Source organism: Caulobacter sp. GW821-FHT11E11 (assembly GCF_058808315.1).
The window spans coordinates 444030-673471 of record NZ_JBXARO010000002.1 but is presented as its reverse complement, the minus strand read 5'-3'; the positions used below and the strand labels follow the sequence as shown (position 1 = coordinate 673471).

Here is a 229442-nt window from a genome sequence, read left to right as displayed (position 1 = left end):
GACCCGCGCCGAGATCTTCATCATCATGGTCGACGGCCTGTCGGTGATCGGCGGTTCGATGATGATCGTGCTGGGTTCGCTGATCGCCGCCAAGGTGCCCAACGCCTTCAGCCACCTGCTGATCGCCTCGCTGATCAGCACCCCGATGGCCATCGGCATGGCGCGACTGATCATTCCCGGCGAGACCAGCGCGGCGCACGACCCCATCGTGCTCACCAGCCCTTACCGCAGCAGCCTCGAAGCCCTGACCTTCGGCACGCTGGACGCGGTGAAGATGGTGCTGAACATCGCCGGCCTGCTGATCGTTTTCGTCGGCCTGATCGCCCTGATCAATATGGGCCTGGCCGCTATTCCTAATGCTGGAGCGCCGCTGACGCTCGGCGGGATCCTGGGCTGGCTGCTGACCCCGATCGTCTGGCTGACCGGCGCGCCGCTGACCGACCTGCAGGCCGTCGGCGCGATCCTGGGCACCAAGGTCGCCGCCAATGAGGTGGTGGCCTACAGCGACATGATGGCCCTGCCGCCCGGCGCGCTCAGCGACAAGAGCCTGCTGATCCTGACCTACGCCCTGGGCAGCTTCGGCAATGTCGGCAGCGTGGCGATCCTGATCGGCAGCCTGTCGTCTATGGCCCCGGAGAAGGTCGGCGAGGTCGTCGAACTGGGCTTCAAGGCCCTGGCGGCGGCATTTCTGACGACCTGCCTGACCGCGACGATCATGGGGCTGATCGGAGGCTAGGCGTCCTCGATGTCGAAGCGGGCCACCTTGCCGTCCCTAAGGCGGAAGACGTGGCCTACCGTCTTGTCCTTCAGCCCGTGCGTCTGCCCGCTCAGCGGCTTGCCCTCAAGATCAAGGATCGTCTGCCGGACCTCGGCCACGACCACGTCATCGCCCCGCCGCACGAAGGCGACCGGCTCGACGTGCGGACTGACCAAGGCCCACTGCCGCGTCCAGTAGGTCCGCACGGCTTCGCGCCCGTGCTCATGCCCGCCATCCATGCCGTTGGCCCAGGCCACGTCGTCGACCAACTCGACCAGCACGCCGTCGATATCCCGCGCATTGAAGCGGTCATAGAGGCGCTTGAGCAGCTCAATATCATTGTCCATCGGACGCCTTCCCGCTTGGGCTCGAACCAGTTACATATGCACATATGTATTTGATCTAAGCCGGACGCAAGGGTGGACGATGGTAAACCTGGATGTGCTCTCGACCCCGGGGCATCTGATCAGCCTGGCGGGGCGCGGCTTCGCCCGCCTGAGCGAGGCCCGCCTGAAACCGCTGGGGTTTGGCGTCGGCCAGCTGCCCGTGCTCGTCGCCCTGCGCGATGGCGAGGCCGACACCCAGCGCGACCTGGCCCGCTTCGCCAAGACCGAGCAGCCGCCCATGGCCCAGATGCTGGCCCGCATGGAGCGGGACGGTCTGATCAGCCGAACGCCGGATCCGACCGACCGCCGCAGCAGTCGGATCGTCCTGACCGAGACGGCGCAGGCCCGTCTGCCCGACGCCATCGAGACCCTGTTGCACGGCAATCAGGAAGCGTTGAACGGCTTCACCGACGCGGAAGCCTTGCAACTGGTCAGCCTGCTAAAGCGCCTGATCGCCAATCTCGACGACCTGGCGAGCAGCGAGTAGAGCGCCCGCCGCCGCGATCCCCGCCTCGGCGGCCTCGCGCGGCGAGCCTTCGGTTATCAATGCCCCCAGGGCCGCGCCGGCGAAGGTGTCTCCCGCGCCGGTGGCGTCGTCGACGGTCAGGGGCGTGACGGGCAGGTCGAAAGCCTCGCCGGCCGCCTTAACGTGGACGCCGTCGGCGCCGCGGGTTTCGAACAGGGTCTGGTTCGCCGGCGCCGGCTCAGTCCGGCCAGCCTCCAGCCAGGCGCGTTCGCCGGCGTTGCAGAACACGATCTCCGCCCGCGCCGTCAACCGGGTCACGAGATCAGGCGGAAAGCAGCCCGGATCATCCTTGGCGATCCAGGCCAGGCGCGGGCCTTCCACATCCAGCAGGCGATGGAGGATCGCTGGCGGGCCGGCGGCGACCACCAGCCATTCTGCCTCCGCAACCAGACGCAGCTGTGCCTCGGTCAATTCGGCGGGCCCCGGTCGCAGCAGGCAGCCATAGGTCCCGTCGGCGTTGTAGATCAGCAGGCACCGCGTCGACGGCGCGCCCGCTGTGACCGCGACGCCCTCTAGAGATCCGCAGGCCGCGCGATAGGCCTCGCCGTCGGCGTCGTCACCGATCCAGGTCAAGGGCGCGGCGGCGACGCCGGCCCACGCCAGAGCGTTGCTGGCGTAGAGCGCCGCCCCACCCGCGCGTGGCCATGCGCCCTCGCGCATCAACAGCGTGCCGCGTCCGGTGAAGTCCCCCTCGACCCGAACCACGTAGTCGATCGTCGCGAACCCCGCGACCGCCACACGCACCATCTCGCCAACCTCGCTTCAGCGACTTGACTGAAACGTTTCACTAGCTAGTTTGCAAGAACATTCTGACTTCGGATCACCCCATGCAGCCGCCCTGTTTCATCGCGTTCACCGGTGTCGATCGCCTCGAGCTGCTGCCTGGCCTCAAGGCGCTGTCGGCCCGCTATCCGATCGAATGGGGCGTGCTGGTCGACCCGGCCCAGGAAGACACCGCCCTCTTCCCGCCCGCCCAGATCCGCGACGCCCTGTTGGCCGAGCGCGACCTGCGCTGGGCGGCCCACGTCTGCGGCGACGCGGCCCGGACGATCGCGGCCAGCCCCCTGACCGCTCCCCTGCCCCCAGCCGGCGTCCAGCGGGTGCAGGTCAATCACAGCTTCAAGGGCAGCACCCCGGCCCAGGTCGAGGCCGCGCGGGACTATGGCCGTCGCCTGGGCGTGCGGACGGTGCTGCAGTGCTCGGGCGCCTTCCCGCTGAACCGGACCGGCGTCGACTGGCTGTACGACGTCTCGTTCGGCACGGGCGCACGGCCGGACCGCTGGCCCGCGCCGCCGCCGGCCGAGGGGCCGTTCTGCGGCTATTCCGGCGGCATCGGCCCCGACAGCGTGACCGAGATCCTGGCCCGCATCGCCGCGCCCGATGGCGCGCTGTACTGGATCGACATGGAGTCGGGCGTGCGCACCGACGGCGCCTTCGATCTGGCCAAGTGCGAGGCCGTCTGCCGCGCGGTCTACGGATGAGCGCTTCGCCGCGGCTGGTGATCCTGGACACCGATCCCGGCGTCGACGACGCCCTGGCCCTGCTCTACCTGCGCGCCCGAACTGACCTGCGCTTGCTGGCCATCACCACGGTGTTCGGCAATGCCGATGTCGAGACCACGACCCGCAACGCCCTATGGTTGCGGGTCCGCCTGGGCCTATCGGCGCCCATCCATCGCGGCGCCGCCGCACCGCTGAGCCGGCCGCGCGGTTCCTCGCCGGCGCATGTGCATGGCGAGAACGGACTGGGCGATATCGACCTTGGCGACTTCGCGCCGCCGCCGGCCGATCCCGGCTCCGCCCACGAGCGGATCGTCGACCTGGTTCGCGCCCATCCCGGCGAAGTGGCCCTGATCGCCATCGGCCCGCTGACCAATCTGGCCCTAGCGCTGCGCGCGGCGCCCGACATCACCGGGTTGGTCCACAGCGTGACGATCATGGGCGGCGCATTCGGTGGCGACGGCCGGACCGGCAACGTCACGCCCTTCGCAGAAGCCAACATCCACAACGACCCCGAAGCCGCCGCCGAGGTGCTGGCGGCGTCCTGGCCCATCACCCTGGTACCGCTGGACGCGACCATGGCCTGCGTGTGGCCCGACACCGCCGCCTTGGCGCTAGCCCAGCACAACGACGCGGGCCGCTTCGCCTACGAGGTCACCCGGACCTACGCCCAGGCCTATGCCCGGCACGCAGGCTTGTCCGGCTGCGTGCTGCACGACGTCGCCGCACTGGTCAGCCTGACCACGCCCGCGTTGTTTTCGATCCGCTCGAGCGCCGTATCGGTGGCGACCTCGGGCGAACGCATGGGCCAGACGGCCTGGGCCACCGAAGGTCCGTCGATCGCGGTGCGCGTCCAGGCGAACGGCTCCGATCTCGTGAGTCACTTCGAGCGGATGCTGACCTAGCCTCAGCCGGCCTCGACGTGCTTCAGCAGGTTGTCCCGCACGCGCGAGATGGCCTTCTGCACCAGGGCGAACTCCTCGGGCTCCAGGCCTGTCGCCTGGACCAGGGTGCGCTGGCCGCCCTTTTCGCGCAGCGCGCGGCCGGCCTCGGTCAGGGTGATGATCACCTGCCGCTCGTCGGCCGGATCGCGGCGGCGCTCCAGATAGCCGTCAGCCTCCAGCTTCTTGAGGATCGGCGTGAGGGTGTTCGACTCCAGGAAGAGCTTCTCCCCCAGGTGCTTGACGCTGAGGCTGCCCGTCTCCCACAGCGCAACGATGATGATCCATTGGGTGTAGGTCAGCCCCAGTTCCTCGAGGATAGGCTTGTACGCGCGGCCATAGGCCAAGTTGGCCGAATAGACCGCGAAGCACAGAAAATCAGCCAGCTGCGGGGCCTTGGGGGCGGGATCGGGGTTCGACATCGGGGTCCTTCTCGCGCCCTGCGGCGGTCGTCCGAAACAATATAGTTCGGATCCGATTAAATCGGAAGGTTGACAAGCACGAGTCACGAAGCCTACTTCATCGCATCCGAATTAATCGGATCCGATTTAAAAGGAACTTCCCGATGACCTCCCCCATCGACACCGTGCTCTATACCGCCCAAACCCACGTCACCGGCGGCCGCGACGGCGCTGCGCGCAGCAGCGACGGCAAGCTGGACGTGCGCCTGTCGCCTCCGGGCAGCGCCGCGCCCGGGACCAATCCGGAACAACTCTTCGCCGCCGGCTGGTCGGCCTGCTTCATCGGCGCCATCGGCCTGGCCGCCCGCGCCCAGGGCGTGACCCTGCCGGCGGACGTGGCCATCGACGCCGAGGTCGACCTGGCCAAGGCCGGCGAGGCCTATCTGCTGCGCGCCCGCCTGAACGTCAGCCTGCCCGGCCTGGACAAGACCGTCGCCCAGAGCCTGGTCGAGGCCGCGCACCAGACCTGCCCGTACTCGAAGGCCACGCGCGGCAACATCGACGTCACGCTGACCATCGCCTGATCCGCGACCGGGGCGCCGGCGAGCGGCGCCCCTCCCACCTATCCAGGAGCTCCCCAATGTCATCCGATCCAGCGTCCCTGCGCTTCCACGCCGTGTCCCTGAGCGTCGCGGCCGTCGCCGCGGCGGCCACCTACGGGACCAACACCGCCATGCTGCCCGCGCCCGCCATGTTCTTGGGCTGGGTCGCCTTCGACCTGGCCGGGCCCTCGTGGCGTGGCGGAGCGGCCAACACCGGCGCCTTCCTGCTGGGCCTGGCGTTCGGCGCGAGCACGGCCCTGGCCGCTGCCGCCCTGACGCCGGCGCTGGGCGCGCTGGCCACGCCCCTGGCCGTGGCGGGCGTCGTGGTGCTGGTCCTGTCGCTGCGCGGCCTGGCGCCGCTCAACAATCCCCTCGCCTATTTCCTCGGCCTGAGCAGCTTCTTCTATTCGGGCCTGGCCCCGACGGGCGACACTCTGCTGATCCTGGGCCAGGCCGGCTTCATCGGCGGCCTGGCCTGCGCCGCCGCCGGCCTGGCCCAGAGCCTGGTCGTCCAGAAGATGGAGCCGCGTCATGCATAACCTGTCCCGCCGCAACCTCCTGCAAGCCGCCGGCGCCCTGGCCGCCCTGGCGCCGACCACCGCCTTCGCGGCGCCTTCCGCAGCGCCCTGGACGCTGCGCGAGGTCGAGACCCCGGACCTGATCATCAGCTATGCCGAACTGGGCCCGGCCAACGGCCCACCGGTGCTGCTGCTGCATGGCTGGCCCTACGACATCCATGCCTATGCCGACGTCGCGCCGATCCTGGCGGCGGCCGGCAAGCGGGTGATCATCCCGCATCTGCGTGGCTATGGCGGCACACGCTTCCGCTCGGCCGACGCGCTCCGTAACGGCCAGCAGGCCGCGCTCGCCGTCGACGTGATCGCGCTGATGGACGCCTTGGGCATCGCCAAAGCCGTCATTGGCGGCTTCGACTGGGGCGCGCGCACCGCCAATATCGTGGCCGTCCTGTGGCCCGAACGCTGCCAGGCGATGGTGTCGGTCAGCGGCTACCTGATCGGCAGCCAGCAGGCCAACCAGGCGCCGCTGTCGCCCGAGGCCGAGCTGTCCTGGTGGTACCAGTTCTACTTCGCCACCGAGCGCGGCGCCAAAGGCTACGCCGCCAACCGCGACGCCTTCGCGCACCTGATCTGGAAGAGCGCCTCGCCCAGATGGGCGTTCGACGATGCGACCTTCGCGCGGTCGGCCGCGTCGCTGGCCAATCCCGACCACGTGGCGATCACCATTCACAACTATCGCTGGCGGCTGGGTCTGGTTCAGGGCGAGGCGCGCTTCGACGCCCTGGAGGCCAGGCTGGCGCAGCGGCCCGACATCCTGGTTCCGACCATCACCCTGGAAGGCGACGCCAACGGCGCGCCACATTCACCGCCGGAGGCCTATGCGGGCAAGTTTAAGGGCCGCTATGAGCACCGGCTGCTGACGGGCGGCGTCGGTCACAATCCGCCGCAAGAGGCGCCAGAGGCGTTCGCGCGCGCCGTCCTGGACGTCGCACGCTGGGTCTCCTGAGGAGACCCAGCGCCACACACTCCTAGAACGGGACCGCGATCTTCAGCGACAGCGTCTGGTTCCGGGTCCGGTCGCCGAACTGGCCGGTCCAGGCCAGGCGGCCGCTGGCCTTGGCGCCGATGACCGACACGCCCAACTCGGTGTCGAAGGTCGTCTTGTCCAGGCCCGGATTGACCGTGAAGCCGCTGGCGGCTGCGGCCGGAGCGCCCTGGAAGGCCGCCTCGAACAGCGCCTTCTCGGCGTCTGACGAATAGGTCGCGCCCAGTCGGCCATAGGGCCGATAGACGGCGCTGCGTCCCTGGAACTCGGCGCCGGCCTCGACCTTGAAGCTGGCGCGGCCGTAGGTGTCCTTCTGGTCGGGAACGACCAGATTGACCGCACCGGCGCCAGTTTCGGTGAAGCCCTTGGTTTCGACCTTGACCGCGCTGGCCTCGATCATCGGCTTCACATAGGCCCGGTCCGAGCCCCAGCGATACGAGGCGCGGCCCGTGGCGGCCAAGAAGCTCATGTCCTGCTTGCCACGAGCAAAGCGCGCGGGGGAAGCCGGCAGCGGCACCAGGCGCCGGGTCTTCATGTCCGACTGGCCGCCATGGATCGCCAGGCCGAGGCCGAAGCCGTGGCCCGGATCGCGCTTGACGACCAGGCCGCCCTGGTAGCGCTGGCCATCGGCGTTGACGCGGCTCTTGACGCCGCCGCCGACATCCTCGGCCGACAGGGCCCCGCCGACGCGCCAGTCGCCGTTGAATGCCGCCTCGAACCCACCCGACAGGCCGGTCGAGTTCTCGTCATAGGCCATGGCCGCCGAGCTGCCTTTCAGCTGCAGCCAACGCGCCGAAGGCTTCACCCAGATGCAGCCGCGCTCGGAGAAGGCGACGCCCTCGCTGGTCCGCGGGCAGCTGAACATCGAGTCCGCGAACTGCTGGCTGGCGAAGACCTGCGCCGTCTGCTGGGCGGCGTAGGTCTCCGGCGAGAAGCCGTCATAGAAATTGGCCAGCTGACCGACGGTCGGCACGTAGAACAACTCGGCCGTGATCGGCGCGAAGGTCGGCGAGCTGCCGGCCGTCTGAATGGCGTTGATATGGTCGCCCAGCGCCGTCTGGTTGCGGTTCAGGCCGGTCGGCGAGAAGTCGATGTCGTATTTGAGGTTCAGGTCCTGGCTGGTCGCGGCCAGGGCGAAGCTGGCCACGGCCGAGGTCGGCTTGTTCAGCGTCACGCCCGACTGGGTCAGCGTGCCCGAGCCATCCAGGATCGTCACGGTGTGGCTGCCCGGCAGCGCGTAGCCCGGGTTCAGGATGTTGAGCGTGAACGCGCCCTTGATGTCGACCGAACCGGTCAGCTTCAGCTGGTCGATCTCGCCCGACTTGCCGGTGCGCAGCAGATCAAGGTCGGTCAGCATGTTGCCGGTGGCCGACTGGATGAAGCTGCCCTGGACGTTCGTCGTCTGCACCACGCCCGCGTCGCCGGGGCTAAGCAGGCCGTGATTGATCAGGTTGCCGCCGTTCAGCTTCACATAGTCCAGCGAGACGAAGAACGACTTGCTGTTGTTGGTGACACTGTTGACGCCCAGGCCCAGGTCGACATTGCCGACCAGACCCTTGTTGGAGATGACCGCGTCATTGCCGCCTGTGGCCGTGACGGCCAGCTTGGAGTCCGACCAGGTCACGCCGTTCAGGGTCAGGGTGTTGTTCTTGCCCCCGTCCATCAGGACGCCCATGCCGTAGACCGAGCCGCCCTTCACGTCGCCGTTCAGGGTTACGGTGATGTCGTCGTTGCCGTCCTTGGAGGCGCTCTGGAAGACCGCGCCGATGCCGTTCTTGCCGCCGACGATGACGTTGCCGTTCTGGACGATGGTGACCTTGCCGCCCTCGCCGACGCCTTCCATCGAGCCGATGAAGCCCAGCAGCATCTTGCCGCCGAACAGGCCGCCGCCGCCGCCGACCGACTGGGCGAAGATGCCGACCGCGCCCGTGCCGGTGACGGTGATGTTGCCGGTGTTGGTCACCGTCACGTCGCCGCCGTTCCCGCCATTGGCGTGGATCGGGTTCAGCTGCAGATCCAGGATGTCGCTATAGTTCTGGCCGCCGAAGGCCGTGGTGTTGCCCCACGAGGCCAGGCCCAGCGAATAGTCGCCGGCCAGGCCGCCGCCGCCGCCCACGCTCTGGGCGAAGATGCCCGTGGCCCCGGCGCCGGAGGTGACGATGTCGCCGGTGTTGGTGACGATCACCTCGCCACCGTCGCCGGCCGAGCCGCCGAGGCCTGAGAACACCACCTGGCCGACGGCCGACATGATGCCTTCGCCGCCCTGGCCGCCGCCGCCGCCCACGCTCTGGGCGAAGATGCCGTTGGCGTTGACGCCCGAGGTGGTGATCTTGCCGTCGTTGATCACCGTGACCTTGCCGCCGTTGCCGGCCGCGCCGCCCATGCCGCCGATGCCGATGCCGAACGCCGGCTCCTTCAGTGACTTCACGAACTCGGCCGTGGCCGTCAGGTTGCCGACCGTGGACATGGTCGCGGCCAGGCCGCCGCGTTCCTCGTCCTCGCTCTCGGCGTCGGTCGCGCCGCCGACGCCGCCGCCGCCGCCGATCGACTGGGCATAGACGCCGCGGGCCAGGTCCCCCTCGGTGACGATCGAGCCCTTGTTCTTGACATAGACCTCGCCGCCGTCGCCGGCCGCCGCGCCTTGGCCGCCGATGCTGACCTCGCCGGCCAGGCCAGAGCCACCCAGGCCGCCGCCGCCGCCCACGCTCTGGGCGAAGATGGCGTGGCTGCCCTGTCCGACCGTGTGGATGACGCCGTCATTCAGGACACGGACGAAGCCGCCATCCCCGGCCGCCGCGCCGCTGCCGCCGATGGCGATCTGCGCGGCCTTGCCCTCGCCCTTGTTGATCAGGTCGAGGATGTTGGGGATTTCCTCGCCTTCGTCGGACACGGAACCACCGGCCCCGCCGCCGCCGCCCACCGACTGGGCCAGGATGCCGAAGGACTGGGCCCCTTTGGTGTAGATCCCGCCCTTGTTGTCGACCGTGACCTCGTCGCCGTCGCCTGCCGCGCCGCCATAGCCGCCCAGCGAGACGGACACCGAGGTCGCGCCCTTGGATTTCTTGTTCGAGAAGGCCAGGGCAAAGCCCCGGGCGTCGCCGCCCGCGCCACCGCCGCCACCCACCGATTGGGCAAAGACGCCGTGGCTGCCGTCGGCCAGGGACGCGAGCACGCCGGTGTTCTCCACCGTCACCTTGCCGCCGTCGCCCGCCGTGCTGCCGAAGCCGCCCATGGCGATCGAATAGACGCCATTCTTGCCCGCGCCCATCGCGCCGGACACCGAGGTGGCGACACCGCCGTCACCGCCGCCGCCGCCCACGCTCTGGGCGTAGATCACGTGGCTCAGCGAACCGTCGGTGCGCATGGCGCCCGAGTTGACGACCTTGACGTCGCCGCCGTGGTTGCCCTTGCCGCCCGAGCCGCCCATGGCGATGGAGATGTTCTGGCTGCGGTCGCCGAACGAGACCGAGCCGCTGCCACCGGCCAGGTATTCGCCCCACTCGTCGGAATCCAGGCCCGTTATGCCGCCATGGCCGCCGCCGCCGCCGATCGACTGGGCCAGGATGCCGTGCGACAGCTCGCCGACGGTCCAGATGGCCCCGCTGTTGATCACCTCGACGTCGCCGCCGGTCGTGCCGTTGCCGCCGAAGCCGCCCATGTTGGCGGTGACATTGACCGACTGGCTGCCCGACAGGGCGATGTTGCCGGCCGAGCCGCCGGCCCCGCCGCCGCCGCCCACGCTCTGGGCGAAGACGCCGATCGAGCCGTCGCCCTTGGTATTGATGGTCTTGGTGGTGGTGACATGGACGTCGCCGGCTTCGCCCGCGCCGCCGCCGCTGCCGCCCATGGTCAGGCCGATATTGGTCGACTTGGTCGCGCCGAAATTGGCGGCGACCGTGAAGCCGCCCGTGCCGCCGCCGCCGCCCACCGACTGGGCGAAGACCGCGTGCGAAGCGTTACCGTCGGTCAGGATCTCGCCGATGATGTCGACGTCGACATCGCCGCTGTTACCGCCCGAACCGCCTTGCCCGCCCAGGCTGAGGCCCAGGGTGACGCTCTTGTTCGACGCCACCGCGCCGGTCAGGCGACCGGCCCAGCCGCCGTCGCCGCCGCCGCCGCCCACGCTCTGGGCGAAGACGCCGTGCGAGGCCTCGCCGGTGGTGTGGGTCGCGCCCGTGGCCTCGACCTTGACGTCGCTCGACGTGCCGCCGACGCCGCCATTGCCGCCGACGCTGGCGTTCAGGGCGACGCTGTTGGTGCTGCCGACCGCCAGGGCGCCCGAGATCGAGAAACCGCCCGCGCCGCCGCCGCCGCCCACCGACTGGGCGAAGATCGCGTGGGCGCCGTCGCCCGTAGTGCCGATATCGCTGCCGCTGAGGACGTCGACCTTCCAGCCGTCGCCGCCCTTGCCGCCGCTGCCGCCGACCGTGACCGACGCCGCGCCGGCCGAGCTGCCCGCGCCGACCGCCAGGCCGCCGCTCCAGCCGCCCGCGCCGCCGCCGCCGCCCAGGCTCTGGGCCAGGATGCCGATCGCGCGGTCGCCGCCAGTGAGGATCGTCCCCTTGCTGTCGACATCGACGGCCTTGGCGTCGCCGCCTTCGCCGCCCGAGCCGCCCAGGGCCAGGCTGGCGCCGCCGGCCGTCTTGCCGCCGCCAACCGCCGCGCTGACCGAGAAACCGCCCGTGCCGCCGCCGCCGCCCACCGACTGGGCCAGGAGCCCATACGAGTCCGCGCCCTTGGTGGTGATGCCGCCGGTGTTGGTCAGGTCGACCACGCCGCCGCCGCCGCCGCCGCCGGCCGCGCCACCGACCGAAACCGCGATCGCGCCGGCCACGCCGCCGCCGGCCGCGGCGATCGAGCCGCTCCAGCCGCCGTGGCCGCCGCCGCCGCCCACGCTCTGGGCGTGAAGGCCGCTGGAACGGTCGCCGGTCGTGTTGATCGTGGCGCTGTTGTTCACCGTGACGAGGTCGCCGTCACCGGCCCCCGCGCCCGCGCCGCCCACGGCGACCGAGCCCGACAAGGCCGCCTTGCCGACCGCCAGGGCCGCCGCGACCGCGAAGCCACCGTTGCCCCCGCTGCCGCCGACGCTCTGGGCGAAGACGCCCTGCGAGTCCGCGCCGATCGTTTCCAGATAGCCGCTGGTGTTGACGGTGACCGTCTTGCCGTCGCCGCCGTCGCCGCCCGTGCCGCCGACAGCGATGCTCAGCGCGCCGAAGGCGCCGACCGCGGCGCCCACGCCGTAGCCGCCATTGCCGCCGCCGCCGCCCACGCTCTGGGCGAAGATCGCGGCCGCGCGCTCGCCCGCCGTGCGGATGTCGCTGCTCGCGCCGGCATTGACCGTGACGGTGTCGCCGTCGCCGCCCTTGCCGCCGGTGCCGCCGACCGAGATGTTCAGGAAGGCCCCGACGCTGGCCGCGCCGCCGCCATTGCCGCCGCCGCCGCCGACCGACTGGGCGAAGACGCCGATCGAGCGGTCGCCGCCCGTCCGGATCTTGCCGCTGTTGCTGATGTCGACCACGCCGCCCTTGCCGCCGTCGCCGCCCGAGCCGCCGATCGAGATCATGCCGCCCGTGCCGCCGCCGTCACCGCCGCCGCCGCCCACGCTCTGGGCGTAGATGGCCGAGGCGTCCGCGCCGAGGGTCGTCAGGGAGCCGGTGTTGCCGACCGTGACCTTCTTGGAGTCGCCGCCGCCGCCGCCGATGCCGCCGACCGCCGCCAGACCCGCCGCGCCGCCGCCGTCACCGCCGCCGCCGCCGATGCTTTCGGCGAAGATCGCCTGCGAGCCTTCGCCGTGGGTGGTGATCGCGCCGGCGTTGTTGACCGTGACCCCGCCGCCATTGGACGTGCCGCTGCCGTTGCCGCCGATCGAGACCAGGCTGGAGGCCGAGCCGCCCGAGCCGCCCGAGCCGCCGATCGACTGGGCCAGGATGCCGCGCGAATAGGCGCCCCAGGTCTCGATGACCCCGGTGGCGCCGTTGGTGACCTGCACCGAGCCGCCAGCGCCGCCGTGCGAGCCGCCGCCGCCCAGCGAGAACAGGCTGATGCCCGTGTCACCGCCGTCGCCGCCGCCGCCGCCCACGCTCTGAGCGAAGATTGCGTCGCCGTTGATCCCGTGGGTTGTGATGGCGCCGTTGTTGGTCACCGTCACCTGGCCGCCGTCGCCGGCGCTGCCGCCGTTCGAGGCATAGCCCAGGGAGAAATAGGAATCGCCGCCATCGCCGCCGAAACCGCCCAGGCTGGCCGCGCGGATGCCCTTGGAGAACTTGCCGTTCACGACGATCGACGCGCCGGCCTCGGTATAGACCGACACCGCGCCGCCGATGGCGCTGTTGCCGCCGCCGCTGCCGCCGCAGATCGCGACGTCGCAGCTGCCGGCGCTGCCGCCCGGACCGCCGACGCTGGAGGCGAAGATACCGTCCGAGTTGCTGCCGTTCGTCTCGATGGCGTTGGCGCCGAGGCGGACGCTGACCGCGCCGCCCGGTCCGCCCTGGCCGCCGTCGCCAGCCGAACCGACGCCGACCGCGAAGTCGCCGCCATTGCCGCCGCCGCCGCCGGCGCTGATCGCCACGATGCCGTGGGCGTCGTCGCCGCTGGTCGAGATGTCGATCGCGGCCTTCAAGGTGACGCTGCCGCCACGACCGCCCCAGCCGCCGTCGCCGCCGCTGCCGCCGACGCCGGCGTCACCGCCGCCGCCGCCATAGCCGGCGCGCGTGCTGATCAGGATGCCGGGCTGGCCGGTCGCGATGATGGTGTGGTCGGGATCGACGATGTCGCGGGTGAGATTGGCCGAGCTGTCGCCGTTGTCGCCATCCGACCAGGCGCTGCCGCCGCTGCCGTTGCTGGCTTGGTTTTTCACGGACACGACCGGCACGGCCGGCTTCAGCACGAGAGCGGCCGCCATGCTCGGGACCGCGAAGTTCGTGCCCGCCGGATTGGTGGACAGGCTGGCGGCGACGGGTGTGGCGAACAGGGCCGCGGCGCCGGTGCTGGCGGCCAGGGCCTTGCTGATCGAGCCCAGCATCTTGCGGGCGCTGGCGTCCAGTTGCTCGGCGCGCTGCTGCGCGCGGCGATCAGCCTGGCGCGACAGCGGTACGACCGTCTGCTCGGGCAGCGGCGAGGTCAGGGCGCGCGAAAGCTCGCCCAGCGCGCCGTAAAGCGTCAGCAGCGTATCGGGCGACACCGGGCCGCCCCCGCGGCCGATCTGGGACAGGATGACGTCCCGCGTGGCGTCGATCGCCGGCAGGGAGGGCAGGAACCGCTCTCGCAGCGCCATGGCGGTCGCGACATCGACACTCTCGGCGCGGATGCGCGCATTCAGCTGCGCAAGGGCCGAGGTCAGGCCCGCCAGACGATCGACGCGCGGCGTCGTGTTGCTCATGGAGTTTTGCAAAGCCCCCCTCCCCCGAGAAGCTCACCCCGAAGGGTCGCCGCCGAAATTCGACGAACGTCGTAATCTAATAAAGCACTAACAACCGTGACGGGAGAATTAACGGCATCATAAGTGATTGTGCGAACGAACGAAACTCCCGGGCCGCTGGAAGACCTCCAACGCCCGACGAGGGCGGCCGTATATCATCGATTCGTGAGCGTGCGCCTCAGCTGGCGCGGCCCCGCAACGCCTTGGCCACGATCGGCGCCAGGGCCTCGCCGATCCGCTTGGCGCCGCCGGGGTTGGGGTGGATGCCATCCCGCTGCATCAGGGCCTGATTGCCGCCCACGCCGGCCAGGATATTGGCGTAGAGCGGCGCGGCGAACTCCCGCGCCAAGCTGGGATAGATCGCGTTGAACTCCCGCGCATAGGTCGCCCCGATCGCCGGCGGCGCGGCGACGCCGACCAGGACCACGCCGATGCCCCGCGCCTTCAGCTTCTGGAGGATGCCGCGCAGATTGGCCTTGGTCTGGGCGGGATCGACGCCCTGCAGCAGGTCGTTGCCGCCCAGCGCCACCACGCAGATCCGGGTGTCGGGTGCGACGCTGAAACCCACCCGCGCAAGACCCCCGCCGCTGGTGTCGCCCGACACGCCGGCCGCCCGGACGACGACCGAGACACCCAGGCGTCCCAGAGCCGCCTGGAGCTGGGCGGGCATGGCGTCGCGCGCCGGCAGGCCCAGGCCTGCGGTGATGGAGTCGCCCAGAACGGTCACGACCGGCGCCTTGGGCGCGGCGGCGACCTGGGTCAGCAGGCCGAGGCCGAGTAAAAATCGGCGACGGTTGGGAAAACGCTGTGCGGTCGGGCTCATGCCTTCCTATGTAGGTCAGCCGCCGGCGGAACAAGGACCGGCCTCGCAGGAAGCCCGATGATCGACGACGCCCCGCCCACCGCGCCCCTGGTTCTCGACGCCGTCGCCTTGACCCTGCCCTCCGCCGCCGGACCCGTGAACATCCTGCGCGGCGTCGACCTGGTCGTGAACGCCCGCGAGCGTGTGGCCATCGTCGGCCCATCGGGCTCGGGCAAGTCCTCGCTGATCGCGGTCGGGGCCGGACTGGAGGAGCCCACCGCCGGCACGGTGCGATTGTTCGACCAAGACCTGGCGAAACTGGACGAGGACGGCCGGGCCCGCCTGCGACGCGGCCGGGCCGCCCTGGTGTTCCAGGCCTTCCACCTGCTGCCCAATATGACGGCCGAGGAGAACGTCGCCACGCCGTTGGAGATCGCCGGCGCCCGCGACGCGCTGCCCACGGCGCGCGACTGGCTGGCCCGCGTCGGCTTGGCCGGACGCCTCACCCACTATCCCCACCAGTTGTCGGGCGGCGAGCAGCAGCGCGTCGCCCTGGCTCGCGCCCTGGCCGCGCGCCCCGCCCTGCTGTTCGCCGACGAGCCGACCGGTAACCTCGACAGCGCCACAGCCGCGTCCGTGGCCGACCTGATGTTCAACCTCGTCGCCGAGGTGGGCGCCGCGCTGGTCATGGTCACCCACGACCCGACCCTAGCGACCCGCGCCGACCGCATCGTGCGGATGGCCGACGGGCGCATCGTCGCGTGAGCAAAGTGATCCTCGGGGCTCCGCTCGCCTTCCGCCTGGCCGCCCGCGAACTGCGCTCGGGCGTGCGCGGCTTTCGCATCTTCCTGGCCTGCCTGGCCCTGGGCGTGGCCGCCATCGCCGCCGCCGGCTCGACCGCCGAGGCCTTCCGCCAGGGCCTGGCCAGTCAGGCGCGCGAGATCCTGGGCGGCGACCTGTCGTTCTCGGTCGAGAACCGCGACTTCACCGACAAGGAGCGCGCGGCCTTTGACAAGCTGGGCGTCACGACCTACGCCGCCGTCGCCCGCGCCATGGCTCAGGCGCCCAGCGGCGAGCGTCGCCTGGTCAGCTTGCGCGGCGTCGATGGCCGCTTCCCGCTGGCCGGCGCCGTCAAGCTGGACGGCGCGCCGAACCTCGCGGCTGCCCTGGCCGACCACGACGGCCTGCCCGGCGCGGCGGTCGAGCCCGCCCTGCTCGACCGCCTGCACCTGAAGATCGGTGACCGGTTCGAGGCCGGCCCCATGACCCTGGTCGTTCGCGCGCGCCTGATGGGCGAGCCCGACGGCCTGTCGCGCGGCTTCTCCATCGCCCCGCGCGTCCTGGTCCGCGGCGACGTGCTGGACCGCTCCGGCCTGCTCGCGCCGGGCGGGCTGTCGGGGCGCGCCGTCCGCATCACCCTGCCCTCCACCCAAGACCCGCGCGCGGCGGGCAAGGCCGTCCAGGCGGCGTTTCCGGCCTCTCACTTCCGGGTCCGCGACCGGCTAGACAGCGCGCCAGGCGCAAGGCGGCTGATCGACCAGCTGGAATACTTCCTGGGCTTTATCGGCCTGGCCTCGCTGGTGGCCGGTGGCCTGGGCGTGGCCGGCGCGGTGTCGGCCTATCTGTCGACGCGCGAACCGGCCATCGCGGTCCTCAAGGCCCTGGGGGCGCAGAGCGGCCTGATCCGCGACCTGCACCTGATCCAGATCGGCGTCCTGGCTCTGCTGGGCGTGACGATCGGCCTGGCGGTCGGGGCCATCGCGCCCTTGATCCTGGGTCAGTTGGCGGGCTCGAACCTGCCGATACCGGCGCTGTTCAAGGTCTATCCGTGGCCGTTGGCCAAGGCGGGACTGTTCGGGATCCTGGCGGCGGCGGCCTTCTCGTTGGTCCCGCTGGCGCGCGCCCGCAGCACGCCGCCTTCGGCCCTGTTCCGCCGCGCGCCCAAGGCCCGCCTGCCGTTTGGCCTGGAGACCATCGGCGCCGTCGTCTCAGGCGCCGGCCTCGCGGCCCTGGCCTTGGCCACAGCCCCGACGCCGCTGGCGGCGGGAATCATGATCGCTAGCGTCGCCGTCGCCTTCGGCCTGCTCTCGGCCCAGGGACGCGCCGCCGCCTGGAGCGCCGGCAAGGCGCGCCGCCTGACGCGCGGTCCGGTCAAGCTGGGCCTGGCCAACCTGGCCGGTCCGGGCTCGGCGGCCAAGACGGCCACCCCGGCCATCGGTCTGGGCGTCGCCCTGCTGGCCTGCGTGGTGCTGATCCAGTCGGCGCTGCTGGCCCAGGTCGGCGAGGTCGCCCCGCGCACCGCGCCGGCCATGGTCTTCACCGAGATCCCCGCCGATCGCGCCGCGGCCTTCGACGCCGCGGTGGCCAGCGTCACCGGCCCGTTGCGCGAAGACGCCTATCTGCGCATGCCGTTCGCCACCGGCCGGATCGTCGCCCTGAAGGGCAAGCCCGTCGACACCCAGGCGATCAAGCCGTCCGAGCGCTGGGCCTTCGACAACGACATCAGCCTGTCCCTGTTCGCCAAGGAGCCGAAGAACGCCGGCGTGGCGTCGGGCCACTGGTGGCGCGCGGACCATGCCGGCCCGCCGCAGGTCGCGATGAACGTCGAGATCGCCGAGGCCGCCGGCCTCAAGATCGGCGATACGATCACCGTCGAGGTGCTGGGCCGCGAGATCGAGGCGCGGGTCGCCGCGCTGCGCAAGGTCGACTTCGGCGGCTTCGGTCCGAACTTCGCCCTGATCTTCAATCCTTCGACCCTGGAGGGTGCGGAGCTGCGCAGCGTGGCGATCGCCCGGCTGAGCCGAGACCACGAGGCCGCCCTGACCCGCAAGCTGGGCCAAGACTTTCCGGGCGTGAACGTGATCAGCGTCCGCGAACAGCTGGACGCCGCCGCCGCCCTGTTCGACCGCTTGGCCCTGGCCGTTCGCGGCGCGGCCGCCGTCGCCGGCCTGGCGGGCCTGCTGGTGCTGGCCGGCGCCATCGCGGCTGGAGCGCGGGCTCGCGCCCGTGAAGCCGCCACGCTGAAGGTGCTGGGCGCCACCCGCGCCCAGATCCTGGTCGCCTATGTCATCGAGTATGGCGCCGTGGGCCTGATCGCCGGCGCGGCGGGCGTCCTGTTCGGCTTCGCGGCCGCCTGGCCCGTGGTGGTCAAGGTCTTCGAAGCCAGCTGGAGCGTCGACTGGAGCGGCGTGCTGGTGCTGCTGGCCGGCGCGACCGGGCTGGCGACCCTGGGCGGCCTGATCGCCGCGGGCCTAGCCCTGTCCCAGCGTCCGGCGCCGGTGCTGCGCGGCGACTGATGGCGCCTCGCGATCAACAAAAAGCGGAGTGGGAAGGTGAACTCGACTTTTCCGCACATCCACCGTCACCTTGCCGTGGTCAACTGATCGGACGGCGATGCCGCCGGCTGTCCTGGAGTGTGAGCACGATGCGAAACGGAATCCTGATCTCGATGATCGTCGCTGGGGGCGCCTTGCTGGCCAGCCAGGCCGCCGCCCAGGTCACGCCTTCCGATGTCCGTGATCTGGTGGGCGCGCGCGGCTCCAGCGGCGAGTCCGAACTGGCCTCGCGCGGCTACGTCAATGTCGGCGGCCAGAGCGGCGACGACCGCAAATGGACCTACTGGTGGAATGCCCAGCGTGGCGTCTGCCTGTCGATCGCCACCAAGGACGGCCGCTACGACTCCATCGTCTCCACGCCGGCGCCCGATTGCCAGCGGAATGGCGGCGGCTATCGTCCGCCCGAGTTCGGCTATGGCCAGGGCGGCGGCGGCTATCGCGAGCACATCGCCCTGATCTGCTATGGCGAGGGCCAGCGCCTGGGCAGCCAGTACAAGTCCGGCTACGAGTGGGACGCCGACAAGCGCCGCTATGTCGCCAAGAGCGGCGTGGAATACACCCGCCAGGACTACGACACCTCGGTCACGGTCGAGATCGACGGCGGCCAGGGTCGCATCCGTCCGGCCAAGAACATGATCCCGCCGATCCATTCCGGTAATGACGATGGCTGGTACGACATCGCCAACCTGTCGGTGTCGCGCGACATCATCCGGGGCGAGTTCAAGCTGAACGGCATGAACCGGCCCAAGCTGATGATCGACCGCCGCAGCGGCCATATCAACCTGGATGGGCTGACCAAGTTCAGCGGTTCCTGCGACCCGCTGGACGGCGACCGGAAGTTCTAATCCTTGATCGCCAGCGCGATGGCGACGGCGATGATCAGCATCACCGTCGCCGCCTTCACGAAGCAGCCGGCGGTCACCAGGATCGCCCGGCTCCAGCGGTCGTTGAAGCGCTTCAGCCACACGACCTGCAGGCCCAGGTACCAGACGATGGCGCCGATGATCAGCGCCCAGCCGATGGCGGCGTTGGCTGGAAAGGCCTGGATGGTCGCGCCGCCGATCCCGATCACCAGGCAGAACACCGAGGCCGGGTAGCACTCGCCATAGAATGGGCCGCGCAGGGTCTTGCGGGTCAGGGCCTGCTTGGTGTCGCGCACCTGCTCGACGGCGAACATCAGCGGGAAAACCGCGAACATCAGCGAGCGCAGGATCACCAGGTTCTGGTCCGAACCGAACAGCTTCTCGGCCGTGTGGCCGGCATCGGCGAACGGATTCAGGTGCAGGGACAGTTCGATCAGGTGCGAGATCACCAGACTCAGCATCAGGAACAGCGGCGCGCTCAGCGTGTCCTGGAACTGTTCCTCCTCGGGCTTGCGCAGTTCGTTGCGGGAATATTCCAGGACCTGGATCGGCCGCAGCAGCGTCCGCAGCAAGGTGCGCGGATAGAAGACCAGCCAGGTCATGACCTCGTAGAGGAACTCCTCCAGCGACCGGAGGATACGGATGAAATCCATCTGCGAGGCCTTGTTGAGCATGGCATCAATCTGAGGGTGAGGCTTGTCGAGACACGACGACTCCGCGACCTTCCCAGATCGCGCCTCGCAGAGGAAGGCTGGGCGTCCGGGTATCTTGGAGTTTCGCATGCGTGTCGCCGTCTTCTCGGCCAAGGCTTATGACCGGCGGTTCCTGGACGCGGCGAACGCGACGTCCGGACACGTGATCGACTATTTCGACGCCCACCTGGATGCGGCGACCGCGCCGCTGGCGGCCGGCTACGGCGCGGTCTGCGTCTTCGTGAACGATCGCCTGGATGCGGCCGCGCTGGAGGCGATCGCGGCCGCCGGCGTCCGGACGGTGGCTCTGCGCTGCGCCGGCTACAACAATATCGACCTGGCCGCCGCCGAGGCGCTGGGCATCACCGTCGTCCGTGTGCCGGCCTATTCGCCCGAGGCGGTGGCCGAGTTCACCCTGGGCCTGATCCTGGCGCTGGACCGCAACATCCCTCGAGCCTGGAACCGGGTGCGGGAGAACAACTTCGCGCTGGATGGCCTGATCGGCCGCAACCTGTGCAGCCGTGTCGCCGGCGTGGTCGGGACAGGGCGTATCGGCGCCCTGGTCGCGCGCATGCTGCGCCTGGGCTTCGGCTGCGAAGTCTTGGCCAGCGACGTCGTCGAGGACCCCGATCTGGTCGCCGCCGGCGTCCGCTACGTGCCGGTCGAGACCCTGCTGCGCGAGGCCGACCTGATCTCGCTGCATTGCCCCCTGACGCCCGACACCCGCCACCTGATCGACGTCCGGGCGATCGAGCAGGCCCGGCCCGGCGTCGTCATCGTCAACACCAGCCGGGGCGCGCTGATCGACACCAACGCCCTGATCGACGGACTGAAGTCGCGCAAGATCGGCGGCGTGGCGCTGGACGTCTACGAGCAGGAGGCCGACCTGTTCTTCGAAGACCTCTCCAACGAGATCATTCAGGACGACGTCTTCCAGCGCCTGCTGACCTTCCCCAACGTGCTGATCACCGGCCACCAGGCTTTCCTGACCGAGGAGGCGCTGGGCGCGATCGCCCGGACGACCCTGGGTAGCCTCTCTGAGATCGAAGCGGGCAAAGACCCCGAGCATCGTGTCGTCGCGGCGGCCGTGAAGGGCTGAGGCGGTACGCTCAACGCCCCCGCCGCGCGTTCCAGGCCAGGGCGTCCTTGCGCGCCTTGGTCAGGGTCGCGGCGGTCTGGACCAGCACCGGCCCGCCGCAATAGAGCAGCCGCTGGTGGAAGACGCCGCGGAAGGTGTTCGGCTCCAGGCTCTTGAGGGCCGGATGGTTGACCACCCGGTCCGCCCAGCTGGGCGCGCCTTCCCAGCGCGAGCCGGCCAGCAGCACGGTCGGCGGATCGGCCAGCAGGGCCTCCAGCGGGACATTGCCCCACTTCTTGAGGCCGTAGCGGCTGGCCAGGTTCTCGAAGCCGCAGCGCTCCAGCATGTCGCCGACCAGCGTGCCGCGCCCGGCGACCAGCCCGCCCGACTGATAGACCAACGCTCCCAGGCGCGGCTCGCCCGGCTTGGGCGTGGCCTCGGCCAGGGCCTTGTCGATCCGGGCGACCACCGCCTCGCCGCGCGCGGGATTGCCGACCAGCTCGGCGATCTTGCGGACCTGCTCCAGGCTGGCCTCGACGGTGTTGGGCACATCGAACTCGACGACAGGCAGGCCCCGCGCCTTCAACGCCGAGCGCGTGTAGAGGCCCGAGCGTTTGCTCGCCAAAACGAGGTCCGGGCTCAGCGCCACCACCTCCTCGGCGCCCTCATGTGTGAAGGGATAGGTCCGCGCGCGCGTCGCCATGGTCGAGACGTCCGGATCACGCGAGAAATGGCTGAGCGCGGCGATCTGCCGGCGGTCGGCGACCTCCATCAGCACGATGTCCAGGCACGAGCCGATCGAGACGATGCGTTGGGCCCGTTCGGGCGCCGCGCCGGCGGTCAGGGACAAGAGGCCGGCCGCGGCCGCCCGGCGGGTCAGGATCAAAACTCGATCCCCGCCTGGGCCTTCACGCCTGACCGGAACGGATGCTTGATCACGGTCATCTCGGTGACGAGGTCGGCGGCGTCGATCAGGGCCTGGGGCGCGTTGCGACCGGTGACGATCACGTGCTTGCCCTCGGGGCGATTGACGATCGCCTCGACCACCTCCTCGACCGGCAGGTACTCGTAGCGCAGGACGATGTTCAGCTCGTCGGCCACCACCATGTCGATGTCCGGATCGGCGATGCGGGCCTTGACCACTTCCCAGGCCTCGCGCGCCACGGCGATGTCGCGGGCGCGGTCCTGGGTGTCCCAGGTGAAGCCCTCGCCCATCGGCTTGAACTCGACCTGGTCGGGAAAGGCGTCGAACACCACCTTTTCGCCGGTCTGCAACGCGCCCTTCACGAACTGGATCACGGCAACCCTCTGGCCATGGCCAATGGCGCGACAGACCATGCCTAAGGCCGCCGTGGTCTTGCCCTTGCCGGGGCCGGTATTGACGATCAGCAGGCCTTTCTCGATCTGGCGCTCGGCCATCATCTTGGCGCGGGCCGTCTGGATCTTGGCCATCTTGGCGTTGTGCTTTGCGTTGAGGTCGGTGTCGTCGGTGTCGTCCGTCACGGGGCGATCTCCTGGGCGAGTTGGGCGAGGCGCACGGCGGCGCTGTTGGATCGGGGACGCCAGAGGCCACGCTCGACGGCCTCCAGCAGGCGCTCGGCGGCCTCGCGCAGGGCGTCGGGATTGGCGTCGCGCATGAACTCGGCCACGGCCTCGTCGGCCAGCAGCGCGTCATAGGCCAGGTCGAAATGGTGGTCCTTCACCGCTCCGGTCGTAGCGGCGAAGGCGAAAAGGTAGTCGAGGCTGGCGGCGATCTCGAACGCGCCCTTGTAGCCGTGGCGCATGACGCCGGCGATCCACTTGGGATTCACGAGACGCGCGCGGACCACGCGGCCGATCTCGTCCTCCAAGGTGCGGATCACCGGCCGCTCGGGTCGCGAATGGTCGTTGTGATAGACGCGCGGCGCGACGCCCTTCAGCTCCGTGACGGTCGCCGTCAGCCCGCCCTCGAACTGGTAGTAGTCGTCGCTGTCCAGCAGGTCGTGCTCGCGGTTGTCCTGGTTGTGGATCACCGCGTCGACGGCGGTCAGACGGCGCTCCAGCAGCGGCCGGGCCGCCTCGCCCTCCCCGCCCGCGCCATAGGCCCAACCGCCCCAGACCAGGAAGGCTTCGGCGAGATCGGCGCGGTCGGTCCAGAGCTTCTCGTCGATCATCGCCTGCAGGCCCGCGCCATAGGCGCCGGGCTTGGAGCCGAACACCCGCGCGCCCGCCGCCTCGTCGCCGCCCTCGGCCTGGAAGCGGGCGGCGGCGGGGTTGTCCTCGGGCGGCTCGTCCAGGGTCATCACCGCGCGGGCGGCGCTGTCCAGCAGGTCGATCTGCGGGCCGAACGCGTCACGGAAGAAGCCGGAGATGCGCAAAGTCACATCGACACGCGGCCGGCCCAGGGTCGCCAGCGGCAAGATGTCGAACCCGGTCACCCGGCCCGTCGCCGCCTCCCAGGTCGGCCGGCAGCCCATCAGCGCCAGGGCCTGGGCGATGTCGTCGCCGCCGGTGCGCATGTTGGCCGTGCCCCAGGCCGACAGCGCCACGGCCTTGGGATAGTCGCCGACCTGCTGCAGGTGGTCTTCGACCAGCAACTGCGCCGACGCCCAGCCCAGACGCCAGGCGGTCGGGGTCGGCACGGCGCGGGTGTCGACGGAGTAGAAGTTGCGGCCGGTGGGCAGGACGTCGGGGCGTCCGCGCGTGGGCGCGCCCGACGGTCCCGGCGCGACGAAGCGGCCGTCGAGGCCGGTCAGCAACGCGGCCATCTCGGCAGCGCCGCAAGCTTCGACGCGGGGCAGCAGACGCTCGCGGACTTCGTCCAGCACGACGGCCGTACGGGTCCAGGCCGGGTCGGCGTTAGCTCCAGCGATCAAGCGTGAGGCCAGCAGCTCCAGACGCTCGACCGTATCGCCGGCCGTCCGCCATAGGTCGTCCGACAACGCCGCCAGCACCGGGGGCTTTGCGCTCGTCCAGACCTCGCCCAGGGTCACGGCTAGGGGGTCGAAAGCGAGCCCCAGATCGTCGGCCAGGGCGCGTAGCAGCGAGGCTTCGCCACCCTTGCCCAGGCCGCGCGGCGTGCGGGCCAGGGCCACGACGAGGTCGTCGCGCAGCCGGCCCTCCGGCGAGGCGCCGAACACGTGCAGGCCGTCGCGGATCTGCACCTCCTTGAGGTCGCACAGATAGTTGTCCAGCGCCGACAGGGCCTGGTCCTCATCGGCCAGGTCCATGCCGCAGTCGACGTCCAGCCCCTGGCTGGCGGCCAGGGCCAGGATCTCCTCGCGCAGGGGCTTGAGGCGACGCGGGTCCAGGCCGGCGGCGTCGTAATATTCGTCGACCAGGGCCTCGAGCGCCTTGAGCGGGCCATAGCTCTCGGCGCGGGTCAGGGGCGGCGTCAGGTGGTCGATGATCACCGCACCGATCCGGCGCTTGGCTTGCGTCCCCTCGCCCGGATCGTTGACGATGAACGGATAGAGTTGCGGGATCGGTCCGGCGATGGCCTGCGGGAAACAGGCGCTCGATAGCGCCAGCGCCTTGCCCGGCAGCCATTCGAGGTTGCCGTGCTTGCCGACATGGATCACCGCATGAGCTCGGAAAGCCGTCCGCAGCCAGGCGTAGAAGGCCAGGTAGTTGTGCGGCGGGACCAGGTCCGGATCGTGATAGGTCGCCTTCGGGTCGATGTTGTAGCCACGCGCCGGCTGAACCCCGACAACCACATTGCCGAAGACATGCAGCGGCAGGCGGAAGTGTCCGTCCGCGAAGGCCGGGTCCCTGGCCGGTTCTCCCCAGCGCGCGGTCACGGCGGCGCGGGTCGTCTTCGGCAGGGATGCGAAGAAGGCCTCGTAGTCCGCCAGCGACAAGCTCGGTCCGGCCGCGCGGCCGGCGACACCGGCATTGGTGACCCCGCCCCTCAGCCGATCCATCAGGTCCGCCGAGGCCTCGGGCGCGCCGTCGACGTGGTAGCCAGCCAACCCGAGCGCTTTCAGGATCGCCGTGACGCTGGCGGGCGTGTCCAGCCCCACACCGTTGCCCAGACGCGAGTCCCGGTTGGGGTAGTTGGCCATCACCAGCGCCACCCGGCGCTCGAGGGCCGGCGCTCGGCGCAGGTCCGCCCAGCCCCGCGCCAGGTCGGCGGCGAAGGCGATGTTGTCCTCCGCCGGCGCGTGGCTGACCACGTCGCATTGCGTCCGAGGATCGTGGCGCAGCGCCGCCTTGAAGGCCGTGGCCCCAGCCAGCACCCGCCCGTCCAGTTCCGGTAAGGCGACGTTCATCGCCAGGTCCCGCACGCCCAGGCCGCGCAGGCTGGCCTCCCAGGCCGCGCGATCCAGGCCCGCGAACACCAGCTGCAGCACCGGCGCGCCGCTGGTCTCCAAGGGGCTGGCCCGGCGGTCGTCGCCCGGATTGGACACCGCGAAGGCCGTGGCGTTCAGCACGATGTCGGGCCGAATCCGGTCGAAGGTCCCGGCGATCAGCTTGGCGGCGAACGGGTTCTTCAGGCTCTGGACGAAGATCGGCGTGACATCGAAGCCGCGCGCGACCAGCGCCGCGATATGGGCGTCGATCGCCTGGGTCGTCCCGGCCGCCACCAGGGCCCGGTAGAAGACCAGCGCCGCCTTGGGCCGCTCCGGCGACCAGGCCTCGGTGAGACCCGCCAGGTCCGTCAGCCGCTGGCCCGGCCAGTAGAACCCCGCATCCAGCAGCGCGGCGGGCTCGTTCCACTCGCCACGCGGCTGGCCGATCAGGTCGGCGGCATAGAGCAGCAGGTTACGGGCATTGGCGATGCCGCCCTGGCGCAGATAGGCGAAGATCCGATCACAAACCTCTGTCGGCGCGACGGAAATCGCCCGCCCCTCGCCATCGGCTTGCTCGTCCAACAACGCCACGAACAGCGCGCCGCGCCGCCGACACGAGGCGGCGATCTCGTCCAGGCCGTAGGGCCAGTAGGCGCGGCCGCCGACCAGGCGGGCGACGACGATCTTGGCCTTGTCGACGACGCTGTCGACATAGAGATCGACCGACAGCGGATGCTTGAGCCGCAGCAGGTTGGCCAGCCGCACCGTCGGGAAGTCGCCTGGCAGTCCGGCCAGGGCCTGAGACAGGCATGCGAGATCGCTGTCGGCGGCCGACAGGACGACGATGTCGCCGGGGCTCTGCCCCAGGTCGACCGCCTCCTCGCCGTCGAGGACCTGCCCCGGCTGGACCGCCAGCAGGTGCATCAGGCCAGTGCGGCCTCGACGATCGGCGCGATCGCCGCCTGGTCGATGCCCTTTTCGCCGATCACTACCAGCGACGAGGCGTGGGCCTCGCCCTCGCGCCAGGGTCGGTCGAAATAGGTCTGGATGCGCGGGCCGACGGCCTGGACGATCAGGCGGGCCGGCTTGCCCGACACCGCCACCACGCCCTTCAGGCGCAGGATGTCGTGGGCCGTGAGCGCGGCCAGCAGGCCAGCGGTCAGGGCCTCGACATCGGTCACCCCGCCGCCGCGCACCACGAAGCTGTCGAAGTCATCGTGGTCGTGATCGTCCTCGCCTTCATGGTGCGACTTGCGGCTGTCGAGATCGTCCTCGGCCCCGACGCCCAGGCCCAGCAGCACGGCCGGATCCAGCGCGCCCTGGCGGGCATGCACCACCTTGACGCCCGGCCGCAGGTGCTCGGCCAGCGAGGCCTCGACGCGGGCCAGGGTCTCGGCGTCGATCAGGTCGGTCTTGTTGAGGATCACGAGGTCGGCGCAGCCCAACTGCTCCTCGAACAGCTCCTCCAGCGGCGTGTCGTGGTCGAGGGTCGGATCGGCCAGGCGCGCCTTGCTCAGCGCCGCCTCGTCATGGGCAAAACGGCCTGCCGCCACCGCCTCGGCGTCGATCATCGCCACCACCCCGTCGACCGTGGCGCGGGTGCGCACATCCGGCCAGGTGAAGGCCTTGACCAGGGGCTTGGGCAAGGCCAGGCCCGAGGTCTCGATCAGGATGTGCTCGGGCGGGTTCGGGCGGTCGATCAGCTTCTGCAGAGTCGGCAGGAAGTCGTCGGCGACGGTGCAGCATATGCAGCCATTGGCCAGCTCCAGGATGTCGTCGTCCGAGCAGCCCTCGACCCCGCAGCCGCGCAGGATCTCGCCGTCGATGCCGACATCGCCGAACTCGTTGACCACCACGGCTAGGCGCCGGCCGCCGGCGTTCTCCAGCAGGTGGCGGATCAGGGTGGTCTTGCCCGCGCCCAGGAAGCCGGTCACCACGGTCGTTGGAATTCTGGCCATCTTGTCGTCCCTGCCTCTGGCTGTCGCCAGACGGGGCAAGGAACGGCGCGCAGGGCCGTGCAGACGCGGGGCGTCCGGAAGGCCATGCCTTGCCGCACCGGTGCACCCCGCCCGGTCGCATCAATATTCGTGAAGGCCGGTCTCCTGGCTTACGCCCTCCCGCCTCGGCGCCTTCCCAGGACGAGAGTCCCAGTGGCGTGTGCCGGGGCGATCGACGGACGATCACAGTTGCGGGGGCAGCCGCGGATTGGTCACCGCATTCCCGGAGGCTTTCGCCTCCATGCCTTCACGACGACGGGCGTAGGCTGACCCCCGCGTGGGGTCAAGCGGTCAGGCTTTGGAACCGCCATTGCCGATTGAACGACAGGGTCAGCAGGGCCAGCGGCGCGATATCGATCCGGAAGGCGGCCGGCGGCGGGATGTCCAGGACATGGGCCAAGGCGGCGCGCATCACCGGCTGATGGGTCACCGCCAGGATCCGCTCGTCGCGCGGCGCCTGGGCGTCGATCCAGGCGCCGACCCGGGCCACGACCGTCGAGAAGGCCTCGCCACCCGGCGCGCCGGCGGCCGGATCGGCGATCCAGCCCATCAGGATCTCGGGCTGCTCGGCATGGATTTCGGCCAGACCGCGACCGCACCAGGCGCCGTGATCGGTATCGGCCAGGGCTGGCTCCACAACCGCCTCGAGCCCCAGCGCCTCCGCCGTCTGGCGTGCGGCCAGGGAGGGCGCGACGAAGACGCGCTGCGGCGCGGGCCGCAGCGCCAGCGCCTTCGCCCCGGCGCGGCCGGCGTCGTCGATCGCCTCGTCCGGATCCGGAAAGCCGCCCTCGCGCATGGAGACCGTCGCGGCATGGCACAGAAAAACAAGACGGGTGGCCAAGGCAGGCTCCGATAAATCTTGACGACGCACAGCAACGCCACCTAGCTCGAACCTGACCTTGGAAGGAAGCCGGTGAAACTCCGGCGCGGTCGCGCCACTGTGATCGGCGAGCGGTTCTCCGCCGTCGAGAGTCAGACCCTTCCCAGGTTTTGTTCAGCGCCGGGACGCGAAAATCCCAGGGAGAGCGACACGATGGCCACGGCCCATACGATTTCCGACGACGTCTTCATCCCGATCGGCGAAGACGCCGTGATCCCGCTGAAGGACATCGCGCCCTGGGCCGTCTTCGGCGTGCTGCTGGCGCTGGTGTGCCTGTATTTCGTCAGCACCGAACAGGGCGCGCTGTCGCTGTTCAAGGGCATGTACGTCCACGAGTTCGTGCATGACGGCCGTCACCTGATGGGCTTCCCCTGCCACTAGGCGGGGCCGAGCATACTCATGACCCCACAGCTTCTCTGGCGCGGCATGCTGGCCGGCGTCATCGCCGCCCTGTTCGCGTTCGTCTTCGCGCGTGTCTTCGCCGAACCCCAGGTCGACCTGGCCATCGCCTTCGAGGCCTCGCACGCGCAGGTCGAGATGGCGCACATGGCCCATGGTGCGGCGCCGGCGGCCGAGCCTGAACCCGAACTGGTCAGCCGCTCGACCCAGAAGGGCCTGGGCCTGTTGACCGCCGTCACCCTGTACGGCGCCGCCGTCGGCGGGATCTTCGCCCTGGTGTTCGCCTATGCCTATGGCCGCTGGGCGCGCCTGAGCCCCCGCGTCCTGGCGCTGGCGCTGGCCGGCGCGGCCTTCGTCGCCGTCAGCCTGATCCCGGCCCTGAAATATCCGCCCACCCCGCCCGCCGTCGGCCAGCACGAGACCGTCGCCCTGCGCACGGCGGCCTTTTTCCTGATGATCGCGCTTTCGGTGATCTCGGCCGTCACGGCCCTGAACGTCGGCCGCAAGCTGCAGGCCCGGTTGGGCGCGCTGAACGCCGGCTTCGCCGCCGTCGCCGCCTATGTCGTGCTGATCTCTGTCACCCAGGCGATGCTGCCCAGGATCAACGAGGCGCCGGGCGACTTCCCGGCCGTCGTGCTGTGGAACTTCCGCATCGCCTCGATCGGCATGCAGGCCCTGCTGTGGACGGTGATCGGCGTGGGCTTCGGCGCCCTGGCCAAGCGCGTCATCCAGCGCGGCTAGCCTCCAACCGATCGCTTTCAAATCAACCTCGCCTTCAAAGCGGGCGCCGAGCTTGGCTTGGCGCCCGATCGCATCCCCACGGCTTGCCTCCAGGCCTCTTGCATTGAGATAGTTTTTATTATCGTAATGTGGCCGACCAGTCGGAGTACTGGATTTAGGGGAGTGCGATATGAAGGCGCCTATGTTCATGGGGTGCGCCGTCCTGGCGCTTTCGACCGGCATCGCCGCGGCTCAGACGCCGTCGCCGCCGGCGCAGGACGACACGGCGATCGCCGAGATCGTCGTCACCGCCCAGAAGCGCGCAGAGAACCTGCAGGACGTTCCGGTCTCGGTCACCGCCCTGACCGCCGACACCCTGCAGGCGCGGGGCGTCAACAACGTGCTGGCCCTGAACAACATGGCCCCCGGCATGCGGATCAGCGCCAATGACGCGGCCGCCAATCCCAAGATCTACATCCGCGGCGTGGGCCTCAGCGACTTCAACCCCAATGCCTCCAGCGGCGTCGGCGTCTATGTCGACGGCGTCTATGTCGGCTCGCCCCTGGCCCAGATGGCCGGCTTCTTCGACCTGGCCCAGGTCGAGGTGCTGCGCGGCCCGCAAGGCACGCTGTACGGCCGCAACACCAACGGCGGCGCCATCAACATCACCACCAAGCGGCCCAGCCAGACCTTCACCGCCGACGCGTCGCTGGAGTACGCCACCTTCAACGCCGTGACCGCCGAGGCAGCCGTGGGCGGACCGATCATCGCCGACAAGCTGGCCTTCCGCGCCGCCGGCCAATGGGTCAAGGACGACGGCTACACCTACAACCGCACAACTGGGAACGACGTCAACGCCGCCGACCACTGGGCCGGCCGCCTGTCGCTGCTCTATACGCCGACCGACGACTTCGAGCTGCTGACCCAGGTCAGCCGCTACGTGAACCGCGGCGACGCCATCGCCCCGCAACACCGGGCGCTGTTCCCCGGCACGGCCGCCGCCACGGGCCCCGACGGTCTCTGCGCTCCAACCGCCTATTCCAGCGGCGCCTGCACCGATCTGATGGGCTATGCCGATACCGACGGCAATCCACGCGCCATCGACGCCAACCTGGAGGGCAAGGACAAGGTCGACCTGTTCGGCGCCTCGACCCAGGCGACCTGGTCGTTCAGCGGCCTGCAGCTGGTCTCGGTCACGGCTTGGCAATGGGCCCATCGCAACGACGTCGAGAACACCGACGGCAGCCCACTGCAGATGCTGGAGATCAATTACCGCTCCCGCCAGCGCCAGTTCACCCAGGAACTGCGCCTGCAATCCGACACCCCGTCCGCGCGCCTGAATTGGGTGCTGGGCGGCTACTTCATGGACGAGACGGTCCAGGACAACACCCGCCAGGACACCCTGCGCGACTTCCGCCCGTTCTTCATCGCGCCCGACAATCCCACGGGGATCAGCCCCGCCGACAGCGTCGCGGTGTTCGGCTGGCCCTACACCCAGAAGACCAAGGGCTACGCCGTCTTCGGCCAGGCCGACTACAAGCTCACAGACAAGCTGACCGGCACGGTCGGCCTGCGCTGGTCGGCCGACAAGAAGCACATGAACTACCAGAGCCAGATCGAGGATGGCCTGATCGTCCTGCTGACCTCGGACCAGAAAAAGACGTTCTCCGCATTCTCGGGGCGTCTGGGCCTGCGCTACGAGGTGACACCCGACACCAATGTCTACGCCACCTACAACCGCGGTTATAAGAGCGGCGGCTTCTTCGGCGGCCTGGCCACCACGCCCGAAGAGGTCGAGCCCTACGACAACGAGACCCTCGACGCCTACGAAGTGGGCATGAAGTCGGAGTTCTTCGACCGCCGCCTGCGACTGAACGTGTCGGGCTTCTACTACGACTACAAGAACCAGCAGGTGTTCGCCCAGGCGCTGCGCAACGGCCTGACGGTGCTGGTGCTGGATAACGCCGCCAACTCCAAGGTCTATGGCGGCGAGGCTGAGATCACCGCACGGCCGATCCAGCCCCTGACCCTGACGGCCGGCGTCTCGCTGCTGCACGCCAAGTTCGGCGAGTATTTCAGCGAAGGCCAGGACTTCACCGGCAACCGCCTGCCGCAATCGCCGAAGGTGACCTTCAACACCGCCGCGACCTGGGTGGCGCCGTTGGCCAACGGGTCGTCGATCGTGGCCAATGTCGACGCCAACTATTCGTCCAAGGTCTATTTCGACAACTCGAACGCCCAGCGCCTGTCGCAGGACTCGGTGTGGATCGCCGGCGCCCAGGTCAGCTGGCGCTCGCCGGACCAGAAGATCGAGGCCGGCGCCTTCGCCCGCAACCTGTTCGACAAGACCTATGTCGTGTCGATCTCCAACATCGACAGCCTGGGCGAGGACCTGCTCAGCCTGAACCGCCCGCGCAGCCTCGGCGTCTTCCTGCGCTATCACTACTAGGCGGGAGTTGGTCGGCGGCGGGCAATCTTGCTATCAGGACCTCATGGCCAGAAGCACCGCCGCCAAACCAGCATCGCCCTCGCTCGACACCAAGTCGCGCCCCTCGCGGCGGCGCGGCAAGGACACGTTCGAGGTCATCCTGATCACCGCCGGCGAATTGCTGGCCGAGGTGGGCTTCGAGCGCCTGACGACGAACTTGGTCTGCGAGCGGGCCGGCCTGACCCCGCCGGCCCTGTACCGCTACTTCCCCAACAAATACGCGCTGCTCAAAGAACTGGCCCATCGGCTGATGGACGCCCAGGACAAGGCGGTGCTGGCCTGGCTGGAGGCCGGCGGGACCCAGTCGTCCTCGATCGAGGAGTCGGTCGCCAAGAACCGCGACCTGCAAAAGCAGATCAACGCCATCACCCGCGATTTCCCGGGCGGCGACTGGATCCTGCGCGCCCTGCGGGCCCTGCCCATGCTGCAGGAGGTCCAGACGACGTCACGCGACATGGTCGCCCAGACGCTGTTCGACATCCTGAAGGCGGCCAATCCCGAGGTGAGCGAAGACCGTCTACGCACGGCCACGCGGCTGACGACCCAGATGATGTACGCCGCCACCGAGATGGTCCTGGAAGAACCCGACCAGGACGAGGACCAGATCAACGAGGAGATCTGTTGGATGGTCGCCCTGTACTACCAGCACCTCACGCGACGGACCGCCTAGCCCTCAGCAGGCTGATCAGGGCGAGCGCCAGCGCCAGGCAGATCGCCGACAGGGCCAGGGCGCGCTTCACCGGGCCGTCGCCGACCACCAGCGAGGCGGCCAGCGGCCCCGCGCTGCTGCCCAGCAGCTGAGCCGCGCCCAGTTGCATCGAGGCGCGGCGGGTCGGATCGATCCGGATCAACAGCAGGGTCTGGAACGGCAGGGCGAACAGCCACAGGAAGCCGAACGCCGCGACGCAGGCGATGAACAAGCCGCGTCCGGGACCACTCCACAAGGCCGCCAGGATGATGGCGTTGATCGCCCCGACACCCAGCAGCATCCGGGCCGGCGGCACGCGGTCGCCGACGAAGGTCGCGGCCGCCCCGCCCAGGACCTGGAGGCCCAGCGCCAGGGCGACGGCCAGTCCCGCCTCGCGCGGCGACAACCCCGCCTGGGCGGCCAGGGGTTCGAGATAGACCCACAGGGCGACGATGAAGGCCATGTAGAGGAAGACCGCGGCCAGCCCGCCCATGGAGCGGACGTCTAGACGGCCACCGTCCTCGGACCTGGCCAGCGGCGCCAGGCTGTCGGGGCCGACCAAGGTGACCATGGCGGCCAGCAGCGAGATCACCGCCAGGCTCGCCAGGGCGCCGTTGACGCCCCAGTGCTCCATGACCGTGGCCGGCAAGGCGGCCGCCAGCACCAGCTGGGCGAAGGTCTGGACCGTGACGAAGACGCCCGAGGCGCGCTCGGGCCGCGACGAGCGCGCGATGACGCCGATCGCCAGCCACAGCATGACCCCGGCGCAGGCTCCGGCCACGCCGCGCATGACGATGACGCCAAGGCCGCTGGTCAGGGTGGTCGCCAGCATCGCCGCCGCGTGCAGCAGGCACGCCAGGCCGATCTTCAGTCGGATACGGGTGGGCTTGAACACCGCCGCGGCGATGCCGCAGGCGACGCCCAGGGCCATCAGCTCCACGGTCGCGGCCAGGCCGATCTGGGCGGTGCTGAGCCGCCCTTCCCGCTCCATCGCGCCCAGGATCACCGGCTGCAGGCCCGCGATCAGCAAGGCCACGACGCCGACGGCCTGACCGACGGCGGCCGCCTGCCGGGGCGGCGAGGTCACGGCAGCTGGCGCGATATCGACAACGGCTTCGGAAACGCTCATCGGCCCTGCCCGTACGATTTGAAGCGCTGGAGAATGAGGTTCATCTCCTCGTCCGCCAGCAGGGTCGGACCGCCAATCGCCAGGGTCCCCCAATAGACCGCCGCCTGTTCCTCGATCTCCTCGGCGATGGCCAGGGCGAAATCCAGGCTGGGGGCGATGACGATCTGGCCGTGATTGGCCATCAGGGCGGCGTAGCGGCCGTCCAGGGTCTCGACCACGATCTGGGCCAGCTCGCTCGAGCCGAAGGTGGCGTAGGGCGCGACCGGCACGCTGACGCCGCCGCTGACGGCGACCATGTAGTGCACGGCCGGGATCGGCCTATTGGCGCAGGCCAGGATGGTGGCGTGGCGCGAATGACAGTGGACCACCGCGCCGACGTCGGGCCGGCGGTCCAGCAGTCCCTGGTGCATCCGCCACTCGCTGGACGGTTTCAGCGCCCCCGCGGCGGTCGAGCCGTCGGGCTGGACCAGCACCATCTGGTCGGCGGTCAAGCGCGAGGCCGGAACGCCGCTGGGCGTCACCAGCATGGCCTCGCCGCAGCGGGCCGAGACGTTGCCGGACGTGCCTCGGTTCAGGCCCTTGTCGTCCATGGCCTTCATGACCTGGGCCATGCGTTCGCGCAGAGCGCTTTCGTCGAGCGCCATCAGGCAGCCTCGCTCAGGGTCATCTGGCCCATGGCCGCCTCGGTGGCTTCGAAGCTCTCCAGCTTGCCCAGCGTGGCCAGGCCCTGGGCGACCAGCGCTGCCGTGGCCGTGGCGAAACGCGCGGCCTCCAGCGGCGGCCAGCCCCGGTCCAGGGCCGCGATGAAGCCGGCGCAGTAGGAGTCGCCGCAGCTGGTGGTGTCGATCGGCTTGATCGCATAGGCCGGCAGGGTCGTACGGACGCCGCCCAGCACCACGACCGAGCCCCGGCCGCCGTTCTTGATCAGGCAGTTCCTGGCCCCCAGGCCGATGAAGACATCGGCGGCGGCGAAGAGGTCGTCCTGGCCCGTCAGCATCTGGGCCTCGGCCGCGCTGGGCAGGAAGTAGTCCACGAATGGCGCCAGCCGCTTCAGCTCGTCCAGCGCCGAGGCCTGGGGCGAGATCAGGTCGCAGGTCACGATCGCGCCCGCCTCATGCGCCGCCTTGACCAGGTCGGCGCCGGCGCCGCCGTCCAGTCTCGGCCCGCCGATCCCGGCATAGTGCAGGAAGCGCGAGGACGTCGCCGCCACCAGGGCCTCGGGCGTGGCCGCCGCCAGCATGCCCGCGCCCAGAGCGTGGAAGTTGGGCCGCCGCCCCGCCGAGTCGACCGCCAGCATCGTCGTCGAACTGGGCAGGCCCGGCAGGGTGTCCAGCGCGCTCAGGTCTACGCCGGCCTCGTCCAGGGCCATGCGGATGAAACGGCCGATCAGGTCGTCGCCGACCGCCGAGGCCAGCTTGACCGGCATGCCCAGCTTCGCGGCGACCAGGGCCGCGCCCGCCGCCGTGCCGGCCGGCGCGCAGGCGATCCCCTCGATCAGGGTCGTCCCCTCTCCCTGCGGCAGCGCGTCGATCGCGCGCGCCACGACGTCCAAGGTCGTCAACCCGATACACGCCAAGCCGGTCTTCATGCCGCTCTCCCCCTGTGAGTTGACAGTCACTATGCCTCAGCCATTATGATAGTCAAAACTATCTTATAGGCGGGCAGCGACAATGACCTGGACCAACAGCAAGGACACCGCGCTGCGCGAGCGCGCCATGGCCGTGATCCCCAACGGCATGTACGGCCACCAGTCAGTCATGCTGCTGCCCGACGACTATCCGCAGTTCTTCGAGCGAGCGGAAGGCGCCTATCTGTGGGACGTCGACGGCAACCGTTATGTCGACTTCCTGTGCGGCTACGGCCCCAACCTGTTCGGCTACGGTCACGCCGCGATCGACCAGGCCTATGTCGAGCGCATGAAGCAGGGCGACACCATGACCGGCCCCGGTCAGGCCATGGTCGAACTGGCCGAGGCCCTGACCGCCCAGGTGTCCCACGCCGACTGGGCGATGTTCTGCAAGAACGGCACCGACGCCACGACCATGGCGATGATGATCGCCCGCAACTTCACCCAGAAGAAGACCATCGTCCTGGCCAAGGGCGCCTATCACGGGGCCGCGCCGTGGTGCACGCCGCTGAAGAACGGCACGACACCCGCCGACCGCGCCAACCAGGTGTTCTACGAATACAACGACGTCGAGAGCCTGGAGGCCGCCGTCCGCGAGGCCGGCTCGGACCTGGCGGCGATCTTCGCCTCGCCGATCAAGCACGACACCTTCATCGACCAGGAGCTGCCCGACCCAGCCTACGCCCGCCGGGCCCGCGAGCTATGCGACGAGCACGGCGCCCTACTGATCGTCGACGACGTCCGCGCCGGCTTCCGCCTGGCGCGCGACTGCAGCTGGTCCCTGGTCGGGGTGAAACCGGACCTGTCGACCTGGGGCAAGGCCATCGCCAACGGCCACCCGATCTCGGCCCTGCTGGGCGCTGAGATCGCTCGCTTCGCGGCGGCTACCATCTACGCCACCGGCTCGTTCTGGTTCTCGGCCGCGCCGATGGCCGCCTCGCTGGCGACGCTGAAGCTGATCCGCGAGACCGACTATCTGGAGCGCACCATCGCCCTGGGGGAACGCCTGCGCACGGGCCTGGACGAAGTCGCCGGCCGCCACGGCTTTGGCCTGCGCCAGACCGGCCCGGCCCAGCTGCCGCTGATCATGGTCGATGACGACCCAACCGGGGCCAAGGGCTACTTCTGGAACAACGCCCTGCTCAAGCGCGGCGTCTACTTCCACCCCTGGCACAACATGTTCATCACCACGGCCATGACCGACGCCGACATCGACCACGCGGTCGAGGCCGCCGACGACGCCTTCAAGCTGCTGAAGGCCGCCGGTCCGCTGGAGCCTGTCGCCAAACTGGAGTTCCTGCACTCGGTGGCCGGCTGACGCGTGACCTCATCTCGCCGACGCCACCTCGGCAGTGGCGTTTGGCGAAATCCTGACGCTGTACAGCGCCCACATCGGCTCGATCGCCTTGCTGGCGAAGGTGAAGCACAGGTCGCCGACACCGCGTCCCGGCACGTCGACCTGCAGCTCGGTCAGGGCGCTGTTGCGGGCGGCCTCCGTCAACGGAACGGTGGCCAGGCGCGGGCCCTTGCAGCCGAAACGCACCTCCAGCTCGCCTTCGGGTCGCGACGGCGGACGCACCGGCAGCGGGTCCAGCTTGTTGCCCAGCTGGAAGTTGAACGGCAGCTGGCCGACCGTGACGGTCAGCTTGGCGCCGTTGGTCAGGTCGGCGCCCTTCCAGATCCAGCAGGGATTGAGGATGTCGAGCATGAAGGTCGCGCGCTCGCCCTTGGCGTTCGCGCCGTCGTCCTCGAGGTTCAGGATCAGGCCTTCGGTGCAGCGCGTCAGTTCATGCGAGCGGCGGGTCATGGCCCGCTCCGGCGTCACCGCCCAGGTGCGTGTCCGGCCCAGCGGATATTGGTCGAGGAAGGTCCGCGCTTTCAGCTGCACGCCCGGCTTTAGCGCCAGCGGCGCCTGGTAGGGAGGCGACTTGGCGGTCGGCTCCTTGCCGTCAGTCGTGTAGCGCACTTGGCCGACCTGCAGGCCGGTGTCGAGCTGGGTCGCGATCGTCTCGGCCGGCGTGGCGAACGACGCCTGCGGCTCGAACGGCACGGGGTCATAGGCCAAGCCCAGGTCGCTCAGACGGCCCAGAGTCGCCGGCAGACGATCGGCGAAGCGGTCCCAGCTCTGGGCCTGGCGCGGCGTCCAGGCGTTCTCGGCTAGGGCGGCCAGGCGCGGGAACAGCATGGCGACGGCACGGTCGTCGGTGCGGACGTGCTCGCTGAACAGCGTGGCCTGCACGCCCAGCACATGCTTGTGCTGCTCGGGCGTCAGCTCGGAAGGCTCGGCGTCGAAGGCGTAGACCGTCTTCAGCGTCGACATCTTGCCCCGGCCGGGCGGCTCATCGGGCGAGGTGCTCTGGCGATGGTCGAAATAGAGCACCGGCCCCGGCGCCAGCACAGTGTCGTGGCCCTGCTTGGCGGCGGCGACCGCGCCCTCCAGCCCGCGCCAGGACATGACCGTGGCGTTGGGCGCCAGACCGCCTTCCAGGATCTCGTCCCAGCCGATCAGGCGGCGGCCCTTGGCGTTGAGGTGCTTTTCGATGCGCTGGATGAAGTAGCTCTGAAGCGCGTGCTCGTCGGGCAGACCCAGCGCCTTGATCTTGGCCTGGACGGCTGGGCTGGCCTCCCACTGCGCCTTCAAAGCCTCGTCGCCGCCGACGTGGATGTAGGGCGATGGGAAGATCGCCATCACCTCGTCCAGCACGTCCTCCAGGAAGGCGAAGGTGGAGTCGTCGACGTTGAAGATGTCGGGATAGACGCCCCAGTCGGCCATCACCTTCTCGGCGGCCGGGCGCGTGCCCAGCTGCGGATAGCTGGAGATCGCCGCCTGGGCGTGGCCCGGCATCTCGATCTCGGGCACCACGACGATGTTGCGAGTGGCGGCGTAGGCGACGATCTCGCGCGCCTGGTCCTGAGTGTAGACGCCACCGTAGCGCACCGGCTCGCCCGAGGCCGTGAAACCCGCCGCGCCGGCCGGCTGACGCCACGCGCCATGCTCGGTCAGCTTGGGATACTTCTTGATCTCCAACCGCCAGCCCTGGTCGTCGGTCAGGTGCCAGTGCAGCGTGTTCAGCTTCAGGCTGGCCATGCCGTCGATGATCCGCTTGATCACCTCTGGGCTGCGGTAGTGGCGAGCGGTGTCCAGCATCAGGCCGCGCCAGGCGAAGCGCGGGGCGTCCTCAATTCGAACGGCCTGGACTTGCAGCGGCGCGCCGGCCTTAGGCTGCGCCGCCAGCTGCCACAGCGACACCGCGCCGTAGAACAGGCCGGCCTTGTCCGTGGCGCGGATCTCGGCGCGCTTGGACGAGACGTCCAGCGCATAGCCCTCCCCGGCCGGCCCGCCGCGCGTCAGCACCACGCCGCCAGTGACCGGGGCCGCGCCTTCCTTGATGACCAGCCGCACGCCGCGCGTGGCGGCCAGGGTGTCGACCAGCCATTGGGCCGCCGCGCGCGCCTCGGCGTCGCCCGGCGCGATCCAGACGGCGTCACCGGCGCGCAGGGCCAGTTCACCCTTCAGCGGCGTCAGCTGAGCCGGCGCAGGGGTCACCGCGAAAGCCTGCGCGGCCAGGGCCGGCGCCGGCAGCAAAGCGGCGGCGACCACGGCGGCGACGGGACGAAGGATGCTGGACATGGTTGGCTCCCGAGGATCGGCCGCTTGTCAGCGGCTCTTGATCGTTGTGTTCGAAAGGTTGGATCTAAGGATCAGACGACCAGGCTCAGGCCCAGCACGCAGATCAGGCCCACGACGCCGACCAGGCTCTCCATCACCGTCCAGGACAGCAGGGTCTCTTTCAGCGTCAGGCCGAAATACTCCTTGAACAGCCAGAAGCCCGGGTCGTTGACGTGCGAGAACATCAGGCTGCCGGCGCCGATGGCCAGGACCATCAGGTTCGGATCGACGTGCGTGCCCGCCATCATCGGCTGGATCAGGCCCGCCGCCGTCAGGCCGGCGATCGTCGCCGAGCCCAGGGCCACGCGAATGACCATGGCGATCAGCCAGCCCAGCACCAGCGGATGCAGCGGCAGCGCGCCTAGCCAGGCGCCCAGCTGGTCGCTGATCCCGGCGTCGATGAACACCTGCTTCAGCGCCCCTGCCCCGGCCAGGATCAAGAGGATGCCGGCGACGTCCTTCAGGGCGTCGGCATAACGGCCCATCTGGCCGGTGAAGGCCTGGCCGCGCAGCACGCCCAGGCTGAAGGTGGCGTAGATCAGCGAGAGGGTCAGCACGACCACCGACTGCCCCAGGAAGCCGACCAGCGGCTTGGCGGCCGACGCCGCCGGGATCGTCACCAAGAGCACCGTGGTCACCGCGATCAGCGCGACCGGCAGCAAGGCCGTGGTGAAGCTGTTGAACGCGCCGGGCGTGGCCTCGTCGGGGGTCTCGGTGACGACGAGCGCCATCTCCGTACCCGCCGGCGCCTGCGGCACGGCGTTGAAGCGCTTCAAGGTCAGGGCCAGCAGCGGACCGCCGACGGCCAACGCCGCGATGCTGACGACCAGGCCATAGCCCAGGGTCAGGCCGGTGTCGGCGCCGAACAGGCTGATCAGCGCGACCGGCGACGGGTGCGGCGGCAGGAAACCGTGGGCCACGGACAGGCCGCACAGCAACGGCAGGCCCACATAGACCGGCGGCAGGTCGGCGCGCTTGGCGATGGTCAGGATCAACGGGACCATGACCACGAAGCCGACGCTGTAGAACAGGGGGATGCCGACGATCAGGCCGGTCAGGGCCATGGCCAGCAGGATGAAGCGCAGGCCCACCGCGCCGATCAGGGTGCGGGCGATACTCTGGGCCGCGCCGCTGTCGGCGATCGACCGGCCGAACATGGCGCCCAGGCAGATGATGGCGGCCAGGCCGCCCAGCATGTCGCCGACGCCCTTCTCCATCGACTTGGCCACGTGATCCAGCGGCATGCCGAAACACAGGGCCGCGACCAGGGCGGTCAGCAGGAAGGCGACGAAGGGCGGGATCTTGCCCCAGCCGATCATCACGACCAGCAGCGCGATCAGCGCGACGACCGCGAACACCATCGGAAGCCTCTCCCTCAAACGCGGAGACGCTCCGCCATCGGACAAGAAAAGAGCGATTCCCCGATATCGCGGGTTCGATCGCGATATCGGGGAATCAAAACCCTCACGGCGGGGAGGACCGTCGGAGGGGCTCTGCCGACCGCGCCACCGGGGAGGTAGTGGCGGTCTGGCAAAGAAGCGCGCCGCGCAGACGGCGCGCTTCAGGGGGGCTTAGAACCTCAGACGCACGCCGGCGCGGTACATCCGGCCGATGGTGTCATAGAGGAGTGGGTTGACGCCGGGGCTGACATTCGTCGACGGCGAGGCGACCGGATCCTTGTCGAACAGGTTGTCGACCTTGAAGTAGGCCGTCGCGTTGTTCGTCACTTCGTACGAGCCGCCGATGTCGACGTACGTGGCGCCCTTCATCTTGTTCTTGTCGATCGTGCGGTAGGCCACGGTCGAGACCGGGCAGCCGCTGGTGCACTGAATCCATTCGTTGTTGTAGACGCCGTCGCTGAACCAGCGCTCGTAGATCGACAGGCTGAGCTTGTCGGTCGACCAGGTCTGGCTGAACGTCGCCTTCCAGTCCGGGGTGCTGCCGCTGTTCACGCCGGCGCTGTCCACCGTGATCGTGCCCAGGACGCCCGAATTGGTCTTGAAGCTGATCATGTGGGTGGCCAGAGCGCGCAGCGAGATGCTGCCCGGCAGGCCCCAGTCCTCGAGGTTCTTGCGATACACGGCTTCCAGGTCGAAGCCCTTGTTGCGCAGGGTGGCGACGTTGAAGGCCTGGACCCGGACGTAGTTGGTGTTCGGGACCGTGCTGGTCAGCAGCATCGCGCCGCAGATCTCCTGGTTCCCGGCGACGCACAGATCGACCAGGTCCTGGGCGGCCAGCGAACCGATCGCGCCATCGACCTTGATCTCGAAATAGTCGGCAGAGAAGCTGAAGCCCGGCAGGAACTTCGGCTCGGCCAGCACCACGCCGACCTCGGTGTTGCGGGCGATTTCGGGCCGCAGATTGCGGTTGCCGACGATCTCCTGCAGCACGTTCACGGCAGTGCCGCGATAGAGGACGGTGGCGTTGGTCACCACCGGCGGGGCGGCGATCTCGCCCAGGTTCGGAGCGCGGATGTCGCGCGAGGTCACGGCGCGGAAGCGCAGGCCCTCGAACGGGGTCTTCCAGACGCCGCCGATCTTCCAGGTCGTGACGTTGCCGGCGGTCGAGTACTTGGTCTGGCGGACCGCGCCGTTGATGTTGCCCTCGCCCAGCGCGTCCGACTTGAACAGCGGGACGTTGGCTTCCACGTAGCCTTCGGTCACGTGGTAGTAGCCAGCGCCGCTGTGATAGTTGCCGGCGTACCAGTTGTTGCCGACGGTACGGACCAGCGGGTCTGCCGGATAGTCGTCGGTATAGGGATTCTCGGCCCAGATGCCGTCGCCATAGGGGTCGCCGAGGGTCTTGTAGTCCTGCTCGCGCCACTCGACGCCGGCGGCGATGGCCACCGGGCCCGCCGGCAACGAGAAGGGCTCGCCGCTGACGTTGAAGCTGGCCACGGACTCGATCAGCTTGGAGCGTTGACGCGGGCCGTTCTTGGGCATGACGTAGTTCAGCGCGGCCGGATCCAGGGCAACCTGGCCGATGACGTTCAGCGGCACGCAGCCATTGGCGCGGGCGACCGGGTCACGGCAGATGATCGTGCCGTTCGGGCCGGCGATGGCGTCGATCGCGGCGTTGTAGCGCGGCGTGACCGAGATGTTGTCCACGTCCAGGCGGACGCGGTTCATGCCATAGGCGTAGTAGGCGTCGTACTTCCAGTCCGTGCCGAACAGGTTTTGCGAGCCGGTGAAGCCCAGCACGAAGCGCTTCTGCTCGCGCTTGATGTTGACGTCGATGGGGCCGAAGCCGCCGTTGCTGGTGCCGAACTGGAAGCTGGTGATGCCGTTGGTGGCGCAGGCCGTCTTGATGGCCGTCGGCACGAACGGGTTCTCGCACTGAATCGTCAGGCCGGTGCGCTCGGCGCCGATGTTCGGCTGGTTGAGCGAGAAGACCTGGGCGAAGTTGGCGGTCAGATAGACTTCGAGGTTGTCGTTGAGCTGATAGCCGACGCGGCCGTAGGCGACCTTGCGCTTGATGCGCGCGGCCAGGGTCGGCGAAGCGCCGATGCCGGCGGACTGGTCGCCGCCCACACAGAACGGGCTGAAGCAGTTGGTCACCGCGCCGGTGCCGGTGGCGACGCCGTTCGAACCGTACTGGAACTGGCGGGGCTGGCCGCCCGCGCCGAAGGCGATGCCCTGCAGCGGACCGTTCGTGATCAGGCCGTACTGGGCGTACTGGATCTGCTGGGCGTAGTTGATGACGCGGTACTGCGGCAGGCCGTCGGTGGTCGAGGCCAGCGGGCGCACCTGGATGGCGGGCGCGGTGAACCAGTCGCGGCCGCCGGCCTGCTTCAGGCCAAAGCCGCCGGCCAGGACGCCGGCTTCACGGCTGAACTCGCCGCTGGCGGTTACGTGCAGGCGGTCGTTCAGGAACGCCTTGCCCAGCGCCACCTGGGCCACGACCGTGTCGTTGTCGTGGTACTTGCTCTCGCCGCCTTCGAAGCGGGCCTTGAAACCCTCGAAGGTCTTGTCGGTCACGAAGTTGACCACGCCGCCGATGGCGTCCGAGCCGTACGAGGCCGAGGCGCCGCCGGTCACCACGTCGACCTGCTTGATCAGCAGCTGCGGGAACTGGCTGACGTCAGTGACGCCATTGACGTTGGCCGGGGTGACGCGCTGGCCGTCCAGCAGGGTCAGAGTGCGGGTGGCGCCCAGGCCGCGCAGGCTGAGCGAGGACAGGCCCTGCTGACCCGAGCTGGTGCCGTTGGCGCCGACCGACCGGCCGGTGCTGCCTTGCAGGGCGGGCATCTGGGTGATGGCCTGGAAGACGTTGGGCTGCGAGGCTTTCTCCAGGTCCTCGGACGTGACCGTCGTGGTCGGCGTCGGCTGGTTGAAGCCGCGCGAGTTGATGCGCGAGCCGGTGACGACGACCTCGGTGATGATCGTGTCATCGCTGGCCGCGGGCGTCGCGGCCTGTTGTGCGTTGGCCATTGTCCCCCAGGACAACAGCGCCAGCGCCGATGCAGAGCCGGCGTAGATACGGCGATTTATCTTGAACAAAATTCCTGCCCCCGTGCTGAGAAGACTATTCCCCTGGCCCCCGGATGGGAGCGCCGACCGCAATGGATTACTTTTCTTTATTCAGCACTTTCGCGCCGCTTTGTTTATTCCGAGCCAGGGAGTCGGTGTTGATATTCGACGCTTCTCAAGAAGCGCCGGGATCGACTGAATTGAACACCTCGACCAGAACGTGATGAGGTTAGTCACACGCCCCGAATAACGTCAATCATAAAACATTCATTTATGTAGTGATTATAAAAAATGACGTCAAAATTAGCGTCATTGTCCGAGCTTTTTCATATTTTTCAATAAGATCATCACTGCTCGAAAATGCGGCATCGATGACGTGTTCGCTTTCATTGCGGGCTGAGCACGCCACCTTTCAAACGGATAGCGCGATGAGATCGCTACCAATGAAAGCAAGTCATGGGACCACTCCAGGACAATTTGCGATCAATTCGCAAATATCCATGCCTCTCGCCCTCAGAAGAGTGACGTTGCGTCAGCTGGACCGCTAGTCGCCGATCGGCTGCTGGGGCGCGATTCCGTGCAGCCAGGCCACGCTGCCGCGCGCCCGACGCAGCATCTGATGCGCCCGCTCCCCCAGGGACGAGGCCACGGCATAGGCCAGGCGATCGATGACGAACAGCTGGGCGAAGCGCATCGGGTTGGGCTGAAACTCCTCCACACCCGAGGGCGAAAGGCCCACGTGCAGGCAGATGTCGGCGTCGCGCCCCAGCGGCGAGTCTGCGTCGGTGATGGCGATGCAGGTGGCCTTGTAGTGCTTGGCCAGTTCCATGCTCTCCTGCAGCTCGCGCGGACGCCCGGTGGAGGACAGGAAGATCGCCACGTCGCCCGGCGACAGGATCGCGGCCGACATGCGCTGGGCGTAGCCGTCGGTGAACACCATGGCCGGAATGTCCAGCCGGAACAGGCGGTTGTGAATCTCGCCGGCCAGGGCGGCCGAACTGCCGCCAATGCCGTAGACCACCACCCGCGCAGCCTTGGCCACGGCGAGCGCGGCGGCCTGCAAATCCTTTTCGTTCAAGGATTCGCGCGTGCGGCTCAGGGCGTCGATGATGGTGTCGAACAGGCGGTCGGCCACGGCGCCGTCGACGCCCGAGGCGACCGCACCCTCTATCCGGGCCGGCGCCGGACGCGTCGCCCGCTCGCGCTGGTCGGTCATGGCCTGGGCGTGGGCCAGTTCCTGGATCAGGCGGAATTTCAGGTCCTTGAAGCCTTCGCAGCCGACCGTCCGACAGAAGCGCAGGACGGTGGGCTCGCTGACGCCCAGGTCGGTTGCAACCGAGCGCACACTGGCCCGCACGAACTCGTGGGGTGATTTCAGGATCAGCTTGGCGATCTTCAGATCCGACCGCGTCATCGACTCCATCATCGCCTCGAGGCGCGGAAGGATGTCGCCGCCATCGTCGGCAGGTCCAGGCTGATTCATCGACGATCCCCCTACTTCTCGACGCACGCTCGACGACTGATATCGACAACGATGTCACGCCGCAATCAACGCGGCGCAGCCTGCAATGATAGGAATGATAGTTTTGCTACATTTTCGTTGACACGGTTACATTCGACGTGGCTCCTGAAGGTCGAACTCGACCTTGAGTCAGGAGACCTTCTTGTCCATCCAACGCATCGGCGCGACGACCACCACAGGCACCGGCGGCCAGGCCCTGCCCTTCTGCCAGGCCACCGTCGCCAACGGCTTCGTCTTCGTGTCGGGCCAGGTGCCGATGGACGAGAACGGTGTGATGGTCGACGGCGGCGTCGTGCCCCAGACCCACAAGGTCATTGAGAACCTGATCGCCATCCTGGCCAAGGCCGGCTGCACGCTGGAAGACGTCGTGAAGGCCAATGTCTGGCTGGACGACGCCCGCGACTTCCACGCCTTCAACCGCGTCTATGCCACCTACTTCGGCAACGCCCCGCCGGCCCGCGCCTGCGTCCAGTCGCCGATGATGATCGACTGCAAGGTCGAGATCGAGTGCATCGCCCTGATCCCGCAGGCCTGACCATGACGGTGTCGCTCGCCGATCTCGACAGCCTCGACCTGGCGCCCGGGACCAAGGCCATTCCGCTGGACGGTTCGGTGCGCCGGCTGGGCGACCTGGCCGGACGGGGCCTGTCCCTGCTCGGCGGCGACATCCCCTTCCCCGCCGCGGTGCTGAAGCGCGCGGCGATCGACAACAACCTGTCGGTCATGCAGGCCTATGTCGACCGGGCCGGCGCCAAGCTGGCCCCGCACGCCAAGACGACCATGTGCCCGCAGCTGCTGACGCGGCAGATCCAAGGCGGCGCGTGGGGCCTGACGGCCGCGACCATGACCCAGTTGAAACTGTGCCACGACCTGGGCGCGCCCAACCTGATCCTGGCCAACCAGCTGGTCGGCCGCACCGAGATCGAGTGCCTGCGCGACCTCACCACCGCCGCGCCCGACCGTCCGATCTATGTGCTGGTCGACAGCGCCGAGGGCGTGCGGGCAATCTCGGCGATCTTCGCCCAGGCGCCGGACGCTCCCGCCGCGCGGCTGCTGATCGAGCTGGGCATGACCGACGGCCGCTGCGGCGTACGCTCGCTGGACGAAGGCCTGGCCCTGGCGCTACTGATCCGCGACCTGCCGGGCGTCGAACTGCACGGCGTCGAGGGCTACGAAGGCCTAGTCTTCAGCGACCACGCCAAGCAGGACGCCACCGAGGTCGACGCCTATCTCGGTGGCCTGCTGGGCTTCCACAACCGCCTGCGCGCAGACGCTCTGCTGGCCGACCCCGACAACGCGATCCTGACCGCCGGCGGCTCGGCCTATTACGACCTGGTCGCGCGCGCCCTGGCCGGCGAAGCGCCCGGTACGACGATCGTGCTGCGCAGCGGCTGCTACGTCACCCACGACGGCGGCTTCTACCGCGAACTCCTGAGCCGCATGGACGACCGCGCGGCGGTCGGCGAGCCGCCCCGCCTGCGACCGGCGCTGGAAGTCTGGGCGCGGGTGATCTCGCGTCCGCAGCCGGACCTGGCCATCGTCATGATGGGCAAGCGCGACGTCTCGTTCGACATCCACCTGCCCACGGCCACGCGCTGGTTCCGCGAGGGGCAGCACGCCAAGCCGCAAGCCATCGCCGGCGTCGTCACCGCCAAGCTGGCCGACCAGCACGGCTTCCTGACCGTCGCGTCCGACGTCGACCTCGCCGTCGGCGACCTGCTGGGCTTCGAGATCTCCCACCCCTGCACCACCTTCGACAAATGGTCGGTGCTGCTGGAGGTCGACGAATCCTACGCCGTGCTCGGCGGCCTGAAGACCTTCTTTTGAGTGATCCGGACTTGAGTGCTCAGACCCAACTCCCCCGCGTCGCCGACACCGTCCTGAAGGGCGGGCTGGTCATCGACGGCGGCGGCGGCCCGGCCTTCGCCGCCGACGTCGCCCTAGCCGGTGACACCATCATCGCCGTCGGCCCGGCGCTGGACGCCGGCGACGCGCGGGTGATCGACGTCTCAGGCCTGGTGGTCGCGCCCGGCTTCATCGACGTCCACACTCACGACGATCTGGTCTGCATCACCCAGCCCGACATGACCCCCAAGATCAGCCAGGGCGTCACCACCGTCATCACTGGCAACTGCGGGATCTCGGCGGCGCTGCTGCGCTTCGACACCAGCGTCGATGAGCCGTTCAACCTGCTGGGCGCGCGCGAGGACTTCGCCTACGCCACCTTCGCCGAGTATCGCCGCGCTATCGAGGTGGCCGCCCCGCGCGTCAACGTCGCCGCCCTGGTCGGCCATTCGGCCCTGCGCGTGCTGTGCCTGGACGACCTGCAGCGCCCCGCCACGCCGGACGAGCGCGAGCGCATGGACGTCCTGCTGCGCGACGCCCTGGCCGAAGGCGCGCTGGGCCTCAGCTCCGGCGTGTTCTACGCCCCGGCCCAAGCGGCCGATCTGGAAGAACTGCAGGCCCTGGCCCAGACGATCGCCGAAGTCGGCGGCGTCTACACCGCCCACATCCGCGACGAGCGCGAAGGCATCATCGAGGCCCTCCAGGAGGCCTTCGCGGTCACCGGGCCCAGCCGCGCCCCGCTGATCCTGTCGCACCACAAGTGCGCGGGCCTGCGCAACTGGGGCCGCGCGGCCGAGACGCTGGGCCTGATCGACGACGCCCGCACGCGCCAGCCGGTGCACCTGGACTGCTATCCCTATACCGCCGGCTCGACGATCATCCGGCCCGACCTGGCGGACGGCGAGGTCGAGATCCTGATCAACTGGTCCGAGCCCCATCCCGAGATGGCCGGCCGCACCCTGGCCTCGATCGCCCACGACTGGGACGTGACCCAGGCCCAGGCGGCAGAGCGGCTGATGCCGGGCGGCGCCAGCTACTTCCAGATGGCCGAGGCCGACATGCGCGCGATCCTCAGCCACGACTGCTGCATGATCGGCTCCGACGGCCTGCCGCACGACAAGCGTCCGCATCCCCGGCTGTGGGGCACTTTCCCGCGCGTCTTGGGCCACTATGCCCGCGACGAGAAGCTGATCAGCCTGGAAGCGGCGGTTCACAAGATGACCGGCCTGGCCGCCGACACCTTCGGCCTGACGTCACGCGGCCGCATCGCGCCGGGCCTGAAGGCGGACATCACCGTGTTCGATGCCGACACCATCATCGACGAAGCCACCTACGAAGCGCCGAGCCGCCCCGCCAAGGGCATCGCGCACGTCCTGGTGAACGGCCAGCTCAGCTGGAGCCAGGGCGCCGCCGTCGGCGCCCGCGCCGGATCCTTCCTGCGGCCTCACTGAGACCAGGCCGTCTATCGCGCCGCCTTGGCGGCCGACGACTGGGTCACCGCTTCCTCGATCAGCGAAGCGACGACGCCGGGCTGCGAGACATAGACCGCGTGGCTGGCGGCAACGTCGCGCACCGTCGCGCCCGCGCGCTTGGCCATCATCCGCTGGGCCAGCGGCGGGATCATGTGATCGTCCTTCGCGATCAGGTACCAGCTGGGCTTCACCCGCCAGGCCGGCGCCGTGACCTTACCCTCCAGCGCCTGGGCTCCCCACGGCTGTTGGGAGTCGGCCATGAACCGCGCGATCTCCGGCGTCACGTCCGCGGCGAAGGCCGCGGAGAACTTGGCCCGGTCCAGGAGCAGCAGGCCGTCGACCGGCGGCAGGATCGGCAGCGCCGGTGATCCTGGTGGCGCACTAGCCACCAGCGAGGAGACAGACTCGCCCCGGTCGGGCGCGAAGGCGGCGACATAGACCAAGGCCGAGACCTTGGGATCCGACCCCGCCTCGGTGATTACCACCCCGCCATAGGAATGGCCGACCAGCACCACCCTGCCCTCGGCGGCGGCGATCGCGCGGCGGGTCGCGGCGACATCCTCGGCGAGCGAGGTGGTGGGGTTCTGGACTATGACGACCTTGTAGCCGTCCCGGCGCAGGATCCGATAGACATCGGCCCAGCCCGAGCCGTCGACGAAGGCGCCGTGGACCAGGACGATCGTACCCGGCTTGTCGCCTTGGCCGCCAAGGGCGGGGACGGCTGCCGAGCCGAGCGCGAGAGCGGCCACGGCCGCGACGAACGCCTTCATGACGGTCTCCTTGAGCGAAGGGCCAGAAGCCCGCTTCAGCGACGACTTCCGAGGATTTCCATGCGGGTCACCTGCACGCCGCCCTCAGCCAGCTCGGGCAGCCTGGCGAACCAGGCCTGGACGTGGGGCGTGGCGTTGTGCGCCTCGAAATCGGCCTGGCTGGCGAAGATCTCGTAGAAGATGAAGTGCCCCGGCTTCTCGCGATCTTCCTGCAGGAAATAGACGAGGTTGTTGGGCTCGGCGCGCACCTTGGCGATCAAGGGCAGCGTCGCCTCGCGCAGCGCCTGCTCCTTGCCGGGCTTGGCCTGGACGCGGGCGACGACGGCATAGGCCTCGCCGGGGATCCGGGCGTAGTGGACGCCAGTGGAGTCCGGAGCGGTGGGCGGCGCGGCCGAGGCGGCGCTGGCGGAAAGCAACATGGCGAACATCAACCCCGTGGCTGAAAGCAGGCGCATCACAAAATCTCCTGGGAAGGATGGGTGGCTACTTCGCGGCGGCCTGGGCACGGCGCGCGGCCAGGGCGTCGTCGAAGGTCTTCTTGACCGGCCCCAGGGCCTGGACGAACTCCAGTTGCTCGCCTTCCGGTCCGCGGCAGTAGATCAGCCGCCAGCCGTTGGACTTGCCCTCGGTGATCGGATTGGAGTTGGCGTCCAGCGGGGCTGCCTTGCGTTCGGCTTCCGAGGTGACGGTGACCACGCGGTTGGCGCGGACCTGGGTCATGCCCCGGCGCGCGGCCTCGGCCTCCAGATCGCGGATGAAGACGTTGAAGTCGGCATCGTCGCGGATGTGGAAGCAGATGTGCATCATCCGCGGGAAGGCCGGGCTCATGTGGTCGAGCGGTTCGGCGAAGGCGTTGGGCCCACCCATCGGCTGGTCCGCGTCGCGATATTGCAGCAGCTCGATCACGACGTTGTCGAACTGCACGAAGCGCACGTCCAGCCGCTGGGCGCCGCCGCGCAGGTCGGGCACGCCCCGGGCGCGCGGGTTCACGTGCCGCTCGCGCGTCTCGATCTCCTCGGCGGTCAGCAAGGTGTTGTGGATCCGCTCGCCCTGGAAGTCGCCGTCTCGCAGGACCTCCGTGCCACCCAACACCTCGGTGTAGAAGGTGAAGGCGCGCTCCATGTTCTGGACGGTCAGGCCAAAGTGCTGCACGCCCTGGAGCCGCGCTCCCAGCGCGCCATCGACAATCTGCCTGGCGTGGACGCGGGTCTTGTCCTGGGCGGCGGCCGGCGTAGCGGCCGCGCCGAGGGCCACGGCGCCGGCGGCGGCGCGGAGGATATCCCGGCGGCCCGGCTCGTCGGGGGTCGGTTCGTGTTGATCGCTCATCTGCAACTCCTCTGTCCCTAGTCGCCGGGCCATGATGTCGCCGCGCTCAGGGATGGAAATTTCGGATGAGGTATTCAGCGATCGCCCGATCGGGCGGGGAGCCGGCCGCGCGGCTATCGCGACGATCGCGACCGGACGCGGATACGCCCCCAGATCCGCGCATCGATGGAGCATGCCCCCGGGCCCGCCAGGACCAGGGCGGCCAGGCCCCCGACGATCACCAGGTCCTGCGCGAGCAGCGTGGGAAACCCGAAGACGGCCAGCGCCACGGCGCCGGCGAGCGCGCTCCAGCGCGTCCCCGCGCCCAGGACCAGCGATACGCAGATGATCGCTAGGAGCCACTGACCGGGCTCACCCAGAGCGGTGAGACAACCGACGCTTAGGGTCGCTCCCGCCATCGACAACCGCAGGACCACCAGGCCCGCGCCAAGCCATCCGCCAGGGTAAACCGGAACCGCTATCCTCATCGGGCGGTCTTGAACCCTCGGCTCGCCGCGCGGAACGCCCGATCTAGCTATTCCACGCTCACCCGATCAGGCATGCCTTCCGCACCCTCACGGAACAGTGTTTTATCAAGGTAGCGGTCACGGGGCTGGGGATGGCGTCAGGACTTTTTCGACTTTGGCGAGGCGTGCGAGGCTTGCTGGCCGCACTGCTGTGCGTCGCCGGCGCCTTCGAGGCCGCCGCCCAGCCCTACCCGCTGTCCATGGGCCAGCTGAAGCACGAGGTCTGGACGCGGGACGACGGCGCGCCCTCGGTGCCGCACGCCATGGCCGAAACCGCGAACGGCATGCTCTGGATCGCCAGCCGCGAAGGGCTGTTCCGCTTCGACGGCCTCTCGTTCGAGCCCATGGACGCGGGTGTCGATCGCGACAAGTATGGCCATCCTCGCAAGCTCCAGGTCGGACGCGATGGGACGGTCTGGGCCTGGTACTCGAAGGGCTGGCTCGGCCTGTTCCGCCAGGGTCGCCTGCAGTTCGTCAAGGCGCCGGACTACAAGGGCGAGGTCATCACTTTCACCCTGACCCGCGACGGCGCGCTGTGGATCGGCATCGCGCAGATCGGCCAGCCGTTCATGCGTTACCAGAACGGGCGTTGGGACAAGGTCTCGCCCAACCCCGAACGCCAGATGCTGTTCTACACCCTGGAGTCCGCCGACGGGGCCTTCTGGATCGCCTACAACAAGTCGGTGCTGCGCCGTGCGCCCAACAGCGCGAAGTTCGAGCGCGTCGACACGCCCACGGGCGCCGGTGGGGCGCTGGCCATCGATGCGGCCGGCAGCGTCTGGGTGGTCCGCCCGGACAGCGGGGCCCGGCTCACTGGGCCCGGTGGACGCTGGCCCGCCTCGCCCTCCAGGCCGTTCCGCTGGAAAAGCGACGACCCGGCCTGGATCGGCGCGGCGTTCGACAAGAATGGCAACCTCTGGACCAAGGGCCGAGATTTCGGGCGGGTCGCAGGCCTCGTCCAGGCCGAGCGCACCGGCCAGGGCGACCCCGTCTACGAACGCGGCGAACGGTCCCTGATGTCCTCGCCGCGACCGTCGCTGATCCATGTCGATCGACGCGGAACCCTGTGGTACGGCGGCCCGCGCAGCATCGACCACTTCAGTACGCCCAGCATCGTCGTGGAACCGGCGCTGACCGCGACCGCCCGGTACGGTGACCAGTTGCTCACCGCCTCTTCCGGGGCCGTCTATATCGCCCAGAGCGACGCGCTCTACCGGGTCGACCCGGGCAAGCCCCCGGCGCGCCTCCTCGCCCTGAACGATCCGAAGGCGATCTGCGAGGATCGCGACAAGTCGATCTGGATCCCGTCGCTGGATCGGATCGTACGGGTTCGCGGCAATCAACGGACCGAGTTCCCCGCACCGCTCAGCGAGACCAGCTTCTACGATTGCGGTCCCGATTCCACGGGACGGTTCTGGCTGCCGGCCTCCACCAACGGCATGTACTGGCGCGACGGCGCGGCCTGGCGCTCGGTCCCGGCCAAGGACCTCTCGGCGACCTCCGATCCGTCCTTGCTGGTGAAGGACCCCCAGGGTCGGCTGTGGACCATGACCGATCCCTCGACCCTGACCCGGCTCGAAGGCCGGTTCGCCGAAACGCGGTCGCTCGATGCGGTCCTGAAGACGACAGGCGGAATCCGCGCGGCGCTCGCCACCTCCCGGGGCGTCTTCCTTTCGGGACGGGACGGCGCCGCGCTGGTGTCGACCAGCAGTCCCGCGGGCATCGCGCAGACCCAGGCCAAGCCGCTGCGCTATGTGACCGGGCTGGCCCAGACGCCCGAAGGCAACACCTGGCTGTTCGGCGCGGGCGGACTTTCGCGCGTCAGGACCACCGATCTGGAGAAGGCCTTCGCCGATCCCGGCTTCGTGCTCCCGGAACGGAGCTTCAGCTACGAGGATGGGCTCCCGAACGGCCCCAACGCCCAGAATTACCGGACCATGACCCGTGGCGGCGACGGCCGGCTGTGGCTGGCCACGATCGACGCCATCGCCTGGATCGATCCCGCCCACCTGCCGTCCAATCCGGATCCGCCCGGGGTGGCGATCACCTCGCTGGTCAGCGGAAAGACCACGATCAAGGACCCCACGAGTATACGGCTCGAGGCCGGAGCCTCGGACATCGCCATCGGCTTTTCGGCGATCAACCTGACCATGCCCCGGCGGACCAAGGTGCAATACCGGCTGGAGGGCCACGATCCGGACTGGGTGGATCCGGGCGCGCGGCGGCAGGCGTTCTATACGAACCTGGCGCCGGGGACCTATCGCTTCCACGTCATCGCGGCCAACGAGGACGGGGTCTGGAACCGCACCGGGGCCGATCTCGAGATCACGATCCCGCCCACCTTCCTGCAGTCGATCTGGTTCAAGCTGCTGGTCGCGACCGCGTTGGCCCTCCTGGCCTGGGCGCTCTACAGCCTGCGCGTCCGCCAGGTCGCCGCCGCGCTCGAGGCCCGCTTCCAGGTTCGGACCGCCGAGCGCGAACGCATCGCGCGCGAGCTGCACGACACGCTGCTTCAGGGCTTCCAGGGCCTGATGCTGCGGTTCCAGGCGGTGTCGAACCAGCTGCCCGGCGACGACGCACTCCGCCTGGACATCGACAAGGCCCTGGACCGCGCCGACGGCGTCCTGGCCGAGGGTCGGACCCGCGTTCGCGACTTGCGGAGCGAGACGGCGCGCACCGACCTGGCCGAAGCTCTGGTCAACCTCGCCGGCGACTTCGACGACGGCGCCGCGCCGCCGATCGACGTCGTGATCGAAGGCGGCCCGAGGGCGATCGTCCCGCTGGTCAGCGAGGAGATGCTGAGGATCACCGAAGAGGCGATCCGCAACGCCGTCGCCCATGCCGCGGCGACACGAATTTCCGTCCGGCTCGCCTTCGGTCGCGGGCGCCTGGCGTTATCCGTGGCCGATGACGGCGTTGGCCTGCCGGCGGCGGTGCGCGAGGCCGGCGAACGGGACGGCCACTACGGCCTCAAGGGCATGCGCGAGCGCGCCGAGCGTGTCGGGGGCCGGCTGACGATCTCCACCCGGCCGAACGGAGGGACCGAGGTCGAGGTCCAGGCGCCCGCCAGCGCCGCCTATGTGGACGGCGCGCGCCCGTGGGACTGGTTGCAGAGCCTCATCCTTCAGGACGCGAAGCCGCGATGACCCAGCGCCCGATCCGCGTTCTGTCCGTGGATGACCATGCCGTCTTTCGCGAAGGGATCGCCGCCCTCGTCGGACCACAGGACGACATGGTGATCGTGGGCGAATGTGAGAACGGCAAGCAGGCCGTCGACGCCTTCCGCCAGCTGCGGCCGGACGTGACCCTGATGGACCTGCAGATGCCGGTGATGGGCGGACTGGACGCCATCGGCGCCATTCGCGCGCAGGCCCCCGACGCCCGCATCGTCGTGCTGACCACCTACCAGGGCGATGTCCAGGCCGTCCGCGCCCTGAAAGCCGGCGCCACGGGCTATCTGCTGAAGTCCTCGCTGCGCCACGAACTGCTCGAGACGATCCGGCTGGTCCATGCCGGACGCCGCTTCGTCCTGCCGGAGGTCGCGCAGGAGATCGCGGTCCACGCCGCCGAGGAGCCGCTCAGCGCCCGTGAGATCCAGGTGCTGGAATGCATGGCCTCCGGCGGCGCGAACAAGACGATCGCCCACCGGCTGTCCCTGTCCGAGGACACGGTGAAGGCGCACATCCGCAGCATCTTCTCCAAGCTCGACGTCAACGACCGGACCCAGGCCGTCACCACGGCCCTGCGCCGAGGCATCATCGCGCTGTGAGCGCTTGCTAGGTCAGGCATCCTGATCCACCTCGAGCCTGAGCTCCCGATAGGCAGCGACGAGCTCATCCTGGCTGAATGAGCGATTGCGCCCGCTCGGGTTGGGCAGCACCCAAGCGATGGCTCCTCCGAAGGGTGCGGGCTGGCGCCCCCAGGAGACGGTTCCGACGCCAAGCATCGCCGCATAGGCCGCCTTGCCCAGGAACGCGACGTAACGCGGGCGGTGCGCGAACACCCAGCGTTCGAAGCCTTCTCTGGCCGCGACGAACTCCGCGCGCGCCACGTCGTCGATACCCGAGGTCGGCCGCTCGACGACGCTGGTGACGCCCAAGCCGTAGTCCAGCAAACTCGCATCTTGCCGCGGATCCAGTTGGACCGGCGTGAAGCCCGCCAGGTGGAGCGTGCGCCAGAAACGATTGCTGTATCCGACGAAATGATGACCTGCCGCTGCTGCAGAGAGCCCTGGGTTCAGGCCGCAGAAGACGACCGAAAGGTGCGGCCGTACGATATCAGGCAGGGGCTTGCCCATGGACGCGCCGTCCTCCGTTGAGGGCCTCGGGGCCGCTGACGAACCGGTTTCCCTGCTCGTGGAAGCGCAGGACGCGCTGCGGATCCTGATACGCCGACAGACCGATCCTGACGCTGTCGACGATCGGGCCCGGTTCGCGGTCGGCGTGACCGATCCAAAGCGGGCCTTCCGCGCAGAGATCAAGGCCGTCCGCCCAGCCTTCGATGCGCAGCGCCTCGGTGAGACGGCCAGGACCGCGCGTGAGCTTCTGCGGAATCTTGGTCCCACGGTTCTGCTGCATGATCTCGATCCCGTCGAGCGGTTCCAGGGCGCGGATCAGGACGCCGGCCCCGACGCCCGCCGGCTCGCTCGAGACGTTCAGCATCCAGGAGACGCCGTAGTTGAGATAGACATAGGCATGGCCGGGCTCGAGGAACAGCGAGCGGGTGCGCGGCGTCGCGCCGCGAAAGGCGTGCCCCGCCGCATCGCCCACGACATAGGCCTCGGTCTCGACAATGCGACCGCTGGTGACGGCCTTCGACGTCTCACGGACGACGACCTTGCCGATCAGGAAGCGGGCCAGCGCGACCGTGTCGATCGGCAGTTCATCTTGCACCAGTCGCCGATAGATCACGCCGCCGCCTCCCGCCAACCGCCGCCCAGCGCTTTCACCAGCGCCAGGTCGAGGATGAAACCACGCGCCTCCAATGCCGCCACGGCTCTCTGCGCGGCCAGCATCCGATCCTCGGCGACCAGCACCGCCGTGAAATCGCTCGCGCCGGCGGCGTAGCGGCGCTTGGCCAGCGTCCAGGCGCCGGACGCGGCTTCCCGGGCTTGGAGCGTCTCGGCCAGCCGGCGGTCCAGGGCGCGTTGCGAGCTCACGGCGTCGGCGACCTCCTCGAGTGCCAGATTGAGGGTCGCGTCATAGGCGGCGACGGCGGCGTCGTAGTCGGCCCTCGCGACCTTGAAGCCCGCCTCGCGCCGGCCGCCGTCGAAGATCGGCAGGCCCAGGACGACGCCCGCCGAGCCAAGGTCGGAGCCGGCCTGGGCCAGACGGCCGACGCCCAGCGACTGGACGCCGATCAGGCCGACCAGATTGACGTTCGGATAGAAGGCCGCCCGCGCTGCATCGATGCGCCCCGAGGCGGCCTCGGCGCGCCAGCGGGCGGCGACGAGGTCCGGCCGACGGGCGATGAGCGCCGACGGCAGGTCGGCCGGCAGGCCCAGCCCGTGCAGCCGAGCGACGTCCGGCCGTTCGATCGCCGCGGCGCGGTCAGGCGCCTGCCCAATCAAGGTCGCCAGACGCAGGCGGGTCAGGGCGATCTGCTCGTCGGTCGCCTCCAACTCGGCGCGGGCCAAGGGCGGACCGACTTCGGCCTGCCGCAGCTCGGTTTCGGAATCATAGCCGCGCGCCGTCCGGCGACGGACGAGCTCCAGCGTCTGCTCACGCACGACCAGGCTGGCGGCCAAGGCGTCGCGGTCGGCGAACAGCCGCGCCAGATCGGCATAGGCCGCCGCGATCGCGGTCGAGACGATCAGCCGGGCGGCGGCCACATCCGCCTTGGCGGCGGCGGCCTCGGAGGTCGCCGCCGCGATCGCCGCGCGGTTGCGGCCCCGGAGATCCAGCTCATAGCCGAAGTCCAGGCTGGCCCGGCCGGTGTCGTTCCAGCCGCGCAGGGCGTTCGGCGTCGGGACCCCGGTGTTGTAGCTGGGCTTGGACGCCCCGAACGCGGCGCCGGACGAGACCGTCGGCAGCTCCACGGCCCTCGCCTGCCCCGCCAACGCCTCGGCGCGCCGCAGCCGGGCCTCGGCGATCGCGATGGTCGGGCCGTCCTGAAGCCCGGCCTCGATCAGGGCGGTCAGCTGAGGATCGCCGTAGTCCGCCCACCAGGCCTTGATCGGCCAGTCGGCGACGGGTCCGGACAACAGGCGCTGCTCGGTCACGACCTTCAGCGCCGGCTTGGCGCCAAGGTCGGGGGCGGCGCAGGCCGAGGCCAGCAGCGCGCCGGCCAGCGACAGGACGACGGCGCTACGCACGGTCGCCATCCGCGCAACGGAAGCCACCGAACAGGGCCGACAGGCCCGACGACCGGCCGGCGTGCGAGCCGATGGCGATCCTGGGCTCGACCGACATGCCCGATCCCAATCGGTTCAGGCCCGGCTGGCCGGCGTCGAACAGGATCCGCACCGGAAAGCGCCGGACGATCTTGGTGAAGTTGCCCGTGGCGTTGTCGGGCGGGATCACCGAGAACTCCGAGCCCGACGCGGCCGACAGGCTCTCGACAGTGCCGCAGAAGGTCTGGTCGCTGGCCGCGTCGACGCGGATCTGCACGCGGTCGCCGGCACGGATGCGCGACAGCTGCGTCTCGCGCAGATTGGCCTCGATCCACAACGCCTTGGTCGGGGCCACGGCCATCAGGCGCGTCCCCACCCCGACATATTCTCCCAGCCGGATGTTGCGCGCCGCCACCAGCCCCTCGCGCGGGGCGGTGATCACGGTGCTGGAGAGATCGTTGCGCGCCTTGAAGAGTTTGGCCTGCGCGCCCAGCTGGGCCGCCAGGTTGGCCTGGCGCTGCGCCTCAAGCACCTGCAGCTGGCGGCGCGCATAGGCCGACTGCGCCAGAGACTGGGCCATTGTCGATTGGGCGCGGACATCCTCGGCCGCGGCCTGGTCGTAGATCGAGCGGCTGACCGCGCCGTCGGTGACGAGATCCTTGGCGCGCCCGAAGTCGGCCTCGGCGCGGCGAGCCTGGGCCTTGGCCGAGGCGACTCCCGCATCCGAGACCAGGATCTGGGCCTGCTGCAGCGCGAACTGGGCGTCGATCTGCGCGGCGGCGGCCTTCTGCTGGGCCAGCGTCGCCTCGGCGTCGGCGACCGCCGCCTGGTAGTCGCGCGGATCGATGCGCGCCAGGACCTGTCCCGGCGCGACCCGGCGATTGTTCTCGGTGGCGACCTCGACGACATAGCCTGGGACCTTGGCGGCCACGAAGGTCAGGTCGCCGCGCACATAGGCGTTGTCGGTCGCCTCGAACGGCGTCACGCGATGCCACAGGCCATAGCCGGCGGCGATGGCGATCCCCAGGGCCGCCACCGAGGCGGTGGCGATGGCCACGCGCCGAGCAGAGGCGTGAGAGGTCGGCGGCGTGTTGGCGGGCGTTTCGGCCGGCGGGGTTTGGGTGGGGGCGCTCATACGAGATCCTTCTCAAGCGCTGGTTTTGGCGGGAATGGCGGGCAGGCGCGGCAGCGCCCAGACGAGGATGGCGGCCAGCAGCAGGCAGGCCGCGATGACGGCGAAGGTGTCGGAAAACCCCTGTGCGAAGGCCTGGGTCGCCGTAGACCGCGCCAGACCGGCCACGCCCGCGCCTTGGACGGCGCCCGGGTCGGCGCTCCACTTGGCGAGCGCGCCGGCGTGCGCGGCCAGGCGTTGGGTGATCGCCGGGTCGAGGAGGTCCAGGCTTTCGACCAGGCGCGCGGAGTGGAACTTCTCGCGCTCGACCAGGGTGTGGTTGGCCGCCGCCACGCCGGCGGCGAGGCCGATGACGCGGGCATAGTTGAACAGGATGCCCACGGTCGGCCCCTGCGTCGGCGGATGGACGTCGAAGGTGGCGAAGCGCAGCATCGCCACGCCGACGAACGCCTGCCCCGCCCCGATCAGCGCCAGCGGCCAGAAGAGCTCCGGCGCGGCCCAGTCGGGCGAGAGGAAAATCCCGCGCCAAGCGGCGGCCGCGAAGGCGGCCAGGCCCAGCGACAGGCTCCAGCGTGGGTCGAACCGGCAAGCCGCCCACCAAGCCGCTGGCCCGACCAGGACGGTGACCAGGGCCAGCGGCGCCAGCACCAGGGCCAGCTGCTCAATGCGATAACCTTGCAGCCGGACGAGGTACTGCGGCGTCGCCACGATGCCGAACATCAGGCCGAAACGGAAAAGCAGTTGGAAGACCAGCGCCCAGCTCAGCGTGGGCCGGGCGAAGAGTTCCAGCCGCAGCAGCGGCGTGGTCGCGCGGGGGATCAGCCGGATAGCCAGGATGAGCGCCAACGTCCCGCAGGCCAGGGCAGCGGTGACCCACCAGGTGTCGAACCAGAAGCGCCGCTCGCCCTCGCTGACGCCGACCAGCAGCAGGCCCAACGCCAGCGACAGCAGCGCGAAGCCGCCCCAGTCGGCGGCCCGCAGCCGCCTGGGATCGCCGCGCTCACCGGGCAGCACCAGGAAGGCCAGGGCGGCGTAGAGCAGCCCGATCAAGGCCTGCCCCCAGAACAGGGCGCGCCAGCCGCCAAGGTCGAGCAGCCAGGCGGCGACCAGCGCAGCCAAGCCTAGCCCCGCCGAGGCGGCGATGGAGAACACCGCCAGGCCCGCGACCCGCGCGCGGCCCGGCAGCGGGCTGGTCATGACCAGCAGCATCATGAAGGTCGGCATGGCCCCGCCGAACACGCCTTGCACGAGGCGCGCGGCGATCGTCCAGCCAAGGTCGGGCGCGATGGCGATCGCCAGGCTGCTGAGCGTGAACCCCACACCCAGCAGACGCATCGCCGCGCCGCGTCCGAACGCGCCGGCTGTGATCATCAGCAGCGGCTGGCCCAGCAATTGGCCGACATTGTAGACGGTGACGATCCAGGCCGTGTCGTCGGCGCTGGCCGACAATCCGCCGCCGATATCGCCCAGCAAGAAGATCACGCTGATCGGAAAGAGACCGCCGAGCAGCGCGCCGAAACCCGCCAGGGCCAGGGCGGCGATCGGGGCGCGGGGCGCTCCGGGCGCGAGATTGAGCGTGGACGAGGGCATGTGCCTGCGAGACCTGAACCGAGCCTCACAGGTATTCGCCTCGGCCACCGCCGATTAGCCGGTCGCCGCGTACTTCATTGTTACAGAAACAGCGCCAATCGCGCCGGGCTCAGATGGCCGGGCCGAGGATCTGGCTTTCGTCGCCCAGGCGCTGACGCAGGAAATCGATGAACACGCGCACACGCGCGGGCCGCGCCTTGGCCGGCGGCGTGAGGGCGTAGATCGGGATGGCGGCGACCGTCCAGTCGGCCAGCACGGTCTCCAGGGCGCCGCTCGCCAGCTCGCGCCGGACAAAGAGCTCGGGCTGGGCGGCCATGGCCAGGCCGGCGGTCAGAAGCGGAACGGCGGCCGCGGCGTTGTTGAAGCGATAGGCCGCTTCGATGCGCACCATCCGCTCGCCTTGCGTCGCGTGGCTCAGACGCCAGTCCAGGGGCAGCGGCAACTGGGTGAAGGCGATCGCGGGCAGCCGCACCAGATCCTCAGGGCTTTCGGGCCGGCCGTGCCGATCAAAGAACGCCGGCGCGCTCATGATCGAACGCTTCAGCGAAACCAGGCGCGTGACCTTCAGGGTCGAATCCGCGACCTCGCCGGGACGGATGGCCATGTCGAAGCCAGCGGTGATCAGGTCGACGGGGCTGTCGATGACCTGGAAGTCGAGTTCGATCTCGGGATAGAGCGCGAAGAAATCAGGCAGCAGCGGCGCCAGCGCCCGCACGCCAAAGGCCGCCGAGCAGGCCAGGCGAATAGGCCCCCTCGGGATCGCCGCCTCGTCCAGCAGCTCGGCCTCGATCGCCGCCCCGTCCTCCAGGATGCGCGCGGCGCGGACCAGGGCCGCGCGACCGCTGTCGGTCAGGGACAGCTTGCGGGTCGTGCGCGTCAGCAGCGTGTCGCGCAGGCGGGCCTCCAGGCGCGTCACCGCTCGCGAGACGCTGGCCTTGGTCAGGCCCAGCTCGCGGGCCGCCTCTGAAAACGAACCGCACTCTGCGACCTTGGCGAAGATCGCCCAGGCCTCAAAATCGGGTAGCTGCTGCATCGCCCAGTCTCCACGGCCACGGCCGAGTCTATACGGCGATAGAGCGCTTGCGCTTGCTCAGCAACGCGCATCCAGCGCCCGCAAACGGTTCCAGCAGGCCTCGACGCTTGGCAGGGCGCGCAGGATGGCGTCCTCGTGGCGGCGCCATTTGTCCGGGGCCGGCGGCGTATGGGTGTGGCGCGACAGCGGCAATTGGCTGGCGGTCCGCTTTTGCAGCGCGTCGTCGAAGGACGCACCGGCGAACGCGCAAAGACGGCGGGTGACCCCCACGGGATCGGCGAGGAAGTCGTGATAGGCGACGCTGGTCCAGTCCTCGGGCGGCAATTGCTGCAGGTCCTCGAGCGCGGTCTGGTTGGCGCTGCGCCATTGCCAGGCGGCGACCATTTCCGGCGGTGCGCCGCGCAAGGCCTGCCAGCCCGGCGGCAGGAGCAGCGACCAGGGCCCGTCCCAGCCGGGCAAGGCGCGGTAGGTCACCCATCCGCCGGCGCGCCAGGCTTCCAGGATGCTGGCCAGGTTTTCGTGCGGATCCCGCCACAGGAAGATGAACCGCGCGTCGGGGAAGATCTGTTTCAGGAACGGGATGCGCAGCGCGTTCTTCGGCGTCTTCTCCAGCAGCGGCGCGCCTTGCACGGGCGGACGCCCCTCTGGTCCTTGCAGGCGCGACAGCGCGGCCTCGCGGATGGCGGCGCTGATCTCGACAGTCGCGTCGGCGGCGGTCAGCCGGTTGGAGTCCACGCCCGGCGCGCCAGGGCGCAGCGCGGCATGGTCCTCGACCAGCCAGTGGGCCTCGCCGCCGAAACTGTTGAAGCTCGGCGTGGCAGCCAGGGTCTCGAACAAGAGCGTGCTGCCCGAGCGCGGGGCGGCGATGATGAAGACCGGCTTCCGCAGCGCCGGCTCAACGGCGCCCTGCCCGCGCGAAACACGCGGCGCGACCTCTTCCGCCACCAGATGCTGCAGCACGCGCTTTTCCAGCACGTGCAACGCGCTGACGGCGTTGGTGCGCATGACCAGGCCTTCGGCCAGCGGTTTAGCGGCCTGGTGCACGGCGCGCGCCAGGCGCAGGAAGTCGGCGCGGGCCTGGCCCTCCACGCCATGCAGGGCGCTCAGCTGACGCCAGTCCTGCACGAAGTTCTCCAGCAGCTTGCCGAACCGCGCGACCCGCGTCCTGGCCTCGGCGGAGTCGGTCGCCACTGACAGCTCCGCGCGCAGGTCGTCGACCAGCCACTGCACCTCGGCGGCGGGCATCACCGGCGAGCGCTGATCGTTCTCGGTCAGCAGCGGCGCCCTGTCGCCCGGCTCCCAGCCGACGGTCCGCCACTGGTCGCGCGGCGGCGTGGGTCCGCAGGCGAACTGCCAGAACGACGCCGTGCCGGTGGTGTCGGCCACCAGGTGGATACGCTCCTGATCGGCGTTGTTCTCCACATGGTGGCGGCGCCAGTTGTCGAAGATCCAGGCCTCGCCGGCGGCCATGTGCACGGCCTCGCGGTCGCAGTGGAACCGCACCTCCGGCTGGGTGAAGACCGGAATGTGCAGCCGCACCCGCGTGTGCCAGTGATAGTTGATATCGGCGTGCTCGGGCACGTTCGCGCCGGGCGCCAGGCGCATCAGCCGCGAACGGCTCCAAACCACCCCGAAGCCGGCCAGGACCTGGCGTGCATACGGCATGCTCTCGAGCCAGCGCGTCGGCAGCATCTGTCCATGCACGGAATCCGTCTCGGCCCCGCCCGAGCTGATCAGCCGCGCGGCGCTGTTGCCGGGCACCTGGTCCGGATGGGCGACCCAGGCCTCGTGCGGCAGGGCCGCCACCTCGGCCTGCAACCGGGCGACGTCGAACAGCACGGGGAGCTGGAAGAAGGGGCGCGACAGCCGCATGGTTTAGTCCCTGTAGCCGGTCACGGCGTCGCCCAGCGCGTCTCGCAGCGGCGCCAGCCAGGGCGCGTAGCGCTCCCACTGCGTGAGCCCCTCGCGCCCGATCGGCTGGCGCACCTGTTCGGAGCTGGGGGTGCGCACGCTGCGCCGGGTCTCGTGGAAGGCCAGGCAGGCCGGCTCGAAGGCCAGCCCGCAGTGCTCCAGCATCCGCCGCACGCCGTGCTCAAGATCCTCGACCACGTCCTCATAGGGCACGCGCAGCACCCGCCCCGGCAGCACCTGCTCCCAGTGCCGCATCAGGTCGAGATAGACGCGGTAGTAACGAGCGATGTCGCCCGCCCCATAGGTGAATTCCTGGTTGGTCGTGCCGAACAGCTGCTTGAGGTTGGAAAAGCCGCAGGCCATCGGCTCGCGCCGCACGTCGATGATCGTGGCGCGCGGCAGGACCAGCTGGATCAGGCCGATGTGCCAGAAGTTGTTGGGCATCTTGTCGATGAAGAACGGCCGCCCCAGCTGCCGGTAGACCTGTGTTTCCGCCAGGAACCGCTCGCCCAGCGCCCTCGCCTCCCTGACCGTTAGGCGCAGCAGCGCTTCGGGATCCACTGGCAGGCCGCAGTCGGGATCGTGGCCGCAGAGCTCGCCGACATAGCGGCCGATCTCGGTCAGTTCCTGCGTCCCCTCCACCTGGGAATGCGAGGCCAGGATCTGCTCGATTAGGGTCGAGCCCGAACGCGGCAGCCCCACGACGAAGATCGGCGTAGGATCGTCCACGCCCCAGCCGGCGCGCTCGGCGAAGACCTCAGCGGTGAACACCTGCTTCAGCCGCTGCGCGCAGGCTTCCGCGACCTCTGGACGCCAATGGCCGGCGGCGCGCCGCGCGGCGTTGCCGCGTTCGTAATATCGCCACGAGGCTTGGTAGTCGCCCTGGTCCTCCAGCGCCTTGCCCAGGGCGAAGCACAGATAGACGCGGTCCATGTCCTGGACGGCGTTACGGGTCTCGGCGGCGCGCATGCCGGCGACGTCATCTTCGGTGAAGCGGAAGGTCTTGAGGTTGGCGAGGCTGAACCAGGCCACGCCGTTGTCCGACCGCGCGGCCAGGGAGGCGCGATAGTCGGCGATGGCTTCGTCCTGCCGGCCGGTGACCTTCAGGGCGTTGGCGCGCCACAGCCGCAGGTCGGCGGCTTCCACCTCCGATCGGGGCTGCTCCAGCAGCCGCGCATAGAGATCGATCACCGGCTCGTGGTCGCCCAGGGCGACGCAGGCCGCGCCGTACTGCTTGAGGTATTCGCGATTGTCTGGATCGTGCGCGAGCAGCCGCTCGGCCTCCCGTCGCGCCGCGAGGGGCTTGCGCCCTTGCAGCAGCACCATGGCGTAGTCGAAGCGCGCGGCGTGGTAGTCCGGCGCGCCCTCCAGCGTCGATCTCAGCAAGGTCTCGGCCTCGTCGAGCGCGCCGAGTTCCGTGCGGACCCGCGCCAGCAGACGCAGGGCGCCGACATTGCCGCCATCCTGATGCAGATAGTCCCGCAGGATCGTCTCGGCCGGCGCTAGGTCACCATCCGCGAACAGGCTGTTGGCCGCCACCACCGCCGACGGCAGCTGCGTCAGCGTGACCAGGTTGCGCGCCGCGTCAGCCGCCTGGACGGTGTCGCCCAACAGGCGATAGAGCTGCTCCAGCATGTCCCAGCTGGCCGGCAGCGTCGGATTCAGGCGCACGGCCTCCCGCAGCGCCGCGATGGCCGCGTGGCCGTCCCGCTGCAGGACGAGGCAATGGCCGCGCTCCTGGTAGAGACGGCTGAACCGGGGATGCAGCGCCTCCAGCCGGGCCAGCACGGCCAGGGCGTCCGGGATGCGTTGGCCGGCCCGAAGGTCCCTGGCCTCCTGCAACAGGGCCTCGCGCTCGCTCATCGCGCCGCGCTCGCCCGCAGGAACGGCTCCAGCCAGTCCGGGTCCGGCTGGTCGGCGTCGTAATATTCGAAGATCAGGTGGATGCGGTCGGTCTCGCCGTCGTTGCGCACCCAGTGCGGGCCGAGGTTATTGACCTCGACCGCCTCGCCGACCGGTAAAAAGCGCTCCTCGCCGCCAAAGAAACTGACCACGCCGGGATTGGTCGTGAGCGGCACGTGGATCTTGTGCGGCCACTTCGCCGCCGGATTGGCGTCGACATGCGGATGGATCACGCCGCCCGGCGGCATCCTGGCCAGCATCACGCGCGGGAACACGCCGCGCGCATAGCCGTAGTCACCGACCGCCGCCGCCAGCACGGGCTCCAGCAGAGCGCGCCATTGCGGCCAGGCCGGGCGATCGTGCGCGCCGCGCCAATCACGCGGGTTGTCGATGAAGCGGAAGACGATATGGCGGGTCGCGCCCAGCGCCTCGAACCGGTTGGGCTTGTCGGCGTTCTCGGCCGCCCAGACATCCTCCGGGATCGCCAGCACGGCCGCCCGCAGCGCGGTGATGTCGACGAGGCCCAGCGCGCGGACGCTGGTGGTCTTGCGCGGATTGGCGGCGGGGGCGCTCATCGCCGGCCCTCGAAGTCGTAGCCGAACAGGGTCAGGTCCTGGGCGTAGCGCGCGGCGACGCCGTCGATCAGCGCCTGGTCGTAGTACTGGCGATAGTCGCCGTGCTGGCTGCCGTTGACCCGGTCGAGCGGCCGCGAGGGGATGCCGATGCGGGCGCAGATCGCGTCGTACGAACCCTGCATGTCCTCGACCCGGCCGACCGCGTCGGCCAGCAAGGTTTCGCCGTCCTCATCCACCAGCAGCGACGCCTGCGGCTGAAACAGGATGTGCTGCTGGGGCGGGTCGACGAACAGGAAGTGGCGCATCGCCTCGCGCGGCTGGCGCGCGAAGACGTCGCCGCCCCGCAGCATGAAGGCGCAGTACGAGATGAAGCGGTCGAACGGATTGCGCACGAAGGCGAACTTGAAATAGCCGTCGAAGGCCTCCTGCCCCAGATGCGGACGCACCTGGTTCAGGGCCAGGTGGCCATGGCGGATCGCCGCCAGGTCCGCCCACGGGAAGCGCTTGTCGACGAACAGCCCCACCTGCTCGACGTCGCCCTCGCCCAGTTGCTCGCGCAGGGCCTGGCGCACGGCGTGGGTGCCGGTCTTGGGCACGGCGGCGAAGATGAAACGGTGGCTGTTAGAAACGATCATCGGTCTGGACACACGGGAAGGGCGCCAGCCTCCCGAAGCAAGCGGGCGCCCAGCCTAGCGTGCGCTCATGTCAGAACTTGTAGCTGAGGCCCATCATGTAGGTCCGACCACTTTGGGTCTGGTTGTAGAGGTAGCGGTTCTGACCCCAGAACTGCGTGTCCTTCTGGTTGGTCAGGTTGATCGCATCCAGCGACAGCTGGAGCTTGTCGGTGATGTTGTAGAAGGCCGCCGCGTCCACATAGGTAGACCCCTCGAAGCCGCGCGTGCTGGCGCTCATCACGTCGTCGCTGTGGCCCGTGTACCAGCGGTTACGGTGGCTCAGCGCCCCCCGCAGACCCCAGTTGTCGGTCTCGTAGTAGAGCGTGACGTTGTAGCTGGTCGGCGAGATGCCGGTGAGCGCCTCATCAGCGTCCACGTGGGTGTAGTTGGCCACCAGGCCCAGGCCGTCGAACGGCGCCGGCAGGAACGAGAGCTGGGTCTGCATGGCCAGCTCGACGCCGGTCAGCTTCTTCTTGCCCTCGACGTTGATGGGCATCGAGAATTCCGAGACGATGGTGTTGGCCGTCGCGCCCGGAATGGTCGTGAACGGCACGCCGGTCTGGCTGAACGGCACGTTCTCCAGGGTCAGCGAGCCGATGAAGTTCTCGATGCTCTTGTGGAACACGCTGGCCGACAGCAGACCGACCTTGCCGAAGTAGTACTCGACCGACACGTCCAGCGTGGTGTCCTTGTAGGGCTTCAGGTTCGGGTTGCCGCGCGAGGCGGTGATCTCGCCCGAGCTGTCGTCCTTAAAGGCGCTGCCCTCGGCCGCCATCGAACCCAGGCCCGGACGGTTCAGGTTCTTGGAGGCGGCGAAGCGCACCAGCACTTCGGGCGTCAGTTCCAGCACCGCGTTCATGGCCGGCAGCACGCCGTCATAGCTGCCGCTCACATCGGTGGTGCCCAGATAGGCGTAGCTGTCGCCCTGGATCCAGCCGGTGCTGTGGGTGTCGGTCTGGTAACCGCGCAGGCCGACATTGCCGCGGAAGCGCATGCCGCCGATCTCGCTGTCCCAGTCCGCCTGCACGTATTCGGAAATGGTCTTTTCCGTGGTCGTGTAGACGTTCTCGATGTCCTGCAGCGCGCCGCCCGTGCCGTCCGTGTTCTGCTCGAACCGGTGGTATTCCTTGTACTTGGCGAATGCCTTGTCATAGTCGCCGATCAGCCACGAGCCGAAGCTGTTCTTGAACACTGAGGTGACGTCGCCGACCGCTGTGCCGCGCATCTTCGAGCGGGTGCCGTTGACGTTGTCGTCATAGAACACGTCGCGGCCGCCCTGGACGAAGCGGTGATAGGCGACACCGGCGCGCAGCGTGAAGACGTCGTTCAGCTCATAGCGGGCGTTCAGCACGCCTTCCTTCAGCTCCGACTCGTTGTTGAAGCCGCGGTAGTAGAACGAGTCCATCGCGTAGTTGGCCGCGTTGGTCGGATCCCAGCCCGGATACTGGAAGTCCGCCGACTGGCCGTCCGCGCCGTAGTTGGCGATCAGGTTGCCCTTGGCGCGCATGTACAGCTTGTCGTCGTACGGCGTCCTGTAGGTCGACTTCTCGTAGCCGGCGTGGCCGTCGATCGTCAGGCGCTCGGAGGCGTTCCACTCGCCGGTCAGGGCGATCTGGTTGAAGCGGTTCTTGTTCAGCGAGCGACGGTGCTCGCTGCCAAACGTCGTGCCGGTGACGTCGGTCATGGTGACGTAGTTGTTGGCGTCCCAGGCCAGGTTGTTGATCACCGAGCCCTTCTGGAAGGCCGCGGGCCAGACGCCGCCGGCCGGGGCGTCGAACGCGATCGAGCCGTCGGAGTTCAGCGGACGGGTGGCCAGGTGCAGCTCGTCGCGGTGGGTGGTGAACCGGCCGTGCAGCGCGTCCAGCGTGAACAGCAGGTTGTCCGTCGGCTTCCATTGCAGCGCGGCGGTCACGCCCAGGCGCTCCATCTTGGCGTCCCACGAGGACAGACGGTTGCCGTCGGCGAAGATCAGGTCGCCGGACAGGAACTTGGTCTTCTGCGCGGCGGTCAGCTTGGAGATGTCCAGGCCCGCGGCGACCATCGACGCCAGCTTCGACGCGTCCGGCTGGTCGTAGTTATAGGTGTTGTGGCCCTGCTCGGTGGTCCGGCGCTTGGCATAGGCGACCGAGACCAGCGCGCCGAACTTGTTGTCCCAGTTGTAGCTGAACAGGCCGGCGACGCGCGGCTGGGTGTCCTTGGTGTACTGGTTGGTGCCGGCCTTGATGGACACGGCGCCTTTGGCGCCGGGGGCGTAGTCGAACGGCTTGCCGGTGAACAGGCCGACCGTGCCGGCCATGCCGCCTTCGTTCTGCGACGCCTGATAGGTCTTCTCGACCTCGACCTTCGAGAACAGTTCCGAGGCGAAGATGTTGAAGTCGAAGGCGCGGTCGCGCGAGCGCTGGCCACGGCTGTCTTGCGCCGAGTCGACGTTGCCCAGCACTTCCATGCCGTTCAGCTGGACGCGGGCGAAGTCGGGACCCAGGCCCCGTAGCGAGATGCGTCGGCCTTCGCCGGCTTCGCGGTTGATCTGCACGCCTGGCAGGCGCTGCAGCGACTCGGCCAGGTTCAGTTCCGGGAACTTGGCCATGTCTTCAGCGACGATGGCGTCCTTCTGGATGACCGAGTCGCGCTTGAGGGTGCGCGCGTCGGCCAGCGACTTGCGGTAGCCGGTGACGACGACCTCGTCGACCGTATCTCCGGCGGCCTGCTGCGCGAACGCAAGCCGCGGGCTGGCCCCGGCGACCAGCACCGCGACGGTGGCGAACAGAAAGCGTTTCAGGTTCGAGCGAGCAGCCCGAACGGCGTATGGCTTCGACATGAGGTATCCCCTGCCCTCAACTGGTATGGACCAGACAGGTTAAAGCAGCCTGCGGCGACACCCGCGTGACAGTCGGCGCCTTCGCGCAAGAATTTGTCGACTTCCCGCCAGAGCATCGTGAAGACGGGCACAGAACGACGCATACAGCTGATCGCTCTCACACGATCCGGCGTGCGGCCGCGTCATGGGTCGAGGTGACGATTTCGTGCAACCGCCTGGCCTGGAAAGCCAAGCTTCCGTCAGATCGCGGATGGAAAGCGCGATCTGGACTATACCAAATATTGATATAAGGCCTAGCCGCTCGTCAGGGCCGCTCGCCGCGTTCGATCCGGGTTTCGATATCGGCCAGCACGAGCGCGAGGTCGGCGACGCTTTCGATCACGTAGTGCGCGCCGGCCGCGCGCAGCGCCTGGGCCGACGCCCCGATCCGCGCGGCGCGTTCGGCCTCAGGCAGAATCGCCAGGGCGGCCGCCTCAAGGCCTATGCCATTGCCGGAGGCCGAGAGCCCCACGGTCCAGGCGCCGACCTGCAGCCCTTCGCCGATGCCGACGACCGCGTCGTCGACCTTGACGCAGGCGCGCGCCGGCCAGGCGCCAAGCTCCACCAGGCCCTTCCACATCATCAGGGGCGAAGGCCGTCCCGCCGCCGTCTCGCCCGCGCAGATCACCGAGTCCGGGGCATAGCCCTGCTCGGCCGCCAGCGGCAGGATGTCGGCCATCATCGGGCGGGTGTAGCCGGTGGTCGAGCCGATCTTCACGCCCCGCGCCCGCAGGTCGGCGGCGATCGCGGCCGCGCCGGGGATCAGCGTCGCGCAGTCCCGCGCGGCGGCGCGCATCCTGGGCTCGACCGCGTCGTGCAGACGGTCGACATCGGCTTCGGCGGGGGCCGCGCCATGGCGCTCCTTCCAGAGCCCGGCGATGCGCGGCACGGCCAGCAACGCCCGTACGTGGTCGCGCTTGGCCTTGCCCATGTCGGCCCGCGCTTCGGCCTCGGAGATCTCGACGCCCGCCTCGACGAAGACCTCGCGCAGAGCTACGACCGGCGCGCGGCAGCCGAAGTCGATCATGGTGCCGGCCCAGTCGAAGACGACGGCCTGAATGGGACTGCGGATCATGCGGCGGCTCCTTGGTCGGGCAGGTCGTACAGGCCGGCGATCACGCCCTCGGCCAGGCCGAAGGCGGTCGAGGCGCCGGTTCCACCCGTCACCACCACCAGGCGCACACGCGACATCGGCGCCTCGACCAGGCTGTGGCCCGCAGCCGAAGCGTAGGTTCCCGTCCAACGCTCCAGCACCGGCGGCGCGGCCCGGCCGAACACCTTGGCGAACTCGTCCAGGATCAGGGCGTCGACATCGTCGCGCGAGAAGGGATCGGGCGTGGCGGCATAGTGGTGGCTATCGCCGACCACCAGCGAACCGTCTGCGCTCTGGGCCACGATCAGGTGGACGCCGTGCTCCAGGTGCGCGGCCTGCTCGGCTTCCAGCCGCGCGCGCAGGGCGCCCGCCTCCGGCAGCGCCGCGTAACCCAGGTAACGCACGAGACCCAGGTCCGACATCACCGGCGCGGGCAGCCGCCAGCCCGGAGCGGCCAGGCGCAGCATCTGCAGCTTGCAGCGCGTCACCTCGGCGCGGGCGAAGCTTTCGGGGAACAGGGTGACCAGGTCATCGCCCGGACAGACCACGATGGCCTCCGCTCGAACGACGCCGGCCGAGGTCTCCAGCCGTCCAGTCTCGACGCCGCGCACCGCGACACCACGCAGGAAGGTCACCCGGTTGACGGTCCCGAGCCAGGCGGCCAAGCGCGGGATGGCGGTGCGGGATTCCACCCGCAGGTCGACAGAACTGGTTAGGGCGCCGAGCGCATCCCCCTGCCCTGGCAGCCGGTCGCCCAGTTCGCCGGCGTCGCGCCAGGCGCAACCCTCGGCCATCTCGGTCTCGAGGAAGGCCTCCAGCACGGCCTTGGCCTCCGGACGTCGCGCGACCATGGTCAGGCCGCGCTGCAGCACCTCGATCCCGGCCGGACCGGCGACCTCGTCCCAGACCTGGGCTGAGCGCCGCGCCCGCCGCCAGACCTCGCCCCGCGCCTGCCCGGTGACGGTCACGAAGCCGAAGTTGCGCACCGAGGCGCCGTTGGCCTGAGCGTCGCGGTCGATCACCACGACGCGCTTGCCGAGACGGGCGGCGGCCAGGGCATGGGCCAGGCCCACCACGCCGGCGCCGATGACGGCGAGATCGAAGGAGCGCTCCAAGGTCAGGGCTCGACGACTTGGCCGACGGCGGAGAACGCCGTCGCGCCCTGCCCGCTCGCCGACCGCGCCCGGCGGCCCAGGAAGTACAGTCCGGCCAGGATCGTGCAGACCGCGCCGACCGCGCTGGTCGCGTAGATGCTGGTGACGAAGAAGCCCAGCCAGTTGAGGTCGACCATGGCGAAGTTGCGCCAGACCAGCAGGGCCACGCTGCCCAGATAGCCCGAGGCGTCGGCGACATAGATCAGGAAGCCCGCCGTGCCGACCCGGCCGCTGAAGGCGATCATCCGGTCGAACAGCATGGCGTTGAACGGCGTGTAGGCCATGTAGAGGCCCGCGCCGGTCAGGATCATCCAGGTCAGCGGCGTCAGCAGATGCGCCTGGAACGCCAGGGTCGAACCACCCAGCAGCAGGAAGCCGGCCAGGATCACGCCGTGCATGACCAGCAGGGCCCGCAGGTTGTCGCGCACCAGCATCACCGCGCCCATCACGACCAGCGACACCAACGCGACCGGCAGCTCGCTGGCCGTGAAGACGCCCGAAGCCTCACCAAAGCCCAGGGTCGCCCAGATCTCGGCGGCGAAGTTGTCACGGAAGTCGCGCAGGGCCGTCAGCAGGATGTAGGACAGCACCAGCAGCACGATGCCCGGCGCATAGGCGGCCAGAAAGGCGCGGCGCTGGGCCAGGTCCATCGACTGGCGGCGCACGCGGGCGGCCTCGTCGGCGGCGCTGGGCGGCGGCAACTGCACCAGGGCCCAGACCGAGATCGCCAGCAGCGGCATGAAGATCGCGCCGGTGGTGGCCGGCATCCAGAACGGCGAGACGTGGATGTCGACCATCAGCCACTTGCCGACCGACTTCACGACGCCCGACGACAGGATGAAGCTGGCGCACAGGATGGCGCCCAGCACTTCGGAGATGCGGCGGCCTTCCATGAAGCCGAACACCAGGCCCCAGATCATGCCCAGCGGCAGGCCGTTCAGGAACAGCGCCGCGACATTCCAGGGCGCGGGCACGACCGCGAAGGCCAGCAAGGCGACCCACGAGACGCCGATCAGGCCCAGGATCGCCGCGCCGCGATGGCGAGGCGCGATCTCCGAGATCACCTTGACCCCGATCATCTTGGATAGGGCGTAACCGGCGACCTGGGCCAGGACGAGCGCGATCTTGTAGTCGACCGCGAAGCTCCAGCCCTCGACCGTCCCGAAGGTCGCCGCCGCGAACGGCTTGCGGAAGGCGTACATCGAGAAGTAGGCGCAGAAGCCGGCCAGGCCCGCGAACAGGGTGAAGGCCAGCGGATTGGCCCGCTCCAGCCAGCGCCGAGGACCAGTCGTCATGGAAACGCTCCTTGATGGAGCGTTTTGGTCTATACCACTTGCATGTCGACTCGATGACGGCCGACGCGGCCTATCGGACGCGGATGTCCACGCTGACCGTCAGGGCGTCGTGACGCCAGTACTCGCGGTCGAACTCGACCACCTCGCCCTGGGCGTCGTAGCAGGTCCGCACCAGGCTCAACCCCGGCAGGCCCGACTTGACCCGCAGGGCCTCGGCCTCGTCGCGGGTCAGGGCGCAGGGCCGCATGTCGACCTTGTTGCGCGCGACGCCGATGCCATAGACCGACTTCAGCACGCTGGTGAGCGAACCGTTGAGATCGTGCTCGATCAGACCCGGCGCGCGGGCGGCGTCGACGACGATGCTCTCGATCAGCACCGCGCGGCCGTCGATCGAGCGCCGGCGCCGGATCCAGTACATCGGCGAACCGACCGGGCGCGAGAAGATCTGAGCCAGCATGCCGTCGGCGGCGATCTCAACCTTGCTCAGCGTCTCGGTCTCGGGCCGCCGTCCTTGCGCCTCGACATAGGACATGAACCCTTCCCAGCGCGTGGGATCATACGAGACCGGCGGCGGCGAGACGTACCAGCCGCTGCGATCCTTGCGGTAGATGACCCCCTCGGCCTCGAGCTGGAACAGGGCCTCGCGCACCGTGCCGCGCGCCACGCCGCCGCCGATCTGCAATTGGCGCTCGGACGGCAGGCGCTCGCCCGGCTTGAACTCGCCGGCCGAGATGCGCGCGGCGATGTCGTCGCGCACGCCGAGATACTGAAGACTTTCGGGCTGCTGCATCGAACGACCTGGTCAGCGGTCGAATCCCGCCTCGCGCGAGGATGGGAGGGCGCTTCTCCGGGGTCAAGGAAGCCGATCGGCGGTCCGCCGCGCCACCTCTATCCCAGCCAAGATGTCATGAAAGTTTCGCCACCACCCCGCACCATCTGGTCTATACCAGTGAAAATTCTAGGAGATGGCCATGCCGACCGACCGCCGCTCTTTCCTGCGCGCCGCCGCTGCTGGCGCCGCCGCCGGCCTGCTGCCGGCCACGGTCGCCCGGGCCATGGCGATCCCCGCGCGCCACCGCACCGGCACGATCATGGACGTCGAGCACGTCGTGATCTTCATGCAGGAAAACCGTTCGTTCGATCACTATTTCGGGGCGCTGAACGGCGTGCGCGGCCTGGGCGATCCGCGCCCGCAGCGCCTGCCCGGCGGCGGCTCGGTCTGGCGCCAGCCCAGCAAGGAACACCCCGACGGCTTCGTCGCCCCGTTCCACGGCGACGCCTCCGTCACCAACGCCTACACCGTCGACGGCGCGGACCAGGGCCACCAGGCGGCCATCACCATCGTCAACGGCGGCCGCTACGACCAATGGGGCCACTCGGGCGAGCTGCACAAGCGGATGATCTACTACAAGGCCTCGGACCTGCCGTTCTACCACGCCCTGGCCAGCGCCTTCACGGTCTGTGACGCCTATCACTGCTCGACCCTGACCCAGACCTATCCGAACCGCCTGCATCTTTGGACGGGCTGCAACGGCGGCGGCAAGGTCGGCGGCGATCCGGAGATGAGCAACTACGGCGAGGACGAGACTCCCAGCGCCGACATGGCCACCGACAAGGTCATGGCCAACGGGCCGCACGACTGGACGACCTATGCCGAGCGTCTGCAGGCGGCCGGGATCAGCTGGAAGGTCTACCAAGAGTACGACAATTTCGGCGACAACATCCTGTCGGTGTTCAAGAATTTCCGTCCGTGCGCCAAGGACTCCGAGCTCTACACACGCGGCCGCTCGTGGGTGGGCGAAGGTAAGGCCGATCCCGATCGCACCCGCTCGGACGGCGTGCAGTTGGTCGAGGCCTTCCGCGCCGACGTCGCCGCCGACCGCCTGCCGCGGGTGTCGTGGATCGTCACCGCCGCCGACCTGTCTGAACATCCCTCGGCCGAGCCCTCGAAGGGCGAACACGTCTGCGCCGAGCTGATCAAGGCCTTGGTCGACCACCCCGAGGTGTTCGCCAAGACGGTCTTCATCGTCAATTACGACGAGGCCGGCGGCTTCTACGACCACATGCAGCCGCCGATGCCGCCGCTGACCGCCGAACAGGGCTGGAGCTCGGTGTCGGTGGCCGGCGAGGCCAAGACCTACGGCCCCGACGCCGAGGGCGCCAACAAGGGCACGCACGCCCTGGGCCTGGGCATCCGCGTGCCGGCCATCGTCGTCTCGCCATGGAGCCGGGGCGGCTTCGTCTGCTCGGAGGTATTCGACCACACCTCGACCCTGCAATTCCTGGAAAAGCGCTTCGGGGTCAGCGAGGACAACATCAGCGACTGGCGCCGGACGGTCTGCGGCGACCTGACCTCGGCCTTCGACTTCGCCACACCGAACCAGGACTGGACGGCCCTGACCCTGCCGGCCACGGCCGACTACATGCATCGCGTCGCCCGCTCCAAGGCCGCGCCGAGCCTCAAGATTCCTCAGACCCAAGGCCCCTCGGCCCAGGATGGCCCGCAGCGTGGCGCGCGCGCCCTGCCCTACGTCCTGGCGGCGGACGCCCACGTGAAGGACAGCGGCCTGTGGATCGACCTGGTCAATGCCGGCCGGACGGGCGCGGTGTTCCAGGTGTTCGACAACACCGACCGTGACGGGCCCTGGCGCTTCACCCTGGCGGCCGGTGAAAAGTACGCCGCCGGTCACTGGAACCTGGCCGGTCGCGGCCCTGGCCCCTACGACCTGACCGTCCACGGCCCGAACGGCTTCTACCGCCGCTTCGCCGGCGATACGTCCAAGGTCCAGCCGCGGGTCACGGTCGCCGCCGACGCGCGCTCGCGCCTGGTGGTCAGCCTGGCCGGCACGGGCCTGGCGACCCTGCGGATGGCCGAGGACTATCCCCTGGCCGAGGGCGAGGCCCGCCAGACCGTCATCCTCAAGCCCAAGAGCCTCGCCCGCTCGGTCTGGGACCTGCGCGGCAGCGACCACTGGTACGACCTGACCCTGACCCTGGCCGACGATCCCGCCTTCATCCAGCGCCTGGCCGGCCATCTGGAAACCGGCCGAGCCAGCCGCACGGATCCCGGCATCGGGCGCATGCGCCTGTGAGCCGCCCCTTCAACGTTTTCGACGGATACTCGATGACCTCTCGTCCTGCGGCCGAAGCCTTCGTGGCCGAGCTGACCGATCTCTTCGCCCGCCTGGGCGGCCTGCGTTATGGCGAGGGGGTCACCCAGTTGGAGCATGCGCTGCAGACCGCGCATCACGCCAAGCTGGACGGCGCGCCTCCCGAACTGGTCGCCGCGGCCCTGCTGCACGACGTCGGCCACATGATGCAGAAGGTGGGGGAAAACGCCGCCGACCTGGGCATCGACGCCCGTCACGAGCACATCAGCGCCGGCTACCTGGCCCGCGCCTTCGGTCCCGAGGTCACCGAACCCGTCCGCCTGCACGTCGCGGCCAAGCGCTACCGCGTCGCGGTGGATCCGGCCTATCTCGAGCGCCTGAGCCCGGCCTCGCTGCAAAGCCTGGCCCTGCAGGGCGGTCCCATGTCTCCTGAAGAGATCGAAGCCTTCCTGGCCTCCCCGTCCGCCGACGCCGCCCTGCGGCTGCGCGGATACGACGAAGCCGGCAAGGCCCCCGAGGCCGAAGTCGCCGGCTTCGAGACCTATCACCCCCTGCTCCGCGACCTGATCGACCGCGCATGATGTCCGGGCTCGAACCGCGAGCCGCCGCACTGTCGTCCGAGTGTCATACCCCCTCGCTAAGGAGGCTGCGGCTTTGAGCCGTGCGCCTTCTCGCTTGGCATGTCCCCCACCTTACTCCCTTGCACGATCGGGCTTGCCTTGCTGGCCACGTCGAGTAGGGCGCAGGCGGGGCCGGGCGGGCTTGGCGAGAGCCTGAATCGGCTGGCCGCCGAAAGGGACGTGCAGATTCTGTTTTCGCCTGACCTCGTCGTCGATCGCCCCGGGCGCAAGCCCCCGCGCTTCGTGTCGACGCGGCGGGCGATCGAGATCCTGCTGGCGGAAGCGCCGGCCCAGGTGCGCGAGGTCCGGCGCGGCGTCTTCGTGATCGAGCGATCGGCGGCGGCGACCGACGTTTCTCGTCCTCTGCCCCAGGAGACGCCGACGCGGACCGAGGTCGAGCCGGTGACGGTGGTCGCGGCCTATGCCGCCAGCCTCGACCGGTCGCTGGCCGCCAAGCGGATCGCCGCCTACGGCCTGGACATGGTCAGCGCCGAGGACATCGCCCGCCTGCCCGTCGGCAACGCCGCCGAGGCCTTGCAGCTGGCGCCGGGCGTCAGCCTGGAGCGCCATCGCGGCGTGGGCCTATATGTCAGCGTTCGGGGCCTGGGGCCGCAGTTCCAGAACGTGCTGCTGAACGGCCGGCCGATCGCGCTGAACGACCTGGTCGAGAACGGCGGCTTCCGGGGACGCCAGTTCCGCTTCGAGGTGCTGCCCGCCGACGTCATCGACCAGATCGAGGTGGTCAAGACCACTACAGCCGACATGGACGAAGGCGCGCTGGGCGGCGACATCGACGTGCGGACCTTCAAGCCGCTGGATCGCGGCAAGCGCTCGGTGATGTCGGCGCGCGCCTCCACCGGACGTGGGGGCCAGGTCGATCCGTCGGTGTCGGGCGTCTGGAGCTGGGTCGACGCCAGCGGCCGCCTGGGGGTGCTGGCCAGCGGCGTGGTCGACCGGCGGCGGATCCGCAACGACCGCCTCTACCAGACCGGCTGGAACCTGGACCGCTTCACGGCGGTGCTGGGTCCGGGCCTCTACACCCCGACCCGGACGCGCCCGACCGCGGAGCTGGAGGACCGGCGCATGGCGTCGGGCGACTTCGCCCTGCAGTGGCGACCGACGGACGACCTGAGCTTCGACTTCGACCTGCTGGCGACGCGCCTGGACGCCCACTATGACGAGTACGGCCTGGACATCTATCCGGACGACCCGTCGGTCTCGAGTCCGCGTTTCGTGGCCGGCAGCCAGGTCATCAAGGGCGACACCGTCCAGGCCGGAACCATCGACAATGTCCGCTGGATGGCCTCGCACGAGATCAGCCTGAACCGCCACGACCTGGTCGCCCTGGGCGGCCATCTGCGCTGGACGCCCAGCGCCTGGACGGTCGACGGCGACTGGGGCTATTCCCGGGCCCGCAGCTACCACCCCGACGGCCACGGTACGGTCCGGGCGCGCGTGGCCTTCTTCGCGCCCCTGACCTACGACTTCAGCCACGGCTTGGCCGGCGGCCCGGACCTGCGCACGCCGGTGGACTACGCCAACCCGGCCAATTTCGTGGGCCAGTCGTTCGACTACACCTTCAAGGACAGCCGCGATGTCGACGAGACGTTCAAGCTGGACCTGGCCCGCCCGGTCGGCGCGGTCGACCTGACCCTGGGCGTCGAGAGCCACCGGCGGGCCCGCGACTATCGCCGGCGCGACTGGACCCTGGACACCCTGCTGGGCCAGCCGTTGACGAGCCTGGGCCCCGGGGCCTACGGCCTGACGCCGTTCTCGAGCTTCCTGTCGGGCGTCGGGTCCGACCTGCCGCGAGGCTGGGTCGCGCCCAATGCCGAGGCCTTCTATGCCCGGCTCTACACGCCGGAGGTGGCGGCGCGACCACCGACCACCGCCGACCTGCGCAATTCCTTCGTGGTCGAGGAGAACATCCGCTCGGCCTATGCCCGCCTCGACGTCCAGGCGACCGCGTTCGGCCGGCCGATCGACGGCAATCTGGGCGTTCGTTACGCCGCCACGCGCCAGGTCTCGCGCGGCGTGCTGTCCAGCGGTTCGGATCCCCTGCCCGCCGAGTGGCGCAAGGCCTATGGCGACTGGCTGCCCAGCGCCAACCTGAAGGTCGAGCTGTCGCCACGCGTCTATCTGCGCCTGGCCGCCTCGCGCGTGGTCAGCCGGCCCAACGTCATCGACAACGCCCCGCGCATCACCGTCGCCCGCGACACCCCGACGGCCAACGGCGGCAATCCCGAGCTCGACCCGTTCCTGGCCACCCAGCTGGACGCCTCGGTCGAGTGGTATTTCCCGGCCGGCGGCGCCCTGACCCTGGGCGCCTTCGATCGGCGGCTGGACGACTACATCACGGCCCAGAACACCTTCATCGAGGTGCCCGGGCGCGGCCAGGTGCTGCTGTCGACCAACGTCAACGGCGGGCAGGCGCGGATCCAGGGCCTGGAACTGACCTTCAGCCGGGTGTTCCGCGACCTGCCCGCGCCGTGGGACGGCCTGGGCGTGCAGGGCGCGGCGACGCTGGTGCGCAGCCAGGCCAACTATTTCGCCGGCGACCGGGTGATCCGCAACGCCCTGCTGGGCCTGTCGCGCGCCACCTACAGCGCGCTGGTGTTCTACGAGAAGGGCCGCGGCTCGGTGCGGGTCGGCTACAACTGGCGCGGCTCGTACCTGACCTCGATCGGCAGCTCGATCACGGCGCCGGCCACCACCGCGCCGTTCGGATCGCTGGACGGGGCGGCCTCGTGGCGGCTGAACCGCCGCGCCACCCTTTCCCTGGAGGGCGTCAACCTGACCGACGCCCGCCGCTACGTCTATGGCGGGAGCCGCGACCAGCCGATGGAGATCCATCACTGGGGGCGGTACCTGTCCGCGAGGATGAGATGGGCGTTCTGACCTTCCGTGGCGCGGGCACGCGCGCCGATCCGCCCGATGGGCCCAGCGAGTCCGCGCCGGCCAATCCGCCGCTGGAGGCGCCGCGCTTCGAGGCCCTGGTGTCACGCTACCGTCGCCCGCTGCTGCGTTTCTTCCAGCGCCGGTCGGTCGGGGTCGAGGACGCCGAGGACCTGACGCAGGAGGTCTTCATGCGGCTGTCGCAGCGGTTCTCGCGCCTGCACTGGGGCAATCCGGACGGGCTGGTGTTCACGGTCGCGTCGAACGCCCTGGTCGATCACGAGCGCCACCAGCGCTCGCGCCAGCGCGGCCGCCATGTCGAGGTCGATCCCGCCCTCCCCGCCGACGAGCCCACGGCCGAGGCCGCGCTGGCCGGACGCGAACGGCTGGCCAAGCTGATCGCGGCCCTGGACGACCTGCACCCCAATGCGCGCGCGGTCTTCGTGCTGTGCCGCTTCGAGAACCTGACCCAAGCCGAGGCGGCCGCGCGACTGAACCTGTCGCTCAGCGCCGTCGAGAAGCACATGATGAACGCCCTGACGCGCCTGCGCGAAGCCATCGAGACCGCGCATGACGCCTGACGACTCCTTCGATCCCCGCCGCCTGATGGCGGCCGGCCTGACCCGTCCCCTGACCGCCGCCGAGCAGGCCGCGCTGGACGCCTGGTCGGCCTCTTCGGCGGAAGCGCGCGAGGAGATCGCCCGCACACGCGAGGTGTGGCTGGCCATGGGCCTGGCCGCCGAAGATCCGACCGTCCGAGCCCTGCGCCGCGACGTTCGCCGCGAAGCCAGGCTGGACCGTCCGGCCAGGCCGGATCGCCGTCCCCTGGTCGCCGGCCTGGCCCTGCTGGCCGCCGCCCTGGTCGTCGGCGTGGTCCTGAAGGCCCAGCCGCGGGTCGAGACCTATGCGGCGCCCGAGCATGCGCCAGCCCGCCTGACCTTGGCCGACGGCAGCCATGTGGTGCTGAGCCCCGGCGGTCGCCTGACCACGCGCTTCAAGGCCCGCGCGCGCGACGTCTCGCTGGACGCCGGCGACGCCTTCTTCGAAGTCGCGCACGACAAGACGCGGCCGTTCGAGGTCGCGGCCTCGGGCCGGACGCTGACCGTGCTGGGCACCCGCTTCAACGTGGCCGGCGGCGGTCGCCTGACGGTGTCGCTGGTCGAAGGCTCGCTGCGCGTCAGCCAGCCCGGCGCGGCCAGCGTGCTGCTGCGTCCCGGCCAGCGCTATGTCGGCGCATCCGGCATCGGCGGCATGTCGCAGACCGGCGATGTGAAGAGTGACGCGGCGTGGACCGGCGGTCGTGTCGTCCTGGCCAACGCCAGCCTCGGGGAAGCGGCCGAGCGGCTGTCGCGAGCCTCGGGTCGTCAGGTCCAGCTGATCGATCCGGGCCTTTCCGATCTGCGCCTGTCGGGCTCGTTGAACGTCGAGCGCATGGACGATGTCGGCGTGGCGCTGGAGGCCCTGCTGCCGGTGCGGGCGCGGATCACGGCCAAGGGCGACCTGATGGTCGACCGGGCCGCAAGATCGTCCCGTCACGGATAGAATCCAGACTTTTCAACAGGATCGTCGCAAATATTTCACCAACGCCGGACTGAGGGCCGGCGTGCGCCCTTCCGTTCTTCTGCCCTGACCCGCGCCTCCCCGCGGGCCAACCAGAGATCGGGGGATAGTATGTCCAGTTCCAAGTTCAGTTCGAAGTTCCAGGGCGCGCGCTGCGCGGGCGCCGTCGCCATCCTCGCCTTCGCCGCGCTCGGCGCCGGCCAGGCCCGGGCCGCCGACGCCGCCGCGGCGCCGGCCGCCGCCGAGCCCGCCGACGCGGTCGAAGCCGTCGTCATCACCTCGTACGGCAAGAGCCTGCAGGCCGCCGCCCAGTTGAAGCGCTCGGCCGACTACGGCCTGGACGCCGTCAACGCCGAGGACATCGGCAAATTCCCGACCCGCAACGCCGCCGACGCCCTGCAACTGGTCACCGGCGTGACCATCGACCGCCAGCGCGGCGCGGGCCTGTATGTCAGCGTCCGGGGCCTCGGTCCCCAGTTCCAGTACACCGAGCTGAACGGCCGCTCGATCGCCGTCAACGACCTGATCGAGAACGGCGGCGCCAAGGGCCGTCAGTTCCGCTTCGAGGTGCTGCCGACCGAACTGATCTCGCAGATCGAGGTCGTGAAGACCCCGACCGCCGACATGGATGAAGGCGCCCTGGGCGGTAACATCAACATCAAGACCTTCAAGCCGCTTGACCTGGGTAAGAAGGCCGCCTTCTCGGTGCGCGAGACCTATAGCGATGTGCGCAAGAAGGCCGATCCGTCGGCCTCGGGCCTGCTCAGCTGGACCAACACCGACAAGACCATCGGCCTGCTGGCCTCGGGCCTGTACGATGAGCGCCACGTCCGCAACGACCGCCTGTATCAGGTGGGCTGGAACCTCAACCGCTTCACCTCGGTGCTGGGCAGCGGCTTCTACACGCCGTCGCGCACTCGCCCGACCATCGAGACCGAGCATCGCAAGCTGTACTCGGGCGCCGTCTCGGGTCAGTGGAAGCCCAGTAGCGACGTCCAGACCGACGTCGATTTGCTGATCACCCGCCTGGACGTCGACTACGACGAGTTCGGCCTCGACATCTATCCGGACGACTCCACCTTCGCCGTCCCGCAATTCGTGGCCGGCAGCCAGAAGGTCGTCGGCGACACCGTGGTCGGCGGCACGATCAACAACGTGCGCTGGATGGGTTCGCGCGAGACCAGCCTGAACCGCCACGACCTGACGGTCTTCGGCGTCAAGCAGGCCTGGACGCCGGGCGCGTGGGCGTTCAACGCCGAGTACGGCGTGTCGCGCGCCCGCAGCTATCACCCGGACGGCAAGGCCACGACGCGCAACCGCATCGCCTTCTTCGCCCCGCTGACCTATGACTTCTCGCGCGGCCACACGTCGATCCCGCAGCTGACCACGACGGTAGACTACAACAACCCGGCCAACTTCGTGGGCCAGGCGTTCGACTACACCTGGAAGGACTCGCGCGACAGCGACGAGACGTTCCGCCTGGACGGCTCGCGGGTGTTCGACAGCCCGCTGACCAAGGTCGCGTTCGGCGTCGAGCAGCACAACATGAACCGCACCTACCTGCGTCGCGACTGGGTGCTGAACGACATCCTGAACACGCCGCTGACCACCCTGGGCTCCAGCTTCTACGAAGCCATGCCCTTCAAGGGCTTCCTGAAGGATTTCGCCGGCAACACGCCGCGCACCTGGGTCACCCCGACCAGCGACGCCTACTACAACAAGCTGTACACGGCGGCCGTGGCGGCCCAGCCGTGGTCGGCGGCCGACCTGCGCAACTCGTTCATCGTCGACCAGAAGATCCACAGCGCCTATGTGCGCGGCGACTTCAAGTTCGACCTGGGCGTGCCGGTCAGCGGCAATGTGGGCGTCCGCTACGCCGAGACCAAACAATTGGCCAGCGGCACGCTGACCAGCGGCTCGACGCCGGTGCCGGTCGGCTATCTGAAGGAATACAAGAACTGGCTGCCCAGCCTGAACATCAAGTTCGACCTGCGTGACGACCTGGTCGGCCGCCTGTCGGCCTCGCGCGTCGTCAACCGTCCCAACGTCACCGACAGCGCCCCGCGCATCAGCGTCAGCCGTGACTCCCCGACGGCCTCAGGCGGCAATCCGGACCTGGATCCGTTCCTGGCCGACCAGTATGACGCCTCGCTGGAGTGGTACCCGGCCCCGACCACGGCCGTGACCGGCGCGGTGTTCGTCAAGAAGATGGACAACTACATCACCGCCCAGAACGTCACCATCCAGGTGCCCGGCCGCGGCGACGTACTGCTGTCGTCCAACGTCAACGGCGGCGACGCCGAGGTGCGCGGTTTCGAGGCGGCCTATAACCAGTCGCTGTCGTTCTTGCCCGAGCCCTTCGACGGCTTCGGCGTGCAGGCCTCTGTGACCCTGGTGGACAGCAAGGCGAACTATTTCGCCGGCAACCGCCAGATCAAGGACGACCTCGTGGGCCTGTCCAAGAAGAGCTACAACCTGGTCGGCTACTATGAGAAGGGCCCGATCAGCGCCCGTCTCGGCTGGTTCTGGCGCTCGCGCTATCTGCAGTCGATCGGCAGCACCACCACCGCCCAATCCTACATCGCCGCCTACGGCTCGCTGGACGGCTCGCTCTCCTACCAGATCACCCCGCAATACGCGGTGACCCTGGAGGGTTCGAACCTGACCGACGAGGTCCGCTTCACCTACGGCAAGACCAAGGACCAGCCGATGGAGATCTATCACTGGGGCCGCACGGTCTCGCTGACCCTCCGCGGCAAGTTCTAACCACCCCATCCCCGATGGCCCTCTCGCGACGAGGGCCGTCCACTTCACGCGGACCGGTCGCATCCGGCCGGTCCGCGCTTTTCCTTTTCTCGATGAGGTCGCCATGCGCCCGCTGCTTCTCGCCGCCGCCCTGTCGGCCCTCGCCTTCGCGTCCCAGGCCGCCGAGCCGAAGATCAACGCCGTGCACTGGCTGGGCTCGCACAACAGCTACCGGCCCGACCTCGATCCCGCCGCCCTGGCCCACCAGCGCCAGGTGATGGGCGAGCGCTCGCGCGGCGTCGAATACGGCCATCCGGCGATCGCGGCTCAGCTGGACCTCGGCGTCCGGCAGCTGGAGTTCGATCCCTACGCCGACACCGCCGGCGGCCTCTATGCCGCCCCCTACGTCAACGATCCGGCCAAGGCCGCGCTGATGAAAGCGCCCGGCGCCAAGGTGCTGCACGCCCCGGTCGTCGACGCCCGCACCCTGTGCCTGCGCCTTTCCGACTGCTTTGCGCAGGTGGCGACCTGGTCCAAGGCCCACCCCGACCACCAGCCGATCGTGATCTTCGTCAACACCAAGGAAGAGCCGTTCAACACGCCGGCCATTCCGAACCCGCCACTCTATTCGGAAGCCGACCTGGCCAGCCTCGACACCGACGCCATCAAGGCCTTCGGCCGCGACCGCATCATCGCGCCCGATGATGTCCGGGGGTCGCGCGCCACCTTGCGCGAAGGGGTGACGAACGGCGGCTGGCCGAGCCAGACCAGCGCTCGCGGCAAGGTCCTGCTGGTGCTGGATTCCAATCCCCGCATCGCCGAGGCCTATCGCGCCGGGCGCCCGTCCCTGAAGGGGCGGATGATGTTTGGTCTCTATGCCGAGGACCAAGCCGAGGCGGCGGTGTTCAACATCCAGGATCCGCGTCCGGCCCAGCATACGATCAAGGCCCTGGTCGCCCAGGGTTTCCTGGTCCGCACCCGCAGCGACGCCGACACGACCGAGGCCCGCAATCACGACCTGGGCCGTCTCGAGGCTTCGGTGAACTCGGGGGCCCAGATCATCAGCACGGACTACTACCCCGGCGCGCCCGATCCCCTGGGCCTTGGCTTCATCGTTCGCCCGACCTGGTTCGGCGGCGGTCGCTAGGCGACCACCACCTCGGCATGGGCGAAGGCGTCCTGGAAGGCCGGGCTCAGGTCCGCGTCGGTGACCAGGATGTCGACGTCCTTCAATGCGGCGGTGTGCACCAGGCCCACGCGATCGAACTTGCCCTGGTCGACGGCCAGCAACACGCGGCTGGCCGTGGAATAGGCGATGCGGCTCATGATGGCTTCGCTGGGCGAATGGTCCATCAGGCCGTGCTCCAGGTTCACCGCGCCGACGGTAAGAACGGAGAGGCTGGGCCGGAAGCCCGCCAGGAAGTCCTGGGCGTGGCGGTCGGAGAACGACTGGTAGGCCGCGTTCAGCTCGCCGCCGGCCAGGAACAGGGTGTGGCCCCGGTCCTTGCGCACCGCCTGGGCCACGGCCAGCGAGTTGGTGATGATCTTCAGCTGGCGATGCTCGCCCAGCGCCTTGGCCACGAAGCAGGAGGTCGAGCCGCTGTCGAGGAACAGGGTGTCGCCGTCCGAGATGAACTTGACGACCGCCTCGGCGATGCGGGTCTTGCCCGCGACGTTCTTCTGCATGCGCAGGTCGAACGGACCTTCGATCTCCTGCGGCGGCAGGCGGACGGCGCCGTGCAGGCGCACGATCGCCCCGGCCTCCTCCATCACCCGCAGTTCGCGCCGGATCGTCTCCTCCGAGACCGACAAGGCCTTGGCGATGTCGGCGATGGCGCGCGTCTGGTTGGGTTCCAGCAGGTTCAGGATGTCGCGCTGACGATCGTATCGTTTGAGCATTCTCTGTCCGTCTCTGCGGGTCGCGCGACACTATGCCGTGAGTCCCGATACATGAAGTGCGCCCCCGGCCGGCAGGGGGATGGGGTGACCGGCCGGGGACGAGCGGTCGCTAGAAGGCGACGCGCAGCTGGATCCGCGCATAACGTGGGGTCTGGTAGTCGACCGGCTTGCGGAAGTTGGTGTCCGCCACGCCGCTGCCGCCCACGTCGCCGAACTCGTGGTAAGCCGTGACCGCGTGGGAATTGAACAGGTTGAAGACGTCCAGCCGCAGCGAGGCGTCGAACCGGTCGCCCGGCGTCGGGATGGTCACCACCGCCGAGGCGTTGAACTGGGTGAGCCAGTCGCCCGTGAAGGCCGAGCCGCGGTCGACGACCTTGCCCTGGCAGTAGAAGCCGTAGCCCTGATAGCCATAGGCTTCGGGATCCACCGCCTTGGGCACGATGCCGATGCAGCTGTACTTGCGCGGCGACTGCACCAGGCCGTTGCCGCCCAGGGTCAGCCAGTCGTTGACCTGATAGCTGCCATAGGCCTTGAAGGTGTGGCGACGGTGGTTGGGCAGATAGCCGTCGGCGCCGTTCAGGAAGCCCGGCGAGTCGAAGTCGGCGGTCGTGTTGATGGCCAGCTGGCCGTTCTCCGAGCGCACGCCGCCCTCGTAGTTGCCCTTCAGGTCCGCCCAGGTGTACGAGCCCGACACCGACCACTTGCCGTCGAAGGCCCGGTCGAAGGTCGCGGTCAGGGCGTTGTAGTCGCGCTTGGGCTTGGGATAGGTCAGGTCCGCGGCCGACAGGGTGACGATCGGCTTGGAGCCGTCCGGCAGGCTGTTGAGGCGGATGGTGACGTCCTCGCCTGGATTGACGATTACCCACTGGCGACCGCCGCCGAAGCTGGACTGGCACTGGGCGGCGCTGAAGCCGGCCCGGACGCAATAGGCGCGCGCGCCAGTGTCGATGGCCACGTCCTCGACGATGCTGTTCAGCTCGCGGTGGGTGAAGTAGCCGCCCACCTTGATCAGGTCGCCGAAGCGGCGCTCGTAGCCCAGCACGAACTCGTCGGCCGACTGCGGCTTGAGGTTATGGGCGATCGACTCGGCGGTGTCGGCCACCAGGCCCGAGGCCGAGACCAGGCAGTTGGAGATCTTGGTGTCCGGGCAGGCCGAGACGCCGTTGGCCGTGGTGATCGCCGCCCCGATCGTCGGATCGCCATTGGCGCCGACGCCGTCCAGGCGGTTGTAGCGGGTGTAGGTGACTAGCGAGCCGGCGAACTTCAGCGACAGATCGCTCGGCAGCGGCAGGTAGTAGCGGCCGAAGAACGCATAAAGCTTGGACTTGCCGTCGCCGAAGGGGTCGCCGGAGACCGACAGGCGCGGGGCCCACTGGTTGCCCGGGTCGTAGAAGCTCTTGTCCTCGGCGTTGCGGTTGTCGAAGCGGTCGTTGCGGATGCCGGCCTCGACCTGCAGGCGATCAGTGAACAGCGACCACTGGTCCTGGGCGTAGAACGCCTGGTTGACGGTGCCGAAGCTGCCGCTGTTGCGGTAGACGCGCGTCGTCACGTACTCGACGCCGGCCGGCAGGTTGCTCTGGTCCGAGCCGATCGAGCGGTACAGCTTGAACGCGCCCCGGCCGATCGTCTCGAAGAACTGGGTCGCGGTGTTCTTTTCGTGGTCGTAGCCGATCCGCAGGTGGTGAGCGCCGAAGAGGTTGAAGTTGAAGTCGGCGTCGGCGCGATAGAACGTGCGCTTGTCGTCGTTGAACGACTGGGCGTCGGTGACCTTGTTCAGGCCGATGTTCACGCCCGCGGTGTTGGTCCGATAGTCGACGACCTGCTCGTGAGTGGTGTCCAGCGGCAGCTGGCCGTCGCGGAACTTGTTGACACCATAGGCCGCCGACAGGGTGAACCACGGCGTGAAGGTGCCGGTGTAGCGGCCGATATAGTTCTCGCCGCCCGAGCGCTGGTTGGTGCCGCCCGTTTCCACGCCGACGTCCTTGGTCGTCGGGTTGTAGTTCAGGCTGCGGTTACGCACGTCTTTGGTGCTGTCGAAATAGGTAAACTCCAGGTGCTGTTTGGAGGTCAGCCAGCCGTCGATCTTGCCGCCCCAGAACGGCGCGTCGTCGCTGACGCGGGTGGCGTTGTTGCCGTTGGCTTGCGGCGTGAAGGTCTTCAGCTTGCGCTGGTTGTAGAGGCCGTAGAAGAACAGGCGATCCTTGATGATCGGCCCGCCCAGCTCGGCCACCCACTCCTCGCGCTCGGCCGTGGAGTCCTGGAAGTTGTTGCGGAAGGTGTTGGGGGCGCTGTCGCGCAGGTCGCCCGGCTCCCACGTCGCGGTGACGCCGCCGTGGAAGACGTTGGTGCCCGACTTGGTGATGGCGTTGACGAAGCCGCCGGTCGAACGACCGAACTCGGCCGGATAGCCGCCGGTCTTCACTTCCACCGACTTATAGAAGTCGAACGGCACTTCCACGGGCAGCAAGCCCATGCGGAAGTTGGTGATGTTCAAGCCGTTCACGAAGAAGGCGTTCTCGATGAAGCTGGCGCCCGAGATAGAGATCTGGTTGGCGAACGTGCCGTTGGCCGAGGACGAGCCCTGGACCACGCCCGGCGACATCAGGGCGATGTCGCGCAGCGAGCGGCCAACCGGCACGCGCTCGACCAGCTCGCCGATCTCGATGGCCGCGCCGGTGGTGGTGATCTCGAAGTCCGGCGTGCGCATGCGGCCGGCCTTGACCACGATGGCCTCAACCGAGCCGACCGGCGCCAGGGTGAACAGGTTCGACCCGCCCGCACGGCTGATCAGTACGCCCGCTTCGGTATAGGCGTCATAGCCGTCAGCGGTGACCGAGACGGCGTAGGCGCCGGGGGCCAGCTGCGGGACGACATAGGCGCCGCTGGCGTTGGTGGTGGCCGAGCGCTTCACGCCCAGGGCCTCCGAGGTCAGCTGCACCACCGCCCCGGCGATCGGCTTGCCTTCCGCCGACTGCACGCGGCCCGCGGCCTGGACGTTGGTGTAGTCCTCGGCGAAGGCCGGCGCCGTCATCAGCGCGACCGCCGGAATGCACGTGCTGACCAGGGCTAGCGCCCGCAGCGCCATGACGCCGCGCAGGCGCCGCCCGGCTCGAGTTTGATGCCTCACGACCGACTCTCCCAAAGAGAAATTTGTGCCCGACGAGCGTTGCGACCTCCTCTTGCCGGTCGCCGCCCCCCTCGCCACGGTCTCCTCTAAGCGCAGTTTGTGGATGTGATGTGACATTTGTTGATTTGATGTTCATGTCACGAGAGATTGGCTTGCGCTTTATGAGTGTTTTGACCACAAACCCTCAAATCCCCACACAGAAGCCCGCCAACGGCGACGCGATCGCCGCTGCCGCGCGGGCCTTCATCGGGGTGTGTCAGACGTCCGCCAAATAGGGGCGTCTTCAGCGAAGAGGCCCGTGGTGACCCAGACTTCCCTGCCGATCGCCCTGCTGTGCGCGACGATCCTCGGCGGCGGCGCCAGCGCCGTCCTGGCCGCGCCGACCAGCCCGACCGCGCCCTATTTCGCCAATATCGACGTGCGCCGCGATGCGCGGACGGACGACAAGACCATCGCCGGCGTGGTGTTCGACGATACGAACCACAACGGCCGCCTGGACGCGGGCGAGCGCGGCGTGGCCGGCGTGAAGGTCTCCAACAGCCGCGAGGTCGTGTTGACCGATAAGGCCGGCCGCTACGCCCTGCCCGCCCGTCCCGACATGGCGGTGTTCGTGGTCCAGCCCAGCGGCTGGCGCGTGCCCACCGACGAGCGCTGGGTCCCGCGCTTCGCCTACCAGCACAAGCCGGCCGGCACGCCCAAGGCGCTGCGCTATGGCGGGCTGCCGCCGACCGGTCCCCTGCCCTCGGCGATCAATTTTCCGATCATTCCCACAGAACCCGGTCAAAACTTTGAATGCGCGGTCCTGGGCGATGTCCAACCGGCCTCCAACATCGAGGTCGGCTATGTCCGCGACTCCCTGGTCCGCGAACTGGTCAACGCGCCCACAAAGCCGGCCTGCCTGCTGGCCTTGGGCGACATCGTCAGCGACGACCTACACCTGATCCCGCGCACTGCGGAGGTCATGGGCTCCATCGGCGTCCCGCAGTGGTGGGTGCAGGGCAATCACGACTACGACCACGACGCCGACCACGACATCGACAGCTCCGACACCTGGCGGCGGCTGTATGGCCCCAACAACTACGCGTTCGAGATGGGCCAGGCGGTGTTCATCGTGCTCGACAACGTCTCGTTCCCCTGCGGCGAGGATCCCCGCGAGGCCCGCGAGCGGCCTTTCTGCAAGCAGTACTGGAAGACCTATGCCGGTCGCCTGCTGCCCGACCAGATGGTCTTCATCGAGAACGTCCTGAAGACGACCGATCCCAAGAAGCTGGTGGTGTTCGCCGCCCACATCCCGTTCGTCGGCTTCGACAACAGCGAGTCCCAGCCGCACCAGACGGCCAATCTCGACGAGCTCTACGCCCTGGTGAAGGGTCGCCCGGCCCTGTCCCTGACCGGCCACAGCCACACGCTGGAGAACATGGCGGCCGGCGACTCGATGGCCGGCTGGAAGGAGACCGTCGGCGTCTCGACCATTCCGTTCCGCCACCTGGTGGCCGGCGCGGTGGCCGGCGACTGGTGGGGCGGCGACTACGACATCGATGGCACGCCGATGAGCATCCAGGGCGACGGCTCGCCACGCGGCTATGTCGACTTCGCGGTCAAGGGCGTGAACTACACGCTCGACTATCGCGCCAGCGGCCTGCCGCGCGACCGGGCCATGTGGCTGTCGGTCAGCACCCCGGCCTTCCGCGACTGGGCCGACAAGATCTTCGCCTGGCGCGACGCCCCCGAGGACAAGCGCGATCCGGTGCCGCCGCTCAGCGTCCAGGACCTGCCCGACGTGAAGATGCTGACCCCGACCGACCTGGCCGGTCAGAGCTGGCTGACCGCCGACGTCTGGATGGGCGATACCACCACCAAGGTCATGGTCGCCATCGACGGCGCCGCGCCCCAGCCGATGACCCGCACCCAGGAGATGAAGGGCGAAGCCGTCCGCAGCGGCTCGACCTGGTCGGACCCGTTCGCCCTGCAACGCCAGCTGACCATGGCCCGCGCCGCGATCCAGAGCCGTTCAGGCGATCCGGAGACCCAAGGCTACGTCCAGGGCCGCCAGAAGCGCCTGCCGCCGATGCCGCCCCAGCCGCGCGGCTCGCGCGCCGACCACTCGCCGCATATCTGGCGCTACGACCTGCCCAAGGACCTGGCCGAGGGGATGCACACGGCGATCGTCACGGTCACCCGCGACCAAGGCGCGCCATCCCGCGACACCCTGGTGTTCGAGGTCCGCTCCACACGCCCGAAGCCGACCTTCGACTTCGACCACTGGGACAAGTTCAAGAACCAGTAGCGCGTCGCGGAACGGCAGCCGAACCAAGGGCGTTTGGCCCCAGCCGCGACATCGCGGCGTTGGGGTCTAATCGTGCCGCACCGCTATTCCATCATGGCCGCCTCGAACGGCTGGTGTCTCTATCTCGGCGATGACGAACTGGTCGGCGTCTTCGCCGACTCCGACCAGGCCGAACGCCGCGCCCGCTTCCTGGCCGCCCGCGCGGCGGTGCGCGGCTTCGACAGCGAGGTCCTGGTCCATGGCGTCGACGGGACCTTGCAGGGGCGCTGGCGCGCGGAGCGCTTCGAGCCGGCGCTGATCCGGCGCGCGGCATGAAACCCTTGGAAGCCACGATGTCCGCCCCTGCCCCCTTCGCGCGGATCGACGACGACGGCCTGACCCTGCCTCCGGAAGCCTTCGCCGGTCCACGCGTGCTGCTGGCCGGCGTGGTCGACTACGGCATGTACGAGCGCTTTCGCATGCAGCTGGACGCGACGCCGCCGACCGGCCTGGTGATCATCGAGCTGTCGACGCTGGGCGGCGATCCGGAAGTGGCGCGTATGATGGGCGAGGATGTCCGCTTCCAAAGCGAGATCCATCCCGAGCGCCGCCTGGTCTTCCTGGGCAAGGCGGCGATCTATTCGGCCGGCGCGACCTTCATGAGCTTCTTCGCCCTGCCCAACCGCTACCTGACCCGCGGGACGCGGCTGATGATCCACGAGCGCAAGATGAACACGGCGCTGCAGGTCAACGGGCCCCTGACCACCTGCGTGGCCTCGGTGAAGGCGCTGCTGCACGAGATCGAGCACTCGATCGCCATCCAGAACGAAGGCTTCGCCAACTTGATCCAGGGCTCGAAGGTGACCATGGACGAGGTCCTGCAGCGCGCCCCGGCCAACTGGTACATCGAGGCCCAGGAAGCTCAGGCGCTCGGCCTGATCCGAGGCGTTATCTGACGTTCCAAGCTTATCGCTTAAACCGGCGAAGCGGCGCGATCTCGATGCGGCCGTCCGGCAAGGGGACCAGACGGACGGGATAGAGCGTGGTCAGGGTCTCGGCGAATGCCGGGTCGTTGGTGCGGAAGGCGCCGCTGATCCTTAGCGCCGCGACCTTCGGATCGAGCACGACCAGCTTCTTCTCGGCATGGCGGTTCATCCGCTCCACGGCCTCGGCCAGCGAGATGTCATCGAACTGGATCACCTGGAGCTCTCCCGCCGCTGCGCCCGCCGGCTGGATCTCGGTGACTTCATCGGCTTGCCCGGAGCGAGCCACCAGTTCCTGGCCGGGGACCAGGATCTTGGCCAGACCGGTCGCCACATGGGGGTCGTCCCCGACCGTCACGCCCAGCGAACCCTCGTCGAGGCGCACGCGGGTCTCGTCGCCACGCACCTGGATGTTGAAGCGGGTGCCCAGATCGGACACCACGCGCCCGCCGGCCGCGACCCTGAACGGATGGTCCGCGTCATGCGTCACGTCGAACAGCGCCTCGCCGTACGTCAGGCGCACCAGACGCTGGCCATCGACATAGGCGACGTCCACGGCCGTGCTCGGCTCCAGCGTCAGTCGCGTGCCGTCCTCCAGCCGAACGTTCAGACGCTGGCCGGCGGCCGTCTGGTAGTCGGCCTGGCCGAACCCGTGGAGATCGCGCTCGGCGCTGGCGACCTGAACCGGGCCTTGGGCGCGATGTTCGCCTCCCAGGCTCGAGAAGAGCACGCCGGCGATCACGGCCGCGGCGATCGAGGCCGCCGCCGCATACCAAACGACCGGCGCAGGCGTAGGTCGCCCTCGCAGGGACAGCGCGTCCTTGCGTAGATCGGCCAGGACGTCATCGGTCTGAGGGTCCTCGAACACGTCCCACAGGTCGCGCGCGCGCTCCCAGGCCCGGCGGTTGGCGTCGCTGAGGTTCAGCCATTGGGCGAAGGCCACGTCGTCCTCGACCGAGGGATCGCGTTGCAGGCGTTCCAGCCACAGGGCCGCGGCCGACTTCGGGCCAAGATCCCGCAGGAGTTCCGGAGAGGGAAGATCGGCGCTCATGCCTCGTCCTCGCCTTGCATCAGGTGATCGATCGCGCGCGCCATGTCCTTCTCGACCGTGCTCAGCGAGACCTTGAGCCGCGCCGCGATCTCGCCGTAGCGCAGGCCTTCCAGCCGGCGCAGCACGAACACCGCGCGGGTTCTTTCCGGGAGCGCCATCAGACTTGCCGACACGGCGCGGAGCTTTTCGCGGGCCAATAGGGCGCGCAGGGCGTCAGCGTCCTCGACTTGGTGATCTTCGGGCTCCAGGGCCACGTGCGCGTCGGCTCGCCGGACGCTGCGCCGTCTGTAGCGATCGGCCAGGACGCTCTCGGCGGTGCGATAGAGATAGCCTTCGAAATGCGCCACGCCTTCGGACGCGTCGCGCTGCGTGACCCGCAGAAAGGTGTCCTGCAGCAGGTCCTCGGCCTCGACCGGGTCGGGGATGCGCCGGCGGATCCAGCCCAGCAGCTTGCCCCTCGCGTCGCGGAACTGGCGCGAGAGAGCATGGCTCGATTTTGACCGTGAATCCCCGTCCGACATCGGCAAAGCGTGGGCCGGATCGTCTGGAAAAGCCAGGGCTCCATCAGGCGTGGCGAACATGGGCTGCATCCCCTCATGCCCCCGGAGACGCACGCCTTTGAGAAACCCGTAAAGATCGGCGCGTTTTTTAGAAGCGCGCGGTGACGCTGAGCTCGAACCGGCGTCCGCGAGGATCGCCGTAGAAGCTGTAGCCGAGCTGGGAATTGGTCACGGGCGGCGGATCGTGGCCAAGCAGGTTCTGGATTCCGAAGCGGATCTCGACGTCCCGGGCCCGCCCTTGCCAGTCGCCGACCTGCAGCCGGTAGGCCATCGCCGCATCCATGTAGATCTGCGCGGGGACGTAGAAACCCGGCAGATCGCCGGCGGCCTTGCGGGTCGAGAACGCCAGGAGGCCGGTGGCGTAGTAGTCGTCGTAATATTGGGCGTCGAGCCCGACCGTCAGGTCGCCGTGATCCCAGGTCGCGCCGACATTGCCGCGCCAGCGCAACGGCCCCTCGTCGGTGTCGATGTAGTCACGCACCGGCCGGTCGGGCGCGATTTGCCGCGTCAGCCGCGGCGTCCAGGTCACGACGCCATAGAGCCGCAGGCGATCATTGCGGCCCAGGCGGAAGCCTTGGTCCACATGCAGGTCGACCGCGTCGATCGTGGTCCTGCCGATATTCATGAAAGTCGCGTCGATCTGGGTGATCACGCCGCCCGAATAGCCGGCCGCGATGTCGGCGGGCGACAGCGGGTCGCGGACGATGCGGCCTGGATAAAGCGCCTCATTGGCCAGGAAGTATTCGGCGCCGCCAAGGCTGGCGACCTCCCCGCGCTTTTCGGTGTGGGTATAGTCCAGAGAGATGCGTGGCCCCCGTCCGCCGTCAGGATTGACGACAAAGCCGAACGCCAGGGTCCGGGCCTTCTCCGGACGCAGATTCGGCGAGCCGTCCGACAGGAGCACGGCGGGCTTCTCGGAGCCGACAAACCTGCCGCCCCGCGCCGGGTCGGCATAGTCGGTCACATAGGTGGTCGGCAGGCCTACGGTGTAGCTGCCGAGGGACATCTGTTGGGGCGTCGGCGGCAGAACGCCCGTGGCGACGCTGGCGCGCACCAATAGCCCGTCACGGGGGAAGACGCGCAGGCCGGCCGTATAGACCGCGGCGCCCCGCTCGTACCGGATCCTCGGCGTTTCCCCCGTCGACAGGCGCACGCGCCCCGGGATGTTGGCCTGGCTGTTGTCGTAACGCGCGGCCAGCTGCATCTCCAGCCCGCGCAGAAGCGTCAGCTCCGATGCCCGCGAAACGATCGGCGCGCGAAGCTCTCCGTACAGGGACGACGTGGTGACGGAGAACGAGGAATTGGCGAGGGGCGGAAGTTCGGGGCTTCCATTGACGTCCCAGGGCGGGACCTTGGCCTTCTCCTCGCGGCGTTCGGCCTGCAGCGACAAGGCTACGTCACCGGCCTCGCGCCGCAGGATGGGCCCGCCTAGTCTGACGCTGAGGTCTCGCATGCGGAGCTTGCGCTCCAACCGCCAATCGTCCGGGACGGTGTAGGCCTTGAGTGCGGCGACGAACGTATCCCAGGACCCGAAGGGATCGGGCGTCGGCTCGCCGCCGAGGCCAGGTCGCGTCAGCCCAAGAGCGGCAGGAAAGTTTCGGGTGAAAGAAAAGGCCTGACGCGTGACGCGATTGCGCGTCGCGCCGGCGCTGTAGGTGGCCTCGGCGCGCCAGGCGCCAGGCAGGCCGAAGATGACGCCCGCCGACGCGCGCGTGGTGCGCAGGCGGTTGCGCACGGTCGGATCCAGCCCGGACATGGGGAAGGAGATGTAGACCGGTTCCTGGAACGGAAAGCCGCTCGCCGGGCCCGCGCCTCGATATGTCCCCACGGTCAGCCCATAGTCTGGCGCCCCGAGGACCGACCGCCCTTCGTTCTCGAACCCTATGAAGTCGACAAATGCCTCGATCTGGTCGCTGAAACGATGGCGCATGTTCAGCAGCAGCGAGGTCACCGTCGTCGAACTGGTGAGGCTGCGGGTCGCGCCGTTGCCGTCCGGCGGTAGGCTGCTGGGAATCTGGCCGGCATTGGCCAGCAGGGCGGAGCCGTCGCCGATGCCCACATGACCGATCGGCAGATAGGTGAAGGTCGAGCCCAGGGACGCGCCGCCATGGGCCGGACTGAGCGATAGCGCATTGCCCGAACGGCTCCGGATCAGCAGGCCGTCAATGGTCGAGGCGCCCGCGGGGTTGGCTGGATCTTGTTCGATCCACAACCGCCGTACCCGTTCGCCATAACCGCGGTCGCCCGCGCGCAGGCCATCGCTCTCGGCGCGCGACACGCTGATCATGATGTCGGTGGCCCCGTCGTCTGGCGTGAAGCCGATCCGGCCGTCGACGCGCCGGCGCACGCCGTCGCCGCGCCCGGTCACGCCCAGGGTGGTGCTGATCTCCGCGCCGCGATAGTCGCGCTTGAGGATCACATTGACCACGCCGCCCGTGGCGCCGGGCCCATAGATGCCGCCAGCCGTGCCCGTCAGGCTTTCGATCCGGTCGATCGCCAGCAGCGGCAAGCCGTTCAGGTCCGGTTGGTAGATCTCCAGGTCATAGTACTGCGAGATCGTGCTGGGCATCCGGGCCCCGTCGACCAGCACCAGGGTCTGGCCGGGGCCCAGGCCGTGGAGGTTCACCTCCGAACGGTTGGCGCCGTACTGGGATTCCGGATCGCGAGACGGCCCTTCCCGCTCGGCGTTGTTGGGCTGCCGGCTGCGCAGGAACTGGTCGAGATTATCGGTGTGGGAGGAGCGGATGTCCTCGGCGGTGGCCACGCGATAGGCCTGGATGTCGCTCTCGGTCCGGCGAATGTCGGCGTTCTGGGTCTTTCGGCCGACGATCAGGACTTCCGGCAGGGCCGTCGGTTGCTCCGGCTGCAGACGAAAGACGATGTAGGTTCCGTCACCCACCCGGCGGTAGCCCAGCCCGGTCCCGTCCAGCAGGCGCGCGAGCAGAGGCTCGACCTCCAGGCCCCCGACCAGGCGCCGGTTGCGCAGGTCGCCGACGACATCCGGCGCGAACAGCAGGTTCGAGCCGCTACGGACCGACAGATCCCTGAGCGAGTCGGCCAGACGGCCCGCCTTGAGAACAATCCTGCCGCCGCCGAACAGGCCCCGCGCGTCCGCGTTCGACGCCAGCCCCAGCGCGGCGATCAAAGCCAAACAAGAAAGTCCGCGCCGCCCCAAAAATCGCCCCCGCCCAAGTCCCACCTCTTCAGGTTAGGGGGTGATACGCTGGCCCGCAGCCGACGCCGCGATGAAAAAAGCAGAAAATCGCGGACTGCTTACGGGTTTTACTAAACCCTGCGTCTCCGAGGTCCAGGTCGCCTGTTCCGTCCTCTCCCGGAGGGTGGGCAAGACGACAGCCTGGATCGGATGCATGTCGATGACACCCTCGCTCGGACAATCACGGTCGTTCGCCTTCGGCCCCTTCGTGCTCAATCCCGAGCAGCAGAAGCTGGTCGAGGACCAGTCGCCGGTGGCGCTGGGCGGGCGGGCGCTCGACATCCTGACCGCCCTGGTCGAGCGCCCCGGCGCCGTCCTGACCAAGAACGAGCTGATCGCCCGCGCCTGGCCCAACCTGATCGTCGAAGAGAGCAATCTGAAGGTCAACATCGCCGCCCTGCGGCGGGCGCTCGGCGAGAAGGCCGGGAGCCTGCAGTACATCGCCACCGTGACCGGCCGCGGCTACCGCTTCGTCGCGCCTGTGCGAACGGGCTCCCCCGCCCTCCCCGCCCCAGAAAGCCCGGCCTTCGCTGGACCCAGCAACCTGCCCCCCGCCATGGCGACCATCGTCGGACGCGCAGCCGACATCGCCGACATCCACGACGCCCTGGTGGCCGAGCGGGTGCTGGCGATCGTCGGCGCCGGCGGCATCGGCAAGACCACCGTCGCCGTGGCCGTCGCCGAACGCTTCGCGGCGCGTGTGCGTGACGGCGCCTGGTTCGTCGACCTGTCGAAGCTGGACGACCCGGCCCTGGTGCCCAGCGCCATCGCCTCGGCCATCGGCCTGAAGACGCAAGCAGCGACCGCACTGGCCGACCTGCTCGATCACCTGCGCGAGCGCGACCTGTTGCTGGTCCTGGACAATTGCGAGCACCTGATCGAGGCGGCGGCGTGCTGCGCCCGGCAGATCCTGGCCGACGCCCCCGAGGTCCGGATCCTGGCCACCAGCCGCGAGCCCCTGCGGATTAACGGCGAGCGCGTCCATCGCCTGGCGCCGCTGGACGCACCGCCGATCGAGCCGAAACTCCATGCCGAGGCGCTTCTGGCCTTCCCCGCCACGCAGCTGTTCATCGAGCGCGCGACGGCCCGGAACCGGATGTTCCAGGTCCAGGACGGCGACGCGCCGGTCGTGGCCGAGATCTGCCAGCGCCTGGACGGCCTGGCGCTGGCGATCGAGCTGGTCGCCACCCGCACCGACGCGTTCGGGGTCCGTGAACTGCTGGGCCTGCTAGACGGCCGGTTCCGGCTGCTGGGCGGCCTGCGCTCCTGGCCCGAGCGCCATCAGAGCCTGACCGCGACGATCGACTGGAGCTACAACCTGCTGTCGGACGACGAACGCGTGGTTCTGCGGCGGCTGTCGGTGTTCCCGGGCGCCTTCGGCCTGGAGTCGGCCTGCGTCGTCGCCGGGGCCGAGTGCGAGCTGGCCAGGACGATCGACGACCTGGCCAACCTCGTCGACAAGTCCCTGGTGACGGCCGAACTGAGCGCCAGCGGGGTGTCCTATCGCCTGCTCGACACCACGCGGGCCTACGCCTCGCGCAAGCTGGCCGAGAGTGACGAGGCCGATCGGGTTCGCCAACGCTACGCCCAGCATCTGACGCCCCTAGTCGCTGATCTTGCCGCCTAGCCCGCTGTGAAGCACCGCCAGGGCGGCGACGATGATCACGCCCACGACCAGGCTCCAAGCCCCTGCGACGATGACGCCGACGGCGCCGCCGAGGGCTCCCAGGGCGAAGGCCGCGACGGGCGGCCAGGTCTTGCGGATCCGCGCCGCCAGCGCCGCGTCCGGGCGGCCGCGCAGGACCGCGAGGTCGACGAGGTCGATGGCGATCTGGGTGACGTTGCCGGTCATCATCGTGGTCGGCGCCAGCTGCGTGAAGACGGCGCGCGCGCCGACGTTCTGGACCGCCATGGCGACCACACCGACCAGGCCAGCCACCATGACGGCGGGCTTGTCGGCCGAAGTGCTCGGCAGCGCCCACGCCGTCAACAGCATGAAGGCCAGCAGCAGCACCGCCTGCAGGGCCAGCACCAGGACCTCGCAGGGCTGGCCACGGGCATTGCGCCAGCGGATCAGGGCGTAGGTAGCCGAAGCCGCGGCGACGAACACCGGCAGGGCCAGGAGCTTGGTCGCCAGGCCGCCGGAGTCGCCCGCCAGGGCCACGCCCAGCATGACCAGGTTGCCGGTGGCGTGGGCGACGAACAGGCCAAACAGCAGGACGAAGCCGACAACGTCGACATAGCCGCCGACGAAGGCCATGCCCACGCTGGTGAGGCCGGCCAGGCGTTTCGGTTGCGGGCTCATGCGGCGCGCGCCTTCTCGACCAGGATGGCGGCCAGCATGAAGCCGCCGATCAGGCCGATGTGCTCGAGGAAGGTGTTCATGGCGTGGAAGCGCTCCATCGGCTCGGCGACCGTCCAGTAGGGATGGGCGATCAGCGTGGCCAAGGCGGTGAAGACCGCCAGGGCGCCGGCCGCCAGCCAGCCGAGACGACCCAGGATCAGCAGCAGCGAGCCGCCGAGCTGGACGGCGATGGTGGCGGCGACCACCAGGCCGGCGGGCTTGAGGCCGAAATGAGCGGCCTCGCCCAGGGCGTCGGGCAGATGGGTCAGCTTGTAGAGGCCGGCGATCCAGTAAGGCGCTGTGAGCACCGCGCGGGCGACCGGCCCGAAGGCCGGAGCGCGCAGCAGGGCGGCGATGGGTTTGGGCGTGTTCATGATCAAATCGCCCAGCAGCCGCAACCCATGGCGCCCCAGAACGAGCGCGCATCAGACGTCGGAGCTTCCCGCGTGTAGGCCGAAGCGTGGTCGTGACCGTGGACGTTGCAGCTGCTGGCGCAGCCGCAGGCCGAAGCCAGGGCGCGGGCGTGACCGCGCGAACGATCCTGGTAGCCGCCGAAGGTCCGCACCGGCGACCAGTCGGGCATCGGCGGCGGCAGGACGGGCGCCAGCTTGTCGTACTCGCCCTGGCCATGGACGACCTTGCCGCCCAGCAGGGTCAGCACCGCCGACAGGTGCGGGATCTCGTCCTCGGGCACGGTCATGTAGTCGTCCGAAAGAACCGCCAGGTCGGCCAGCTGGCCGACGGCGATCTGGCCCTTCTTGCCTTCTTCGTTGGAGAACCAGGTGTTGGCCGTCGTCCACAGGCGCAGGGCTTCTTCGCGGTCGACGCGGTTGGCCGGCGGATAGAGCCGCGTGCCGCCCACCGTCTTGCCGGTCACCAGCCAGTTCAGCGAGACCCACGGGTTGTAGCTGGCCACACGGGTGGCGTCGGTGCCGGCGCCGACGGGGATCCCGGCCTTCAGCATCTTGCCGATCGGGGGCGTGGCCTCGGCGGCCTTGGCCCCGTAGCGCTCCATGAAGTACTCGCCCTGGAAGGCCATCCGGTGCTGTACGGCGATGCCGCCGCCCAGGGCCGCGATGCGGTCGATATTGCGGTCACTGATCGTCTCGGCGTGGTCGAAGAACCAGTGCAGCCCGTCGAACGGCATGTCGCGGTTGACCTTCTCGTAGACGTCCAGCGCCCGCGTGATGGTCTCGTCATAGGTAGCGTGCAGCCGCCAGGGCCAGCGGTTCTCGACCAGGTGACGGATCACCGGCTCCAGGTCGCTCTCCATGTTGGCCGGCATTTCGGGACGCTCGACGCGGAAGTCCTCGAAGTCGGCGGCGCTGTAGACCAGCATCTCGCCGGCGCCGTTATGGCGGTACTTATCGTCGCCCTGCCCCGGCTTGACCTGCTTGGACCACGACTGGAAGTCCGACAGCTCGGCCTTCGGCTTCTGGGTGAACAGGTTGTAGCTGATGCGCAGGGTCAGCTGGTCGTCGGCGTGCAGCTTCTCGACGATCTCGTAGTCGTCCGGATAGTTCTGGAAACCACCGCCGGCATCGATCACGCCGGTCACGCCCAGGCGGTTCATCTCGCGCATGAAGTGGCGGGTCGAGTTCAGCTGGTACTCGGGCGGGAGCTTGGGGCCCTTGGCCAGGGTGGCGTACAGGATCGTGGCATTGGGCTGGGCCAGCAGCAGGCCCGTCGGCTCGCCCGAGGCGTCGCGCTGGATCTCGCCGCCCGGCGGGTTGGGCGTGTCCTTGGTGTAGCCGACGGCGCGCAGGGCGGCGCGGTTCAGCAGGGCGCGGTCGTAGAGATGGAGGATGAACACCGGCGTCTCGGGCGCGGCGGCGTTGATCTCGTCCAGGGTCGGCAGACGCTTCTCGACGAACTGGTGCTCGGTGAAGCCGCCCACGACGCGCACCCACTGCGGCGGCGGGGTGTTCTGGGCCTGCTTCTTCAGCATGGCCATGGCGTCGGCCAGGGTCGGCACGCCGTCCCAGCGCAGCTCCATGTTGTAGTTCAGTCCGCCGCGGATGATGTGCATGTGGCTGTCGATCAGGCCCGGGATCACCCGGCGGCCCTTCAGGTCGATGATCGTCGGGTTCGGACCGGCGACGGCGCGGACCTCGCCCTCTTCGCCGACGGCGGCGAACTTGCCATCGCGGACCAGGGCGGCGTCGGCGCGCGGGTTGCTACGGTCCAGAGTCGTGAACTTGCCGTTGATGAGGAGCAGGTCGGTCATGGGGCGCCTTTCAGCGAAAGCGGAACTGGAGAGGAAGGCGGCGCCCAGGGCGACGGCTTGGCGGCGATCGAGGGTCATGCCTTATCCCTCTGCGGATCGGGGCCATCGCCGGCGACGGCTTGCGGACCCAGCACCCGAGCGGCGCAGTCGGTCTTGAGATAGGCCACGACGGGGGCCTTGGTCATCAGGCGCTTGGCGATCGGGACCGCCTGCTCGCCCAGCAGCATGCCGAGCAGGCCCAGCAGGGCGATGGCCGGCGGCGCGGGCGAGCGCACGCTGAGCAGCGAATAGATCACGCCGACCAACAGGCCGACGCCGAGCGAGAGCAGATAGGGTTTCATGACGGTCGCTCCGAAAGGGAGGAGCGGCTTCGCGCCGCTCCTTACAGGATGGGGTCAAGCGGTAGTCGCGTGGCTCTCCGAAGCGCCGAACATCGACTTGGCGTAGGTGATGCCCAGGCCGTAGGCGCCGCCCAGCTCGCGGGCGATGCCGGTGGTCAAGTCGTAGGTCTCGCCGCGCGCCCAGTCGCGTTGGAGCTCCAGCAGATATTGCAGCGACGTGATCGGCTGGGCGCCGGCCTGGATCATGCGCGACACGGCGCGCTCATGGGCCTCGTCGGAGACGTCGCCGCTGGCGTCGGTGATGACATAGACCTCGAAACCCTGGTCCAGGGCCGACAGCGCCGGGCCGACGATGCAGACCGAGGTCCACAGGCCGGCCAGGACGATGCGGCTCTTGCCGATGGCGTTGACCTCGGCGATCACCGCCTCGTCTTCCCAGGTGTTCATCGAGGTGCGGTCCAGCAGGACCTTGCCCGGGAACGGCGCGGTGACTTCCGAGAACATCGGGCCCGAGAAGCTCTTCTCGGCGACGGTCGTCAGGATGGTCGAGACCCCGAAACCGGCCGCCGTGCTGGCCACCAGGCCGGCGTTGTTGCGCAGTTCCGTCGCCGAGATGGACTTGGTCGCGAAGGCCATCTGCGACTGGTAGTCGATCATGATCAGGGTGTGGTCGTCGGCGTTCAGCAGGCGGGCGCCGGGGGTGGCGGTGGCTTTGGTCATGGCTTGTGTCCCTCGATGGTGGAAGACCGCTTCCGGCCGCCCCGTTGTTCTGACAAGGACACTTTGGCCGCGACGCATCGCCGCATAAATGGAAATGATGGAAATCCATCGTTTCCATTTATGCGCCCGATACGATCTAGCCCCGCGCCGCTTCCTGCGCCTTCTGGAAGCTCTCCATCACGGCGGCGTAGTTCGGCGCCGCAAGCCCGTAGAGCTTGGCCAGATCGGCGGCTTCCGGGCGCGCCCAGGTGCGATGCAGTTCGCTGAGCAGCGCGTTGGCGGTGGTCGGCTTGACCCCGCCCTGCACGAAGCGGGCGAGACTGGTGCGCGAGACCATCTCGCTGGGATCGCCCGAGGCGTCGATCACGGCGTAGACCTCGTAGCCCGCCGCGCGGGCGTCCAGGGCCGGGAACATCACGCAGACGCTGGTCCAGACGCCGGCCATGATCAGGGTCTTGCGACCGGTCGCGCGCACCTGGGCGACGAAGTCGTCATTGTCCCAGGCGTTCACCTCGCCCTTGCGCGGCACGTAGACGGCGTGCGGCGCATGCTGGTGAATCTCCGGCATCAGCGGACCGTTCGAGCCCGAGGGTTCGGAAGCGGTGGTGATCACCGGGATGTTCAGCAGCGTCGCCAGCCGGGCGACCATCTCCACATTCCGCCGCAGATCGGCCACGGCGATGTCCTTGACGGTCTGGAACAGCCCGGACTGGTGATCCAGCAGCAGGATCACCGCGTCGTTGGGATCCATCAGCGCCGCGCCGCCGCCCGACGGCAGGATGCTCGACTTGGTGTTGGGTGACGTCGTCATGGCTCTACGGCTCCTTTGCACGCTGACCAGCGCCAGCCAGCACAGGCTCTCGCGTCGCGCCCCGGGGAGCCAGTAAGTCGCGGTGAAATCCGGTAACGCCGGTTCACCACGCTTCACCAGGCCTAACACCCGCCAGGTCGTCTCCAGGACTAGACCTGAAGCCGTCGCCGCCCTCGCCACGAGGTCGCAACGGAGCAACGACCATGAAGCGTGCATTCCTCGGGCTGGCCGCCAGCCTGCTTACCGCCACGGCCGCCAGCGCCGCCGAAAAACCCGTCTCGATCGTCCTGGTGCACGGCGCCTTCGTCGACGCCTCGGGCTGGCGCCCGGTGTACGAGCTGCTGTCCAAGAAGGGCTATGAGGTCCTGATCGTCCAGAACCCGACCATCACGCTGGAAGGCGACGCCACCGCCACCCAGGAAGCCATCGCCAAGGCGCGGCATCCGGTGATCCTGGTCGGCCACTCGTACGGCGGCGCGGTGATCACCCAGGCCGGCGCCGATCCCAAGGTGAAAAGCCTGGTCTATCTGGCCGCCTTCGCGCCGGACGCCGGCGAGTCCGTCCTGCAGCTGGCCAGCACGCCGGTTCCGGGCGCCCCGCCCGCGCCGCTGCTGCCGCCCAAGGACGGCTTCATCCAGATCGATCCGGCCAAGTTCGCCTCGGCCTTCGCCGCCGATGTCGACCCGGCCACCACCCACTTCATGGCCGCCGCCCAGGTGCCATGGGGCCTGGGCGCCGTTGGGGCCAAGATCACCGCGCCGGCCTGGAAGGCCAAGCCCAGCTACTACCTGCTGGCGACGCAGGACCTGATGATCCCGCCGGCCGCCCAGCGCGCCATGGCGGTGCGGGCCAAGGCCACGCTGGTCGAAACGCCCAGCAGCCATGCGGTGATGCTCTCCAAGCCCGGCTACGTCGCCGACTTCATCGAGATGGCGGCCGACGCCAGCAAGTAGTCGCGCCGACCGACAACGCCTTTCCCTTCCCCCTGAAAACCCTAGGAGATTCCGATGTCCCGACTGCTCACGTCCTTGGCGCTCGCCGCCGTCACCCTGACCGCCTCCACCCTGGCCACCGCGCCCCACGCCCTCGCCGCCCCGGCGCCGAAGACCGCGTTTACCCGCCTCGCGCCGCCGGTCATCCACTACCGGACCGCCACCATCGACGGCCACAAGATCTTCTATCGCGAGGCCGGCCCGGCCGACGGCCCGGTCGTGCTGCTGCTGCACGGCTTCCCGACCTCGTCGCACATGTTCCGCAACCTGATCCCGCTGCTGGCCGACAAGTACCGGGTCATCGCGCCGGACTATGTGGGCTATGGCCAGAGCGACGCGCCGGACCACACCCAGTTCGCCTACACCTTCGCCAACCAGACCGACATCGTCGACAAGCTGGTCACCCAGCTGGGCGCCAAGCGCTACGCCCTGTACGTGATGGATTACGGCGCCCCGATCGGCTACCGCCTGGCGCTGAAGCATCCCGAGCGCGTCAGCGGCCTGATCGTCCAGAACGGCAACGCCTACGAAGAGGGCCTCAAGGAGTTCTGGGACCCGATCAAGGTCTACTGGGGCGACCGCTCGCAGAAGAACCGCGATGCGCTGAACCACCTGGTCACGCTGGACATCACCAAGTTCCAGTACACCGACGGCATGGGCGACGTGGCGCGCATCAGCCCCGACAACTGGGTGCACGACCAGGCGCTGCTGGACCGTCCGGGCAACCGTGACATCCAGCTGGACATGCTGGGCGACTACCGCACCAACGTGCCGCTCTATCCGCAATTCCAGGCCTTCTTCCGCGAGCGCAAGCCGCCGACGCTGATCGTCTGGGGCAAGAACGACAAGATCTTCCCCGAGGCCGGCGCTCACCCGTACCTGCGCGACCTGCCCAAGGCCGAGGTCCACATCCTCGACTCCGGCCACTTCGCACTGGAAGATCGCCTCGACGTCATGGCGCCGCTGATCCGCGACTTCCTGGACCGCAGCGTGAAGTAAGAAACGCCATCGCCCCGGCCGAGATCATCGGCCGGGGCTTTGCCTTGACCACTCGACAGAGGGACACGCCCCATGGCGCGATACAGTTTTCTGGACCTGGCCACCTCGGCCAGCGTGCGCGCGGCCCAGGCCGAGATGGGCGTCGACCAGATGTGGACACCCGGCGCGGTCGACCGCCAGTTCGAGCGCTTCACCCCGGACGAGGTCGCCTTCATCGGCGAGCGCGACAGCTTCTACATGGCCAGCGTCTCCGAAAGCGGCTGGCCGTACGTCCAGCACCGCGGCGGCCCGCCGGGCTTCCTGAAGGTCATCGACGAGGTGACGCTGGCCTTCGCCGACTATCGCGGCAACCGCCAGTACATCAGCGTCGGCAACCTGGATGCCGGCGACCGCGTGTCGCTGATCCTGGTCGACTATCCGCGCCGCGCCCGCCTCAAGATCCTGGCCCATGCCGAGCGCGTGGCGCTGGATGCCGATGCGGACCTGCTGGCCAAGGTCACGGACGGCGGCTATCGCGCCAGGCCCGAGCGGATCTTCAAGCTGCGCCTGGCCGCGTTCGACTGGAACTGCCCGCAGCACATCACGCCCCGCTTCACCGAGGCCGAGATCGAACGCGCAGTCCAGCCGCTGCGCGAGCGGCTGGAGGGTCTGGAAGCCGAAAACCGGCGGCTGCGCGAACAGCTCGCCGGCCCGCGGACCTAGGCCTCGTTGAGGAAGGTCCGCACCAGTCTGTTGTAGAGCGCGGGCTGCTCGACCATCGTCATGTGCGACGCGCCGGTCATCACCGCCAACTTCGATCCGGCGATGCCGTCGCGAAGGGTCTGGTGGCAGTCCAGGGTGATCTCGTCGAACTCACCCGTGGTGATCAGGGTCTTCTGGGTGATCGCGCCCAGGTCCTTGCGGCGATCCCAATCCTTCATCGGACCAATGATCGTGAACTCGTTGGGGCCGTTCAGCACCCGATAGGCGATCGACTTCGACAGGGCGTCGAACGAGACCAGGGCGTCGGAGGTGGGCGCGACCCGCAGCAAGAAGTGATCGTAGAAGGTCTGGACCAGCGCGGCATATTCCGGCGTCCCCGTCTTGCCGGCCGCTTCCAGCTTGCGAATCTTGGCGGCGTAGCCGTCGGGCAGCGTGGCGAACAATCGGTCGAAGCCGGCCATGACCTGCGGGATGCTGGCCATGGCGCCGCTCAGCACCAGCTTCTCGACGCCCTGCCCGCGCCCCTGGCACAGATACTCGACCGCCAGCAGCGAGCCCCATGAGTGACCCAGCAGCGCCACCCGGTCCAGCGCGAGGGCGGCGCGGACGGCGTCCAGCTCGTCGACCGAGCGCTGGATCGTGTAGAGGCTCTCGTCGCTCGGCGCGTCGGCCTTCCCGCAGCCCAGCTGGTCGTAGAAGATCACCGGACGCTCGAAGGCCAGGGCCTGCAGCGACAGCAGGTAGTTGTGCGCCGCGCCCGGACCGCCGTGCAGGGTCAGCAGCGGGGTCTTGCCGCCCGCCCCGAACTTTCGCCAGTAGACCCGGCCGCCCGGAACCTTGGCATAGCCTTCCTCCTGAGGCGCCGCCGCGAAGGCCTGGCTCGCCATACCGGCGATCCCCAGCCCCGCTCCGGCCTGCAAGGCCGCGCGGCGCGTCCAGCGTTCCGTGGTCATGTCGATACTCCTCAAGAATACTGGGGCGCCATTTCGCGCGGACGGCGATCTACCCCGCCGTGCCCGGAGCGCAGAGAGACGGGATCGAAACTCAGGGTTTCCGATAAGGCGTCGTGGGTCGCTTGGCGGCGCCACCGGGCCGGCGTCGATCCGGTCACGGCGCCGAAGGTGCGTGTGAAATGCGCCTGGTCGGCGAAGCCGCAGGCCAGCGCGATGGTGCTCAGGTTGGAGGGACTGCTCACCATCAGCCGCAGGGCGCGCTCGATCCGCTCGCGGGCCACGAACTGCGAGAACGTGAGGCCGAAGCTCCGGCGAAAGCACCGCGAGAAATAGCCCGCGCTCAACCGCGCCTGTCCGGCGGCGTCCGCCAGGGCGATGCGGCCGTCGAGCGCCTCGCCGACATAGGCGCGAACGCGGTTGACCTGCCAGGGCAGCAACCCGCCACGATCCGCGACCAACTCCACGTCCAACATCCGCCTGTCCTCGATGACATTTCGTCCGAGGACCCTAGGGGCTCACCGCGCCGTCCTGGGGTTAAACGGGGTAAAGGCCGGTGAACCTCGGTGCGAACGCCGGAGCCTCTACGTTGCGGCGCTGGCGGCTTCGGCCGAGGCGTTGAGACGGACCAAGGCCTCCTCCGCCGTCGTCAGTCTCGCCCCCAGCATCGCGATCAGGTCGTTCAGCTCGCCCTCTCGCTTCGTCCGCGCCAATACGACCTGCAGCGCCCGCGCCACGGGGTCGGCGACACCGTCCAAGGCCCGCTTTTCATCCCGGTTATAGAGACTGCCATCCGGACGTGAGCCCAGGAGCAGCCAACCCACCTGGCCATGCCCCTCCGCCTGCAGCGGCACGCGGACGGGAAAGACGAGGTCACGCCGATCCGTGTTGCTCCTCTTGGAGGATGCGGACGCCCAGTGACCGGCCCAGTCCTGAACCGCGCTAGCGTCGATGCCCCGGGCGTCCACCACCTGGTCGGCCACCAGCAGGGCCGCGCGGCTGGCCCTGACGCCTTCACCAACATTGTCGAGCACCACGGCCGCGATTTGCGCCAAGGTCGCCGTCTCGCGCAGGTCCCCCACCAGGGCCGGCAGCCCTTCGCGCAGATTTGAGAGATGCTTTTGCAGCCGGTGCTCGACCCAGTGCGAGACCCGATGGTGCATCGGCACGATCAGCACCGCGGCGACGGCGGCCGCGACGCCTCCGGCCAGAGCGCCGAGCCGGGCGCCGAAATATTCCTCGCCCAGCAGTTCGATGACCTTCTCCGAGCCCGAGAACGCGGCCAGGACCAGCACCGTCAGGGCGCCATACGCGATGGAGCGGGCGATGGCGGTGTCGGCGTCATAAAGGCGGTAGCGGACCAGGGACACCAGGAGGCCCGCCGGCAGGGCCAGGGTCGACAGCGCGTAGAGCGTCCACTTGGACAGATGCAGCCAGGCCGCGCGGCTTTCGGGAATGTCGCCGTAGGAGACCTGATCGATCACGTTGCCGGCGGCCAACAACGCCATCGACACCACCACGCCGAAGAGCACGAACTTGATCTGCTGGCGCTCCAGACCCGAGGGCGTGGCGCGAAACTGGGCGACGACGGCGGTGATCAGCAAGACCGGGGGTCCGAAGTCGACCAGCGTCGATATTCCCCCCTTCAGCGCGCTGTTGAGCGCAGAGCCGATGACAACCGCCAGGGCCAGCCAATGCCAGGGCGTCGTCAGCCGTCCGCGCGGAAAGAGCAGGATCGCCGCCGGAACGGCCAGCGTATTGATGAAGCTTTCGACCACGCCGAACGCCCCGGGCATGGTGGTGGAGACATTGATGGAATGAAAGCAGCTCGCGATGAGAGCGCTTGAGAGGACGCCGGCCACCAGGTCGCGCGGGCGACGGAGGAAGAGCAGCAACGCCGCCGCCAGGCACGCTATCCGCGCCAGGGTGTCGACCACGAACACCGCCCAGCGCCGCCCCGTGAAGGTAATCCCGGCGCCCCGGTAGGCGTCGCGCTCGTACCGGTCGCTGCGCGGCACGCGCGCCATATAGGAGGCGCCGTCGGGTCGGCGCAGGGACAGGGTCGCCACCTGCCCCTCCGGTCCGCTCACGGCCGCGACGCGGGCCCTGGTATCTGTCGGCAGCTCCTGTCCGTCGATGGCATAGAGGACATCGCCAAACCGGATGCCGGCCTGCCGCCCGATATCGGCGAAGGGGCCTCCCATCTGACCTTCGGCCGAGGGGTTCCACCACACGCTGAAACCCACGCGCATGAACGCATGATACTTGGCCTGCGACGCGATCTCGTCTCGCGGATGCACGATCGCGACGAAGGCCAGCGCCAGCAGAAAGGCGCTCCACCAGAACACGCGATAGACCGTGAAAAGGACCATGCGTGCGGCTGAACGCCCGCCCATCGTCGTCTCGGTCATTGCCGCCCCCGCTTCGTCAAATCCCACCGGCGCGTCCAGCCCTCATGGAGCTGAAAACGCCAGGTCCGAAACCCGCCGCCGGCAGGCCAGCGCGGCGTTTCGCACAAGCCCCTCCGTCGAAGCGGCCGATGCGGCGTCCATCTCGGACGCCAGGCCAGTCGCCAGGGCGGCCAGGGTGTCCTGGACATCGAAGTCCCTGGCCCCTCGCCCGCCCTTGGTTGGTCGAAGCCGCTCGCGGATCTCCCGGGCCAGCGCCACGGCGCTGGCGCAACGGGCCTCGATCGCCGTGGACGTGCTCCTGGCGGTGACCGGGAACGCCAGGAAGCGATCGATCTCGATCCGGGATGATCGGAGACCAAGATCATCATCGCTCATGCGAGCCGTCGCCTCGGTCGGCAGGGCGGCCACGGCGAGCAGCCAGGCGACCGCCACAAGCCGCCCGGTGATCACGACACCCGCGCGGATGACGGGACCCGCGGATCCTTCGCGAGAACGGCCGGCTTGTCCGTCGAGCGCCAGGTCCCGTAGGTCACCGACCGCAGGACCCACTCGGCCGGTCCCATCTCGAAGCGCTTCAGCCACAGCACGCTGAAGATGATCTGCACGATCCAGATGAGCGCGGCGATCCCCATCAGCTGGGCGAAACCAAACCGGTCGTAGAAGCCCAGGCCGTAGAAGAGGATCGAGGTGATGACCGACTGCGCGACATAGGTGGTCAGGGCCATGCGGCCGACCGCGGCCAGCCCGCCCTTGAGCGCGCCCAGCAGGCCCTGCTTGAGCAAGACCATCGTCAGGCCCAGAAGGCCCAGCGTCATGGCCAGCCGTCCGGGCTCGTAGAGGAAGGCGTTGGCCAGCGCCACGTCGGGGCTGGGCTGGAATCCGGACCGCCAGCGCAACGCCTCGACGCCGCCGCGCAGAAGCAGGCCCACGAACAGGCCGCCGGCGGCAAGCGCGCCGTAGAAGCCCAGGCCGCGCTCGCCGCTCAGGACGCCGGTCCGGAACAGGATCATGCCGATCAGCATGAAGCCGATGGACTCCAGCACCGTCAGGGGCGCCTCGGAGACATCGAGATTCCAGACCTGCCACTTCTTCAGGCTCCAGGTCACGATCGAAGGGAAGGACGTCCGCTCGACCCGCTCCTTGGCGCGCTCCTCCGGCGCGGTGATCTTCTTGACCATCTCGTCGCGCTTCTCGAGCGCCTTGGCCTGCTCGGCCGTCGGCGTCTTGCCCGAAGCCTTGGCGGCGACGGCGGCCTCGGCCAGGCGCAGGCCTTCCGCCCGTTCAACGGCCTGGCCGCCGATCGCGACGGTCATGACCAGCAGCGCGGCTGCGGCGGCGACCGCCAGTACGCGGGTGTCGGCCTTACGGAAGAGCACCAGGAACAGCCCGGTGACGCCGTAGTTGAACAGGATCTCTCCCGGCCACAGGAAGATCGCGAAATTGGCCACGCCCAGCAGGATGAGGGCAAAGCATCGCGTGAAATAGGCCTGGCCGGCGGCGGCTTCGCGCGCGGGATCGGGCCGGCTCAGCATGACCAGCATGCCCGCGCCGAAGAGCAGCGTGAACAGGCCCCGCATCGTCCCCTGGGCCCCGACATTCTGGATGGAGAAGGCGATCCAGTCGAGACTGGCGGTCGCCGGCAGGGGCGGTCTGGGCCAGTCCCAGCGCAAGCCCATCGCCGGAATGTTCATCAGTAGGATGCCCAGCGCCGCGACGCCGCGCAGGACATCCAATGACTGGATACGCGCCAATCGACCGATCGGCTGCAATCTGACCTCGTTCATTCTATCGCCCCCTAGCGTGTTCAATGGATTTCTCGACGAGCGCGCTGTGCCATTCGGTCGCCGCATCGGTCAGCGCGCATCGCGCGCCGATGCCGCAGATCAGGCCGATCGCGAAGGCCACCGGCGCGCCCATGGCCAGGCCGCTGAGCCACCACACCGCCGGTGACGCCGTGAAGCGTTCGTGCATGGATCCCACCCTGTACTGGCTGCAACAGCCTGGCCGCGGGGTTCGCTCCCCGCCCACGAAACATGCTGAATCCAGGGCGGCGCCGTATAGCTCCGCCTCAGGTTGCCTTGCTGATGAAACGCTGATCTTCTTCGGATGAGGGGGAGACGATGATGCTTGAGCGCTGGAAAGCGCAGGCGGGAGCCCGTTTCGGGCGCTCCCGACATCGCCGCGACTAGGTCCGTCGATGTCCGCCCTGGAACAGTCCCTCCGCGCCCCGGACGAAACAGCGTCGGCCGGACGCGTCGTTCTCAACCGCAGCGCGTCCTTCCGACTGGGCTCGGTTCTGGTCGAGCCGGCGCACCGACGGCTGACGCACGACGACGGCCGCCAGGAGACCCTGGAGCCCAGGATCATGCAGGTGCTGGTGGCGCTGGCGAACGCCGGCCAGGCGGTGCTCTCCCGTGAAGACCTCCTGCAGTCTTGCTGGGAAGGCCGGTTTGTCAGCCGCGACTCCCTAAACCGCGTCATCTCGAAGCTGAGAGCGACAGCGGCCGGGATCGGCGCGGGCAGCTTCGAGATCGTGACGCTGAACAAGACCGGCTATCGCCTGGTCGGCGCGCCGCCTGTGGGCGAACAGACAGCCGATCCGTCGCCGGCGCATCCGAGCCGGCGCTGGCTTCTCGCCGCCGCCTCGGCGGGCGTCCTCGCGGCCGTCGGCGCCGGCGGCTATGTCGCGTGGCGCAAGGTGAGCGCGCCCAAGGGTCCGCTGACCCTGGCGGTCCTGCCGTTCGCCGGCGACCTGGGCAAGGCCCTGGCGCGCGAAGTCCGGCAGAACCTTTCGCGCGTGACCGGCCTGCGCACGGTTTCCGACGCCTCGACCTTCAGCGTCACGGACGAGGCGCTGTCGCCGAGACGCATCGCCGCGCGCCTGGGCGCCAACCTGCTCGTCATCGGCGCGCTGGAGCGGCGCGGCGCCGGCTTCCTGGCCGAGATCCAGCTGCTGGACGGCGTCACCCAGGCCCAGCTCTGGTCCCATCAGGCGCTCAGCGCCGACGACGACCTGGTCGGTATCAGCCAGGCGCTGTCCAGCGCGCTGCTGGAGCAGATGGTCGGGCGCGTGGCCGCCAGCGGCTTTTCGACGACCCTGCCCCCGCGACGCCGCTCGGATCCGCGCGCCTACCCCCACGTGCTGCGCGCCGAGGCCGCCTTTCTGAAGACCCGATCGCTGTTGCTGGTTGCCGACAAGGCCAAGGCCGAGGCCTCCGCCGACGACGCCTATGCCCAGGCCATGGCCGCGCTCGCCATCGACCCCAACGAGGTGCGCGCTCTGCTGACCCTCTGGGGCCTGGCGCGCAACGGGTGGTCAAAGCGGCTGATGGCCAGCCTGCCGCCCGTCCAGGATCTCAACGCGGCCGCCATGATCTATGTGCGGCGGGCCCTGCTGGCCGACCCGAACGACCCGGCCGCGCTGGCCGCCCTGGGCGACCAGCACCGGCGCGACTGGAACTGGGCGGCGTCCGAAGCTCTGCTCAAGCGCGCGGTTCTCGCCGACCCGGGCCTAGTCGAGGCGCGATGGGCCTATGGCACGCTGCTGGCCACGCTCAATCGTAATGTCGAAGGCCTGGCCCAGGCGCGGGAGATCGTGCTGCTGGATCCGGAGAACGTCTCGCGGCGCGGCTACCTGCTGGCGCGCCTGGAATATGCCGCCGGCGAACGCACCAAGGCCCTCGACGACTATCGCGCCGCGCTCCAGCGCTCCAAGGCCAATCTGTTCGACGTCCGCGAGCTCTACATGACGTTTCTGAGCGAAGGGAACGCCGCCGGACTCGACGAGCTGGTCGGAAGGACCTTGAGCCTCCTCCCGCGCGACAAGCCGATGTCCGCGGATATGAGCCAGCTTTTGAAGCGCATCGCCGCGGCCGCCGCGGCCCTGCGCGGACAGCCGGCGGCGTTGCTGGCCATGGTCGACGCCGACGTGGCCGGCGTGATCGAGCTCAAGGCGACAAGGGCGGGTCGGCGCGGCGGCGACCTGCTGTTCCTGGCGGCGCTCGAATATGCCTGGTCCGGAACGGTCGATCGGGCCCTCGACACCCTGGACCGCGCCGTCAACGCCGGGTCGTTGAACTGGATCGTGTCCCTGCCCTACGGCCGCAACCCCTTCCCCAAGGCCGTTGCCGATCATCACCGTTTCACGGCGATCTGGGATCGCGATCCGCGCCTGGCCGAGCTGATCCGCCTTCGCCGCAAGGCGGCCGCCGCCTGAGGCTCAGAAGGACCTGCCCACGTTCAGGTACCAGTAGCGGCCATAGGGGTTGTAGAGCGCGCCGAGATAGCCGGTCGCGGACAGCGGCGGATCCCTGTCGAACAGATTGCGCGCGCCCAGACGCACATGGGCCGGTCCGCCGCCCGGCCGATAGTCGAAATAGGCTCCGATCGTCAGCTGGCTCTTCACCCTGTAGGGCGCGCCATCGACCGTCAGGAAGTCGGTGTTGAGCACCGAGCCGGTATAGGCCGCCGACGCACCGACCTTGTAGTCGCCGCGACGCCAGGTCAGCTGGCCGGCCACCTTCCATTCGGGTTTTCCGTTCTTGCGCAGCAGGTCGCCCGGATCGGCCAGTGGCGTCGCGGCGTTGATCGCCCCAACCGCCCGGGCCTCGAACAACGCCTTCACCGGCTCGGAGAGCGCTTGCGAGAAACGATCCATATAGGCCGCGTCGACATCCAGGGTCAGCCGGCCCCAAGGACGGTTCGGTCCGCGCCAGGCCAGGGCGACATCCACGCCGCTGACCGCCTGGGCCTGCAGCATGCGAAACCGGTCCCTGATCTCGATCATCTGCCCCGCGGGCGCCAGGCCGGTTCCGGCGAAGAGCGCGATGTCGTCGCGCGTGGGCGCGGCCCGAAGGACGGCGGCGCTAGTCGCCCCCGTCGTCCGCGCCAGATAGTCGGCGATCGCCAGATTGGTCGATCCCAAGAGGCCGATCACGCTGGTCTGGTCGATGCGCCAGCGATCGACACTGACCATCACCTGGCCAAACCGGTCGGACGGGATGGCCGGCGTCAGGACCAGGCCGAAAGACCGACCGCGGCTGTGCTCGGCGCTCAGGTCCGGATTGCCTGAGGTGGTGAAGCGGACATTGACGTTGCGCGTGCAGGCCGAGAACGTCTTGATCCGCCCCGCGCGCAGGTCGGCCTCGCAGAGATAGTAGTCGAGAATCGCGTTCGAGCGCGAATAGCTGAACGGGTTGGTCGTCTCGAGGTTGGGCGCCCGAAACCCCTTCTGCCAGGCGCCGCGCAGGCGGACAAAGGCGAACGGCTCCCACGCCACGGCGACCTTAGGCGTGGCGACAGCGCCGAAGTCACTGTAGCGCTCGATCCGGCCGGCGAGATGCAGATCGATGCGCCTGACCAACGGCAGCGCCCGATCCGGCGACACCAGCGGCGCCGTCAGCTCCGCATAGGCCGACAGGACGCCGCGCGAACCGTGCGTGCTGGGCGTGTCGTTCGTGCCCGTGACATTGCTGGCCGACACCAGGCCCGTGACCGGATCGGTGAAGGGCGCGCCGCCGTCCAGCCTGGGATCGCGCACGTCGGCTTGTGTCTCGCGGCGCGCCTCGACCCCCGCCGCGAAGCCGACCGGGCCCGCCGGCAAGGTCAGCAATCTGGGCGTCGATACCTTGAAGTCGGCCAGGGTCAGGCCGCTGGTCGAGCGGCGCTTGATCCGGATCCGGATCGCATCGAGCGCCGCCTGCGAGCTGGGCGTGCAGTCGCGTCCCTGGGCGCCGACCAGGCACCCGCCGTTGAACGGATTGTAGGCGTCGGTCGTCGAGAGCGCCAACTGGGCGGCGAGCCTGGCGCTGTCTATCCCGTCCGACCGATCCAGGGCCCGCCCCCGCGAATAGAGCACAGCCGTGTCCCAGGCAAAGCGCCCCGCCCTGCCCTTCAGGCCAAGCAGGGCTCGCACCTGGGTGTTGTCGACGCGGACGACGTTGGGACCAAGGTCGTTGAACCGATAGCCGCTGATCGTCACCGCCGCGCCCGAGGCCGGCACGTTGGTCAGGCCCGGCAAGCGGTTGGGATTGAGACGGCCGTCGGCGAAGGCGACCGGGCCGAAGGGATTGTAGTAATTGCTGGCGGGAATCCCGATCGCGACCAGGCTGGAACCCTGCAGGGTCAAGGCCCGCGACGCCGCGCCATAGGCGCCGAGTTCGCCATAGGCCTCGGCCCTGTCCGAGACCGCGTAGCCGCCCGAGACGAAGAGGTTCAGCCGGCGGATCGCGGGCGACGCCGTCGTCTGGTCCAGGACCGGGCCATCGTAGCGCAGCTTGTCGGCGGCGCTGCTTGAGGTCAGCGAACCGACACCCAGGCACAGGCCCCCTCCCAGGCTCGCCGCGCATCCGGCCAGGGCGTCGGGCTGAACGTGCGCCACGCCGGCGGCCGTGGTGATGGCGACGCCTCCTTGCCGGACCGCGCCGCTCGTTCCTAGCACCCCCAGTGTCGTGAACGAGCTCAGCGAACCGCGCGTGTCGGGCGCATTGCTCGCCGCGTAGGCCGGATCGCCGACGAACAGCGCCTGCAGGTCCAGGCTCCGGGTATAGGGCTGGTCGCTGGGTCGCTGCGCGGTGCGGTCGGTGGCGTTGAGGACGAGCACGACATGTCCACGGCCGTCGCCGATCATCCCGCCCGCCAGCACATCCAGGCCCCGCTCGCGACGATGCGTCCCCTCGGCCCAGCCGTAACGGAACTCTGTCGAGACGCCTTCATAGCGGTCGGGCATGACGGCGTTGACGACGCCGGCCACCGCATCGGCGCCATAGATGGCCGAGGCGCCGTCCGCCAGGACCTCCAGTCGCGCCAGTCCCGTGCTGGGTATGGCGTTGGCGTTGAAGCCCAGCAGCGGGACCGTGCCCGAGGACTGGCTGGTGGGATGGGCCACGGTCCGTCGGCCATTGATCAGCACCAGGGTGTAGCCGACCCCGAGGCTGCGCAGATTGATCGAGTTGATATCGCCGCGCGCGGAGTTGCTGGTCTGGACGTTGTTGTTGGCGTGGATGAAGACGTCGCCCATCTGCGGCAGGCCACGCAGCAGATCATCGCCCGACACCGCGCCGGTCGCGGCGATGCGATCGGGCGTCATGACGACGGCGGTCGAGGTCGCCGCGGCGGCGGCCCCCTCGATCCGACTACCCACGATCACGATCTCATCGACCGCCGGGTCGCTCGACGCACGCCGATCCAGGGCCCATGCCGCACTGGCCAGCACGAGCCCAAGAACCGTTGTCGCCTGAAAAACCCGGTCGCCGGTCGCCCCTCGCCCGGTCCGCTTCATGCTCGAAGCCTAACCGCACAGTCGCAGGTCCCTAAAGCCCAAAACGCGCGCCGGACGAGAAAAGGCGTAGTGCTGGCAAATGCAGTTCGCGCGGAAACTCTGCGATGCTCTCGCAGGTGCAAGCAAACCTTCCATCAGTGAGCGCCGAACGCCCGGATCTTCCGATAAGGATCGTAGCGCCGATGGTGACCGGGCCTCCGGCCGTGACGATCAGCCCGCCGCAGGTCTCCGAGCCGGTGGTCGGCGCGCCCTTGGCCGCCAGTTCGGGATACTCGCCCAGCGGGATCTTCCAGAGATAGCGGCCGGTTGAGATCCAGGGCGTTCAGCGTGCCAAACGTCGCGGGCCGTGATCCGCTGGGTTGACGCCGCCGCGTGACGGCGACGCCGACCCAGCCGGACACTAAGCGCGTTTCGGAAACGCACCCGCCGCGACGACGCCGCGATGCAGGACGACCTGCCGAGGCGTCAGTCGGGCGACGGCTTCGGCCGAGCTGGCCGCCGCCACGAACACGCAGTCCGCGGCGTCGCCGACCTTGGGCCACAGCTGTTCGCCGGACGGGCTCAACGGGGTGATGCCGCCCGTGGGGATCTTCAGCGCCTGGCCGATCGCCAGTTCATCCGACCAGCCATAGAGCTGGCAGGCCAGCTTGGCCTTTTCCAGCACGTCGCCGCTGCCGAAGACCGACCAGTGATCGACGACGCTGTCGGTGCCGGTGAACACCTTCACGCCGGCCGCCTGCAGGGTCGGGATCGGCATGACTCGGCCGCCGAACGGGACGGTCGAAGCGATCGACACACCGGCCGCGTTCAGCCGCGCGGCCATATCGGCGGCCGCCGGCTTGTCCAGCGACATCAGCGAGAAGGCGTGGCTGATGGTGACGCGATCCTTCAGCACCGGGTTCTTGGCGGTGATGTCGGTGATGCGGTTGATCGCGGCGACACCGCTCTCGCCCGGCTCGTGGATGTGGATGTCGACGCCCGCCTTCTCGTCGAGGGCGATCTGCATCATCGTGTCGACCGACTTCTCCATGCCGCCGTCGACCGCCGTCGGGTCGATGCCGCCGACATGGGTGGCGCCGGCGCGGATGGCCTGGCGCATCGTCTCCTCCAGGCCGATGCTGACCAGGCCGTGCTGCGGGAAGGCGACGATCTCGTGGCCGAAGTCGGCATCGTGCCGTTCCAGGGCCGCCCTCAGCTTCTCGACGTGCTTGGTCCCGATCACCTTGTCGACGTTGCACTGGCTGCGGGCGAAGGTGGTGCCGTTGGTCTGCAGCAGCTTGACCAGGGCCTCGGCGCGCGGCTCCAGCGTCGGCAGCATTTCCGGCAGCAGCGTGTGCTCCAGCTGGATCTGGCCGGCGATGCCGCCCTTGCGCTTGCGCGGCGCGCGCCAGGGCCCGCCGTAGAAGGTCTTGTCCAGGTGGATGTGCATGTCGCGGAACGACGGCAGCATCAGCAGGCCGCCCGCGTCATGGACCACCGCGCCAGGCGGGATCGCCGCGCCGGCCGGCAGGATGGCGGCGATGGCCCCCTTCTCGATCTTCAGGGTCCGCAGCTCGGTGCGCGTGGCGGCGATCTCGTCGCCGTCACGCTCGAAGCCGGTCTCCAGCCGGACGTTGCGCAGGTAGTAGACGGCCCCGGCGAGGGGCTTGGTCGCCGCCCGGGCCTGGCCGGAGACCGCCGCCAGGCCCAGTGCGCCGGCCGCGAGGCCGCCGGCGCCGAGCAGAGCCCGGCGCGAGAGATCGGGTGTCATGTGTTCGCTCTGGTTCGTCATGTCGGCCTCTAGAACTTGTAGCGGACGCCCAGCTTCACCTGCCAGACGGACTGGGCGTTGAAGCTGCTGGCGGCCTTCGAGGTGAACTTGTCGTACTGGTAGAAATTGCCCGCGCCTGCCGCACAGGCCACGCCGGCGAACTGGCAGTTGCGCGCGGCGATGTTGGACGAGACGTAGGGGCTAGGCACCTGCTGGACCACGCCCCACTTGTTGTTGAGCATGTTCCCCAGGTTCTCGATGTCGACATAGATCTCGGCCTTGGCCGCGTGCGGGAAGAAGGCCGGAGCCTCCTGGCTGAGGCGGATGTCGACGGTGGTCACCTCGGGCGACTTGAAGGCGTTGCGCGGCGTGATCTTGCCGGCGTAGTCGATCAGGCCGGTCTTCGTCAGGAAGGCGTTGAAGGCCGCGAAGTCGAAGCCCGGCGCATAGGTGACGATCGGATCGCTGGTCGCCGTGATCTGACCGTTCGAGGCCTTCGGCACATACAGCAGTTCGCGGTTGCGCGAGGCGTTCGAGCCGTTCTCGCCGACCAGCACGTCGCCCGCCTGGGCCGCGTTGGCGCCCACGTCGAACGTGTAGCTGAACGGCAGGCCCGAGCGGCGCTGGGCGAACAGTGTGATGCCCGTCCGGTAGCCCGTGAAGAACTCGTGGCGATAGTTCAGCGCCAGCTTGCTCAGGTGGCGGAACTCATAGTTCGAGGTCGCCAACGACGGGTTGTTGGGGTTGTCGGTGGCCACGCCGTTGTAGTTCGAGGCCGCGACCGTGCTGACGCCCGGATTGACGTCCTTGGAGTTGATGTAGGTGTGCGACAGCTGGGCGTCGAGGCCGTCCAGCAGGCCGCCGGACCAGTGCTTGCCCACGGCGACGCCGATCTGGTCGGCATGACCCTTGCCGGTGTTGGTGACGAAGATGTCGTAGCGATTGTCGCGGGTGCGCAGGAAGGTCGGGCGACCGTCCGGCGCCGGAGCGCCCGGATTGGCCTTGCTGTAGAGGTCCTCCCAGGTCACCGCGTTCTGGACCTCGGTGCGGATGTACTCGGCGCTGACGCGCCAGTCGTCGCCGCCGTAGCGACCCAGGTCGAAGCTTTTCTGGACGCCGATCGAGGCCTTCCACGACGACTGTGGCTTGAAGTCCGGATCCAGGATGTTGGTGATGCCCTGGCCGGTGGCGGCGCTCTGGGTGTTCAGCGCCTGGACGCCCGCGGCGACGGTCTTGGCGTCGACATTGTTCAGGGCGGCGAGGCACGCGGCGCTGGCCGTGGCCGAGCGGCTGCAGTTGACGTTCCCCAGCACGATGCCGGTGTTGTAGAAGGTGTTGGCCGTCCACACCGTGGGCGAACCGCCGCCGAACAGGCCGACGCCGCCATAGACGGTCAGGGTCGGGTCCGGCTGCCAGTTGAAGCCAATGCGCGGCTGCAGCAGGCGCTTGCCGTCGAGATTGGCGCCGTTGTCCAGGCCATAGCGGGCCATGACCACCGGGTTGCTCTGGGGCTTGTCGCTCTGCTCGTACCAGTCGTAGCGCAGGCCCGCCTTGACGGTCAGGTTCGGCAGGATCGACCACTCGTCCTGCAGGTAGACGGTGTTCATGGTCGAGTGGATGGTCGCCCCGCCATGGGCCTTGTTGTTGTCGCCGGCGTTGGCGTAGGCCAGCGACGAGGCCAGGCGCGCCTGCAGGTCGGCGATCGAGTTGAAGACGTAGGCCCCGTTGGCGTTCTGGACGAACAGGTCCCAGATCTTCAGGGCTTCGCGCTCGTAGCCGCCGGTGATGCGGTGATTGCCCAGGGTGTAGATGCCCTTGGCCCGGTACTGCTGCAGGTAGGTGGTCAGTTCGTTGGCCTGGTACGAGGCGTCGGTGCCCGCATAGATGCTGGGGCCCGCGCCCGTGCCGTTCACGAAGACCCGGAACTGGGCGTAGTCGGTCCCCGCGAGCGGCGTCGAGGGGTTGTCCATCTTCTTGTACGAGGCGCTGAGCTCGGTGGTGAAGTTCTCGGTCCAGTTCGAGAACAGCTGAGCCTTGTAGACGTCGAGATTGTTCTCGCGCTCGATGTACTTGGACAGCAGGCCCAGCGACGTGGACGTGCCGGTCAGGGTGTTGCCCGAGGCGCTGAGGCTGGAGCCGTAGGTGCGCTGGTAGGACACGGTCGCGCGGTGCCGGTCGTTGATGTTCCAGTCCAGCTTGCCGAACCACTTCTCGTCGAGGTTCGGGAACTGCTCGGCGGTGTAGCCCAGCGGGTCGTAGCCGTAGACCGACTTGATGATCGTCCGGACCTGCTCGGCCTGGGCGACGGTGACGCCGGGCACCTCGTTGGGCATGCCAGAGCCCGTCGGGCCGGTCAGCGACGGCTCCAGGTGCTCGAACTTCTCGTAGTTGAAGGTGAAGAACAGCCGGTCCTTGATGATCGGCCCGGTCAGGGTCGCGCCCCAGGTCTTCTCGGAGAACTTGCCGCCCAGGGTGCGCTTCTGCAGCGTGCCGTCCTGGAAGTCGGTGTACTGGAACTTCTTGCCCTGCAGGTTCTGGTTGGTGTTCTCGAAGAAGGCCGAACCGTGGAAGGCGTTGCCGCCCGACTTGGTGGTGGCGTTCAGGGTGCAGCCGCCGAACGAGCCGTAGTTGACGTCGTAGGGCGCGATCTCCACGCCCAGGGTCTCGACGATGTCCATGGAGACGGGCGAGCGCTGGGTGGGATAGCCGTTGGCCTGCAGGCCGAAGTCGTCGTTCTGGCGGACGCCGTCGATGGTCAGCGAGTTGGAACGGTTGTTGGCCCCGCCGCAGATCAGCGCCTTGTTGTTGGTGGAGTCGATGGCCACGAACGGGTTCATCCGCGCCACGTCCTTCAGGTCGCGACTGATCGACGGCGCCAGCTGGATCTCGGCGGCGCTGAAGTTCGAGCTGGGACCGGTCTTGAGGTCCTTGGCGCCCAGCGAGGCGGCGGTGACGACCACCGCGTCGACCGAACCGGTCTCAAGCGCGAAGTTCAGCTGGAAGGCGTCGCCGGTATTGACCGACGGCACCTGCACGGATTTCGCGCCGTACTGGCTGGACTTGGCCGTGACCACATAAGGACCGCCCGGACGCAGGTTACGGGCCGAGAAGGCGCCGTCCTCGTTGGTGGTGGTGTTGGTCGTCGTGCCCGACGGGGCGTGGACGATGGTGATCGGAACTCCGGCCAGAGGCGTACCGGCCTCATCGGTCAGGCGCCCCTGGATGGCGCCGGTGATCACCTGGGCCTGGACCACGACAGGCGCGGCGGTCGCCACGATCGCGATCACACCCACCGCCGCGCCGGACGAAAGCCTTCTCAAAAACGACATCGCCAAATCCCCTGTTTGCGTGCCCGACGCGCGTATCCCCACACGCGCCGGCCCCAGGGCGTCGGTCGGCAGGGCCGCCGCGTCGCCAGGGACGAGTTCAAGGAAACCGGTATTTCGTCGATGATCCAAAACTAAATCGTCTACGATTTGATATTCAGTCGTTGACGTTCCCTTTGCCGGATTTTTTGGCGGCTCGCCAGGGCTTGCTGCACCGCGAAAGGGCGCCGGACAGCGATTGAGGGAAATGGATCGTCGTCGGAAGAGACTCAGATCGTCGACGATCTGGTGGCGCCGGCGCTCAGATCCGGTCGATCTCGGTCTCGCGAACCTTGCCGCTTTCGTCCTGCAGGGAGAAGCGATCGCGCGTCGTCACATAGAAGCTGGCGCCGAAACGGCCGACCGGGAAATAGTCCTGCAGGCTGACCCGCCAGGCCTGGGTGTCGATCAGGCCTTCGCGCGCGTGCAGATGCAGCACCTTGCCGAAGAAGATCAGCCGGCTGTCGGTGCGGATCGTCTCCCAGAGCTCGCACTCGAAGGCGACGGGCGCCTCGGCGATGCGCGGGGGCGCGACGGCGACCGAGGGCGCGGTTGTCAGGCCCACGACGTCCAGTTCGCTCTGGTCCGCAGGCAGGGCCTCGCCGCACGCATGCATCTTGGCCGCGATGGCCTCGTCTGCCAGGTGCACGACGAACTGGTTCGAGGCGATGATATTGGCCGCCGTGTCCTTCAGCCCGCCGGACGCCAGCAGGTTGACGCTGATCATCACCAGCGGCGGCTCCTCGCCCAGCATGTTGAACATGCTGAAGGGGGCGGCGTTGACGACGCCATCGGCGTTGATGGTGGTCACCAGGGCGATCGGCCGAGGCACGATGAGGCTCGCCATCAGCTTGTAGCGTTGATAGGCGGTGATGCTGGCGAAATCGACGTGCATGGCGGCCTTCCGGCTCTGGTTAGAAGCTGGCCTCAGGCCAGGTTGAGCATTTGGGCCAGGGTCTTCACCGAGGACGGCCGCTCAAGGCAGATCCGATCCTCCAGCCCCACCAGGTGTGAGTTCATGGCGGCCACGGCGCGGGCCGCGTCGCCCTTGGAGATGGCGTCGACGATGTCGCAATGCTCCTCGTGCTCGCAGGCGGCGTTGCCTGCGGGCTCGTACAGCGCCACGATCAGCGAGCAGCGCGAGATCAGCTCGGTCAGGTAGGCCAGCAGGATCGGATTGCCGCCCAGGGCCGCGACCTGCAGGTGGAAATTGCGCGCCGTCTGGGCCCAGGCCGGCTGGTAGGCGTTGGCCATCGCCTCCTCCTCCTGGTGCAGCAGGGCGTGCAGTTCCTCGATGTCCTTGCCGCTATGGCGCTGCACGGCCAGCTCGACGAGCGCGGCCTCCAGCGCCCGGCGGGCTTCGAAGATCTTGCGCGTCTCTTCCGGAGTCGGGACGGCGATGATCGCGCCGCGATTGGGGCGCAGCTCGACGATCCGGTCGTGCTCCAGGCGCTGCAGCACCTTGCGCACCACCGCCCTGCTGACCCCGAACAGCGCGCAGAGCGCCGGCTCCGGCAGCTTGGTGCCCGGCGGCAGGCGCTGGTTCAGCACGCCGTCGAACACCGACTGATAGATGCGCTGCTCGACGTCGCCGCCGCCATCCACCGGCGCGATGCCGCCCATGTCCGTCTTGGCCGGACCACGCTTGGCCTTGCCGCGCGCGCTGGCGGCGGCGGCGGACTTGCGCGGAGCAGGCTTGGGTTTCTGGGTCATGCAAATGCGCCGAAACTGGAGATTGAGGTTCTAGGCCCCCGCGTCGGCCTCGGCGCAAACAGCGATCCGCGCCACCCGACGGCCTAATCGTCAGGATGCCGCGATCGCGAGCAATTTTTCAATGCGGTTTGTCGACTTTTTGCACACTCAAACTGTCGACGCATATTTCTTCGGATCGTCGACGATTTTGTGCGGACGATAAAACGCACCACGCTTAACTGCCCCTCGAACGGCCGCGGCGACGTCCGCGCCGCGCCAGAGTCGAGAGGTAGTCCCGTGCCGCATCCCTGCCGTCGATCGTTCGTCGTCGGAACCCTCGCCGCCCTGACCGCGGCTTGCAAGGGCGCCGACGGCGCCGGGCCGGTGAAGATCGGCCTGATCACCGCCCTCTCCGGCCAGTCGGCCCGCTCGGGCGAGGCGATCAGCAGGGGGCTGACCATCGCGATCGACGAGGTCAACGCCGCCGGCGGCGTGCTGGGCGGCCGCAAGCTGGAGTTGGTCCGCCGCGACGACGAGAGCAATCCCGCCCGGGGCGTCACCGCCGCGCGCGAGCTGATCCATCGCGAGAAGGTCGCCGTGCTGTTCGGCGGCCTCGACACCCCGGTGGCGCGGGCGATCGTGCCGGTCGCCACCGAAGCCAAGGTCCCCTTCGTTGTGCCGTGGGCGGCCGGCACGGCCATCACCCACAACGGCACGGACCCCAACTTCGTGTTCCGCGTCTCGGCCGTCGACGAGGAGGTCGACAAGGCCATGGTCGCCTATGCGCGCCAGACCTTCGCCGCCAAGCGTCCGGGCCTGATCCTCCTGAACAACCCCTGGGGCGAATCCAACGAGAAGGGCCTGAAAGCCGCCCTCGCCGCCGTCGGTTCGCCGCTGGCCGGCTCGGAGAAGTTCGAGGCCTCGGACGTCGACGTCACCGCGCAGCTGGGACGCCTGCGCGCGGCCGGCGCCGACACCCTGCTAATGGTCGGCACCGTCGGTCCGTCGGCCCAGGTCGTGCGTTCGCTGGACCGCATGGGCTGGACCGTGCCGGTGGTCTCGCACTGGGGTCCAGCGGGCGGCCGCTTTGGCGAACTGGCCGGCCCCAACGCCGGGCGCGTCACCTTCATCCAGACCTACAGCTTCGCCGGCCCGCCCTCGCCCGTCCGCGACAAGGTGCTGGCGGCGCTGAAGGCCAAGTATCCCGACATCAAGTCGGCGGCCGACGTCACGCCGGCGGTCGGGGTCGCCAACGCCTATGACGCCATGCGCCTGACCGCCCTGGCCCTCGACAAGGCCGGCTCGACCGACGGCGAGGCCGTGCGCAAGGGCTTCGCCGCCATCGATCGTTATGACGGGCTAATCAAGACCTACCAGAGGCCGTTCGCCGACGGTCGCCACGACGCCTTGGTCGGCGACGACTATGTCTGGGCTCGCTTCGAAGGCGATCACATCGTCCCGGTCCAGCGCGGCTAGGGACGCGGCATGGATCTGGTCTCCCCCCTCGTCAGCGGACTGGCGCTCGGCAGCATGTATGGGCTGATCGCGCTGGGCTTCTACATCACCTACTCGGTCTGCGGCGCGCTGAACTTCGCCCAGGGCGCCAGCGCCATGCTGGGCGCGGTGCTGCTGTTCACGCTGACCCGCACGCTGGGCTGGCCCGCCCTGCTGGCCGCGCCGGTCGCCATCCTGCTGTGCGGGCTCTATGGCCTGCTGGTCGAGAGCCTGGCCGTCCGCCCGTTCCTCAAGCGCAAGTCCGACGCCTGGCTGATGGCGACCGTCGCCCTAGGCCTGGTCACCGACAACGCCACGCTCTTCCTGTTCGGCACCGAGCCGCGCAGCCTGAGCTCGCCCCTGACCCAGTCGTCGGTGAAGATCGGCAGCCTGGCCCTGGCGGTCTATCCGTTGCACCTGGTCATTCCCCTGGCGGGACTGGCCACGGCCGGCGCCCTGCACTGGATCAGCCGCCGCACCCTGCTGGGCACGGCGCTGCTGGCCACAGCCCAGAACCGCGACGCCGCCAGCCTGATGGGCATCCCGGTGGCCGTGATGGTCGCCGCCGCCTTCGCCGTGTCGTCGGCCCTGGCGGGTCTGGCCGGCGCCCTGGTCGCGCCGCTGTTCACGATCCAGTCGGACATGGGCGTCGTCCTGGGCCTCAAGGCCTTCGCTGTCGCCATCCTTGGCGGGCTGAAGAACCCCTGGGGGATCATGGTCGCCGGCGCGCTTTTTGGCGTGGTCGAGGCCGCCACCGGCGCCGTGCTCGGCTCGGGCTACACCCAGATCCTGACCTTCGGCCTGGTGATCGTGGCCCTGGCGCTGCGCCCCGATGGCCTGCTGGGCAAGGCCGAAGTCCGGAAGGTATGAGCATGCGCCGCGTGATCCCGACCCTGCTGGCCGCCGGCGCGGCCCTGGCCGCGCTCGCCCTGCCTCAGGCGCTGGACAGCTACTATGTCTTCGTCCTGGGCCAGATCGCCCTGCTGACCATCGTCGGCGTGGGGCTCAACGTCCTGATCGGCCTGGGCGGCCAGATGTCGTTCGGCCATGCCGGCGTCTATGCCCTGGGCGCCTATGCCGTGGCCATCCTGACCACGCGGCTGGGCGTCAGCTTCTGGATCGCCTGGCCGCTGGGCGCGCTGGCGGCCGGCGCGGTCGGCGCCCTGCTGGCGATCCCGGCCCTGCGGCTGAAGGGCCCGTACCTGGCCATGGTCACGATCGCCTTCGGCCTGATCGTCGAGCAAGGGCTGGTCGAGTTGCGCGACATCACCGGCGGCCAGAACGGCATCCTCGACATTCCCGCGCCGCACCTCGGCGCGACCTCCCTCGACGCGCGCGGCTTGGCGACCCTGGCCGTGGCGGTCGCCGTCCTGGCCCTGCTGGCATTCCACCGCCTCTCGGCCAGCGGCTGGGGCGCAGCCCTGCGCGCCGTGCGCGACGCCGAGGTCGCGGCCGCCACGGCGGGCCTCAATCCCACCGTGATCCGCACCGCCGCCTTCGCCATCTCGGCCGCCCTGGCGGGCGCGGCCGGCGGGCTCTTCGCGCCGATGTCCGGCTTCGTCACGCCCCAGACCTTCAACCTCACCCAGTCGATCCTGTTCGTGCTGGTGGTGGTGCTGGGCGGCTCCGGCGCGCGCCTGGGGCCGCTGTTGGGCGCCGTGGTCGTGGGCCTGCTGCCCGAGCTGCTGTCCGGCTTCGAGGCCTATCGAATCCTGGTGTTCGGCGCCCTGCTAATGGAGGTGCTGTGGCTGGCGCCGCGCGGCCTGGCCGGTCTCTGGACGCCGATCGTCTCGCGCTTCAAGCCACCTGCCGCCCCGCCCCCGATCGAAACGACGGCCGAACTCGCCGAGCTGCTGCCCGCGCGGCCACGCGCGGCCCTGACGGCCGAGGGCCTGGTCATGCGCTTTGGCGGCCTGAAGGCCGTCGACGGCGCCAGCTTCACCCTGCCGCCTGGCCAGGTCACCGCCCTGATCGGCCCCAACGGCGCGGGCAAGTCGACCGTCATGAACCTGCTGAGCGGCTTCTACCGGCCCACCGAGGGACGGTGCCTGCTGGGCGCCGCGCCCCTGCCCCGCCGCGCCTTCGCGGTCGCTCGGGCTGGCGTCGCGCGCTCGTACCAGACCTCGCAGGTCTTCGAGAGCCTCAGCGTCGAGGACAATGTCCTGCTTGCCGACCGCAAGGGCCGCCTGGGTTCGCCCCTGGCCGCCCTGGCGACGTCGGGCAAGCGCCAGCGGGCCCGCGCCCTGCTGATGGCCTGCGGCTTCCGCGGCGATCCGACCCAGCCGGCTCGCGATCTCGCCCATGTCGATCGTCGCCTGGTGGAGATCGCCCGCGGCCTGGCCCAAGATCCCGACGTCCTGCTGCTGGACGAGCCCGCTGCAGGTCTCTCCCAGGCCGACAAGCGCCAGCTGGGCGCGCTGCTTAAGGCGATCGCCGCGACCGGCATGGCCGTCGGCCTGATCGAGCACGACATGGGCCTGGTCATGGGCGTGTCCGACACCGTCGTCGTCCTCAACGCCGGGACCCAGATCGCCGTTGGTCCGCCGGCCCAGATCCAGGCCGACCCGGCCGTGCGCGCCGCCTATCTGGGCGCCGCCCCGCCCGTCGCGCCGGCGCCGACTGGCCCGATCAGTCGTCTGGACGCCTTGCGGGTCGTCAACCTGACCGCGGGCTATGGTGCTGCGCCCGTGCTGCACGGCGTCGAGATCGAGGTGCGCCAGGGCGAGGCCGTCGCCCTACTGGGCGCCAACGGCGCGGGCAAGTCGACCCTGATGCGGGTCATCGCCGGCCTGCATCCGGCCGCCGAGGGCCAGGTGGCGTTCGAAGGCGTGGTTCTGAACGGCCTCGGCGCCGACGAGCGCGTGCGCAAGGGCGTCGTGCTGGTCCCCGAGGGCCGGCAGGTGTTCCCGGAGCTGACCGTCCGCGACAACATTCGGCTCGGGGCGTTCCTGGACGCTCGGGACATCGACGCCCGCACGTCGGAGATGCTGGAGCGCTTCCCGCGCCTGGCCGAGCGCCTGCAGCAGCGGGCGGGCCTCCTGTCCGGCGGCGAGCAGCAGATGCTGGCCCTGGCTCGCGCCCTGATGAGCCGCCCGCGCGTGCTGCTGCTGGACGAGCCGTCCATGGGCCTGGCGCCGCGCGTCATCGACGAGATCTTCCAGGCCTTCCGCGACCTGCGGGACCGCGACATGACGCTCCTGATCGTCGACCAGATGGCCGGGTTGGCTCTGTCGGTGGCGGACCGCGCCTATGTGCTCAGCGAGGGAACGATCGTCGCCCACGGAACGTCGGCGGCGATCGCGGAAGACCCGTCGATTTCGGAGGCCTATTTGGGGCGGTAAACGCGCCGCTCCTAAAGAATCCGCGTGCTTTGGGCGCGCGCGACGGCGTCGGTTCGATTGACGGCGCCCAGCTCTCCCATCAAGCGTGCCACGTGTATCTTCACGGTCGAGGGCGAGATCGTGAGGCTCTGGGCGATCTGTTTGTTGGACATGCCCTCGGCCATCAGTCGCAGGACCTGTAGCTGGCGCGGTGGAAGCGCCTTCAGCTCCAGCGCCCGGATACCAGGGACCTGAGCGCGGATCGCCTCCATCAGCGCCGCCGGTTCGGCGTTCTTCGAGCAGACCGCCGCGACGCCACAGTTTCGCACGGCTTCGAGCAGCTCAACGTCGTCGACGCCCGTGATAACGACCAGGACGGCTGCAGGCGCTCGACCACGAAGGGTCGCCAGGCCCTCGAGCGGCTCGCTTCCCGGCATCGAGAGATCGACCAGGCAGAAATCCGGCCCGCTCTCCGCCAGGGCCCACGCCGAAGGATAGTCGTCGGCTTCGGCCAGTTCGAGATGGGGCCAGCGGCCTCGCATCGCCGAGACCAGGGCGGCGCGCATCAGCGGGTGGTCGTCGCAGATCAGGCCGCGCATCGGGCCTCGTCGACGGCGGGTTCGACCGGGAGGCGGATATAGAAGGCCGCCCCCTTCGATGCGGTCTGCTGCACGCCGCAGGTTCCGCCCAGGAGCTCGGCCAGACCTCGGGTGGCGGCCAGGCCCAGGCCAAAGCCGCCGGCGGCGCCGACGCGCGCGCCCTGTTCGAAGGGCAGAAAGAGGCGCGTTTCGTCTTCGGGATCGAAACCTTTCCCGTCGTCGATCACCCACAGGGTCACCTGCCCTGCCCCGCGCCGAACGCCGACCAGCACCCGCCCGCCCCCAGAGTGGCGGATAGCGTTGGACACTAGGTTCTCCACGGCGCGGCCCAAGAGGTCCAGATCGGCGCGGAGCGGGATGTGCGCGCCCGCGAACGACAGCCGGATTTGCGCGGCGCTCGCCGCCGAGGCCTGGGTCAGCCTTATCCTGTCGAAGAGCTCGCTGGCGACCAGTCGCGTCCACTTGGGCGTCAGCGCCTGGCCTTCCAGCCGCAGGTGCTGCAACATCGCCTCGACGAGGCTTCGCGCGACGCCCAGCGACCGTTTGGCGTTGTCGAGCGAGAAGGTCTGTTCGCGCTGGGCGCGCCCCGGCCGAACGCCGTCGAGAAACAGCGCCGCCGCCTGCAGGGGCTGCTGCAGGTCGTGGGACGCGGCCCGGATGAAATGGGTCTTGGTGTCACGCTCGCGTTCGAGCTCGACCAGGGCCCGGGCAAGTTCGCGGCGCGAGACGTCCGCCATCGCCTGGGCGGTCGCAGCCTTGACGACGGCCTCGCGCACGAAGCGTCGGATGGCGATCAGGGTCGCGCCGAAGAGGACGAGGAAGAGGCTGAACTGCAGGAAGTAAGGCGGCCGCTCGACCATCAGCCAGGCCGTCAGCGATCCCAGCACCAGCAGGACCGCAGAACGCAGGACCTGGGTCGCCTCGGTCGCGGCGGCGAACTGGACGATCAGGAACCAGGCGCAGAGAACCAGCAACATTGCCCGCAGATCCGGATCCGAGACCGGCAGGAAGACCCAGACGCTGGCGGCCGTCGCCAGGTTGCAGAGCCACATGATGATCTTCGCGCCCGGGATCCAGGCCCGCAGGATCGCCTCGTCCGAAGGCGGCCTGGACTGGAAGACGATCCACGCCGCCAGCCATCCGGCCAGCGCCGCGGACATCGCGCCGAGCCACAGCGCAAAGCCGACCTGATCGGCGCGGCGCACGAAGTGCGACGCAAGAAAAGCGGTGACGACCAGCAAGCCGAACCAGGCCGCGATGCTGCCCTTCAGCTCCGCCCTGACTTCGTTGACGAGAACCTGATCTCGAACAACCCGATCCACTGACACCAGAAGACGCCCCCTCGTCCGCAGGACGATCGGTGCGCCACAAGGGGCTGTCAAGCACAGGCCGCGCGATCGGCAAGTAGACCAGATGGCCGACTTGTCGTCCTCCCGTCGCTTTCGAATAACGGAGCGGCGTCCTGTAGCCCGATCCTCGGGGTAGCCCGCGTCGTCCACGCGGCTTCCAAGTCCAAATGCTGCAGGCGGGAGGGTGAACCATGCCGGCAGTGATCGCCTCGACGCTCGACGACGCCACGATCGCCCAGTTCATCGCCGAACTGCTGGACAGCGACGCCGAATACACACTTTCGACCTATGTCGAGCTGCGCTCCGACCGGGGCTACGTAAAGTTCGATGGCACGGAGTTCGGCGGCTTCAGCGCGGCCGGCCCTTCGACAGGTACGATCACCAAGATCCTCTGGCAGTCCTCGGTCGGCGCCTTCCAGATCTCCAGCATCATCGCTTCGGCGGGCAGCCTGAAGGCGGCGGTGCTGGCGCGCGACACGGCGGCGGTGACCAACCTGCTGTTCGGACGCAACGACAAGATCGACGGGTCGGACGGGAACGACGTCCTCTACGGCTACGCCGGCAACGACCTGATCTCCGGCTACCAGGGCGACGACAAGCTCTACGGCGGGGACGGTAACGACTCGCTGGACGGCGGGCTGGGCGCCGACACCCTGATGGGCGGGGCCGGCGACGACATCCTGCATGGCAACAACGGCGACGACTACATGGACGGTGGCGACGGCGTCGACGCCGTCACCTTCAACTGGCTGGGCGCCACGACCGGCGTGACGCTAGACCTGCGGGTCAGCGGTCGCCAGAACACCGGCCACGGCCTGGACACCATCCTCAATGTCGAGAACGCGGAGGGGACCCGGTTCGACGACGTCATCCACGGCGCCGACGCGGCAAACATCCTCTCGGCCGGCTCCGCGGGAAACGACAAGCTCTACGGCTACGGCGGCGACGACACCCTTCTCGTCCCCATGATCGCCAACGCCGTCATCGACGGCGGCGCGGGCAACGACACGCTCAGCCTGGCGGGCGCGGTGCGCGAGTGGACCGTCGACCTCAGCAAGACCGAGGCGCAGGTCGTCGGCTACGTCTTCCCGCCCTTCAACCCCGTCACTGCCGAGCTCAGGGCCACCATCACCGGTATCGAGAACCTGGATGGCGGCCCCAATGGCGATACGCTGAAGGCCGCGCCGGGCGGTTCGCGCATCCGCGGCGGGGCGGGCGACGACCTCGTTTACGGGGCAGGCGGCGCCGACCTCCTGGAAGGCAATGCCGGCGACGACATGATCGACGGCGGCGGCGGGTTCGACGTGGCCGTCTATAACGGCAAGACCACCGACTATACCGTGACCGACCTGGGCGGCGGGTCCTGGATCGTCAAGGACAACCGGACGGGCTCCCCGGAAGGCACGGACAAGCTCTTCGGGATCGAGCTCCTGCGCTTCTCCGACTCCGGAGCCTTGCCGATTATCGCCACGCTGACCTCCACGGCCTCGACGATCGCCAACGGCGCTCACGGCACGGTGAAGTTCACGATCACCCTGAACGTCGCCGCCGACCAGGATCTGACCTTCTACATCCGCCCCAACCAGTGGAAGCAAGGCGAGAAGCCACCGGTCACCTACCAGTACAAGACCGACTGGAGCCTGGAGGGCGCTCAATCGGAGTACGTCTACAATCCCGCCCTGGACGCTGGCGTCATCCGCTTCACCAAGGGCCAGCAGACCAAGACCTTCGAGGTCGACATCCCGGCCTCGGCCTTCACGATCGGCTCGGGCAAGGACACCTTTCAGCTGGCCCTGGAGAGCGCCGCCTCCAATCCCAGCCACGTCTCGGTCTCCAAGGAGGCCGGCTCGGCCACCGGCGTGGTCAACCACCCCGATGCGCCGACCGCCCGGCTGGTGCTGAGCTACAACGGCGACTTCGGCGCCGACTGGAGCAAGTACAAGGCGCTGTTCGAGGCCGACCTGCAGGCGGCCATGGCCCGGGTCGTGGCATCCCTGCCCAAGGAGTTGCAGGGCCTGACGGTGCAGATCCAGGCCCGCAGCTTCACCGGGGACGCCAAGGACACCCTGGCCAACGCGGTCCCCAACTACGTCCAGGGCTGGTTCAAGCCGCCCGGGTCCGAATGGCTGCCCAGCCTGGTGTCGCTGCCCGAAGCCCTGGCCCGGTACACGACCGGCAAGGACGCCGACCCGACCAAGGCCGACATCATCATCGGCATCGATCCGACCAAGATGCTGCGGTTCTACGGCGGCGGGCCGGACGTCAAGGGCTCGGCCACGGCCGTTGGCACGGTCGACGTCCAGACCATCATGACCCACGAGCTGCTGCACGGCCTGGGCTACGGCGCCTACATCCCCAGCGGCGCCAACCTGACGCCCTGGCGTGTGATCCTGGACAAGACCAACAACACCATCGGTTGGGACAAGCTGGGCCAGCCGGTCACCTTCAACAACGGCTATGTCGACATCGGCGGCGGCGTATTGCTGCCGACCACCGGCTCGGACTACGCGCACATGGCCATCGGCAACTCGCTGATGCGGCCCAACAATGTCGGCCCGCAGAACATCGCCCAACTCGATGCGACCATCCTGAAGCTGATCGGCTATTCAGCGGGCGCCTTCGTCAATGTCGGCGTGCTGCCCAAGGTGATCCAGGACGCCTGGCAGAACCTGCTGCGCGGCGCGGCCTTCTCCGACATGTTCGATCTGTTCGGCTCGTACGGCGGCGGCTCGACCGTGGCGCCCGAGGGCGCGGCGGCGCTGGCGGCCCCGACGCGCAGCTCGACCGAGATCATCGCCGAACTGGTCAAACGCGCCGACGCCACAACCTCGGTCGCGACCCTCAGCTACCAGTTCTTCACGGGCAAGATCCCCTCGGCGGCCGGGATCGACTACCTGGTCTCGCCGTTCGGACCCAACCCCAACAACCTCAACGCCCAGTACTATCAGAGCTTCAGCCTGGAAAACCGCTACATCAACTTCGCGGTCAACCTGGGCAAGGTCGGCGAGGGGCGCGCCAAGTTCGAGGGCGACTACGGCGGGCTGACGCTCTTCCAGGCGACCAAGAAGGCCTACGAGGAGATCTTCGGCCTGGCCCCGACCGACACCAAGGTGGCGGCCCTTCTGGACCCCACCTTCGTGATCGCCGGCCATGTCATGACCCGGGCGCAGTATTTCGAGGCCTATGGCGCCGACGGGCCCAACGGGATCGGGACCAAGGCGGCCATGGTCGGCTGGCTGTTGGCCGAGGCCGAGAAGGCCGACATTGGCCAGTACGCCCTGTCCAACGCGGCATTCCTCACCGACCTGGCCGACGGCGCCAACTTCGCCATCGACCTGATCGGCGTCTATGCGCGCCCCGCGTACGACTACGGGGGCTAGGCGGATCAATCGCGCTTCAGCCAGTCGGCGTGAAGCGTCGGATGATCTGCCCTCCTCCGCGCCTGGACCGGATGTGCGCCTAAGACGAACTCGTCCCGTCAGGTAAGCGCCAATTGCTGCCGTTGCCGCACCGCCAGGAACCGGACGTTCAGCACCCAGGCTAAAGAGACCGCGCTCTTCCCTCCCCTCTACCCCGTGGGAGGCAGCTTGTCGGCGGGGACCATGATGCTAGCCTTCCCCCGATCGAAGGGAGCCAGCGTGGATTGGATCGCCATAACAGGAGAGCTTCGGGCGGCGACGGTGGCGGCCGTCGACATGTTAAGTGCCGTACTCAAGGGGCAACGCCTCTATGCAGCCTGCCTCAAGACAGCGGATGACGGCATGAGCGTCAGTTTCTGCGCCAATACCGAGGAAGGCTATGCCGAGAAGCGCGCTTCCGAGGCGAAGATCGAGGAGATGAGCCCCGGCTACGCGGCCTATCTGCGCTGGGCGCCCGCCGAGTGGCGATACGAGGGCTTTGGCGATGAGCCTTTCGCGGACATCAATCGCGACCTCACCGCGGCAAGCCTCGCTTCGGACGGTGATTTCAACCTCTATTTCGACCATCTCATTCACGCGATGATCGATGCCTTGGCCCATCTGCGGGTGGAGCGGACGCAGACGCTTGAAGGCGTGACGTTGTTCGTGACGATCTCCGATAGCGAGGCCGCCCAAAGCGTCGAGCAGCAATCAATCCATCGCCTCAATCGGTCAACGCTCGCTGCTGAATTCGGCCAGTGTCCGGGCTGAGTCAGCGTGGCGCCACTAGCTGACATTGGCATCACGCCCGGAAGGAGACGTCCAAATCAGCCTCTGATAGCGGCGTTGGAGATCCGGTGTTTGGCTGAGATGCCGGCTTCGACCTCCGACAGGCTCGTGAGCGTTGTCGCGGCGATGGCGCGCAACGCCTCCTCTGTCAGGAAGGCCTGGTGACCGGTGATCAACACGTTCGGGAAGGTCAGCAGGCGCTGGAAGACGTCGTCTTGGATGATCTCGTTGGAGAGATCCTCGAAGAAGAGGTCGGCCTCCTGTTCGTAGACGTCCAGCGCCACGCCGCCGATCTTGCGGCGCTTGAGGCCCTCGATCAGGGCGCTGGTGTCGATCAGCGCGCCGCGACTGGTGTTGATGATCATGACCCCGGGCCGGGCAGCGTCGATAACGTCGACATTGATCAGGTGGCGGGTGTCCGGGGTCAGCGGGCAGTGCAGCGAGACGATATCGGCCTCGCGAAGCAGCGTCTCGACCGGGACGTAGCGAACCCCGGCCGCGATCAGGTCGGGATCCTGGACGAGGTCGCTGGCCAGCACCTCGCAGCCGAAACCCAGGCGCAGCATCCGGGCGACCAGAGCCCCGATCCGGCCCGTGCCGACCACCCCTGCGGTTCGCCCAGAGAGGTTGCGGCCGATCAGGCCGTCGAGCGCGAAGTTGTTCTCGCGCACCCGGTTCCAGGCGCGGGGGATGTTCCGGTCCATCGCCAGGAGAAGGCCCAGGGTGAATTCGGCCACCGCCTCGGGCGAATAGGCTGGGACCCGGACGACGGTGATCCCCAGCGCCTCGGCCGCGGCCAGATCGACATTGTTGTAGCCGGCGCAGCGCAGGGCGACGGTCTTCGTGCCGCCCGCCGCCAGGGCCTCCAGGGTCGCCGCGTCCAGGCGGTCGTTGACGAAGACGCAGACGGCCGGATAGCCGAGCGCCAACCGCGCCGTGGCGGCGTCCAGCCGGGCGTCGAAATAGTCGATGATGTGATCGAAGTCCGCATTGGCCGCAGCCAGGAATTGACGGTCGTAGGCCTTGGCCGAGAACGCCGCTACGCGCATTGAGGAAGGCTCCGGCTCAAGCTCACGGCGTCGGCGCGACCGCGTCGAGGATGGTCAGTCGCTGGCCGGCGCTCTCGCCGACGCTGGACTGGGTGACGAGGATCGTGGCGCCGGGACTGAGCGCGGCCTTCACCGCAGTATAGAAGTCCCGCGGCACGCGCACCCGGTTGATGGTCGCCTCGTCGAGCGCCCGCCCCTCCTCCTCGACGTGCCCCGGAAGGGCGACATAGAGCCATCGTGGCGCGCCGTCCTTGCCTACGGAAAGGTTGATCACGTGCGTGCCCGGATCGTCGTCATCGACCTGGGCGACGCTGCGACCGATCTCGACGCCGTTGCGAAGGACGACGATCGCCTGGTCGTGCTTGGAGACGATGATGGTCAGCGGGCCTTGCGTCGACTTCTCCGGCGTCCAGCGCCAGGCGTCGCTGTCCAGCGCCCTTGGCGCTGTCGCCGCGCCCGTGGCGTCGATCGGCGCCAGGAGGCTGGAGTCGCTGGTTCGCATGTGGTCGGCCGCGTCTCCGGCCACGACCACCGTGGCGCCCAGTTTGGTTACACCGAACAGCGCCCGCGCGAAGCCCATCGGCAGATGCACGCAGCCATGGCTTTCCGGATAGCCCGGCAGGCCGCCGGCGTGCAGCGCCACACCATCCCAGGTCAGCCGTTGCTGATACGGCATGGGCGCGCTGTTGTACTTGTTGGAGTGGTGGTCGGCGTCCTTCTGCAGGATCGTGAAGACGCCGGTCGGGGTCTCGTAACCTTCGCGACCGGATGAGACGGTGCTCACCGCGATCCGCACGCCGTTGCGGTAGACGGTGGCGCGCTGGCGCGAGAGATCGACGTAAACGAGCAGCGGGCCGGCCGGCGCGATCTGCGGCGCCCAGACCCACTCGCCGGGCTTCAGCTGATCGGCCAGCCGCGTCAGTTCAGCGGGTGAACTGACGCGCGCGCCCTGCGCCTGAACCGCCCCGGCGCTCAAGGCCAGCGTCATCGCGACGCCGGCCATCCACAACCCCCGCTTCATAGGATCGGTAAGCTCCTTAGCGACCGACGCCGACGTCGAGGGTGTAGCGCAGCTGCTCGCCCCGGCGGGCCGCGTTGCGCATCAGATAGACCTCGATCTTGTAGCGGCCGCTGGTCGCCGCGCGGCCGCGCCAGCGATTGCCGCCCGCCGAGCCATTGAACACCGCCTGGTTGGCGCGCGGCGCGGTGACGTTGAAATAGCCCGAACGATTGGAGCTTTGCAGTGACACGTTGATCGTCTGACCGGCGCGGACGTCGAGCGTGTAGGTCACGGTCTCGTAGCCCTTGACGACGCCGCGACGGGTCGCCGAGGACGCGCCGCGATCGAAGCGGATCTCCTCGGTCCGGCCGTTGGCCACCGGCCCGCCGACAGGACCCGGGAGGGTGCTTGGGACGCCTGGTCGACCGGGGCCGGGGCGCCGGCAATCGGGGGCCGGCGTCGCGACGATGGAGTCATAGCGGCCGTTGACCGTGGCTACCGACAGACACACGCCGCGCCGCTCGTTCCACCAGTAGGTCCACTTGCGATCGTCGCCGCTCTGGCCGCCGACATTGACGTAGCCGCGTGCGCTGAGCTGGCCTTCGCCGCTGGAGCCTCGGGCGCCGACAAGATCGCGCACGTCCGACGGCGTGGATTGCGCCACGGCCGAGGCCAAGGGCGTGAGCGCCATGAGCGAGGTCAGGGTCAGGGCGGTGAGGGAACGTCGCATTGGCCTACTCCGGTTGGGGCAAGGGCGAGGCCACGGGAGATCGTCCTGACGTCCGACCGCGACCTCCCCTGACTCAACTTCTAGGGAAGCCGCCTGACTTTGGGAAGCGTCCGCCGGTCTCAAAGCCGTCCATGCAGGTCCTCGGGCGCCTCGATCACGCGCGTCCATTTGGCCGAAACGACCCTCCATTTCGGATCGGACGCCCGCAGCATCTTCATCACGCCCGGCAGGTGATCGGCGCCGTAGTTGACGTAGATGCGCGGCCGGGGGTCGGCGACGATGCGGTCGACCAGCACGCGGTTGCGATAGTCCAGAAGCAAAGGATCGAGGTCGCCTGGCGGCTTGTCGTCCTTGGGCGCCAGCGCGATATCCATGTAGCCGCGGCATACCACCCCGGCCAGCGACCGGTGACGCGGGTTGCCATCCTGCGCCCAGTCCAGAAACTTGGCGATGCCATCCGCACCGCTGGCCTGGTCCTTCTCGTTTTCAGCGGCCTTGCGGGCCTTGGCCGCGAAGTCCTTGTCGGCTGCCAGCAGGCGCTCGTACTCCTGCTTCATCTGCAAGGTCGAGACGTCGGCGGCCACGTGGCGTTCGGGATGCTCGCGGATGTCGCCGGCCAGCAGCTGGAAGTAGTCCCCCTGGAACGCCAGGCCACAGACCTTGCCCAGGCTCTTGTAGCGCTCGGTCAGGTCGCCCCCGCCAGCCAGGGTCTTGGAGAACCAAGCGTCGCCGGCGGGATCGGGCTTCACGCCCTCGTAGTAGATCGCGTAGCCGTCGGCGAGCGCGTGCTCCAGGTCGTAGATCACCGTCTTGTAGAAGGTCTCCGAACCGACGTGGGCCATGCCCTGAAAGATGATCGTCTTGTGGCCGTTCGAGAGGACGACCTGGGGCGCCGCCAGCGGGCGACTGGCGACGATCGCGGCCAGATAGTAGATCGGCGCGGCCGCCGCGATGCTCAGCACGAACAGCAACGCCACGCTCACGGTAAACCAACGGCGCGCGAACGCCTTGCCCGCTTTCCTGTCGACGAGAAGGCGGGCCAGCGCGGCGAGCGGCAGGGCTAGCACCAGCGCGACGACAAGAACGCCCAGCGGAATCCAGGCGCTGAACCCCAGCAGCACCGGCAGGGCTAGCAGAAAGCCCAGGCCCAGCAGGAACCAGGCGACGGTTGAGACCCGCTGCCACAGATTGAGACCGCCCTCGCCCATCATGTCGCCTCCCGATCAGAGGCAAAGCATCGTCGGCTGGGCTTACCCTGCCAAGCGCAATCTGGAATTGTCGATACAACGGCGTCTCACCGCCGCCCGATTCATCGGATCCCGCCGTGGCCAAGGCTCTGCAGATGGACTTCATTCGTATCCTCCGCTCGCTGGAGGAGTTCCTCTACGAGGTGATGACCTGGCTGGTCTTCTACCCTCGCGCCCTGCTGCGTTCGGCGATCCGCCCACTGGAGACCCTTGAATACTCCCGGGCAGAACTGCGCAAACCCGAGGAGGAACAGTACCAGGACACGCTGAGCCCGCCGCTCTTCCTGATGCTCAGCCTGGTCATCGCGCATCTCATCGAACTGGGCCTGCACCTGCATCCCTTCACCGACATCGGCCATAAGGCCGAGAAGCTGTTCGGGTCTGATCAGAACCTGATCATCCTGCGATCGCTGATGTTCGCGGCCTATCCGCTGATGTTCGCCCTGGAGCAGGTGAAGGCTTCCAACCAGCCTCTGACCCGCAAGACGCTGCGCGGCCCCTTCTTTGGCGAGTGTTATCCGGCCTCGGTGTTTTGCCTGCTGGCGGGCATCGGCGGCACCATCGCCGAGGCGTGGCCCGACCGCGCCCTGATCGGAGGCGGCGTCGTGGCGCTCGCGAGCGTCTGGTACGTCGGGCTACAGGCTGCGTGGCTGAGGCGGTTCAATCCGACCTGGCGGCGGGCCGTGGTTATCGCGGTCGGCTGCTTCCTGAAGGCGTCCGCGCTGCTCTTCGCGGCGAGCGCGGTCATCAGCCTGGCGGTGCTGGACTAGAATGGACAAGCTGCTCAACCAGGCCTCGCTGATCGCGATCGCGGGCGGATTGTTCATCGCCTTGCTGGCGCTGCGTGAAGGATCGGCGTGGCTGACCCGGCGGCTGGCGCGGGACCGCGGGACCGACCATCCCGGCTACGTCTTGACGGGCGTGCTGGGCCTGCTGTCGCTCCTGATCGCCTTCACCTTCGGCCTGGCGCTCGATCGCTACGAGACCCGCTACAACCTGCTCGTCGCGGAGGCGGCGGCGTTGAACACCGTCGACATGCGCGTGCGCCTCCTCGATCAGCCGGCGTCCGGTCGACTGGTCCAGCTGGTGCGCCGCTATGCCGAGACGCGTCTGCGTTACGGCGAGGCCGACTCCGCGCAGAAGCCGCCCTTCGAGAAGGCCTCGCACACGCTTCGCCGCGACATCCAGCGCGAGACCCTGGCGGCCGTGCGCAACGTGCGGGACCGCCCGTTCGCGCCGCTGGTCATCCAGTCGGTCAACGACGCTCTGGCCGTCGGCGTTTCGCGCGAGGCCGCGCACAATGCCCCGCTCCCCACGACCATCGTGGTGGTGCTGATCGTCTACGCGCTCGTGGTCGCCGCCGTGCTGGGCTACACGCTGCCCTCGCGAGGGCATCAACACCGGATCGTCTCGGGGATGCTGTTCCTGCTCCTGACGCTCGCGATGAGCCTGATCCTCGATCTGGACCGGGCCCGCAGCGGCACCATCCAGATCGATCAAGGCCCCATGCGGCGCCTCGTCGAGCGGCTGGATGAAGCGCCCGCGCCCCCCGCCAACGTCCGCGTAGGCGTTACCCCGTGATCGCGCACGACAGGGCGCCAGCTCAACCGATTGTAGCGGCCGCCAGAACCTGCAAAGATGCCGCAATCCCTTGCCGCATGGAGGTTTCCCATGTCGAAGACCACGAGATGTCTGGTGTCCGCGGCGGCGGGGATCGCTGTGCTGGTCTCGTCGATGGCGGCCTACGCCGAACCTCGCGACCTGATCGGGGCGCGGGCCGGCCAGGGTGAGAACAGTCTTCGATCGCGCGGCTACGCGCTCGACCATACCGACGGCGGCGTCCAGTACTGGTGGAACGCCCGCGATCGCGAGTGCATCAACCTCTTCATCGACAACGGCCGCTATGACACGATCGATCGCCGTCCGGATTCGGAGTGCAATTCCAGCCGCGGCGGCAAGAAGGACAACACCGGCGCGATCGTCGCCGGCGCCCTGGCCATCGGCATCCTGGCCGCCGCGGCCGCCTCGTCCAAGAAGCACGACGACGACCGCGACAGGGATCGTGATCGGGACCGGGATCGCGACCACGACCGCAGCAAGGACCCGCCCTATTCCCCGACCGGCGGGGTGTGGTGCTATCCCTCCCAGCACGCCTGCTACGAAGGCAGCCGGGGCTATTCGGCGTCCTGGACGTCCCGCGAATTCCGTTATCGCTACTAGGCCCGGAGCGAGATCATGCACCGCATTACAACGCTTTCGCTTGCCTTGGCCCTGACCGCACTGGCGGCTGGTTGCAGCCCCAAGCCAGCGGCCAAGACCGACGCCCCGCCGTCCACCGGCAAGGACGTCGCCCGCCAGGAGGCCGGCAAGCTGGTCACCGAACTGATGGCCCCGACCTTCACCGGCGAGCAGCAGGGCCGCATCCTGAACATGGGCTACTTCATGGCCGCTTCGTCGCTGTGTCCTGACCTCGAGGTCGACGCCGACAAGATGGGGCGCGCCGTCGAGGCGGTGCTGGCGCTGGATCCGGAGGGCGAAACGCCCGCCGAAAAACAGCACAAGCACGACGCGGTGATCATGTTCTTGGGGATGAGCTCGGGCGCGATGATCGGGTCGCACATCGATGGCAAGGCCGCCTTCTGCGAGGACGCCGCCAAGGTGAAGGGCGGCGCGCCGGAGACGCACCTCTTCACGGCTAGCGCGCCTTCCGCGCCGTCGACGGCTCCGGTGCCCACAGAATCAACCAAACCCTGACGCGGACGTGGCGGCGCAGGTCTTGAAGGCGTCGGGTATCGTGCTGGCCTGTATCGCTCTGGCGACGCCGGCGCATGCCCAGGCGCCCGTGCCGCCTCCGCCGGACTGGTCGCCCAGTCTTGACTGCGCCGCGCGCATCTATGCGGTCGACACCCTGATCTGCGAGGACGCCACGCTGCTGCAGGGCGTCCGACGAGTCGAGGACGCCTATCGTCGAGCTCTGGACCTGCGCCCGGAGAACCGCAGCAGCCTGCGGACTGACCAGGAAGCCTGGTCGAAACGGCGAAACATGTGCGTGTTCCAGGCCAAGGCCCGCCGCTGTGTCGAACGCCTGCAGGCCCGACGGGCCAGGGCCATGGAGGCGTCGATCAAGAAAGGCGTCGGGCGATGAGCGACGATCGCAACATCCGGCACGATCCGATCGCCGCCGCGCTTAGCCCCGCCGACGACCGCGTCCGGCTCAGCCACTGGCTCCCGCCACGCGCGGGGATCCTGCCGCACATCCGGATCGGCCAGCGCTGGTTCAACACTCTGTGGCTGCTGCCCATCTGCGCGGTCCTGCTCCTGATCGTCGTCGCCGGAGCGCAGGCGCTTCGCGAGACGGCCGAGGTCCAGGCGTTCATCGCCGCCCATCCGGGAATACCTGCGGCAGCGCCCAAGGTGATGTCGGGCTTTCCCTGGTGGCTGCGCCTCCAGCACGGTCTCAATATGGTCTTCATGATGTTCATCATGCGGGCCGGCCTGCAGATCCTGGCTGACCATCCCCGTCTCTATTGGCGACGCGACAGCACGCCCGGAACCGAGTGGTTCCGCTTCCAGAGCGACGTGCCCAAGGACCGTATCTGGACGGCCAAGGACGATGCGGTGACCCTGCCCCGATGGCTCGGCATTCCGGGCCTGCGCCACACCCTGGGCCTGGCGCGTTGGTGGCACTTCTCGATCAACCTTCTGTGGCTGCTGAACGGGATCGCGTTCTACGCCCTGATCTTCGCCAGCGACCAATGGCGGCGCATCGTGCCGCTGACTTGGGAGGTCTTTCCCGGCGCCCTGTCGACCGCGATCCAGTATGCGTCGCTGAACTTCCCGACCGACGAGGGCTGGACGCGCTACAACGGCCTGCAGCAGCTGACCTATTTCGTCACCGTGTTCGTGGCCGCACCGGTGTCGATCATCACGGGCCTGATGCAGTCGCCGGCGATCTCCAACGCCTCGGGCTGGGTCGGGCGAGTGTTCAATCGTCAGGCGGCCCGCTCGCTACACTTCGTCTCGTTCTGCTGGTTCGTGCTCTTCATCCTGGCGCACGGAGCGATGGTTCTGGTGACAGGCCTTCGCGACAACACCAACCACATGTTCGCCGGGGTCCACGATGAAAGCTGGTCGGGCTTTCCTTACTTCGTGGCGACGATGGCCGTGATCGCCGGCCTCTGGCTGTGGGCGTCGCCGTTTACCCTGCGCCACGCGCGCCTGGTGCAGCGCGCAGGGCGGTTCATGGTCGGCGACCTGAAGGGGCTTCTGGAGCGGATCGACCCGCGCTCCCAACTGACCGAGAAGGACATCTCGCCCCACTTCTGGCCGAACGGCACGATGCCCAACTCGCCGGAGTACGAGGCTCTGCTCGCAGGCGGCTTCGCCGACTACCGCCTGCGCGTCGGCGGTTTGGTCGAGCGCCCCGCGGAGTTCTCTCTGGCCGACCTGATGGCCATGCCCAAGCAGGACCAGATCACCACCCACTTCTGTATCCAGGGCTGGTCGGGCGTGGCCAAGTGGGGCGGCGTCCCGATGCGCGAGGTCATGGACCGCGTGCGCCCGCTGCCCGCGGCGCGTTACGCCGTCTTCTACTCCCTGGCCGACGGCGGCGATGGCGGGCGCTACTACGACGTTCACAAGGTCAGCAACATGCGCCACGCGCTGACGATCCTGGCCTATGAGATGAACGGCGCGCCGCTGCCCGTGCTGCATGGCGCGCCGCTGCGCCTGCGCTGCGAGAACGAGCTGGGCTTTAAAATGGTCAAATGGATCGCTGCGATCGAATTCGTCGAAGACTTCGGCGACCTCGGGGCCGGACAAGGCGGCTACAACGAGGACCATGAGTTCTTTGGCTATCGGATGCCGATCTGAGGCCAAGCCGCGCCAAGAGCCGACCTTGGAATGCCTCCAGAAAGCAGACCCCTAACCCTGCCCTGACGGCCAGCACCTCATGACGGGCATGATTGCGGCGCCTTTCCACACTTTGCCGGCTCGTCCGCACGCCGATCGGGATCCCCCAGGTGACGAGAACGACTTGGCTCGCCTGCTCGATCGTGCCGCCACCGGCGGCTGCGGACGCTTTAGCAGGTAGACGGATGCCTCGTTTGTTGTTGGGAGCCATGGCGCCTTCAGCGACTGGCCGCCTCGCTAAAGGTCGGGATACGTCGTAGAACCTTCCGCATACGTCTGCCGCCTAGCCTTGGCGGACCACGTGTGGGGAATAGACGTGCTTTCGGAAATTGAGAACGACGCTCTCACCGAGCTCGTCAACATCGCGGTGAGCGGCGCGGCGGTGCGACTGCGGGCAATGGTAGGCACAGAGGTCAAGCTCACCGTACCTGCGGTGTCGGTGGTTGATGGCGCCAACGCCGCAAATGCAATGGAGGCGCTCGGGCTTTCGAGCATCATGGCCGTAAGGCAAAGCTTCTCTGGCCTCCTTCACGGCGAGACGCTGCTAATATTCCCAGAGGGAAGCTACAAGGAGCTCGTTCATGCAGTCCTCGGCGCGGACATGGCTGAAGCCGAGATCGACGCCCTAACCGACGATGCGCTTGGTGAGATTGGCAATGTTCTTCTACTTGGCTTTCTAAGTACGGTCGGAACGCTTCTGGAGGTTCAGTTTCAGATCACTGTGCCGACTGTCGCGCTGTCTAACCCCGAGGATATTTTTACCGGCGACAAGGACCAGGTCGCGCTCTTCATCTACGTCAACTTCATGATCAGCGGTCGCGAAGTCCGCGGGTATTTTGGATTGGTCTTGGGCGTGGAAACCTTCGCGGTCTTGAAAAAGGTCCTGGCGGCTTTCCTTCAAAAGGTGCTCTAGACGGGCTGCGTTCGGCGGACGCTAGATTTCGCGACTAGCTGCGGATGCAGTGGGATCTGACCCTGTTTTCCCCTCTCCCTGGCTAAGGGAAGGTGAGCCACGTCGGCATGCAGGTTGCCCGCGCGGTCTCGGTGGCGCCATGAGCCGGACTTCACCGCAGCCCGCCGCCGTCCGCCCAGGCGCCAGTTTACATACCCTCGGGCAGCGCGCTTACTGGCTTCAGTCCTGCATAAACACGCAAAATCATGGGACTTAAGCGGCGCGACGTTGAGCGACGCCGAGTGTTGTTTTACAACCGCAATCTCACTCCCACTCGATCGTGCCGGGCGGCTTGCTGGTCACGTCGTAGACGACCCGGTTGACGCCGCGCACCTCGTTGATGATGCGCGTGGCGGTCTTGCCCAGGATCGGCCAGGGGAATTCGAAGAAGTCGGCGGTCATGCCGTCGGTCGAGGTGACCGCGCGCAAAGCCAGGACGTTCTCGTAGGTGCGGGCGTCGCCCATCACGCCGACGGTCTTCACCGGCAGCAGCACGGCGAAGGCCTGCCAGATCTGGTCGTAGAGACCGGCGTTGCGGATCTCTTCCAGATAGATGGCGTCGGCGTCCTGCAGGACCTTGACCTTCTCGGGCGTGATCTCGCCCGGGATGCGGATGGCCAGGCCCGGGCCGGGGAACGGGTGGCGGCCGACGAAGGCCGGGGCCAGGCCCAGTTCGACGCCCAGGGCGCGGACCTCGTCCTTGAAGAGCTCGCGCAGCGGCTCGACCAGCTTCAGCTTCATGTAGTCCGGCAGGCCGCCGACATTGTGGTGGCTCTTGATCACCGCCGAGGGGCCGCCGCGGGCCGAGACGCTCTCGACGACGTCGGGATACAGCGTGCCCTGGGCCAGGAACTGCGCGCCGTCGATCTTGGCGGCTTCCTTGTCGAAGACGTCGATGAACAGGCGGCCGATGGTCTTGCGCTTGGTCTCCGGGTCGCTGACGCCGGCCAGCTCGCCCAGGAACATGTCGCCAGCGTCCACATGGACCAGCGGGATGTTGTAGTGGTCGCGGAACAGGGTGACGACCTGATCGGCTTCGTTCTTGCGAAGAAGACCTGTGTCGACGAACACGCAGGTCAGTTGGTCGCCGATCGCCTCATGGATCAGGACGGCGGCCACCGAGCTGTCGACGCCGCCCGACAGGCCGCAGATCACCTTGCCGGTCCCGACCTGGTCGCGGATCTTCTGGACCATCTCCTGGCGGAAGGCCGCCATCGTCCAGTCGCCCTTCAGGCCCGCCAGGGTCAGGAAGTTCTTGTAGATCTTGCTGCCGTTGACGGTGTGGACCACCTCGGGGTGGAACTGGACGGCGTAGATCTTCTTGGCGTCATTGGCGATGGCCGCGAACGGCGCGCCGGTCGAGGTAGCGACGACCTCGAAGCCGTCCGGGATGGCGGTGACGCGGTCGCCATGGCTCATCCAAACGGTTTCCAGCTCGCCGACGCCGGCCAGGCCTTCGAACAGCGGGCTGGTCTTCCCGATAGTCAGCTCGGCGCGGCCGAACTCACCGGCGTGGCCGCCCTCGACCTTGCCGCCCAGCACGTCGCACAGCAGTTGCTGGCCGTAGCAGATGGCCAGCATCGGCAGGCCCAGGTCGAACAGCTTGCGGCCGATGCGGGGGCTGTCGTCCTCGAGCACGCTGGCCGGGCCGCCCGACAGGATGATCGCCGAGGGCTTGTAGGTGTCGACGAGGTCTTCGGCCTTGTCGAACGGATGGATCTCGCAATAGACGCCGGCCTCGCGCACCCGGCGCGCGATCAGCTGGGTCACCTGGCTGCCGAAGTCGACGATCAGGACGCGCTGGTGTTCGGTTTCAGTGGTCATGGCAGGTCTCCAGCGGTCAGTGCGTCGGTCAGGGCGTGTAGGTGGATCGCTCCAGCACGGCGGCGAAGAAGCCATCCGTTCCGGCGCGATGCGGGGTCAGGCGCAGATAGCCTTCGGGGGTCACGTGCGTGACGCCGTCCAGGGCGATCGGCTTCACGGTGAATTCGGGGTGGCGCTCGAGGAAGCCGGTGACCCGGTCCTCGTTCTCGTCGACCAGCAGCGAACAGGTGACATAGACCATGCGACCGCCGGCCTTCACGAAGGTCGAGGCGTCCTCCAGCACGCTGTCCTGTTCGATTTGGCGCTTGGCCAGCTGGTCAGGCGACAGTCGCCACTTGGCGTCCGGATGGCGGCGCCAGGTGCCGGCGCCGGTGCAGGGGGCGTCGACGAAGACGACGTCGATCTTGCCTTCCAGGCCCTTCAGCGGCGTGGCCTCGATCGGCGAGCGAATCTGCAGGTTGCGGACCCCTGCCCTCTGGCCGCGCCGAATGGTGTCGGCCAGGCGACGGGCGTCGCTGTCGTGGGCGAAGATCTGGCCGGTGTTGCCCATGGCGGCGGCCAAGGCGAGCGTCTTGCCGCCCCCGCCGGCGCAGAAGTCCAACACCTGCTTGCCCTTGACCTCGCCGGCCACGGCGGCGGCGATCTGCGAGCCCAGGTCCTGGACCTCGAACCAGCCCTTGGAGAAGGCCGGCACGGCCTCGACCGACGGCGTGCGGTCGGCGGCGGCCGGAGCAGGGATGCGGAAGGCGTTGGGCAGGATCCCCGCCGGCGCGGCGTGGATCGGGGCCAGGGCCTTGGCGGCGCGCTCGGCGTCGGTCTTCAGGGTGTTGACCCGCAGGTCGACCGGGGCGCGTTCGGACAGCGCCTGCATCTCGACCGTCTGGTCGGCGCCGAAAACGCGGATAAGCCGCTCTTCCAGCCAATCGGGATAGTCGCCGGCGACCGGCGCCGGGGCGGTGTCCAGCGAGACCGGGCTAGCCAGGCGCTCGCGCTCGGCGTCGGTCAAGGCGCCGAAACCGTGCTCCTCCGAGGCGGCTTCAGAAACCCGATCCGGCGTCCAGTTCCAGGTGAAGGCCAAGACGCCCAGCACGACGCCACGCGCGCTGGTGTCGCCCATCATCCAGCCCAGCGAGCGCTTGCGACGCAGGGCGTCCAGGACGAGACCCGACACGAAGGCGCGGTCCTTGGAGCCGGCGTAGCGCGCGGCCTCGCCCCAGCGCTTCAGCGCCATCTTCACCGGAAAATGCCGCGCCTCGATCTCGGTCAGAACCTCGATCGCTGCTGAAACCCGTCCGCCGTCGCGCATCAGACCACCAGGGCCGCGAGCAACATCAAGATCCCGACCATCGAGGCGACCCAGGTCAAGCTGCGCACATAGGGCACGCCATAGGCATAGAGCGGGATGTAGACGGCGCGGGCCGCCACATAGATCAGCGCGCCGAGCGAGGTGAGCTCGCCCATGCGACCGCCCAGGTAGTCCACGATCACCAGCACCGCGAAGAACGGAAACGTCTCGCGGAAGTTGGCGAAGGCGCGTTCCAGGCGCCCCGCGACGCCGGTCAGCACGACCGGCTCGTCGCGGGGCCCCGTATTCCACTTCAAGCCGCGCTGAGGCTGGGCGGCCGCGGCCGCCCACAACAGGTGGACGATCCCGATCAGGACCGCCGCCGCCAGCATCTGCAGCTCGAAGGCCATCCGCATCGGCTAGACCGCGCTCGGATAGTTGGGAGCTTCGCGCGTGATCATCACGTCGTGGACGTGGCTTTCCCGCAGGCCCGCGCCCGTGATGCGGACGAACTTGGCGCGCTTCTGCAGCTCGGGGATCGTCGGCGCGCCCACATAGCCCATGGCCGCGCGCAGGCCGCCGACCAGCTGGTGCAGCACCGGCGAGATCGGGCCCTTGAACGGGGTCTGGCCCTCGATGCCTTCCGGCACGAGCTTGAAGTTGTCCGTGACTTCCTTCTGGAAGTAGCGGTCGGCCGAACCGCGGGCCATGGCGCCCACCGAGCCCATGCCGCGATAGCTCTTGTACGAGCGGCCCTGGTATAGGAACACCTCGCCCGGCGCCTCTTCGGTGCCGGCGAACATCGAGCCCATCATGGCGGTCGAGGCCCCGGCCGCGATGGCCTTGGCCAGGTCGCCCGAGTACTTGATGCCGCCGTCGGCGATGATCGGGGTGTTGCTCTCGCGACCAGCGCGGACAGCTTCGATGATCGCGGTCAGCTGCGGCACGCCCACGCCCGCAACGATGCGGGTGGTGCAGATCGAGCCCGGGCCGATGCCGACCTTCACCGCGTCGGCGCCGGCGTCGATCAGGGCGCGGGCGGCGTCGTAGGTGGCGATGTTGCCGGCCACGATCTGGACGCGGTTGGCTTCGCGCTTCAGGCGCGAGACCGCTTGCGCGACCTGGCTGGAGTGGCCGTGGGCGGTGTCGATGACGACGACGTCGACGCCGGCGTCCACCAGACCCATCGAACGCTCGAAGCCGGCGTCGCCGACGGTCGAGGCCGCGCCGACCAGCAGCCGGCCCTTGTCGTCCTTGGCGGCCAGGGGGTGAGCCTGGGCTTTCTCGATGTCCTTCACCGTGATCAGGCCGACGGCGTGATAGCCTTCGTCGACCACGATCAGGCGCTCGATCTTGTGCTTGCGCAGCAGTTCGCGAGCTTCGGCCTGATCCACGCCCTCGTTGACGGTGATCAGGTTCTCGCGGGTCATGATCGCCGAGGCCGGGACGTTGGCGTCGCCCTCGAAGCGCATGTCGCGGTTGGTGACGATGCCGACCAGCTTGCCCGAGCCGCGCTCGACCACCGGGAAACCCGAGATCTTGCGACGGGCCGTGATCTCGCGGATCTCGGCCAGGGTGGTGTCGGGATGGATCGTCAGCGGATTGATGACCATGCCGCTTTCGTAGCGCTTGACCTCGCGCACCTGGTCGGCCTGCTCCTCGTTGGTGAGGTTGCGGTGCAGGATGCCCAGGCCGCCGGCTTGCGCCATCGCGATGGCCAGGCGGCTTTCGGTCACCGTGTCCATGGCGGCGGACACGAGCGGAATGTTCAGACTGATTTCACGCGTGAACCGGGTCTCGGTCGTCACCTGGGTAGGCATGACGTCGGACGGGCCGGGTTCGAGCAAAACGTCGTCGAAGGTAAGCCCTTCGCGAATCTCCATCGGAGTCTCCATTTTGCGGCGCGTATGTAGCCGCGAGGGGGGCGGTTGTCGACCCGCCGCAGGTGCGAAATGGAGATGTATTTTTCAAGGGCGATGTCTGGCGAGAGATGCTTGCCGATCCAGAGCCGATGGCGGATATTGGATCAAAAGGAGAACATCGATGGCAATCAGCGTTGATCTCGATCCGGAGCTGGAGGCCGCCGTCGTCGCGCTGATCGAAACGGGTCGGTACGGATCGAGGATCGAGGTGCTCCGCCAGGGCGTGCGGCTGTTGCAGGATCGCGAGGCCAAACTGGCGGCATTCCATGCCGCAATCGATGAGGGCTTGGCCGATATCGAAGCCGGCCGGATAGTCTCGATGGAAGAGGCCTTCGCCGAGGTCGAGGCCGAACTCGACCTGCTGCTGGCCCGGCCCGCCGGCTTCGCCGAGGAATGAACGTGATCTTCTCCGAGCGGGCTCGGCGCGATTTGCGCACGATCGCGGCTTGGATTTCGAAGGATCGCCCGATAGCCGCGCAAAAGATTGCTCTGGGCCTGCGCGTCGCGTGCACGATGCTCGCTAAGCAGCCGCACGCCTATCAGTTCGCGGAAGGCCGCGAGAACCAAGGCGTAAGGCGCGCACCGTACAGTCGCTATCTGGTCCTGTACCGGGTGGAAGCGGACCACATTTCGATCGTTCGCATCCTCGACGGAGCGCGCGACATGACTGGCCTCCTCTAGTCCCGCCGCCCCTTGAACCCCGTCGCGACCAGGAAGACTTCCGAGCTGTCCGCCCGGCTGGCCTTGGGCTTGTAGTGCTGGACCTTTTCGAAGTGCTTCTTCAGCCGGGCGATGACCTCGGCCGTCTCGCCGCCCTGGAAGGCCTTGGCGACGAAGGCGCCGCCGGGCTTGAGGACGTCGATGGCGAACTCGGCGGCGATCTCGATCAGGCCGACGATGCGAAGGTGGTCGGTCTCGCGGTGGCCGACGGTGTTGGGGGCCATGTCCGACAGCACGACATCCGGCGGGCCGTCCAGCAGCTCCAGGAGCTGGGCCGGCGCGTCGTCGGCGGTGAAGTCCATCTCCAGCAGGTGGGCCGGGGCGACCGGGTCGACGGGCAAGAGGTCGATGCCGGCCAGCTGAGTCACGCCGCGCTCGACGGCGATCTGCAGCCAGCCGCCGGGCGCGCAGCCCAGGTCGATGACCTTCGCGCCCTTGTGGAAGAAGCGAAACTTGTCGTCGATCTCACTGATCTTGAAGGCCGCGCGGCTGCGATAGCCCAAGGCGCGAGCCTTGGCCGAGAACGGGTCGTTGATCTGGCGCTCCAGCCAGGCCTGCTGGCTGGGCGTGCGGCCATAGGCGGTCTTCAGGCGCGCGGGCTTGGCGCGGCCGCCCTCGTTGCCACCGGCCGGCGGCTTGACCATACGCTTGCGGGGCGGTTCTTCATCGCTCATGCGGCTACCGGTTTCTTGGATGAGCCGCCGCGACGGCGCCGACGCGGGCGCTTCTGCTGTTCGGACATCAGGGACATCAGGAGCCCCTCTCTAAGCCCTCGGTCGGCGACACGCACGCGCGAACATGGCCACAGCTCCTGCACGGCCTGCAGGATCGCCGCGCCGGCCAGGACCAGATCGGCGCGATCGGCCCCGATGCACGGCTCCTGCGCCCGCTCGGCGGCGGTCAGGCCCTGCAGGCGTTCGGACGCGGCTTCGCAGTCGGTGCGGTCCATCCAGAGGCCGTCGACGACGTTGCGATCATAGCGCGGCAGGCCCAGGTGCAGGCCGGCCAGGCTGGTGATCGCGCCCGAAGTGCCGACCAGATGCGCCCTGCCCTCGGCGAAGATCTCGCGCATCGGCTCGGCGTGCGGGAAGGCCTCGATCCGCGCCTTGACGTCCTCGACCATGGCCCGGAACCAGCCCTCGTCGGCGCGCTCACCCTCGGGGAAACGTTCGGCCAGGGTGACAACGCCCACCGGGATCGACAGCCAGGCCTTGATCGGCAGCTTCCAGGCGGCGAACTGGCGCGGCTTGGCGTCCAGGCCCCCGCCCTTCAGGTCCACCCACGACAACTCGGTCGAGCCGCCGCCGACATCGACCACCAGGGCCGCGTCCTGCTCGCGGTCGAACAGGCTCATGCATCCGGCGACCGACAGCTGGGCTTCCTCCCGCGGGCTGATGATCTGCAGCTTGAGGCCGGTCTCCTCGTGCACCCGGCGCACGAAGTCGGGACCATTGGTCGCGCCCCGGCAGGCCTGGGTGGCCACGGCCTTCACGCGGATCGCCTTGCGGCGGCGGATCTTCTCGGCGCAGACCTTCAGGGCCGCCAGCGAGCGCTCCATGGCCGCGTCCGACAGTTCGCCGGTCTGCGACAGACCCTCGCCCAGGCGCACGATGCGGGAATAGGCCTCGACGACGCGGAATCCGCGCGGCGTGGGCGTGGCCACCAGAAGGCGGCAATTGTTGGTCCCCAGGTCCAGCGCCGCGTAGCACGCGACCGACTCGTCCTGAGACCGCCGACGCCGGCCTTGCGGGGCAGCGCCGGGCGCGCGCGGCGCCTCCGACATGGTCTCTACCTGTCTCGCAGGCCTCGCGAACGGTTGCGGGCCTCACTTCGAGTCGACCATAGCACGCTGCTCGCCTGCAGGAAGGCGCCCGCTTGTCATCCGGGTTCGGACGGCGAACCGTTCAGGATTCAGTCAGGTGGGCCTGCTATCCTTAACGCCATGAACTCTCGACTCGCCAAATTCGCGATCGGCCAGGTCGTCCGGCACCGCATCTTCCCGTTCCGGGGCGTGGTGTTCGACGTCGACCCGGTGTTCGCCAATACCGAGGAATGGTGGCAGTCCATCCCCGAGGATATCCGGCCGACCAAGGACCAGCCGTTCTACCACCTGCTGGCCGAGAACGACGACAACAGCTACGTCGCCTATGTGTCCGAGCAGAACCTGCTGCCCGACGACAGCGGCGAGCCGGTCGGGCACCCGCAGACGGCGGTGATCTTCGAGTCCTTCGATCACGGGCTGTACAAGCTTCGCCCCCGGATCTCGCACTAGATAGAACATCTCTCCGCCGAACCGCGTTTTTGACGCAAACTCCGAACAGTTTTTACCGAGTTCGGGGCGTAGCGTCATCGCATGAGCGGAGATGGTTTTAGCAACGGGCCGCCCCCGGGCGCTCGCCCCGACTGGACGATCGATCAGGGCTGGGAAGCCTATTCCCAGGCCGAGCACGACGTCTGGATCACCCTGTACGAGCGCCAGGCGCAGATGCTGCATGGCCGCGCCTGCGACGCGTTCCTGCGCGGCCTCGACGCGCTGGACCTGCACCGTACGGGCATCCCCGACTTCCACCGCATCAACGAGGAGCTCCAGCGCCTGACCGGCTGGAGCGTGGTCGCCGTGCCAGGCCTGGTGCCCGACGACGTGTTCTTCGACCACTTGGCCAATCGCCGCTTCCCGGCCGGCCAGTTCATCCGCAAGCCGCACGAGCTGGACTATCTGCAGGAGCCGGACATCTTCCACGATGTCTTCGGCCACGTGCCGATGCTGACTGACCCGACCTTCGCCGACTACATGCAGGCCTATGGCCAAGGCGGGCAGCGGGCGCTGGGCCTGGGCCGCCTGAAGAACCTGGCCCGTCTCTACTGGTACACGGTGGAGTTTGGCCTGATGAACACGCCTGCGGGCCTGCGCATCTACGGGGCCGGCATCGTCTCGTCGCGCACGGAGTCGATCTTCGCCCTGGACGATCTTTCGCCCAACCGCATCGGTTTCGACCTGGAGCGGGTGATGCGGACGAACTACCGGATCGACGACTTCCAGCAGGTCTATTTCGTGATCGACTCGATCCAGACCCTGCAGGAGGTCACGCTGCGTGACTTCGGCGCGATCTACGATCGCATGGCCGGCGCCAGCGACATCGGTGTCGCCGAGATCGTTCCCGGCGACACCGTGATCACGCGCGGCACCCAGGCCTATGCGAAGGCCGGCGGACGTTTGGCGACCGCCTCGGCGGGCTGACCTTTCAGGCCGAACAGGATCCGCACGCCGGGGATGCGTCGCACGATCTCGTAGGTCGCAAAGCAGCCGGCGAAGGTGGCCACGACCAGGATCGCGCCTTCCAGGGCCAGGGGCAGGTGAAGCTTGGCCAAGTGATGGGCCATGACCACGATCAGGGTCTGGTGCACCAGATAGAACGGGAAGACGCCCAGGGTCAGGTAGCGCAGCACGGGGCCGCCCCTGGTGCTCAGGTGCTTGGCCCCGAAGCCCAGGATGGCGACGATGGCGCACCAGCCCTGGATCGCGAAGACGAAGCGACCCGCCAAGCCCACCAGCGGCGACGGCTGCGGCAGGCCGTCATGACGCCAGTAGGTCCACACCATCCACGACCAGACCGCCCAGGCGGCGACGGCCAGGACCAGGGCTGGCCAGCGCACCGCAGTCAGGCGATCGCGCAGCACCTCAGACTTGGCCAGGCCGAAACCTAGCAGGAAGGCGCTGAACGAAACGGCGTGGACATAGGGGTCGTCGACCAGGGCATGGGTCTCGCCGAACTTGGCGTAGAGGGTGGCGCGCAACATCCCTAGGAACAGCACTGGCCAGACGAACAGGCCAACGCCCTTCAGCAGCCCTTCGGCGGCCTTCTGCATGTGCTCGCCAGCTTTCTTCCAAACCAGCAGCATGGCGGCCAGAACCATCGTATAGACAAAGAGATAGGCCACGAACCACATGTGGTTCCAGGTCGGAGTGATCAGGCAGTTCCCATCCGCCCCGCACCAGTGGCCCGAGGCCGTGGCGTAACGGACCCAGAAGTTGTCGACGGTCAGCGGCGTGCCCGGATGGGCCGCGATATATTCCACGATCTGGTAGTAGGACTGCGGCGGCACGATCACGAACATGGCGAAGATCAGAGGGGGCAGCAGGCGCGCGATCCGCGCCGTGGTCAGTTTCCCGACGCTGACCTTGTCGGCCGTGAACCGCGTCGCCGCGCCCGAGACCAGGAACAGCAGCGTCAGCCGCCACGGATTGGTCATCAGCATGAAGGGCTCCAGCGCCTCGACCGGATACGGTGTCTTCACGTGCCAATCCCACGGCACGTAGAACATGCCGGTGTGGTAGAGGATCAGCAGGAAGAACGCGCCGACCCGAATCCAGTCGAGGTCATAGCGCCGGTCCAGGGGTGGTGAGGTCGTGGTCATGAAGAGGCGTCCGGGGTGAAGAGCGACGCCAAGGACCTGCCGCACGACGCCCAAGCCGGCCAAGCGTCCGGGGATCAGCGGTCGCTGGCTGGGACGACCGGAAAAGCTTCAGGGACGAGCGGCGGCGCTTTCGGGATGACCGGCGAGGAGCGCTTGTGGCTGGGCCGGGCCTGGCTGCTGGGGGCCTGCCTGATCAGCGCGATCTCGGTGGTCAACGTCCTGACCATCCAGCACGACGCGCCCCGGCTGGGCGTCATCGCGCCGTCGATCTGGGAGGGCAGCAGCGCGCTGGTCACCCTGGTGATCTTCGGCATCCCGGCGGCCATGGCCTTCTGGATGGTGCGGAGCCAGCCGCGCTGGTGGGTCGCCGTCCCGGCGCACATGGTCGCGGTGTTCGTCTATTCGGTGCTGCACGTCTCGGGCTTCGTGGTCCTGCGCAAGCTGGGCCACGCCGTCCTCCTGCACGAGGGCTACGATTTCGGGCCGCTGTCGACCGAGTTCCCGTACGAGTTCCGCAAGGACATGATGTCGTACGGCCTGGCGACGATCATCTACTGGCTGGCCCTGCGCCGCAGCGCCCAGAAGCCGGCCGAAGCCTATGCCCCTGCCCCGCCCGCCACCTTCGACATCCAGGACGGCGCCCGGCTGATCCGCGTGCCGGTGGTCGAGATCCTGGCCGTGCGCTCGGCCGGCAACTATGCCGAGTTCGTCTTGGCCGACGGCCGCCGCCCGCTGACCCGCTCGTCGCTGAGCGCGGTGCTGGAAGGCCTGGCCCCGCACGGCTTCGTTCGCACCCACAAGTCCTGGCTGGTCAACAAGGCCCGCGTCACGGGGCTCAAGCCCGAGGGCTCAGGCGACTACGCCGTGGAACTGGGCGATCTCGAAGTCCCGCTGTCGCGGCGCTTCCCCGAGGCCCTGGCCGCGCTGCGCGGCTAGAGCAGCAACCCCATCAGGATGTCGTCCTCGAACCGGCCGTCCGGCAGCCGGCCGCGTGCGACCTGTCGGCCCTCGTGCTTGAAGCCCAGCCGCTCATAGAGCCGCACCGCGCCGGGATTGCCCGCGCCCGCCGCCAGCTCGATGCGCAGGATCTCCGGCTGCGCCGCTCGCGCCCAGTCGATCAGGGCTTCGAACAGCTTCGAGCCGATACCCTGGCCTTGGGCGTTCGGATGCACCGCCACCGTCAGCCCGCCCAGCACATGGGCGAACAAGGCGATGGTCTCGCGCTTGGCGTGGATCTCGCCGACCACGGTCCCGTCCGCTTCGACCGCGACCAGGCAGATGTCACTGGCGATTGCGTAGTCGCCATAGGCCGGCGTCACCTCCTCCGGCGCGCGGGCCAGGTTCCCGGGCGTCGTGGCGGCGGCCTGGTGCACGGCGACGATGGCGCCGCGGTCCGCCGGCGCAGCGGGTCGGATCGTGAAACTCACGCGCCCCTCTGGAACGGATAGAAGTCACCGCCAAGGTCGAGGATCTGGCTCAGCTCGTCCAGCGCCTCGCGGCTCTCGGTCAGCAGCAGCGGATCGGCCAGGTCGGCCGGCGCCAGGCGGTCGCGATAGCGGCGCGTGACCCAGTCGGCCAGGGTCGTGTGCAGGCCCGGCGTGAAGCGCTGGGCGGGATTGGTCGCCTCTAGCTCGGCGTCGGTCAGCACCACCCGCAGGCGCAGGCAGGCCGGCCCGCCGCCGTTGCGCATGCTCTGGCGGACATCGACATATTCGACGCGGCCGATCGGGCCGTTGGACGAGGCCAGGCTCTCGGCGACGGCGAAGGCGCGCGGGTTGTCGCGCGTCTCGGCCGGGGCCAGCAGCACCAGGCGGTCCTCGCCCGGCACGACCAGCAGCTGCGAATTGAACAGGTAGCTGGCCACCAGATCGGCCATCGGCAGGTCGGCTTCCGACACCTCGACGAAGGCCGGCTCGAACAGGTCGGCGGCGGCGGCGCGGACCTGGCGCTCCATCCCGGCGCGATCCTCGAAGGCGCGCTCGTGGAAGAACAGGCAGTCGCGCGTGCCGACGCAGACCACGTCGTTGTGGAACGCCCCGCCCTCGATCGCCGCCTTGCCTTGCTGGGGAAACACGGCCCGCGCCGCGCCATGGCGACGCTGGATGGCCTCGAAGGCTTCGCGGGTCTGGCGAGCCGGGAACTTGCCGTCCCAGTGCGCCCAGGCCTCTCGGCCCCAGACGAACAGGTTCACCCCCGACGCCCCGTGGTCGGCGCAGAGCCGGACGTGATTGGCCGCGCCTTCGTCGGCGAAGTGCGGCTGGGCCGGCAGCGGGTCGTGGACGGAAAAGCGCGCCGCGTCCGAAAACAGGCGGCGCAGAACGCGCGTCGTCTGCGGCCCCTCCAGGCTGCGGTGCAGATTGGTCAGCAGGTTGGCCGGCGTGAAGTGCACGCGGCCGTCGGCCGTATCGGCGCTGGGCGTCACGGTCGCGGCGTTGGCGGCCCACATCGGCGAAGCCGAGCAGGCGGCGGCGGCCAAGGCCGGCGCGTCCTTCCAGGCGGCCTCGATCACCGCCTCTTCCGAGCCCGAGAAGCCCAGCGACTTCAGCAGGCCTACAGCCGGACGCTCGTGCGGCGGCAGTACGAACTGCGGCACGCCCAGATCCGACAGCCGGCGCATCTTGCCGAGGCCCTCGAGCGCCGCGCCGCGCGGGTTGGAGACCTCGCCGGCGTTCTTCTGGCTGGCCAGGTTGCCGGGCGACAGGCCGACATAGCTGTGCGTCGGCCCGACCAGGCCGTCGCAATTGGCCTCGACCGCGCCAGTCATCCGCGCAGACCCTTGATGTCCTTGGAGGTGTCGAGCACCGCCCCGGCCTCGAAGCTGGCCACCGGATAGGCGCAGTAGTCGGCGGCGTAGTAGGCGCTGGGCCGATGGTTGCCCGAAGCCCCGAGCCCGCCGAACGGCATCGAGCCCGCCGCGCCCGTGGTGGGCCGGTTCCAGTTCACCACGCCCGCGCGGATGCGGTTCAGGAACTGGTCCCAACGCTTTGACTCAGCGGAGATAAGCCCGGCCGACAGACCGTAGCGCGTGGCGTTTGCACTCTTCAGCGCATCATCGAAAGTGGCCACGCGACGCACCTGCAGCCACGGCGCGAACAGCTCCTCGTCAGGGGTGTCGACGCCGGTGACATCGACCAGGCCGGGCGTGACAAAGGCCTCACTCAGCCCCTCGACCGAGCCCAAGGAGCGGATGCGGTCCCCGCCCATCGTGTCGGCCACGGCGCGGGCGGCCTGGGCGGCGCGGGCCGAGATCAGCGGGCCCATGAAGGCCTCGCCCTCGCCGTTCCAGGCGCCGATCGAGAGACGCTCGGCGAGGCCTGCCGTCGCCTCGATCACCTTCCGCCCGAAAGCGTCGTCCGGCACGATCAGCCGCCGCGCGCACGAGCAGCGCTGGCCGGTGGTGATGAAGGCCGACTGCACGACCAGGGCCGCGACCGCCTCGGCGTCATCGGCGTCCCAGACCACCAGCGGATTGTTGCCGCCCAGCTCCAGGGCCAGGATCACGTCGGGCCGGTCGGCGAAGTGGCGGCGGAAGAAGGTCCCGGCCGTGGCCGAGCCGGTAAACAGCAGGCCATCGATCGGCTGGTTGATCAGCGCCTGGCCGGTCTCGCGGCCGCCCTGGACGAGGTTGACGACGCCCGCCGGCACGCCCGCCGCCTCCAGCGCTTCGGCCATCAGCTGGCCCGCCAGGGGCGTCTCTTCCGAGGGCTTGAACACCACCGTGTCGCCCGCCAGCAGGGCCGGCACGATGTGGCCGTTGGGCAGGTGGCCGGGGAAGTTGAACGGCCCCAGCACCGCCATGACGCCATGGGCCCGGTGGCGCAGCACGGCGCGGCCGAACGGCATGGCGGTCTCGGTGACGCCGGTGCGCTCGTCATAGGCCTTGATCGACAGATCGACCTTGCCGGCCATCGACCCCAGCTCGGCCTTGGTCTCCCACAGCGCCTTGCCGGTCTCGCGGCTCAGAGCCTGCGCGAAGGCATCGGTGCGCTCGACAAGGATCTCCTTGTAGCGGCGCAGGACGGCGATCCGCTCCTCGCGCGGCTGGTCGGCCCAGGCGGGAAAGGCGCGGTGCGCGGCGGCCACGGCCTCGGCGACGTCGGCCGGCGTCGCGGTGGCCTCACGCCAGACGACCTCGCCAGTCGCCGGATCGGTCGAGACCAGTTCCGCGCCCTGCCCCGAGCGCCACTTGCCGTCGATATAGAGCCCGCTCATGCCTTCACCCGCACCATGTCGCCTTCACCCACGCCCAGAGCCTGCGCCGCATCGCGGCCCAGGATCGCCGCCTCGCCGTCGATCAGCACCGGCGCGCGCACGGCCCGGAAGCGGGCCACGGCGCCGGTGGAGACCAGGGCCTCCTCGCCAAAGGCGTCCTCGCCGATCTTCACGCGCAAGGCCCGCGCCTCGCGCACCGTCTTGATGTCATCGCGGCGCGCGGCGACCGTCGGCCCGGCGTCGAAGATGTCGATCAGGCCCTGGTAGCGGAAGCCCTCGGTCTCCAGCATGGCCCGCGCCGCCTCGCCTTCGCGGTGGACGCGGCCCAGCACCGCGCTGGCCTGCTCCGGCAGCAGCTCGGCATAGATCGGATGGCGCGGCGCCAGGTCCAGGATGAACTGGCCGTCGGTCGAGGCGCTCATCATGTCGGCCTCGTCGAACTCCAGGCGGAAGAACTTGCTGGCCACGTGGTCCCAGAACGGACAGCCGCCGTCCTCGTCAAACCAGCCCCGCAGCTCGGCCAGCACCATCTCGGCGAAGCGCTGGGGCTCCAGGCCGATCAGCATGTAGCGCGACTGGGCCAAGAGCCGCCCCGCCCCGCCCTTGCGGCGTTCGGGCCGCAGGAACAGCGAGCCGACCTCCGACCAGCCGGCGCACTCGTTGACCAGCACCAGGGCCCGGTGGTCGAAGCGCTTCTCCAGGGTCGGCGACGACTGGGCCAGGGTGACGACCCGGAACGAGAAGTGCGGGCGCTTGAGCCCCACCCCCGCCTTGACCCCGGCGACGCCGACGACGTCGTTGGTCTCCAGGTCCTCCAGCATCAGGGTGTACCAGGCCTCGGGCGGGGCGACATTGGCCTGGAAGCTGGCTTCCGACAGGGCCAGGCGCGCGCGCAGGGTCGGCTCATCCTCAGGCAGGCTGGTGAAGCCGCGCCCCGACAGCACGGCCAGTTCCATCAGGGCGTCGAAGTCGGCGGAACCGGCGGGACGGACGACGAGCATTCAGGTCAACTCCATGGCTGCGCGGATGGCGCGGGCGTCGATCTCGCCGCTGGCCAGTTTCATCAGGATCAGGGCCGAGAGCTGGGCGCGCTCGACGAAGCTTTCGGGAAAGGCGTGCTCGGCCTCGCTGTGGATGTCGCCGCCCCGCACGCCCAGGGTGTCGACGTTCGGCAGGCCCGAGGCGAACAGGTTGTTGCCCTCGCAGACCCCGCCGGACGGCTTCCAGGCGATGTCCTGGCCCAGTAGCGCGCCAACGTCCTTCACCGCCCCGAACAGGCGCTGCTGGGCGGCGTTGAAGGGCTTGGCGCCGCGGGTGATCAGGCCGTGCAGGTGGGCGTGCAAATCGTCGCCGATCTCGGACACGATCCGCGCGACCTCGCCCTCGAACCAGGCGGCGGCTTCGGCTTCCGGGAAGCGGACATTGAAGCGCACCACCGCCACGTCCGGCACCATGTTCAGCGGCGCGCCGCCGTCGATGCGCGAGACATTGACGGTGACGCCGTCGCGCAGGCCGTTCAGGCCGTGCAGCTTCTCGGCCACGCGGGCCGCGCCGATCACCGCGTTGCGGCCGGCGGCGAAGTCGCGGCCGGCATGGGCCGCGCGGCCATGGATGACGATGTGGAAATTGCCCGAGCCCTTGCGCGCCGAGGCCAGGGCCCCGTCGGCGAGGGCCGGCTCGTAGGTCAGGCCCACATGGCCGCGCCGGGCGAAGTCGGCCAGCACCGGGCCCGAGGCGATCGAGCCGATCTCCTCGTCCGGCGACAGCAGCACGCGGTAGCCGACGTTCGCGGCGTCAGGCGAGCGTTCGAACCCTTCCAGCGCCGCCAGCATGACCGAGATGCCGCCCTTCATGTCGGCGATGCCGGGACCGTGCAGCGCGCCGTCGGGGCGGGTGCGGACCCGCTGGAACGGGCTCGTCTCGGGATAGACGGTGTCGTAGTGGCCAGTCAGCACGACCTGGACCGGGGCCTCGGGACGGACCACGACGGCCAGCGACGGCGGATGGGCGAACTCGGTCTCGCGGCCATCGGCGGCGACTTCGCGCGAGGGCGACAGCGGCACGTCGATCGGGGCTGCCGGCAGGCGCGCAGCGGCGTCGAGCAGGATTTGCCTCTGACGTTCCAAGCCCGCCAGGTGCCGGCTGCCGGAGTTCGTCGCGCACCAGTCCACGGCGCGGTCGACGATCTGGCCGCCGTCACGCGCGATGTGATCCAGAACGGCGCGATCTTCTGAATTGAGATGCATATAGGCCGGTCCTCCCTCAGTCACGATAACCAAGGGCCGCGGGTAAAACGTGCTCACCTCTGATGAGGTAACCGGTCGCCCGCGCAACAGCCTTGCCTTTTAGTAGTCCTTTCTCCAGCGAACGGAAAGCTTCGCGTCGTTCTGGCCGCCGATCCTGGAGACCAGCGACAGGGTCCGGCGAATCCGCCACTCGACTTGCGCGGCGGGACCTTCGCGGCCGCCACCGATGATCTCGACATAGACGTCGTCGGTCACGTACTTGCCGCCCGACACCGTCATGCCCGTGGCGCTCTCGGCGAAGGCCAGGCGGTCCAGCCGCGCGAAGCTGCGCAGGTTGCCGATCACGTCGAAGCCGCCGCCGCCGGCCAGAGACGCCAGGGCCGAAGCCAGCTGGGCGGCCTCGATCGGCGACAGCTGGGCGGCCGACGAGCCGAACAGCACCTGGCTGAGCACCTCGTCGCTGGGCAGTTCGGGCTTGGAGGTCAGGGTGATCTCCGGCTTGGCCGCCGTGCCCTGGATCCGCACCACGGCGGTCAGGGACGCGTCCTCACGCGAGGCCGACAGGTCCAGGCGGATGCGGTCCAGCTGGCTGGACAGATAGACCGTGCCGTCGTCGTCGAACTCGAACCGCTTGCCGGCGAAGTCGTACTCGCCGCGCACCACGCGGGCGACGCCGCTCAGCGACGGGGCCAGCGAGGTGCCGCCGACATGGGCGTCCAGCGACAGCTCCACGTCCAAACCGCGGCCGCGCACGAACACCCGGCGCGAGGCCTTCAGATCCAGGTCCAGGATCATGCCGCCGGTGTTGGGGCGGCGCTGCAGGCCCTGGTCCAGGTCCTGCGGGCGATTGCGCTCGATGACGTCCATGGCCACGACGCCGACCGGGGTCTTGCTCTGGGCCGAGACGTCCGCGCGGTCGATGGTCACCGCGCCGGCCAGCTTGATCTTGCCGTCGGCCGAGCGGTTGACGGTCGCCGAGCCGGTGGCCACGGCCGAGGCCAGGTCGTTGTCGATGAGGCGGAAGCCCTTGAGGTCGAGCTTGAAGCTGCCGACGCCGTCACGCGCCAGGCTGATGCGTCCGGCGCCTGAGATCGTGCCGCCCTGCCCATCCTCGCCGATGGCCTGGCTGACGTCGATGGCGTTGTCGGCCAGGGCCGAGCGCAGGGTGACGTTCTTGAGGCGCAGGCCGGTCTGGCCGTCCTCGAAGCCGCCATTGTCCAGGGTCGCCTGGCCGATCAGGCGCGGGTCGGCCAGGGTGCCGCCCAGGCTGGCCTGCAGGTTGATCCGGCCCGACAGCGAGCGGTCGGCGCCCATCAACAGGTTCCACAGCGGCTTGATCTCGCCCTGGGCCGAGAAGCGTCCCTGCACGCCGCGCTTCTTGCTGACGACCAGGCTGAGCGGCTTGGCCGAGGCCTCGACCGGCAGCACCAGATTGGCTTCAGCCTTCAGGCCTTGGCGGTTGTCGCCGTCGGCCACGATGGTCAGCTGGTTGTCGGTCAGGTCGCCATGGATCTTGGCGTCCAGCGACTGCTCGATCTTGGCGCCGCGCTCGCGGGCGTTGGCCAGGCGCATGTCGAAGTCGCCGGTCAGGGTCTCGCCTTGGCCGCGCAGATTGAAGGCGCCGTTGATGTCGCCCTCGAGGTCGGGGTTGAAGGCGGTGATGGCCACGTCGGCCAACTCGGCCTTGAGCATCGCCGTCGCGCCGCCAATGTCGGCGTCGATGTCGGCGCGACCCTTGTCGATGGCCAGGCGCAGGCGGGCCTGGGTCGGGCCGTCGCCGAAATGGATCTTGGCCGTCTCACGGGTCTTGATCTCGGTGCGGCCCATGCGGCCGGCGGCATCCAGGGCCAGGTCGTAGGCCTTGCCAGCCTGGGCGAGCTCGCCCGTGCCGCCGATGCGCCAGCGACCGCCGGGGGCGTCGCCGCGGGCGTCGATCGACAGCGGCAGGCGGGCCAGCGGGCCGTCGGCCTTGATCCGCGCCGAGCGCACCTTCCAGGCGCCGAACGCGACCTCCTCGGCGGTCAGGTCCAGAGTCGCGGCGGCCGAACCGCCGCCGGGCGCGTCGACCAGCTTGGCCGAGCCCTTGACCTGGCCTTGCGGCAGGAAGGCGCCAGGGCCGACGGCCAGCGTCAGGTCGGCGGTGGCCGGCAGGCCGTCGCGCAGGGACATCGCGCCCTTGGCCTTTGCGCCGCCGGCGTCGACATCCAGTTCAGACAGCTCGATGCCGCCTTGCGAGAAACGGAAGGCCGTGCGGCCGCGCGCCGGGCCGTACTGGCTGTCGGCCTGCAGCGCCGCGACGCCGTCAGTGGCGTTGGCGCCGCGCGCGAAGGTCAGGGTCAGGTGCGCCTTGGTCAGCGGCAGGCGCGGCAGGTCGATGCTGTCGAAGTCGGCGTTCAGCTCGGCCTGCGGCGCTGCCAGCGTGCCGCCGATGTGGCCGTCGCCCGCCGCCTTGCCGGCGATCTCGACCGGACCGGCGCTGAACGGACCTGTCGCGGTCCAGTCCAGCTTGAAGTCCAGGCCAAGGGCCTTGGCGACGGTCATCTTGCCCGAGGACTTCAGGCTGGCGTTGGTCCCGTCCAGCTTGGCGTCGGCGATGCTCAGGACACCATCGTTCCAGGCGCCCTTGCCGGCCAGACGCGGGGTCGCGCCCAGCAGGCGGTCGATCTCGGCATAGCCGGTGGCGAAGTTGGCGGCGCGGCTGTCGACGGTGAAGCTCCACGGCCGGTTGGCGAAGCTGGAGGCCGTCCACTTGGCCAGCAGCGAACCCTTCGCGCCGGCGCGCACCGGGCCCATGCTGGCCACGCGCATCTCGCCGTCGAACGACAGGCCGCCCAGCACGCCGCGCTCGCCCTTGCCGGTGACGATCAGGTTCGGGGCGTCGATGCGGGCCGCCTTGATCAGGAAGCGCCCGCCCTTGACCCGCGCCCCCTCGAAGGTCGCTTTGGGGCTGGATCCCAGCAGGGCCAGCAAGCCCGTGCCGCCGCCGCCCGATGAGGTCGCCGCCGCCTTGATCTCCAGCTCGCCCTTGGCAAGGCGGACCATGGCCGGCCCCTTGGCGCGCTTGAGGCGGTACCCGAGCAACTCCAGGTCGGCGACGTCGACATCGCCCTCGACCGAGAAGCCGCCCTCCTCCAGGCGGAAGACGCCGTCGACCAGGCCGCGGCCCATCTGCGGGATGGTCACAATGCGCTTCAGCGCTGCGACCTGGGCGGTGAAGGCGATGCCGTCCGGACCGGTGCGCTTCTTGGCCAGGTCGGCCAGGCCGTGGCCCTGTAGCGTCAGGTTCTGGGCGCGGATGTCCAGGTTCAGGTTCGACAGGCCGTCCTTGGTGGCCTTCTTGCCGTCGAGCGTGAAGTTGGCCTCGGGGCCGAACATCTTCTCCAGCCGCTCGGTCCAGCGCGAGGCGCCCAGGTCCAGCCGGCCGCGCGCCGAGCCACCCTGTTCGGTCCAGGCGCCGTCGGCCTGCAGTGGGATCGTCTTGCCCGAGCGGGCCAGGATGTTGAACGCCGCGCGGCTGATCGTGCCGTCGGCCTTGGCTTTGAGGTCAAAGGTGCGGTCGGCCGGCAGGCCCAGGGCGCCGGCGATGGCGCCGCCATTGGCCTCGGTCGCGTCGGCCTTCAAGTGCAGGGTCTTGGAGCGCCCCAGGTCGAAGTCGAGGTTCAGGTGGTCGCCGACATGCAGGCGCGAGGCGACGGCCAGCTTGCCCTTCTGCCCGCCCTGCCGGGCCATCTCGTAGTCGCCGCCGACGTCGAAGTCACCCTCGCGGCCGCTGAACTCGGGCCGGGTGACCAGGCGGAACTTGAAGGCGTCCAGATCGACCGACACCGGCGCGGCGCCGGACTTGGGGCCCTTGGGCGTCATGGTCGGACGGCGCAGGACGATGACGTCGCGAGCGTCGACGCGCTCGGCGTGGAAGCGGCGCCCGAACAGCTCGGTGGCGCGCCAGGCGACCCGGATGTCGTGGGCCTCCAGCCAGACGCCCTTTTCGTCGGTGATGGTCAGGCGGCGAACGCCGAAGTCCTTCCAGATGTCGCCCGACAGGCCTTCGATATGCAGCTTGCCGATCCGGCCCAGCTTCAGGCCCGAGGCGCGGGCCTCCAGGAACATCCGGCCCTGCGGCGTGATCGGGACGAAGCGCAGGCCGCCGGCCATGACGATCAGGATGGCCGCCAGGATCGCCGAGGCGATCAGCAGAGCGCCGCCCCAGCCGACCTTCTTGGCGACCTTCACCGCGGCCTCGCCCGTCGCCTCGGCGGCGTGGACGACCGTTTCGGTCAGGTCAGGCTTGTCCTGCTCCTGGCTCAAAAGCTTTGCCCGATGCTGAGATAGATCTGGAACGCCGGGTCGCCCTTGCGGCGGCCCAGCGGCGCGGCGATGTCGGCGCGGATCGGGCCAAAGCCCAGGTCGTAACGGACACCGAAACCGGCGCCGGCCCGGAAGTCCTCGCGGCGCGGGGTCTTGCCGCTGCCGATGGCGCCGGCGTCGATGAAGGCCACGCCGCTCCATTTCGAGGTGATCTTCTGGCGCAGCTCGAACGAGGTCTCGACCAGCGAGACGCCGCCCTGGGGCGTGTTGTCGGTCAGACGCGGGCCGATGGCCTGGTAGGCGTAGCCGCGCACCGAGCCGCCGCCGCCGGCGTAGAAGCGCCGTGAGGCCGGGACGTCGGGAATGCTGCCGCCCAGCATGGCGCCCAGCTTGACCCGGGTGGCCAGCACGGTGCTCGCGCCCTTGCCGACCGGCAGGTAGATCGAGCCCTGGGTCGTCAGCTTCAGATACGGCAGCGTCGTGTCGCCGACCACGTAGGTCGGCTCGCCGCGAGCCTCCAGACGCCAGCCGCGCTTGGGATCCAGGATGCTGTCGGAGAAGTCCCAGGCATAGGCCGCCAGGCCCGCGACGGTGACCAGATTCAGCTTGCGGCCCGCGACCGAGCCGTTGCGGCTGATCTGCTCCTTGGTCTGGGACAGGTCCATCGACACGCCGAAGGTGCGATAGGACGTGGTCTGCCGCCGCTTGGTCAGGTCGACCCCGACCGTGGCGCCGGTTTCGTTATAGGCGTCGGTGTCGTTGCGGAAGACCGAGCTGTTCAGCTTCAGGGTCTGCTGCGGCCGCCGCCAGTGGGGCAGCGAGATCTCCGCGCCCAGCCGCTGCTCCAGCTTGGCGAAGCGCACCGCATAGGTCGTGGTGTCGGCGCGTTTCAGCCGATTGTAGCGGCTCCAGCGCACGTCGACGCCCGCGCCTTCGCTGGTCGAATAGCCGGCGCTGGTTTCGATGGTGCGCGAGCGGCGGTCGGCCAGGGTGACGACGACGGGCCGCAGCCCCTCGGGCGTAGCCTTCTCCGGTTCGGCCAGCGAGACCGAGATCGAGTCGTAGACGCTGGTGTCGCGCAGGCGGCGTTCCAGCTCGGCGACGTCTTCGGGATCGTAGACCTCACCGGCCTTCCACGGCGCCAGGTGCGAGACCCAGGCGGGATTGGTCCGGCCCTTGGTGACGACCTCAATGCCGTCCATGCGGACCAGGGTTCCCGAGGCGATCTTGAAGGCCGGTCGGACGGTGTGGTCGGCGTGGTCGACGATGACCTCGCGCGGCTCGGCGGCGGCGTCGGCATAGCCCAGCTTGGCGACCTGGGCGACGATGCGCCCCTCCGCGCCAACGACGTCGGCGGCGCGGCCGGGCTCGCCCTGGGTCAGGCGCATGGCGGCGGCGGCGCGCTGGCGGGTGCCCTCGTCGGGCGGCGCGCCCGACCAGTCGATGCGCGGATCGGCGATGACGAAGGCCGGGCCGGGCGTGATCTTGACCACCGCCCGGGGCGGCTCGCCGTCCAGAACGTCGGGCTCGACGGTGTAGGCGTAGTAGCCTTCGGCGCGCAGCACGGCGATGGAATCTTCGCCGGCCTGGCGGGCGCGGCGGCGGGCTTCGGCGCGGCTTTGGGCCGGATGCTTGGATTCGGTCAGGGCGCGCTGGATGGCTTCGCGCAAGGCCTTGTCGTCGACGCCTTGGATCTGGGCCATCGGTTCGTCGGCGCGGGCAGCCGAGGCCGCCAGCAAAGTCACCGCCGTCAACGCGAGGGAAGTCCGCCCAAGCACCAAATCACGTTCCCCGCGCGAAGCGCCCCCGCCCCTGCTGTAGTCTGGGGTTTGCGCCGTGTCACGACAGGAAATGCAACGAACTTGACCCTAGCGGCGCTTCTCAAAGCGAGCGATCGGCGCCCAAATGCTGGGCAGTCGTGCGCATCTTCGCGGCGAACGACGAATCCGCCGCGCGAGACGCTTGCAACGCTCTAGAGTCGGGATGACGCGGCGCCTCCAGCGGCGCGTCCAAAGCAATGAGAACGTGGACAAAAGCGTGGCGGCGAAGACCCAAACCCTGGACGACGCACCAACCCTGCCGATGACGGAGGCGGCGTACCTGCCGGGGGTCGCCTACGACGAGATGTTCACGCCCGACGGCGAGGTCCGGCCGCACTACGATCCGCTGCACGGGCGTATGTCGACCCTGGGCGCGGAAGAGTTGGCGGGCCGCCAGCGGACGCTGGAGCGGTCCTTCCTGCTGCAGGGCATCACTTTCACGGTCTATGGCGCGGACAACACCACCGAGCGGGTGATGCCGACCGACCTGTTCCCGCGCATCATCCCCGCCGACGAGTGGAAGCGGATCGAAGCGGGCCTGACCCAGCGGCTGCAGGCGCTGAACCTGTTCCTGGCCGACATCTATGGCGACCAGCAGATCCTGATGGACGGCGTCGTGCCGCGCGAGCTGGTGCTGGGCGCGCCCTCGTACCGCCGCGAAATGCAGCACCTGTATGTGCCGCATAAGGCCTACGCCAATGTCTGCGGCAGCGACCTGATCCGCTGCCAGGACGGCCAGTTCGCGGTGCTGGAGGACAACCTCCGCGTCCCGTCCGGCGTCTCGTACATGCTGGCCAACCGCGACGCGGCCAAGCGCACCTTCCCCGGCACCTATCGCGCCGCCGGCGTGCGGCCGGTCGAGCGGTATCCCGACCTGCTGCTGTCGACGCTGAAGAGCATGGCCGCCGACTGGCGTAACGAGCCGCAGGTCGTGGTGCTGACGCCGGGCGTCTACAACAGCGCCTATTACGAGCACGCCTACCTGGCCCGCCTGATGGGCGTGCCGCTGGTCGAGGGCCGTGATCTCGTGGTGCACGAGAACATGGTCTACATGCGCACGACCAGCGGCATCCGCCGGATCGACGTGATCTATCGCCGGGTCGACGACGACTTCATCGACCCCCTCACCTTCCGGCGCGACAGCTCGCTGGGCGCGGCCGGCCTGTTCAACGCCTATCGCGCGGGCAATGTGGTGATCTGCAACGCCCCCGGCACCGGCGTCGCCGACGACAAAGCCGTCTACGCCTATGTCCCCGACATCATCCGCTACTACCTGGGCGAAGACGCCATCCTGCCCAACATCGAGACCTTCCTCTGCCGCGAGAAGCGCCAGATGAGCCACGTGCTGGAGAACCTGGACAAGTACGTAGTCAAGGCGGTCGGCGCCTCGGGCGGCTACGGCATGCTGGTCGGCCCGCACGCCAGCCAGAAGGAGCGCGACGACTTCGCCGACGCGATCAAGGCCGATCCCGACAACTATATCGCCCAGCCGACCATCCAGCTGTCGACCGCGCCTTGCCTGGTCGACGGCCGCATCGAGCCGCGCCACGTCGATCTGCGTCCCTTCATCCTGTCGGGCGAGAAGACCATCGTCACGCCTGGCGCCCTCACCCGCGTAGCGCTGAAGCGCGGCTCGCTGGTGGTCAATTCCAGCCAGGGCGGCGGGTCGAAGGACACCTGGGTTCTGACTGAAGAGAACGGCCACTCCAATGGCCAGACGAACGGGAGCGCCCGCCCATGATGCTCGCGCGCGTGGCCGACAGCCTCTACTGGCTAGGTCGATACATCGAACGGGCCGAGCACCTGTCGCGCCTGTCATCGGTCATGCTGAACGCCCAGCTGGACCAGACCGACTCCGGGACCCAGGCGGTCTGGATCGCCATGGCCGCCGTCGGCGAGGCCAATGACGGCGAAAGCATCAACTCGTTCGAGGCCGCCCAGGCCCTGGTGCTGGACCGTCAGGACCACAACTCTGTCGTCTCTTCCCTGGCCCGCGCCCGCGAGAACGCCCGCCAGGTGCGCGACCAGATCACCACCGAGACCTGGGAGCGGCTGAACCTGCTGTACCTGAAGGTCACAGACGCCAAGGCCGGCAAGGAGTTCTCGGACGGCTCGGCCAACTTCCTGCACGACGTCATCGCCGACCTGCACCTGTTCAAGGGCGCGGCCGACACCACCATGAGCCACGGCGAAAGCTGGCGGTTCATGATGCTGGGCATCTACATGGAGCGCGCCCAGCTGGTCTCGCGCCTGCTGGAGGTCTGTTTCGCCGAAAGCCCGGCCCACGGCCAGGTAGACGACCACGTGGCCCTGGTCAGCGTGCTGCGCATGGCCTGCGCGCTGGAGCCCTATCTGCGGGTCTACACCGCCGAGATCGAGCCCCGGCACATCCTGGAGTTCCTGGTCTTCGACGAGGACTTCCCGCGCTCGATCCGCTTCGCGACCACCCAGATCGAGCAGCACCTGTCGGCCATGGCCCGCGGCGGCGGCGGTGAGCGCGCCGGTCCCGAACGCCTGGCTGGCCGCCTCAAGGCCCGCCTACAGTTCGCCGACCTCGACGAGCTGGAAGCCGTCGGCGCCGGCCCGCTACTGACCACCGTCGTCAACGAGTGCGCCCGCATCCACGAAGCGATCTACGAGACGTTCGTGGCCTATCCGCTCGAAATGCGTCTTCCGGCCTAGGACAGAATCCAGTGCTGCTCGAAATCCGCCACGTCACCCAGTACCACTACGAGAAGCCCGTCCGGGAAAGCCTGATGGAGCTGTGGATGCAGCCCCAGAAGACCGCCCGCCAACGCCTGGTCAGCTTCGAGCTGGACCTGGAGCCTGCCGCCCAAGTGTTCTCGTACGCCGACAGCTTCGGCAACGCCGTCTATCACTTCGACGTGCCCCAGCCGCACGACAAGCTGACCATCATCGCCCGCTCGGCCGTCGAGACCGAGCCGACCGGCGAACGTCCCGACCACCTGGACATGGGCGAATGGGACCGGCTGCGCAGCGAGTTCGTGCGCGGCGAGTGCTTCGACTTCCTGCGCCCGCACGGTTTCGTCGAGACCACCGAAGCGCTGCGCGGCTTCATCAAGTCGCATGACCTGGACGACCTGAAGCGCAAGGACCCGCTGACGGCGGTCCGCACCCTGTCGGAAACGATCTACAAGGCCTTCGACTACCAGCCCGGCGTCACCGACGCCGACAGCCCGATCGACCTGGCCCTCGAGGCCGGCAGCGGCGTCTGCCAGGACTTCGCCCACATCATGCTGGCCGTCTGCCGCGAGTGGGGCATCCCGGCGCGCTACGTCTCGGGCTACCTGTTCACCGACCGCGACGCCGGCGATCGCTCGGACCCCGACGCCACCCACGCCTGGGTCGAGGTCTTCCTGCCCAGCCTGCGCTGGGTGGGGCTGGATCCGACCAACAACATGATGACCTGCGAGCGGCACGTGGCCGTGGCCGTCGGCCGCGACTATGCCGACGTCACCCCGTCACGCGGGGTCTACAAGGGCAATGCCGAGAGCCAGCTGGCGGTGGGCGTCACGGTGCGCCGGGCCCGCGCGGCGATAGCCGAGCCGGAATTCCTGCGCATGGCCCGTCCCAGCTTCGCCGGCGGCCGTCGCCGTCCGGACGCCGCCCTGAAGCAGGAGCTGCACCAGCAACAGCAGCAGCAGCAGCAGCAGCAGTGACCTACTGAAGGATCACTCTACTGAAGGATTTCCGGGGTCAGGGTCGCGGCGAAGCGGCGGGCGATGTCCAGCGCGCCGGCGGCGCCGCCGGCTCGGGGACCGATGCGTTCGGTCTGCAGGAACTGCACGCCGGCTTCGGTGCCCGAGCGCCAGACGACATGCGCCAGGTGCACCCGGCGTCCGCCCGCATCGACGAAGATGAACTTGTCCGGCGGCGTGGCGATGCCGGCCGTCGACAGGCGCGCGCCCTTCTCGGCGACGTCCAGCAGCGAGCACTTCCACGAGCGTGGATCATCCACGATGTAGATCTTGCGCGCGGCCGGCATCCGGGGGTGGACGCGACGCTCGGCGCCGGTGGGCTCGACCATGACCATGCGACCTAAGAACTCCCGCCGAGTCGTCCTGAGACGATTTTAGCGCAACCGGACGCAACGCGCGCCTACGTTGAACCGCGTTCGTCCGGTACCGGTATAACCGAGAGAAGCTTAGGCAGCGTAAACGTGCGCCTTGCGGGCCGCGATCTTCACCGTGCCCTGGAAACGGGCGGCTTCGGCGCGCGAGGCGCTGATCTCGATGGGACGTCCGTCCAGCGCCGTGGCGTTGACCGTGGTCAGGGCGCCCTGCACGTGGGCGCGCTCGACCCGCACCTCGAAGCCGCTGTCGTCCAGCACGAAGTCGTGCGGGCGGACATAGGCCGTGGCCGAGCCCTCGCGCACGCCGACGGCCGGCAGGCGCAGCAGGCCGGCGTTGAACTGGCCGCCGCTGACCTGGCCTTCGAAGCCGTTGGCCTCGCCGACGAAGCCGCAGACGAAGGCGGTCTCGGGCGTGTCATGCACTTGGTCGGGCGTGCCGATCTGCTCGATCACGCCCTTGTTGAGGATGGCCACGCGGTCGGCAAGCTCCAGGGCCTCTTCCTGGTCGTGGGTCACGAAGATGGTGGTCACGCCGGTGGCGTCATGGACTCGGCGCAGCTCCTTGCGCAGCGACTTGCGGACCGTGGCGTCCAGGGCCCCGAACGGCTCGTCCAGCAGCAGCACGCTGGGCTGCACGGCGAGCGCCCGCGACAGGGCCACGCGTTGGCGCTGGCCGCCCGATAGCTGCGAGGGGTAGCGCTTGCCCAGGCCGTCCAGCTCGACCAGCTTCAACAGCTCGTCGACGCGGCGGGCGATCTCGGCCTTGTCGGGCTTGTCCTTGCCCTTCCGCACATCCAGGCCGAACGCGATGTTCTTGGCCACGGTCATGTGCTTGAACAGCGCATATTGCTGGAACACGAAGCCCACGCGGCGATCGGCGGCCGAGGCGAAGGTCACGTCCTGCCCGTCGAACAGCACCTGGCCGGCGTCCGGGAACTCCAGGCCCGCGATCGTGCGCAGCAGCGTCGTCTTGCCCGACCCCGACGGCCCCAGCAGGGCCAGCAGTTCGCCGTCCTTGATCTCGAGATCGACCTTGTTCAGCGCCGGATAGCGGCCGAACTTCTTTTCGACGGAGCGGATGGAGATGGTCATGGGTCTTCAGTCCGTTCAGTGTCCGCCGCGGCCGCCGCGCGCGCCCGGCTGGGCGGCCTCGACCGCGGTCTTCAGCACCAGGGTCACCACGGCCAGCAGACACAGCAGGGCCGCGACGGCGAAGGCGCCGACGAAGTCGTACTCGTTGTAGAGGATCTCGACGTGCAGCGGCATGGTGTTGGTCAGGCCGCGGATGTGGCCGCTGACCACCGACACCGCGCCGAACTCGCCCATAGCGCGGGCGTTGCACAGCAGCACGCCGTACATCAGGCCCCAGCGCACGTTGGGGGCGGTCACCCGCCAGAAGGTGTAGAGCCCGCCAGCGCCCATCGACACGGCCGCCTCCTCCTCGCTGGTCCCCTGCTCCTGCATCAGCGGGATCAGCTCGCGGGCCACGAACGGGAAGGTGACGAAGACGGTCGCCAGCACGATGCCGGGCACGGCGAAGATGATCTTGATGTCGTTGTCGACCAGATAGTCGCCGAACCACCCCTGCAGGCCGAAAATCAGCACGTAGATCAGGCCAGCCACGACGGGCGACACCGAGAACGGCAGGTCGATCAGGGTGATCAGCAGCGACTTGCCCGGGAACTCGTGCTTGGCGATCGCCCAGGCGGCGCACAGGCCGAAGGCGGCGTTGAACGGCACCGAGATCGCGGCGGTGATCAGGGTCAGCTTCACGGCCGCCAGGGCGTCGGTGTTGTTGATCGCCTCCAAGGCCGTGCCAAAGCCCTTGCGCAGCGCCTCGGCGAAGACGGCGACCAGCGGCAGGATCAGCACCAGGGCCAGGAAGGCCATGACCGTGCCGATGACCAGGACCTTGGCCCACAGCGGATCGTCGGTAGCCTTGCGGTGAGACACGCCAGCCATCAGTCGAACCTCCGCGCCCAGGCCTGGATGGCGTTGATGACCAGCAGCATCGTGAACGAGACGGCCAGCATCACGACGGCGATCGTCGCGGCGCGGGCATATTCGAACTGCTCCAGCTGGATGATGATCAGCAGCGGCGCGATCTCGGACTTGTAGGGCATGTTGCCGGCGATGAAGATCACCGAGCCGTACTCGCCCACGCCCCGGGCAAAGGCCATGGCGAAGCCGGTCAGCCACGCAGGCGCCAAGGCCGGCAGGACGATGCGCAGGATGGTGTCGACCCGATTGGCGCCCAGGCTGGCGGCGGCCTCCTCGACGTCCTCGGCGGCGTCGCGCAGGACGGGCTCGATGGTGCGGACCACGAACGGCAGGCCGATGAAGATCAGGGCGATGGTCACGCCGACCGGGTTATAGGCTGCCTTGATGCCCAGGGGCGTCAGGAATTGCCCCACCCAGCCATTGGGCGAGTAGAGCGTCGCCAGCGCGATGCCGGCCACAGCCGTCGGCAGGGCGAACGGCAGGTCGACCAGGGCGTTGATGATCGTCTTGCCCGGAAACTCGTAACGGACCAGCGCCCAGGCGGTCAGCACGCCGAAGATGCTGTTGATCACCGCCGCCACGAACGCCGCGCCGAAGCTCAGGCGGTAGGCGGCCATCGACCGCTGCGACGTCGCCACGGCCCAGAACTCGGCCGGCGACTGCTGCGCGGCCTTCAGGACCACGGCGCTCAAGGGGATCAGGACGATCAGCGACAGCACCGTCAGCGTCACGCCCATCGTCAGGCCAAAGCCCGGAATAGCCGAACGCCTGCGGAACAGCGGCCGCTTGCCCTTGGAGCCGGACGGCCGGCGCGGGGCCGTGTCGGCGGTCATCGTCTGATCGTCGTCCAGGGTCCGGGCTCGCCACATAGCTCAAGGCAAAGGTTGAACGCGCCGGAACGGAGAAGGGTCCCGGCGGCGCTGCTGAAACTGAGCCGCTTAAATCTCTACCAGGGGAATGGGGCAAATGAGAAAACCCCGGTCGGGGGTGGAGAAAAACTGGCGAGACGGCGCCCAAGCGAAAGACGCGTCGCATCGCTTGGCCCTTGCCGGGCATTCGACCGTGGATCTCAGGAACACGGCGTATCTCGCGCCGCAGAACCTCTGTCAGATCAGAGGTTTGAATTGGTAGGCCGGGTGGGGTTCGAACCCACGACCATTCGATTAAAAGTCGAATGCTCTACCACTGAGCTACCGGCCCGCTAACGTCCGGCGGGAGCCGGTTGGAAGCGGCGCGGACCATAGGCGGGGGCCTTCCGCGCCGCAAGCATGGTTTCGCCGTTTTTCCGAGGGAAGACGGTAAAGCTGTGAGCGGGTTAGGGTGAGTCATGCGTAGAACCTTGCTTTTGGCGGTCTTTTGCGGCGCGGGCCTGGCTGGAACGGCCTTTGCCGGCCAGCAGGAGAAGCCGCCCCTGCTGGGCGCCCCGCCCTCCTCCGCTCAGGATTCGCCCGTCCAGCCGACCGACGACGGACGAATCAGGTCGACCTCGGAAGCCAATCGCGACGGCATCGGCGGGGCCATGACCGCGCCGCTGCGCGACGTGAACATCGTCCGCACCAAGATCCCGCGCGTGTTGCTGGAGGCGATGGACGATCCCTACCAGCGCCCAGCCAGAGCCGACTGCGCTGCGCTGATCAGCCTGGTCCAGCCGCTGGACGTGGCGCTGGGCGAGGATATCGACCGCAATCCGCCTTCCGAGAACGAGGACCTGATGGATCGCGGTCGCAAGGCGGCCGGCGGCGCGGCCCTGGGCGCGGTGGCCAGCGCGGCGCAGGACATGATCCCCATGCGCGGCTGGGTGAGGAAACTGACCGGGGCCGAGCGCCACGACCGGCTGGTGCAGAGCGCCGTGGCCTCGGGCGCGGTGCGGCGGGCCTATCTGAAGGGCCTGGGCGAGGCGCGCGGCTGCAATCCGCCGGCCACCCCACAGCACAAGCCGCCGGTCGCGGCGCCGGTGGTCGATCCGGGCATGCCGCCGCCCCGTGATCCCTACGGTCCGCGCAAGCCGCGCTTCCCGATCAACAAGGAAGAGGTCGCGCCGGTCCCGCAAGGACCTCGCTACTAGCCCTCGTTCAGGTGCCGGGCGCGGAAGTCGCGGCGGAACTGTTCGAAGCGCCCCTCCTCGATCGCCGCGCGCATGGCCGCCGTCAGGGCCTGGAAGAAGGCGATGTTGTGCCAGGACAGCAGCACCTGGCCCAGGATCTCCTCGGCCTTGAACAGGTGGCGCAGATAGGCCTTGGAATAGTCGCGGCTTGCCGGGCAGTCGCTGTCGGGATCCAGCGGCGACTCGTCCTCGGCAAACTTGGCGTTCTTCAGATTGATCGCGCCGTCCCAGGTCCAGGCTTGGCCATGGCGGCCCGAGCGTGTGGGCAGCACGCAGTCGAACATGTCGACGCCGCGCGCCACGGCTTCCACCAGGTCGATCGGCTTGCCGACGCCCATCAGGTAGCGAGGGCGATCCTCCGGCAGCATGCCGGGGGCGTAGTCCAGAACCTCGCACATGGCCTCGTGCCCCTCGCCGACCGCCAGGCCGCCGATGGCGTAGCCGTCGAAGCCGATCTCGCGCAGGCGGTCGGACGACTCGCGGCGCAGGGTCTCGAAGGTCGAGCCCTGCTGGATGCCGAACAGCACCTGGCTGTCGCGGGTCCCGAAGGCGTCCTTGGAACGCTGGGCCCAGCGAGCGGAGAGCTCCATGCCCTTGCGCGCTCTGGCCTCCTCGGCCGGCCAGGCGACGCACTCGTCCAGCTGCATGACGATGTCGCTGCCCAGCAGGTCGGCCTGGATCTCGATCGAGCGCTCGGGGGTCAGCACGTGCTTGGAGCCGTCGACGTGGCTGGAGAAGGTCACGGCCTCCTCGGTCAGCTTGCTGATGCCCGACAGGCTCATGACCTGAAAGCCGCCGCTGTCGGTCAGGATCGGCTTGTCCCAGCGCATGAACTTGTGCAGCCCGCCCAGCCGCGCCACCCGCTCGGCCGAGGGGCGCAACATCAGGTGGTAGGTGTTGCCCAGGATGATGTCGGCGCCGGTGTCCTTGACCTGGTCGACGGTCATGGCCTTCACCGTCGCGGCCGTGCCCACGGGCATGAAGGCCGGCGTGCGGATATCGCCGCGCGGGGTCTTCAGGACGCCGGTCCGAGCCTTGCCTTCGGTGGCCTTGATCTCGAAGGGAAACGCCATCAGCGGGCCTCGTCTTTGAACAGCAGGCTGCCGTCGCCGTAGGAATAGAAGCGGTAGCCCGTCGCGATCGCGTGCTCATAGGCCGCGCGCATGGTCGCCTGGCCGGCAAAGGCGCTGACCAGCATGAACAGGGTCGACTTGGGCAGGTGGAAGTTGGTCATCAGCACGTCGGCGGCGCGGAAGCGGTAGCCGGGGGTGATGAAGATGGCGGTCTCATCGGCGAACGGGCGGATGACGCCGTCCTCGCCGGTGGCGCTTTCCAGCAGGCGCAAGCTGGTGGTGCCGACGCAGACGATGCGGCCGCCGGCGGCATGGACGGCGTTCAGGGCGTCGGCGACATCGGCGGTCACCTCCCCGAACTCGGCGTGCATCTTGTGGTCGGCGAGGTCGTCGGTCTTGACCGGCAGAAAGGTCCCCGCCCCCACGTGCAGGGTGACGAAGTGCAGCGAGACGCCCTTGGCCTTGAGGGCCTCGAGCAGACTGGGCGTGAAGTGCAGGCCGGCTGTCGGGGCCGCCACCGAGCCGTCCTCACGGGCATAGACGGTCTGGTAGTCGGCGCGATCGCGCTCGTCCTCGCCCCGCTTGGCGGCGATGTAGGGCGGCAACGGCATGTCGCCGTGCTTGGCGATGCCGATGTCGAGGTCCGGACCCGAGACGTCGAAAGCCAGCACAACCTCGCCGCCCTCGTGCTTCTCGGCGATCGTGGCGTCCAGGCGGTCGCCTTCGCAGGCGCGGTCCTCGCTGGAACCGAACGCCACGCGGTCGCCGACCTTCAGCCGCTTGCCCGGGCGCATGAAGGCGCTCCAGCGGCTAGGCGAGATGCGGCGATGAAGGGTGGCCTCGACGGCGATGGGCGCACCGTCGCCGCCGCCCGTCGTGCGACCCTCGCGCAGGCCCGACAGGCGCGCCGGGATCACGCGGGTGTCGTTGAACACCAGGGCGTCGCCGGGACGCAGGAAGTCGGGAAGCTCGCGAACCACGTGGTCGGCCAGCGGTTGCCCCGGACGGACCACCAAGAAGCGCGCGGCGTCGCGCGGCTCGGCCGGACGCAGGGCGATATGGTCCTCGGGCAGGTCGAAATCGAAGTCGGAAAGGCGCATGGGCGGGCTTCAAGCGCACGATGGGCTGAGGACGTCAAGACATACGCCCTCACGCTAGCGCAATGGACAACCCTGGCGATACAGGGGCATGGTTTCGCATAACGACAATCTTCGGGGGAAGAACGCCATGAAACGCCTGCTGATCCCGGCGCTCGCGCCGCTGCTGCTGCTCGCCGCCTGCGAACAGAAGACCGCCGCGCCGGCCGCGCCGGTCCCTCCCGCTGAAGAGCGCACCGTCGCCACCCCGGCGACTGCCGAGGCGACCTTCAAGCATGACGCCGCCGTCGAGCTGACCGGCTTCTACTTCACCGAGACCCCCGTCCAAGCCGGGAACTGGAAACTGACCTCGCTGGATATCGGCCAGCCGTCCGACTTCGCCGACTGGGAAGCCGGCAAGCGCACCGAGACCTACGCCCCGATCTTCCTGGCCTTCGACGACGTCACCAGCCCGACGGCCGAGAACGAGCTGGGCCAGACCTATCACAAGGTCAGCTTGCGCCTGATGCCCGACAGCTACAGCGTCGACGGCAAGACCGTGCGCTTCCACGCCAACGACAAGCGCCTGGGCGAGGTGGTGCTGGAGCTCTATCCGGACCTGGCCGCCTACAAGACCGCCCGAAGCACAGGCCCCAACGGCGGCCTGCAGAAGCAGGTGTTCACCGGATCCCTGCAGATCGGCGCCGAGCGGATCCGCAACCTCAGCTTCTTCTACCATCCGGGCGAGTAAGCGACGCATCCTTCACACTGGCCGTGCTATGGGCGGCGTATGCGCCTGATCGTTCAGCTCTTGAGTCTTCTCGTTCGCGGCACGGCCCTGATGCTGGGTCTGGTCGGCGCCGGCATGGCCATCGCCTGCCTGGGCGGCGCCTGGAGCGACCGCTTGGACGCCTTCACCCACGCGGCTCCGCTGTGGCTGGCGATGAGCGTCGGCGCGATCGTGCTGGGCGGGATCTTCGCGCGCGACGGCGAGCGCTGGGTGATCGTCGGCCTGGGCGGAACGGCCCTGGCCGCCTGCGCCGTGCTGATGCTACCGGAGCTTTGGGCCGCCGCGCGTTTCAAGCCCGCGACGCCCGCCGCGAGCGATCTGAAGATCATCCAGTTCAATATCTGGCACGAGAACCGGACGCCCGAGAAAACCCTCGCCTGGATTCTGGCGCAGGACGCCGACGTCGTGATGGTCGAGGAAGGCGATTGGTCGACCGTGAAGGGCCTGCGCAGCGCCTACCCCTTCTCCTCTTGCGACAAGAATACCCGCTGCGAGACCTGGATCTTCTCACGCAAGAAGATGATCGCCCGCGGTGGCATGCCGTCGGAGCAGCCCTATCTGGCCGGCGCCTGGGCTACCCTGGCCGATCCCAAGGGCGCCTTCACCGTCGTCGCTACCCACTATACCTGGCCCGTGCCCGCCGGGCTCCAGCAAGCCCAGAGCCGCAAGCTGGCCCGGACCCTGGCGCCCTTCGGCCAGAAGAGCACGATCCTGACCGGCGACTTCAACTCGACGCCCTGGTCTTGGACCCTCAAGCGTCAGGACAAGGCCCTAGGCCTGCGCCGTTGGACCCGCGCCCTGGCCTCGTGGCCGGCCGGCAAGTTCTCGCGCCTGATCGCCGCTCCGGCCCCGTTCCTGCCGATCGACCACGTCTATGCCGGCTCGGAGTGGCACGCGGTGAACGTCGAGCGCGGCCCGTCGCTGGGCTCGGACCATCGGCCGATGGTCGTGACCTTCCGCCGCAAATAGAAAACGGCCCCGGACGAGGTCCGAGGCCGCTCCCAAATTCAGCTGGTCGTCGAGCGCTTAGGCGTCGCCGGCGATCTTGGCGCTGACGATCTTGCCCGGCGCGCGCGGCGGCTCGCCCTTCGGCAGCGCGTCGACATGGTCCATGCCTTCGGTCACCTGGCCCCAGACGGTGTATTGCTTGTCCAGGAAGGTGGCGTCGTCGAACACGATGAAGAACTGGCTGTTGGCCGAGTCCGGGTTCGGGGTGCGGGCCATCGAGACCACACCGCGCACGTGCGGCTCGTCGTTGAACTCGGCCTTCAGGTCTGGCTTGTCCGAACCACCGCGGCCGGTGCCCGACGGATCACCGCCCTGGGCCATGAAGCCCGGGATCACGCGGTGGAAGACAACGCCATCATAGAAGCCCTCGCGCACCAGTTCCTTGATGCGGGCGACGTGGCCCGGCGCCAGGTCGGGACGCAGCTTGATCGTGACCGGACCGCTCTCGAGGGTCAGGATCAGGGTGTTTTCGAGGTCGGCCGACATGGTCTTCCCTTGGATGCCAAGTGTTGTGACGCGCTTCTAGCGCGGTTCACGCACGTCTGTGAACCAAGTTTGGGCCGGAAAGCGGTAGCGGCTAACGGATCTCGACCGGCGGGTCGATGTCGCACACGGAGAAATCGGCCCCTTTCAGGGTCCGCAGGCGCTTGGTCTCGGCCGCGAACCAGGGGCCCTTGGGGTCGATCACCCGGACCTTGGGACGTTCGCCTTCGGGAATGTCGCTCAGCAGCCGGACCTTCTGCATCAAGTCCTGCGGGGCGGGCACGGGCTCGCCGGCCTTGATGGCGCGCACTGCTTCCAGGCCGCTGATCACCCGGCCGAAGGCCGTGTAGCGCTTGTCCAGCGATGGATACGGCTGGCGCATCAGGAAGAACTGGCTGTTGGCCGAATTGTTGTCCTCGTCGCGCGCCATGCCTAGCACGCCGGGGCAATAGGTCCCCCAGGCCGAGACCTTCTTGTCGCTGGTCATCTCGGACCAGCTCCATGCCTGGCTGACGACGGGCAGCGACTTGACGAAGCCGACCTCGAGCCCGGCCGGCGCGGCCATGGCGACAAAGGCCGTGTCGGCTGTGCGGCGGAAGGTGAATTCGGCCTTCAGGTTGGGACGGTCCGAGCCGCCCTCCCCCGTATTGGTCGGATCCCCCGTCTGGGCCATGAACCGGTCGATGACGCGGAAGAAGGTCCGGCCGTCATAGAGGCCCGCGCGGGTCAGGTCCTGCAGGCGCGCCACGTGATTGGGCGCGACCTCGGGGATCATCTCGACCAGCACGCGGCCCTTGTTGGTGTCGATGACCAGCACCGTCTCGGGCGCCGGCGTCCGCCAGTCCGCCTCGGTGGGCTTGGCCGGAGCCGCCGCCGCCACGCCGACGGCCATCAGGGCGAACGCCAGGGTCATGTCACTTCACCTGCACGGGAACGTCGACGTCGCAGTTGGTGAAGCTGCCGCCCAGCTCGCCCTGGCGCTTGGCGACCAGGGCCTTGAAGGCGGCCGAGCCGGTATTCATCACCTGGACGCTGGGACGCTTGTCGGACGGCAGGTCGGCCAGCAGCTTGACGCTGATCATCTTGTCCTGCGGGTCCGGCACCGGCTCGCCGGTCTTGATGGCGCGCACGGCCTCCAGGCCCTGCAGCACGCGGCCGAAGGCGGTGTAGGTCTTGTCCAGCGAGGCGTTGGCCTGGCGCATGAAGAAGAACTGGCTGTTGGCGCTGTCGGGATCGCCGGCGCGGGCCATGCCCAAGACGCCCGAGCAGAAGTTGCCCCAGGTCGCGACCTTGCGGTCGGCGGTCATCACGGCCAGGGCCGAGTTCTGGCTGGTCACCGGCAGGGCGTCGACCCAGCCGGCCTCGCTGCTGCCGACCTTGAAGCTCTGGGCCACCGGCGTGTCCGCGCCGCGGCGGAAGGTGAACTCGGCCACCAGGTTCGGTTGGTCCGAACCGCCCTGCCCGGTGTTCTGCGGATCGCCCGTCTGGGCCATGAAGTCGCTGATCACACGGAAGAAGGTCAGGCCGTCATAGAAACCGCTCTTCACCAGCCCGCGCACGCGCTCGACATGGTTCGGCGCGGCCAGCGGATAGAGCTCGGCGATGATCCGGCCCTTGTTGGTCTCGACGACGATGACGTTGTTGGGGTCGGGCGTGCGCCAGTCCGCAGCCGTTTGGGCTGAGGCCGTGGTGGCGGTAAGCGCCAACGCGGCGGCGGTCATGGCGAGCTTCATCGAATTCCCCGAACAGAATAGGCCGGGTGGGCGTAGAACGACACGGCCTCCCCGACAAGTGCGGCGACCGTTCAAGCGCACGATTCCGGCCGCTTCGGGGCAGAGCGCGGGGCTTCACCGGGATCTCGGCGGGGCGCGCGGCCCCTAGTCCTTGAGTTTGATCTTCTTCTCGATCACCGCGCTGGCCTTCTCGGCCTTCTTGCGACGCTCGAAGACCTGACGCATGTGGCGCACGTCGCTGGCGCTGAGATGCTCTTCCGCCGCGACGAACTGCTCCTGCTCCTCCTCGCGGATATGGTGCAGGTACTCCTCCTTCAACCCCGCGAACCGGCGCAGCCAGCCGGGCGAGCCCATGTCGCGGGCCGCCAGGTCGGCCAGCATGTCGTCGATTTCCTTGTGCTCGGAAATGGCGTGGCGGGCGAAGTCGGTCGTCGCCGGATCGCGCAGCACCGATGACCACAACGCCTGCTCCTCGGCCGCCGCGTGGGCCTTGAGCTCGCGCGTCAGTTCCTCGAACAGCACCCGGCGATCCTCGGAGTCGCCTTGGGTCTCCTCGATCATGGCCAGCAGCGCGCGATGGCGGTCATGATCCTCGACCAGACGACCGAAGACGTCGGGGTCGCCCCGGAACGTGGTCTTGGGCGTGCTGCCGATGCGAGCGGCGATGTGCGGCGCGATCGCCTTGGCCTTGGCGATGGCCTCGACCTTGGCGTCGTGCTCACGGCGAGCGGTTGAAACGTCCTGCGTCTGGCCCGGCATGGCTTAAGCTCCCTCTGAAACCGGTCGCCGATGATGACCGGTCGTTCAGAACGCCTAAGCGCAGGCTCGCCGAAAAGTTCCGCTTCAGCCCTTCCGCACCTTCGCCACCAACTGCTCGGCCACGTTCGCGGGCACGAACTTGGAGATGTCGCCGCCCAGGGTGGCGATCTCCTTCACCAGGCGCGAGGCGATGGCCTGGTGGCGCGGGTCGGCCATCAGGAAGACGGTCTCGATCTCGCGATCCAGCTGCTGGTTCATCGCCGTCATCTGGAATTCGTATTCGAAGTCGGCCACGGCCCGCAGGCCGCGCACGATCATCTGGGCGTTCACTTCGCGGGCAAAGTGCATCAAGAGGCTCTCGAACGGCCGGACCTCGATCTGGGCGATCTTGGTCAGGTGCGCCGTTTCCTTCTCCAGGATGGCGACCCGTTCCTCCAGCGAGAACAGCGGCCCCTTGCCGATGTTCACGGCGACCCCGATCACCAGCTTGTCGACCAGCTTCACGGCCCGACCGATGATGTCGAGGTGACCGTTGGTGACCGGATCAAAGGTCCCCGGATAAAGCCCAACCCGCATGCAACCCCCTGCTTCTGGTTACGAGGGTTTACGGGGTCTCGTCCGCCCCGCTGTCCTCGCCCTGGTTGTCGTCTCCGCCGGAATCGGCGAGGCGCTCGACGCTGACGACGTGCTCGTCCTGCGCGGTGCGGAAGATGGTTACGCCTTGAGTATTCCGCGCTGCAACACGAATTTGCGAGACAGGCACCCGAATAAGTTGACCTTGATCAGTTACCATCAGGATCTGGTCGCTGTCCTCGATCGGGAACGAGCCCACCAGACGGCCGCCACGCTTGCTCAGGTCCTGCGCGGCAAGGCCCTGGCCGCCACGGCCCGTACGACGGAAATCATAGGCGCTGGTGCGCTTGCCGAAGCCTTCCGACGACACGGTCAGCAGGATTTCCTCGGCCGCGCCCAGTTCGGCGATGCGTTCCGGCGTCAGGGTGGTCTCGTCGCCGTCCTCTTCGCCCTCTTCCACGGCGACCGGGGCGTCCTCGCCCTCCTCGCCCGCCGCGCGCAGCATGGCGCGCTGGTGCTTCAGATAGGCGGCGCGTTCGGCCGGGGTGGCGTCGACGCTGCGCAGGACGGCCATCGAGATGACGGTGTCCTCGTTCGCCAGCCTCACGCCGCGCACGCCGGTCGAGTCACGGCTGGCGAACACGCGCACCTCGTCGACCGAGAAGCGGATGCAGCGGCCGGCCGCCGTGGTCAGCAGCACATCCTGGTCGGCGTTGCAGACCGAGACGCCGACGATGCCGTCGCCGTCGTCCAGCTTCATGGCGATCTTGCCGTTGCGGCGGACGTCCACGAAGTCGGAAAGCTTGTTGCGACGCACGCTGCCCGAGCGGGTGGCGAACATCACGTCCAGGCCGCCCCAGGTCGCCTCGTCCTCCGGCAGGGCCAGGATCGAGGTGATGGTTTCGCCCGGCTCGATCGGCAGCAGGTTGACGAACGCCTTGCCGCGCGAATTGGCGACGCCCTGCGGCAGGCGCCACACCTTCATCTTGTAGACCTTGCCGCCCGAGGTGAAGAACAGCAGCGGCGCGTGGGTCGAGGCCGAGAACACGCGGGTGACGGCGTCCTCGGTCTTGGTCGCCATGCCCGACTTGCCCTTGCCGCCCCGGTGCTGGGTGCGGTAGGCGGCCAGAGGCGTGCGCTTGACGTAGCCGCTCATGGTGACGGTGATGACCATGTCCTCGCGGACGATCAGGTCCTCGTCTTCCATGTCGGCGTCGCCGTCGACCAGCTGGCTGCGGCGCGGGATGGCGAACTTCTCGCGGACCTCGACCAGCTCCTCGCGGACCACGGCCATGATGTTGGCGCGGTCGGACAGCAGGTCGAGATAGCCCTGGATGGCGTCGGCCAGGGCCGTGGCCTCGTTGCCGATCTCGTCACGGCCCAGGCCGGTCAAGCGCGACAGGGTCAGGGCCAGGATGGCGCGGGCCTGCTCGTCGGTCAGGCGGATCAGGCCGCCCTCTTCCTGCACGGTGCGCGGGTCGGCGATCAGCTCGACCAGCGGCAGCATGTCGCCGGCCGGCCAGGACTTGGCCACCAGCCGCTCGCGGGCCTCGGTCGGGTCCTTGGACGAGCGGATGATGTGGATGAACTCGTCGATGTTGGCGACGGCGATGGTCAGGCCGACCAGCACGTGGCCGCGATCACGGGCCTTGCCCAGTTCAAACTTGGTCCGGCGGACGACGACTTCCTCGCGGAACTCGACGAACAGCTGCAGCAGCTTGTGCAGGCCCATCTGCTCGGGACGGCCGCGGTTCAGGGCCAGCATGTTGACGCCGAACGAGCTCTGCAGCGCCGTGAAGCGGTACAGCTGGTTCAGGATCACTTCGCCCGAGGCGTCGCGCTTCAGCTCGATGACGATGCGCATGCCGTCGCGGTTGGACTCGTCGCGGATGTCGGCGATGCCCTCGAGCTTCTTGTCGCGGACCAGCTCGGCGATGTGCTCGACCAGGTTGGCCTTGTTCACCTGATACGGGATCTCGGTGACGATGATGGCTTCGCGGCCGGCGCGCAGCTCTTCCACGCTGGCGACGCCGCGCATGATGACCGAGCCGCGGCCCGTCAGCAGCGCCTGGCGCGGGCCCGCGCGACCGATGATCTCGCCGCCGGTCGGGAAGTCGGGACCGGGCACCAAGTCCAGCAGCTGGTCGGTGGTGACGCTGGGGTCGTCGATCAGCAGCAGGCAGGCGTCGATGATCTCGCCTAGGTTATGCGGCGGGATGTTGGTGGCCATGCCGACAGCGATGCCGCCCGCGCCGTTGACCAGCAGGTTGGGAATCCGCGCCGGCAGGACGGTGGGTTCCTGCTCCTTGCCGTCATAGTTGTCGGCGAAGTCGACCGTGTCCTTGTCCAGGTCGGCCAGCAGCGACATGGCCGGCGGGGCCATGCGGCACTCGGTGTAACGCATGGCGGCGGGCATATCGCCGTCGACCGAACCGAAGTTGCCCTGGCCGTCGATGAGGACGAGACCCATCGAGAACGACTGGGTCATGCGGACCAGGGTGAAGTAGATCGAGGCGTCGCCGTGCGGGTGATACTTACCCATGACGTCACCGACCACGCGGGCCGACTTGACGTACGGACGCTCGGGCGTCTGCCCTTGCTCGTGCATCGAGAACAGCACCCGACGGTGCACGGGCTTGAGACCGTCGCGCGCGTCCGGCAGGGCGCGGCTGACGATCACGCTCATGGCGTAGTCGAGATAAGAGCGGCGGAGCTCGTCCTCGATATTGATCGGGGCGACATCCCCGCGCGGACCGTCAGCGGGGATCGTGGTGTGTTCGTCGCTCAAGGGGATTTTTCGCCGTCAGAATCGGACACGGAACAGTCTGAAACTGTTAGCATTGGGATAAGGAAGGCGCCACCTTCACGGCCGTTTCATCCCCAGAGCCTGTCCATTTTCGATGTTTCCATCGGAAATGGAAAAACAGGCTCTGTTTCAAATAGTTGAGCGTGGCTGCCGCCGAAACCGCTTACACTTTCGGCTGCCACGCTCAATGTTCGCTTGAATCCGAAGGAAAAACGCATGATCCGCCTCCACGCCGCCACCGGTGTCGTCCTCGCCGCCCTGCTGGCCGCCTCCCCGGCCCTGGCCCAGACCACCGCGACCGCCGTGGTCAAGACCGGCGACGGCAAGGACGCCGGCGTCGTGACGGCGACCGAAGCGCCCCACGGCGTGTTGCTGAAGCTGGAGCTGAAGAGCCTGGCGCCGGGCTGGCATGCGATCCACTTCCACGAGAAGGGCGACTGCGGCGCGCCGGACTTCAAGTCGGCCGGCGCCCACGTCCACACGGCCGCGACGACCGTACACGGCCTGCTGAACCCCGACTCCAACGACAGCGGCGACCTGCCCAACGTCTTCGCCGGCGCCGACGGCGCGGCCACGGCCGAGGTCTATTCCACCCTGGTGTCGCTGAAGGGCGCCGGCGGCCGCCCGGCCCTGCTGGACGGCGACGGCAGCGCGATCGTCGTCCACGCCAGCCCCGACGACCACAAGACCCAGCCGATCGGCGGCGCCGGCGCCCGCGCGGCCTGCGGCGTGATCAAGTAGTCATGCGCACTTGGCGGCTGTCGCTTCTCGCTGTCGTGCTGGCCGCGACGGCCGCCTGCCATGACTCCAAGACGTCCAAGGACGCCAAGCCGGCGCCGGCGTCCGTCACCGAACTAGTGTCGATCGCCTGGGCGCCGACGAACGTCAACCAGAACCTCCAGAGCTTCGAACTGCAACTGACCGGGGCGGACATCGTCTCGGTCTGCCGCAAGCCGCCCGGCTGGATCCTCGAAGGCTCGGGCGCGGCGATCAAAGGCTATGCGACGGTGGGCGCGGGCTTCGTCGGCGCCGAGCACCTGGATGACCTCGAGGGCCTCTTCCTGATCCGCACCCGAGCCGGCCAGCCGCTGGGCGTCAGCGGCAAGCTGCTGACCGGCGTCTATGCCGACGATGGCGGCCAGAGCGAGGTCGCGGCGACACCGGCCCTGCTGCGCCGCCAGCCAGCGACGCAATGCCCGCCGCCTAAGGGCTAGCGGTCTCGGCCACGGCCTGCGCCGCCTTGGCCCGCTTCTCGGTCAGGGCCACCAGCGCCACGCCGACCATGGTCGCGCCGCCGCCGATCACCAGCTGGGCGGTCAGCTTGTCGCCCAACAACAGAATGCCGATCGTGCACGACACCAGAGGGGTCAGCAGGAAATAGGGCGTCACGCGCCCGGCCTCGCGCCGCTGGACCAGCCAGAACAGCAGGGCGCTGGCCCCGATGGTCGACACCACGCCGGCGAACAGCACACACAGCCAGGCGATTGGCGGGGCGGCCTGGGCCTTGGCGACCTGATCGGTCTCGAACAGGGCCGACATGGTCAGCAGCACCGGCGCGGCGACCAGGGCCGTCATGCCCTGCAGCTTCAGCGGCTTGATGCCGGGCGTCTTGCGCACCAGCACCGTGGCCACGGCCCAGCAGGCGCTGGCGACGACGATCAGCGAGATCGCCGGCAAGTCGCCCGCCGCGTGCGGGTCCAGGCTCATCCAGACCACGCCGACGAAGGCGATCATCAGCCCGATCACCGCCGGCGGGCGCATGGTCTCGCCCAGCATCCGCCAGGCGAAGATGGCCGTGAACGGGATCCACAGCTGGCTGGCCACCACCAGCGGGCTCAGGGCGTCGGCCATGCTGAAGGCCACATAGATGACGCCGAAATGGATCGGGCCCGTCAGCAGCACGATCAGCAGCAGCTTCTTGGGCTCGGGGAACGGCGGCCGGATGAACGGGAACAGGAAGACCAGCGCCGAGGCGAACCGCAGCCCGCCCATCATCATCGGCGGCAGATAGGCCGTCGCCACCTTGGCGGCGGCGTTGTTGACTCCCCAGGTCAGGATGATCGCCAGGATGGCGAGATATTCCACGACCGTAAGCGGAGACGACTTGGAGGACATGGCCGTGCTTGGACCAGACCAGCCGGCCTGGGTCAATCGACGCCGACCACCTTGCGGACAGCGGCTGTCAGCAGATCGAGATCCGCATCCGGCGTCGCGAAGGCCGGGGTCAGATAGACCACCTTGCCCATCGGCCGGATCCAGGCGCCCAGTTCGGCGAAACGGGCGCAGAGTTCGCCAACCGCCACCGGCGCCTCGAACTCCACGACGCCGATCGCGCCCAGGATCCGGACATCAACCACGCCCTGCCCCGCCCGGCACGGTTCCAACCCGTCGGCCAAAGCCGCCGAGACCCGCGCCACGTCCTTGGCCCAGCCGCCGTCCTCGAACAGATCGAGCGAGGCGTTGGCCGCCGCGCAGGCCAGCGGATTGGCCATGTAGGTGGGGCCGTGCATCAGGGCCGCGCCCGCGTCGTCGGACCAGAAGGCCTCGAACACCTTCCGAGAAGCCACCGCCGCCGACAGCGGCAGGGTGCCGCCGGTCAGGGCCTTGGACAGGGTGACGATGTCGGGCTCGATCCCCGCCGCCTGCATGGCGAACAGGGTCCCGGTGCGGCCAAAGCCGGTGAAGATTTCGTCGAACACCAGCAGCACGCCGTGCTTGTCGGCCAGGCGGCGCAGGGTGCGCAGCACCTCCGGCGGATGTAGCAGCATGCCGCCCGCGCCTTGGACCAGCGGCTCGACGAGGATCGCCGCGATCTCGTGACCGCGCGCCGTTAGCAGCGCATCCAGCGCCGCTTCGCTGTCGGCATCGCGCGGCAGGTTGGCGATCACCTGGTCGGGCATGACGCCGGCGAACAGGCTGTGCATGCCCTCCTCCGGGTCGCAGATCGTCATCGTCGCCAGGGTGTCGCCGTGATAGCCGCCCCGGAAGGCCAGGAACTTGGTTCGGCCCGAGACGCCGCGATTGATCTGGAACTGCAGCGCCATCTTCATGGCGATCTCGACCGAGACCGAGCCGCTCTCGGCGAAGAACACGTGGTCCAGCTCGCCCGGCAGCAGCTTGGCCAGCCGCGCGGCCAGGCGATAGGCCGGCTCGTGCGCCAGGCCGCCGAACATCACGTGCGGCATGGTCTCGATCTGCGCGCGCAAGGCGTCGGCGATGTGCGGATGGTTGTAGCCGTGGCAGGCCGTCCACCACGAGGCCAGGCCGTCGACCAGCTCGCGCCCATCGGCCAGCACCAGCCGCGAGCCCTTGGTCGCCACGACCGGCAGCGGCGGCCGCGCGGTCTTCATCTGGCAGTACGGACGCCAGACGTGCGGCGCGCCGGCGGTCAGCCAGTCGGGTTGGGTCATGACGCTTTCCGTTTGCGGACTCGGGGCGCCTTGCCTATGCCCCCGCTCCATCGGCCGCAAAGGGAAACGACATGCAGAGCCTCGACGCCTTCGCCGGCGAGAAGCTGGCCGCCCTGGACGCCAAGAGCCTGCGCCGCCGCCTCAAGCCCACCCGCCGCCACGACGGCGCCGTGGTCGAGCGCGACGGCAAGCGGCTGATCTCGTTCTCGTGCAACGACTATCTGGGCCTGTCCCAACACCCCCTCGTCCGCGCGGCGGCGGCGGAAGCGGCGCTCAACTACGGCGCCGGCGCGGCCGCCTCGCGGCTGGTCACCGGCGACCATCCGCTGCTCAGCGACCTGGAGCGCCGCTTGGCCCGGCTTAAGGGTACTGAAGCGGCCTGCGTGTTCGGCTCGGGCTATCTGGCCAATACCGGCGTCATCCCCACCCTGGTCGGCCCTGGCGACGTGATCTTCGTCGACGCCCTGGCTCACGCCTGCATCTGGGCGGGCGCACAGCTGTCGGGCGCCAAGATCGTCCGCTTCGCCCACAACGACGTCGAGGACCTGGCGAGACTGCTGGAGGCCGAGCGCCACCAAGCGCGCCGCGCCCTGGTCGCCACCGACGGCGTGTTCTCCATGGACGGCGACATCGCCCCGCTGGACCAGCTCTCCGCCCTTTGCGAGCAGCACGACGCTTGGCTGCTCAGCGACGACGCCCACGGGGTTGGAGTGTTGGCGGAGGGCAAAGGCTCGGCCGCCCTGTTCCCGGACGCCCACATCCCGCTGCAGATGGGCACCCTGTCCAAGGCGCTGGGTTCGTACGGCGGCTACCTGTGCGGCTCGCAGGCGGTGATCGACCTGCTGAAGACCCGCGCCCGCACCCTGGTCTACGCCACCGGCCTGCCGCCCGCTTCCGCCGCCGCCGCCCTGGCCTCCTTGGACCTGATCGAGGCCGACGCCGCCTTCACCGAGCAGCCGCTGGCCAAGGCCCGCCTGTTCACCCGCCGCGTGGGCCTATCCGACGCCCAGAGCCCGATCGTGCCGGTGATCATGGGCGACGCCGACACCGCCCTCGCCGCCTCGGCCGCCCTGGAAGCGCAAGGCTTCCTGGTCGTCGCCATCCGCCCCCCGACCGTGCCCGAAGGCACCGCCCGCCTGCGCGTGGCCTTCTGCGCCGAGCACGCTGACGCCGACGTCTTCCGCCTGGCCGACGCCGTGGCGGCGCTGCGATGAAAAGCGTCTTCGTCGCCGGAACCGGCACTGACCTGGGCAAGACCCACATCGCCTGCGCCCTGCTCCGCGCCGCCCGCGCTCGGGGCCTCAGTGTCGACGCCTTCAAGCCCGTGGTCAGCGGCTTCGATCCCGCGCAGCCCGAGACCAGCGACCCCGCCCGCCTCGCCGCCGCGCTAGGCCGTCCCGACGCCTGGGCCCAGATCTCCCCCCGCTTCTACCGCGCGCCGCTGGCCCCGAACCTGGCCGCCCGGCTGGAGGGCGACACCTTGGCCATGGCCGACCTCGTCGCCGACTGCCGCACCTGGCTGGACACTCGCGACGTCGATCTCGCCCTGGTCGAAGGCGCCGGCGGGGTCATGTCGCCGATGACCGACGACGCGACGAACTTGGACCTGATGACCGCCCTGGCCCTGCCCGTCCTGCTGGTGGCCGGCAGCTACCTGGGCACGGCCAGCCACTTGCTGACGGCGCTGGAGGTCCTGCGCGCACGCGGCCTGACCGTCGCTGCGATCGTGGTCAGCGAAAGCCTCGACGCGCCGGACCTGGCTCAGACCGTGGACATGCTCCGCGCCTTCGAACGGCAAACGCCGATCGTCGTCGCCCCACGCGATCCCGAATGGGATGCGGCCGAGCTGGCAGCCCTACTTCTCTAGTCGCGCCACCAGGCTCGACGTGTCCCAGCGGTTCCCGCCCATCGCCTGGACCTCGGCGTAGAACTGGTCGATCAGCGCCGTGCTTTCGAGATTGGCGCCATTGCGGCCCGCCTCCTCCAGCGCGATCCCCAGGTCCTTGCGCATCCAGTCGACCGCGAAGCCGAAGTCGAACTTGCCCTGGGCCATGGTCGGCCAGCGGTTTTCCATCTGCCACGACTGGGCCGCGCCCTTGGAGATGGCGGCCAGGACGTCGTCGGTCGGCAGGCCGGCGCGCTTGGCGAAGTGCAGCGCCTCGGCCACGCCCTGTACGACGCCGGCGATGGCGATCTGGTTGCACATCTTGGTCAGCTGGCCCGAACCGACCTCGCCCATGCGGCGCACGGCCTTGGCGTAGACGTCGATGACCGGCAGCACGCGGTCATAGGCGCCCTGCTCGGCCCCGACCATGATCGTCAGCTGGCCGTTCTCGGCGCCGGCCTGGCCGCCCGAGACCGGGGCGTCGACGAAGCCGTGGCCGGTCTTGGCCAGCAGCTCGGCCATGTCCCGGGCCACGGTGGCCGAGGTGGTAGTGTGATCGATGACAATCGCGCCGTCAGCCAGGGCCGGCAGCGCCTGCGCCACGACGTCGCGGACGTCGGCGTCGTTGCCGACGCACAGCAGCACGACCTCAGCGCCCGCCACCGCCTCGGCGATGGTGTCGAAAGCCTGCCCGCCGTGCTTTTCGGCCCATTTACGGGCCTTTTCGGCGGTGCGGTTGTAGACGGCGACCTCGTGGCCGGCGGCCTTCAGGTGGCCCGCCATCGGAAAGCCCATCACGCCCAGGCCGATAAACGCCGTCTTCATGCCGCTGCTCCACTCGCTGAGCGCCCGGATTACGCGCCCGGCGGGCCTGGCGGCAACCCCATCTTAACGACCTTCGGGCAGGTTCCGGCTTCATGGTTAAGCAGGCTTAAGCACGATGGCGGTCAACAGCGAACAGCCGATCATCATTAAGAAGATCAAGAAGGGCGGCGGTCATGGGCACCATGGCGGCGCCTGGAAGGTCGCCTATGCCGACTTCGTGACGGCGATGATGGCCTTCTTCCTGCTGATGTGGCTGCTGAACACGACCAGCCCAGAACAGAAGCAGGGCATCGCCGACTACTTCGCGCCGGCCTCGATCTCGTCGACCACCAGCGGCTCGGGCGGCATCCTGGGCGGCACCTCGCTGGGCGACGACGGCGCCAAGGCCGACGGCAAGATGTCGGTCATCCAGCAGATGGCCCCCGAAGCCCCCGACCACGTCGACAAGGAAGGCCAGAGCACCGACACCGCCGCCCTGGACTCCGCCAGCGAGCAGGCCCTGCGCGACGCCCTGGCCAAAAAGGAACAGGACGCCTTCGCCTCGGCCGCCCAGTCGCTGCGCCAGTCGCTGCAGGACATGCCGGAACTGGCCGAGCTGTCGAAGCAGATCATGATCGACCAGACCCCGGAAGGCCTGCGCATCCAGCTGGTCGACCAGGAAGGCCGCTCGATGTTCAAGGAAAACGGCAAGGAGCCGAACGACCGCGCCAAGATTCTGCTGCGCGCCGTCGCCAAGGTGATCAACCAGCTTCCCAACCGCGTGACCATCTCGGGCCACACCAGCGCCAACGCGTATGGCAAGAAGCAGGACGGCGACTGGGCCCTGTCGGCCCAACGCGCCGACGCCTCGCGCGTGGTGCTGCGCGGCGCGGGCGTGGACGACGACCGCATCTATCAGGTGTCGGGCAAGGCCAATTCCGAACCGCTGTACGCCGACGACCCGACCCTGGCCGGCAACCGCCGGATCTCGATCGTGCTGTTGCGCGAAAAGCCCGTCCTGCCGGATAATCTCTAGTAGAGGCGGCAACCTGTGACCGTTCGCCGCGTGCGTGCGCGGCGAAGCTTGCGCAACTGAACGCAATGCCCCCTAATCTCGTTCAGGGCTGATCGACATCTACGACAGGGGTTAGGGCTACAGTGACGCAGCATTTTCCGACGCGACAGCTTCGGTTCTTTCTGACGGCGCCCACGCCTTGCCCGTACCTGCCCGGTCGCGAGGAACGGAAGGTGTTCGCCCACCTGCCGCTATCCGATGGCCCCACAGTCAATGACAGCCTGACCCAGGTCGGCTTCCGCCGCTCTCAGAACATCGCCTACCGCCCCGCCTGCGAGACCTGCCGCGCCTGCCAGTCGGCCCGCGCGCCGGCCGCCGAGTACGTGCTGTCGCGCTCGGAGCGGAAAGTCCTGAACCGCAACGACGACCTCGAGCGCCATCTGGTCGAGGCCGAGGCCACGCTGGAGCAGTTCGAGCTGCTGCGCCGCTACCTCCTGGCCCGTCACGCCAATGGCGGCATGGCCGAGATGACCTGGCCCGACTACGTGGCCATGGTCGAGGACACCGCGGTCCGCACCCACCTGATCGAATATCGCAAGAAGTCGCAGGACCGCGGCCCGGGCGACCTCGTGGCCTGCGTGCTGGTGGACGTGCTCGCCGACGGTCTGTCGCTGGTCTACAGCTTCTACGATCCCGACCAGGTTCGCCGCAGCCTGGGCTCGTTCATCATCCTGGACCACATCGTCCAGGCCCAGCAGGGCAGCCTGCCCTACGTCTATCTGGGCTACTGGGTCCCGGGCAGCGAGAAGATGGCCTACAAGGCGCGCTTCTCGCCGCTGGAGATCCTCAAGCCGGGCGGTTGGTCGCTGATGTCGGCCCGCGAACGCGGCGCGAGGCCGCCCAGCAGCATGCGCGGCGGCGCCAAGGATCCGTGTGACCTGCCGCTCAGCGATGCGGAGCCGGCGGATATCGAGGACCTCTCCTAAGTCCGACTTTCCCGGCGAAAGCCGGGACCCAGATCATCGGGCTGTCAGGCTTATGCAGAAACGCCCGCGATCCTGTCCGGAACGCGGGCGCTCTTGCATCTGGCCCCCGGCTTTCGCCGGGGAAATCGGATGATGAGCAGTTACCGCGCGAAGCTCACCCCGCCGTCCACCGTCACCGCGCCGCCCATCACGTAGTCACCCGCCCGCGAGGCCAGGTAGATGGCCGCGCCGGCCATGTCTTCTTCCGTGCCGATGCGGCCGGCCGGGATGGCCTTGGCGACCGCGTCGGCGTGGTCGCGGGCGACCTTGTTCATGTCCGAGGCGAAGGCGCCGGGGGCGATGCAGCTGACGGCGATGTTGTCAGCCGCCAGGCGCAGGGCCATGCGCTTGGTCATGTGCAGCAGGCCGGCCTTGGACGCGCCGTAGGGATAGGTCTCGTCCTTGGTCACCGACTGGCCGTCGATCGAGGCGATATTGATGACCTTGGCCACCCGATCCTTGGCGGCGGCGCGCAGCTCGCCGATCAGGGCCTGGGTCAGGAAGAACGGCGTCTTCATGTTGAGGTCGACGGTCTTGTCCCAGCCGGCCTCCGGGAATTCGTCGAAGCCCGCGCCCCAGGCGGCGCCGGCGTTGTTGACCAGGATGTCGAGCTTGCTCTCGCGCTCCTTGAGGCGGTCGACCAGGCCCTGGATGCCTTCCATGGTCGAGACGTCGCCCGGCAGCGAGACGCACTCGCCGTACTGGCTGAGCTCCTCGGCGGCGGCGTCGCAGGCGGCGGCCTTGCGGGCGGTGATGTACACGCGCGCGGCGCCGTAGGTGAGGAAGCCCTTGGCGATCATCGCGCCGATGCCGCGCGAGCCGCCGGTCACCACGGCCACGCGGCCTTCGAGCGAGAAGAGGTCTTGCATAGTCGTAACTCCTAGAAGCCGCGCGTAGCGGCCAGGGCGCCGAGGCGTCCGGTGATGTCGTGGAACTGGGCGACGGTCTCGGTGATGATCTGCTCGGCCGTCTTGACCTCGTCGATCAGGCCGACGGTCTGGCCGGCCAGCGCGGGCGCGGCCTCCATGTCGCCGCCGAAATAGACGTCGAGGATGTTCTTGAGCACGTCGGGCGGCATGACGCCGGCGTCGTGGATCTCCTTGGTCAGCTCCGACTTGATGGCCCGGATGCAGGGGCTGGCCTTCTTGTTCAGCACCCAGGTGCCGGTCTCTTTCGCGCCGGTGATCGCCGCCTTGTAGTTGGCGTGCACCGGGCTTTCGGCCGAGCTGACGAAGCGGGTGCCCATCTGGACGGCCTCGGCGCCCAGCGCGAAAGCCGCCGCCATGCCGCGTCCGTCGCAGATGCCGCCGGCGGCGATCAGCGGCGCATCGGTCCGAGCGCGGATCGCCTGCAGCAGGACGAGGGTCGAGACCTCCTCAGGGTTCTTGAAGCCGCCGCCTTCGGCGCCCTCGACCACCAGGCCGTCGACGCCGGCGTCGACGCATTTCAGCGCCGCATCGACGGTCGGTACGGCATGATAGACGACGATGCCGGCGTCCTTCAGCGGGCCGACGAACTTGGCCGGGCTGCCGGCCGAGGTGGTGACGAACTTGACCCCGCTCTCGCAGACGAAGCGCAGCATGGCGTCGTCGCGCAGGAACAGGATCGGCAGGTTCACCCCGAACGGCAGGCCGCTGGCCGCCATCTTGGTGATCTCGGCCTTGCAGGTCTCGGTCTCGCCGGACGAGGTCTCGATGATGCCGAGGCCCCCCGCCCGCGACACCGCCGAGGCCAGCGGGTAGCGGGCGATCCAGCCCATCGGGGCCTGGACGATCGGATACTTGGCGCCGGTATGCGCTAGGACGCGGTTCATGGGATCAGCAGCACCCGGCCGACGGCCTGGCGGCTCTCGATATAGGCGTGGGCGCCCGCCGCGTCGGACAGCGGGAAGGTCTTGTCGATGACCACCTCCAGCTCTCCCTTGGCGGCGCGGTCGATCATCTCCTGGATCATGTCGTGCACGCGGTCGGTCATGATCTCGGCGCCCAGGAAGACGCCGGTCAGCGAGCGATTGCCGCCCATCAGCGACGAGACGTCGACCTTCATCGGCTCGCGCCCGGCATTGCCGACCAGCGAGATGCGGCCGCGATAGCCCAGGGCGCCGAGGCTGCCCTGCAGGGTCGCGCCGCCGACCGGATCGACGACCAGGTCGACGCCCTTGCCGCCGGTCAGCTTCATGACCTGCTCGACCAGGTCGTCACGGCCGTAGTTGATCCCGTGATCCAGGCCGAACGCCTTCAGGCGCTCCAGCCGCTCGTCGCTGGAGGCCGAGGCGATCACCGTCGCGCCGGCCTGCTTGGCCAGCTGGATGGCGGCCAGGCCCACGGCCCCTGCCCCGGCCTGGACCAGCACGGTCTCGCCGGCCTTCAGGCGGCCCGCGCCGAACAGGCACTCGTGGGCCGTGCCGAACGGCACCGGGATGGCCGAGGCCTTGTGGATGTCGAAGCCGTCCGGGATCGGCCAGGCGTTGCGGGCCGGCACCGCGCGCAGCTCGGCGTGCGAGCCGAAGGCGTTCACGGTGACGACCTTCTGGCCGACCTTCAGGTGGGTGACCTCGGCCCCGACCTCGACGATCTCGCCGGCGGCCTGGTAGCCGACGATGTGCGGGCTGCCCGCCATCTGGCCGCCGCCGCGATTGAGGGTGTCGCCACCCTCGATGCTGACCGCCTCGACGCGGATGATCACGCCCTGCGGGTGGAGGGCTGGATCGGCGACGTCCTCGTAGCGAAAGACGTCCGGCGCCCCGGTCTCGTAATAGACGGCGGCCTTCATGGCGTTTCTCCCAGGCTTGTTCTTGTTATTTCGACGGGTCGATTAGGGCGTCGTAGACGAGCTTGGCGCTGTCATCGTCGATGTCCTTGATGGCCGGATCGCCGCCCTTGTTGAGGATGTGGATCATGCCGAGGAAGAACAGGTCGTTGGTCGGGTCGATCCAGAACCAGGTGCCGGCCGCGCCGCCCCAGCTGTAGGTCCCCTGCCCGTACGGACCGGCCTTGGCGCTATCGAGCACCACCGCGAAGTCGAGGCCGAAGCCCTTCCCCCTGGCCGTGTTAAACGACGGGTCAGAGCTCATGATCGTATCGCTGAGCACATTGGTGCGCATCAGCTTGACGGTCTCGGGCTTGAGGATGCGTTGGCCGTCCAGCTCGCCGCCGTTCAGCAGCATCTGGGCGAAGCGCGCGTAGTCGGCGTTGGTCGAGACCAGGCCGCCGCCGCCCGACGGCATGGCCGGCGGCTGGGTGATGTCCAGCACCATGAAGCCCTCGGCCGGGACCAGCTTCTGCTGCTTCTGGCTCCACAGGTACAGCGACGCCAGGCGGTCGTTCTTGGCGGCCGGCAGCCAAAAGCCGGTGTCGGTCATCTTCAGCGGGTCGAAGATCCGCGACTTCATGAAGTCGCCCAGCGACTGGCCGCTCAGCTTCTCGATGATCAGGCCCTGGATGTCGACGGCGACGCTGTACTTCCAGCGCTTGCCCGGCTGGTCGACCAGCGGCAGGGCGGCGACCTTCTGGACGAACTCATCGCGCGACTTGGCGCCCAGCACGCCGGTGTCGACATAGGCCTTGTCGATCGGGTTGTCGGGGTTGAGGCCGTAGGCGAAGCCGGCCGAGTGGCTCATCAGCTCGCCCATGGTCGGCGGACGATCGGACGGCACGGTGTCGAACGAGCCGTCGGCGTTGACGCCCTTGAAGACGCGCAAGGACGCGAACTCGGGAATGAACTTGCTGACCGGGTCGTCCAGCTTCCACTTGCCCTCCTCGAAGAGGATCATCATCGCCACGCCGGTGACCGGCTTGGTCTGGGAGTAGATGCGGAAGACGGTGTCCTTGGTCATCGGCGGGCCATCGAAGCCCTTCTTGCCGTGGACCTCGAAGTTCACGACCTTGCCGTGGCGGACCAGCATGGTGGTGACGCCCGGCAGGTGGCCGGTGTCGACCAGGCCCTGCATGTGAGCGTCCAGCTTCTTGAGACCCTCAGCCGAGAACCCTGCGCTTTCGGGCGCGGCGGCCACGATGGACGCGGGAGCAGCGGCATAGGCGGCCGTCGCGCCGCCCGTCATCAACGTCGCGGCCAGCACCGCCGCGATCACTCTACGAAACGCCAACACGCCCTCCCGAACAAATGTTTGAGAGACCTTAGAGCGCGCCTTCCCGCGATGAAACCCGCTTTTTCAGCGACCGGGGCGGCCGCGCGCCGGCTCGTCTCACGTTAAGGGCTTTTAATGTGAAGCTGGGTTGATCGAACGGCGTTCATGTATATTTTTTACTGCACGAGGGATTACGAAATACATCGGGGACAACCCAACCATGGCCACCATCGACAACCTGGTCTCGATCTACCGCAACGTTCACCGGCTGCCCGCCAATTCGGACCTGCCCGCAAATGCCCAGGCGCAGCTGACGCTGATGGCGCAGGGCATCGACATCGCGCGCAATGGCCAGCAGGCCGGTGACATCTGGACCTATGCCAGCGCGGTCAACTGGATCCAGGATAGCGCCAAGGCCACCACCGAAGTGGCGGTCATGACCTACGGCTTCCTGGGCGACCTCACGCTCGGCTCGTCCGGCCTGGACTATCTGGTCTCGACCAACGGCGGCAATCCCAACAACCTGAACAGCGAGTACTACGCCAAGTTCAGCCTGGAGAACCGCTTCATCAACTTCGCCGTCAACCTGGTGAAGTTCGGCGAGGCCAAGGACAACTTCCTGCACGACTACGGCGAGAGCAACTCGGCCTACGACACCTATCGCAAGGCGTATCTGAAGCTGTTCGGCGTCGAGACCCCGCGCGACGCGCTGGACGTGCTGTCGGACGAGGTGCCCAACGGCCGCGGCGGGACCTATACGCGCGGCGAATACTTCGCCGAGATCGGCCATGACGGCGGCAACGGCCTGGGCACGCGCGCGGCCATGGTCGGCTGGCTGATGGCCGAGGCGGTCAAGAGCGGCAAGGGCCCCTATGTCGAGGCCATGAAGGCCTACCTCGCCGACGTCGGCCTGGACGGCAAGGTCTCGACCGTGAACGCCTTCCTCTCGCTGTACGGCAAGGGCGGCGACTACGCCCCCGGCGGCGGCTCCGATCCCGGCCTGCCCGGCGAGAAGGCGACCTTCGCCCACGACTGGAACGTCGACGCCTTCAACCAGGAGCCCGGCCACGACACCCATGTCCTGGCCAGCGACGGCAACGACGTGATCACGCCTGTGATCTCCGACGTCGGCGGCCTGGACGCGGGCAAGCACATCCGCACGGCCGGCGGAAACGACGTCGTCCGGGTCGACAACGGCGTCGTGCGCGGCCTGATCGACACCGGGACCGGCAACGACACGATCTTCCTGGAGAAGTTCGACGGCAAGATCATCACCGGCTCGGGCTACGACAATATCGACATCGGCTCGTTCGCCGGCCTGCACCTGGTCGACGGCAAGGCCACCGACATCCCGGTGATCGAGGACTTCCAGAAGGACTTCGACCTGATCACCTTCCCCGGCGCGGTCGGCCCGGGCGAGAAGAAGCAGCTGTTCTTCATCACCACCGCCACCTTCGACGACGCCCTGACCGCCTATGCCGGCCTGACCGCGGCCAACAGCAACACCGTCTTCGAGTGGAACGGCGACACCTACATCTTCCACCAGAACGGCGTGGCCGGCGTCGATGCGGGCGATGGCCTGATCAAGCTGTCCGGCGTCACCGGCCTGACCGTCGGCAAGTTCAGCCAGGTGGCCGATATCCTGTTCGCGGCCTAGAACTTCAGCCCTTCTAGGACGTGATGGAGCTCCCCTCGCCCACCGCGGGGGGAGCTTTTTCTTTGGGCGCGAGAAAGGGTTCACTGACATCCCCCACCTCCCGTCATTCCCGCCCTTGTGGCGGGAACCCCTGGTTCAGCTGACACGTGAGACGCAAACGGCCCTCTGCACCTGCGGCGGACAGAGGGGTTCCCGCCACAAGGGCGGGAATGACGGTGGATAGAATATGCGGATAAGGAGCGCCCTACCGCGCCGCGGTCGTCTTCACCGTCGGGGGCTTGGCCGGCTGCTGCCCCGGCGGCGGGATCACCACCGGCGGGCGTTCGACGGCCTGGTAGACCAGGGCCCGCGACTGGGCGTCCAGGCCCGGCCCCACCCCGCCCAGGCGCTGGATCATGCCGACGAAGAACAGGTCGTTGACCGGGTCGATCCAGAACCAGGTGCCGGCGCTGCCGCCCCAGCTGACCGTGCCAGCGCCCACCGGGGCGCCCGAGGCGGCGGGATCGACGGCCACGGCCATGTCCAGGCCGTAGCCCATGCCGGCGGCGAACGGGAACGGCTTGGGGCCTGGCTTCAGCACGCCGGTCGTGCCGTTGGTCGTCACCACGAAGCCCGGCGGCAGGTGGTTCTGGGTCATCAGGGCCACGGACTCGGGCTTGAGGATCCGCACGCCGCCCAGCTGGCCCTTGTTCAGGATCATCTGGGCGAAGCGGGCGAAGTCCTCGGCGGTCGAGACCAACCCACCCCCGCCCAGCGGCGCGGCCGGCGGCTTGCTGACGTCACGCCAGGATCCTTCGACGGCCGGCACCAGCTGGCCCGTCGCCGGGTCGCCGTCATACAGCGCCGCCAGTCGCGGCTGCTTCTGCTCGGGCACGTAGAAGGCGGTGTCCTTCATCTTCAGCGGGCTGAAGATGTGCTCTTCCATGAAGATCGGCAGGGGCTCGCCCGACAGCTTCTCGACGATATAGCCCTGGATGTCGGCCGCCACGCTGTAGCGCCACAGCTGGCCGGGTTCGGAGAACATCGGCAGACCCGAGACCTTCTGTACCAGGTCGGTCAGCGACGACGACTGCAGCACCCCGGCCCGATAGTAGGCCTGGTCGGCCGGGCTGTTGGGGTCGTCGGCCAGGCCATAGGCGAAGCCGGCCGTGTGAGTCATCAGCTCGCGCATGGTCGGCGGGCGGGTGATCGGGGCCAGGATCGGCTGGCCGGCCGCGTCGACGCCGGTGGCGATCCGCAGGTTGGCGAACTCGGGCACGTACTGGCTGATCGGGTCGTCCAGCTGCCACTTGCCCTGCTCGTACAGGATCATCATGGCCACGCCCGTGACCGGCTTGGTCTCCGAGCGGATGCGGAAGATGGCGTCGAACGGCATCGGCTCGCCGTTCAGGGCCCGCTTGCCGAAGGCCTTGGCGTGGACGACGCGGCCGTGGCGGGCCAGCAGGGTCACGCCGCCGGCCACCTGACCGTTGGTGACCATCGCCTGCATGTGGTCGTCGAGCTTCTTCAGCCGCTCGGCGGAGAAGCCCAGGTCCTCCGGCTTGCCCTTGGGCAGGGCCAGGGCCGGAGTCGCGGCGACGGCCGCGCAGCCGAACACGCTGGCCAGGAGGCGCAGCGTGCGACGACGCAGCCGTCCCGTGTTCATTTGGCGCTCATCACTTCGGCTTGAACCGCTTGTTGGTGGCGAAGCCCTTTGGAACCAGCTTGCCGGCCCCGGCGCGGCGACCGATCCACTCTTTCCACTCCGCCCAGTCGCGACGGCGGCCGGCGGTGTCGATCCAGTAGGCCCCGGTCTCGGCGTTGAACGACAGGCCATCGCGCAGACCACCCTCGCGGTAGGCCTGCAGCTTGACGCCCTTGCCGCGCGGCATTTCCGGCAGTTCCTCGATCGGGAAGATCAGGATCTTGCCGTTGTCGCCGATCACCGCGAACTGGTCGCCGACGGCTTCCAGGCAGAAGGCGGCGCCGGCGGCGTCGACGGTCAGGACCTGTTTGCCGGCCTTGCGGTTCGCGAGCGCTTCTTCCTCGGGCATCAGGAAGCCATAGCCCAGCTTCGAGGCCAGAATGCGTTTGCGGCCAGCCTTGAACGGGAAGACGTCGATGATCTTCACCTTGTCGTCCAGCTCGATCATCATCCGCACCGGCTCGCCATGGCCGCGCGCGCTGGGAAGCTTGTCGCAGCCCAGCGTGAAGAAGCGGCCGTCGCTGGAGAAGATCAGCAGCTTGTCGGTGGTCTCGGCCGGGACCAGGAAGCCCAGCTTGTCGCCTTCCTTGAACTTCAGCTCGGACGGATCGTCGATCTTGCCCTTGGCGGCGCGGATCCAGCCGCGCTCCGACAGGATGATCGTGATCGGCTCGCGGACGATCAGCGCCTCGATGGCGGCGTCGGCGTCGACCACCGGCGCGTCCTCGAAGATCGAGCGGCCGATGGCCCCCGTCGGGCGGCCGCTCTTGTCCAGCGGGTGCTTGATCTTCAGCAGGGTGGCGCGGACTTCCGACAGGCCCTTGCCCACCAGCTTCCATTGCTTCTCGTCGCTGGCCAGCATGGCCAGGATGCCGTCGCGCTCTTCGACCAGCTCGGCGTGCTCGCGGCGGATCTCCATCTCTTCCAGCTTGGCCAGTTGGCGCAGGCGGGTGTTGAGGATGGCGTCGGCCTGGAGGTCCGAGAGCTTGAAGACCTCGATCAGCTTGTCCTTCGGCTTGTCCTCGTAGCGGACGATCCGAATGACCTCGTCGAGGTTCAGATACGCGATCAGCAGGCCGTCCAGGATGTGCAGACGAGCTTCGATCTTGGCCAGGCGGTGACGGGCCCGGCGGGTCAGCACTTCGCGGCGGTGGGCCAGGAAGGCCATCAGGGCCTGCTTGATGCCCATGACGCCCGGCGTGCCGCGCGCGTCCAGCACGTTGATATTGACCGGGAAGCGGCTCTCCAGCGCCGAGAGCTTGAACAGGCTCTCCATCAGCACTTCGGGCTCGACGTTCTTGGACTTGGGCTCGAGGACCAGGCGGATGTCCTCGGCGCTCTCGTCGCGGACGTCGCCCAGCAGAGCGGCCTTCTTGCTGTCGATCAGGTCGGCCAGTTGCTCGACCAGATCCGACTTCTTCACCTGGTACGGGATCTCGGTGACGACGATCTGGTAGGTGCCGCGACCGGTGTCTTCCTTCTCCCACTTGGCGCGGATGCGCACGCCGCCGCGACCGGTTTCGTAGGTCTCCAGCAGGGAGGCGCGCGGCTCGACGATGACGCCGCCGGTCGGGAAGTCCGGACCCGGCACCTTCTCCAGCAGGTCTTCGGTCGTCGCGTCGGGATTCTTCAGCAGCAGCTGGCAGGCGTCGATCAGCTCGGCGGCGTTGTGCGGCGGGATCGAGGTGGCCATGCCAACGGCGATGCCCGACGAGCCGTTGGCCAGCAGGTTCGGGAAGCCCGACGGCAGGACGTAGGGTTCCTCGTCCTGACCGTCATAGGTCGGCTTGAAGTCGACCGCGTCCTCGTCGATGCCGTCCAGCAGAAGCGTCGCCGCTTCCGTCATCTTGCACTCGGTGTAACGCATGGCCGCGGCGCTATCGCCGTCGATATTGCCGAAGTTGCCTTGGCCCTCGACCAGCGGGATGCGCTGGCTGAACTCCTGCGCCAGGCGGACCAAGGCGTCGTAGATCGACTGGTCGCCGTGCGGGTGGAAGTTACCCATGACCTCGCCGACCACCTTGGCGCACTTGCGCGCGGCGGACTCGGGGTTCAGGCGCATGTTGCTCATCGCGTACAGGACGCGACGGTGCACGGGCTTGAGGCCATCGCGCACGTCGGGCAGCGCCCGCGAGCCGATGGTCGACAGCGCATAGGCCAAGTAGCGCCGCGACAGGGCTTCCGTCAGCGGCTCATCGAGGATGCGATCACCGTCGTCGGGACCGCCGGGGGGCAGGACAGGCTTGTTCATCGAGGGGATTCGTACTCCAGGGGATGACCCTAGCAGAAATCCCCCCGATGATTCGACGGGTTAGGCCTGAACGATCCCCGGTTTTCCGGCCTCCAGCGCCCATTTCGCGCGGGTCGACAGCTTGCCGTCGCGGCGGGAGATGGCGTCCAGCACCTTGAACTCGGTGACATAGGCCTTCGGCGTCACGTCGCAGATCGCATAGCCGCGCTGGCTGTTGTTGAACTTCAGCTGCGGATTGGCGGCCTGGATTTTGGCGAAGTTGGCGGTCTGGTCGACGCCGTCACCGCCCGAGCTGATCGAGGTGGCCACGAATTCCGAGGCGATCGGCGCGCCCTCGTGCTTGGCGCCGTCGACATAGAGGTCACCGGCGAAGTTCTGGTGCTCGTCGCCGGTCAGGACCACGACATTGCCGACCTTGGCGTCGCGGATCTTGGAGAGCAGGCGGTTGCGGGGGATGCGGTAACCCGCCCAGCTGTCGGGATTGACGATCACGCCCTCGCCCGGGTCGCGATCCAGGTCCATCATCATGATCTGCTGGGCCAGGACGTTCCAGGTCGCCTTGGAGCCGCTCAGGCTGTCCATCAGCCACTTCTCCTGCGCCGCCCCGATCACCTCGGCCTTGGGCGACGTGATGGCGTCGCACCAGGACTGCTTGTCGTTGCAGGGCTGGTCGGTGCGGAACTGACGGGTGTCCAACAGATTGAGGTTCAAGAGCTGGCCGTAGGCGGCGCGGCGATAGATCTGCAAGCTGGTCCCGACCGGGAAGCTCGAGGCCCGCAGCGGCATGTTCTCGTAATAGGCCTGCACGGCGGCCTGGCGGCGCAGGTTGAAGATCTTCGGGTCCGTGCCGTCCTGGTCCAGATCGCCGACCCAGTTGTTGTCGGTCTCGTGGTCGTCCCAGACCGCGAACCATGGCGCGGCGGCGTGGGCGGCCTGCAGGTCGGTGTCCATCTTGTACTGGGCGTAGCGGCGGCGGTAGTCGTCGAGGCTATAGATCTCGCTGCCGAAGTGCTGGCGGACGTTCTCGGTCGGGCCATTGGCGCCGTTGCCAGTCCGGTTGCCGCGACCTTCGTAGATATAGTCGCCGTAGCAGAACACGAAGTCGGGATTGTCCTCGGCGAGGCGCCGGTAGGCCGTGTAGTAGCCGGCCTCGTAGTGCTGGCAGCCCGCGACGGCGAAACGGACGCGGTCCAGGGCCGCGCCCAGGGCCGGCGTGGTGCGGGCGCGGCCGATGATGCTGCGTTCCTTGCCGACGGTGAAGCGGTACCAGTAGTCGCGATTGGGCAGCAGGCCGCCGACCTCGACGTGAACCGCGTGGCCCAACTCCGGCGGGGCGATGGTCACACCCTTGGCGACGACGTTGCGCATGCCGGCTGCGTCGGAGACTTCCCAGTCGACCGCGACCGGGGCCATCGGCATGCCGTAGCCGATCTCGAACGGCTCGGGCGCCAGGCGGGTCCAGATCACGAAGCCGTCCGCCGCGGGATCGCCCGAGGCCACGCCCAGCTGGAACGGATAGGTCCGGAACGGGACCTGGGCCAGGGCCTTGCGGCTCTCCAGCGGGATCGACAACGCGGTGACGGCGGAGGCGCCGAACACGCTCAGCAGGCGACGACGGCTCAGCGCGTAGCGGTCTAGAACGGACATGGCGGAACTCCGGGAAACTGAAGTTCCGCCGATAGCTCGCTTTCGTGACGGTTCTTAAAGTCGGCCGGCTTCCGTCAGCCGGTCCAGCAGCCACAGGCGCGGCGTGGGCAGCGGGCGGTTCAGCGGACCGAACACGAACTGCTCCAGGAAGTGGCCGGTGATGTCCAAGCCGGCCTTCACGTCACCCTCGGCCAGTCCGCCCTGAGCCGACAGCAGGAACGGCGGCAGCGGCAAGAGCTTGTCGTGATAGGGCTTGCCCGCCGCCCGGCTGACGGCGCGGCCGGTGCGCGGGCTGACATAGACGAGGTCGTCGAAGCTGCCGGTGGCGGCGCACTTGGAGAGGTCCAGGCCAAAGCCCAGCTCCTGCAGCAGCCCCGCCTCGTAGCGCACATAGACCGCCGGCCAGATCTCGGGGATCTCCAGCACGCGGATCAGGGCTTCCAGGGCGTGGAAGGCGCCGGGATGGGCCTCGCGCTCGGGCAGAGCCGAGGCGGCGATCGCGGCGGCGGAGGACAGACCGGCCAGGGCCAGGCTGTCATCGAACAGGGACGAAGGCCCCTCGCCCATCGGCTCCAGGGTGGCCGAACCCAGCTGGTCGGAGACCCGGGCGCGATAGCGGGCGATGACCCGCGCGCCGGGTTGCAGGAACGGCTTCATCCGCCGCGAGGCCGCGCCGGCCACATGGGCGGCGAACTTGCCGTGACTTTCCGTCAACAGCTCGACGATGCCCCCCGTCTCGCCATGCGAGCGGGCCGAGAGGACGTAGGCTTCGTCCTCCCACTCCATGCTCAAGCGGGCGTTCCCCAGGCCACGACCTGCTCCAGCACCGGCTTCCAGTCCGCTTCCACGGGGAGACCGATCACGTCGCGCAGCGTCGCTTCCAGCTCGTCGACCGTCAGGTCGCGCTGCTCGACCACCGCGCCGGTGAGGTCGCGATGGGTGAAGCGGTTGTTCTTCAGGGCGTAACGGGCATTGGCCGTCGTGCGGCCCACCGTCATGCTCCAGGTGAAGTGCGAGCTGGGATGGGTGTAGGTGAAGAAGTTGGCCTGCTCGTAGTCGACCGCCGCCCAACCGCCCTTCGACACCTGGTACAGCGGCGCCCAGCGGCCCGACAGATCGGCCTGGACCTGGCGCTCGGCGACGCCGTCGGTCTGCACATCGACGATGCGGAACTTGCCGTGCGGGGTGTCCTGGATCTCGTCCGAGAACAGCCGCAGCGGCGCGGTCAGGACGCAGCCGCCAAAGCCGGCGTCGGCCAGCCAGGTCTCGCCGTCGATGGTCACGCCCAGCACTTGGTGCGAACGCGGACGCGGCGGCGCGCCTTCCGGGGCCATCCACATCACGCGGGCCATCAGGCCCTCGACCTGGAAGCCCAGGGCCTCCAGCACGCGCTTCAGGAGGCCGTTCTGCTCGTAGCAGTAGCCGCCCCGCCCGGCGCCGATCAGCTTGGCGTCGATGTCGGCCGGGACGATGCTGATCCCGCGTCCCAGCAGGACGTCGAGGTTCTCGAACGGGATCAGGTCGGGATGCTTCAGCGTGATGGCGCGCAGGGTCGCCATCGTGGGCTCGCGGGGGCCGTCATAGCCGATGCGCTGGAAGTAGGCGTCCAGATCAACGGCCGAGACGGCCAACGGAGCATCAAACATCGAAATCCAGTCCGATATCGCTGAACAGACCGCGCTCCTCCGCCCAGTTCTCCTTGACCTTCACGTGAAGGAACAGGTGAACCTTGCGGTCGAGGATGTCGCACAGCTCCTCACGTGAGGCCTGGCCGATCCATTTCAAGGTCTGGCCGCCCTTGCCGATCACGATGATCCGCTGGCCTTCGCGCTCGACGAAGATGGTCTGCTCGATGCGAACGCTGCCGTCCTTGCGCTCCTCGAAGGCCGTCGTCTCCACGCTGGCCGCGTAGGGCAGCTCTTCGTGGACGCGCAGATAGACCTTCTCGCGGGTGATCTCGGCGGCCAGCAGGCGGGCCGGCAGGTCGGCGGTCTGGTCTTCCGGATACAGCCACGGGCTTTCCGGCATCAGGGTCACCAGCTTGGCGGTCAGGTCCTCGACGCCGGCGCCGGTCGTGGCGCTGATCATGAAGACGTCGGTGTAGACGCCCTGGTCGAAGAAATCCTTGGCGATGGCCAGCAGGGTGTCGCGCTTGACGCCGTCGATCTTGTTCAGGGCCAGGATGACCTTGCGGTTGGCCGCCTTCAGGCCCTCGATGATGGTCTGGACGTCCTGGGCCGAGCGGAACTCGCCCGGCGTGGCCTTGTCGGCGCGGCTGGACAGTTCGGCCTGCACGTCGACCAGGTGGACTGTGGCCTCGGCGTCTTCCGAGCCGGCCCAGGCCGAGCGGACCATGGCGCGATCCAGGCGGCGGCGCGGGCTGAAGATCCCGGGGGTGTCGACGAGCACGATCTGGGTGTCGCCCTCGATGGCGACGCCCCGCACGGGGAAGCGGGTGGTCTGGACCTTCTGGGTCACGATCGAGACCTTGGCCCCGACCATGCGGTTGACCAGGGTGGACTTGCCGGCATTCGGCGCGCCGATGATGGCCGCGAAACCGGCCTTAGTTTGGGAGGTGGTGTCAGTCATTGCGCGTGCGTGTAGCACCGATGGCGTTCCGGCGGTAGCGAGGCCGCGTCAGGCCCCGCTTTCGGCGCTCGGGATCAGCGCCAGGAAGTTGCGGGCGCTGGCCGGGATGTCGCCCGCGCGGGTGGCCAGAGCCAGGCTGACGCGCGGCGGCTCGCCGTCGATCGGGCGGTAGACGACACCCTTCACCGCCAGCTGGGCGATCGAGGCCGGGACCATCGCCACGCCTAGGCCGGCGGCGACCAGATTGACCATGGCGCCGATCTGCGGCGCCTCCTGGGCGACCACGGGCTCGAAGCCCTCCTGGCGGCAGGCCTCGGCGATCCGCCGCAGGAAGGTCTGGCCGATGCCGCGCGAGAAGATCACGAACGGCTCGGCGCGCAGGGCCGACAGCGGCACGCTGGCCCGCACCGTGAGGGCGTGGCCTACCGGCAAGGCCACGATCAGCGGCTCGTCGCCCAGCGGGACCAGGGACAGGCCGCTGTCGTCCTCGACATTGTCGGGACGCACGAAGGCGGCATCCAGCTCGGCGTTGCGCAGCCGCTCCAGCAGGCGCGCGGTATTGCCCTCCTCCACCAACAGGCTGGCCTCGGGATGCTTCCAGTGGAAGACGGTGAAGGCCTCGGTGACGATCGGGTGGAAGTTGGCCGACGAGGTGAAGCCCACCCGCAGCGCGCCATCGTCGCCACCACCCGCCCGCCGGGCCGCGCGCACCGCGCGCTCGGCCTGGGCCAGGATCTTGCGCGCCTCGGGCAGGAAGGCCTCCCCGGCCTCGGTCAGGGTCGCGCCGTGCGGCCGGCGGCGGAACAGCGCAAAACCGATCTCGGTCTCCAGGTCGCGGATCTGCTGGCTCAGCGGCGGCTGGCCGATGCCGATCCGCGCGGCGGCTCGCGTGAAGTTCTGCTCCTCGGCGACGGCCAGGAAGTAGCGAATATGGCGAAGCTCCATGCGGGTTCTCAGATCCGGGCTTCGCGGCGGGTTTGGGAGTCGGGCATCGATGTCCGTCTGAAGTTGGAGCGCGGGCTTCTAAGCGCAGCCTATGACGTCGGTGAGGGCTTCCGAGCGCCCCGCAACACCCGCGCGACCGTCTTTCCGAGGATCGCCGCCAGCGCTAGCAAAGCCGCGGGCACGATCGCCAAAAGCCAGACCAGAATGATGGCCGACAACTGCAGGATGGTCGTGACGACCACCAGCACCTTGTTTTCCGGCTTTCGGTCGCTCGAACGCACGATACTGGGCACGGGGCGCATCTCTTCTACGACGTTCCAAGGTCTCCTTGCCGCACGCCGTCGTCGCCCCCCGTGGGCCACCGGACCGCGATCAAGAAAGTCGTCGATTGATGGGAGACGCCTTGCGGCGTCGGAATAAATCCTATGTAGAGATCAGGCCATTTCGCAAAGGCAATTGCCAGGAACTCATTTTGGTTTCTGTGGAAATCTCAGATTTCCAGGTAAAGAATGTCTTAAATTGTAAAATTCAGCATCGATATACTTCAAAAGTATCGATCGATTGCTTTGAGAGATACTGATTATCCTAGCGACGCACCGAGGCTCCGGCCGCTTCGCTTCTCGTCAAAGCATGGGGATTGAGCAGCGCCAATGCTCGGCGTTCGCGAAACCGGACGCTGGAAAATCAATCGCTTGTCGATTTTACGCAGGCTTGAATGATCCGCGCTCAGCGCCAGCCCATACTCATAGCCGTTCCCGTCGCAAGGGAGGGCGCTTGGATCCGGCCCAAAGCGGCGGCGGGAATAGGTTGAGCGGGGCCGCTGGCGGTTCCCGAGCGGTTTCGTCAGGTTGCGTGGATTACTCTTTAGGATCGCACGCGAGTGACAGGTCGTCCGGGGTCAAAGCCATCAGCGGAGCGACAGGGCGGTGATCGTATAAGCCGCCTATCGTGGATCGTCGGGGTCGAGACGGATGTAGCCGATCGACTTGGTCCGCGCCCGTCCGGGGGCTAGTGGGGACCCGAGCTGAAAGACGCTCACGCCTCCCATCCTCACGGGCAAGAACAGCCTGGCGGAGCGGTCAGCGAGCCGAAACACAACAAACCTTACGGTCTCCGGGTTCGCCCGGCCGCTCCGTCGCCTCCCACATGCCTTCAGCGGGTCGCCGCGTGAAGCGGCGACCGCATGGCCTTACGAAGGCTGGTAGCCGTTCGTGGCCATGCACCGCTCGGTCGCGGCTTCGACGGCGGCGTTGCGGGCGTGCCGCTGCTTGCCCTTGGCGCGATCGTAAGGCGGCTTGAGACGCAGGCCGGTATCGCCCGATTGCGTCGACCGGGCCGCCGGCGAGGCCGGAGAGATCTTGAAGTTGTCGGTCTTGCCGGCGCGGACCTGGTCGCGACAGGAGGCGAAGGTGGTGGCCCACATCCGTTCGTCGCTGCTGGGTCCGCCGGCGCTCATCCGGCCTCCCATGGCGCAGCCGCCCAGCGTGGCGATCAGCATCAGACCCGTGGTCGCTCGTATCAAATGGCTCATGAACAGCTCCTGGAAATCCCCGCAGGAGCAGCGCGTGGCCCAGGCCTTGGTTCCGCTTGGCGGCCTACTCGGCCCCTTCACGCTCCAGCAGGGCCTTGGCGGCGGCCTTTTCGGCCTCCTGGCGGGACTTGCCCTTGGCGATGGCAGGATCGACGCCGGTGACGGTGACTTCCACGGTGAAGACCGGCGCGTGGTCGGGACCGGTGCGGTCCAGCACGCGGTAGGTCGGCAGCGGCCGGCCCTTGCCTTGCGCCCATTCCTGCAGCGCGGTCTTGGGATCGCGCGGACGCCCCTCGCCGGCCCTGTCGAACTCCTGGCTCCACAGGTCCAGGAAGACCATGCGGGCCACGTCCAGGCCGCCGTCCTGATAGAGGGCGGCCATCAGGGCCTCGGTGGCGCCGGCCAGGATCGAGTCGGTCTCGCGACCGCCGATCTTGCTGGACGAAGCCGACAGGCGCAGGGCCGAGCCCAGCTCGGCATTGCGAGCGACACGGGCGCAGGTCTCGCGGCTGACCAGGGCGTTCAGGCGCGGAGCCAGCTCGCCTTCCTTGGCTTTCGGGAAGCGATCGGCCAGGGCCTCGGCGGCCAGCAAGCCCAGCACGCGGTCGCCGATGAACTCGAGAACCTCGTTGTCGCGAACCTTCTTGGCCCCGTCCCCGACGCTGGCGTGCGTCAGGGCGCGTTCGAGCAGTTCGCGGTCCCTGAACTGATGGCCGATCCGGCGCTCAAGGTCGCCGACGGCGGCGACCCGTCTATCCATTTTGCGAGATCACTTCAGCACGTGGAAGAAGCGGCTGGGACGGGCGTTGAGGAACCACGTCCACGGCTTGAACAGGCTTGCCTCGGCGTTCCACGACAGCAGGATGATTTGGGCGCGGCCGACCAGGTTTTCCTCCGGCACGAAGCCGACACCGACCTCGTCGCCGATGTACTGGTCCAGCTCATAGTCCCACTTGCAGGCGCTCTCCTTGTACGGCGAGACGCCCGGGTCGAAGCGGCTGTCGGCCGAGTTGTCGCGGTTGTCGCCCATGAAGAAGTAGCAGCCGGTGGGCACGGTATAGACGCCGGTGTTGTCGCCACGGCTGTCGGGACCGAAGTCCTGGGTGTTGTACTGGCGGCCTTCCGGATTGGTCTCGGCGAAGCGCTGGACCTGCTGGGTGAAGCCGTAGCCGGTGTCGACCAGGGCCGGGGCCTGTTCCTTGCGCGGCAGGGCCTTGCCGTTGATGAACACCTGACCGCCGCGGATCTGGACCTTGTCGCCCGGCATGCCGATCAGGCGCTTGATGTAGTCGGTGCGGTTGTCGCGCGGCAGCTTGAAGACGATGATGTCGCCGCGCTTGGGCGCATGGCCCAGGATCCGGCCCTTGATGATCGGCGGGCTGAACGGGATCGAGTGCTTGCTCCAGCCGTAGCTGAACTTGGACACGATGATGTAGTCGCCCTGATAGAGGTTGGGCTCCATCGAGGCCGACGGGATCGTGAAGGGCTGGAACAGCAGGACCCGCAGCACCAGGGCGATGCCCAGGGCGTAGGCGACGGTCTTGATGATCTCGATCAGCTCAGCGACGACGCCCTTCTCTTCGGGCGGCGTGATGTCGTCGGCGGCGTCTGTCATGCGGGCGCTGAGCTCTTCGAAGATGTTTTCCGGGCGAACCGGTTCGGCTTTGCTAGACGGGCTTGGCCCAAGGGGCAAGTGTGGCGGCAAGTGCGGCGCGTTAGCTTGGCTTTGCGGCGGTGTTTGGGCGGCTCACGCCTTCGGCAGCGCTTCGATGATAACGAAGGCCTGGGCGTAGGGGTGATCGTCGGTCAGGGACAGGTGGATCACCGCCTCCATGCCCGGCGGCGTCATCTCTTCAAGCCGCTTCAGCGCCCCGCCGGTCAGCGCCATGGTCGGCTTGCCGGACGGCAGGTTGACCACGCCCATGCCGGCCAGATGCACGCCGCGCTTCAGGCCCGTGCCGAGGGCCTTGGAGCAGGCCTCCTTGGCCGCGAACCGCTTGGCGTAGCTGGAGGCGCGGTCGGGCTTGCGCTCGGATCGCTTGCGCTCGATCTCGGTGAAGACCTTGTTGGTGAACCGGTCGCCGAAGCGCGCCAGGGACTTCTCGATCCGGCGGATGTCGCACAGGTCCGAGCCGATCCCGATGATCACGCCGCGGCCTCCAGCCGGGCGGCGTCCATCAGGGCGCGCATCCGTTGAATGGCCTGCGGCAGGCCCACGAAGATCGCCTCGCCGATCAGGAAGTGGCCGATGTTCAGCTCGGCGACTTCGGGGATGGCCGCGATGGGTTTCACCGTCGCGTAGTCGATGCCGTGGCCTGCATGGACCTCCAGGCCAAGGCTGGCGGCCAGGGCCGCGCCCTTCTTGAGGCGTTCGAGGATGGCTTCGGCCCGCTCGACATGGCCTTCGCGGGCCGCGTCGCAATAGGCGCCGGTGTGCAGCTCGACGACCTGGGCGCCGGCCGCGGCCGAGGCGCGAATCTGCTCGGGATCGGCCTCGATGAACAGCGAGACCCGCGCCCCGACGGTGCGCAGGCGGCTCGTGGCGTCGGTGATCCGGTTCTGGCCCTTGACCACATCGAGGCCGCCTTCGGTGGTGACCTCTTCCCGCCGTTCCGGGACCAGGCAGGCGGCGTGCGGCTTGGCGCCCAGCGCGATGCCGATCATCTCGTCGGTGACCGCCATCTCGAAGTTCAGCGGCTTGCCACGCTTGTGGCAGAGATCGGTCAGGACGGCGATGTCGGCGTCGCTGATGTGCCGGCGGTCCTCGCGAAGGTGCGCCGTGATGCCGTCGGCCCCAGCGGCCAGGGCCAGCTCGGCGGCCCGGACCGGCTCGGGATAGGAGGAACCGCGCGCGTTCCGGATCGTCGCCACGTGGTCGATGTTGACGCCCAGACGCAGCATGGCTCAGCCCTTCAGACGACGGGAGCCGGGATCCTCGATCGGGATCGCGGCCAGTTCAGGCGGCAGGGCGTCGGCGGGATAGGCCGGCACTTCCAGGCTGCACAGCGAGATCAGCGGCACGCCGACATCGACCTTGCCGCCCGAGCGATCGACGATGCAGGCCGCGGCCACGACGTCGCCGCCGGCGTCCACGATCGCCTGGATGCATTCCCGCGACGACAGGCCGGTGGTGACGATGTCCTCGACCATCACGACCTTCTGGCCGGGCTCGAGGTGGAAGCCGCGACGGAACTTGAAGCCGCCGCCCTCGCGCTCGACATAGATCGACGGCACGTTCAGGTGACGGGCGGTCTCATAGCCGGGGATGATGCCGCCGACGGCCGGCGAGACGGCGACGTCCACCTGGCCGACCGTGGCGATGATCTTCTCCGCCAGGGCCTTGCACAGGCGCTCGCAGCGCTCGGGCCGCATGAACACCAGGTTCTTCTGCAGGAACACCGGGCTGTGCAGGCCGGAAGACAGCACGAAGTGGCCTTCGCGCAGGGCGCCGGCGGCGCGGAATTCGTCGAGGACGTCATCGTTGGTCATGAGGGCTGGATATAGAAGCAGGAGCCTGAGTCTTCAAACGCTGGCTTGCCTGGGACCGGCGTTTTGAGCTCTACCCGGCCCATGAGCCAAGAACCTCAACGCCCTCGCGTCGGCTGCGGCGCGGCCATCCTCGACGATCAGGGCCGGCTGCTGCTGGTCAAGCGGGTCAAGAACCCCGAGGCCGACCACTGGGGCGTGCCCGGCGGCAAGCTCGACTGGGGCGAAGCCGCCCACGTCTGCGCCGAACGCGAGATCAACGAGGAACTCGGGATCACCATCAAGGCCGGCCGCGTCCTGGCGGTCACCGACATGGTCGCGCCGGACTATCACTGGGTGGCGATCACCTATTCGGTCGAAAGCTTCGAAGGCGATCCGGTGATCCAGGAAGCCCACGCGATCCACGAATGGGGCTGGTTCGCCCTGGACGCCCTGCCCTCGCCGATGACGGTCGGCAGCCTCGACGCGGTGGCGGCGCTGAAGCGCTAGCCCCGCGTCCGGTCCACGGTCTCGACCGACGGGCAGGCCCGCAGGGCGGCCGAGATGTTGGTCAGGTGCTTGGCGTCGCGGACCTCGACGTCGATGTCGGTGTCGAAGAAGTCGCTTTGCCGGTGGTGCATGCGCAGGTTGACGATGTTGCCGCCAGCCTCGCCGATGATCGTGCAGACCAGGCCCAGCACGCCCGGGGCGTTCTGGATCGTGGCGTGCAGGCGGGTCAGCGAGATCGTCGAGCGTTCGGCCTCGGGCGTCCAGTTCAGGTCGCGCCACAGCTCTTCGCGGTCTTCGTATTCGGCCAGGCGCGGGCAGTCGATGGTGTGGACGTCCAGGCCCTCACCGTCTTCGCGCAGGATGCCGACGATGCGGTCGCCCGGCACCGGGCTGCAGCAGTGGGCGAAGTGCAGCGAGACGCCCGGCGTCAGGCCGCCGCCACGCACGTACAGCGTCGCGTTCTGGCCGCCCTCGATCTTGCGACGGGCCGTGGCCGCCTCGCGATCGGAGTCCTTCATGCCCGGATAGGCCGTCTCCAGCACCTGGCTGGGCGAGACCCGCCCACGGCCGACGGCGTCGAACAGCGCCTCGTCGGCTTCCAGGGCGAAGCGCTCCAGGATCGGCCGCAGCGACACGTCCTTCAGCTTCTTGCCGGCCCGCTCGAAGACCTGCTCCAGCGACGACTTGCCCAGGCGCAGGAACTCTTCCTTCTCGGCCAGGCGGATATGACGGCGGATGGCCGAGCGGGCCCGGCCCGTCACGGTCAGCGAGCGCCAGTCCGGCGGCACCACGGGCTTGGAGCCGCGCACCACCTCGACCACGTCGCCATTGACCAACGGCGTGCGCAGCGGCTTGAGCTCGCCGTTGATCTTCACGCCGATGCAGGTGTCGCCAACGCTGGTGTGGACCGCATAGGCGAAGTCCAGCGGCATCGCGCCTCGGGGCAGGCTGACCAGCTTGCCCTTGGGGGTGAAGACGAACACCTGGTCGAGGAACATCTCGAGTTTGGCGTGCTCGACCAGTTCTTCAGAGTCGCCGCCGTGCTCCAGCACCTGGACCAACTGGCGCAGGTTGGCCAGCGGATCGCGGCCGCCAGCGGCTTCCATGCCTTCCAGGTCGAGGCCGTACGAGGCGTCCTTGTAGCGGAAGTGGGCGGCGACGCCCTCTTCGTTGACGCGGTCCATGCTCTCGGTGCGGATCTGCATCTCGATGCGCATGCCGCGCGGCCCGACGACCGTGGTGTGCACCGAGCGGTAGTTGTTCCGCTTCGGCGTCGAGATGTAGTCCTTGAAGCGGTCCGGCACGCTGGACCAGGCCCGGTGCACGACGCCCAGGGCGCGGTAACAGTCTTCCTCGCTGTCGACGATCACGCGGAACGCGTAGATGTCCGACATCTGCGAGAAGCCGATCGACTTGCGCTGCAGCTTGCGCCAGATCGAATAGGGCGACTTCTCACGGCCGAAGACACGGGCCGGTAGATTGGCCGCTTCGAGGCGCGCGCCGATTTCCTGGCTGACCAGGGCCACCGCCCCGCCCTGCTCTTCACGCAGCGTGTCCAGGCGGCGGATGATGGCGTCGCGGGCCACCGGATTGGTGTGCTGGAAGGACAGCTCCTCCAGCTCCACGCAGATCCGGTGACAGCCGATGTTGCGGGCCAGCGGCGCGTAGATGTCGCGGGTCTCGCGGGCGATCCGCTCGCGTTTCGCCTGGTTCTTGATGAAGTGCAGCGTCCGCATGTTGTGCAGACGGTCGGCCAGCTTCACCAGCAGGACGCGGACGTCCTTGGAGATGGCCAGGATGAATTTGCGCAGGTTCTCGGCCTGGCGCATGTGCTCGGCCTGGAGTTCCAGCTTGGAGAGCTTGGTGACGCCCTCAACCAGCTCGCCGATCTCCTCGCCAAACAGCTTGGCGATCTCTTCCTTGGTGACCGGGGTGTCCTCGATCACGTCGTGCAGCAGGGCCGTGACGATGGTCGCGGTGTCCAGCCGGTACTCGGTGAGGATGCCCGCCACCTCGATCGGGTGGGCGTAGTAGGGGTCGCCGCTGGCCCGGGTCTGCGAGCCGTGCATCCGCATGGCGTAGACATAGGCGCGATTGAGCAGGGCCTCGTCGGCCGTCGGGTCGTAGGCGTGGACCCGCTCGATCAGCTCATACTGGCGAAGAAACTTGGGGCGCGGCTTAGGCGCGGGCTCGACGGCGGCTGCCGGAGCTACAGACGAAGACGCGCCCGATTCTGAATCGGGCGCGCGTTCGGGTGAAGCGGTCGAAGTGGCCGCCTCCAGAGTCAGAGGGTCTGCGCCTTCGGGGCTCAGTACCGCTCCTCCTGACCGCCATCGCGGTCGCTCTGCAGAGCGCGGACCAGTTCCAGCTCGCTCATCTGCATGTGGCTCGGATCAGCCAGCAGGGCCAGGGTTTCGGCTTCTTCCTCGGCCTCGGTGTGCTCATCGACGCGTTGCAGCGTGCTGATGAGGTGTTCCTTCAGGCCTTCGTGGTCGATCACGTCGTCAGCGATTTCACGCAGGGCGACGACGGGGTTCTTGTCGTTGTCGCGGTCAACCATGAGCGCGGCGCCGGCCGAGATGGCGCGGGCGCGGTGCGCCGAGAGCAGGACCAGCGAGAAGCGGTTCGGAACCTTCTCGACGCAATCTTCGACGGTGACGCGGGCCATGAGTTCCTCGGGCTGCCGATTAGCAATCGCAAAATAGGCTTCCGTGCGGCGACACGCAACGCCGCGCACGATGTTCTAGCTTTCGCGAGGGGGCGCTTATGCCCCCTTCGCGAGTCAAAGTCCAGCGCGACGCGTCTACCAGACCTTCACGCGCTTCTCGGGCGGCAGATACATCGAGTCGCCCGGCTTCACGTCGAAAGCCGCGTACCAGTCATCCAGGTTGCGCACCGTGAAGGCGCGGTACTGGTCCGGGGCGTGGCCGTCGGTGATGATCTGCTGGCGCAGGGCCGCCGGGCGCGAATAGCCGAGCCAGCTTTGCGCATAGGCCAGGAAGAAGCGCTGGTCGCCGGTCAGGCCGTCGATCACCGGCGCGGGCTTGCCGCCCAGAGAGGCATGGTAGGCGTCCAGCGCCGCGCCCAGGCCGGCGACGTCGGCGATGTTCTCGCTGAGCGTCAGCTTGCCGTTCACCGCCAGGTCCGGGAACGGCTTGTAGGTGTCGAACTGGTCGGCCAGGGCCTCGCCGGCCTTCTGGAAGTGATCCAGGTCCGTGGGCGTCCACCAGTTGCGCAGGCGGCCCTGGCTGTCGAACTGCGCGCCCTGGTCGTCGAAGCTGTGGCTGATCTCGTGGCCGATCGTGGCCCCGGTCGCGCCGTAGTTGGCGGCGGCGTCGAAGGTCAGGTCGAAGTTCGGCGGGGCCAGGATGGCGGCCGGGAAGTTCAGGCCGTTCAGCATCGGCAGGTTCACGGCGTTGACGGTCTGCGGGGTCATCACCCACTCGCCGCGATCGACGGGCTTGCCAAGCTTGGCCAGGGCCGTGGCGTAGTCGAACTGCTCCGAACGCTTGACGTTGCCGAAGGCGTCGCCGCGCACGACCGAGTAGCCGGAATAGTCACGCCAGGTGTCGGGATAGCCGACGCCGACCTTCAGCACGGCGACCTTCTTGCGGGCCTCGGCCTTGGTGGCCGCGTCCATCCAGTCCAGGCCGTCGATGCGCTTCTCGAAGGCGACCTTCATGTTGTCGACCATGGCCGTCACAGCGGCCTTGGATTCCGCCGAGAAGTACTTGTCGGCATAGAGCTTGCCGACCGCCTCGCCGAGGGTGGCGTTGGTCGAGTTCACCGCCCGCTTCCAGCGCGGCGACAGCTGCGGCGTGCCTTGCAGCCCCTGACCGTAGAAGGCGAAGCGCTCGTCGACGAAGGCCTTGGGCAGCACGTTGCTGTAGTGGTCCAGCAGATGGAAGGTCAGGTAGTCCTTCCAGGTCTCCAGGCCGGTGTCACTGACCGCCTTGCCAAGGCCTGTGACCAGGGTCGGATGCCAGACGATGAAGCGCGGCTGGCCCGACAGCTTGGCGGCGGCGAAGAAGGCGGCCCAGTCCAGGCCCGGAGCCTTCGACGCGAAGTCGGCCGGGGTCCAGCTGTTGTTGGCCTTCTGGACGTCGGCGCTGTCGGCGCGGCTGCCCGAGGCCTTGGCCAGCTGGGTCTCCAGCGCCATGATCGCCTTGGCCTTGCCCGCCGGGTCGGCGACGCCGCCCAGGGTCAGGATTTTCTCGACGTGGGCCAGGTACTTGGCCCGCGCCTCGACCATCGAGGCCTTGTCCGACAGGTAGTACTCGCGGTCGGGCATGCCCAGCCCACCCTGCAGCAGGAACGGCGCATACTTGCTGGTGTCGTCGAACGACGGCGAGACCCACAGGCCCAGCACATTGTCGGTATAGAAGTCGGTCGAGTTCAGCGCGTCGACATCGGCGCGGACATTGCCGCCCAGCACCGTGGCCAGCTGCTTCTTGTTCTTGATGGCGGCGATGCGGGCCAGGTCAGCCTTCAGCGGCGTCAACGCTTTCGCCTCGATGCCGGCCTCGTCCATGTAGCTGGCGTAGTAGTCGCCGACCTTCTTGCCGTCGCCGCTGCCGCCCTTGGCGGCGTCCTGGATCAGCTCGACCGTGCGCTTGCTGGCCTCCTCGACCATCACCGCCGTCTTGCCATAGCGGCTGCGGTCGGCGGGGATCGGGTGGGTCTTGATCCACTCGTTGTTGGCGTAGGTCCAGAAGTCGTCGCCCGGCTTGATCGACTTGTCGATCGAGGTCTGGTCGACGCCGCTCTGGCTCTGGGCAAAGGCGGGAGCGGCGGTCAACAGTGCGCAGGCAGCGGCGCAGGCGAGCAGCGAGCGGGTCAGGGTCATGGGTGAGCGAGGTCCATATGAGAGTCTGGGACGCTTGGCGCGGAAATTTGGCCGGACTATGGGCGCCGCTTGAGCCGATCGGGGATTAAACTTTGGCAATGGAGCGCGCGTCGCGCCCCACGGCGGCGTTGGCAGCCAGGCGGAAAGCCGGCTCGCCGTTGACCGGATGGATCCAGGCCGAGGCCAGCTCGGCCAGCGGCCCCATCACGAACAGGCGCTCGTGAGCCCGAGGGTGCGGCACCCAGACGTCGTCCTCCAGCACCGTGCGACCGTGAGCGACGAGGTCTAGATCGAGGGTGCGAGCGGCGTTGGCCTTTCCCCTCGCCCGCCCGAAGGTCTCCTCGATCCGGTGCAGGGCTTTCAGGGTCTCGAACGGATCCAGGGCCGTCCGGACGATGGCCACGCCGTTGCGATACTCCGGGCCAGCGGGGTCCGGCCAGGCCGCCGAGGCCCACCAGGTCGAGCGCGTGACCAGCTCCAGCCCCTCGCCCGGCAGGGCCTCCAGGGCCGCTTCCAACAAGGCCTCGCGACTCGTATAGGCTCCCGGCAGATTGCACCCGAGCGCCACGATCACGGCCTCATCCAAGTCATTTCTAGAGACCTGATTTTTCAAGGGATTACCGTGACCTTCTATCCTACCGACCGGCTGGCCCTGTTCATCGACGGGGCCAATCTCTATTCCGCCGCCAAGGCCCTGGGCTTCGATATCGATTACCGCAAGCTGCTCGACGAGTTCAAAAAGCGCGGCGTCCTGATCCGAGCCTACTACTATACCGCGATCGCCGAGAACGACGATTATTCGCCGATCCGGCCGCTGGTCGACTGGCTCGACTACAACGGCTTCACCCTGGTGACCAAGCCGGCGCGCGAGTTCACCGACAGCCAGGGCCGCAAGCGCTGGCGCGGCGACATGGACATCGAGATCGCCGTCGACATGATGCAGATCGCCGAAACGGCCGACCACCTCGTCCTGTTCTCCGGCGACGGCGATTTCCGCGCCGTGGTCGAAGCCGTCCAGCGCAAGGGCCGCCGCGTCACCGTGGTCTCGACCATGAAAAGCCAGCCGCCGATGACCAGCGACGACCTGCGCCGCCAGGCCGACAACTTCGTCGACCTGTCCGACCTGGGCAGCATCATCGGCCGCCCGCAACGGATCCAGCCGCGCCCTGCAGCGGACAACCGCACCCCGGCCGAACGCGAAGCCGACGACGAGTACTGAGATGCAGCAACATTCCAACATCGTCGGCGAAGTCGTTCCCAACCCCGCCGAGCCGCCGCGCGACTGCCCGCTGTGCCCGCGCCTGGTGGCCTATCGCCGCGAGAACCAGGCGCTCTATCCCGACTGGTTCAATGGCCCCGCCCCCTCGTTCGGCGACAAGGACGCGCGCCTGCTGGTCGCCGGCCTGGCTCCTGGCCGCAAGGGCGCCAACCGCACCGGTCGGCCGTTCACCGGCGACTATGCCGGGACCCTGCTCTACGAGACCCTGATCAAGTACGGCTTCGCCACCGGCAAGTTCGAGGCGCGGCCCGATGACAGCCTGAAGCTGGTCGGCGCGGCCGTGACCAACGCCGTCCGCTGCGCCCCGCCCGGCAACAAGCCCGAGACCTCGGAAGAGAACACCTGCCGGCCGTTCCTGAAGGCGCGGCTGGACATGTTCCCGAACCTGAAGGTCATCGTCACCCTGGGCGACGTCTCGCGGCGCAACATCCTGAAGACCCTGGGCCTGAAGGCCTCGGCCGGCATCCCGGGCCATGGTTCGGAATTCCAGGCCGGCCCCTATCGGATCTTCAACAGCTATCACTGCTCGCGGCTCAACACGAACACCGGCCGCCTGACGACGCCGATGTTCGAGGCATTGTTCGAGCGGGTGAAGGCGTACCTGGACGAAAATCCCTAGCGGGGCTTCATCCAGCCGTTGTCGTTCAGCCAGTCGACCAGCAGGTTCGGCCAATGCTTGAACGAGGCTTGTTCCTTGCGCAGGCCCATGTTGAAGGCATGGCCGCCGGCCTGGAACAGGTGCAGCTCGACCGGCACCTTGGCGGCGCGGAACTTGAGTAGCAGGTCGACCAGCGGCGCCGAGCAGCACTCGTCGTCGTTGGCGGCGACCATAAAGGCGGGCGGCGCATCGGCCGGCACCTTGTCGGGGACACCCAGCGGTCCCGGATAGACCAGCACCTGGAAGTCAGGCCGGGCGCTGACCTGGTCGATGGCGTCGACCTTCGGATCGCTGGCCAACGCGCCCTGGTAGATCTCGAGGTTCGCCGTCTCGCCGCCGGCCGAGAAGCCCATCAGGCCGATCCGCTTGGGATCGACGCCGTACTCGGCCGCGTGGCTGCGAACCCACCGCACGCCTCGCACCGCGTCCTGACGGGCGTGCTCGATCGTGTAGGGCGAGCCCTCCTCGCGAAAGAGGCGGTACTTGACGACGAAGACCGCCACGCCGGTGGGGTTCAGCACCTTGGCGACGTCCGAACCTTCCGAGCGGATGACTAGGATCTTGTGACCACCGCCCGGCAGCACGACCAGGGCCGCGCCGGTGGCGATCTCCTTGGGCGGCAGATAGACCGTGACCGAGGGGTTGTTGATGCTCTTGAGCCAATAGTCGCCGGGAACTTCGGGAATGTCCTTGCGGCTCTCGAAGCCTGGCGCGCCGTTGGGCCAGAGCGGGATCTGCTGCTGGGCCTGGGCCAGGCCGGGCGCCAGCAGCGCCAAGGCCAGAACCAGAGCCCTCACAGCTTCACCGTCCGACCTTCGCGGGCGGCGCGGTAGATGGCCTCGATCACCCGCAGGTCCTTCAGCCCCTCCTCGCCCGACACGATCGGCTCGCGGCCCGTGAGGATGCATTCCGACAGGTGATCCAACTGGGCCGAGAACTGGTTCTTGGCCTGCGGCGCCGGCTCGCGCGGGCCGTTCTGGCCGCTGAACCGGGCGCGCATCGACTGGCCTTCGTAGCTGGTGGCCGGCTCGCAATCGACGAAGCCCTTGGGCCCCGTCACCCGATAGCGATTGAAGTTGGCGCTGTAGGCCGAATAGCAGTTGGCCGTCGCGCCCGAGGGGAACTTCAGCTGGAAGCTGATGACGTCCTCGACCTCCTTGAAGCGGATGTCGCTGCGGTCGGTGGACTCCACGGCGTTGACGGCGACGGGCTCCTCGCCGGTCAGGTAGCGGGCGGCGTTCAGGCTGTAGATGCCGATGTCCATCAGGCTGCCGCCGCCGGCCAGGGCCTTGTTCAGCCGCCACTGCTTGGGGTCGCCGATCGTGAAGCCATGGTCGGCCACCACGGTCCGCACCGGACCCAGCGCGCCGTCGCGGATCAGCTTGATGGCTTCGATGTTGTGAGCCTGGAAGCGGCTGCGATAGCCGATCATCAGCTTGCGGCCGGCCTTCTTGCAGGCGGCGATCATCGCCTCGCAGTCGGCGACCGTATTGGCCATCGGCTTCTCGCACATCACGTGCTTGCCGGCCTTGGCCGCCCGCTCGGTGAAGGTGCGGTGCAGGCTGTTGGGCGTGATGATGTAGACGATGTCGACGTCGGGATTGTCGATGATCTTGTCGAAGGTCTCGTAGCTGTAGCGGTGGCTTTCCGGGACGCCGTACTGCTCGCCGAAGGTCTTCAGCTTCTCGGGCGTGCCGCTGACTAGGGCTGCCAGCTTGGAGTGCTCGCACTCGGCAAAGCGCGGCATGATGATCTTGGTGGCGTAGTAGCCCAGGCCCAGGATCGCATAGCCCAGCTTGCGGCCGGGCTCGGCGGCCTTCGCGCCGAAGGGCAGAGCGGCGGCGAGACCAGCCGCCAGGAATGTCCGCTTGCTGATCTCGTCCATGATGTTTTCCCTTACCAGGCCAGGCCGGAGGTCTTGGTGCGCACCTTGGCCACCACGTGGTTGGAGGTGATGAACAGCGTCTTGCCGTCCTCGCCGAACGTGCAGTTGGCGGCGGGCCCGCCCGTCTCGATGACGCCCAGCAGCTTGGCCTCCGGCGTCAGGATCAGGATGCCGCCCGGGCCGCTAGCAAAGAGGCGCCCCTTGGCATCGACCTTCATGCCGTCTGGCAGACCGGGACCGCCGGCCGCCTTCAGCTCGGTCGCGTCGAAAAACACCTTGGACGAGGTCGGCAGGCCGTCCGCGCCCAGGTCGTAGGCCATGATCACCGGCCGCTTGGGGTCCGAGATGGCGACGTACAGGCGCTTGCCGTCCGGCGACAAGCCGACGCCGTTGGGGAACGAGAGCTTGTCGTCGACCAGCGCCACCTCGCCATTGGGCCGCAGCAGATAGACGCCATTGAACGGCAGCTCCTTGGCCGGCGAGGCGTCGCCGCCTTCCAGGCCATAGGGCGGATCGGTGAAGTACAGCGAGCCCTTCAGCGGTCCGTCGCGGACCTCGACCAGGTCGTTGGGGCTGTTGAACTTCTTGCCCTTGTAGGTCCCGGCCAGGATCGTCTTCTTCTTGGTCGCGAGATCGATCTTGGCGATGCCGCGATTGCCGCAGTCGGCGGCTAAGAGCTCGCCGGCCAGGCTGATGATCGCGCCGTTCGTGCCGGCCTCGCGGAAGATCTTGGTCGGCGGGCCGTCATAGCCCGAGGGCCGAAGGAAATCGGTCTTGCCGCTCTTGGCGTCCCAGCGGTGCATGACGTTGCCGGGCACGTCGGAGAACAGCAGGTACTTGCCTTCCCACACCCACGTCGGCCCCTCGGCCCAGGTGATGCCGTCGGCGATCTGCTCGATGGGGGCGTTGGCGTCGAGGATCACGTCCAGCTCCGGCGACAGGCGGCGGATGCGACCGATCTTGGGATAGGCCGTCGGAACGGCGAAGGCCTGGCTCGAGGCCAACAGGGCGGCTCCAGCGCCCAGCACGGCGCGGCGGGTTGTCATGATGAGTTCCGCTTCTTGATTGGTCAGACCTTTATGCGTGGACAGCGTTGTCACCGCAATCGGGTGTGCGACTAAAGTCGTATGCGCGGCACGGCGTCCAGCCAGCGGGCATAGGCGGCTTCGCGCTCGTGGCCCTTGATCGAGGGCGTCAGGGTTTCGGCGGCGGGGCTGACTTCAGCCGCCGCCTCGACCGAGGCGTAGAGTCCCGCCCCGACCCCGGCGAACAGGGCCGCGCCCAGCGCCGTCATCTCCTGGTAGCTGGCCCGACGCACCGAGATGCCGGTCAGGTCGGCCAGCCTTTGCGAGAACCAGGCGCTCTTGGACATACCGCCGTCGATGCGCAGCTGCGCCGCCTCGCCGAACGCCGTGGGCGCATCGGCCCGCATGGCCTCGATCAGGTCGCGGCTCTGCAGGGCGCAGCTGTCGAAGGTGGCCGCCGCGATCTCGGGCAGGCCGGCGTCGCGGGTCAGGCCGAAGATGCCGCCCCGCGCATTGGCGTCCCACCAGGGCGCGCCGAGGCCCGTGAAGGCCGGCACGACGACGACGCCATGGTCGGCCTTGGCCGCCCGCGCCAGGGCCTCGGCCGCGCGCGGACCGCCGGTGATGCCCAGCCCCTCGCCCAGCCACTGGATCGCCGCGCCGGCCACGAAGATCGAGCCTTCCAGAGCGTAGGTCGTCTTGCCGTTCACCCGCGCCGCCACCGTGGTCAGCAGCCGCGAGCGCGAGATCGGCCGGTCCTCGCCGGTGTTGATTAGCATGAAGCAGCCGGTGCCGTAGGTGGCCTTCATCTGGCCGGGGGCCACACACCCCTGCCCCATCAGCGCCGCCTGCTGGTCGCCGGCCACGCCCCGGATCGGGACCTCGCGGCCCAGCACCTCGGCCTTCGTCGCGCCGTAGTCGTCGACGCAGTCCAGCACCTTGGGCAGCAGCGCCGCCGGGACGTTGAAGAGCTCCAGCATATCCGCCGACCAGTCCTGGGCGGCGATGTCGAACAGCAGGGTGCGCGAGGCGTTGGTGGCGTCGGTGGCGTGCACGGCCCCGCCGGTCAGCCGCCAGATCACCCAGCAATCCATGGTGCCGGCCAGCAGCTCGCCCGCCTCGGCCCTAGCCCGCGCGCCGGGCGCCTTGTCGAGAATCCAGGCGATCTTGGTGCCCGAGAAGTACGGATCCAGCAGCAGGCCGGTGACCTCGGTGACGCGCGGCTCGTGGCCTTCGTCCTTGAGCCGGGCGCAGACCTCGGCGGTGCGGCGGTCCTGCCAGACGACGGCCGGATGGATCGGGCGGCCGGTCTTGCGGTCCCAGATCACCACCGTCTCGCGCTGGTTGGTGATGCCGATGGCGGCGATACGGTCGGCCTTGCCCGAGGTCTCGGCCACCTCGCGCAGCACCGCCACGCAGGCGGCGTAGATCTCCTCGGCGTCGTGCTCGACCCAGCCGTCGTGCGGATAGCTCTGGCGCAGCGGCCGCGAGGCCTCGGCCAGAGGCTGGCCGGCGCGGTCGAACAGGATGGCCCGGGTGCTGGTCGTGCCCTGGTCCAGGGCCAGGATCAGATCTTGGGACACGTATCCTCCGCTCAAGCTTGCGACATCTCGACGCGTTACGCTGTGTCGGTGTCTTTGTTCCGTTTAAGCATGTTTTCATTTGGGGACGGCAAGGTCATCCTCATCCGGTCTTCCGGATTCGAAGGAGGCGGGCCATCCAAGCCGTCGAGATCGCATCGCTTATGAAGCTGGCTCGCAGTCGCGAGGCAGGCGACCGTGAACGTTTGCTCACGGGGATCATCGACCTGTGCGAGGCTGGCCAGGCGCGTGGCGAGCCGACCCACCCCGACATCCAGGCCCTGCTGAACTCCATCTTCATGACCCTGGTGGTCGAGGCCGAGCGCGATATCCGCCGCCGCCTGTCCGAACGCCTGGCCGACGCCGACTGGGCGCCGTCCGCCCTGGTCAACATCATGGCCCTCGACGAGATCGAGATCGCCCGCCCGATCATCGCCCGCAGCCCGGTGCTGCAGGATCACGACCTGATCCGCCTGCTGGTCCAGGCCACGCTGGAGCATCAGATCGAGATCGCCCGCCGCCCGCGCCTGCCCGGCGCCGTGGTCGAGGCGATCATCAGCCGTGACGAGCCGGCCGTGCTGACGGCCCTGGCCTCCAACGACACCGCCGAGATCTCGCCCGACGCCATGAGCCGTCTGGTCAGCCGCTCGCGCGAGGTCGTCGCCCTGCGCTCGCCCCTGGCCCAGCATCCCAAGCTGTCCAGCGACCTGGCCGAGCAGCTTTACCTGCTGGTCGGCCGCGCCCTGCGCGACGCCCTGTCGACCCGCTTCCACCTCGATCCGACCAAGATGCAGACGGCGGTCAACGACGCCCTGCGCGCGGCCCATCGCGGCGAAAGCGACAGCGAGGTCGGCCCCGTCGAACAGGACGAGGACCGCGAGGAGATGGAGCGCTCGCTGATCGAGAAGCTCGACTCCGCCGGACAGCTCCGCCCCGGCTACCTGCTGCGCGTGCTGCGTGAAGGCCGGCTGCAGCTGTTCGTCATGGCCCTGGCCCGCCTGGGCAAGTTCGAATCCGCCCAGATCCGCCGCGCCATCGACAGCGGCCGCCCCGAACTTCTGGCCCTGGCCTGCTCGGCCGTGGGCATCGACCGCAGCGTCTTCCCGACCATCCTGGAGCACGTCCGCCAGCTGAACGGCGGCCGTCCGGGCGGCGGCGACGAAGGCGTGCGCCGCGCCGCCAGCGCCTTCGGCCCCTTCACGCCGGACATCGCCGGCATGGCCTTCCGCCAGGCTGTCGGCCAAGCCTGATCTGAGGTTTGACAAGCTGGCGGCCTTCCCGCCACTTGGCCCCATGTACCAAGCGCAACCCTTCGTGACTCGCCTGTCCTTCAAGGCCAGCGACCGACCCGAAGCTCAGGAAGCGCGGGAACGTCTCACCGCCCGTTATGGCGACGTCGGCGACGAGAACGCCCAGGTCATCGTGGCCCTGGGCGGCGACGGATTCATGCTGGAAACCCTGCACGAGGCGATCGCCACCCAGACCCCGATCTACGGCATGAACCGCGGCTCGGTCGGCTTCCTGATGAACGAGTACTCCGAAGACGACCTGCTGGAGCGGATCAACGCCGCCGAGCGCGCCGTCATCCATCCGCTGGCCATGGTCGCCATCGATTCGCGCCGGACCCAGCACCGGGCCCTGGCGATCAACGAGGTGTCGCTGCTGCGTCAGACTCGTCAGACCGCCAAGCTGCGCATCTCGATCGACGGCAAGGTGCGGATGGGCGAGCTGGTCTGCGACGGCGCCTTGCTGGCCACGCCCGCCGGTTCGACCGCCTACAACCTGTCGGCCCACGGCCCGATCATTCCGATCGACGGCCAGGTGCTGGCCCTGACGCCGATCTCGGCCTTCCGCCCCCGTCGCTGGCGGGGCGCACTGCTGCCGCAGTCGTCCCGCGTCACCTTCGAGATCCTGGAAGCCGACAAGCGCCCCGTCAGCGCCGTGGCCGACAATTTCGAAGTCCGCGACGTGATCGAGGTCCATATCTCCGAGGACCGCGGCACCTCGCTGTCCATGCTGTTCGACGCCGGTCGCAGCCTGGAGGAAAGAGTTCTGGCCGAACAGTTCTCGGCCTGACCTGAGACCTCGCCGGCGCCCCCTGAGACGTTGGGTCGCGGGAAACTCCGGTCTCATCCAATGTTAACGCCTGCTATGTTAGCGTTCTCCAACTATCCGCCACTGGGGAGGCGCTCCGTGACGAACAAGACCGCAGAAGTCATTCAGGTGCCGAATATGCTCAAGCTCAAGGTGGGCGGGCGCGGCGGCATCGACATGGCCGCGATCGCCAAGGCCGAGGCGGCTCTGAAGAGCCTGTCGGGCAACTTCGCCCAATGGCTGAACGACGAAATCACCAAGCTGGAAGCTGCTCGCCAGGGCGTGCGCAGCGAGGGTCTCAACGCCCAGACGGTCGAGACCCTGTATCTTCGCGCCCATGACCTGAAGGGTCTCGGCGCGACCTACGAGTTTCCGCTGATCACGCGCCTCGCCGCCTCGCTGTGCAAGCTGATCGACGATCCGGACACCCGCCTTTCGGCGCCGATGTTCCTGGTCGACGCCCACATCGACGCGATCAAGGCCTGCGTCCGCGACGACATCAAGGTCGACACCCACCCGGTGGGCAAGGCCCTGGTGACCGAGCTGGAAGCCCGCGTCACCGAATATCTGGGCGCCGCGGCCTGACCCCCTAGGTCAGGCCAAACAGCCCTTTCAGGTACGGATTGAGCATCCGGCCCTCCGGATCCAGTTCCTGGCGCACGGCCAGGAAATCCTTCCAGCGCGGATAGACCGCCTCCAACTGCTGGTCCTTCAGCGTGTGCAGCTTGCCCCAGTGCGGCCGGCCGTCGTAGCGGCGGAAGATCGGCTCGATCAGTTCGTACAGGAAGCTGAAGTCGTCGCGGTAATAGGCGTGCACCGCCACCGAGCCGCGCACCCCGCCCTGGAACGGCGACAGCCAGGCGTCGTCGGCCGCGATCCGGCGCACCTCGATCGGGAAGAACACGTCGGGACGTTCCTTCTCGATGGTCGCCACCACTTCCTGCAGCGCCCTCAGCTGGTTCTCGACCGGCAGGTGAAATTCCATCTCGTTGAAGCGCACCGGCCGTTCGGTCGACAGCAGCTTCCAGCCCTCGTCGACGGCGGTCTCGGGCTTGGCGGTCGACAGCAGCGCCTTGGCCGCGGCCCTGCGCAGCGGCGTGGCGAAGCCCAGCAGATTGCGCAGGCCCCGCAGCGCCTGCAGGAACTCGGTGTCCTGGTCGGGACCACGAGCCTCTGCCGGATCGTCGGTCTCATCGTGGCTGATATTGGCGGCCAGGCCGGTGAAGGGCACGGCGTAGAACTCGAAGTTGCGGTGCCGGGCCCAGCGCTCGTCGGCCTTGGCGAGCGCCTCCTCGAACGGCTCCAGCCAGACCTTGCGGCGCAGGCGGCGGTTGGCGCTGGTCTTGATCCGCACCTGGCTGATCACGCCCAGCGCGCCCAGCGAGACGCGGGCGGCCTGGAAGATCTCGGGGTTCCTAGTCGCGTCGGCGTCGATGACCTTGCCCGACGGCGTGACCAGCCGCAGGCCGGTGACGCTGCCGTGCATGGCCTGGATCGCCTGGCCCGTGCCGTGGGTAGCGGTGCCCAGAGCCCCGCCCAGCGATTGCTTGTTGATATCGGGCAGGTTCGGCAGCGCCCGTCCCTTCTCGGCCAGCAGCGGGCCGAGGGCTCCGAGCCGCGTGCCGGTGCGGACGATGGCTTCGTCGCCCTCCCAGCCGACCAGGCCGGCCATGGCGTCCAGCGAGACCAGGGTGCCGCTGGTCGGGGCCAGGGCGGTGAACGAGTGGCCGGCGCCGACGGGCCGGATCGGGGCCTGGGCGACCTTGAGCGCCGTGGCCAGTTCGCCCTCGTCCTTGGGCGCCAGGCGGGCGGCGGGATAGGCGTGCTGCACGCCCGACCAGTTGCGCCACAGCAGCTTGCCGTCGGCATTGACCGAGGCCGGCGACGGCGGTTCGGGCTTGTCTCCGGTGGCGACGACATAGGCCGCCCCCGCGCCGCCGGCGACGACTGCCGCTCCGGTTCCGCCCGCGATCAGGGCTCCGCGCCTCGAGATCATGCTGCCTCCCGATTTATCCAGCGGAGTCTTCGCGCCCCGCCATGAATCGGATCAGACCCCGGAAATCGTCCGGCGTGCAAGCCACGCACTGTCCGGTGGCCGGCATGGCGTTGAAGCCCTGGATCGAGTGGTCCAGCAGCACGGCCTCGCCCTGCTTCCAGCGCGGATCCCAGGCGGCGCGGTCATGGACCAGTGGCGCGCCCGTGCCGGGAACGGCGTGACAGGCGTGGCACGAGGTTTCGTACAGCGCCGCCAGCTTGGCGTTGGCCGGACGCAGCGCCAGAGCCTGCTCGGGCGTAGGCGGCGGGGTCTTGGCCCCGCAAGCGGTGAGGAAAAGGGCGGAGGCGACGAGAACCAGCGCCCTCCGCATCAGGCGATCCCCGCCAGGCGTTTGGCCGCCGTCAGCGTATTGGCCAGCAAGCAAGCGATCGTCATCGGCCCCACGCCCCCCGGAACCGGCGTGATGGCGCCGGCGATTTCCCTAACCTCGTCGAAGGCGACGTCGCCGACAAGGCGGGTCTTGCCAGCCGCGGCGGCTTCGGGATCGCGAGCCGGGAAGCGGGTGATGCCGACGTCGATGACCACCGCGCCCGGCTTGATCCAGTCGGCCTTGACCATCTCGGCCCGGCCGACGGCGGCCACGACGATGTCGGCCTGGCGCACAATCCCTGGCAGGTCCTGGCTGC

At 68.6% G+C, this 229442-nt stretch carries 196 protein-coding genes, 1 tRNA gene, 1 pseudogene and 1 riboswitch (2 of these 199 cut by a window edge); of the genes and pseudogenes, 72 read left to right on the top strand and 126 right to left on the bottom strand.

Going from position 1 to position 229442, the window contains the following annotated elements; genetic code table 11:
• On the top strand, positions 1-736 hold the 3' portion of the coding sequence (locus AC1RR5_RS07125; RefSeq protein ID WP_492920502.1) for a NupC/NupG family nucleoside CNT transporter. 518 nt of this gene lie to the left of the window's left edge; only the last 736 of its 1254 coding nucleotides appear in the window; its start codon lies beyond the left edge, outside the window; it ends in the stop codon at positions 734-736.
• Here the strand turns inward: AC1RR5_RS07125 and AC1RR5_RS07120 are convergent.
• On the bottom strand, positions 733-1104 hold the full coding sequence (locus tag AC1RR5_RS07120; RefSeq protein ID WP_492920501.1) for a nuclear transport factor 2 family protein: 372 nt from the start codon (positions 1102-1104) through the stop codon (positions 733-735). The two genes, AC1RR5_RS07125 and AC1RR5_RS07120, sit on opposite strands and share 4 nt — an antisense overlap.
• Before the next feature lie 79 nt (positions 1105-1183).
• Here AC1RR5_RS07120 and AC1RR5_RS07115 point away from each other — a divergent pair, with 79 nt between their 5' ends.
• Positions 1184-1630: a MarR family winged helix-turn-helix transcriptional regulator gene (locus tag AC1RR5_RS07115; RefSeq protein ID WP_492920500.1), complete on the top strand. Its 447-nt coding sequence runs from the start codon at positions 1184-1186 to the stop codon at positions 1628-1630.
• Here the strand turns inward: AC1RR5_RS07115 and AC1RR5_RS07110 are convergent.
• On the bottom strand, positions 1583-2416 hold the full coding sequence (locus tag AC1RR5_RS07110) for a carbohydrate kinase family protein (RefSeq protein ID WP_492920499.1): 834 nt from the start codon (positions 2414-2416) through the stop codon (positions 1583-1585). The genes AC1RR5_RS07115 and AC1RR5_RS07110 overlap by 48 nt on opposite strands.
• An 80-nt stretch (positions 2417-2496) precedes the next feature.
• On the opposite strand from AC1RR5_RS07110, the gene AC1RR5_RS07105 reads away from it, so the two are divergent.
• Together AC1RR5_RS07105 and AC1RR5_RS07100 are read left to right on the top strand one after the other, a co-directional pair.
• Positions 2497-3150 carry a phosphoribosylanthranilate isomerase gene (locus tag AC1RR5_RS07105; RefSeq protein WP_492920497.1) on the top strand — a complete coding sequence of 218 codons (654 nt, stop codon included), beginning with the start codon at positions 2497-2499 and terminating at the stop codon, positions 3148-3150.
• Positions 3147-4073 (top strand): nucleoside hydrolase, encoded by a 927-nt coding sequence (locus AC1RR5_RS07100; RefSeq protein ID WP_492920496.1) that lies wholly within the window; start codon positions 3147-3149, stop codon positions 4071-4073. The genes AC1RR5_RS07105 and AC1RR5_RS07100 overlap by 4 nt, the downstream gene beginning before the upstream one ends.
• A 2-nt stretch (positions 4074-4075) precedes the next feature.
• Here the strand turns inward: AC1RR5_RS07100 and AC1RR5_RS07095 are convergent, their stop codons facing one another.
• Positions 4076-4531 (bottom strand): MarR family winged helix-turn-helix transcriptional regulator, encoded by a 456-nt coding sequence (locus AC1RR5_RS07095; protein ID WP_492920494.1) that lies wholly within the window; start codon positions 4529-4531, stop codon positions 4076-4078.
• Positions 4532-4674: 143 nt separating this feature from the next.
• On the opposite strand from AC1RR5_RS07095, the gene AC1RR5_RS07090 reads away from it, so the two are divergent.
• The 3 genes from AC1RR5_RS07090 to AC1RR5_RS07080 are packed head-to-tail and all read left to right on the top strand — an operon-like array spanning position 4675 to position 6636.
• Positions 4675-5094 (top strand): organic hydroperoxide resistance protein, encoded by a 420-nt coding sequence (locus tag AC1RR5_RS07090; protein WP_492920493.1) that lies wholly within the window; start codon positions 4675-4677, stop codon positions 5092-5094.
• Between the two features lie 56 nt (positions 5095-5150).
• Entirely contained in the window at positions 5151-5651 is a 501-nt protein-coding gene (locus tag AC1RR5_RS07085) for a DUF1097 family protein (RefSeq protein WP_492920492.1), read from the top strand.
• Positions 5644-6636 carry an alpha/beta fold hydrolase gene (locus AC1RR5_RS07080; RefSeq protein WP_492920491.1) on the top strand — a complete coding sequence of 331 codons (993 nt, stop codon included), beginning with the start codon at positions 5644-5646 and terminating at the stop codon, positions 6634-6636. Before AC1RR5_RS07085 ends, AC1RR5_RS07080 begins: the two co-directional genes overlap by 8 nt.
• A 22-nt stretch (positions 6637-6658) precedes the next feature.
• On the opposite strand, the gene AC1RR5_RS07075 is transcribed toward AC1RR5_RS07080, so the two are convergent.
• Complete coding sequence (locus AC1RR5_RS07075; RefSeq protein WP_492920489.1) at positions 6659-14053, bottom strand: hypothetical protein; 7395 nt, start codon at positions 14051-14053, stop codon at positions 6659-6661.
• A gap of 217 nt (positions 14054-14270) precedes the next feature.
• Positions 14271-14915, bottom strand: coding sequence for an arylesterase (locus AC1RR5_RS07070; RefSeq protein ID WP_492920488.1), 645 nt, complete (start codon positions 14913-14915; stop codon positions 14271-14273).
• A gap of 57 nt (positions 14916-14972) precedes the next feature.
• Between AC1RR5_RS07070 and AC1RR5_RS07065 the strand changes: the two genes are divergently transcribed.
• The 3 genes from AC1RR5_RS07065 to AC1RR5_RS07055 all read left to right on the top strand — a co-directional run bounded on the left by AC1RR5_RS07065 (position 14973) and on the right by AC1RR5_RS07055 (position 19074).
• The gene (locus AC1RR5_RS07065; protein ID WP_492920487.1) at positions 14973-15659 is read left to right on the top strand and encodes an ABC transporter ATP-binding protein; all 687 of its coding nucleotides are present in this window, start codon (positions 14973-14975) and stop codon (positions 15657-15659) included.
• 8 nt (positions 15660-15667) lie between these two features.
• Positions 15668-18190 carry an ABC transporter permease gene (locus AC1RR5_RS07060; RefSeq protein WP_492920576.1) on the top strand — a complete coding sequence of 841 codons (2523 nt, stop codon included), beginning with the start codon at positions 15668-15670 and terminating at the stop codon, positions 18188-18190.
• Between the two features lie 128 nt (positions 18191-18318).
• Complete coding sequence (locus AC1RR5_RS07055; protein WP_492920485.1) at positions 18319-19074, top strand: hypothetical protein; 756 nt, start codon at positions 18319-18321, stop codon at positions 19072-19074.
• Here the strand turns inward: AC1RR5_RS07055 and AC1RR5_RS07050 are convergent.
• Positions 19071-19766 carry a hypothetical protein gene (locus AC1RR5_RS07050; protein ID WP_492920484.1) on the bottom strand — a complete coding sequence of 232 codons (696 nt, stop codon included), beginning with the start codon at positions 19764-19766 and terminating at the stop codon, positions 19071-19073. The genes AC1RR5_RS07055 and AC1RR5_RS07050 overlap by 4 nt on opposite strands.
• A 106-nt stretch (positions 19767-19872) precedes the next feature.
• On the opposite strand from AC1RR5_RS07050, the gene AC1RR5_RS07045 reads away from it, so the two are divergent.
• The gene (locus AC1RR5_RS07045) at positions 19873-20883 is read left to right on the top strand and encodes a 2-hydroxyacid dehydrogenase (RefSeq protein ID WP_492920483.1); all 1011 of its coding nucleotides are present in this window, start codon (positions 19873-19875) and stop codon (positions 20881-20883) included.
• Positions 20884-20893: 10 nt separating this feature from the next.
• Here AC1RR5_RS07045 and AC1RR5_RS07040 read toward each other — a convergent pair whose 3' ends face one another.
• From AC1RR5_RS07040 to AC1RR5_RS07020, 5 genes are all read right to left on the bottom strand, one after another.
• The gene (locus tag AC1RR5_RS07040) at positions 20894-21748 is read right to left on the bottom strand and encodes an ABC transporter substrate-binding protein (RefSeq protein WP_492920482.1); all 855 of its coding nucleotides are present in this window, start codon (positions 21746-21748) and stop codon (positions 20894-20896) included.
• Positions 21745-22365, bottom strand: coding sequence for a cob(I)yrinic acid a,c-diamide adenosyltransferase (cobO, locus tag AC1RR5_RS07035; protein ID WP_492920481.1), 621 nt, complete (start codon positions 22363-22365; stop codon positions 21745-21747). The genes AC1RR5_RS07040 and cobO overlap by 4 nt, the downstream gene beginning before the upstream one ends.
• Complete coding sequence (cobN, locus tag AC1RR5_RS07030) at positions 22362-26057, bottom strand: cobaltochelatase subunit CobN (protein WP_492920480.1); 3696 nt, start codon at positions 26055-26057, stop codon at positions 22362-22364. The genes cobO and cobN overlap by 4 nt, the downstream gene beginning before the upstream one ends.
• Positions 26057-27091 (bottom strand): cobalamin biosynthesis protein CobW, encoded by a 1035-nt coding sequence (cobW, locus tag AC1RR5_RS07025; protein ID WP_492920479.1) that lies wholly within the window; start codon positions 27089-27091, stop codon positions 26057-26059. Before cobW ends, cobN begins: the two co-directional genes overlap by 1 nt.
• A gap of 117 nt (positions 27092-27208) precedes the next feature.
• Positions 27209-27394, bottom strand: a riboswitch (cobalamin riboswitch).
• 19 nt (positions 27395-27413) lie between these two features.
• Positions 27414-27971, bottom strand: coding sequence for a histidine phosphatase family protein (locus AC1RR5_RS07020; RefSeq protein WP_492920477.1), 558 nt, complete (start codon positions 27969-27971; stop codon positions 27414-27416).
• A gap of 192 nt (positions 27972-28163) precedes the next feature.
• On the opposite strand from AC1RR5_RS07020, the gene AC1RR5_RS07015 reads away from it, so the two are divergent.
• The 4 genes from AC1RR5_RS07015 (at position 28164) to AC1RR5_RS07000 (ending at position 32287) form a co-directional block, all read left to right on the top strand.
• Complete coding sequence (locus AC1RR5_RS07015; RefSeq protein WP_492920476.1) at positions 28164-28391, top strand: CbtB domain-containing protein; 228 nt, start codon at positions 28164-28166, stop codon at positions 28389-28391.
• A gap of 18 nt (positions 28392-28409) precedes the next feature.
• Positions 28410-29150 (top strand): CbtA family protein, encoded by a 741-nt coding sequence (locus tag AC1RR5_RS07010; RefSeq protein WP_492920475.1) that lies wholly within the window; start codon positions 28410-28412, stop codon positions 29148-29150.
• Positions 29151-29319: 169 nt separating this feature from the next.
• Entirely contained in the window at positions 29320-31578 is a 2259-nt protein-coding gene (locus AC1RR5_RS07005; RefSeq protein WP_492920473.1) for a TonB-dependent receptor, read from the top strand.
• 43 nt (positions 31579-31621) lie between these two features.
• Entirely contained in the window at positions 31622-32287 is a 666-nt protein-coding gene (locus AC1RR5_RS07000) for a TetR/AcrR family transcriptional regulator (protein WP_492920472.1), read from the top strand.
• Here AC1RR5_RS07000 and AC1RR5_RS06995 read toward each other — a convergent pair.
• The 3 genes from AC1RR5_RS06995 to AC1RR5_RS06985 are packed head-to-tail and all read right to left on the bottom strand — an operon-like array spanning position 32268 to position 35022.
• Positions 32268-33434, bottom strand: a complete 1167-nt coding sequence (locus AC1RR5_RS06995) for an MFS transporter (RefSeq protein ID WP_492920470.1) — start codon at positions 33432-33434, stop codon at positions 32268-32270. The genes AC1RR5_RS07000 and AC1RR5_RS06995 overlap by 20 nt on opposite strands.
• On the bottom strand, positions 33431-34078 hold the full coding sequence (locus AC1RR5_RS06990; protein WP_492920468.1) for a class II aldolase/adducin family protein: 648 nt from the start codon (positions 34076-34078) through the stop codon (positions 33431-33433). Before AC1RR5_RS06990 ends, AC1RR5_RS06995 begins: the two co-directional genes overlap by 4 nt.
• Positions 34078-35022, bottom strand: coding sequence for a carbohydrate kinase family protein (locus AC1RR5_RS06985; protein ID WP_492920466.1), 945 nt, complete (start codon positions 35020-35022; stop codon positions 34078-34080). Before AC1RR5_RS06985 ends, AC1RR5_RS06990 begins: the two co-directional genes overlap by 1 nt.
• An 82-nt stretch (positions 35023-35104) precedes the next feature.
• On the opposite strand from AC1RR5_RS06985, the gene AC1RR5_RS06980 reads away from it, so the two are divergent.
• Complete coding sequence (locus AC1RR5_RS06980; protein WP_492920464.1) at positions 35105-36379, top strand: aminotransferase class III-fold pyridoxal phosphate-dependent enzyme; 1275 nt, start codon at positions 35105-35107, stop codon at positions 36377-36379.
• Between the two features lie 9 nt (positions 36380-36388).
• Here AC1RR5_RS06980 and AC1RR5_RS06975 read toward each other — a convergent pair whose 3' ends face one another.
• The 4 genes from AC1RR5_RS06975 to AC1RR5_RS06960 all read right to left on the bottom strand — a co-directional run bounded on the left by AC1RR5_RS06975 (position 36389) and on the right by AC1RR5_RS06960 (position 44683).
• Positions 36389-38692, bottom strand: coding sequence for a beta-N-acetylhexosaminidase (locus tag AC1RR5_RS06975; protein WP_492920463.1), 2304 nt, complete (start codon positions 38690-38692; stop codon positions 36389-36391).
• A gap of 71 nt (positions 38693-38763) precedes the next feature.
• Positions 38764-40092: a GntP family permease gene (locus AC1RR5_RS06970; protein ID WP_492920462.1), complete on the bottom strand. Its 1329-nt coding sequence runs from the start codon at positions 40090-40092 to the stop codon at positions 38764-38766.
• A 210-nt stretch (positions 40093-40302) separates the two neighbouring features.
• Positions 40303-43161 (bottom strand): TonB-dependent receptor domain-containing protein, encoded by a 2859-nt coding sequence (locus AC1RR5_RS06965; RefSeq protein WP_492920461.1) that lies wholly within the window; start codon positions 43159-43161, stop codon positions 40303-40305.
• Positions 43162-43744: 583 nt separating this feature from the next.
• Positions 43745-44683, bottom strand: a complete 939-nt coding sequence (locus tag AC1RR5_RS06960) for a MurR/RpiR family transcriptional regulator (RefSeq protein WP_492920460.1) — start codon at positions 44681-44683, stop codon at positions 43745-43747.
• A gap of 181 nt (positions 44684-44864) precedes the next feature.
• Here AC1RR5_RS06960 and AC1RR5_RS06955 point away from each other — a divergent pair, with 181 nt between their 5' ends.
• The 3 genes from AC1RR5_RS06955 to AC1RR5_RS06945 are packed head-to-tail and all read left to right on the top strand — an operon-like array spanning position 44865 to position 48018.
• Positions 44865-45257, top strand: coding sequence for a RidA family protein (locus AC1RR5_RS06955; protein ID WP_492920459.1), 393 nt, complete (start codon positions 44865-44867; stop codon positions 45255-45257).
• Entirely contained in the window at positions 45230-46549 is a 1320-nt protein-coding gene (locus tag AC1RR5_RS06950; RefSeq protein WP_492920458.1) for a type III PLP-dependent enzyme domain-containing protein, read from the top strand. The genes AC1RR5_RS06955 and AC1RR5_RS06950 overlap by 28 nt, the downstream gene beginning before the upstream one ends.
• Before the next feature lie 11 nt (positions 46550-46560).
• Complete coding sequence (locus tag AC1RR5_RS06945) at positions 46561-48018, top strand: N-acyl-D-amino-acid deacylase family protein (protein ID WP_492920457.1); 1458 nt, start codon at positions 46561-46563, stop codon at positions 48016-48018.
• Positions 48019-48029: 11 nt separating this feature from the next.
• Here the strand turns inward: AC1RR5_RS06945 and AC1RR5_RS06940 are convergent, their stop codons facing one another.
• From AC1RR5_RS06940 to AC1RR5_RS06925, 4 genes are all read right to left on the bottom strand, one after another.
• Positions 48030-48809 (bottom strand): alpha/beta hydrolase, encoded by a 780-nt coding sequence (locus AC1RR5_RS06940; RefSeq protein ID WP_492920455.1) that lies wholly within the window; start codon positions 48807-48809, stop codon positions 48030-48032.
• A 35-nt stretch (positions 48810-48844) separates the two neighbouring features.
• Positions 48845-49264: a putative quinol monooxygenase gene (locus AC1RR5_RS06935; RefSeq protein ID WP_492920453.1), complete on the bottom strand. Its 420-nt coding sequence runs from the start codon at positions 49262-49264 to the stop codon at positions 48845-48847.
• 28 nt (positions 49265-49292) lie between these two features.
• The gene (locus AC1RR5_RS06930; protein WP_492920451.1) at positions 49293-50135 is read right to left on the bottom strand and encodes a VOC family protein; all 843 of its coding nucleotides are present in this window, start codon (positions 50133-50135) and stop codon (positions 49293-49295) included.
• A 113-nt stretch (positions 50136-50248) separates the two neighbouring features.
• Positions 50249-50551, bottom strand: a complete 303-nt coding sequence (locus AC1RR5_RS06925) for a hypothetical protein (protein WP_492920450.1) — start codon at positions 50549-50551, stop codon at positions 50249-50251.
• Positions 50552-50775: 224 nt separating this feature from the next.
• On the opposite strand from AC1RR5_RS06925, the gene AC1RR5_RS06920 reads away from it, so the two are divergent.
• Positions 50776-53787, top strand: a complete 3012-nt coding sequence (locus AC1RR5_RS06920) for a sensor histidine kinase (protein ID WP_492920449.1) — start codon at positions 50776-50778, stop codon at positions 53785-53787.
• The gene (locus AC1RR5_RS06915) at positions 53784-54410 is read left to right on the top strand and encodes a response regulator (RefSeq protein ID WP_492920448.1); all 627 of its coding nucleotides are present in this window, start codon (positions 53784-53786) and stop codon (positions 54408-54410) included. The genes AC1RR5_RS06920 and AC1RR5_RS06915 overlap by 4 nt, the downstream gene beginning before the upstream one ends.
• 12 nt (positions 54411-54422) lie before the next feature.
• Here the strand turns inward: AC1RR5_RS06915 and mug are convergent, their stop codons facing one another.
• The 15 genes from mug to AC1RR5_RS06840 form a co-directional block, all read right to left on the bottom strand.
• Positions 54423-54938 (bottom strand): G/U mismatch-specific DNA glycosylase, encoded by a 516-nt coding sequence (gene mug / locus AC1RR5_RS06910; protein WP_492920446.1) that lies wholly within the window; start codon positions 54936-54938, stop codon positions 54423-54425.
• The gene (locus tag AC1RR5_RS06905; RefSeq protein ID WP_492920444.1) at positions 54919-55551 is read right to left on the bottom strand and encodes a DNA-3-methyladenine glycosylase; all 633 of its coding nucleotides are present in this window, start codon (positions 55549-55551) and stop codon (positions 54919-54921) included. The genes mug and AC1RR5_RS06905 overlap by 20 nt, the downstream gene beginning before the upstream one ends.
• Complete coding sequence (locus AC1RR5_RS06900; RefSeq protein ID WP_492920442.1) at positions 55548-56963, bottom strand: efflux transporter outer membrane subunit; 1416 nt, start codon at positions 56961-56963, stop codon at positions 55548-55550. Before AC1RR5_RS06900 ends, AC1RR5_RS06905 begins: the two co-directional genes overlap by 4 nt.
• Complete coding sequence (locus AC1RR5_RS06895; protein WP_492920440.1) at positions 56947-58107, bottom strand: HlyD family secretion protein; 1161 nt, start codon at positions 58105-58107, stop codon at positions 56947-56949. The genes AC1RR5_RS06900 and AC1RR5_RS06895 overlap by 17 nt, the downstream gene beginning before the upstream one ends.
• Before the next feature lie 12 nt (positions 58108-58119).
• Complete coding sequence (locus AC1RR5_RS06890) at positions 58120-59694, bottom strand: MFS transporter (protein ID WP_492920438.1); 1575 nt, start codon at positions 59692-59694, stop codon at positions 58120-58122.
• Positions 59695-59803: 109 nt separating this feature from the next.
• On the bottom strand, positions 59804-60727 hold the full coding sequence (locus AC1RR5_RS06885) for a LysR family transcriptional regulator (protein WP_492920436.1): 924 nt from the start codon (positions 60725-60727) through the stop codon (positions 59804-59806).
• A 57-nt stretch (positions 60728-60784) separates the two neighbouring features.
• Complete coding sequence (locus tag AC1RR5_RS06880; protein WP_492920435.1) at positions 60785-62599, bottom strand: sulfotransferase; 1815 nt, start codon at positions 62597-62599, stop codon at positions 60785-60787.
• Positions 62600-62602: 3 nt separating this feature from the next.
• The gene (locus AC1RR5_RS06875; RefSeq protein ID WP_492920434.1) at positions 62603-64501 is read right to left on the bottom strand and encodes a tetratricopeptide repeat-containing sulfotransferase family protein; all 1899 of its coding nucleotides are present in this window, start codon (positions 64499-64501) and stop codon (positions 62603-62605) included.
• Positions 64498-65115: an aspartyl/asparaginyl beta-hydroxylase domain-containing protein gene (locus tag AC1RR5_RS06870; RefSeq protein ID WP_492920433.1), complete on the bottom strand. Its 618-nt coding sequence runs from the start codon at positions 65113-65115 to the stop codon at positions 64498-64500. Before AC1RR5_RS06870 ends, AC1RR5_RS06875 begins: the two co-directional genes overlap by 4 nt.
• Positions 65112-65750, bottom strand: a complete 639-nt coding sequence (locus tag AC1RR5_RS06865) for a sulfotransferase family 2 domain-containing protein (protein WP_492920432.1) — start codon at positions 65748-65750, stop codon at positions 65112-65114. Before AC1RR5_RS06865 ends, AC1RR5_RS06870 begins: the two co-directional genes overlap by 4 nt.
• Positions 65751-65820: 70 nt before the next feature.
• A complete protein-coding gene (locus AC1RR5_RS06860) occupies positions 65821-68607 on the bottom strand; it encodes a TonB-dependent receptor (RefSeq protein WP_492920431.1) in 2787 nt (928 codons plus the stop codon).
• Between the two features lie 304 nt (positions 68608-68911).
• Positions 68912-69721 carry a phosphonoacetaldehyde hydrolase gene (gene phnX, locus AC1RR5_RS06855; protein WP_492920430.1) on the bottom strand — a complete coding sequence of 270 codons (810 nt, stop codon included), beginning with the start codon at positions 69719-69721 and terminating at the stop codon, positions 68912-68914.
• A complete protein-coding gene (locus AC1RR5_RS06850) occupies positions 69718-70854 on the bottom strand; it encodes a TIGR03364 family FAD-dependent oxidoreductase (RefSeq protein ID WP_492920429.1) in 1137 nt (378 codons plus the stop codon). Before AC1RR5_RS06850 ends, phnX begins: the two co-directional genes overlap by 4 nt.
• A gap of 2 nt (positions 70855-70856) precedes the next feature.
• Positions 70857-72188 carry a DUF5690 family protein gene (locus AC1RR5_RS06845; protein ID WP_492920428.1) on the bottom strand — a complete coding sequence of 444 codons (1332 nt, stop codon included), beginning with the start codon at positions 72186-72188 and terminating at the stop codon, positions 70857-70859.
• A gap of 70 nt (positions 72189-72258) precedes the next feature.
• A complete protein-coding gene (locus AC1RR5_RS06840) occupies positions 72259-72978 on the bottom strand; it encodes a UTRA domain-containing protein (RefSeq protein WP_492920426.1) in 720 nt (239 codons plus the stop codon).
• Positions 72979-73159: 181 nt separating this feature from the next.
• Here AC1RR5_RS06840 and AC1RR5_RS06835 point away from each other — a divergent pair, with 181 nt between their 5' ends.
• The 7 genes from AC1RR5_RS06835 to AC1RR5_RS06805 all read left to right on the top strand — a co-directional run bounded on the left by AC1RR5_RS06835 (position 73160) and on the right by AC1RR5_RS06805 (position 84265).
• Complete coding sequence (locus tag AC1RR5_RS06835) at positions 73160-75280, top strand: phosphocholine-specific phospholipase C (protein ID WP_492920425.1); 2121 nt, start codon at positions 73160-73162, stop codon at positions 75278-75280.
• Positions 75281-75312: 32 nt separating this feature from the next.
• On the top strand, positions 75313-75879 hold the full coding sequence (locus tag AC1RR5_RS06830; RefSeq protein WP_492920424.1) for an HD domain-containing protein: 567 nt from the start codon (positions 75313-75315) through the stop codon (positions 75877-75879).
• A gap of 99 nt (positions 75880-75978) precedes the next feature.
• Complete coding sequence (locus AC1RR5_RS06825; RefSeq protein WP_492920422.1) at positions 75979-78816, top strand: TonB-dependent receptor; 2838 nt, start codon at positions 75979-75981, stop codon at positions 78814-78816.
• Entirely contained in the window at positions 78804-79394 is a 591-nt protein-coding gene (locus tag AC1RR5_RS06820) for an RNA polymerase sigma factor (protein ID WP_492920421.1), read from the top strand. Before AC1RR5_RS06825 ends, AC1RR5_RS06820 begins: the two co-directional genes overlap by 13 nt.
• Complete coding sequence (locus AC1RR5_RS06815; RefSeq protein WP_492920420.1) at positions 79384-80355, top strand: FecR family protein; 972 nt, start codon at positions 79384-79386, stop codon at positions 80353-80355. The genes AC1RR5_RS06820 and AC1RR5_RS06815 overlap by 11 nt, the downstream gene beginning before the upstream one ends.
• Positions 80356-80484: 129 nt before the next feature.
• A complete protein-coding gene (locus AC1RR5_RS06810; RefSeq protein ID WP_492920418.1) occupies positions 80485-83139 on the top strand; it encodes a TonB-dependent receptor in 2655 nt (884 codons plus the stop codon).
• Between the two features lie 103 nt (positions 83140-83242).
• Positions 83243-84265, top strand: coding sequence for a phosphatidylinositol-specific phospholipase C domain-containing protein (locus AC1RR5_RS06805; protein WP_492920417.1), 1023 nt, complete (start codon positions 83243-83245; stop codon positions 84263-84265).
• On the opposite strand, the gene AC1RR5_RS06800 is transcribed toward AC1RR5_RS06805, so the two are convergent.
• Positions 84262-85017, bottom strand: a complete 756-nt coding sequence (locus tag AC1RR5_RS06800; RefSeq protein ID WP_492920416.1) for a DeoR/GlpR family DNA-binding transcription regulator — start codon at positions 85015-85017, stop codon at positions 84262-84264. The two genes, AC1RR5_RS06805 and AC1RR5_RS06800, sit on opposite strands and share 4 nt — an antisense overlap.
• Positions 85018-85126: 109 nt before the next feature.
• Positions 85127-88144 (bottom strand): TonB-dependent receptor, encoded by a 3018-nt coding sequence (locus tag AC1RR5_RS06795; protein WP_492920415.1) that lies wholly within the window; start codon positions 88142-88144, stop codon positions 85127-85129.
• Positions 88145-88445: 301 nt separating this feature from the next.
• On the opposite strand from AC1RR5_RS06795, the gene AC1RR5_RS06790 reads away from it, so the two are divergent.
• The 3 genes from AC1RR5_RS06790 (at position 88446) to AC1RR5_RS06780 (ending at position 91366) form a co-directional block, all read left to right on the top strand.
• Complete coding sequence (locus AC1RR5_RS06790) at positions 88446-90431, top strand: calcineurin-like phosphoesterase C-terminal domain-containing protein (RefSeq protein ID WP_492920414.1); 1986 nt, start codon at positions 88446-88448, stop codon at positions 90429-90431.
• Positions 90432-90503: 72 nt separating this feature from the next.
• A complete protein-coding gene (locus AC1RR5_RS06785; RefSeq protein ID WP_492920413.1) occupies positions 90504-90746 on the top strand; it encodes a hypothetical protein in 243 nt (80 codons plus the stop codon).
• A 17-nt stretch (positions 90747-90763) separates the two neighbouring features.
• Positions 90764-91366 carry a peptidase S14 gene (locus AC1RR5_RS06780; RefSeq protein WP_492920412.1) on the top strand — a complete coding sequence of 201 codons (603 nt, stop codon included), beginning with the start codon at positions 90764-90766 and terminating at the stop codon, positions 91364-91366.
• 10 nt (positions 91367-91376) lie between these two features.
• On the opposite strand, the gene AC1RR5_RS06775 is transcribed toward AC1RR5_RS06780, so the two are convergent.
• From AC1RR5_RS06775 to AC1RR5_RS06765, 3 genes are all read right to left on the bottom strand, one after another.
• Positions 91377-92444: a FecR family protein gene (locus AC1RR5_RS06775; RefSeq protein WP_492920411.1), complete on the bottom strand. Its 1068-nt coding sequence runs from the start codon at positions 92442-92444 to the stop codon at positions 91377-91379.
• Positions 92441-93025, bottom strand: coding sequence for an RNA polymerase sigma factor (locus AC1RR5_RS06770; RefSeq protein ID WP_492920410.1), 585 nt, complete (start codon positions 93023-93025; stop codon positions 92441-92443). The genes AC1RR5_RS06775 and AC1RR5_RS06770 overlap by 4 nt, the downstream gene beginning before the upstream one ends.
• Positions 93026-93092: 67 nt before the next feature.
• Entirely contained in the window at positions 93093-96155 is a 3063-nt protein-coding gene (locus AC1RR5_RS06765) for a TonB-dependent receptor (protein WP_492920408.1), read from the bottom strand.
• A 217-nt stretch (positions 96156-96372) separates the two neighbouring features.
• Between AC1RR5_RS06765 and AC1RR5_RS06760 the strand changes: the two genes are divergently transcribed.
• Positions 96373-97845: an ATP-binding protein gene (locus tag AC1RR5_RS06760; protein WP_492920407.1), complete on the top strand. Its 1473-nt coding sequence runs from the start codon at positions 96373-96375 to the stop codon at positions 97843-97845.
• Here AC1RR5_RS06760 and AC1RR5_RS06755 read toward each other — a convergent pair.
• The 6 genes from AC1RR5_RS06755 to AC1RR5_RS06730 form a co-directional block, all read right to left on the bottom strand.
• Positions 97822-98523 carry a YoaK family protein gene (locus AC1RR5_RS06755; RefSeq protein ID WP_492920406.1) on the bottom strand — a complete coding sequence of 234 codons (702 nt, stop codon included), beginning with the start codon at positions 98521-98523 and terminating at the stop codon, positions 97822-97824. The genes AC1RR5_RS06760 and AC1RR5_RS06755 overlap by 24 nt on opposite strands.
• A complete protein-coding gene (locus tag AC1RR5_RS06750) occupies positions 98520-98936 on the bottom strand; it encodes a DoxX family membrane protein (RefSeq protein ID WP_492920405.1) in 417 nt (138 codons plus the stop codon). The genes AC1RR5_RS06755 and AC1RR5_RS06750 overlap by 4 nt, the downstream gene beginning before the upstream one ends.
• A gap of 2 nt (positions 98937-98938) precedes the next feature.
• Complete coding sequence (locus tag AC1RR5_RS06745; protein ID WP_492920403.1) at positions 98939-100789, bottom strand: amidohydrolase; 1851 nt, start codon at positions 100787-100789, stop codon at positions 98939-98941.
• A gap of 74 nt (positions 100790-100863) precedes the next feature.
• On the bottom strand, positions 100864-101130 hold the full coding sequence (locus tag AC1RR5_RS06740; protein WP_492920402.1) for a DUF1427 family protein: 267 nt from the start codon (positions 101128-101130) through the stop codon (positions 100864-100866).
• 54 nt (positions 101131-101184) lie between these two features.
• The gene (locus tag AC1RR5_RS06735) at positions 101185-101850 is read right to left on the bottom strand and encodes a hydrolase (RefSeq protein WP_492920401.1); all 666 of its coding nucleotides are present in this window, start codon (positions 101848-101850) and stop codon (positions 101185-101187) included.
• Between the two features lie 136 nt (positions 101851-101986).
• Positions 101987-102661: an isochorismatase family protein gene (locus AC1RR5_RS06730; RefSeq protein ID WP_492920400.1), complete on the bottom strand. Its 675-nt coding sequence runs from the start codon at positions 102659-102661 to the stop codon at positions 101987-101989.
• Between the two features lie 203 nt (positions 102662-102864).
• Here AC1RR5_RS06730 and AC1RR5_RS06725 point away from each other — a divergent pair, with 203 nt between their 5' ends.
• The 3 genes from AC1RR5_RS06725 to AC1RR5_RS06715 all read left to right on the top strand — a co-directional run bounded on the left by AC1RR5_RS06725 (position 102865) and on the right by AC1RR5_RS06715 (position 105354).
• A complete protein-coding gene (locus AC1RR5_RS06725; RefSeq protein WP_492920398.1) occupies positions 102865-103614 on the top strand; it encodes an alpha/beta fold hydrolase in 750 nt (249 codons plus the stop codon).
• A 54-nt stretch (positions 103615-103668) separates the two neighbouring features.
• A complete protein-coding gene (locus AC1RR5_RS06720) occupies positions 103669-104652 on the top strand; it encodes an alpha/beta fold hydrolase (RefSeq protein ID WP_492920397.1) in 984 nt (327 codons plus the stop codon).
• 72 nt (positions 104653-104724) lie between these two features.
• The gene (locus AC1RR5_RS06715; RefSeq protein WP_492920396.1) at positions 104725-105354 is read left to right on the top strand and encodes a pyridoxamine 5'-phosphate oxidase family protein; all 630 of its coding nucleotides are present in this window, start codon (positions 104725-104727) and stop codon (positions 105352-105354) included.
• Here AC1RR5_RS06715 and AC1RR5_RS06710 read toward each other — a convergent pair.
• From AC1RR5_RS06710 to AC1RR5_RS06685, 6 genes are all read right to left on the bottom strand, one after another.
• On the bottom strand, positions 105351-106307 hold the full coding sequence (locus AC1RR5_RS06710) for a proline iminopeptidase-family hydrolase (RefSeq protein ID WP_492920394.1): 957 nt from the start codon (positions 106305-106307) through the stop codon (positions 105351-105353). The genes AC1RR5_RS06715 and AC1RR5_RS06710 overlap by 4 nt on opposite strands.
• Positions 106308-106318: 11 nt before the next feature.
• Complete coding sequence (locus tag AC1RR5_RS06705; protein ID WP_492920393.1) at positions 106319-106780, bottom strand: helix-turn-helix domain-containing protein; 462 nt, start codon at positions 106778-106780, stop codon at positions 106319-106321.
• A 108-nt stretch (positions 106781-106888) separates the two neighbouring features.
• On the bottom strand, positions 106889-108715 hold the full coding sequence (locus tag AC1RR5_RS06700; RefSeq protein WP_492920391.1) for a hypothetical protein: 1827 nt from the start codon (positions 108713-108715) through the stop codon (positions 106889-106891).
• 42 nt (positions 108716-108757) lie between these two features.
• A complete protein-coding gene (locus AC1RR5_RS06695) occupies positions 108758-109165 on the bottom strand; it encodes a hypothetical protein (protein WP_492920389.1) in 408 nt (135 codons plus the stop codon).
• Entirely contained in the window at positions 109162-110499 is a 1338-nt protein-coding gene (locus tag AC1RR5_RS06690) for a DUF418 domain-containing protein (protein WP_492920388.1), read from the bottom strand. Before AC1RR5_RS06690 ends, AC1RR5_RS06695 begins: the two co-directional genes overlap by 4 nt.
• A 1-nt stretch (position 110500) precedes the next feature.
• On the bottom strand, positions 110501-110686 hold the full coding sequence (locus tag AC1RR5_RS06685) for a hypothetical protein (RefSeq protein ID WP_492920387.1): 186 nt from the start codon (positions 110684-110686) through the stop codon (positions 110501-110503).
• A gap of 226 nt (positions 110687-110912) precedes the next feature.
• On the opposite strand from AC1RR5_RS06685, the gene AC1RR5_RS06680 reads away from it, so the two are divergent.
• Positions 110913-112931 (top strand): winged helix-turn-helix domain-containing tetratricopeptide repeat protein, encoded by a 2019-nt coding sequence (locus tag AC1RR5_RS06680; protein WP_492920385.1) that lies wholly within the window; start codon positions 110913-110915, stop codon positions 112929-112931.
• A 3-nt stretch (positions 112932-112934) separates the two neighbouring features.
• Here the strand turns inward: AC1RR5_RS06680 and AC1RR5_RS06675 are convergent, their stop codons facing one another.
• The 5 genes from AC1RR5_RS06675 to AC1RR5_RS06655 all read right to left on the bottom strand — a co-directional run bounded on the left by AC1RR5_RS06675 (position 112935) and on the right by AC1RR5_RS06655 (position 122822).
• On the bottom strand, positions 112935-115856 hold the full coding sequence (locus tag AC1RR5_RS06675; protein ID WP_492920384.1) for a TonB-dependent receptor: 2922 nt from the start codon (positions 115854-115856) through the stop codon (positions 112935-112937).
• A gap of 538 nt (positions 115857-116394) precedes the next feature.
• Entirely contained in the window at positions 116395-117765 is a 1371-nt protein-coding gene (locus AC1RR5_RS06670) for an amidohydrolase (protein WP_492920382.1), read from the bottom strand.
• A gap of 8 nt (positions 117766-117773) precedes the next feature.
• The gene (locus AC1RR5_RS06665) at positions 117774-121073 is read right to left on the bottom strand and encodes a TonB-dependent receptor (protein WP_492920380.1); all 3300 of its coding nucleotides are present in this window, start codon (positions 121071-121073) and stop codon (positions 117774-117776) included.
• 298 nt (positions 121074-121371) lie between these two features.
• A complete protein-coding gene (locus AC1RR5_RS06660) occupies positions 121372-122004 on the bottom strand; it encodes a flavin reductase family protein (protein WP_492920379.1) in 633 nt (210 codons plus the stop codon).
• 32 nt (positions 122005-122036) lie between these two features.
• Positions 122037-122822: a GntR family transcriptional regulator gene (locus AC1RR5_RS06655; RefSeq protein WP_492920377.1), complete on the bottom strand. Its 786-nt coding sequence runs from the start codon at positions 122820-122822 to the stop codon at positions 122037-122039.
• A 276-nt stretch (positions 122823-123098) separates the two neighbouring features.
• On the opposite strand from AC1RR5_RS06655, the gene AC1RR5_RS06650 reads away from it, so the two are divergent.
• From AC1RR5_RS06650 to AC1RR5_RS06640, 3 genes are read left to right on the top strand one after another with little or no spacing between them, the layout of a single operon-like run.
• Positions 123099-124277, top strand: a complete 1179-nt coding sequence (locus AC1RR5_RS06650) for an ABC transporter substrate-binding protein (protein ID WP_492920376.1) — start codon at positions 123099-123101, stop codon at positions 124275-124277.
• A 9-nt stretch (positions 124278-124286) separates the two neighbouring features.
• Positions 124287-125165: a branched-chain amino acid ABC transporter permease gene (locus AC1RR5_RS06645; RefSeq protein WP_492920375.1), complete on the top strand. Its 879-nt coding sequence runs from the start codon at positions 124287-124289 to the stop codon at positions 125163-125165.
• A 2-nt stretch (positions 125166-125167) separates the two neighbouring features.
• Complete coding sequence (locus tag AC1RR5_RS06640; RefSeq protein WP_492920374.1) at positions 125168-127636, top strand: ATP-binding cassette domain-containing protein; 2469 nt, start codon at positions 125168-125170, stop codon at positions 127634-127636.
• A gap of 11 nt (positions 127637-127647) precedes the next feature.
• On the opposite strand, the gene AC1RR5_RS06635 is transcribed toward AC1RR5_RS06640, so the two are convergent.
• Together AC1RR5_RS06635 and AC1RR5_RS06630 are read right to left on the bottom strand one after the other, a co-directional pair.
• Positions 127648-128214 (bottom strand): response regulator transcription factor, encoded by a 567-nt coding sequence (locus AC1RR5_RS06635; protein ID WP_492920372.1) that lies wholly within the window; start codon positions 128212-128214, stop codon positions 127648-127650.
• Positions 128202-129713 carry a sensor histidine kinase gene (locus tag AC1RR5_RS06630; RefSeq protein WP_492920370.1) on the bottom strand — a complete coding sequence of 504 codons (1512 nt, stop codon included), beginning with the start codon at positions 129711-129713 and terminating at the stop codon, positions 128202-128204. Before AC1RR5_RS06630 ends, AC1RR5_RS06635 begins: the two co-directional genes overlap by 13 nt.
• Before the next feature lie 41 nt (positions 129714-129754).
• Between AC1RR5_RS06630 and AC1RR5_RS06625 the strand changes: the two genes are divergently transcribed.
• The gene (locus AC1RR5_RS06625; protein ID WP_492920368.1) at positions 129755-132943 is read left to right on the top strand and encodes a hypothetical protein; all 3189 of its coding nucleotides are present in this window, start codon (positions 129755-129757) and stop codon (positions 132941-132943) included.
• 258 nt (positions 132944-133201) lie between these two features.
• Positions 133202-133732: a DUF4303 domain-containing protein gene (locus AC1RR5_RS06620; RefSeq protein ID WP_492920366.1), complete on the top strand. Its 531-nt coding sequence runs from the start codon at positions 133202-133204 to the stop codon at positions 133730-133732.
• A gap of 56 nt (positions 133733-133788) precedes the next feature.
• On the opposite strand, the gene AC1RR5_RS06615 is transcribed toward AC1RR5_RS06620, so the two are convergent.
• The 4 genes from AC1RR5_RS06615 to AC1RR5_RS06600 form a co-directional block, all read right to left on the bottom strand.
• Positions 133789-134799, bottom strand: a complete 1011-nt coding sequence (locus AC1RR5_RS06615) for a 2-hydroxyacid dehydrogenase (RefSeq protein ID WP_492920365.1) — start codon at positions 134797-134799, stop codon at positions 133789-133791.
• A 22-nt stretch (positions 134800-134821) separates the two neighbouring features.
• Positions 134822-135820: a L,D-transpeptidase gene (locus tag AC1RR5_RS06610; protein WP_492920363.1), complete on the bottom strand. Its 999-nt coding sequence runs from the start codon at positions 135818-135820 to the stop codon at positions 134822-134824.
• Between the two features lie 16 nt (positions 135821-135836).
• Positions 135837-136529: a hypothetical protein gene (locus AC1RR5_RS06605; RefSeq protein WP_492920361.1), complete on the bottom strand. Its 693-nt coding sequence runs from the start codon at positions 136527-136529 to the stop codon at positions 135837-135839.
• Positions 136530-136648: 119 nt separating this feature from the next.
• A complete protein-coding gene (locus AC1RR5_RS06600; protein ID WP_492920359.1) occupies positions 136649-137740 on the bottom strand; it encodes a hypothetical protein in 1092 nt (363 codons plus the stop codon).
• Positions 137741-137853: 113 nt separating this feature from the next.
• Here AC1RR5_RS06600 and AC1RR5_RS06595 point away from each other — a divergent pair, with 113 nt between their 5' ends.
• The 7 genes from AC1RR5_RS06595 to AC1RR5_RS06565 all read left to right on the top strand — a co-directional run bounded on the left by AC1RR5_RS06595 (position 137854) and on the right by AC1RR5_RS06565 (position 143600).
• On the top strand, positions 137854-138546 hold the full coding sequence (locus AC1RR5_RS06595; protein WP_492920357.1) for a hypothetical protein: 693 nt from the start codon (positions 137854-137856) through the stop codon (positions 138544-138546).
• Between the two features lies 1 nt (position 138547).
• The gene (locus AC1RR5_RS06590; protein ID WP_492920356.1) at positions 138548-139357 is read left to right on the top strand and encodes a bestrophin-like domain; all 810 of its coding nucleotides are present in this window, start codon (positions 138548-138550) and stop codon (positions 139355-139357) included.
• Between the two features lie 90 nt (positions 139358-139447).
• Positions 139448-139996: a hypothetical protein gene (locus AC1RR5_RS06585; protein WP_492920355.1), complete on the top strand. Its 549-nt coding sequence runs from the start codon at positions 139448-139450 to the stop codon at positions 139994-139996.
• A 15-nt stretch (positions 139997-140011) separates the two neighbouring features.
• Entirely contained in the window at positions 140012-140530 is a 519-nt protein-coding gene (locus AC1RR5_RS06580; protein ID WP_492920353.1) for a hypothetical protein, read from the top strand.
• 22 nt (positions 140531-140552) lie between these two features.
• Complete coding sequence (locus tag AC1RR5_RS06575; protein WP_492920351.1) at positions 140553-140921, top strand: lysozyme inhibitor LprI family protein; 369 nt, start codon at positions 140553-140555, stop codon at positions 140919-140921.
• On the top strand, positions 140918-142648 hold the full coding sequence (locus AC1RR5_RS06570; protein WP_492920349.1) for a molybdopterin-dependent oxidoreductase: 1731 nt from the start codon (positions 140918-140920) through the stop codon (positions 142646-142648). Before AC1RR5_RS06575 ends, AC1RR5_RS06570 begins: the two co-directional genes overlap by 4 nt.
• A gap of 355 nt (positions 142649-143003) precedes the next feature.
• A complete protein-coding gene (locus tag AC1RR5_RS06565) occupies positions 143004-143600 on the top strand; it encodes a chemotaxis protein CheX (protein WP_492920348.1) in 597 nt (198 codons plus the stop codon).
• Between the two features lie 303 nt (positions 143601-143903).
• Here the strand turns inward: AC1RR5_RS06565 and guaA are convergent, their stop codons facing one another.
• From guaA to guaB, 4 genes are read right to left on the bottom strand one after another with little or no spacing between them, the layout of a single operon-like run.
• Complete coding sequence (gene guaA / locus AC1RR5_RS06560; protein ID WP_492920347.1) at positions 143904-145463, bottom strand: glutamine-hydrolyzing GMP synthase; 1560 nt, start codon at positions 145461-145463, stop codon at positions 143904-143906.
• Positions 145464-145491: 28 nt separating this feature from the next.
• On the bottom strand, positions 145492-146769 hold the full coding sequence (locus tag AC1RR5_RS06555; protein WP_492920346.1) for an RsmB/NOP family class I SAM-dependent RNA methyltransferase: 1278 nt from the start codon (positions 146767-146769) through the stop codon (positions 145492-145494).
• Positions 146769-147164, bottom strand: coding sequence for an MAPEG family protein (locus AC1RR5_RS06550; protein WP_492920344.1), 396 nt, complete (start codon positions 147162-147164; stop codon positions 146769-146771). Before AC1RR5_RS06550 ends, AC1RR5_RS06555 begins: the two co-directional genes overlap by 1 nt.
• Before the next feature lie 3 nt (positions 147165-147167).
• Positions 147168-148631, bottom strand: coding sequence for an IMP dehydrogenase (guaB, locus tag AC1RR5_RS06545; RefSeq protein ID WP_492920342.1), 1464 nt, complete (start codon positions 148629-148631; stop codon positions 147168-147170).
• A gap of 160 nt (positions 148632-148791) precedes the next feature.
• On the opposite strand from guaB, the gene AC1RR5_RS06540 reads away from it, so the two are divergent.
• Together AC1RR5_RS06540 and AC1RR5_RS06535 are read left to right on the top strand one after the other, a co-directional pair.
• On the top strand, positions 148792-149067 hold the full coding sequence (locus tag AC1RR5_RS06540) for a type II toxin-antitoxin system ParD family antitoxin (RefSeq protein ID WP_492920340.1): 276 nt from the start codon (positions 148792-148794) through the stop codon (positions 149065-149067).
• A complete protein-coding gene (locus tag AC1RR5_RS06535) occupies positions 149064-149351 on the top strand; it encodes a type II toxin-antitoxin system RelE/ParE family toxin (RefSeq protein WP_492920339.1) in 288 nt (95 codons plus the stop codon). The genes AC1RR5_RS06540 and AC1RR5_RS06535 overlap by 4 nt, the downstream gene beginning before the upstream one ends.
• On the opposite strand, the gene AC1RR5_RS06530 is transcribed toward AC1RR5_RS06535, so the two are convergent.
• Positions 149348-150064 (bottom strand): RlmE family RNA methyltransferase, encoded by a 717-nt coding sequence (locus AC1RR5_RS06530; protein WP_492920337.1) that lies wholly within the window; start codon positions 150062-150064, stop codon positions 149348-149350. The genes AC1RR5_RS06535 and AC1RR5_RS06530 overlap by 4 nt on opposite strands.
• Complete coding sequence (locus AC1RR5_RS06525; protein WP_492920335.1) at positions 150061-151173, bottom strand: Ppx/GppA phosphatase family protein; 1113 nt, start codon at positions 151171-151173, stop codon at positions 150061-150063. The genes AC1RR5_RS06530 and AC1RR5_RS06525 overlap by 4 nt, the downstream gene beginning before the upstream one ends.
• Before the next feature lie 159 nt (positions 151174-151332).
• Between AC1RR5_RS06525 and hspQ the strand changes: the two genes are divergently transcribed.
• Both hspQ and phhA read left to right on the top strand, forming a co-directional pair.
• The gene (hspQ, locus tag AC1RR5_RS06520) at positions 151333-151662 is read left to right on the top strand and encodes a heat shock protein HspQ (RefSeq protein ID WP_291873144.1); all 330 of its coding nucleotides are present in this window, start codon (positions 151333-151335) and stop codon (positions 151660-151662) included.
• An 81-nt stretch (positions 151663-151743) separates the two neighbouring features.
• Positions 151744-152628 (top strand): phenylalanine 4-monooxygenase, encoded by an 885-nt coding sequence (phhA, locus tag AC1RR5_RS06515; RefSeq protein WP_492920334.1) that lies wholly within the window; start codon positions 151744-151746, stop codon positions 152626-152628.
• Here phhA and AC1RR5_RS06510 read toward each other — a convergent pair.
• Complete coding sequence (locus AC1RR5_RS06510; RefSeq protein ID WP_492920333.1) at positions 152583-153806, bottom strand: acyltransferase family protein; 1224 nt, start codon at positions 153804-153806, stop codon at positions 152583-152585. The two genes, phhA and AC1RR5_RS06510, sit on opposite strands and share 46 nt — an antisense overlap.
• A gap of 15 nt (positions 153807-153821) precedes the next feature.
• On the opposite strand from AC1RR5_RS06510, the gene AC1RR5_RS06505 reads away from it, so the two are divergent.
• Complete coding sequence (locus AC1RR5_RS06505) at positions 153822-154742, top strand: LytTR family DNA-binding domain-containing protein (protein WP_492920332.1); 921 nt, start codon at positions 153822-153824, stop codon at positions 154740-154742.
• Here the strand turns inward: AC1RR5_RS06505 and AC1RR5_RS06500 are convergent.
• The 7 genes from AC1RR5_RS06500 to AC1RR5_RS06470 form a co-directional block, all read right to left on the bottom strand.
• Complete coding sequence (locus AC1RR5_RS06500; protein ID WP_492920331.1) at positions 154739-155233, bottom strand: GNAT family N-acetyltransferase; 495 nt, start codon at positions 155231-155233, stop codon at positions 154739-154741. The genes AC1RR5_RS06505 and AC1RR5_RS06500 overlap by 4 nt on opposite strands.
• Positions 155230-156570, bottom strand: a complete 1341-nt coding sequence (gene astB, locus AC1RR5_RS06495; RefSeq protein WP_492920330.1) for an N-succinylarginine dihydrolase — start codon at positions 156568-156570, stop codon at positions 155230-155232. The genes AC1RR5_RS06500 and astB overlap by 4 nt, the downstream gene beginning before the upstream one ends.
• Positions 156567-158018: a succinylglutamate-semialdehyde dehydrogenase gene (gene astD / locus AC1RR5_RS06490; RefSeq protein ID WP_492920328.1), complete on the bottom strand. Its 1452-nt coding sequence runs from the start codon at positions 158016-158018 to the stop codon at positions 156567-156569. Before astD ends, astB begins: the two co-directional genes overlap by 4 nt.
• Positions 158015-159019, bottom strand: coding sequence for an arginine N-succinyltransferase (locus AC1RR5_RS06485; protein WP_492920326.1), 1005 nt, complete (start codon positions 159017-159019; stop codon positions 158015-158017). The genes astD and AC1RR5_RS06485 overlap by 4 nt, the downstream gene beginning before the upstream one ends.
• A complete protein-coding gene (locus AC1RR5_RS06480; protein WP_492920325.1) occupies positions 159020-160264 on the bottom strand; it encodes a hydrolase in 1245 nt (414 codons plus the stop codon).
• Between the two features lie 99 nt (positions 160265-160363).
• Positions 160364-164494, bottom strand: a complete 4131-nt coding sequence (locus AC1RR5_RS06475) for a translocation/assembly module TamB domain-containing protein (protein WP_492920575.1) — start codon at positions 164492-164494, stop codon at positions 160364-160366.
• 71 nt (positions 164495-164565) lie between these two features.
• Positions 164566-166350 carry an autotransporter assembly complex protein TamA gene (locus AC1RR5_RS06470; protein ID WP_492920324.1) on the bottom strand — a complete coding sequence of 595 codons (1785 nt, stop codon included), beginning with the start codon at positions 166348-166350 and terminating at the stop codon, positions 164566-164568.
• Between the two features lie 256 nt (positions 166351-166606).
• Between AC1RR5_RS06470 and AC1RR5_RS06465 the strand changes: the two genes are divergently transcribed.
• Genes AC1RR5_RS06465 through AC1RR5_RS06455 form a run of 3 tightly spaced genes read left to right on the top strand, consistent with a single transcriptional unit; the run spans position 166607 to position 170069 of the window.
• Complete coding sequence (locus AC1RR5_RS06465) at positions 166607-168130, top strand: circularly permuted type 2 ATP-grasp protein (RefSeq protein ID WP_492920322.1); 1524 nt, start codon at positions 166607-166609, stop codon at positions 168128-168130.
• On the top strand, positions 168127-169071 hold the full coding sequence (locus AC1RR5_RS06460) for an alpha-E domain-containing protein (RefSeq protein WP_492920320.1): 945 nt from the start codon (positions 168127-168129) through the stop codon (positions 169069-169071). The genes AC1RR5_RS06465 and AC1RR5_RS06460 overlap by 4 nt, the downstream gene beginning before the upstream one ends.
• An 11-nt stretch (positions 169072-169082) precedes the next feature.
• Positions 169083-170069 carry a transglutaminase family protein gene (locus AC1RR5_RS06455; RefSeq protein ID WP_492920318.1) on the top strand — a complete coding sequence of 329 codons (987 nt, stop codon included), beginning with the start codon at positions 169083-169085 and terminating at the stop codon, positions 170067-170069.
• A gap of 17 nt (positions 170070-170086) precedes the next feature.
• On the opposite strand, the gene AC1RR5_RS06450 is transcribed toward AC1RR5_RS06455, so the two are convergent.
• The 5 genes from AC1RR5_RS06450 to AC1RR5_RS06430 all read right to left on the bottom strand — a co-directional run bounded on the left by AC1RR5_RS06450 (position 170087) and on the right by AC1RR5_RS06430 (position 173683).
• On the bottom strand, positions 170087-170443 hold the full coding sequence (locus AC1RR5_RS06450; RefSeq protein WP_454716727.1) for a PilZ domain-containing protein: 357 nt from the start codon (positions 170441-170443) through the stop codon (positions 170087-170089).
• 111 nt (positions 170444-170554) lie between these two features.
• On the bottom strand, positions 170555-171574 hold the full coding sequence (locus AC1RR5_RS06445; protein ID WP_492920317.1) for a sulfate/molybdate ABC transporter ATP-binding protein: 1020 nt from the start codon (positions 171572-171574) through the stop codon (positions 170555-170557).
• 15 nt (positions 171575-171589) lie between these two features.
• Positions 171590-172444 (bottom strand): sulfate ABC transporter permease subunit CysW, encoded by an 855-nt coding sequence (cysW, locus tag AC1RR5_RS06440; protein WP_492920316.1) that lies wholly within the window; start codon positions 172442-172444, stop codon positions 171590-171592.
• Positions 172444-173316 (bottom strand): sulfate ABC transporter permease subunit CysT, encoded by an 873-nt coding sequence (cysT, locus tag AC1RR5_RS06435; protein ID WP_492920315.1) that lies wholly within the window; start codon positions 173314-173316, stop codon positions 172444-172446. The genes cysW and cysT overlap by 1 nt, the downstream gene beginning before the upstream one ends.
• A 292-nt stretch (positions 173317-173608) precedes the next feature.
• A tRNA-Lys gene (locus AC1RR5_RS06430) sits at positions 173609-173683 on the bottom strand.
• Positions 173684-173810: 127 nt separating this feature from the next.
• Here AC1RR5_RS06430 and AC1RR5_RS06425 point away from each other — a divergent pair.
• On the top strand, positions 173811-174548 hold the full coding sequence (locus AC1RR5_RS06425) for a hypothetical protein (protein WP_492920314.1): 738 nt from the start codon (positions 173811-173813) through the stop codon (positions 174546-174548).
• Here AC1RR5_RS06425 and tgt read toward each other — a convergent pair.
• Positions 174545-175663: a tRNA guanosine(34) transglycosylase Tgt gene (gene tgt, locus AC1RR5_RS06420; RefSeq protein ID WP_492920574.1), complete on the bottom strand. Its 1119-nt coding sequence runs from the start codon at positions 175661-175663 to the stop codon at positions 174545-174547. The two genes, AC1RR5_RS06425 and tgt, sit on opposite strands and share 4 nt — an antisense overlap.
• Positions 175660-176760 (bottom strand): tRNA preQ1(34) S-adenosylmethionine ribosyltransferase-isomerase QueA, encoded by a 1101-nt coding sequence (queA, locus tag AC1RR5_RS06415; protein ID WP_492920313.1) that lies wholly within the window; start codon positions 176758-176760, stop codon positions 175660-175662. Before queA ends, tgt begins: the two co-directional genes overlap by 4 nt.
• 127 nt (positions 176761-176887) lie before the next feature.
• Here queA and AC1RR5_RS06410 point away from each other — a divergent pair, with 127 nt between their 5' ends.
• Together AC1RR5_RS06410 and AC1RR5_RS06405 are read left to right on the top strand one after the other, a co-directional pair.
• On the top strand, positions 176888-177487 hold the full coding sequence (locus tag AC1RR5_RS06410; RefSeq protein ID WP_492920312.1) for a hypothetical protein: 600 nt from the start codon (positions 176888-176890) through the stop codon (positions 177485-177487).
• 39 nt (positions 177488-177526) lie between these two features.
• Positions 177527-178495 carry an endonuclease/exonuclease/phosphatase family protein gene (locus tag AC1RR5_RS06405; protein WP_492920310.1) on the top strand — a complete coding sequence of 323 codons (969 nt, stop codon included), beginning with the start codon at positions 177527-177529 and terminating at the stop codon, positions 178493-178495.
• A 57-nt stretch (positions 178496-178552) separates the two neighbouring features.
• Here the strand turns inward: AC1RR5_RS06405 and AC1RR5_RS06400 are convergent, their stop codons facing one another.
• From AC1RR5_RS06400 to AC1RR5_RS06370, 7 genes are all read right to left on the bottom strand, one after another.
• Complete coding sequence (locus tag AC1RR5_RS06400; RefSeq protein ID WP_492920308.1) at positions 178553-179020, bottom strand: peptidylprolyl isomerase; 468 nt, start codon at positions 179018-179020, stop codon at positions 178553-178555.
• 91 nt (positions 179021-179111) lie between these two features.
• A complete protein-coding gene (locus AC1RR5_RS06395; RefSeq protein WP_492920307.1) occupies positions 179112-179930 on the bottom strand; it encodes a peptidylprolyl isomerase in 819 nt (272 codons plus the stop codon).
• A 1-nt stretch (position 179931) separates the two neighbouring features.
• Positions 179932-180750: a peptidylprolyl isomerase gene (locus AC1RR5_RS06390; RefSeq protein ID WP_492920306.1), complete on the bottom strand. Its 819-nt coding sequence runs from the start codon at positions 180748-180750 to the stop codon at positions 179932-179934.
• Positions 180751-180894: 144 nt separating this feature from the next.
• Positions 180895-181509 (bottom strand): hemerythrin domain-containing protein, encoded by a 615-nt coding sequence (locus AC1RR5_RS06385; RefSeq protein ID WP_492920305.1) that lies wholly within the window; start codon positions 181507-181509, stop codon positions 180895-180897.
• A gap of 84 nt (positions 181510-181593) precedes the next feature.
• Positions 181594-182085 (bottom strand): pantetheine-phosphate adenylyltransferase, encoded by a 492-nt coding sequence (coaD, locus tag AC1RR5_RS06380; RefSeq protein ID WP_492920304.1) that lies wholly within the window; start codon positions 182083-182085, stop codon positions 181594-181596.
• A 28-nt stretch (positions 182086-182113) separates the two neighbouring features.
• On the bottom strand, positions 182114-184870 hold the full coding sequence (gyrA, locus tag AC1RR5_RS06375) for a DNA gyrase subunit A (protein WP_492920303.1): 2757 nt from the start codon (positions 184868-184870) through the stop codon (positions 182114-182116).
• Between the two features lie 86 nt (positions 184871-184956).
• On the bottom strand, positions 184957-185106 hold the full coding sequence (locus AC1RR5_RS06370) for a hypothetical protein (RefSeq protein WP_492920302.1): 150 nt from the start codon (positions 185104-185106) through the stop codon (positions 184957-184959).
• Between AC1RR5_RS06370 and sodC the strand changes: the two genes are divergently transcribed.
• A complete protein-coding gene (gene sodC / locus AC1RR5_RS06365; RefSeq protein ID WP_492920301.1) occupies positions 185105-185629 on the top strand; it encodes a superoxide dismutase[Cu-Zn] in 525 nt (174 codons plus the stop codon). The genes AC1RR5_RS06370 and sodC overlap by 2 nt on opposite strands.
• A 2-nt stretch (positions 185630-185631) precedes the next feature.
• Positions 185632-186102, top strand: a complete 471-nt coding sequence (locus AC1RR5_RS06360) for a hypothetical protein (RefSeq protein WP_492920300.1) — start codon at positions 185632-185634, stop codon at positions 186100-186102.
• On the opposite strand, the gene AC1RR5_RS06355 is transcribed toward AC1RR5_RS06360, so the two are convergent.
• Together AC1RR5_RS06355 and AC1RR5_RS06350 are read right to left on the bottom strand one after the other, a co-directional pair.
• A complete protein-coding gene (locus AC1RR5_RS06355; RefSeq protein WP_492920299.1) occupies positions 186092-187003 on the bottom strand; it encodes a DMT family transporter in 912 nt (303 codons plus the stop codon). The genes AC1RR5_RS06360 and AC1RR5_RS06355 overlap by 11 nt on opposite strands.
• 32 nt (positions 187004-187035) lie before the next feature.
• On the bottom strand, positions 187036-188298 hold the full coding sequence (locus AC1RR5_RS06350) for an adenosylmethionine--8-amino-7-oxononanoate transaminase (protein WP_492920298.1): 1263 nt from the start codon (positions 188296-188298) through the stop codon (positions 187036-187038).
• Positions 188299-188369: 71 nt separating this feature from the next.
• On the opposite strand from AC1RR5_RS06350, the gene bioF reads away from it, so the two are divergent.
• Both bioF and bioD read left to right on the top strand, forming a co-directional pair.
• Positions 188370-189512: an 8-amino-7-oxononanoate synthase gene (gene bioF / locus AC1RR5_RS06345; RefSeq protein ID WP_492920296.1), complete on the top strand. Its 1143-nt coding sequence runs from the start codon at positions 188370-188372 to the stop codon at positions 189510-189512.
• Positions 189509-190165 (top strand): dethiobiotin synthase, encoded by a 657-nt coding sequence (bioD, locus tag AC1RR5_RS06340; RefSeq protein WP_492920294.1) that lies wholly within the window; start codon positions 189509-189511, stop codon positions 190163-190165. Before bioF ends, bioD begins: the two co-directional genes overlap by 4 nt.
• Here the strand turns inward: bioD and AC1RR5_RS06335 are convergent.
• Positions 190154-191008 carry an NAD(P)-dependent oxidoreductase gene (locus tag AC1RR5_RS06335; RefSeq protein ID WP_492920292.1) on the bottom strand — a complete coding sequence of 285 codons (855 nt, stop codon included), beginning with the start codon at positions 191006-191008 and terminating at the stop codon, positions 190154-190156. The two genes, bioD and AC1RR5_RS06335, sit on opposite strands and share 12 nt — an antisense overlap.
• 115 nt (positions 191009-191123) lie before the next feature.
• Here AC1RR5_RS06335 and AC1RR5_RS06330 point away from each other — a divergent pair, with 115 nt between their 5' ends.
• The gene (locus AC1RR5_RS06330) at positions 191124-192023 is read left to right on the top strand and encodes a flagellar motor protein MotB (RefSeq protein WP_492920291.1); all 900 of its coding nucleotides are present in this window, start codon (positions 191124-191126) and stop codon (positions 192021-192023) included.
• A 122-nt stretch (positions 192024-192145) separates the two neighbouring features.
• Complete coding sequence (locus AC1RR5_RS06325; RefSeq protein WP_492920289.1) at positions 192146-192988, top strand: arginyltransferase; 843 nt, start codon at positions 192146-192148, stop codon at positions 192986-192988.
• 140 nt (positions 192989-193128) lie between these two features.
• On the opposite strand, the gene AC1RR5_RS06320 is transcribed toward AC1RR5_RS06325, so the two are convergent.
• From AC1RR5_RS06320 to AC1RR5_RS06305, 4 genes are read right to left on the bottom strand one after another with little or no spacing between them, the layout of a single operon-like run.
• The gene (locus tag AC1RR5_RS06320) at positions 193129-193896 is read right to left on the bottom strand and encodes an SDR family oxidoreductase (protein WP_492920287.1); all 768 of its coding nucleotides are present in this window, start codon (positions 193894-193896) and stop codon (positions 193129-193131) included.
• An 11-nt stretch (positions 193897-193907) separates the two neighbouring features.
• Positions 193908-194840: an NAD(P)H-dependent flavin oxidoreductase gene (locus tag AC1RR5_RS06315; RefSeq protein WP_492920285.1), complete on the bottom strand. Its 933-nt coding sequence runs from the start codon at positions 194838-194840 to the stop codon at positions 193908-193910.
• Positions 194837-195799 (bottom strand): quinone oxidoreductase family protein, encoded by a 963-nt coding sequence (locus tag AC1RR5_RS06310; protein WP_492920283.1) that lies wholly within the window; start codon positions 195797-195799, stop codon positions 194837-194839. The genes AC1RR5_RS06315 and AC1RR5_RS06310 overlap by 4 nt, the downstream gene beginning before the upstream one ends.
• A gap of 25 nt (positions 195800-195824) precedes the next feature.
• Positions 195825-197132: a serine hydrolase domain-containing protein gene (locus tag AC1RR5_RS06305; RefSeq protein ID WP_492920281.1), complete on the bottom strand. Its 1308-nt coding sequence runs from the start codon at positions 197130-197132 to the stop codon at positions 195825-195827.
• 202 nt (positions 197133-197334) lie between these two features.
• Between AC1RR5_RS06305 and AC1RR5_RS06300 the strand changes: the two genes are divergently transcribed.
• Positions 197335-198771 carry a hypothetical protein gene (locus tag AC1RR5_RS06300; protein ID WP_492920279.1) on the top strand — a complete coding sequence of 479 codons (1437 nt, stop codon included), beginning with the start codon at positions 197335-197337 and terminating at the stop codon, positions 198769-198771.
• A 92-nt stretch (positions 198772-198863) separates the two neighbouring features.
• Here the strand turns inward: AC1RR5_RS06300 and AC1RR5_RS06295 are convergent.
• The 15 genes and pseudogenes from AC1RR5_RS06295 to pyrE form a co-directional block, all read right to left on the bottom strand.
• Positions 198864-199005: pseudogene (locus AC1RR5_RS06295) on the bottom strand (hypothetical protein); the annotation flags it as partial.
• 10 nt (positions 199006-199015) lie between these two features.
• The gene (locus AC1RR5_RS06290; protein WP_492920277.1) at positions 199016-200416 is read right to left on the bottom strand and encodes a serine hydrolase domain-containing protein; all 1401 of its coding nucleotides are present in this window, start codon (positions 200414-200416) and stop codon (positions 199016-199018) included.
• A gap of 10 nt (positions 200417-200426) precedes the next feature.
• Positions 200427-202706: a DNA topoisomerase IV subunit A gene (gene parC, locus AC1RR5_RS06285; RefSeq protein WP_492920275.1), complete on the bottom strand. Its 2280-nt coding sequence runs from the start codon at positions 202704-202706 to the stop codon at positions 200427-200429.
• Positions 202707-202766: 60 nt separating this feature from the next.
• Entirely contained in the window at positions 202767-204353 is a 1587-nt protein-coding gene (locus tag AC1RR5_RS06280) for an alkaline phosphatase D family protein (protein WP_492920274.1), read from the bottom strand.
• 54 nt (positions 204354-204407) lie between these two features.
• Positions 204408-205139 carry a DNA repair protein RecO gene (gene recO / locus AC1RR5_RS06275; RefSeq protein ID WP_492920573.1) on the bottom strand — a complete coding sequence of 244 codons (732 nt, stop codon included), beginning with the start codon at positions 205137-205139 and terminating at the stop codon, positions 204408-204410.
• A gap of 2 nt (positions 205140-205141) precedes the next feature.
• Entirely contained in the window at positions 205142-205999 is an 858-nt protein-coding gene (locus AC1RR5_RS06270; protein WP_492920273.1) for an arylamine N-acetyltransferase family protein, read from the bottom strand.
• Positions 205992-206942 carry a GTPase Era gene (era, locus tag AC1RR5_RS06265; protein WP_492920272.1) on the bottom strand — a complete coding sequence of 317 codons (951 nt, stop codon included), beginning with the start codon at positions 206940-206942 and terminating at the stop codon, positions 205992-205994. Before era ends, AC1RR5_RS06270 begins: the two co-directional genes overlap by 8 nt.
• Positions 206943-206990: 48 nt before the next feature.
• Positions 206991-207887, bottom strand: coding sequence for a LysR family transcriptional regulator (locus tag AC1RR5_RS06260; RefSeq protein ID WP_492920270.1), 897 nt, complete (start codon positions 207885-207887; stop codon positions 206991-206993).
• Between the two features lie 89 nt (positions 207888-207976).
• Positions 207977-208189 (bottom strand): hypothetical protein, encoded by a 213-nt coding sequence (locus AC1RR5_RS06255; protein ID WP_492920269.1) that lies wholly within the window; start codon positions 208187-208189, stop codon positions 207977-207979.
• Positions 208190-209076: 887 nt separating this feature from the next.
• Positions 209077-209418, bottom strand: a complete 342-nt coding sequence (locus tag AC1RR5_RS06250) for a hypothetical protein (protein ID WP_492920267.1) — start codon at positions 209416-209418, stop codon at positions 209077-209079.
• A 64-nt stretch (positions 209419-209482) separates the two neighbouring features.
• Complete coding sequence (gene rnc, locus AC1RR5_RS06245; protein WP_492920266.1) at positions 209483-210178, bottom strand: ribonuclease III; 696 nt, start codon at positions 210176-210178, stop codon at positions 209483-209485.
• A gap of 9 nt (positions 210179-210187) precedes the next feature.
• A complete protein-coding gene (gene lepB / locus AC1RR5_RS06240) occupies positions 210188-211033 on the bottom strand; it encodes a signal peptidase I (protein WP_492920265.1) in 846 nt (281 codons plus the stop codon).
• Positions 211034-211165: 132 nt separating this feature from the next.
• Positions 211166-211567, bottom strand: a complete 402-nt coding sequence (acpS, locus tag AC1RR5_RS06235) for a holo-ACP synthase (protein ID WP_492920264.1) — start codon at positions 211565-211567, stop codon at positions 211166-211168.
• Entirely contained in the window at positions 211564-212319 is a 756-nt protein-coding gene (locus AC1RR5_RS06230; protein ID WP_492920263.1) for a pyridoxine 5'-phosphate synthase, read from the bottom strand. The genes acpS and AC1RR5_RS06230 overlap by 4 nt, the downstream gene beginning before the upstream one ends.
• A 3-nt stretch (positions 212320-212322) precedes the next feature.
• The gene (gene pyrE, locus AC1RR5_RS06225; RefSeq protein ID WP_291873256.1) at positions 212323-212907 is read right to left on the bottom strand and encodes an orotate phosphoribosyltransferase; all 585 of its coding nucleotides are present in this window, start codon (positions 212905-212907) and stop codon (positions 212323-212325) included.
• An 81-nt stretch (positions 212908-212988) separates the two neighbouring features.
• Here pyrE and AC1RR5_RS06220 point away from each other — a divergent pair, with 81 nt between their 5' ends.
• Positions 212989-213393 carry an NUDIX domain-containing protein gene (locus tag AC1RR5_RS06220; RefSeq protein WP_492920261.1) on the top strand — a complete coding sequence of 135 codons (405 nt, stop codon included), beginning with the start codon at positions 212989-212991 and terminating at the stop codon, positions 213391-213393.
• On the opposite strand, the gene AC1RR5_RS06215 is transcribed toward AC1RR5_RS06220, so the two are convergent.
• The 4 genes from AC1RR5_RS06215 to folK form a co-directional block, all read right to left on the bottom strand.
• Positions 213390-215468, bottom strand: coding sequence for a RelA/SpoT family protein (locus AC1RR5_RS06215; protein WP_492920260.1), 2079 nt, complete (start codon positions 215466-215468; stop codon positions 213390-213392). The genes AC1RR5_RS06220 and AC1RR5_RS06215 overlap by 4 nt on opposite strands.
• A 233-nt stretch (positions 215469-215701) precedes the next feature.
• Positions 215702-216061: a DNA-directed RNA polymerase subunit omega gene (rpoZ, locus tag AC1RR5_RS06210; RefSeq protein WP_099577049.1), complete on the bottom strand. Its 360-nt coding sequence runs from the start codon at positions 216059-216061 to the stop codon at positions 215702-215704.
• A gap of 135 nt (positions 216062-216196) precedes the next feature.
• Positions 216197-218239 (bottom strand): M13 family metallopeptidase, encoded by a 2043-nt coding sequence (locus AC1RR5_RS06205; protein WP_492920259.1) that lies wholly within the window; start codon positions 218237-218239, stop codon positions 216197-216199.
• Positions 218240-218324: 85 nt separating this feature from the next.
• Entirely contained in the window at positions 218325-218813 is a 489-nt protein-coding gene (gene folK / locus AC1RR5_RS06200) for a 2-amino-4-hydroxy-6-hydroxymethyldihydropteridine diphosphokinase (RefSeq protein WP_492920258.1), read from the bottom strand.
• 48 nt (positions 218814-218861) lie between these two features.
• Between folK and AC1RR5_RS06195 the strand changes: the two genes are divergently transcribed.
• Together AC1RR5_RS06195 and AC1RR5_RS06190 are read left to right on the top strand one after the other, a co-directional pair.
• Positions 218862-219458 (top strand): LabA-like NYN domain-containing protein, encoded by a 597-nt coding sequence (locus tag AC1RR5_RS06195; RefSeq protein ID WP_492920257.1) that lies wholly within the window; start codon positions 218862-218864, stop codon positions 219456-219458.
• Position 219459: 1 nt separating this feature from the next.
• On the top strand, positions 219460-220137 hold the full coding sequence (locus tag AC1RR5_RS06190; protein ID WP_492920256.1) for a uracil-DNA glycosylase: 678 nt from the start codon (positions 219460-219462) through the stop codon (positions 220135-220137).
• On the opposite strand, the gene AC1RR5_RS06185 is transcribed toward AC1RR5_RS06190, so the two are convergent.
• The 4 genes from AC1RR5_RS06185 to glpK form a co-directional block, all read right to left on the bottom strand.
• Positions 220134-221084, bottom strand: coding sequence for an alpha/beta hydrolase (locus AC1RR5_RS06185; RefSeq protein ID WP_492920255.1), 951 nt, complete (start codon positions 221082-221084; stop codon positions 220134-220136). The two genes, AC1RR5_RS06190 and AC1RR5_RS06185, sit on opposite strands and share 4 nt — an antisense overlap.
• On the bottom strand, positions 220970-222166 hold the full coding sequence (locus tag AC1RR5_RS06180) for a Gfo/Idh/MocA family protein (protein ID WP_492920572.1): 1197 nt from the start codon (positions 222164-222166) through the stop codon (positions 220970-220972). The genes AC1RR5_RS06185 and AC1RR5_RS06180 overlap by 115 nt, the downstream gene beginning before the upstream one ends.
• Complete coding sequence (locus AC1RR5_RS06175) at positions 222073-223107, bottom strand: SMP-30/gluconolactonase/LRE family protein (protein ID WP_492920254.1); 1035 nt, start codon at positions 223105-223107, stop codon at positions 222073-222075. The genes AC1RR5_RS06180 and AC1RR5_RS06175 overlap by 94 nt, the downstream gene beginning before the upstream one ends.
• A gap of 71 nt (positions 223108-223178) precedes the next feature.
• Positions 223179-224669: a glycerol kinase GlpK gene (glpK, locus tag AC1RR5_RS06170; protein ID WP_492920253.1), complete on the bottom strand. Its 1491-nt coding sequence runs from the start codon at positions 224667-224669 to the stop codon at positions 223179-223181.
• A gap of 161 nt (positions 224670-224830) precedes the next feature.
• Between glpK and AC1RR5_RS06165 the strand changes: the two genes are divergently transcribed.
• The 3 genes from AC1RR5_RS06165 (at position 224831) to AC1RR5_RS06155 (ending at position 227345) form a co-directional block, all read left to right on the top strand.
• The gene (locus AC1RR5_RS06165) at positions 224831-225916 is read left to right on the top strand and encodes a DUF2336 domain-containing protein (RefSeq protein ID WP_492920252.1); all 1086 of its coding nucleotides are present in this window, start codon (positions 224831-224833) and stop codon (positions 225914-225916) included.
• A gap of 43 nt (positions 225917-225959) precedes the next feature.
• Positions 225960-226742: an NAD kinase gene (locus tag AC1RR5_RS06160; protein ID WP_492920251.1), complete on the top strand. Its 783-nt coding sequence runs from the start codon at positions 225960-225962 to the stop codon at positions 226740-226742.
• Between the two features lie 117 nt (positions 226743-226859).
• The gene (locus AC1RR5_RS06155; RefSeq protein WP_492920250.1) at positions 226860-227345 is read left to right on the top strand and encodes an Hpt domain-containing protein; all 486 of its coding nucleotides are present in this window, start codon (positions 226860-226862) and stop codon (positions 227343-227345) included.
• Between the two features lie 4 nt (positions 227346-227349).
• On the opposite strand, the gene AC1RR5_RS06150 is transcribed toward AC1RR5_RS06155, so the two are convergent.
• The 3 genes in view from AC1RR5_RS06150 to folD are tightly spaced (at most 13 nt apart) and all read right to left on the bottom strand, a layout consistent with a single transcriptional unit that may run on beyond the window.
• On the bottom strand, positions 227350-228756 hold the full coding sequence (locus tag AC1RR5_RS06150; protein WP_492920249.1) for a D-arabinono-1,4-lactone oxidase: 1407 nt from the start codon (positions 228754-228756) through the stop codon (positions 227350-227352).
• A gap of 13 nt (positions 228757-228769) precedes the next feature.
• The gene (locus AC1RR5_RS06145) at positions 228770-229126 is read right to left on the bottom strand and encodes a c-type cytochrome (RefSeq protein ID WP_492920247.1); all 357 of its coding nucleotides are present in this window, start codon (positions 229124-229126) and stop codon (positions 228770-228772) included.
• Positions 229126-229442 carry the 3' portion of a bifunctional methylenetetrahydrofolate dehydrogenase/methenyltetrahydrofolate cyclohydrolase FolD gene (gene folD / locus AC1RR5_RS06140; RefSeq protein WP_492920245.1) on the bottom strand. Its footprint extends 577 nt past the window's final position, so 317 of the gene's 894 nt are visible here — the last part of the coding sequence; its start codon lies off the right edge, out of view — the gene reads right to left on this strand; its stop codon occupies positions 229126-229128. The genes AC1RR5_RS06145 and folD overlap by 1 nt, the downstream gene beginning before the upstream one ends.

Bases quoted from the DNA above. Each gene is read 5' to 3' on its own strand.
- AC1RR5_RS07120 (WP_492920501.1), bottom strand. From the start codon at position 1,104: ATGGACAATGATATTGAGCTGCTCAAGCGCCTCTATGACCGCTTCAAT.
- AC1RR5_RS07115 (WP_492920500.1), top strand. From the start codon at position 1,184: ATGGTAAACCTGGATGTGCTCTCGACCCCGGGGCATCTGATCAGCCTG.
- AC1RR5_RS07110 (WP_492920499.1), bottom strand. From the start codon at position 2,416: ATGGTGCGTGTGGCGGTCGCGGGGTTCGCGACGATCGACTACGTGGTT.
- AC1RR5_RS07105 (WP_492920497.1), top strand. From the start codon at position 2,497: ATGCAGCCGCCCTGTTTCATCGCGTTCACCGGTGTCGATCGCCTCGAG.
- AC1RR5_RS07100 (WP_492920496.1), top strand. From the start codon at position 3,147: ATGAGCGCTTCGCCGCGGCTGGTGATCCTGGACACCGATCCCGGCGTC.
- AC1RR5_RS07095 (WP_492920494.1), bottom strand. From the start codon at position 4,531: ATGTCGAACCCCGATCCCGCCCCCAAGGCCCCGCAGCTGGCTGATTTT.
- AC1RR5_RS07090 (WP_492920493.1), top strand. From the start codon at position 4,675: ATGACCTCCCCCATCGACACCGTGCTCTATACCGCCCAAACCCACGTC.
- AC1RR5_RS07085 (WP_492920492.1), top strand. From the start codon at position 5,151: ATGTCATCCGATCCAGCGTCCCTGCGCTTCCACGCCGTGTCCCTGAGC.
- AC1RR5_RS07080 (WP_492920491.1), top strand. From the start codon at position 5,644: ATGCATAACCTGTCCCGCCGCAACCTCCTGCAAGCCGCCGGCGCCCTG.
- AC1RR5_RS07075 (WP_492920489.1), bottom strand. From the start codon at position 14,053: ATGAGCAACACGACGCCGCGCGTCGATCGTCTGGCGGGCCTGACCTCG.
- AC1RR5_RS07070 (WP_492920488.1), bottom strand. From the start codon at position 14,915: ATGAGCCCGACCGCACAGCGTTTTCCCAACCGTCGCCGATTTTTACTC.
- AC1RR5_RS07065 (WP_492920487.1), top strand. From the start codon at position 14,973: ATGATCGACGACGCCCCGCCCACCGCGCCCCTGGTTCTCGACGCCGTC.
- AC1RR5_RS07055 (WP_492920485.1), top strand. From the start codon at position 18,319: ATGCGAAACGGAATCCTGATCTCGATGATCGTCGCTGGGGGCGCCTTG.
- AC1RR5_RS07050 (WP_492920484.1), bottom strand. From the start codon at position 19,766: ATGCTCAACAAGGCCTCGCAGATGGATTTCATCCGTATCCTCCGGTCG.
- AC1RR5_RS07045 (WP_492920483.1), top strand. From the start codon at position 19,873: ATGCGTGTCGCCGTCTTCTCGGCCAAGGCTTATGACCGGCGGTTCCTG.
- cobN (WP_492920480.1), bottom strand. From the start codon at position 26,057: ATGCACCTGCTGGCGGTCCAGCCGGGGCAGGTCCTCGACGGCGAGGAG.
- cobW (WP_492920479.1), bottom strand. From the start codon at position 27,091: ATGGCCAGAATTCCAACGACCGTGGTGACCGGCTTCCTGGGCGCGGGC.
- AC1RR5_RS07015 (WP_492920476.1), top strand. From the start codon at position 28,164: ATGGCCACGGCCCATACGATTTCCGACGACGTCTTCATCCCGATCGGC.
- AC1RR5_RS07010 (WP_492920475.1), top strand. From the start codon at position 28,410: ATGACCCCACAGCTTCTCTGGCGCGGCATGCTGGCCGGCGTCATCGCC.
- AC1RR5_RS07005 (WP_492920473.1), top strand. From the start codon at position 29,320: ATGAAGGCGCCTATGTTCATGGGGTGCGCCGTCCTGGCGCTTTCGACC.
- AC1RR5_RS07000 (WP_492920472.1), top strand. From the start codon at position 31,622: ATGGCCAGAAGCACCGCCGCCAAACCAGCATCGCCCTCGCTCGACACC.
- AC1RR5_RS06995 (WP_492920470.1), bottom strand. From the start codon at position 33,434: ATGAGCGTTTCCGAAGCCGTTGTCGATATCGCGCCAGCTGCCGTGACC.
- AC1RR5_RS06990 (WP_492920468.1), bottom strand. From the start codon at position 34,078: ATGGCGCTCGACGAAAGCGCTCTGCGCGAACGCATGGCCCAGGTCATG.
- AC1RR5_RS06985 (WP_492920466.1), bottom strand. From the start codon at position 35,022: ATGAAGACCGGCTTGGCGTGTATCGGGTTGACGACCTTGGACGTCGTG.
- AC1RR5_RS06980 (WP_492920464.1), top strand. From the start codon at position 35,105: ATGACCTGGACCAACAGCAAGGACACCGCGCTGCGCGAGCGCGCCATG.
- AC1RR5_RS06975 (WP_492920463.1), bottom strand. From the start codon at position 38,692: ATGTCCAGCATCCTTCGTCCCGTCGCCGCCGTGGTCGCCGCCGCTTTG.
- AC1RR5_RS06970 (WP_492920462.1), bottom strand. From the start codon at position 40,092: ATGGTGTTCGCGGTCGTCGCGCTGATCGCGCTGCTGGTCGTGATGATC.
- AC1RR5_RS06965 (WP_492920461.1), bottom strand. From the start codon at position 43,161: ATGGCCAACGCACAACAGGCCGCGACGCCCGCGGCCAGCGATGACACG.
- AC1RR5_RS06960 (WP_492920460.1), bottom strand. From the start codon at position 44,683: ATGAATCAGCCTGGACCTGCCGACGATGGCGGCGACATCCTTCCGCGC.
- AC1RR5_RS06940 (WP_492920455.1), bottom strand. From the start codon at position 48,809: ATGAAGGCGTTCGTCGCGGCCGTGGCCGCTCTCGCGCTCGGCTCGGCA.
- AC1RR5_RS06935 (WP_492920453.1), bottom strand. From the start codon at position 49,264: ATGCGCCTGCTTTCAGCCACGGGGTTGATGTTCGCCATGTTGCTTTCC.
- AC1RR5_RS06930 (WP_492920451.1), bottom strand. From the start codon at position 50,135: ATGAGCGATCAACACGAACCGACCCCCGACGAGCCGGGCCGCCGGGAT.
- AC1RR5_RS06915 (WP_492920448.1), top strand. From the start codon at position 53,784: ATGACCCAGCGCCCGATCCGCGTTCTGTCCGTGGATGACCATGCCGTC.
- mug (WP_492920446.1), bottom strand. From the start codon at position 54,938: ATGGGCAAGCCCCTGCCTGATATCGTACGGCCGCACCTTTCGGTCGTC.
- AC1RR5_RS06900 (WP_492920442.1), bottom strand. From the start codon at position 56,963: ATGGCGACCGTGCGTAGCGCCGTCGTCCTGTCGCTGGCCGGCGCGCTG.
- AC1RR5_RS06895 (WP_492920440.1), bottom strand. From the start codon at position 58,107: ATGAGCGCCCCCACCCAAACCCCGCCGGCCGAAACGCCCGCCAACACG.
- AC1RR5_RS06890 (WP_492920438.1), bottom strand. From the start codon at position 59,694: ATGCCCTCGTCCACGCTCAATCTCGCGCCCGGAGCGCCCCGCGCCCCG.
- AC1RR5_RS06885 (WP_492920436.1), bottom strand. From the start codon at position 60,727: ATGCAGCAGCTACCCGATTTTGAGGCCTGGGCGATCTTCGCCAAGGTC.
- AC1RR5_RS06880 (WP_492920435.1), bottom strand. From the start codon at position 62,599: ATGCGGCTGTCGCGCCCCTTCTTCCAGCTCCCCGTGCTGTTCGACGTC.
- AC1RR5_RS06875 (WP_492920434.1), bottom strand. From the start codon at position 64,501: ATGAGCGAGCGCGAGGCCCTGTTGCAGGAGGCCAGGGACCTTCGGGCC.
- AC1RR5_RS06870 (WP_492920433.1), bottom strand. From the start codon at position 65,115: ATGAGCGCCCCCGCCGCCAATCCGCGCAAGACCACCAGCGTCCGCGCG.
- AC1RR5_RS06865 (WP_492920432.1), bottom strand. From the start codon at position 65,750: ATGATCGTTTCTAACAGCCACCGTTTCATCTTCGCCGCCGTGCCCAAG.
- AC1RR5_RS06860 (WP_492920431.1), bottom strand. From the start codon at position 68,607: ATGTCGAAGCCATACGCCGTTCGGGCTGCTCGCTCGAACCTGAAACGC.
- phnX (WP_492920430.1), bottom strand. From the start codon at position 69,721: ATGATCCGCAGTCCCATTCAGGCCGTCGTCTTCGACTGGGCCGGCACC.
- AC1RR5_RS06845 (WP_492920428.1), bottom strand. From the start codon at position 72,188: ATGACGACTGGTCCTCGGCGCTGGCTGGAGCGGGCCAATCCGCTGGCC.
- AC1RR5_RS06840 (WP_492920426.1), bottom strand. From the start codon at position 72,978: ATGCAGCAGCCCGAAAGTCTTCAGTATCTCGGCGTGCGCGACGACATC.
- AC1RR5_RS06835 (WP_492920425.1), top strand. From the start codon at position 73,160: ATGCCGACCGACCGCCGCTCTTTCCTGCGCGCCGCCGCTGCTGGCGCC.
- AC1RR5_RS06830 (WP_492920424.1), top strand. From the start codon at position 75,313: ATGACCTCTCGTCCTGCGGCCGAAGCCTTCGTGGCCGAGCTGACCGAT.
- AC1RR5_RS06825 (WP_492920422.1), top strand. From the start codon at position 75,979: ATGTCCCCCACCTTACTCCCTTGCACGATCGGGCTTGCCTTGCTGGCC.
- AC1RR5_RS06820 (WP_492920421.1), top strand. From the start codon at position 78,804: ATGGGCGTTCTGACCTTCCGTGGCGCGGGCACGCGCGCCGATCCGCCC.
- AC1RR5_RS06815 (WP_492920420.1), top strand. From the start codon at position 79,384: ATGACGCCTGACGACTCCTTCGATCCCCGCCGCCTGATGGCGGCCGGC.
- AC1RR5_RS06810 (WP_492920418.1), top strand. From the start codon at position 80,485: ATGTCCAGTTCCAAGTTCAGTTCGAAGTTCCAGGGCGCGCGCTGCGCG.
- AC1RR5_RS06805 (WP_492920417.1), top strand. From the start codon at position 83,243: ATGCGCCCGCTGCTTCTCGCCGCCGCCCTGTCGGCCCTCGCCTTCGCG.
- AC1RR5_RS06800 (WP_492920416.1), bottom strand. From the start codon at position 85,017: ATGCTCAAACGATACGATCGTCAGCGCGACATCCTGAACCTGCTGGAA.
- AC1RR5_RS06780 (WP_492920412.1), top strand. From the start codon at position 90,764: ATGTCCGCCCCTGCCCCCTTCGCGCGGATCGACGACGACGGCCTGACC.
- AC1RR5_RS06775 (WP_492920411.1), bottom strand. From the start codon at position 92,444: ATGAGCGCCGATCTTCCCTCTCCGGAACTCCTGCGGGATCTTGGCCCG.
- AC1RR5_RS06770 (WP_492920410.1), bottom strand. From the start codon at position 93,025: ATGTTCGCCACGCCTGATGGAGCCCTGGCTTTTCCAGACGATCCGGCC.
- AC1RR5_RS06760 (WP_492920407.1), top strand. From the start codon at position 96,373: ATGTCGATGACACCCTCGCTCGGACAATCACGGTCGTTCGCCTTCGGC.
- AC1RR5_RS06755 (WP_492920406.1), bottom strand. From the start codon at position 98,523: ATGAGCCCGCAACCGAAACGCCTGGCCGGCCTCACCAGCGTGGGCATG.
- AC1RR5_RS06750 (WP_492920405.1), bottom strand. From the start codon at position 98,936: ATGAACACGCCCAAACCCATCGCCGCCCTGCTGCGCGCTCCGGCCTTC.
- AC1RR5_RS06745 (WP_492920403.1), bottom strand. From the start codon at position 100,789: ATGACCGACCTGCTCCTCATCAACGGCAAGTTCACGACTCTGGACCGT.
- AC1RR5_RS06740 (WP_492920402.1), bottom strand. From the start codon at position 101,130: ATGAAACCCTATCTGCTCTCGCTCGGCGTCGGCCTGTTGGTCGGCGTG.
- AC1RR5_RS06735 (WP_492920401.1), bottom strand. From the start codon at position 101,850: ATGACCAAAGCCACCGCCACCCCCGGCGCCCGCCTGCTGAACGCCGAC.
- AC1RR5_RS06730 (WP_492920400.1), bottom strand. From the start codon at position 102,661: ATGACGACGTCACCCAACACCAAGTCGAGCATCCTGCCGTCGGGCGGC.
- AC1RR5_RS06725 (WP_492920398.1), top strand. From the start codon at position 102,865: ATGAAGCGTGCATTCCTCGGGCTGGCCGCCAGCCTGCTTACCGCCACG.
- AC1RR5_RS06720 (WP_492920397.1), top strand. From the start codon at position 103,669: ATGTCCCGACTGCTCACGTCCTTGGCGCTCGCCGCCGTCACCCTGACC.
- AC1RR5_RS06715 (WP_492920396.1), top strand. From the start codon at position 104,725: ATGGCGCGATACAGTTTTCTGGACCTGGCCACCTCGGCCAGCGTGCGC.
- AC1RR5_RS06710 (WP_492920394.1), bottom strand. From the start codon at position 106,307: ATGACCACGGAACGCTGGACGCGCCGCGCGGCCTTGCAGGCCGGAGCG.
- AC1RR5_RS06705 (WP_492920393.1), bottom strand. From the start codon at position 106,780: ATGTTGGACGTGGAGTTGGTCGCGGATCGTGGCGGGTTGCTGCCCTGG.
- AC1RR5_RS06700 (WP_492920391.1), bottom strand. From the start codon at position 108,715: ATGACCGAGACGACGATGGGCGGGCGTTCAGCCGCACGCATGGTCCTT.
- AC1RR5_RS06690 (WP_492920388.1), bottom strand. From the start codon at position 110,499: ATGAACGAGGTCAGATTGCAGCCGATCGGTCGATTGGCGCGTATCCAG.
- AC1RR5_RS06685 (WP_492920387.1), bottom strand. From the start codon at position 110,686: ATGCACGAACGCTTCACGGCGTCACCGGCGGTGTGGTGGCTCAGCGGC.
- AC1RR5_RS06680 (WP_492920385.1), top strand. From the start codon at position 110,913: ATGTCCGCCCTGGAACAGTCCCTCCGCGCCCCGGACGAAACAGCGTCG.
- AC1RR5_RS06670 (WP_492920382.1), bottom strand. From the start codon at position 117,765: ATGACGAACCAGAGCGAACACATGACACCCGATCTCTCGCGCCGGGCT.
- AC1RR5_RS06665 (WP_492920380.1), bottom strand. From the start codon at position 121,073: ATGTCGTTTTTGAGAAGGCTTTCGTCCGGCGCGGCGGTGGGTGTGATC.
- AC1RR5_RS06660 (WP_492920379.1), bottom strand. From the start codon at position 122,004: ATGCACGTCGATTTCGCCAGCATCACCGCCTATCAACGCTACAAGCTG.
- AC1RR5_RS06655 (WP_492920377.1), bottom strand. From the start codon at position 122,822: ATGACCCAGAAACCCAAGCCTGCTCCGCGCAAGTCCGCCGCCGCCGCC.
- AC1RR5_RS06645 (WP_492920375.1), top strand. From the start codon at position 124,287: ATGGATCTGGTCTCCCCCCTCGTCAGCGGACTGGCGCTCGGCAGCATG.
- AC1RR5_RS06640 (WP_492920374.1), top strand. From the start codon at position 125,168: ATGCGCCGCGTGATCCCGACCCTGCTGGCCGCCGGCGCGGCCCTGGCC.
- AC1RR5_RS06635 (WP_492920372.1), bottom strand. From the start codon at position 128,214: ATGCGCGGCCTGATCTGCGACGACCACCCGCTGATGCGCGCCGCCCTG.
- AC1RR5_RS06625 (WP_492920368.1), top strand. From the start codon at position 129,755: ATGCCGGCAGTGATCGCCTCGACGCTCGACGACGCCACGATCGCCCAG.
- AC1RR5_RS06615 (WP_492920365.1), bottom strand. From the start codon at position 134,799: ATGCGCGTAGCGGCGTTCTCGGCCAAGGCCTACGACCGTCAATTCCTG.
- AC1RR5_RS06610 (WP_492920363.1), bottom strand. From the start codon at position 135,820: ATGAAGCGGGGGTTGTGGATGGCCGGCGTCGCGATGACGCTGGCCTTG.
- AC1RR5_RS06605 (WP_492920361.1), bottom strand. From the start codon at position 136,529: ATGCGACGTTCCCTCACCGCCCTGACCCTGACCTCGCTCATGGCGCTC.
- AC1RR5_RS06600 (WP_492920359.1), bottom strand. From the start codon at position 137,740: ATGATGGGCGAGGGCGGTCTCAATCTGTGGCAGCGGGTCTCAACCGTC.
- AC1RR5_RS06590 (WP_492920356.1), top strand. From the start codon at position 138,548: ATGGACAAGCTGCTCAACCAGGCCTCGCTGATCGCGATCGCGGGCGGA.
- AC1RR5_RS06585 (WP_492920355.1), top strand. From the start codon at position 139,448: ATGTCGAAGACCACGAGATGTCTGGTGTCCGCGGCGGCGGGGATCGCT.
- AC1RR5_RS06580 (WP_492920353.1), top strand. From the start codon at position 140,012: ATGCACCGCATTACAACGCTTTCGCTTGCCTTGGCCCTGACCGCACTG.
- AC1RR5_RS06570 (WP_492920349.1), top strand. From the start codon at position 140,918: ATGAGCGACGATCGCAACATCCGGCACGATCCGATCGCCGCCGCGCTT.
- guaA (WP_492920347.1), bottom strand. From the start codon at position 145,463: ATGACCACTGAAACCGAACACCAGCGCGTCCTGATCGTCGACTTCGGC.
- AC1RR5_RS06555 (WP_492920346.1), bottom strand. From the start codon at position 146,769: ATGCGCGACGGCGGACGGGTTTCAGCAGCGATCGAGGTTCTGACCGAG.
- AC1RR5_RS06550 (WP_492920344.1), bottom strand. From the start codon at position 147,164: ATGCGGATGGCCTTCGAGCTGCAGATGCTGGCGGCGGCGGTCCTGATC.
- guaB (WP_492920342.1), bottom strand. From the start codon at position 148,631: ATGGAGATTCGCGAAGGGCTTACCTTCGACGACGTTTTGCTCGAACCC.
- AC1RR5_RS06540 (WP_492920340.1), top strand. From the start codon at position 148,792: ATGGCAATCAGCGTTGATCTCGATCCGGAGCTGGAGGCCGCCGTCGTC.
- AC1RR5_RS06535 (WP_492920339.1), top strand. From the start codon at position 149,064: ATGAACGTGATCTTCTCCGAGCGGGCTCGGCGCGATTTGCGCACGATC.
- AC1RR5_RS06530 (WP_492920337.1), bottom strand. From the start codon at position 150,064: ATGAGCGATGAAGAACCGCCCCGCAAGCGTATGGTCAAGCCGCCGGCC.
- AC1RR5_RS06525 (WP_492920335.1), bottom strand. From the start codon at position 151,173: ATGTCGGAGGCGCCGCGCGCGCCCGGCGCTGCCCCGCAAGGCCGGCGT.
- hspQ (WP_291873144.1), top strand. From the start codon at position 151,333: ATGAACTCTCGACTCGCCAAATTCGCGATCGGCCAGGTCGTCCGGCAC.
- phhA (WP_492920334.1), top strand. From the start codon at position 151,744: ATGAGCGGAGATGGTTTTAGCAACGGGCCGCCCCCGGGCGCTCGCCCC.
- AC1RR5_RS06510 (WP_492920333.1), bottom strand. From the start codon at position 153,806: ATGACCACGACCTCACCACCCCTGGACCGGCGCTATGACCTCGACTGG.
- astB (WP_492920330.1), bottom strand. From the start codon at position 156,570: ATGACTGGCGCGGTCGAGGCCAATTGCGACGGCCTGGTCGGGCCGACG.
- astD (WP_492920328.1), bottom strand. From the start codon at position 158,018: ATGAGCGGGCTCTATATCGACGGCAAGTGGCGCTCGGGGCAGGGCGCG.
- AC1RR5_RS06485 (WP_492920326.1), bottom strand. From the start codon at position 159,019: ATGCTCGTCGTCCGTCCCGCCGGTTCCGCCGACTTCGACGCCCTGATG.
- AC1RR5_RS06480 (WP_492920325.1), bottom strand. From the start codon at position 160,264: ATGCATCTCAATTCAGAAGATCGCGCCGTTCTGGATCACATCGCGCGT.
- AC1RR5_RS06460 (WP_492920320.1), top strand. From the start codon at position 168,127: ATGATGCTCGCGCGCGTGGCCGACAGCCTCTACTGGCTAGGTCGATAC.
- AC1RR5_RS06450 (WP_454716727.1), bottom strand. From the start codon at position 170,443: ATGGTCATGGTCGAGCCCACCGGCGCCGAGCGTCGCGTCCACCCCCGG.
- AC1RR5_RS06445 (WP_492920317.1), bottom strand. From the start codon at position 171,574: ATGACCATCTCCATCCGCTCCGTCGAAAAGAAGTTCGGCCGCTATCCG.
- cysW (WP_492920316.1), bottom strand. From the start codon at position 172,444: ATGGCTGGCGTGTCTCACCGCAAGGCTACCGACGATCCGCTGTGGGCC.
- cysT (WP_492920315.1), bottom strand. From the start codon at position 173,316: ATGACCGCCGACACGGCCCCGCGCCGGCCGTCCGGCTCCAAGGGCAAG.
- AC1RR5_RS06425 (WP_492920314.1), top strand. From the start codon at position 173,811: ATGCGTAGAACCTTGCTTTTGGCGGTCTTTTGCGGCGCGGGCCTGGCT.
- queA (WP_492920313.1), bottom strand. From the start codon at position 176,760: ATGCGCCTTTCCGACTTCGATTTCGACCTGCCCGAGGACCATATCGCC.
- AC1RR5_RS06410 (WP_492920312.1), top strand. From the start codon at position 176,888: ATGAAACGCCTGCTGATCCCGGCGCTCGCGCCGCTGCTGCTGCTCGCC.
- AC1RR5_RS06405 (WP_492920310.1), top strand. From the start codon at position 177,527: ATGCGCCTGATCGTTCAGCTCTTGAGTCTTCTCGTTCGCGGCACGGCC.
- AC1RR5_RS06400 (WP_492920308.1), bottom strand. From the start codon at position 179,020: ATGTCGGCCGACCTCGAAAACACCCTGATCCTGACCCTCGAGAGCGGT.
- AC1RR5_RS06395 (WP_492920307.1), bottom strand. From the start codon at position 179,930: ATGACCCTGGCGTTCGCCCTGATGGCCGTCGGCGTGGCGGCGGCGGCT.
- AC1RR5_RS06390 (WP_492920306.1), bottom strand. From the start codon at position 180,750: ATGAAGCTCGCCATGACCGCCGCCGCGTTGGCGCTTACCGCCACCACG.
- AC1RR5_RS06385 (WP_492920305.1), bottom strand. From the start codon at position 181,509: ATGCCGGGCCAGACGCAGGACGTTTCAACCGCTCGCCGTGAGCACGAC.
- coaD (WP_492920304.1), bottom strand. From the start codon at position 182,085: ATGCGGGTTGGGCTTTATCCGGGGACCTTTGATCCGGTCACCAACGGT.
- sodC (WP_492920301.1), top strand. From the start codon at position 185,105: ATGATCCGCCTCCACGCCGCCACCGGTGTCGTCCTCGCCGCCCTGCTG.
- AC1RR5_RS06370 (WP_492920302.1), bottom strand. From the start codon at position 185,106: ATGCGTTTTTCCTTCGGATTCAAGCGAACATTGAGCGTGGCAGCCGAA.
- AC1RR5_RS06360 (WP_492920300.1), top strand. From the start codon at position 185,632: ATGCGCACTTGGCGGCTGTCGCTTCTCGCTGTCGTGCTGGCCGCGACG.
- AC1RR5_RS06355 (WP_492920299.1), bottom strand. From the start codon at position 187,003: ATGTCCTCCAAGTCGTCTCCGCTTACGGTCGTGGAATATCTCGCCATC.
- AC1RR5_RS06350 (WP_492920298.1), bottom strand. From the start codon at position 188,298: ATGACCCAACCCGACTGGCTGACCGCCGGCGCGCCGCACGTCTGGCGT.
- bioF (WP_492920296.1), top strand. From the start codon at position 188,370: ATGCAGAGCCTCGACGCCTTCGCCGGCGAGAAGCTGGCCGCCCTGGAC.
- bioD (WP_492920294.1), top strand. From the start codon at position 189,509: ATGAAAAGCGTCTTCGTCGCCGGAACCGGCACTGACCTGGGCAAGACC.
- AC1RR5_RS06335 (WP_492920292.1), bottom strand. From the start codon at position 191,008: ATGAAGACGGCGTTTATCGGCCTGGGCGTGATGGGCTTTCCGATGGCG.
- AC1RR5_RS06330 (WP_492920291.1), top strand. From the start codon at position 191,124: ATGGCGGTCAACAGCGAACAGCCGATCATCATTAAGAAGATCAAGAAG.
- AC1RR5_RS06320 (WP_492920287.1), bottom strand. From the start codon at position 193,896: ATGCAAGACCTCTTCTCGCTCGAAGGCCGCGTGGCCGTGGTGACCGGC.
- AC1RR5_RS06315 (WP_492920285.1), bottom strand. From the start codon at position 194,840: ATGAACCGCGTCCTAGCGCATACCGGCGCCAAGTATCCGATCGTCCAG.
- AC1RR5_RS06310 (WP_492920283.1), bottom strand. From the start codon at position 195,799: ATGAAGGCCGCCGTCTATTACGAGACCGGGGCGCCGGACGTCTTTCGC.
- AC1RR5_RS06300 (WP_492920279.1), top strand. From the start codon at position 197,335: ATGGCCACCATCGACAACCTGGTCTCGATCTACCGCAACGTTCACCGG.
- AC1RR5_RS06290 (WP_492920277.1), bottom strand. From the start codon at position 200,416: ATGAACACGGGACGGCTGCGTCGTCGCACGCTGCGCCTCCTGGCCAGC.
- parC (WP_492920275.1), bottom strand. From the start codon at position 202,706: ATGAACAAGCCTGTCCTGCCCCCCGGCGGTCCCGACGACGGTGATCGC.
- AC1RR5_RS06280 (WP_492920274.1), bottom strand. From the start codon at position 204,353: ATGTCCGTTCTAGACCGCTACGCGCTGAGCCGTCGTCGCCTGCTGAGC.
- recO (WP_492920573.1), bottom strand. From the start codon at position 205,139: ATGGAGTGGGAGGACGAAGCCTACGTCCTCTCGGCCCGCTCGCATGGC.
- AC1RR5_RS06270 (WP_492920273.1), bottom strand. From the start codon at position 205,999: ATGTTTGATGCTCCGTTGGCCGTCTCGGCCGTTGATCTGGACGCCTAC.
- era (WP_492920272.1), bottom strand. From the start codon at position 206,942: ATGACTGACACCACCTCCCAAACTAAGGCCGGTTTCGCGGCCATCATC.
- AC1RR5_RS06260 (WP_492920270.1), bottom strand. From the start codon at position 207,887: ATGGAGCTTCGCCATATTCGCTACTTCCTGGCCGTCGCCGAGGAGCAG.
- AC1RR5_RS06255 (WP_492920269.1), bottom strand. From the start codon at position 208,189: ATGCGCCCCGTGCCCAGTATCGTGCGTTCGAGCGACCGAAAGCCGGAA.
- AC1RR5_RS06250 (WP_492920267.1), bottom strand. From the start codon at position 209,418: ATGAGCCATTTGATACGAGCGACCACGGGTCTGATGCTGATCGCCACG.
- rnc (WP_492920266.1), bottom strand. From the start codon at position 210,178: ATGGATAGACGGGTCGCCGCCGTCGGCGACCTTGAGCGCCGGATCGGC.
- lepB (WP_492920265.1), bottom strand. From the start codon at position 211,033: ATGACAGACGCCGCCGACGACATCACGCCGCCCGAAGAGAAGGGCGTC.
- AC1RR5_RS06230 (WP_492920263.1), bottom strand. From the start codon at position 212,319: ATGCTGCGTCTGGGCGTCAACATCGACCACGTGGCGACGATCCGGAAC.
- pyrE (WP_291873256.1), bottom strand. From the start codon at position 212,907: ATGACCAACGATGACGTCCTCGACGAATTCCGCGCCGCCGGCGCCCTG.
- AC1RR5_RS06220 (WP_492920261.1), top strand. From the start codon at position 212,989: ATGAGCCAAGAACCTCAACGCCCTCGCGTCGGCTGCGGCGCGGCCATC.
- AC1RR5_RS06215 (WP_492920260.1), bottom strand. From the start codon at position 215,468: ATGCGGATGCACGGCTCGCAGACCCGGGCCAGCGGCGACCCCTACTAC.
- rpoZ (WP_099577049.1), bottom strand. From the start codon at position 216,061: ATGGCCCGCGTCACCGTCGAAGATTGCGTCGAGAAGGTTCCGAACCGC.
- AC1RR5_RS06205 (WP_492920259.1), bottom strand. From the start codon at position 218,239: ATGACCCTGACCCGCTCGCTGCTCGCCTGCGCCGCTGCCTGCGCACTG.
- AC1RR5_RS06190 (WP_492920256.1), top strand. From the start codon at position 219,460: ATGCAGCAACATTCCAACATCGTCGGCGAAGTCGTTCCCAACCCCGCC.
- AC1RR5_RS06185 (WP_492920255.1), bottom strand. From the start codon at position 221,084: ATGCATCCTCACGGGCCGCGAGCCGATCGTGTCGGGCGAGGAGGGGCT.
- AC1RR5_RS06175 (WP_492920254.1), bottom strand. From the start codon at position 223,107: ATGACAACCCGCCGCGCCGTGCTGGGCGCTGGAGCCGCCCTGTTGGCC.
- AC1RR5_RS06165 (WP_492920252.1), top strand. From the start codon at position 224,831: ATGAAGCTGGCTCGCAGTCGCGAGGCAGGCGACCGTGAACGTTTGCTC.
- AC1RR5_RS06160 (WP_492920251.1), top strand. From the start codon at position 225,960: ATGTACCAAGCGCAACCCTTCGTGACTCGCCTGTCCTTCAAGGCCAGC.
- AC1RR5_RS06150 (WP_492920249.1), bottom strand. From the start codon at position 228,756: ATGATCTCGAGGCGCGGAGCCCTGATCGCGGGCGGAACCGGAGCGGCA.
- AC1RR5_RS06145 (WP_492920247.1), bottom strand. From the start codon at position 229,126: ATGCGGAGGGCGCTGGTTCTCGTCGCCTCCGCCCTTTTCCTCACCGCT.